Origin of the sequence: Candidatus Mesenet endosymbiont of Phosphuga atrata (assembly GCF_964020175.1) — a bacterium.
Classification (GTDB): domain Bacteria; phylum Pseudomonadota; class Alphaproteobacteria; order Rickettsiales; family Anaplasmataceae; genus Mesenet.
The window spans coordinates 922743-1153428 of sequence record NZ_OZ026541.1 but is presented as its reverse complement, the minus strand read 5'-3'; the positions used below and the strand labels follow the sequence as shown (position 1 = coordinate 1153428).

Here is a 230686-nt window from a genome sequence, read left to right as displayed (position 1 = left end):
AGCTGCAGATATTTGTGTTTATACTAACAACAACGTTATTATTGAGGAATTAGAAGGAAAATAGGGATGATATATCTTTTAAAATTAAATTTTCTCACTTATTATATAATACTTGAAATTATTTTTATAAAAATATGCTTATTCAAATGCAACAAGAAGAAAATAAAACAGATACAATAAAAAATAAAGATTTTGAAGAAGGTAAGGGTTTTTGTGATAAAGATAAAATTGTAGAAAATAAAGATCTTGAAGAAGATGAAAGTTTAAGAGAAGATAATGCTAGTGATGAAGAACAGAGCTTATACTCTTTATCTCCTAGACAAATAGTACAAGAATTAGATAGGTTTATTATAGGGCAAGGTGACGCAAAACGTGCTGTTGCTATTGCTTTAAGAAACCGCTGGCGTCGCAGTAGGGTGCCACAGCCACTGTGTGACGAAATTATACCAAAGAATATCTTAATGATAGGTCATACTGGTGTTGGAAAAACAGAGATAGCTCGTCGCTTAGCAAAGCTTGCAGGAGCTCCATTTATTAAAGTAGAGGCAACAAAATTTACTGAAATTGGATATGTTGGACGTGATGTAGACTCAATTATTCGTGATTTGATGGATATAGCAATTACTTTGGTAAAAGAAAAGTTTCGTAAAGCTTTTATTAAAAAGGCAGAAGCTTCTTGTGAAAAAACAATATTAAATGCGTTAGTTGGTGAAGATGCTAGTAAGGAAAGCAGAAAAGTCTTCCGTAAAAGGCTTAGAAACAAAGAGTTTGAGGAGTGGGAAATATCGATAAGCATTAAAGAAAATAAAAATATAGTACCTACTTTTGATATACCAGGGATGCCAGGGGGGCAGCTAGGTGTTATGAATATCAGTGAAGTTGTGGGTAAAATGTTTGGTAGCGGTAAAAAATCAAAAACTATAAAAGTAAAGATTAAGGAAGCACGTGAAATACTTGTAAATGAAGAAAGTGAAAGATTAATAGATGAGGACAACGTAATAAAAGAAGCTATAAAACTTGTAAGTAATGATGGTATAGTATTTTTAGATGAAGTTGATAAGATTGCAGCACGTACAGAGGTGAGAGGAGAGGTAAATAGAGAAGGAGTACAACGTGATCTTTTGCCTTTACTTGAAGGTACTACTGTATCTACAAAGTATGGTACAATAAAAACAGACCATATACTATTTATTGCGTCTGGTGCATTTCATTTATCTAAACCTTCAGATCTTTTACCTGAACTGCAAGGTAGGTTACCTATTAGGGTAGAGCTTAAACCTTTAAGTCAAAAGGATTTAATTAGAGTTCTAAAAGAACCAGAATCAAGTTTAATTAAACAATATGTTGCACTTATGAAAACAGAAGGAGTAGAGCTTAATTTTACTGATGATGGCATTGAAACTATAGCTGAGGTTGCCTATGATGTAAATACTAAAGTGGAAAATATAGGTGCAAGAAGACTTCACACTGTTATGGAAAAGCTTGTAGAGGAAATAAGTTTTTCTGCATCTGAAAAAAATGGCGAGAAACTTACTATAGATTGTCAATATGTAAGGAAAAAACTTGATACAATCTCTAATCAACCTGATCTGTATAAATTTATACTTTAATTTATAAAATATTTGATAAATAAAATAACAAATATTATAATTATAAAATTTTTGGAGTATTAACTTCCAAATTAGTAGGTTTTGTATTTTGTAATTTTGAATTAGGTATGGAACAACTTATATTATCCATATCATCATTATATTGTTTTACATCGTCACAGCTATTTAAGTTAGGTAATCTATCTAAATCATCAGAAAAAGAATATGGAACCCCTTCAATTTTAGGTAAACTCCGTGCTGGAAAGTTACAACTAATTTCTAAATTTGAAGTGTCAACAGTAACGTTACCACATCTTGTGTTTAAGATATAACAAGCTTCACAAAAATTCCATGATTTATCATGAACATACCTGCTATCACAAACATAAGACTTATCAATTGATATATCATATTGATATTTTGCTAAAACACTCAGTATATATCTTACATTGTATTTCCCACTCATATATTGACCACCAACCATAATCACTTCCTTTTCACCTACTGGCATATAAGATAAGATATTTGGTAAAAACTTTTGATTTGTTGATGTAGTTATATGAGCTAAAGCTGTTTTTTTACTTTTCTTATCTTGAATAATTAATGCAACACAATCATAAACATCGTTTGTACCAATTTTACCATTACTTATAAAACCAACATTACCTTGATTTATGCGATAGGCTTCTTTATCACTAATTCTATTTTCTCTTGAAAAAATATGATCACTTTTTCCTTTAATATTTTTAAAATCACCATTTTGTTGGTTGCTGATTAAAAAATCAGGTCTATCTTCATCCTGGCGCATAGTGTAAATTTTATCATCAAAATCAGTTACTACATCAAGAAGTGGGGAAGGGAGATTTTTTACAGCACCCAATAGATCACTTTCATTGCTATAAGATTTACCGCCAATGTACAAAACCATGTTAATTTCTCTTAAAAATTAAGTTAATTATATGATAACTTAACCATAAAAGCAATTATTTTTAAAAGTATGAGTTTTAAACTCTACCATAGTTGTCAAATAGTCTTATTATATCATTTTCGGAGATATAGTCGCCTATTTGTATCTCTATAATTTGTAGAGCATTGTCATTACTTTTATTTTCTATTCTATGTATACTCATCCTAGGAACATCAATTACTGCACTTTGATTTGTAGTGTATATCTTAGCGTTTAGTGTAATACATGCAGTGCCAGATAGTATTACATAGTACTCATCTCTATGTCTATGTAGCTGCATTGAAGTAGCACTTGCAGGATTAATATAAAGATATTTTATTAAAAATTTTTCCCTGCTTGCAATTACACTATAAAACCCCCATAGCTTTACTACTTTTTCTTTTATTTTAATATTATCTGATATTATATCTTTCATATAATAAAGCACTGAACTGCTAAAATGATTTTTAATTAGTCTTTCTACAATTGACAATATACCATTCCAAGTCCCAACATCTACCCAGTCAAAAGTAGCTTCTATCATTAAAGCTTTCTTTGTCTTCTGCATTATCATATAATCAAAGGAAACAGGATGGATTTGCATAAAATCTTCTTCTTTTAAATACACTAGATTATTCTGTGTTGTTGAGTTTTGCCTACTTTTTATACATGTTTTATAAACATTGGGCGCAAGTTTTGCAATTTCGCTAAAATAATACTTTGCTTTAAATATAAAAATACCTAAGTTCCAAAAACATTCCTCAGAAGGAATATTTAAAGGTTTTTCAATAAATTCATTTACGCTGTAGCAACTTATAATGTCATTATAGACAGCCTTGATATAACCAAACTCAGAACTAGGATAATTGGGTTTTTTGCCGATAATTACTACAGCATCATTACTTTTTGCTATTGTAATTGCTTGCTCTAAGCATTTTTGAAAATCTACTTTATTCTCTATATAATGATCTGTAGGTAGCACTACAATAATAATGTCATCACAACAATCTGCTATAGCAACCAATATAGATGCAGCCGTTCCAATTTGGGCAGGTTCTAATATTACTGTTGGTTTTTGCAGACAAACAGAGTCTAATTCCTTAATTATTAGAGATTCATACGTAATATTTGCTGTAATTATTGGGGGATTATAACTCTTGTGAAGTCTAGACAAGGTATTGTGCAACATAGTGTTATCACTAAATACTTTACAAAATTGTTTAGGTGGTTGAGAGATGGGCCATAACCTACTTCCCACACCACCACAGAGTAATACAGATTGTATAGGCGTATTTATTAATAAATTTAAATTTAGATTATATTTTTAAATATAAATTATATCAATATAAACATTTTTTAAATAAAGTTGATTTTATTCTATAAATCTCTATAATATAATGGCCTAGGGGAAGTGTGTGGCTGCTGTTATTTATCAGCAATGATTGAGTAATAGAGGAAAGTCCGGGCTCCAAGGAAAAATGGTGATGGATAATGTCCATCGGAGGTAACTCTAGTTATAGGGCTACAGAAAATACCGCCTATATTTAGGTAAGGGTGAAAAGGGGTGGTAAGAGCACACCGCACTCATGGCAACATGTAGTGGCTGAAGTAACCAACACCAGGAGCAAGGTTAAATAAGGGTAAGTTTTATGTTTTTCCTCATATTTACCCGGGTAGGCCGCTAAAGATAAGTTGTAAAACTTATTATAGATGAATAGCCACAAAAACAGAACCCGGCTTATAGCTTGTCCTAGGTGTGTAATTAGGTAGGTGGTTTGATACCTTTACCTTTGTCTTAACTTTAATATAATACACTATGGGTTTTAAAATTTGCTTTACTAGCATCATTTCATACCATCAACCATAGCTGATTGTAATTAATATTATTAATTTATATACAAGATTAATATTCTTATCGATAAATAGCGCACGATCAAATAACAAATAGGCTTTTTAGAATCTCTAACTAGACAGTCACTTGTTCATTAGAATATATAATATTAGTTATATTGGTATTAGAGATTGTCCGGAAACTAGTAAACTCAAGCATATTTCCTCCTTGATATCCCATATCAGCCCACATTTTCTTAACTTTAGTATATTTTTTTCTCAATTTACCTAACGCTATCTTTACTCCATTTCTGTCATTTTCATTAGCAGCTCCAACATAACAACCAATTACAAAACCCTGAGTGTCTGTAATTATTTCCTACCCTTTACTTTTTTACTCCCATCATAACCTTCTTTTTCTGTAGTTTTCACAGATTGACTGTCTATTATACAAGCGCTTGGTTGCTCATTTCTTCCTATTTTTCGTCTACTATATTTTGTAATTTCATATTTTCAAAAATTCCCTACTTCTTCCATTACTTAAACTGCTCATATACCATAGCGGAAAATCATTCCCGCCATTGGCATCCTGTACGCAATACATAGAAAATTCCCTCTATCTTTTACTATATTTTTTCCTCCTTTCTTGTATGATACTCTGAAGTGCTTCTCTATTTGTGCCCACCCCCTTTCACTTAGATCTGTTGGATACTTTTTTCTCATTTCTTACCTACTTTTTCATTTCTTAGATTATACCTTATTCTAGTTTCCGGACAATCTCTAAAGCTTTTTTTGAAGGTAATGAGAATTCTCAATGCCTTGAGATTGGTGCCCTTGAGGGTAGATCAACACTGTATACTGTTCAGAATTACTGTAACTCAAAAAATAATAAGACTTATGTTATAGATACGTGGGAGTGGCCGATATCATATTACACACCACAAGAACAGAAAGATTTATTCGCTATATTTTCTTATAATTTAAGAGACTACATAAAAAATAAAAAAGTTGTTCCCCTTAGAGGAGAATCGAGAAAAATGTTACCAAAGTTAGCATATGAGGTATCACAAAATAAGCTACAAAAGTTCGATTTTGTCTATATTTGTGGTTCGCACTTAGCAAAAGACTATATGCTTGATATGGCATTATCTTGGGAGATGCTCAAAGTTGATGGAATTATGGCCGTGGCTGGTTATGGATGGGATAAGTTTAAAGAAAATCCAGAGCTAACCCCCAAACCTGCAGTAGATGGGTTTTTAGGTATCCGTTCAAGGGAGTGGTTTAAGAAACAATAGCAAAAAGATTGTAAAAAGGATTTAGTCCCTTTTGTCTCCAAGTCAGGTACAACGAAATTATTCGCTCAAGAAACTTGTTACCTCGCTCTGATTGTGTAAAATAGAAATTCTTACGGTAGATAACGTAATGTCGTATCTGCCGTTCAACATGTTAATGGAATATTTTCTGGATCATCTAAAAATGTCCACATCATTGGCTCGGATTTTATAATACCCCTGACCGCTCGTGAAGCTCCTTTCGCTTCAAGTATGTAAGATATCTTTGTCAAGCAATACTGTTTCGCAATTCTTTCGCTCAATTTTGAAACATCAATTTCATTTTTTAATAGTTAAAACCCAATCCTTTAAACAACATCCAATTCATCATGCCAACTGTTCTTTCGAAATTCCTTAATAACAACAAATTTGTCTTTTCTCATTACTGTAATAATTATAAACTGCATATCTATCAGCAGGTTCTTGTAATCAGAAAACCTTTAAAAAATTCATTCCTCTTGTATCTGCTAATTTTTGTCTTATTGCTGGCAAACATCCAACACCATCCCATTTTACCTTTATTGTAGTGACTAAATATGCAGAATTTCGCTTACTTCTTCCTCTACTTGTTCATTTGACATTTTGATGCGATTCACTATTTGAAACACTGCCAACGCTTATATTCAAACATGATGTTTGCAATTTCTCGCTTTTCCACTCAATGCCGCAATTTAACTCTAGGACCAAAAGTATCAGATGTTAGGCAATTTGCTGCTTTTTCTTTTTCCACATTTCTTACAACTCCAATTGATATTAGACTTCTTGCATAACTTAGGAATAAGCAGGAATATATTAAAAGCAACATTAGTGAAGGTATGAAATTCGAACAAATAAGTAAACTTGATGAATTCGAAGATTGACAGGGGTAAAAAGAAAAACATTCGAAAAAATAATAGAAATTTTAATAGAGGAAGAGGCTAAGAAAAAGACAAGAGGAGGAAAACCAAATAAACAATGCATGTTTGTTAATGGTACTAGAATATTTGCGTCGTACATATTTCCATATTGCACAAAACTATGGGAGATATAAAACAGTAAAGTGGGTGGAATAATAGAGCACCCAGATTTTGCATTACCTGGAAAAAAAGAGCTATTAAAGTCAGATGTGCATATGAGATTCTGGTAGTAGACGAAACAGAAACTCCCATAGAGAGACCAAAAAAAAGCAGAAGAGATTTTATTCTGGAAAGAAAAAGAAACATACGATAAAGACACAAGTAGTTATAGCAAAAGAAAGTAAGAAAATTGTATTTTGCTCACGGTAAACGACATGACTTTAGGATTTTTAAAGAATCGAAAATTTACATGTTATCAACTACTTGTATTAAATAAAACTTGAACTGACACTTAGAACAAAAAAATAACAAAAAATAAGAGAAATGAATACAATGCAAAAAAAATACTAAAACTAGGATTTTAGCAAAACAACTAGGAAATGTGTCACAAGCGTATGGGATATTCAAATTTTATCGCTTCAAGGAGTTATACGAAAATGGAGATGAGATAAGTAAGAAAGTTTGCAAACAGAGTTTCGGAAGACATAGAAAGAGCCGTGATTAATATCGCAACAGAGTTTCCAGCATATAAAAAATGAGCTGAGAAAAAAATAATATCTGAAGGTGGATAGTTGAGACTTTTAAGAAAAGACTTAAAGCACTAGAAGCAAAAATCATGCAAGATGGCTAACAGAATTACAGCTTTAGAAAAAGTGAAAGAACAAAGATGATAAAATTGAAACACAGGTTATCTGGGTTCTCAGGATACTTATTACGTGGGTAATATAATGGGCGAATTTACCAGCAATCGATACTTATGCTCGTTTGCTAAGTCGATAAGACAGCAATTACCTCTTGCTAAATGATAGCCATTCTTTGATATTGCGCATTTTGACTGATAGAGGTACAGAATATTGCGTGAAATTATCAGCTTTATTTAGGCATATCGATCATTCTAGAACTAAAGCCAACTCTCCACAGACCAATGCTTCACAAAACTATGCAAATCATCTTTAGAAATATAGTTCTTTAGAAGATCTACAAATTGATGTTGGTTGCGTTCTTACAATGAGACAATCAGACAAATATTGCTATGATAAAACGCCAATGCAAACTTTTCTTGATATATTGCTTTTTAGAAAAACATTAAATCAGGATTCTGATAGTATATTTAAATTCTTCTGTCAGTTAATTCGTCACTGTCAGATTAAGTGGTGTCTGGTACAAAATAGATGAAGGCGTTTCGGTTTACGGTTCAATATTATTGCCTCTTTTTATAATTTTGAGCTGCTTCCTTAGGTTATGCAAGAAGTCTATTCCACTACATAGTTCTGGAATTCTGATGCACTTCTCACATATTACAATTTCTCCACCACACTCACATCTATTGCTATCTTCATTATCTCATCTGCTTTCATTTTAATACCTTTTATGCCCAACTTATCTTCCTACTGTTCTCTGGTTTATCTCTTGATATATCTTCTTTTATTTTGTTTAGAACTTGGTATTGATTTGAATTTAGACCAATCTCAGCTCAGCATTCTCTATTTTTAAGATTTTTCCTCAAGTTTTGCTATTTTTTGCTCTAAACTTTTGCATAAAGATTAATTAACAGTTGCAACATTTAGCCTCACATTGCCACCAACATTTTGTGTTATTACTACTTTAATATATCCTGTCAATTATTTCTTTCTTTGCCACTCCCCTGAACGGATACTAAGTTCTGTATTATTGATGCCAGATTCATCTAAAAATACCAGACTTTTAGGTTGCTATAATTTCTTTAAATTTCATCTCTTTCTTTATATCCATAGGTCTTTTTTTGCGTGTAAATCCAATTTTCTTTAATGCTCTATGTATTGTGCGAAAATTAATATTACCCCAGATTTCCGATAGAACCTTCGCAAACTCAGCAACCATTTTATGATTCCAGTTCCAAGTTTTTTTGACTGATGTTTCCTTGCGTCTTTGCTGCCATTCATACAAAGTTCTATCTTAAACCTCTGACCAACCTACTTTCTCCTTCATCCAATTGCCTTTTTTCTTAAATGTACGGTCCTAAATCTTTATCTTATCTCATTCGGATCTTTAAAGGAATGGCTATACTTTGCAAACACCTTCTTAAAAGATTAGTTTGAAAAGGGATTAGAAAAAGCTGGAATTAATATTGAAGGAATGGATCACAAAGAAATATTAGAAAAATTAAAAGACAATTTTCTACTTAATGCTCAATATGAAATGATAAAGGAATTTGAAGAGAAATCAGAACAACCTGAACAGGAAAAATCAGCCAATCAGGCTAAATCCAGTACTGAAAAAAATATGAACAAAAAAGCACCTAATATTTCTCTTACTAAGAATGTACAAAAGCTTGTTAATAATGCACCTGAAATAAGGTTAAATAATAACCAATCCGCTTCTCCTCAATACCCTAGAACAAAGTCTACTACTAACACGCTTGTTATTCCACCCCTTCCAAGCGTGCAAAAGCTCATAGACCAACATAAAACATCCAAAGTAGATGAAACAAAGCTAAATCATGAATCTGACATAAACAACAACACTAAAAAAAGCTTTGCACAGCAAATCTCACAAGAAAGAGGAGTATCAGGACAGCACGAAGGCAATAGTAGATCAATGTGACTTACTGCTTATAAAGTGCATTTGCAAGTCTACAAAATTGCTCAATGCTTAGGTCTTCTGGGCGCTTACTGCCTTCGATTTCTGCTGCATTTAAGAGGGCATCTGTATTATGAGATATTTCTTTTAAGCTACTGCTGAGCATTTTTCGCCTTTTGCTAAACACAGTATTCATTACTTTTTTAAGAGTGCAAATATCAACTGAGAATCTAGGGGCAGGAAGGGGTGTTATTGTCACAATAGAAGAATCTACCTTTGGCTTGGGAAAAAATGCTTCGGGTTTTAGATCAAATTCTTTTTTGACATCACAAAATAGTTGAGTAAGTATTGAGAGCCTGCCGTATGATTTGGAGTTAGGAGTGGCAACAATACGATCAGCTACTTCTTTCTGAAACATTAAAGTCAAACTAGTAAAGAAATTTATATCTTCTAACCATTTAAGCAGCAAAACCACTGAAACATTGTAAGGTAGATTGGCAATAACCTTAACTGGTTTATCTATTAACTCCCGCTCTTTAACATGCAGGGCATCAGCGTTTAAAATCTGATACTTACCATCATAATTTTCAATTAAGCTGTTATGCTTTGAAATTAATGATTCATCTTTTTCTATAGATAAAAGGTACTTGGGGTTGCATTCTAGTATGGATCTTGTAAGAGAGCCAAATCCAGGACCGACCTCAATTACATTAAACTCACTTAAATCACCAGCAAGCGCAGCTATTTTATCTGTAATATCGCTTGATAAGATGAAGTTTTGGCCTAATTTTTTCTTTGGTTTAATCAATTGGACAAATGTAAATTTAACATAGCTTAAATTTTATATTAAAAATTTACTTATTTTTCAATATATAAAAAATCCCAGACGCAAAATAATAAAAGCTATAATTATAAGCAGCAAAAACAGATAAGTTTTACTACTTCTTGCATGTGAGCTATTCTGCTGTTCAATTATGTTATCAGCTATTCTATTTAATTTTTTCATAAGCTGTGGTACTTCTTGTATAGTTTTTATCAAACAAGATTCTTTCATTTTTTCAATGCATCTATTTCTTTGATTTTCTTGTTTCTCTATCCAAAGCTGAACCACTTGCCAGACATTAATACTTGGATGTAACCTGCGACATGTACCCTCCACTAAAATCATAGTTTTTTGCAGTAATAAGAGCTCAAGTTGTATATCCATATTAAAGTCAGCAGTAATTTTAAATAGTTGTGTGAGTAAATTGGCGAATGAAATGTTTTCTATTTCTCTGCCAACAATGGGCTCTCCTATTGCTCTGCAAGCTGTAATAAAATTACTATACTTTTCTGAAACATAGCCAGCTTGAAAATGGATTTTAGCGACATGGCTGTAATCTCGCTTGACAAAACCTTTGATGATTTCTGCAACATACATTGAAGTACTACGATCTATTCTTCCCATTATGCCAAAGTCTACCATGACGATTTTGTTATTTTCAGTAACCATTAAATTGCCAGGATGCATATCCGCATGAAAAAAACAGTCTCTATATACCTGATTGCAAAACAAAGTTATGAGATTTTCGGCAACTTGTTTGCAGTTATTTAATTTGTGAATTTCATATATTGGGGTTGCATCTATCCACTCTAAAGTTAAAACACGTCTTGAGGTTCTACTCCAATCCACTTTAGGAATATAAATTTCCTCATCACTACACATATTTTCTTTAAGCTCTGAGGCATTTGCTGCTTCAAAACGTAAATCCAGCTCTAAACGACAGATTTCAGAAAACGTTTGCACCAGTTGCATAGGTTTAAAGCGGTGTGATTTTTTGCTAACTTTTTGGATCAAATTTGCAAGCCACATTAGCATTTTTATATCACGCGAGAATATTTTTTCAATGTTGGGTCTTAAAACTTTCACAGCTACAAGCTTGCCATCTTTCGTTACAGCTTTATGAACTTGCGCAATTGACGCTGCTGCAACTGGTTTTTCGGAAAAATCTAAGAATAGACTATCAATTGAACAATTAAATTCACTTTCAATAATTTGAACAATTTTTTTATAAGAAAAAGGTGGCAGTTTGTCACACAAAGATAGCAGGCTATTTGTTATGTCTTCACCTAAGATATCAACTCGTGCAGAGAGTGATTGCCCAAATTTGATAAAAATTGGACCAAGTTTTTGCAGAGCGGTCTTTATCTTATTACCTTTAATTGTGTTTTGGATTGATCTGTTCGTATATGAATAAAAGAGCAGATTATAGCGTATTAGAACTATCAGTATATTTGCAAAACGAATAATACTTCTGATCATGTTTCAAAATAACCACGAAATACCGTAACAAAATTTCTATCTTTTTCAACTTCACTTGGTATCCCTTGGCAATAAACAAAGCAATTTATACACATCACATTATCAGAATAACGTAGAGCAAAACGTAAATCATGAGATGTCATGATGATGGATATTGATCTTTTTTTAACCAATTTAGAAATTAAATCATAAAACTTTACTTTCGCATTAATGTCCATAAAGCTAACAGGCTCATCTAGAATTATCAAATCAGGACTGGACATCAAACAACGTGCTAGTAGCACAAGCTGCATTTGCCCTGCAGAAAGTTCTGATAACTGCTGATCTAATATATTTTCAATATTGACATCCTTAATGATATCATCAATACCCACTTTTCTTCTTAGCAGACTATGTAGCAGAAAATATTCAGCTGTCATTGGCATTAGGTTGTTAATTACAAAACTCTGTGGGAGGTAACTAACTACAATATTGTCCATATACTCAATGCTACCAGTATAATTTTTATGTATTCCTACTAGTATCCGCACTAGAGAAGTTTTACCACCTCCATTAGGGCCAAGTATGGTAAAGATCTCACCTCTCTTGACTAACATATCAATATTTCTTATTACTTGTTTGTTTCTATATGCAAAAGATAGACCCTTTACAATTAGAATATAATCATCTACACAAATTGAGCTATCTATACTACTTAAGCTGTTATGAAACATGTCTTTCTCTTTTTATTACTTGTTTTAATACAATCAAATGCTAATTCTCACCCTCCTAAAATTATTGCAACGATAAAACCAATACATTCTCTCGTTGCCTCTGTCACATATGGAGTTGTAGAGCCAGAATTATTAATTGATGATGTAGTATCAATACATGATTATATGTTAAAACCTTCAAATGCAAATAAATTAGAGCATAGCGATGTTATATTTTATGTTTCTGATCAGCTGGAAACATTTATAAAAAACATTAGGCGCAAAACACTAGTTGCGCTCTCACAAAAAGTAGATCTTCTACCATTAAGATCGACCTGCAGGCATACTAAAAATGTAAAAGATTTTCATGTTTGGCTAAGTCCAGAAAATGCAAAAATAATGGTTAATCATATTAGCTCAGTACTTGGTGAGGTTGATAAAGTAAATTCTTGGATTTACAAAAAGAATGCTGAAGAAACCATAGAAAGGATAGAGAGAAATGCACAAGAGATCAAAAGAGAGTTAAGTAGCTTAAAAGATCAACCGTATATTGTAGTGCATGATGCCTATCAATATTTTGAAAAATATTTTAATTTATCAGCACCAAGTGGAATTCTCCCTTTAGGAGATGAAGCATCGATAAAAATTAGTACTATCAACAAAATAAAAAGAATAACAAAAGAAAATAATATAAGATGTATATTCTCCGAACCACAAGAGCAATATGTCAGAAGTAGCATTTTTACAAATGGTGTTGAGATTAAGATACTCGATCCAATTGGTAATAATATTACTCAAGGAAAAGAGGCATATTTTGCTATTATGAGTAGTATTGCAAAAGATTTTAAAGCATGTTTTAACTAAAAAACTTCTATTGATTTTTTGTTCTATTATTGGAGTATTTGAAGTAGCAATTTTTTTTCATAGCATGCCTTAAAGCTTCAGTATTGAAGTATAGGTTTAAAATTCGAGATCAAGTTATTTTTTGAATTTATTACAAAGAATAGAAAATATTTGTGATTAATTACGTTCATTTATATGATGATGTATTGCCCATTTAAAGTGAATAAGTATTATAGTGTGGAATTATTTTAAACAAAAACTACCTAACTTGCTCACAATCTCTCGTGTTTTAGCAATGCCAATAATAATTTTTAGCTTTTATATTGAAAGCCAATACACTTGTTGGATAACAATATCAATATTTTTATTTGCATGTATTACTGATTTTTTTGATGGTTATTTAGCGCGTGTATGGGATGTACAGTCAGAATTTGGCAAATTATTTGACCCAATAGCTGATAAATTAATAGTTACCTCTACAATAATTATGTTAATCTATAAACAAAAAATAGATGATTTTACTATAATACCATCCATAATTATAGTTTGCAGGGAAATTTTAGTATCAGGGTTGAGGGAATATTCGACTATTAGAATACCTGTTAGTAAGATTGGAAAGTTCAAAACTTTCTTTCAAATGATAGCTGTGATAATGCTTATTATTAATAATTATTCAGCTATTAAATATATAGGAAGCATGTGCTTATGGATTGCAGCAATCACTGCGATATGGTCATGCTATAACTATATGATACAAGGGTTTTATCAAACTCATAATAAGCTTAAGTAAAATATTGACTATTTAACCTAAAATAGATATAATTTAATGTTAAGATGTTTAAATGTACATCTTATAATTATATGCCAATTTGTGGGGACAGATATGACAGGTTCAGGTATAGATGAAAAATCACAATACAAAAAAGAAGAAATAGAATTGGAAGAAAGGAAGAGAAAATTAAACCAAGAAATATTTTATCTAATGCAAATGAACCAAAAAAGAAGGTACATTGTAGTTGGAACTTCACTTGCATTTGCACTCATATGGGCTGGCTTTGCGATTTTACAATCAGAGATATTAAATCTTAAAGCTGAGGAGACATTATATTATGGAAACGTTCTTGAAACTACTGCTTTAGTTTTTTGTATAGCATCTTTAGCTTGTTCAATTGCATTAATTCATATTTATAACAAGCAAAAGAAAAAAGAGAAAGAGTTAAGTAAAGAAAATAAAGAAGCAATACAAGATAATAAGCTTGAAAAAAGTGCTGTTTATTTAGATGCTTTTGCATCTTTAGTGATAGTAATTACAGAATTAGCAGTAGTACTCAATATTTGGGGAGCCATCTCAGACGCAAATAAGTCACTTGGGCTTGAAAACTCAGCTATGAATTTTCAAGGCATCTCTGATACGATATCTAACGTCATATGTTTTAGTGTTGCATTAATGTTTTTGTATATTGCAATCGATAAATATAAATCAGGTAAAAAAGCAGGTACTGATAAGGAACAGCTTCTTAAAGAGGAAGGAGATAAAGGAACTTCTGATAAAAAGGCTTTAATGGGAGCTGCACTGATAGCTGTTGGTGGTTTATTTATGTTAATAAGGAAGGTTCTGCTATCGCTTGAGGTAACTAATTCAATAAGCTATACTGGCAATATAGGAAAAGGGTTTAAAATGGATACTTTGCCACTTGGGTTAATATTTGGGATAGTAGGTGTAGCAATATTTTTAGTAGGATTTAGGTTGAACATTAATCTTGCTAAACAAGCTATTAAACAGCAATCGGAATGTGTAAGTGGAGTTCGAGTTGATCTGCCTCAACAAGGTATTGGAGACGCTGCTACAGCTGGGATGTGTTAAGAACAACATTCTTATTGAATTATTAAGTATTTATTGTTATATTGAGCAGATAATATGTTTTTGAAGGTTTAATGTATGTCATTTGTTAGGGATCAACAAAATGTTAGATCACAGGGTGTATATTATAGTGCAGGACTAAGAAACTATCTCGTTAAGGTTTATAATTATATGGCAATGGCTCTTGGCATTACCGGCATAGTTGCGTTTTTTACTGCTTCTTCTCAGACCATAATGTCAACAATATACGGCACTCCTTTGCAATGGCTTATTGTGTTTTTACCAGTTATATTAGTGTCTGTTATGTCTTATAAACTGCATTCACTTAGCTTTCAGTCGATAATAACCATATTTATTTCTTTTTCAGCATTGATGGGTATATCTTTATCTTATATATTCGTTCTTTACACAGCTGAAAGCATAGCTAGGGTGTTTTTTATAACAGCAGCGATGTTTGGTGCAATGGCATTATATGGTAACAACACAAAACATGATTTAACAAAGCTTGGATCATTTTTAATGATGGGTGTTATAGGTCTTATTATTGCTTCTTTAGTTAATCTGTTTTTGGGTAGTCATCCCCTTCAATTTGCTATTTCACTGATTACAGTAGTAATATTTACTCTGATGACTGCTTATGATGCACAAAGAGTAAAAGATTTATATTATCAGTTTAATGATGGTTCAGAAATTGCAACTAATAAACTAGCCATAATGGGATCAACTAGTTTATATTTTAACTTTATCAATATATTCTTAAGCTTATTAAGGTTATTTGGTGACAGAAAATAGTTTTTATTTATATTTTTCTCTAATTCTTCTAAGGAGCACATAGAATGCTCCTTTTCCTCCATGTATTTTTGTTGCTTCTGTGTAGTATAGTATCATATGTTGTATTTCATTACTATGTAGCCAATTGGCAAAGTTATTTTTTATCAATCCAGTATTCATCTGATTTCCATAACCAGTAATGATCAAAAGGCATCTACTACCTACATAATAATGTTTTGTAATAAAGTTGAGTAAAACTAAATATGCTTTATCTAGGCTATAACCATGTAAATCTAGCTGATCATCTAAGGCGTATTTACCTTTAATTACTTTTAGCTTTGTGTTGTGATCGATATCACATGGCTTTGATTTTTTTTCTTTTATAAAATCAAATTTATTATTGAAACTGTAGTTAATATTATTATGTGGATTAAAAATTACTATTTTTTTTTCGATAGGAAGTACTTTATTATTAGCAATGGGCCTTATATTTTTTATAATAGAACACCACAATGAAAAATCAAACTTGTCATCATCTGTCATACAAAGTGTTACAAATTTAGTTCATCCTCTATGTTAATATCATCTTCACACAAGAGGTCCTGGTCATTGTTTAAATTATCCTCCTGATCACTTAATTCTTCATTATCAAAAGAATCTGTTCTCTCTGTGTCATCATTAAATTCATCTAAACTTTTTTTATTAATACCAATAGTAGCTTCAATAGATTTCTTACACCTATTAACTACAAGATTAAACAGTGTATGACAATCCAGCTTATTACTTGCTATCTCATTTAAAGCAATTGTTGTATTTTTACTTTTTGTATGTGTAATTGCAGGCTCAGCACCTGTATTAAGACAGTGAACTCTTTGACTTGCTAAAACAACTAACTTAAAACGATTATTAATATGAGACAAGCATTTTTCAATTATAACATCAGCCATTATTTTCAAGGATAAATTAATTAGCTTGTATTATAAGCTGTTTTAGTATCAATGACAACCATCTATATTAGAATCTTCAGTGCTATTATTGTTTAAGTTTATATTGTTGTTTATTACTAATTTTATTTCATTTGGGGATAATTCTATTTCATGATGCGTTTTAGCTAAATCCATTCCAAAATGCAATTTAGTTAAAAACGATAATAAGCGTTCAAGAGAAAAGCCTTGAGTTTTGTTGTGTTTTATTTGAGAAATTTTTGGTTGATCAATGTTTAAAAGTAAGGCTACTTTTGTTTGATTCCATCCCTCGTTTTCAATAATCTCCTTTATTTTTTGCACTAAAATCTTCTTCATACTAATTCCTTTGTTCTAAAATATTTATATGTTTATCTAACGCTTCAAATTTTTAACATGTAAAGTATACATATAAATGTCCTTTATGTATATAATAATGTATATTATATGTATAGTATATATATGAGTAGTATATATAAAAATTGCATTAAATAAATATTTAATTGTATTATTAATGATAAATTCAACTTGTTTTTTACTATATATAAGGAAGAAAAATTCTTAAAATAACTATTTACTAAGAAATATTTTATATGTCTTAAAATGTTTTTTTTGCAATTATTGAATTAGGTTAGAGCAATTGCAATTCCGTTTGATCAATGCTAAAATCCCTTTTTTGCAAGGTACCTATTTATATGAATAAATCTTTAGTTATCATATCACTATTCATTTTTTCTATACTTTCTAGTGGTTATGGATTAGCAAAGCAGTCAGTACGACCAATAGCTACTAACGATCACATTAAAGTGATGGGCTATAATCCTCAGTCAATACATGAGTATATTGGCTTTTATGGGTATCAATCTAGTATTCTCTTTGAAGAGGGAGAAAGCATTGGTACCATTTCAATGGGTGATTCAACTGGTTGGCAACTTAATCCTGAGGGTAATAGATTATTTATAAAGCCTATAGAAGATAATGCTGATACTAACGCAACGATTATTACTAATAAAAGAGTGTATCATTTTGAATTTCATGCAGAAGAAGCAAAAGGACTAGATGATCCTAGGCTTGCTTACGAAGTTAGGTTTGTTTACCCATCAAATGAGGGAAACATATCTTCAAGTGGTTCAAGTGAAGATGTAATTATTCCAGCTAACCAAACGGTTATTCCGGATTTAAGCGATCCTGCAATTGTAGCACAAGGACTTAATTTTAACTACTCTATTGCTCATAGTAGAGGCAGCCAAGCAATAGCTCCATTAAAGGTATTCGATGATGGAAAATTTACTTATTTACAATTTAGTAGTACTAACGCTGATTTGCCGTCTATATTTTTAGTTGATTATGAAGGATATGAATCATTGATAAACTTTCGTGTAGTAAATGATTATGTTGTCATTGAGAGAGTTAGTGCTGTCTTTACTTTAAGACATGGAGCAGCGACTGCTTGTTTATTTAATGAGCAAATGTCTCATTATTTTAAAAATGGTAGCAAAAAGTTTAGGAAAAGAGTATATTAATTTATGTAATTTCGATAATTATATAATGTCTAAATATTATTCAAATAATAGTTCTCATTTATTCATTAGTAATGCAGTTTTTGTAGATGAAATTTATCAACGCTACTTATCTGGTGATAAATCAATTAGTGAGGATTGGAAAGCAGTTTTTTCTGGAAATTTCACTACTAATGATAAACCTATAATTGCTAACACGAAAAATGAAGATTCAAAATTTAACTTACTCAATTTTTTCAGGTGCAATGGCCATCTTTATGCAGATGTTAATCCTCTTAAAGCTCAGTTGCCTTTAGTTGGTATAATAGATGCTTCACAAGAATTCATTACTTCATTAAAAAATATTTACTGCAGAAGTATTGGATTTGAATTTATGCATATCTCTTCTTCTGAGGAAAAAGAATGGCTGCAAAATAAAATTGAAAATCAACGCTGCAATTTAGATATAAATAATAGAAAGACAATACTTAAACATTTAGTGGAAACAGAAATGTTTGAGCAGTTTTTACATATCAAATTTCCTGGGTATAAACGTTTTTCTATTGAAGGTGCAGAATCACTTATAGTTGGGCTTGAGCAAGTTATAGATGATGCTTTCACTTTTAATATAAATGAGATAGTACTAGGTATGGCTCACCGAGGACGTTTGAATGTCTTAACAAAGCTTATGGGGAAAAAATATTCTGCTATGATATCAGAGTTTAAAGGTAATCTTGCATATCCTGATGGTCTTGAAGTAGCAGGTGATGTAAAATACCATTTAGGTTATTCATGTGATAGAAAATCTACTGATGGGAAAAATTTGCACTTAACACTATGCTCTAATCCTTCTCATTTAGAAGCAGTAAATCCCATAGCTATGGGAAGAGTTAGAGCTAAACAAGATCTGGCAAGTGATAATGAAAGGTCATCAGTACTTGGAGTTCTAATTCATGGTGATGCCGCTTTTGCTGGACAGGGAGTTGTTGCTGAAACTTTATCATTGAGTAAAATTTCTGGATATAATATAGGTGGTGCTGTACACATCATAGCTAATAATCAAATAGGTTTTACTACAAATCCTAAAAATGCACGTTCTACTTTTTATTGCTCAGATTTAGCAAAGTTTATCGAAGCACCAATTTTTCATGTTAATGGTGATGATCCAGAAGCTGTAAGCTTCATTTGCTCCTTAGCTCTTGAGTATAGACAAAAATTTAAAAAAGATGTAGTGATTGATCTAGTTTGCTACCGTCGTTATGGTCATAATGAAGGTGATGAGCCGATGTTTACTCAGCCTTTAATGTATAAACTAATATCTGAGCATAAAACTACTGCAAAATTATATGCTCAAAAATTGATTGAACAAAAAATCATAGGTGAAAAAGAACACAATAACTTGCATAATAGTTTTTCTGCTATTCTAGATGAAAATTTAAGGAATTCAATAAATTATACTCCTAGTAAAGCTGATTGGTTTTTTGGTAACTGGTCAAGTTTTCGTAGACCCCAAATTGGTGATTTTACTGATTACTTGACTGATACTGGAGTTTCGATAGAAAAATTAAAGGAAATAGGAGAGAAGATCAATAGCAATGTTCCCAGTACGTTTAATATTAACAGTAAGATAAAAAAGATACTTGCTAGTAGATTTGCAGCTATAGATTCTGGTTGTAACATTGATTGGGGAACGGCTGAAGCTTTAGCATTTAGGTTACTATTATCTGAAAATATTAAAATACGTTTGTCAGGTCAGGACAGTGGTAGAGGAACGTTTTCCCATCGTCATGCTAAACTTGTAGATCAAGTTACAGAAGAAGTTTTTATACCTCTAAATAATATAGATGAAAAACAGGCATATTTTGAAGTAATAGATAGTCCATTATCAGAATATGCGGTTATGGGTTTCGATTACGGTTACAGTTTAGACTGCCCTAATACTCTTGTTCTGTGGGAAGGGCAGTTTGGCGATTTTGCTAATGGTGCCCAAATTATTATTGATCAGTTTATTTCATCTGCTGAAACAAAATGGCTTCGCTCTAGCGGTTTGGTTTTGCTTTTACCTCATGGTTATGAAGGACAAGGTCCTGAGCACAGCTCGGCAAGAATAGAGAGATTTTTACAATTATGTGCAGAGGATAATATGCAGGTTATTAATTGTTCAACTCCAGCTAATTATTTTCATGCTTTGCGTAGGCAAATACATAGAGATTTCCGTAAGCCTCTTATAGTGTTTACACCAAAGTCGCTCTTGCGTCATAAAAGAGCAGTTTCTAATCTATCTGATTTTGAAGGAAGCTTTAGATCAGTCATGGCAGAAACAAGTGCAAATTTAGTGGAAAATGCAAAAATACGGAGGCTCTTGATATGTAGTGGAAAATTATATTATGATTTAATAGAGGTACGTGAATCTAAAGAAATAAATGACATAGCTATTATACGTCTTGAGCAATTTTATCCTTTTCCAGCTGAGCAGCTTGCAAGCGAGTTAAAAAAATATCAAAACGCGGAAGTAATATGGTGTCAAGAAGAACCATACAACATGGGAGCTTGGTTTTTTGTCAGTCATTTAATAGAGGATGAATTAACTAAGATAAACAGTCATAGAGCAAAGCGTCCTAAATGCATAGCAAGACCTGCATCTTCATCTCCTGCATGCGGTTACTTAAGCATTCATAATAAAGAGCAGGAAGCGATAATCTCAGCTGCTTTAGATATAAATAAATAAGAATTTGCTATTGAAAATAGTTTAGAGCTTTTTTCTTAAAAAGAGTATAATATAAAATTAACTATGTTATTAATTACGTGTTAAATAAAAAAAACTGTCCTATCACTCAAGAGTTTATAGAAAATGGAGCAATTTTAGAAGGGCATTTTATTTTATCTTCCGGACTGCATAGTAGCGTTTACGTGCAATGTGCCAAACTCTTTGAAAGGCCAAGTCGAGCTGCTAAAGTCTGTAAAATGTTAGTTGATAAAATTCATGCTACTATCAGTAACTTAGATGAGATAGATCTGATTTTATCGCCAGCGATAGGTGGAATAGTAGTAGGGTATGAAGTAGGAAGGCAACTTGGCATTAATTCTATTTTTTGTGAGCGAATTGATGGAAAATTTGCTTTGCGTCGTGGTTTTGAAATACAGAAGGGGGATAAGATATTAATAGTGGAAGATGTAATAACCACTGGTAAGTCTTCTTTAGAAACTGCAGAATGTGCAAAGGAATATGGAGGGAAAATCATAGCAGAAGCTGCTTTGATTAACAGAAATAGTGAAACTTGTTTGCCTTTTTCAGTGATTTCATTACTTGATCTAAATATACAAAACTATACTGATGATAACATTCCTGAAAAATTAAAATTAATCCCGCCTATAAAACCTGGCAGTAGGCATTATTTACTTAAAAATGCAACGTAAACTGCAATTAAAGGCTACTCTAACACTCCTTTTTTATTGTTAGATCAAATCATTAATTACGATGTCTCTCATTATTTAAAAGAGCTAATTCCACTGTTCCTATACCCGTTTTGACTTCATTAGACATACTGTAATAGCTATTGAAAAAAGGAGATAGAATATTTTAGAGAGAAGTAAGAAATTCGATAGAATTAGTTCTGCAAAAATAATTTAAACTTTTAAAGTAGGAGTAGTCTCATAAAATATTATATTGGGTTAGATGTCTCACTCAAAGAAACTTTTATAAGTATCGTTGATGAGAAAGGAAAAGTTGTTAAGGAAGAAGTTGTTGCAAGAAAAAGTAAAGCAATAGCAGAGAACTTGCTAAGTCAAGGCAAAAAATAAGAATCCATAGGGATAGAAAGTTGTCAATATCAATGTGTAAAGAGTTAAGGGATTTTGGATTACCAGTGATTTGTGTAGATGCAAGGGGTATAGCTCAAATGATGAGGGTTGGGTTGTACAGAGAAGTATTAGTAAAATCAGATAAATCTTACCAAATCAACTTGGAAGCAGAAGACAGTTAACATGTAGCAAACAGCAGATTATTGGAACAATAAATTGAAGATATACGGTTGGTCGAGGATTAAAATTTGAAAGCTTTTCTTTAAAAATAGAAGAAATGATCTAGATGAAGTTAGCAAAAACTCAATTGAAGCATTAGTACATAGCTTAGAAACAATAGAAGAATCAATTTGATAAATTACTTTCAGAAAAGTGCAAAAAAGATAAAAATTATTAGCCCAGGGGTTGGTATTATAGTAGCAATGACATACAAAGCTGCAATACACATAGGTTTGAAACATCTTATACAGTTGGAGCATATATGGGATTGAGCCCAAGACAGTATGCTTCTGGGGAGATTGATCGACATGGAAGTATATCAAACAATGGAGTGCAGAAGTATGCTATATGAGGCTGCGCAATCCTTGCTGACAAGATGTAAGAGAAAATTTAAGTTAAAAAGCTGGGGATTAGCAAAAAAGAAAGGTATGAAGAAAGCAATTGTTGCTGTAGCGCGGAAGTTGTCAGTAATTATGCATAGGATGCTAATTGATAGAAAAGAATTTTGTTATCAATAAACACTAAAGGAATATAGGTATAATTTTATTGAAAGTAAAGATAGTAATGCCGATGGAAGCGATAAGCAAGAACAGAGGATGAAGCTAAGACTTCGTATTAGTTGTATTAAATAAGATTTGAACTGACACTTAGAACAAAAAATAAGAGAAATGAGTACAATGCAAAAAAAAATACTAAAACTAGGATTTTAGCAAGACAACTAGGAAATGTGTCACAAGCGTATGGGATATTCAAATTTTATCGCTTCAAGGAGTTATACGAAAATGGAGATGAGATAAGTAAGAAAGTTTGCAAACAGAGTTTCGGAAGACATAGAAAGATCTGTATAGCAACAGAATTTCCAGCATATAAAAAATGAGCTGAGAAAAAAATAATATCTGAAGGTGGATAGTTGAGATTTTTAAGAAAAGACTTAAAGCACTAGAAGCAAAAAGATGGAATAATTCTAACAGCTTTAGAAAAAGTGAAAGAACAAAGATGATAAAATTGAAACACAGGTTATCTGGGTGCTCAAGATACCTATTATGTAGGTAATATCAAAGGTATAGGACGAATCTACCAGCAATTGATACTTATTCTCGAAGTTGCATTTGCTAAGTCGATAAGACAGCAATTACCTCTTGCTAAATGATAGCATTCTTTGATATTGCGCATTTTGACTGATAGAGGTACAGAATATTGCGTGAAATTATCAGCTTTATTTAGGCATATCGATCATTCTAGAACCAAAACCCACTCTCCACAGACCAATGCTTCACAAAACTATGCAAATCATCTTTAGAAATATAGTTCTTTAGAAGATCTACAAATTGATGTTGGTTACGTTCTTACAATGAGACAATCAGACAAATATTGCTATGATAAAACGCCAATGCAAACTTTTCTTGATATATTGCTTTTTAGAAAAATATTAAATCAGGATTCTGATAGTATATTTAAATTCGGGAGTGTTCAACAAACTGTGTCAAACCATATTTTAATTCAACTGAATTTTCAATCTATTAGGAAAGAAAATATCAAGTTGAGAGATAGTTAAAGCCCAATTTGGTATAGTCCAATTTTGCTCTACCTTTTTTATAGCACAATATACCTGCTTGTACAAAGCATTTGTACTGGTAAATTGGTTTTAGTAAATTTTCTGATTTGTCGGTGTAACCCCTCAATAGGATTGGTTGTATAAATTAGCTTCCTAACAGGGCCAGAATATTTGAAATAACCAGATAAATTCTCCCAATTATTCTGCCAAGATTTTACAACTAAATTCTCTCCATTTTTCTTCCAACTCAAGTAAATAATTTTCAGCAATTTCTCTACTTGTAGCACGATATATTTTTTTCAGATCATTCATTTTACATCTTTACTAGATACATATTTCAGTGAATTTCTTACTTGATGCACTACACATTTCTACATTAGGAAATACTCTGTTTATGGCTGTAGGAAGGCTTTTTAGTCCATCTACACAGGCAACGATTCCACACTTTGAGATCATTTAATACACTAAGCCAGAACTCACTATCAGCCAGATAAAAGCCCAATACTTCTTTTCTGCCATTTTGATCTATACCTAGTATGTTATACATACATTTACTTACGCATCCTCTTTGACTTTAAAAAACATATGAATACTATTGGATATACAGATTGCAGTTACGCCATTCGTTGGTAGTAATTTGTCATTGATATTTCTGCTGCCGATATCTTGTGGTCATAAATTTCTTCAATATGCGATCTTTGTAACTCATACCGCTGGCAAACATACTAAGAATTTTTGCTTCAAGTTCAGGATGTCTGTCTTTTTTTTGTGGCTCAAAACTTCCATCCCTATCTCGAAAGCTCAAATGAGTCTGCATCTGTATATATAGTCTTTGAACTTTTGCCATTCCTATGATTATTTTCTTCATCTTCATTTGATAGGTATTTCACCTTCTAAACTAGCCTCTAGTAACTTTTTGATTAGCAGTTCCTCCTTTTCCAGTTAGTTTCTCGGATGGACGATAATATGTTGTTTTCTAACTCTTTATAGTCTACTAATCCACTGTTTTTATTCGATGTTTTTTCGTTCATTCCATGTTTTATATTAATATTTTTCTTGTTTGACACAGTTTGTTGAACACTCCCATAGAGGTACAGAATATTGCGTGAAATTATCAGCTTTATTTAGGCATATCGATCATTCTAGAACCAAAACCCACTCTCCACAGACCAATGCTTCACAAAACTATGCAAATCATCTTTAGAAATATAGTTCTTTGGAAGATCTGCAGATTGATGTTGGTTGCGTTCTTACAACGAAACAATCAGACAAATATTGCTACGGCCAATGCAAACTTTTCTTGATATATTGCTTTTTAGAAAAATATTAAATCAGGATTCTGATAGTATATTTAAATTCTTCTGTCAGTTAATTCGTCACTGTCAGTTCAAATCTTATTTAATACAACTAATACGAAGTCTTAGCTTCATCCTCTGTTCTTGCTTATCGCTTCCATCGGCATTACTATCTTTACTTTCAATAAAATTATACCTATATTCCTTTAGTGTTTATTGATAACAAAATTCTTTTCTATCAATTAGCATCCTATGCATAATTACTGACAACTTCCGCGCTACAGCAACAATTGCTTTCTTCATACCTTTCTTTTTTGCTAATCCCCAGCTTTTTAACTTAAATTTTCTCTTACATCTTGTCAGCAAGGATTGCGCAGCCTCATATAGCATACTTCTGCACTCCATTGTTTGATATACTTCCATGTCGATCAATCTCCCCAGAAGCATACTGTCTTGGGCTCAATCCCATATATGCTCCAACTGTATAAGATGTTTCAAACCTATGTGTATTGCAGCTTTGTATGTCATTGCTACTATAATACCAACCCCTGGGCTAATAATTTTTATCTTTTTTGCACTTTTCTGAAAGTAATTTATCAAATTGATTCTTCTATTGTTTCTAAGCTATGTACTAATGCTTCAATTGAGTTTTTGCTAACTTCATCTAGATCATTTCTTCTATTTTTAAAGAAAAGCTTTCAAATTTTAATCCTCGACCAACCGTATATCTTCAATTTATTGTTCCAATAATCTGCTGTTTGCTACATGTTAACTGTCTTCTGCTTCCAAGTTGATTTGGTAAGATTTATCTGATTTTACTAATACTTCTCTGTACAACCCAACCCTCATCATTTGAGCTATACCCCTTGCATCTACACAAATCACTGGTAATCCAAAATCCCTTAACTCTTTACACATTGATATTGACAACTTTCTATCCCTATGGATTCTTATTTTTTGCCTTGACTTAGCAAGTTCTCTGCTATTGCTTTACTTTTTCTTGCAACAACTTCTTCCTTAACAACTTTTCCTTTCTCATCAACGATACTTATAAAAGTTTCTTTGAGTGAGACATCTAACCCAATATAATATTTTATGAGACTACTCCTACTTTAAAAGTTTAAATTATTTTTGCAGAACTAATTCTATCGAATTTCTTACTTCTCTCTAAAATATTCTATCTCCTTTTTTCAATAGCTATTACAGTATGTCTAATCTCTTAACTTGGCTAGTTTTGAACGCATAGCGTAATTTAACTAAAATTTCCTTCTTATTCGGATTTATGATAGTATAATTTAAATCTTGGCCTTTGTGGTGGAATGGTAGACACGATAGACTCAAAATCTATTGCTTGCAAAAGCATGCCGGTTCAAGTCCGGCCAAAGGTACATTTTAAATATATACATCATTTACATAATTTGCTACATATTCAACTAAACTACATGTTATCTCATCACTAGCAAGATCTATATTATCTGTATCCCCCTGCATTTCATGCGAACTACACTCAGTATCTCCTCTATGTATAGTAAATGAGGGAAAATTATAAGAATGATCCTGAGCATTTATATGATTATTGGAATAATGAAATTTATTTTGACTGTCGTAATAACCAAACTCATCTATGAGTGATCCTATCTTTTTTTCTCCATTGCCTATCTCATACACGTCTACACCATGCTGACTAGAATTTGGATAACTAGTACTGTTCATTTTAACAACAAATGATGGGCTTGAGCCGTTTTCAGTATAATATTTTTTAAAATTAATATTTTTTGTACCCTTAAGATTTTCTGAACTAATTAGCCTATAGTTACTTGGAATTTTATAGTATTCTTGCCCACCCTTATTACAGAAGACTAATTTATATCCATCTTCTTTAATTTTTACGACTTTTAAAAAGTGAAATTGCGGTGATAGATCAATACTAATCTGAGAGTTCAAATGATCATAGATATAGATCCTATTATCAAAAAAATAATACCCTGTTGGAGAAAAAGTACCAATCTTATTACCTTCTAGTTTTATCTCAGTCTCATATCTGCCCGCCACTTCGTTACCTTTTACGAATTCTACTTTTACTTCTTGGGGTATAATATTTACTCCTTGTGAGATCGCTTTGACCTCTTTAGTAATAGTTTGATCAAAAGCTTTATTTTGCTTAGCAAAATCAGCTACTTGTTGGTTAAGCCTATCGAGATCAACTGTTTTAACAAGGTCATCTAGATTAGGTACAAGTTTTTTTACCTCTTCTCTTGTGGCAAGCTCCTTTAGATCAACACTTTCATTCTCAACACCCAAATCAGATTTTTTAACAAGATTCTTTAGATCAAAATTTCCGCCCTTAATACCTAAATCTTCCTTCTGGACAAGATTGTCAAATTTTACTTGAATAGGCCCACCATTAATAAAAAGTGTACGTATCTCCTCTATTACATTTTGGCCATTATTATTACTAACTATTTCTTCCACTTTTTCAGTTGCATCAGCAAGTTCTTTATTACTTTCTCGAAAGGAAGTCATCATTGCTGTAAAACTGCTAGTGAATTTCTCTATTTCATTTACTGACCTCTGCATTTGTTCAAAGAGAGAATTGTTAATGCCAAGCGCTTGAGAGTCAATTTTTAATTGATCAATTATACTTTCAATGTATCGAAGTGCCTCTTCTTTCTCTTTGTTGTTAAGCTGATCATATATTTTTTTACTTTCCCATTCACTAAGTTTTCTTCTAATTTCATCAACATCTTTTTTGAAATTATCCAATGCTGAGTTGCCCATACTATTGCCTATAATTCCTGTTTTCAGGATAGTGTTTCACGACAGTATTTAGTTTATATTAAATATGATACAAATTCTCGCCTCATAAAAGTTAAACTAGCCATTTCAATAACAGTAATTCTATAGTATTGCGTCTTATGTAATAAAGTTAGCAAATATTCTAATGAAAGAATGATATGTTTAAGATACACTCGCTAGATACATTACATTTACTTAAGATATGCTTATTGAAATAAAAACACTTCCTCATTATGAGGGTCTATTACTACCATCTTATGCAACACCACAAAGTGCAGGAATGGATCTTTATGCAGCTATAGATAATCCCATTAACATAGAGCCGATGAATAGAGAATTGATTGCAACTGGCATTGCAATTTCAATACCTGATTGCTATGAAGGGCAAATACGCCCAAGGTCGGGTCTAGCAATGAAATTTGGCATAACAGTACTTAATTCACCCGGCACTATAGATTCAGACTATCAGGGAGAGATAAAAGTTTGTTTAATCAACCTTAGTAATAAATCATATACTATAAATAAAGGAGATAGAATAGCACAGATTATAATTAGCCCAATAGTTAAGGTGAAATGGCAACTAGTTGATGAGTTTAATGAAAAAACTAAGCGTGGTAGTGGAGGATTTGGCTCAACCGGCATTTAACACATATCCAAACAAGTTTATGACAGGTAATTTAATATTGACAAAACATTTCTACAGCCGTTCTACACTTACTGTTGCTGCAGAATTACTTGGAAAAACCCTAAAATTCTTCAGCTACAAAGGAGTTATCACAGAAACAGAAGCATACATTGGACAGGAAGATCCAGCATGTCATGCATCTAAAGGCTATACCAAACGTACTGCAGCGATGTTTGGTCCACCAGGCTTTTCTTATATATACTTTATCTATGGTATGTATTATTGTTTCAATGCAGTAACAGAAAAGCAAGGGTATCCAGCTGCAGTACTTATTCGTGGGATTAAGCTTATAGAACCAAATACACTAGACATAAACGGGCCAGGCAAATTATGCAAAACACTCAGTATGACGAAAGAACATAATCAACAAGATTTAACATTGAATCACAATTTTTGTATTTATAATTCAGATATTTCACCAAATTACATATGTACTCCAAGAATAGGTATAAGCAAAGGTAAAGAAAAATTCTGGAGATTTTGTATAATTTAGAATTAAAAATAGTATATATTAAATGGATGGTAAAGTAATGAATGATGTTCTTTTAGGAGTAAATATAGATCATGTAGCAACACTGAGAAACGCACGTGGCACATCATATCCAAATCCTTTAGATATAGCCTTAGCTGCAGTAAGTGCGGGTGCTGACTTTATTACAGTTCATCTAAGGGAAGATAGAAGACACATAAAAGATCAAGATGTGCAAAATTTGAAAAATAATATTGGAAAATTAAATTTAGAAATTGCACCTACACATGAAATGCTAACAATAGCAAAGCAAATAAAACCTTACTCTATTTGCATAGTACCAGAAAATAGAAAGGAAATAACAACTGAGGGAGGCCTAGATCTTACAAATGAGGATCTAAGAAAAGAGTTAATAATCTTAACAAAAGAAGTGCATAAGCTGGATATTAAAGTATCACTTTTTGTTGAACCAGATATTGAACAACTAAAGCATATAAAAGAGTTACAAGCAGATATTGTAGAACTCCACACCGGAAATTATTGCAATAATCCATCAGCAAAAGAATTTGATCTAATCATTAATGCAGCAAAGCATCTAGCTGAACACAAAATAGAATGCCATGCAGGACATGGATTAACCTATGAAAGTGCTGCAATAATAGCAAACATACCACACATTTCAGCACTCAACATAGGACACTTTTTAATATGTAACGCTCTCTTTAATGGAATAGAGCATTCAATAAAAAAAATGAAGGTAATTTTAACTAAGAATTAATACTTTCTTTAAGACTTATACTTTCTTTAAATCTCACTCTTTTTTGTGCAGGCACAGTAATCTTTTCACCTTTCTTTTGAGGATTATGGCATTGCTTCTCCTTACACTGAATAACCTTTAAGGTACCTACTTGATGCAAACGAACTTCACCTTTTTCGTGTAACTTATTTTTTATTACTTGCATAAAAATATCATATACCTCACTAACATGAGATTTTTTTATAAAATCAAATTTATTAGTACATTGTTCAAATACTTCATCAACAACTTCACTTTTACTCATATATATACCTTTTTATTCAAAAAATTTTAACACAGATAGAATATTAAGTCCTCAGTTATAGTCAACTAAATTTATCATTTAAGCCCATTTTATGGATAAAAAGGAATATTTGACAGCCCTGTCATTTCATCAAAACCAAACATTATGTTAAAATTTTGCAAAGCTTGACCAGCTGCACCTTTGAGCAAATTATCTATTGCTGACACTACAACTATACTATTTTCTACCCTCCCTAAGAATATGTCAATTTGACATTGATTCGTACCAACTACAGAACGAATATTTATAGATTTATTCGCATTAATTGCAACAAAAGGAGCATCTTTATAAAAAGACCTCAGCTTACTATTTATATCATCTAAAGAGTAATTTTCTTTAAGATTTAAATATATACTACATAAAATTCCTCTATTTATCGGAATTAAATGTGGAACAAATTGCACTTTAATATCTTTTTGTAAAATTAATCCTGCTTCTTGTTCAATCTCTGGTATATGGCGGTGATTAGAGATCTTATATGCTTTAATGCTGCCATTTACCTCACAAAATAAATTCTCACTACTTAGACTTCTTCCTGCACCACTGACCCCTGATTTGGCATCGATAATGATATGTTCTTCCTTTACTATACCTAGCCCTAATAAGGGCAAGAGCGGCAGAAGAACAGCGGTAGCATAGCAGCCAGGACATGCAACTAAGCGAGCAGTTTTTATATTCTCTCTATGTATTTCTGATAGACCATAAACAGCATCTTTAACTAAGTCTGGAGATTTATGTGCACCATACCATTCTTCATATAAAGATAAATTCTTAATTCGAAAATCAGCAGATAGATCAATTATTTTTACTTTTTTAGGTATTTTAGCAACTAAACGATTAGACTGACCATGAGGTAAACATAAAAAAACAGCATCTAAATTATCAAAACGAACCTCATCTATACTGATAACAAACAAGTCATCATTTAAAATATGGGGATAAATCTCAGATAACAAACCAGTGTTCTGATTTGCTGATAAATATTCAATAGTAACACTAGGATGATTAAGTAAAAGGCGTACAACCTCAATACCGGTGTAGCCAGTTGCACCAATTACTGCAACTCTTTTACATTCCATAAAACAAAGATTATCTCTTAGAAAATTGAGGTCTTTTCCTAGCTTTATGTAACCCAGGCTTCTTGCGCTCAACTTTACGTGAATCTCTAGTTAAAAAACCCTCATTACGTAGTATGGAATGTAGATCAGGACGCATTTTTACTAATGCTCTACTTATTCCATGAGCTAAAGCACCAGCTTGACCGGAAAGCCCTCCACCCTTTACAGTTGCAATAACATCATATTTGCCAAAAGTAGAGGTTGCAATAAATGGATCTTGTAAAAACCTAAAAATAGATTCCCTTTTTAGATAACTAAGAGCATCTTCTTTATTTTTTCTACTTCTTTTAACTACAAATTTACCTGTACCAGGTTTAATCCATACTCTTGCAGTTGCTTCTTTTCTTCTACCAGTGTGTGGTTTCAATAAATTTTCCTTTTGATTTACAATATTACTCATCCATTACACCTTTTATTTTTTCTATTCAACGAGCCAAAATCTAACTCTACAGGTTTTTGCCCATGATGTTTATGTTCTGAACCAGAATACACGTACAAATTCTTAAAACGCTTTCTTGCCATAGGACCATCATCTAACATTCGCTTTACAGCCATTTTTATAACTCGCTCGGGAAATTTGCCACGTAAAATATTTTTAGGAGTACAACTCTTTAAACCACCAGGATAACCTGTATGTCTATAATAAATCTTATCTTTAAACTTATTCCCAGAAAAGCACACCTTTTCAGCATTAATTACTATAACATTATCACCACAATCCATATGAGGGGTATATTCTGGTTTGTTTTTACCACGCAACACTTTTGCGATAAAGGCTGCGAGCCTACCAACGACTATCCCATTTGCATCTATAAGTATCCATTTTTTAACAATATCACTTTCTTTCAGTGAAAAAGTTTTCATCTTTAAATTGCAAGTAAACAAAGATTAAAGTTATAAAATTAGTAGATATTTGTCAATTATTAATTTGAGATAGCATCTAAACTATTTAATTTGGATTATGTATAATTATAAAGAGAATGATCTTGCTTCACATGCATTGTTAATTACAGCATCACAAGCTGTTGGTAAAACTACAATTAGGGGGATAGCAAAAGATAGTAATATCTATCCAACAGTCCAAGCGTTGAGGCTTATGGGCGTTAAAATTACTGAAAACAATAGTGTATATACAGTACATGGTGTTGGAGTGGGTGGGCTGGTTGCTCCAAAAAATGTATTAGATGTAGGAAGTTCTGACATATCAGCACATCTGCTCATTGGTCTTTTATCAACATATTCCTTTACCTCTTTTTTTACTGGTAATATAGATTTACGCTCAAAACCCATAAGCGAAACAATTAAAGCTTTATCATCTATGTGCGTAGGTTTTATTGCCAACAGTAATTCATTTCCCATAGCTGTTGTTGGTTCTGATAGTACAATACCTATTTCTTACACTTTAACTATTCCTTCAGCTAAAATAAAATCTGCAATACTTTTTGCTGCTTTAAACACTGCAGGTAAAACAACAATAACAGAAATACGATCAACAAACAATTGTACCGAAACAATTTTAAAAAGATTTGGTGCTAACCTAGACATTAGTAAAGATATAAATGGCCACAACATCATTGCTATATACGGTAGAGAAGAATTGCTCGCACAAGAAGAATACATCAAATCACTTGACATATAAGTGTCACAGGTTAATTAATATAAAATTAATTTTGTATATTTAGATTATACCTCATCAAAGTTGGAGAGTTAAAGTGTTTAGTTTTTTGAAATGTATTAGAATATTTCCTGTAGTCTTGGTGGCATTGTTAGCGTTATCGATCTTTCCAAACTATGCTATTGCTACTGATGCCAGTGCTGATGTGTTTGCAGGTGTATTCTGTAATGTTTTCAAGGTTGCAAAAAATATTGGTAAGCCTTTACTTCTCTTAATAGTTCTCTTTATAGCTGCTTTGGCTTATTTTGGTAAGGTTCAGTTGATTACAATAATTATGATAGTTGTTGGTGCTGCTATCTTCTTTGGAGCCCCTACTGTAGTTAGTCTTATAACTAGTGGTAGTACTACAGGAGCAAGTACATTATGTTCGCAGCAAGGCTATAACATTGATACCGGAGCTAATAATCCTGCTTCTGGCGGTTAATAATAGCTACAAGTTAGTGAAGTTTTTAAGTGATTTGTACAGCTCTAAGTTTATCAGCAAAATTAAGGAGATTTTTAGAGCTGACAGAAAAATAGATTGCTTAGCAGAACTTGAAGATTTACTAATTACTATGGATATTGGAGTTGAAGCTGCAAGTGCCATAGTTAGTAAATTTTTAAAAGCTAAGCTTAACAATGATATTGAAACTATTCAAAAAAGAATTATAGATGAAATAGCAGAGATTTTAAGGTCAATAGAAAAGCCGCTCAGTTTAAATGCTAAGCCGCATGTGGTGATGTTTTGTGGGGTGAATGGTAATGGCAAAACCACTACAATAGGTAAGCTTGCCTATAAGTATAAAAAACTAGGGAAGGAAGTAGCACTTGTTGCGTGTGATACCTTCCGTGCTGCAGCAACAGAACAGCTAGAAGCGTGGTCAGAGCGTGTAAAATGCAATATAATTACTGGTAAACATGGTAGCGATCCTGCAAGCGTTGCTTATAGAGCAATGGAAGAAGCAGTTAAAAATAATATAGACGTTTTACTCGTTGATACTGCAGGTAGGCTACACAACAATGCTAACTTTATGGAAGAGTTAGCAAAAATACGCAAAATCATCCAAAAACAAGATCAATCCGCACCACACAATACTATCTTAGTACTGGATGCAACAACAGGGCAAAATGCTTATAATCAAGTAGAAAAATTCAAAGAAATTGCTGATATCGATGGTCTTATCATAACTAAGTTAGATGGAAGTGCTAAAGGTGGAGTAGTGGTAGGGCTTGCACAAAAATATAAAATTAACCTACATGCTATTGGAGTAGGAGAAGGCATAGAAGATCTAAAGGATTTTAATGCCAGAGAATTTGCTGAAGCATTGTTTTACTCTTTCTAAAATTCCATTTTTAAGCCTAAGATAAAGTTCTAAAAACCAAATAAAGTTTAAGTATTAAAAAATTACAATCCTTTGGAATCAAAAGTAAAGCATTTTCTCCTACTGTCACTCCTAAGCCTTCTACACATAATTCCGTAAAGCGACTCATTTCTTCCCTTGCTCCAGCTTTTTCTGCAGGTGTGATAAACTCTAAGGTTGATCCATTCTTATAAATAACTATTACTTTGCCATCTACTAAGTTACTTATAGTGTCATCTAAGTCGCCATTTTCATCTTTAGCTTTAAGCTTAGATGTAAGTATTGGTAATACACCTTCAAGTTCCACTTCTAAACGAGTATTATCATTTTCATTTGGAAAATAAGATTTTATATCTTTAATAAGTATTGAGATATCAGTTAAAACCTGACTTCCTTGTTTTGCAGTTTCAGATACGTCTTTTGATGTTTGCTTTAATTGCCTTGATGCACTCGATACATCTTCACACATTTGCTTTATTGGTGCCTTTAATTCTGATATATCATATCCCATTTTCTCTACTTTTTGTGCTGCTTTTGATATATCTTTGCATGTTGCCTCTATTGCACACGCAATTTTTTCAACTGGTTTTGTTGCTCCTAATGCTCCTCCTACTCCAGTCATTATACTACTTAATACTCCACCATCTTTTTCTATTTGTGTGTTACTGCTAGTATTCAATTCTTGACTAAACGCACTATGCATAGTATCAGTGCTACCACTACGAGTAACAGATGGCCCATATTCTTCTTCGTTCGAATCTACATCAGAACAATACTCATCTTCATTATTTTCTACTTCCTTTTTATCTTCTTTTTTATCAACATCTTGCTTTTTGAGTTGCTCACTTATAACTGTTATCTTCGAACTTTTGCTGCTAAAATTAAGCAAAATATCTTTATTACTAAACTGTAGAAAAGTGTAATCACTCATTTTATTGCCTTTTGCTTTGTGTACAGTAAAGCCTAGTTTTGCAAGAGAAATAGAAAAAAGTAAAATTAATACTGGAATAGCAACATAAGGATTTTTAATATTGAATTTATTAGCTGCCAGCATTGCAAATAATGTTACAGCTGGAATTACTATAGGAATAGACAATAGTAAAATTCTATACCTATTTTCTCTTATCTGTTGCCTTAATTCATCTACCTGATTTAAGGCAACTGGAACAACATACTCAAGTGTTCTTCCTTTCCTAAAGTCCAGAATAATCTTTATTTCATCTACCACACCTTTGTTTAGATTATTATTTAATAACTCATTTCCCATTTTTTCATTCTCGGCAATTGTTCTACACCGTGAATTAAGTATGAGTGATAAAATAAGAAATGATGATAAAACAGAAGCAGTAATTACATATCCATGTATACTTTGATTTTGAGTTCTTGCATTAATTAAGGCAGAACCAATAAAATAGGATAATGTAAAAGTTATAAGAGAAGTAGAAGTAGCTAATGGTATCGTACCATTAGTAGAATATTTTCTAAGAAAAGTTACCGCTTCTCCAATAATTTCTTGAGTTGGAGAAATAAAAGGTATGTCTACTTTCACACCTTCTGTGAACTTTCTTGCTAATTTTTGTATAACTTCTTCTGTCACAACATCCCCCCATTGTTGGTATATGTTAAATTTAATTACTAAACGTCCTTTAGCTGCGTTCTTCAATCCATTTTAACTGTATCGCTTCAAGTATTCTCTCATTACACCTATCTGGATTATCATTAAAACCCTGCAAAGTAATTACCATCTTTTTAAGTTTAGTAAACCTGATATTTGCTATATCTTCATCAGGATATACATCTTCTAAAGCAACTGCTATATCCTCTATATCAGTCCATTTTATCATGTTATACCACATAAATGGTGCCCACGGGGAGACTTGAACTCCCAAGGTTGCAATAACCCACGGATTTTAAGTCCGCTGCGTCTACCATTCCGCCACACGGGCAATATTACCTTGAGAAAAACTCAACAATCAAATTGATTTCCATATCAATTGGATAAGGAATCTCAGAAAATTTTGGCATTCTTAAGTATTCTATTGTATAATATTCTTGTTTATCCTCAACACAAGAATCTACCTTTAAATAAGAGGATGATTCAAGTATTCCCGACTGGACTTCTGATTCCTTTTTTCCATTTGAGTGAATTAACTTCTTCTTAATTTTTATAAGATCACCAGATTTAACCGTATAACTAGCAACATTTACCATTTTACCATTAACAGTTACATGACTGTGAGACACAAATTGTCTAGCCGTAAAAATTGTTGATGCAAGCCCAGAGCGATACAATACCGACATTAAACGTGACTCAAGTAGGCCAGTAAAACTATCTATTATATTACCTACTTTCTTTACCATTCTCTTTGCTTTTACAAATGTATTTTTAAATTGTCTGCTAGTACGTAAATTATAGTAAGCCTTAAGCTTTTTATGTGCAGCAAACTGCTTTCCAAAATCAGAAAGCCTCTTAAAACCAGAAGTACCATGCTCTCCTGGCGGATACTTGCGTGAATTTACTGGGTCTTTAGCTTGCCCCCATAGATTCACACCATACCTACGACTAACACCATATTTTCTGCCTATTTTATTTCCCATAAAACATCAAATTCTAAAAATTAACTAAATTATTAGATTTCTATGCTTATATGTCAACTTCTTTTGTGATTTATCTCTAATTCACTTAATACTTACTGAAAAACGTTATCCCTAATTAGAAAAATTTAGAGATCAATCTAAATTTTTTGCAAATTAACAATTTTATACTAGTTATAGTATGAACCATCAATTACAAAGAAAGGATGCTAACATGGGTATAATTGAATATGATAAGTGCTACAATGAGATATGTCAAATTGCACATAACAGTAACTTAGACAAACAAGAATTGAGTGATGAGCTTAATAAAGTACTTACTAAGTATGGTATAATACTTGATACACAAAACCAATACGGTAACACATTTTTGCACTGTGCAATTTATAGCCGTGACATACGTACTGCCACTTTCCTAATAGAGGAAGAAGCTGATGTTCATGTGCGAGGTTATCTTGGATTGACACCTATGCATCTTGCTGCTGCAAATAATGATGTATCTATTATTAATTTATTTACAGATAGAGGTGCTTACCCTAATGAAGAAGATTACTTTGGTTGCATACCCCTACATATAGCTGCTTTTTATAGCAATTTAGAAACTATTGAATTACTAGTTACTATCTTAAAAGTAGATATTGATGAGGTTAACGATGAAGGATATACACCATTGCATCTTGCTGTTTTCAATAATGATATAAATACAGCTAGGCTTCTTATAAACCTAAACGCTAATGTTAATCTAAGGTCTAGTGTTGGGCTTACAGCATTACATCTTGCTGTTGAGAGAAACAATCCAAATATGGTTGAACTACTTGTAAAAGTAGGAGCTAAGATTGACAAAAAAGATAAACTTGGCAGAACACCTTTATACATAGCTGTTGCCGATAATAACATGCGTATGGCTATCCTTTTGATAAGTCTGGGGGTTGATGTTAATATCAGAGATAGTGAAGGTTACACAGCTTTGTATATTGCAATTGTAAAAAACAATATTGATATGATTAAGCTATTAATCAACGTAGGAGCTGATGTTAATGCAAAAAATTGTGAAAAAATAACCCCTTTGCACATTGCCGTTATGGATAATAGATTTGATGCCACTATGCATCTTATCAAAGTAGGGTCTGATACTAATGCAAGGGATTATTCTAATAGGACGCCATTAAATTATGCAGAAATAAGAAAAAATAGAAAAATAATAAAATTTCTTGAGTTAGATAATACTGAAGTATCCACTCTTTCTTCTACCACAATTAAAGATGTTAATAAAGCTCATAACTGTAAGTTACAAGATAAAGGCAAAGCTTTATGTGCTATTATAGCGTTTACATCACCATTTACTATAGGAGCTGCTTGTTGCTTTCTGCTTGGTATGAAAGAAGCAGCCCTTTTTATCGCTGCTATGGCAACAGTGATACTTATGTTTTGTGTACTTGTGGTATGCTTTGGCGATAAAGGAAAAGCATTCTATATTAATAAGAATTCAAGTATGGAATCAGTAAACATTGCTACTCAAATTAATGTTGATAATCAAGTACAGCATAATAGTATATTAGAGATTAATGAGTTAAAAAATACTAGGAACATGAGGAATTTTAACATTGTTCCATCTTCTGAATTAATGCCTATTCCGAGTACTTCAATCTAATAAATGTTACTATATAGACATTTTTGGTTAGTAAACTAATTGCTTTTCAGAGAAATATCAGTAGCATAGAAGCAAAATCTGAAATTAGTTTTTAAATCGGCTACTTGTATCTATGAAGTCCATATTATCTGGAAATGAACATGAGGAAGATGTACGCAATGTTAATATTAGACCGGAAAAATTAGATGACTTCACTGGACAAAAAAATGCAATACAGAATTTAAAAATCTTTGTGAGCGCTGCTTATGCAAGAGGTGAAGCTATGGATCATGTATTGCTATATGGTCCACCAGGGCTTGGCAAAACAACCTTAGCTCATATAATAGCAAAAGAATTAAGGGCAAGTTTTCGTGCAACCTCTGGCCCTTTACTGAGTAAAGCTGGGGATCTAGCAGCAATACTTACTAACCTACAAGCAAAAGATGTTCTTTTCATTGATGAGATCCACAGACTTAGCAGTAACATAGAAGAAGTACTTTATACTGCGATGGAAGATTATTGTCTTGATATAATAGTAGGGGAAGGATGTTCCGCACGAACTTTGAGAATTGATATACCACCATTTACTTTAGTTGGCGCAACAACACGTCTTGGCTTGCTTTCTGGTCCTTTAAGAGATCGCTTCGGCATTCCAGTGCATTTAGAATTTTACTCATTCGAAGAGCTTATTAGTATAATAAAAAGAGGAGCAAGCTTATTATCTACTAGCATTGATAATGAAGGTGCGCAAGAAATTGCAAATCGTGCCCGTGGCACACCAAGAATTGCTTTAAGATTACTAAGAAGAATTAGGGATTTTTTGCAAAATAGCAGCGATACAATCACACATAGTATTGCAGATTATGCGCTGCAAAAACTTGGAATTGATAAAATGGGTTTAGACAAGCTGGACATTAATTACTTAAAGTTTATTGCTAACTCTGCAGATCCAGTTGGGATTGATACTATCTCAGTTGCGCTATCTGAAGATAAAGGAAATCTTGAAGAAGCTGTTGAGCCTTATCTAATTAGAATAAATTTTCTGCAACGTACACCTAGAGGACGTATTTTAACCTCTCAAGCAAGAGATTACTTAAAATGATATAAATCTTGCAAATTCAAGAAATTTTTGCTATCCCATCTCATACTCCTGTAATTAAAAAGGAAAAATTAAAATATTAAGTAGAATTTTTACTGAGTTATTGTTTATTTTGGATATATTGTGTTGATTTTTTAATCGACCTATTGTTGATTTAGTGCCAATCTGGAGAAAAAGCACGTGTACAACATCAGAGAGAGGAGCGTTTTTAGCCCTTTTCACGGATTCCCACCATGAGAGGACTACCAATTGATAATTGGAAGCGCTATAGTCGTATGTTTTAAAGCATATGACCACAAAGGTATCAATCTTGTTTTAAGAAAAAATCTTAAAATAGCTAAAACTATTCAGTAGGTCGCCAAAGATCCTATTCAATATATTCAGATCTTTTTTTCCTATACATCTGCCACTTTAAAGGCCGCCTCTACAGCCTTGATCTCTCCAGATTGGCATTCTCTTTATATCATATACATTCACAATCATGGAAGCAGAATTTTAGCGGAATTTTGTTATTTTTTCAAAAATTTTTAAATCCTGCTCACAGCAACTGTTTTATGATTTGAATAATTAGGAAATTTCTATTATCTCTCCATATATTGATGTTCTGCTAAATGTTCTATTCCTTTCAGTTGAGTGAGTAATGTGGTAATTTTTCTTTCACATTTTTTTAAGTTAATATTTGCATGCTGTCTAGCTTCTGCGTTAATAGACTTACATACAACACTAAGATTTAATGCATCATTACCTCCCTCAATAAAGCCATAATCTTGTATTGCCATTTTTTTATTAAAGTCAAAATTTCCTTCTTTTTGTAATACCAGCCTTAAAAATTCAGCAATGGCACCGGTTCTATAGCTAATCCAATATAGATTTACCTAAAAGAAGGAATAGGTTAAAGTTAAGCAATAAAAAGGAAGGATATGCCAAAGTAAAGATTTGAGAGAACGTGTTTTAAAAGCAGTTGAGGAGAAAAAAGTAACTCTAAAGGAAATAGGTGAGACATTTAAATTAAACGTAAAGACGATATATTTATGGAGAAAAAGAATCTGGTAATATAGGACCTTCTTCTAAAAAGGGCATAGTCATAAAATAAAAGATTTGAGTGAATTTACCGAATTTTTACAAAAAGATCAGAACTGATCGAATAATTAAAAGATTTGGAAAAATGTGCAAAAATACTGCATACAACTATCTTAAAAAAGAGGGGTATACATATAAAAAAACCTTTCTCTATCAGGAAAGGAATGAGATAGAAAGTTTATAGAAAAAATAGCAGAAATAGAGAAGTTGTATTCATAGATGAATCAGGTATTGAAGACAATGAATTTTATGCCTATGGTTGGGCTAAAAAAGGGAAAAGGTTATACGCAAATAAACCTGCATTTAAGAGAAAAAGGATCAGTATAATTGGAGCTCTAAACGAAGGAAAAATGTAAAGGACCATGTGTATTTGAAGGTTATTGTAACAGTCAGGTTTTTACAATATACGTTAGAAATATACTTATTCCAATACTGAAGCAAGGACAAATATTGATAATGCAAGCTTTCATAAGTCTGAAAGAGTGAGAGAATTAATTGAAAATGCTGGATGCAAAGTTTTATTTTTGCCACCATACTCCCCTGATCTCAATCCAATTGAACATTTTTGGTTTGCGGTTAAGCATTCAGTACGAAAAGTGCTGCTGACTTTTTGGCCAAATATTAATGGTGCCATCAATTTTATTTTTCAAGAATTAGGGAAATCTTACTTGGGTTAGCTATAGATTATGTTCTGTCTAGTACACATTATTCGATAAATAATCAAATATTATTTTAGCTAACTTTGCATTAATCCCAGGAACGTTTTTAATATCAAGCAGCGAGGCATCTTTTATTGCTTGCACAGAACCAAAGTAAGAAAGCAATGCTTTTTTCCTACTTTTACCAATACCTGGAACTTTATTTAGTTGCGATAATATAAAAAGCTTATCACGCTTCTTCCTATGTGTTGTTATAGCAAAACGATGAGCTTCATTACGTAAAAATTGCAAATAAAGCATGATCTTATCATCTTTCTTTAAAGTAAAAGCTCCTCTGTTTAACATATAAAAATTTTCGCACCCCGCGTTGCGATCATGTCCCTTGGCCATACAAACAAAAGGAATATTTAGCTGCAATTTTTTTAATGTATTGCTCACTACCGAGAGATGGCCTGGTCCACCATCAATGAGCAAAAGGTCTGGTGCAACATTTTTTATTTTACCAGAGAATCTTCTTTTAAGCACTTCTTCAATCATTGCATAATCATCACTTTTTTTACTTGTATTTATAGAAAATTTTCTATACTCATTCTTCAAAAAACCATCCTTCCCTGCAACAATCATTACTCCTATCTGCTGATTACCAGATATATGACTATTGTCATACACCTCAATACGCTCTGGAATATAAGATAAAGAAAAAACTCTAACTATACCTTTTAATTTTTCTAAAGTTTCTGTAGATGTTAAAGACTTACTTATAAGAGTTTGCTCAGCATTGTTATTTGCAAACTCAAGTAGCTTAAGCTCTGCGTCATTTTTTGCACACAATACTTCCACCTGGTGTCCAGCAATTTTGCTGAGCGCCTGGCTCATCACATCAGGTTCATTAACACTTAAATGAGTAAAAATTTTGTTTGGAATGTTAATTTTGTAAAACTGCATGATAAAAGCAGTTAAAATTTCATCGCCAGTCACATTGTTATTTTCATAAAGGAAATAGGGAGTACTATTATAATTATATCCATTTCTAAATGACAAAACTTGAACGCAGAAGCTATCTAATTTTTCAGCAATACCGATAAAATCTGCATCTTCAGGAAAACAAAAATCAATTATTTTCATCTGAATTGCCTGCAGCGATCTTAACCTATCTCGCAGCACCGCAGCTAACTCATAATTCATATTTTTACTGTGCTGCTTCATCGCAGTAAGCAGCTGCGTTTGCACTTCCTTACTTCTGCCTGATAACGTTTTCTGTGCTTGTTTAACTGAGCTTATGTAATTCATTTGTGATATCTTCTGCACACAAGGAGCAGAGCAACGTTTTATTTGATACTCAATACATGGCCTAGCTCTTGAAGAAAAATTTCTATCTGAACACGTACGTAATAAGAAAGTCTTACAAATAGAAATAATTACATTATTTACAGCAGATACAGAAGGAAAGGGACCGTAATAATAATATCCATCTTTTAAATGTCCTCTATACTTGCTAATTCTTGGGTATTCATGCTGAGAGATGGCAATATATGGATAAGATTTATCATCTTTTAGCATTATATTATAACGCGGTTTTAGCGCTTTTATTAACTGTGCTTCAAGTAATAAAGCTTCAGCTTCATTTTGAGTGACTATAATTTCAATATTTGCAATTTGAGCAATCATGTTTCTAATACGCCGAGCTAATGTATTAGTTCTTAAATAATCAGCAAGCCTTATATTTAGATTCCTTGCCTTACCAATATAAAGAAAATTACCATGAACATCCAGCATCTTATATATCCCACATTTTTGAGGAGATATTTTTGCCTGTTGCTTTACCACTTCAATTCCTACGCTTAACATGATATTGGTTTAAATAATTGATCTAAAAAGTGAACCGTAAGGAAGAAGCAATACAAGCGTGATTTAAATTTCAAATAGAAAGGCTAAAGATGGAAAATTGAGATAATCAATTGATAATTTTTAAAATTCTAGAAAAGCAGAGTAACCCTAATATGACGTTTTTTCCCAATAGATAATTTAATAAACCCACTTGCATCAAAATCTTCCAAAGTAACTAGTTGATTTGAATTACTTATAACTTCATCATTTATCTTACATCCACCACCTTCAACTAAACGTTTCGCTGCTCCTTTTGACCCCACAAGACAGGTAATGTGCAATAATTCTACTGCTGATATACCAACATCTCCTATTTTTTGCTTTTCTATGTAAACATTTGGTAACAAAGAGCTATCTTTATTTTCAAAATTAGCAACTGCAGCTTTTTCTGCATCTTGAGCAGCATCTTTCCCATGACATATTTTTGTTGCTTCTGTTGCAAGAATTTTTTTTGCTTCATTAATCTCTTGATCTTTTAGAAACTCTAATTCCTTTATTTCATCGAGTGATAATTCTGTAAACAGTCGTAAAAAATAACCTAAATTATTATCTTCTATATTGCGAAAATATTGCCAGTAATCATACGAACAGCACATTTCACTATCAAGCCATATAGTCTTACCTCCTGCAGTTTTTCCCATTTTTTTTCCTGCATTGGTCATAATTAGTGGTGTAGTTAAGCCAAAAAGTTCAGGTAAGTTTAACTTACTCCCAAGTTCAATACCGTTTACTATGTTACCCCATTGGTCAGACCCACCAATCTGCAAACGACATCCGCAATTTCTACTCAGTTCAACAAAATCATAGGCTTGTAGTAACATGTAATTAAACTCTAAAAAACTTAAGCTTTGCTCCCTCTCCAAGCGAGTTTTGACGCTGTCAAAATTAAGCATTCTGTTTATGGAAAAGTGTACACCTACATCGCGTAGAAAATCTATATATTTTAAACTGTTTAACCAATCTGCATTGTTTACCAAAGTGGCATCTTCTAAAGATATAAACTTTTCTAACGTTTTTTTTATTCCACTGGTGTTGCTACTAATTGTGTTTTCATCAAGGATTTCCCGTGCTTTATCTTTACCGGTTGGATCACCGATTTTTGTTGTACCACCACCAAGTAAAATTATTGCTTTATGCCCAAATTTCTGCAAATGTCTTAGTATCATAATCTGTATTAGACTGCCAATATGCAGACTTGGCGCTGTGCAATCAAAACCAATATAAGCCACTACAGTAGAACTAGACATAAGCTTATCTAAGCCATCAAGATTAGTACACTGATAAAGATATCCCCTATCTTTAATAAAATTTAAAAATTCTGACCTCATAAAGCCACATCATTCCACAGCTCATCAATTTGGTAATATTCTCTTACATCTGATTTTAAGATATGAACAATCACATCACGAAAACCAACAGCTACCCAATTACCTTCCTCCATCCCCTCAACGTTCATTTTTCCGTATTGTTTAAGGGTTTTTATAGTATATTCTGCCAAAGATTTAACATGCCTATTTGAATTACCAGACGCTATAATCATGTACCTTGCAAGAGCAGTTTTTCTACCTACATCAAAAATAGCTATATCGCTGCCTTTATTTTGCTCTAATGTATCTTTTAAAAGATCTTTGAGCTCTTCTGCATTTATCATTATTTTACATCACCATCATGAGCATCTGCAAATGCTTCTTCCCAAATTCCTTCAGTAGCTGCACGACTATATTCTGTCACTCTATTTTCAAAAAAGTTAGTGTGTTCAACACCATTTAATATCTCGTCCAACCATGGTAATGGGTTTTTTTCTATTTTATATATTTGCTCCAGCCCAAGTTGCAAAAGCCTCCTATCTGCTATGTACCTTATGTACTGCATAACTTCCTCTTTAGATAAACCTTCAACATCACCTAAAGCAAAAGCTAGTTTAATAAACTCATCTTCTAAACCAACGATAGAGCGACAAGCAGAATAGAGTTCTTCTTTAAACTCATCATTCCATATCTCACTATTCTCCCTAATAAATGTATTAAATAACATGATTATTGAATTGGTATGCAAAGTTTCATCACGTGCTGACCAAGCAATTATTTGCCCCATCCCCTTCATTTTACCAAAGCGTTGAAAGTTAAGTAGTATTGCAAACGATGCAAATAACTGCAGCCCTTCAGTAAAAGCACCAAATACTGCAAGAGTTTTAGCTATGTGTTTCTTATTGCCCTTTTGGCTTTCTTCAAATTCTAGCATATATTCGTATTTTTTTCTCATTGCATCATATTTTAGAAATGCCTCATATTCACTTTCTGGTATGCCAATAGTGTCGAGAAGATAGGAATAAGCTGCTATATGTATAGTTTCTATATTAGAAAAACTAGCTAGCATCATAAGTATTTCTGTTGGTTTAAATATATTTGCATAATGTTTCATATAGCAATTATTAACTTCTATATCTGCTTGAGTAAAAAACCTAAAAATCTGTGTAAGCAGATTCTTTTCTACTTCTGAGAGCTTAGTTTTCCAATCTTTTACATCATCAGCAAGCGGAACTTCTTCTGGAAGCCAGTGTATCCTCTGCTGCTGAAGCCATGCGTCATATGCCCATGGATAATTAAAGGGTTTGTATATTGGTGCAGCATCAAGTAGCGACATATCTGTGTATAAAAATATAATTTTGATTTCATATGGTTTATTGTCAATTAAATTAAAACCTCCTATAATTAAAGTTTATATTTTTAATATTCTTATTCTTTTTTCTACTCTCATCTTACAATCTAAATGTTTGTAACTTTAATCTACGCGTTTTGAATTTATATTAGGCTCATTACTTTCTTGCTGAAAATTATGTATGCAGCCTACCGCTTGACTAACACTACTTAATCCATCTCTTTCTAACAGCTCTGCAAGTTCTAAGTTGATTTTATTTATTACCTTAAATCCATGATACACAATAGCAGTGTATAGTTGCACAAGCGATGCCCCAGATTTTATTTTTTCATAAGCATCCATCCCACTGCTTATTCCTCCACAACCTATTAGCAATACTTTACCTTTTGTTAATTTATACATATCACTCAAAACCTGTGTTGAAAGTTTAAACAAAGGTTTTCCACTTAATCCCCCTTTTTTATTTAAGCCTTGCAAATTATCTCTACACCCAATCGTTGTATTGCTGATAATTAAACCATCAATTTTGTATTGTAGCACTAGTTCAGCTATGTTTTCTTTCGTTTCCTGATCTATATCTGGAGAGATTTTTAACATTATTGGTATAGACTGCGCATAATCAATAGATTTACGTGTGCTAATGACAGCTTGCAGCAAATTAGATAATTGTTCCTTATTATGTAAATCTCGTAAATTAGGAGTGTTGGGAGAAGAGATATTAAGCGTGATATAGTCACTAAATCCGTATATAGTTTTTATTAAATCTACATAATCACTTATCTGATCTTTTGCACTGCTATTTCTACCTATGTTAATACCAAAAACACAAGAGTTTACTTCTTTTGTGTCTATTTGCTTTATCAGATAATTAACACCTTTGTTATTGAAACCAAGGCTATTAATTACTGCCTCATCTTCTGTTAGACGAAAAATCCTTGGCCTTTTATTACCACATTGTGGTTTTTTAGTAACTGTGCCAACTTCAGTAAACCCAAACCCCAAGGATAACATAGGCTTAATTACTTCCGCATTTTTATCAAAACCGGCAGCAAGTCCTAAGGGAGTTCTAACAATATTATTAAAAAATTTAGTATTTAAAATTTTTGGTAACTCTATATTCTCATCTAAGATGTTAGTTTTTAGTGTGAAAATTGTTAAAGTATGTGCAACTTCAGGAGGTATAATAAATAGAGGATTTTTAAAAAGCTTTTTTATTTTCAATAATAGATTATTTAGATAATCTTTAATCATTATTACCTTCTAAATATAGCTTAGCTTTTTCAATCGTATTAAGCACTTGTTTTGGAGAAGTGCCACCATAACTGGTTTTGCTTGAAACAGAATTATCTACAGATATCACAGAGAAAATATCACCTGTCATTCTTGACTCTACTTTTTGCAATTCTGTTAAATTAAGCCCAGATAACTTACACTTTTTTTCTTCTGCGAGTTTTACTATTTTTCCAGTGATTTCATGAGAATCACGAAACGGTATATCTAAATTTTTAACTAACCAATCGGCTATATCTGTAGCTGTTGAGAAATCCAACTCTGCTGCTTTTTTCATAACATCTTTGTTAACCTTAACACTGCTTAACATCTCACTCATTGCATCTATACACAAATTCAGATCCTTTGTTGCAGAAAAAACAGGCTCTTTATCTTCCTGCATATCTTTACTGTAAGAAAGTGGCAATCCCTTCATTATTATTAATAGAGTACTCAGTGCAGAGAAAATACGTCCTGTTTTGGCTCTTATAAGTTCTGCAGCATCAGGATTGCGTTTTTGTGGCATAATAGAACTGCCAGTTGTTATTTTGTCTGCAAGTTCTATAAATTTAAAACCGCAACTGCACCATAAAATTATCTCTTCAGCCAGACGTGACAAATGCATTATGCAAATTGAAGCACTAGATAAAAACTCGATAGCATAGTCTCGATCTGCAACTGAATCTAAAGAGTTATCTGTAGGTTTGTCAAATCCTAGTTCTGCTGCTACAAAATGACGATCTATAGGAAACGAAGTACCAGCTAGTGCTGCAGACCCAAGAGGACATTCATTTAATCTTTTTCTTGCATCTTGAAATCTCAAGCGATCACGCCTTAGCATTTCAAAATATGCCATCATATGGTGGCCAAAAATAATTGGTTGAGCGATTTGCAAATGAGTAAAACCTGGCATTATTGTACTGTAATTTTCTTCTGCGAGATTAATTATAGTTTTTTGCAGATTTCTTAGTTTTACATCTAATTGATCTATAGCATCACGCACCCATAACTTAAAATCTGTTGCAACCTGATCGTTTCTTGACCTCGCTGTGTGTAATTTGCCGGCAGTTTTACCTATCAGCTTTTGCAAACCATTTTCGATGTTCATATGAATATCTTCAAGATCGACATCAAATACAAACTCTCCACTGGTGATCTGCTCTAATATTTTATTTAATCCATAAATAATCCTCTCTTCCTCCTCATTGCTGATAATGTTTTGCTTAGCAAGCATTTTGCAATGAACTATCGAGGCTTTGATGTCTTGTTCATATAAATTTTTATCAAAATCTATGGAAGAGTTAATTTTCTTTAATATTTCACTTGGACTAGAAGAAAACCTTGCACCCCACATTAAGTTTTTCATCTTAATATATTTATTAATATAGCTCATAGAGGTTAATTATTTTTTCATAGATTGCAATAATAAATAGACTCAATACTTTAAACTCATTACTATCTCAATTAATTCAAAAAATTTAATTTATAAGGCAAAAACGTTTTATCTTGCTGTAGTCCTTGCTAGAGTTAAAACTCTAACCTCAGCTGCTCCGCAGTTTTTTAACGCTTGTGCACAATATTTAACAGTTGCACCTGTTGTAACAACATCATCTACAAGTAGTAGAGTTTTATCTCTCACATTATTACTATCCATTACAGTAAATGCTCTTTTTACATTTGCTTCACGTTGTTTAGTTGAAAGCCCTGTTTGCGCATGAGTATTAATTGAGCGTTTAACAGCAAATAGCTGACATGAAACGTTTGATAAACAGCTTATTGCTTTTGCTAGTAGTGCTGCTTGATTGTATTTACGCTGAAATAAGCGCCACCTGTGAAGTGGAACTGGAATAATGGAATCTACACCAATAAACATATCCCTATTCTTTTCATACATCCATTGAGCATAAGTCTTCACATAATTTGTATTGTCAAAAAATTTAAGACTTATAATCATGTTCTTACTATCTGCATTATAAGCAAAAGCCGACCTTAACATTGAAAAAGGTGGAGAGTCTGCTATACACTTTCCACACAAGTTAGCGTTACTTGTGATTATACAGCCACATAAATCACAATAATTTTGATTTAGAAAATCAATCTTTTGATAACACTCATTGCATAAATCTTTATTCTCAGAAATAATGCAGTTGCAATTCAAGCAAACTCGAGGAAAAAGTAAGTTAATTACTCTTGTGACTATGCGCATTTAGTTTTTACATGTAGAAAAAGTTACTATTTTAAATTAATATTTTAATTATAAAGTAAAAAATTTTTAATATACCAATTTTCCAATATGGTAGAATTTAGCTCAACTTTATTGTAGATAAGATTTAGTGACATAAACTTTCTATATTAAGGTTTGATATAATTACATCATTTTATAATGTTCATTCATCTGCGCACTCATAGTGTTTACTCTTTACTTAAGGGATCAATTAAAATTGAGGAGCTAGTTAGCCTATGTGTACAGAATAATATGCCAGCAGTGGCAATTACAGATCTAGGTAACTTGTTTGGTTCACTAGAATTTGCAGAATATGCTGCGGCAAAAGGTGTACAACCAATTATAGGGTGCGTCCTTATGGTTAAGTATTTAGATAATACTAAAACTGCCCCTGCATTACTCCTTGCAAAGAACAAGCAAGGTTATATTAACTTGGTGAATTTAGTAAGCGAATCATTCAAAAAGTGTAAGCATCAAAATGATAATCCGTATATAGACATTGATCATTTATTTTCTCTGAGAGATGGTATTATAGTTTTAACTGGTGGCAATGATGGTATATTGTCTCAGCTTATACTTGAAGGAAGTAAAGATAGCATCAGCATAATCAACAATTTATTGTCTTTCTTTGAAGGTAATATATATGTTGAACTGCAGCGCCATGGTTTTAAAGAAGGGGTAGAAGAAAAACTTATAGATTTTGCTTATAGCAACAACGTTCCTTTAGTTGCCACAAATGGTGTTCTCTTTGCTAGTCGCGATGATTATGAAGCATATGACGCGCTTACCTGCATTGCTGCAGGTGGTTATGTGCTTGATGAGAGTAGAAATAAACTCACATCAGAGTACTACTTTAAATCCAATAGCGAAATGCAGAAGTTATTTTCCGATATACCAGAAGCAATAAACAATACTATGCTGATAGCACAAAAATGTGCTTTTATGCCCAAGGCACAGGACCCCATTTTACCTAAATTTCCTTGCTCTAGTGGTAAAACTGAAGCTGATGAATTAAAAGAGCAGGCTAGTTCTGGTTTGCAGTTGCGTCTTGCAAGCTATAGTTTAGACGATGAAGCAGAGCGAAAATATTACGATCGCTTGAACTATGAATTAGATGTAATTATTTCCATGAATTATCCAGGTTATTTTCTTATTGTTTCTGACTTTATCTGTTGGAGCAAGAAAAATGGAATACCAGTTGGACCTGGTAGAGGATCTGGTGCTGGGTCACTTGTTGCTTGGGCACTGCAAATTACAGAGCTAGATCCACTAAAATTTGGATTGATATTTGAGAGATTTTTGAATCCAGGACGTATCTCCATGCCAGATTTTGATATCGATTTTTGTCAGGAAGGTAGGGACAATGTTATTAGCTATGTTAAGGAAAAATATGGTTACGTTGCCCAGATAATAACTTTCGGAAAATTGCAAGCAAAAGCTGTACTGCGCGATGTCGGCAGGGTAATGCAGATGCCTTACTCACAGGTTGATAAAATATGCAAAATGATCCCTTTCAATCCAGTAAACCCTGTTACTTTATCACAGGCAATTGCTATGGATAAAAATCTACAAAGAGAACGTGATAGTGATAAGACTGTCTCTAGATTACTTGATATATCTTTAAAGCTTGAAGGAATTTGTCGGCATGTTTCAACCCATGCAGCAGGTATTGTAATTTGCGATAGAAAATTAGAAGATCTAATACCAATATATTACGATCCTAATTCTGACCTGCCAATTACTCAATACAGCATGAAATATGTTGAAAAAGCAGGATTAGTAAAATTCGACTTTTTAGGCTTAAGTACACTTACTCTCATTAAACACACTTGCAACTTGATAAATAGAGATGAAGAAAAGTTTAACATATCATCTATATCTTTGAGTGATAAGAAAACTTATGAATTACTATCAAGTGGTGATTCAATTGGTATATTCCAACTTGAAAGTTCGGGAATGAGGGAAACTCTAATAAAATTAAAGCCAGACTGTATTGAAGACATTATTGCTTTAATTTCTCTTTATCGTCCAGGACCTATGAATAACATTCCAACTTATATTGCCCGTAAGCATGGGCTGGAAAAAGTAGATTACCTCCATCCAATGCTAGAGAATGTACTGAAAGAGACATTTGGCGTTATCATTTATCAAGAGCAGGTTATGGAAATGGCGCGCATAATGTCTGGATATAGTTTAGTGGAAGCTGACTTGTTAAGACGCGCTATGGGTAAGAAGATAAAGGAGGAAATGGATCAGCAGCGCAAAACTTTTATAAATGGTGCAGTAAAAAACGGTATTGATACAGAAAGAGCAAGCTATATTTTCGATTTGATAGCAAAATTTGCTGGCTATGGTTTTAACAAATCCCATGCTGCTGCTTATGCACTAATATCGTATCAAACTGCTTACCTTAAGGCTAATTATCCTCTTGAGTTTTTTACAGCCTTGATGAATTTAAATATCAATGATAGAGATAAGCTAAGTTTGTTTTGCAATGCAGCAAAACTTAGTGGAGTTAAAATTTTACCTCCTAATATTAGTTATTCCCAAGCTGAATTTTCAATAGAAAATGGAGCAATATGTTACGGACTTGGTGCTTTAAGAAATGTTGGAGTTTCAGCTGCACAAGAGATAACAAACAAGCGTACAAAACCTTATAGTGACATATGGGATTTTTTAAATAGTACGGGTTGCAACTTATTAAATAAGAGATTGCTAGAAAGCGTCATAAAATCTGGAGCTTGTGATAGTGTTCATAAAAATAGAAAGCAGCTTCATGATTCAGTTGGAACCTTGCTAGATTTTGCTAATCAAAATAGACAAGATTTTAATCAATCAAGCTTATTTGGTAACTTAGAAGTTACAAAGCCAAATTTAACATCTACCGAAGATTGGCAACAAGAGGAAAAATTAGAGCAAGAGTTTTTTGCTTTAGGTTTTTATTTGCAAAACCATCCTTTGGAGAAATATCAAAAATTGTTAGAAAAATTAAAGATAAATTTTATTGGCAATACTAAAAATCATAAAGGTGGTATAATCGCGGGGATAATATCAAATGTTCGCATGAGAACATCAGAAAGAGGCAGGTTTGCTATTGTCACAATCTCGGATCCTTATAATATATCTGAAGTAGCTTTTTATGATGATAAAATTATAGAAGAAAAAAGAGAGTTATTTTTAGTTGGGCTAGCTATTATAATAGATTTAGGTGTAATAGGTGATAACGCAAGACTTGTAGGTAGAAATATATATGATTTTTCGGGTAAGGTTGCCTCTATGATAAATCAATTAATAATAGAGGTTGAAGATACAAGCAATATTGCTGAGTTATCTTTAATACTTAAACCCAAGGGTAGAAGCAAAGTAACAATTGTAGTAATTGTACAAGATTACAGTGTTGAAATCAAACTTCAAGATGGTTACCTTATTACTCAAGATATAATAAAACAAATATCTGATTTAAGATGGATTAAAAAAATAGAATTTTCTTGATCATATTAAATGATTTTATATAATCAATCATTATGTTATTTAGATAGGAAATAATGAGTCAAATATTAGCGGTAGATAAGGTAGCAAAGAAGCGCTCGTATGAATTTACCTTTATTGCTCATCAGAATTTAGTTCAAAATGAAGTTGGTGGTTTAATACAAGAATTAGAGTCTATTTTAGTAAAAAATGAAGCAGAGTTAGTAAAGCATGAGTATTGGGGTCTTTTAGATTTCGCTTACCTTATTGATAGAATGGCTAGAGGTCATTACTGTATGTTAAATATATTCTCTTCTCCTAGTGCAATGAATGAATTTGAACGCAAAGTAAAACTTAATGAAGACATTATACGTTATCTTTGTATCAAAGTTGATAAATTTCATGAAAATGATTCTTTTATGATTCAAACAAATAATGATGGTATAGAAGATGTATAGAATAAATAGAGATAGAAGAAAAAATAATGTAAAAAATAGTTCTAATACCTTTCTACAGGCTGCTTACTCTGATTCAAAGCGCTCTAACAAATGTGCTTTAGATGGATTTTTAGAGCATGAAATAGATTACAAAAACAGGGATTTGTTATCCAAATTTATTTCTGAATATGGTAGAATATTACCAAGAAGAATAACTTTTGTCTTTGCGAAAAAGCAAAGGATGCTCGCTCTTGCTATAAAAAGAGCACGTTTTTTAGCTCTTCTTCCTTATTGTGATAAGTAATTTAACATGTCTCGTAGTATATCAATAATTTTAAAAGAAAGTGTGAGAAAATTAGGTAAGGTTGGTGAATCTGTTAAAGTTAAGGCAGGTCATGCTCGTAACTTCCTTATACCTTATAATAAGGCAGTGTTTGCTACAAAGGAAAATTTAGCATCTTTAGAACAGCAACTTTTGTCCCTTAAAGAAGAAAATGATAAAAAATTAAAAGAGGCTAAAGATATTGTATCATCTTTGGATGGTAAATTTATAATATTAGTTAGACAAGCCGCTGCACAGGGGGGTAGACTATTTGGTTCAGTAACTGCTCGTGATGTTGCAGAAGCTTTAATGCAGATGGGATTTAACATACACCATCGCAATTTATCTTTTACAGAGAACGTGATTAAAAGCTTAGGGGAATATACAGTAAAAGTGGAATTACATGCAGAGGTTATAGTTCCGGTTGCCTTATACGTTGTTAAATCCAATGCAGAAGCAAATGAGTTGCGTCAGGTAAAATCTCAAATAAAAAAGGTTGATGATATTTCTGATAATGGTCAGTCTATCTAATGTATTGTAGATATGATTCCTCGTTATAGTAGAAAAGAGATATCTTCTATATGGGAAGATGATTATAAATTTAAGGTGTGGCTTGAAATTGAAAAATTGGCTTGTCAGGCGCAAGAGGAGTTAAAAGTTATACCTAAAGGTGTTGCTGAAAAATTGAAGCTAAAAGACTTTGATATCATGCGTATTCAGGAAATTGAAGCTGATACCAAACACGATGTAATAGCATTTTTAACATATGTTGCTGAAAAGGTAGGCGTAGATATTCGTTATATGCACTATGGTATGACAAGCTCTGACATCTTAGATACTTGCTTAGCTGTGCAACTAAAGCGCTCATCTGATATTTTGCTTGAGCACTTAAAAAATCTACTAAATCTTTTAAAGAAAAAAGCTGAAGATACAAAAGATATTATATGTGTTGGTCGCAGCCACGGTGTACATGCAGAGCCAATGATATTTGGTCTAAAATTTACTAGGTTTTATGCTGAATTTAAGCGTAACTATGAAAGACTTAAAAATGCACAGAAGGAAATATCAACTTGCAAAGTATCTGGTGCTGTTGGTAGTTTTGCTCACATAGATCCTAATGTTGAAAGATATGTAGCAAAAGCTCTTGGACTTAATCCTGAGTCTATCACTTCACAAATTATTCCACGTGATCGCCATGCAATGTTTTTTTCAACCTTAGCAATTATAGCTGGTTCAATTGAAAACGTTGCTATTGAAGTCCGAAATCTACAAAAAACGGAAGTGATGGAAGTTTCTGAAAATTTTAGTGTAAAGCAAAAGGGTAGTTCAGCCATGCCGCATAAGCGCAATCCTATACTTAGTGAAAACCTTACTGGACTGTCACGTTTAATACGTAGTTATGTTATGCCTGCTTTAGAGAATATTGCCTTATGGCATGAGCGTGACATTTCTCACTCTGCTGTTGAAAGGTGTATTGCTCCTGATGCTTGTATAGTAATGGATTTTGCGCTTACTCGCTTGATAAATTTAATAGAAAACTTAATTATATATCCTGAGAATATAAAAAGAAATTTAAATTCTTTAAATGGCCTTGTATTCTCACAACGTGTTTTACTTGAACTAATAAATAGTGGACTCAGTAGAGAAAAAGCATATAAAATTGTACAGCAAAATGCAATGAAGGTTTGGGAGAGTAAAAGTCATTTCCTTGAAGTATTAAAGGAAGATAGTGAATTATTAGAAATTATTACACTAGAAAAGCTTGAGTCTTTGTTTGATTTTACTTATTATACAAAACATACTGATTATATTTACAATCAGGTTTTTACTGAAAATTAAGGCTGGGTAGCTCAGTTGGTAGAGCGGGAGGATCATAATCTCTAGGTCGTGGGTTCAAGCCCCTCCTCAGCCACTATTAAAGCTTTAGAGCTACAGTCATACCTTCTTTGGTCGGAATAAGCATAGAATAGTATTTTTTGATATTTGCTAATCTTGCATTAAAGTCTTTCATATTATGCCATAACTTTTCTGATAACCATTCAGGTGATGATTTAAGGTATATAGTATCAAAAAGCAAGGTGTTGTCTGCGACAATTAATCCCCTTTGACGTATATGTAGTTCTGCCCAATCTAGATAATCAGTATAACTTGCTTTATCTGCATCGATAAAAATCATGTCAAGGGGAGAATGAGCCTCAAGTTTTTTTAACTGATCGAGCCCATTACCCCGCATTAAAGTTATTTTATCATCGACTTTAAAGTCAGCAAAATTTTGAGCTGCTATGTCTGCATATTCGTTATTTTTTTCTATAGTGTATATATGTCCATCAGATGAAAGTGCTTTTGCCATCAAAATTGACGAATATCCATATAGTGTACCAATTTCTACTATGGTTTTTATGTTGTTCATTTTTATAAATAAACCTAGCAATTTACCTTCTTCTGCACTAATTTGTATTAAATATTTCTCCTTGTTAATGAAAGCTTCACTTAGCTCTGCGTACTCTTTAGTAAATGTTTGTCTAATATATAATGATTTATCGTCTAAGTTTTTATCACGCATAATATAGCAGCAGTATCTTTTACGTTATAATATAAAATGTTTATATATAAGTATGTAGCTGTTTTTATTTTAAAATCTACTTATTTCATAGTCTTAAAACAAAGATGATTCAATTGCAATTATTGATTTTATACTTATTTTAGTATACCATGCAATTAACTTAAGATCAAAAAATTGTTATGCAAAATAATGAAAATTTATCGTTTAGTAGTTGCATGTATAAGCTATATGCAACTTGGTGTTATTGGTATTGTGGTCCAAGTGATACTAAAGCTGGTCACGTTGCGAGGATGATATGTTGGCTTTCTACTATATCGATAGTAACAAGTGGTATATTTTATTTGCCATATTATACTAGTATAACTCATACAGATCATGATAAAACTAAGCATAGTATGTATCTTTCTTTTTTGATTAGTTATCCTACTACATTACTTTGTCTTGGGCTATCAGGTTACATTATAACACCTATAATAGGCCATGGATTTTGCGGTATGATTGATACAATACACAGGGATCAAACTGTTAATATTGGACAAGAAGAAGGTTATGAACGGCCTAGCAGTATTACAATATTACCTTCTTATCAAGAGCTGTTTTTTAGTGATGAACCGCCTTCTTACGAAGAAATCTCAATAGTATAATCAGTTTGCCAAATAAGGTTAATATAAAATTTATCTTTTTATTATAAAATAAATAATTATTATTAATTAGACAAGGAATTTGTATGATCTATAATCCAATTAACTGAAGAGTCTTTGAGGGGCGGTTTAGAAAATTTTAGTAAGATGAGTTGTATTGCAGAATACTCAGGTTTGGAGGGCTGTATATCAAGATGTGTTGATGTAACATTTCAAAATGCAGATGAAATAATGAGTAGAGTGAGAGGAGGTCATAGTTTTAGCTATAATGGTTATAAGCCGGATGATTTAATAACAGAAAAATATTTAGAACTTGCTGACAAATTAGAGAAAAATGGACAAGATAATTTCGTAGATAGACTTGTAGATATAACTTCTAATATTCTATCTCCATGTTTTACTAGTGGTGATCATCAAGATATTGAAAATGGCTGTTCTGTTCTTGGTGTTATATATGATATCATTGCAGGACCATTAGAAGCGCAAATTAATCTTAATAAGGCAGAGAAGCTAATAAAGGAGTTGAATCAAGCTAAAACAGCTTTATCAGAACAAGTTAATAAACTCACCCAAGAGAATGATGTATGCAACAATGAAAGAGCAATTTTGCAGAAGAAAATTGATAGTATAACTTCAAATATTGATCACAGTGGTACTGGGCTTGCAGGTAAGATAAAAACTATAATTGAAGAAAAAAATAAATGCCAAGAAGAAAGATCGGTATTAGAAAAAAGTAACTTAGATTTACAGAATGAAGTCTCTTCTTTAAAAGATCTGCTGTTACAAGGTACTTTTCCTGCCTTATCTGACGAACTTTCGTTATTCTATAGCGCACATGAAATGATATAATTTTAAATAATAAGCTACTGCATGCAGTAGCTTATTATTATGAAGACTTCCAAAACATAGCTAAAATGTTTATCTAGTAGCAATTTTATGTCTTTATAGCTTTATCATAAGCACCCAATTTTAGAACCTGATCAAACCCTAGACCCCTTGCGAAACGGTATACTAGTAACGAGGTATGAGTTAGGCCAAAGCAAAAAAAACCATACTTCAAGTTGACAATACCAGAAATAATATTAAACCTCATGTTATATTTTCTCTGAGAATTGCGATAAACTGTACCAGACACCACTTAATCTGACAGTGACGAATTAACTGACAGAAGAATTTAAATATACTATCAGAATCCTGATTTAATGTTTTTCTAAAAAGCAATATATCAAGAAAAGTTTGCATTGGCCGTAGCAATATTTGTCTGATTGTCTCATTGTAAGAACGCAACCAACATCAATTTGTAGATCTTCTAAAGAACTATATTTCTAAAGATGATTTGCATAGTTTTGTGAAGCATATGCCATTAGTTTGTGGAGTTAGTTCTGGAATGATCAATGTTTTCAATTCCCAAATAAAGCATGGTTTTCCGGCTTACCGCAATATTCTGTACCTCTATCAGTCAAAATGCGCAATATCAAAGAATGGCTATCATTTAGCAAGAGGTAATTGCTGTCTTATCGACTTAGCAAACGAGAATAAGTATCGATAAAGGTCTAGCTGGTAAATTCGCCCATTATATTACCCACGTAATATGTATCCTGAGAACCCAGATAACCTGAGTATCAATTTCACTATCTTTGTTCTTTCACTTTTTCTAAAGCTGTTAGAATTATTCCATCTTTTTGCTTCAAGCGCCTTAAGCCTTTTTTTGAAAGTTTCAACTTAGCCATACATCCACCTTCAGATATTATTTTTTTCTCAGCTCATTTTTTATATGCTGGAAATTCTGTTGCGATATTAACCACGGCTCTTTCTATGTCTTCCGAGACTCTGTTTGCAAACTTTCTTACTTATCTCATCTCCATTTTCGTATAACTCCTTGAAGCGATAAAATTTGAGTATCCCATCACTTTGCACGCTTGTGACACATTTCCTAGTTGTTTTGCTAAAATCCTAGTTTTGGTATTTTTTTTGTATTGTATTCATTTCTCTTATTTTTTGTTATTTTTTTGTTCTAAGTGTCAGTTCAAATCTTATTTAATACAGTTTAACTATCTCTCAACTTGATATTTTCTTTCCTAATAGATTAAAAACTCAGTTGAGTTTTTGACACAGTTTGTTAAACACTCCCTAAAGTGATCCCAGTGTGATTCGAACACACGACCTACTGATTAAGAGTCAGCCGCTCTACCAGCTGAGCTATGGGATCTGACGTATTATTAAATGATAAACCTCATTTTGCTATTACAAAAAATGCAACTTGTTTCTTAAAATATGTGTTCGGAGGGATTTGAACCCACGACCCACAGCTTAGAAGGCTGTTGCTCTATCCAGCTGAGCTACGAACACTGAAGTAATTAATACTACTCTCTTGTCATAAAAAGTAAATACTTTTAGCTTATTGTCTAGGTAACAATTTTTGTAATTTCGTTCTGCACTCTTTTTATTTCTTCTTCTTTTAGAGAAATTAAACCTAGCCTTGATAAATAACCGTTTGTGCCAATAGCAGCTGGACTTGTTACTTCTTTAATGAAGTCTTTCAATCCAGGAATGATGTTTATATGATCTCTCTTTATATAAAGATATAAAGGTCTACTTAAAGTATATTTTCCAGATGATATGTTTTCATATGTTGGCTCAATTCCTGCTATCATGCTACCTTGAACCTTATCTTTATTTCTTTCTAAAAAGCTAAAACCAAATATTCCAAATGCATTCTGATTACTTTTTAATTTTTGAATTATGATATTTTCATTTATACCTACCTCTATATACTTACCATCATCCCTAATGGCGCTACATGCTTTTTTTCTCTCATCATACTTTTCATAACTTTCTACAAAAGGTTTAAGATGCATACATGAGTTGATCATTAGCATGTCTATCAATACATCGTATGTTCCTGTGTTTTTATATGGACCATAGATTTCAATTTCTGACTTAGGAAATCTTAAATCTATATCTGACCAATTGCTATTTTTTATTAATTTATCCTCATCGGAAAAAGAATAGGTAGACAAAGCAGTAAATAATTCTCTTGTTGTAAAGTCAAACTGATTATTCTTTTTGGAGTTTACAATTACAATACCATCATAGCCGATTATAACTTCTATTATTTCTTTAACTTGATTTTTCTCACATAGCTGTCTTTCTACATCTTTCATACGACGTGATGAGGTTACAATATCAGAAGTACCACTACCTACTCCCATGCAAAACATTTTAAACCCAGCTCCACTACCTATGGACTCAACTACAGGTGTGGGAAAAGAAGAAATGCTACTGAATTGTTCTGCAGCTAAGGCAACAAAAGGGAACACTGTTGAAGAACCAGCTATTTTAATATAAGACCTATCTTTTAAATTTTCAATATGTAGTGCAGCCTCTGCGTTTACAAAAAGAGATAAGACAATAAGAAGTATTAGCTTATACATACCGAGCCATGCGTAACATAATCTTAAAATTATATAGCATTTGAGAAAATAGAGATAGAAGTATTTGATTTTTTTAAACTGCTAAGAAAATTTTAAGTAGTTAATTTTCTAAAGATTATTTTATAAATTTTTACTAAAAAATAAGAATTTATCCAAAAAGAATTCCATAAGCAATAAAAATTTTCTCTAAATTTTATGATTGAATTATCATATTTACTCAATATATTATTTTTTACGTATTCGCGTATTAATATTTAGTTAAATTTGGGGGGAATAAATCATGGAAGGAGTGAATAAAGAAAGTTTATGTAGTAAACTTGCTAAGAAAATTATTGATATTTTGGAAGGTATATTTTCCGATACTGAAATAAGTATAGGTTTTGCTTCCAATGGGGATATAAGACTAATAAGTAATGGTCAAAAATGGATTATTGTCTCTGACAGTACAGTTTATCATCATAAATTGACTGTCGATCGCAGGAGACCATCAGATGTCAGCACTTTTGTAGAAGTTAATAGGAATAATTATATATTGGATAATAGTAATGTCACTTATGTTAAATTAGAGAGAGATGAACAAGAGTTTTTAAGTGGATACATAAGTAGTAGTCAAGAGAGGTCTGTAAAATTTGACAATAAAACAAAACTTCGAGAGTATTTTGAAGCTTTTGATAAGAGCTATAAAAATTCTGATTATGGTACATGTCTTGCATCTGAGGAATATAATGATTTTGTTGATTTCGTTAAAGAAGCAATTAATACTACATTACAAAAAGATCCAAAGCAATATCATCACATAAGAGTAAGAATTCAAGATAAATCATTAACTTTGTGTTTTAGTGAAGATAAAAGTGGTTCTTGCAGTACCATGTTATTGTTCACAAGTATTGAGACAAAAGAGAATTGTTTTGTTTATCCTAAAATGAGTCAAGTTCTTAAATTTATGAAGAGTCGACTAGTTGTTTCAAGGTTAAAGAAGCATGTTCAACTTTTTGATAGCAAGGATGAGTTTTTAAAATATCTTGAAGAGTTACCTTATCTCAGAAAAATACCTAATTACAATAAACCAATTGTGACAACAGAAAGTACTTATAGTAGCAATGCCATAGGTCTGATGGGATTATCTACAACTTTAGCGCCTCTACTATATAATATTACTACTTCTAGTAACAAATTGGCTAGTACAACAAACACTGCACTTAATAATTCAATACAGCAAGACATAATTCATAATACGCCTAATGATTATGATGGATCTTCCTATAAACTGATTTACATTGTTACTGCTATCTTTAGTGCTCTTGCTTTGTTTGCTGTTGGGCTTGTGTGCTATAAATGTTCTTTTCAGAGGAAACAAGATCCAAATAACAGTCTAAATGCAAGCGCGACAGGAACAAAGCAACCAAAGAATTCTAATGAGCAACAAGCAACAAGTTCAGACGATATACGTATATCTATTCAGGAAGAGAGTCAAGTTTCAACAGGAAGCACAGAACAATTAACCTCTGATGGAGAAAGTGAATTATCGACAATTTCCACAGGCAATAGGTCATATCTATTACCAACAACAGATGATCAAGAAAATAGAATGCGGTCGATTTCAAGTGAACAATCAATAACTTCAAGTACAAGAAGTAGCAGTTCGCAAGCTTTGACAGGAAGTGAGCAGCAACCACAAGAGATAATAACTGAAGGCAGTGAAGGATCACAAACATCAGCAGAAAGTTTAAAATCAAGCTTAGAAGAAGTAAGAATTGTTGAGGGTAATCAAAAATCTAAGTCAAAATCACGCAATATATATCTAGATACATGTCAATGCTAGTTTTAATATATATGACACATTAGTATAATATTTTGTAAAAAAGTAATAAAAACAACTTGCAATTGAATAATTCCTGTAGTTTTATTATGCTTTCAAAGCGCAACTGGTAGTTGCGCTTTAATGCTTAATTAAAATTATAGGGGGATTATGAATCAATATCAAACAAGTACGGAAAGCCAAAATAAGTTTTTTGCAAGTATTATGAACACTGCAAAAAATATAATGGAAAAAGCAAGTTACTTCGTAATAGATTTTCATCCAAGCTCGGTAGGGTTCAGATGGGGAGATGATCAACAAGAAGTTATTAATTATGATAGTAGTGATATTAGTCAATTTATTAATGAATATACGAAAAATAATAGGACTGTTGTATTCACTGATAATGAAAAATTTCAGAATTTTTTTAGAGATTGTGTACAAAGATTCTGTCAGAATGTTCCAAATCAATTAGTAGGATTATACTCAGAATGTAGTAGCTTTGCACTTAAATCAAGGCAATACCATAATAGCGATGCAACTATATTAGAAGGTTCAGAAGATAACAATAACAGCAACATTGCTGTAATATTGATTCCAGTGTTTGCTGCTCTTGCTATAGTGGGAGTTTTAATTGCTTATTGCAAGAGTCATCATCAAAGAAGAAATTCAAATAGAAGTCCAGGTGTAAGCATCATCAGAAACAGAAGGGAACTAGAAGACTTAGCGAGAGGTAATGGGCAATCACGATCAGGAGAAATTGGGCACATGTTAACTCAAGAAGAAGCTGATCAGCAATTGAGTTCAGTAGGTAGCGGAGCAAGAGCTCACCCATTGCCTGCGATAGATAACGAAGTAATATCACCTTCTTCATCAAGATCAGGTACTGTAAGTAGAACAGGGTCATCAGCTTCAATAGAAGAAGATAGCCAGCCACACTCAGATTTGGAAGAAGTAAGAACTGATAATAGATCACCATCTCCGGCAAATGCATCACAAGAATCGCCAGGGACTTCAGTGCAAAATGTGGAAGGAGCGGAAATAAGTAATAGTCAAGGGTCTAGTTGTTACTGTTAAAGTTGATGGTTGTTTAAGAAATAGTTGTTAGTTTTTTTAATATGCTATTATATAGTTTTTGCAATTTAGATGACAAAAACCATATATGTTTGTCAATCTTGTGGCTATAGTGCTCATAGGTGGATGGGCAGATGCATTGACTGTGGCAGTTGGGACAGCGTCGTTGAGGAACAAGCAGTAAAAAATCCTGTAGTTTCCTCTGCACCTGTCTCAATCAAATCTTTATCTAGTAGTGATATTTCTTCTCCATCTAGATTTTCAACTAAAATAGATGAGCTTGATCTTGTTTTCGGTGGTGGAATAGTAAGGGGTAGTAGTACGCTAATTGGTGGTGAGCCTGGTGTTGGCAAATCTACCCTTTTACTTAAAGCCGCATCTACCTTAGCTTGTGATTCTTGCGAATGTCTTTACGTATCTGGAGAAGAATCTTTAGAGCAAATAAGCCTAAGGGCCACTCGCCTTAAAATTGATCAGCCAAAAATCAAGCTTCTTTCTACAATTTCTTTATCTGATATAACATCAGCCATTAGAGAGAATAGCAACATAAAATTTTTAATTATCGATTCAATACAAACCATGTATGACGGCAGAATTACATCTGCACCTGGTACTATAGCTCAGGTCAGAACTTGTGCACATGAGCTAATCATCTTAGCTAAAAAGTTAAATATTGTGCTTCTGCTAGTTGGGCACATAACTAAAGATGGACAGATAGCAGGGCCTAAAACCTTAGAGCATATGGTAGATACAGTGCTATATTTTGAGGGAGATAACAGTAATCAATTTCGCATCTTACGCGCTATAAAGAACAGATTTGGTCCAGCAAACGAAATAGGTGTGTTTGAAATGTCTGCACATGGTTTAAGCTCAGTAGATAATCCCTCATCGTTATTTCTAACTGAGACATTAGATAGAAAAATAGTTGGCAGCTCAATTTTTGCTGGTATTGAAGGTTCAAGACCACTACTTGTTGAGGTACAAGCACTGATAGCAAAAACTAATATGGCAACTCCACGTAGAGCCGTAGTGGGGTGGGATATAAATAGATTAGCTATGATCATTGCAGTGCTAAGTGCGCGCTGCAATATATTTTTGGGCGATAAAGAAGTATATCTTAATATTGCTGGAGGTCTTAAAATTCAAGAACCCGCAGCAGATCTTGCTGTTGCTGCATCTTTAATGTCAAGTATAGTGAATGTTCCTCTGCCTCCTTCTTCAATTATTTGTGGTGAGGTTGCACTATCAGGTGAAATAAGAAATGTATCACATAGTGATCTTAGGCTTAAAGAAGCGCAAAAATTGGGCTTCAAACACGCAATAATGCCCAAAAAAGGTAAATATTCTATTTCTGATATTAAAATAATAGAGTTGAATCACATAAGGGAGTTAAAAAAGCTTTTTATAACTTAAATCTGAGATTAACAAAATTTATCTTATAATTATATTATAAAAATAAATATTTAAGATTTTAATCAATATATTGACTTTGCATACCACTGTAATTTTTGTATAATTAAAAAATTAACTATTAAAAAAGAGATAAAATGATAAGTAATAATGAACTAATTACTAACAAAATAGATAATTATAGCAATATCAAAGCTTCTGTTGAAAAAGTAAAAGATGAAAAAATGAAACAAGATGCAATAACAGCTCTAAATCGTTTTTCAGATGAAAAGTTGCAGAAGATTAATGATTGTTCAGAAACGTTGGATGTGATATTGAAAAATATGGAGTTTTATAACTCTGCAACAAATGACAGTAGAGGGCGAAATTCAATATTTAATAGTATAGAACGATTCTTTTTTGGCAATTATAGTGAATTTGCAGGTATTAATCTTGAGATAGTAGGATTTATTGTTAAACTCAATACTTCTATACCTTCTGCTTTTTATCCTATTGATTATAATGAAATACGTAACAAAGATATCAATCTTATATTAAAAAATACAGGGTTTGCTAAGTTTTTACTGTACGAACGTTTTATTTGCAATTTTTTCGGTAGAATAAATTCGAAAACCAATAGAACTTATGATGAGATTGTTAATACATGTATAGAGAATCAAGATCTGCTTTTAATAAACTATTTAATAGATGGGCATATACTAGAAACCGCATACTGTCTTGATAGAAAAAGTATGATAGATAAGTTGTATGAAATTCAAAAAGAAGGTGATACAAAATGGACCAAGGAAAAGCTAGATTTAATGCTTTTAAACTCAAAAATTATACAGCAATTACTTTACAATAGTATTGATAGCAGTAATAAAGAAGATTATGATCAGTTCGGTTATTATAAGTATTATAGAGTTGTTAGGAAATTAAAAAATAACACCTATGAGAAAATAAAAAATTTGCTTGAATCAGCACAAGAAAGCATTAAACAGAAAATTGACTTAGAGGTGTTATTTATCAGATATCCTGATCCAGATAAATCAGAGAAGATATATTATTCTACAGAAATAGATACGCTTAAAATGTCCTGTATTGCAAAGTTAATGGAAAATAATTATGCACTTCTGTCTATTGATAACGTAAATGCTTTTCATAAAATATTAATGGATAGAACTATAGAAGCACAAAAACAAAGAGAAGCAAAACTAGCTAACCCACAAGCTACTCCAGCCATATCTAATCAACAATATACTACTCAGTAACCCTTATTTTTAAGATAGCACACTGAGCAGCGGTGAGTTTGGCAATAGGAATTCTAAAAGGAGAACATGATACATAATCTATACCTAATTGCGCAAAAAATTTGATTGATTCTGGATTTCCTCCATGCTCACCACAAATACCAAGTTTTATTTTAGGTGATGTTTTTCTTGCTTTATCTACTGCAATTTTAATTAATTCTCCAACTCCACTAATATCTAATACTTCAAATGGATCATCCTTTAATATTTTTTGTACGTGATAATGATCTAAAAACTTTGTTGCATCATCTCGTGATAGTCCCATTGTTGTCTGCGTTAGATCATTAGTACCAAAACTAAAAAAATCAGCGTGTTTTGCAATTTTATCTGCAGTGAGTGCTGCTCTTGGTAGTTCTATCATAGTGCCAATTAGATAGTCTTTTCTATTATAATTAAAGCTTTTAGATATCTTCTCTATCATCGAACATATAATACTAAATTCAGTTTCATCTATGATGAATGGGATCATTATCTCTGGAACAACTCTTATATTTTCTTCTTTTTGCAACTCCTCTACTGCAGAAAATATTGCTCTTGTTTGCATTTCATATATTTGGGGATGAGAAATTGCAAGCCTGCAGCCACGATGACCAAGCATTGGGTTTCTTTCTGATAGTTCAAGTATTTTATTTTTTATATTAGATATAGACCTACCTGATGATTTAGCTATCTCTTCTATCGCAGCATCGCTTTGTGGTAAAAATTCATGCAATGGTGGATCAAGTAGCCTTATTGTGATTGGCTTACCTCGCATAATAGTAAATATTTCTTTAAAGTCGTTTTTTTGTATTATCTCTAGCTTACTTAGAGCACTCTCTCGTTCCTTATCAATATCTGCTGTAATTAGCTCTTGCACAATCTTGATTCTATCAGTAGAAAAAAACATGTGCTCAGTACGACACAAGCCTATACCATCGCTATTAAAACTCTGTGCAATTTTTACATCTTCAGGTGTATCGGCATTTGCTCTTACTCCTAATATCCTAATATCATCTGTCCAATTCATTATAGTTTGAAAAGCCTCAGAAGATTGAGATTGAACTATAGGTACTATGCCTTGAATTATTTCCCCATTGCTACCATTTATAGTGATGTAATCACCCTTATATATCTTTTCTTCTCCTATAGTAAAGAATTCACCACTCTCATCGATACATATTCCATTTGCACCACATATACATGGTCTACCCATCCCTCTCGCAACCACTGCTGCATGTGATGTCATTCCTCCTCTTACAGTAATAATACCGCATGAGGCATTTATTCCTTCAATATCTTCAGGATTGGTTTCAAGACGCACTAAAATTGCTTTTTGTTTTGATATTTGCTTTGCAGCTTCAGAAGTGAAAGCAACCTGGCCACATGCAACTCCTGGAGAAGCAGGTAACCCCTTGGCTATAACTTTATACTCATTTTTAGTTTCAATAATAGGATGTAGTAGTTTATCAAATGTGTGAGGATCAATTTTAAGTATTGCTTTTTCTTTTGTGATCAGCTTTTCATTTACCATATCTTGTGCTATTCGTATAGCAGCTTCAGCAGTACGTTTGCCTGATCTAGTTTGCAGAATCCACAATTTGCCGTTTTCTACAGTAAATTCAATATCTTGCATATCACAATAATGAGCTTCAAGTTTATTACAAATATCACATAATTCTCGATAAACTTCTGGCATTAAATTTTCCATGTTTTTTTCATCCGAACCATTTATTGGCCAAGGAGTAGTTGTTCCAGCAACTATATCTTCACCTTGTGCATTAATTAAGAACTCACCAAAATATTCTTTTTGTCCAGTTGAAGGGTTGCGAGTAAATACCACGCCGGTAGCTGAATTATTACCCATATTGCCAAAAACCATTGACTGTATGTTGACCGCGGTGCCAACTTCATCCGATATATTATGGATTCGTCTATAAGAGGCTGCTCTGCTATTTTTCCATGAGTCAAATACAGCTATTATTGATGTATGTAATTGTTCATGAACGTCTTGTGGAAAATGTAAATCGGTATTTTTATATACAATATTTTTAAAGTTAGTAACGATATTTTGTAAAGATTCATAACTTAAATCTGAGTAGTTTTGAGCATTATTTTTACGCTTTTCAACCTCGATAATATCATTAAACAATGAATGATCTATTTTTAGCACAATGCTACCGTACATCTGAATAAAACGGCAATAGCTGTCATATGCAAAGCGCTCACCATTATGCTTAATTAAACCTATTAATGTTTCATCATTCAAACCAACGTTTAAAATAGTATCTAACATTCCAGGCATGGAACTCACACTTCCTGAACGTACCGAAACAAGTAGGGGGTTATTTATATTACCAAATTTACGTTCTGTTTCATTTTCAAGTAGTGTGATGTATTCTTTATATAGCTCATAAGAGAATTCATTATTTTTATGATATAAGTTACAAGCGGCAGTAGTAATAGTAAATCCCGGAGGAACTGGTATATCAAGCTGACACATTTCTGCTAGGTTAGCTCCTTTTGTACCAAGTAAGTTGCACATGCTAGCATCACCATCACATTTGTTTTTACTGAAATAGTATATTAACGTCTTCACCATATATACATAAATAGAATGCTTGTAAGTAATAAACTGCCAAATTCTTTAATCGTCAATAAATCTTCATGTTAGAGAATATTATTCTGCGATTTTAAATAGTTATAAATTTTTAAATAAAGTATTGACATTATTTTCCTAATATTTAATACTGAAATTACAGCTTAAGTTTTGCTTAAGTATAGATGTTTGAAAAGTATAAGAAATTAATGGTAGAGATTAATAATTAATCTCAATTCAATTAGAATTATAATGCAAATATTTAATTCTACATATATGTTACATATGTCTAAATAAATAAACATACAAGAGCGTTTGATGGATGCCTTGGCGTTAAGAGGCGATGAAGGACGTGGTAGACTGCGATAAGCTACGGGGAGCTGTCAGCAAGCTTTAATCCGTAGATTTCCGAATGGGAAAACCCAATTAGTTTTACTAATTATTATATACTGAATACATAGGTATATAAAGCAAACTTGGTGAACTGAAATATCTAAGTAGCCAAAGGAAAAGAAATCAAAAGAGATTCCGTTAGTAGTGACGAGCGAATGCGGACCAGGCCAGTAATTTATAGATAAAAACTAGAATATTTTGGAAAGAATAGCTATAGTAGGTGATAGCCCTGTATAGGTAAAAAGTCTATAAGTTCTCGAGTAAAGCGGAGCACGTGGAATTCCGTTTGAAGATGGGGGGACCATCCTCCAAGCCTAAATACTCCTTAACGACCGATAGTGAACTAGTACCGTGAGGGAAAGGTGAAAAGAACCCCTGTTAGGGGAGTGAAATAGATCCTGAAATCAAATGCTTACAAACAGCTGGAGCTTAATTATATTAATGGGAGTAATCTTGTTGATATAATGTGAGTGACAGTGTACCTTTTGCATAATGGGTCAGCGAGTTAATCTGTTGAGTAAGCTTAAGCCGTTAGGTGTAGGCGTAGCGAAAGCGAGTCTTAATAGGGCGTTTAATTTAATGGATTAGACCCGAAACCAAGTGATCTAGCCATGACCAGATTGAAGGTGTAGTAAGATACATTGGAGGATCGAACCAGTTACTGTTGCAATAGTATTGGATGAGTTGTGGTTAGGGGTGAAAGGCCAATCAAACTTGGAAATAGCTGGTTCTCCGCGAAATCTATTTAGGTAGAGCGTTATATTGAATATTACTGGGGGTAGAGCACTGAATAGACTAGGGGGACTCATCATCTTACCAAATCTAATCAAACTCCGAATACCAGTTAATAGTTTTATAGCAGACACACTACGGGTGCTAAGTCCGTGGTGAAGAGGGAAACAGCCCAGACCGCCATCTAAGGTCCCAAAATTACAGCTAAGTGTGGAAGGAAGTGGGAAGGCCATTACAGCCAGGAGGTTGGCTTAGAAGCAGCCATCCTTTAAAGAAAGCGTAACAGCTCACTTGTCTAAATAATAAGCTTTCCTGCGCCGAAAATGTAACGGGGCTAAAGTTGTATACCGAAGATGCGGGTATTTATATAATATAAATACGGTAGCGGAGTGTTCCGTAAGTCTGTGAAGGTGATTCGAAAGGATTGCTGGAGATATCGGAAGTAAGAATACTGACATAAGTAGCGTATAAAGAGTGTGAAAATCACTCTCGCCGAAAACCTAAGGTTTCCTACGTTAAGTTGATCTGCGTAGGGTTAGTCGGTCCCTAAGGCAAGGCCGTAAAGGAGTAGTCGATGGGAATTAGGTTAATATTCCTAAACCTTGTAAATGTGACGAATTTTGTAGTTAGTGTAGGTCTTAATGGATTGATTTATGCTGGTGAAAAGTTCCAGGAAATAGCATTTACTTTAAATAGACCGTACCGCAAACCGACACTGGTAGGTAGGTAGAGTATACTAAGGCGATGAGAGAACGATGTTGAAGGAACTCGGCAAATTGTATCTGTAACTTCGGAAGAAAGATAACCTATTTTTGGGCAACCAGAGGTAGGTGGCACAGAAGAGGGGGTGGCAACTGTTTATTAAAAACACAGGACTCTGCAAACATGTAAGTGGAAGTATAGGGTCTGACGCCTGCCCGGTGCTGGAAGGTTAAGAGGATGAGTGCAAGCTTTGAATTGAAGCCCCAGTGAACGGCGGCCGTAACACTGACGGTCCTAAGGTAGCGAAATTCCTTGTCGGGTAAGTTCCGACCCGCACGAATGGCGTAATGATTGCCCTACTGTCTCCAACATCGACTCAGCGAAATTGAATTCCCCGTGCAGATGCGGGGTACCCGCGGTTAGACGAAGAGACCCCGTGCACCTTTACTATAACTTTACATTGATGCTAAGGATCTAATGTGCAGGATAGGTGGGAGACAATGAAGTTGCGATGCTAATTGCAATGGAGTCGTCCTTGAGATACCACCCTTTACATTTTTGGCATCTAACTATACTTCATTAATCTGGGGTTAGGACATTGTATGGTGGGTAGTTTGACTGGGGCGGTCACCTCCTAAAAAGTAACGGAGGTGTGCGAAGGTAGGCTAAGGCTGGTCAGAAATCAGCTGTATAGTATAATGGCATAAGCCTGCCTGACTGTGAGGCTGACAAGCCAAACAGAGACGAAAGTCGGTCATAGTGATCCGGTGATTCTGTATGGAAGGGTCATCGCTCAACGGATAAAAGGTACGCCGGGGATAACAGGCTGATGGTGTTCAAGAGTTCATATCGACGACACCGTTTGGCACCTCGATGTCGACTCATCACATCCTGGAGCTGAAGAAGGTTCCAAGGGTTCGGCTGTTCGCCGATTAAAGTGATACGTGAGTTGGGTTTAGAACGTCGTGAGACAGTTCGGTTTCTATCTGCCGTGGGTGTAGGAAATTTGAGAAGGCCTGGTTCTAGTACGAGAGGACCGAGCTGGACATACCTCTGGTGTACCAGTTGTTGTGCCAACAGCATAGCTGGGTAGCCACGTATGGATAGGATAATTACTGAAAGCATATAAGTAAGAAACCTTCTTCAAAAATAGATTTCCCTATTAGAGCCGTAATAGACTATTACGTTGATAGGCTGGGTGTGGAAGTATGGTAACATATGAAGCTAACCAGTACTAATAGCTCAATTGGTTTATTTGTCTTGCATATGTAAGTATATGTAGAATTAAGTTTTTGTGATATTTTAATTGGTCTGGTGGTTATAGCGAAAATGAAACACCTAATTACATTTCGAACTTAGAAGTGAAACTTTTCAGCGCCTATGGTACTCTGTATAAGGGGAGAGCAGGTCGCTGCCAGGCTTACTAAAATACTTACCTTGTTATTTCTTTCCCTTTTTCAGTTATATTGATTTTTTCTAATTTTAAGTTAGGCTGTTCCTTTGTTGATATTCTTTCTATTTTTAAGATTTTGCCAATATGATTATCTATCTTGCTATGCATATTAAATAAATCTAATATGAATAAATTTTGATTATATGCTGAAGTAACATCTTTTTTGATTGCTTTGATTAATTGCTTTCCTTTACTAGATCTTACACTTTTGCTATAAAACTTTATGAGATTGAATATTGTTTCAAACATGAATATATTAATTATTATGATAAAGCATAGCCAATTTTACCATAATTTATTTAGCTGTAAATATTAAACTTTTATTAATTTAAATGTGCATTTTCAGTTTATTTAAACAAAAAATTAAATCTTTCTTTAAGATTTGAAGATTAGCTTTTATACTATTTTTATTAGCTAGTAGAATGTAATAATAACCACACTTTGCATTTTGAATAATGATATTCCTTGAAATTATACGAAAATACCTTTTTATTTTATTTCTCTGAACAGCATTTCCTGATTTTCTACTAACAATAAACCCAACTCTGGCAGTGTTAGAATAATCCACTTTGCTTTCTTTTATAACTCGTAATGATAAATAATTTGAATTTGCGAATAAATAATTCTTTAACGCGAATAAAAAATCTTTTTTTTTATGATAAGTAACTTTTTCATGCGCATAAAACTTTGCGTTTTTGAGCACGTCTTCTATTTAAGATTTTTCTTCCCCACTTAGATAACATTCTTGCACGAAAACCATGTCTACGCTTCCTTACTATATTGCTTGGTTGATATGTCCTCTTCATTTTACAAAAAATTTTATATTAATTAAATTAAGTTATATGACATTGATATTGTCAACTAGTTTGTTTAGAATGAAAGTATTAGCAAATGTAAACCTGATTTTTATTTCTTTAGTTTAATCTTTTTAGCAAATCTGATAAACTTATTTAAGTTAAAATATTTAATTTATGATAATGTTTTTTCTTATCTTTTTACTTTCCTATAGCCTATTTTTTTGTAAGAAGGTAATTTGTACTAATAAAGCTAGGCTTCATTGCTTATTTACTTTGTTGCTTACATGTTTTTCTTTAATGCTTTTTTTGTATAGCAGTCACTATAATCTGGTTTGCTTTATTTTTATATTGTTTCTCTCTCTAATTGTAATAGATAAAAAACACAAAATATTAAAATATTTATTGTTTTTTACAATAGCAATATCTTTTTCTGTAACACTGTGCATATTATCTTCTATTTTTTTTCAATCTCTTGTATTTTTCAATGAAGTACCAATATCAAAGTTCTTGTTCAGTTCTAACTGGAATCATAATGCAACTATATTTGATGATAATATAGCTAATGATTTTGGAATTATTCCTTTATTAGTCGGTACTCTATTAGTTACAGTAATTGCAATTTTAGTTGCAGTACCTGCTGGCTTATTTTCTGCTGTGTATATTGGTGAATATGCAAATAAGAGAGTGCGCTATGTGATTAATATGACATTGGAAATTTTATCTGCAATACCAACTATTGTGTATGGGTACTTTGCTGTGATTTTTTTATCACCATTTATAAAAAAATTAGCTGAGCTTACTGGACTTAGTATACAATCAGAAAATGCCTTAGTAGCAGGTATTGCTATTGGAATAATGATTTTTCCTTTTGTTACTTCTTTGATGGAAGATGCAATAAGATCTGTACCAAAATCTTTGCGATATGGATTTATGGCGCTTGGTGCAACTTCAGCAGAAACTATTTGGCACATAACGTTGCCTTATGCTTTTCCTGCAATAATCAGTTCAATATTGTTAGCTATTTCAAGAGCAATTGGTGAGACAATGATTGTTTTAATGACAGTTGGAATAAATGCTCAACTAACCTTTAATCCTTTACGTTCTGTTACCACTGTTACTGTGCAAATTGCTACATTGCTTACAGGTGATCAAGATTTTAACAGCATACAAACTTTAGCTGCTTATGCTCTCAGTTTAACACTTTTTGTTATCACTTGGTCACTTAATGCCATTGCTTTATTTATAATAAAAAGAATTTATTAAATTTATTATTGCAAAATAGCTCCATAAGCCTTATTTTTTAAAGAAAAAAAAGATATAATGAATAAAAGCAAAACAGATAATAAAAGAGGTAATATAGGTAAGGTGACTAAGGTCACTCAAGCAGTTGTTGACGTTAAATTTGATAATACCTTACCTAAAATATTAAATGCTTTAAAGAGTAAGGTGGATTACAACGATAAGAAGTTGATATTAGAAGTTTCTCAACACATAGGGGACAACATAGTACGTTGTATTGCAATGGATAGTACAGATGGTATAGCAAGGGATGATGAGTTTATTGATACTGGGGCTCCAATATTAGTTCCTGTTGGTCGCGGGACACTTGGGCGCATATTTGATGTAACTGGCCAGATAATAGATGGTTATGAATTACCTGCTAAGGATAAATTTTGTATGCGTTCTATATATTCAGATCCACCAAGTCTGGTTGATCAAAAAGTTACAGATGATGTTTTAGTTACAGGTATTAAAGTAATTGATTTATTAGCCCCATATTTGAAGGGTGGTAAAATTGGTCTTTTTGGTGGTGCTGGAGTTGGTAAAACAGTTCTTATAATGGAACTTATTAACAATATTGCTAAGGCCCATAAAGGATTTTCTGTTTTTGCTGGTGTTGGCGAACGTACTCGTGAGGGAAACGATTTATATCATGAAATGATTACTTCAGGGGTGATAAACCTGCAGGATCATGAAAAATCTCAAGCTGTTTTAGTTTATGGCCAAATGAATGAACCACCTGGAGCAAGAGCAAGGGTTGCCTTAACAGCTCTTACTATGGCTGAATATTTTCGTGATGATGAGGGACAAGATGTATTATTTTTTATAGATAATATCTTTAGGTTTACTCAAGCTGGCTCTGAAGTTTCGACTCTTCTTGGTCGCATTCCTTCTGCAGTTGGTTACCAGCCAACACTTGCAGTAGAAATGGGAGCTATGCAAGAAAGAATAGCATCAACAGATAAAGGTTCTATTACTTCTGTCCAAGCAATATATGTTCCTGCTGATGATTTAACTGATCCTGCACCAGCTACTACTTTTTCTCACCTTGATGCAACAACTGTATTATCAAGGCAAATTGCTGAACTTGGTATATATCCTGCTGTTGATCCTTTAGATTCAACTTCTCAATCTTTATCTGAAAGCGTTATTGGTAAGGAGCATTATGAAGTTGCATGCGAAGTAAAACGAATATTGCAAACTTATAAATCATTACAAGATATTATTGCTATATTGGGAATAGATGAACTATCAGAAGAGGATAAATTAACTGTAGCAAGAGCAAGGAAAATTCAAAGATTTTTGTCGCAGCCTTTTCATGTTGCTGAAGTATTTACTGGGATGCCTGGTAAATTTGTTCCTCTTGCTGAAACTATTTCTAGTTTTAAGGACATTATTTCTGGTAAGTATGATGATTTACCAGAAGCTGCTTTTTATATGGTAGGAAATATAGATGAAGCAATAAAAAAAGCTGAAGGATTGAGAAAGAATGGATAAATATTTCAAAGTTGAGTTTTCCTCTCCCGATAACGTCATTATTTTTGATAATGTTTATTTGCTTTCTCTTTGTTCAATAGAAGGAGAGCTTACTATTTTGCCAGATCATAGTCCTTTTATAATCTATCTTCTTCCTGGTTCGGTAACTCTAAGAACTTTAGAAAAAAAAGAAGAAAAAGTTATAATTGATGATGCAGTGCTTAAAGTTGCTAATAATTGTTGTAATATTATGACAAGTAAACTACAAAAAGATGATATTAATGGGCATAAAAAGAAAACTAGTATGCAGCATTATTTTGATTATGTTGATGCAGTAAAAGAGAATCAAGATATGAGAGATTAAGTATGGAATTTTTTCTTGATAGTACAGATCTAAATGAAATAAAGGATTTAAGTGAATTTATTGATGGTATTACTACAAACCCATCACTGATTGCAAAGTCTGAAAAAAAGAGTGATACATTAATTGCTGAGATCTGTTTAGCAGTGAAAGGACCAGTGAGTGCTCAGGTTACTGCAACTGACTGCGACAAAATGATAGAAGAAGGACTGAAGTTAGCAAAAATAGCCAAGAATGTTGTTGTTAAATTGCCACTTACTTATGATGGCTTGCATGCATGCAAAGTTTTATCAGAAAAGCATAAAATTAAAGTGAATATTACATTGTGTTTTTCTGTCGCACAAGCTATTTTAGCTGCTAAAGCAGGTGCATATTTTATTTCCCCATTTATTGGGCGTTTGGATGATTTAAGTTTTGATGGTCTTTCTTTGATAGAAGATATTGCTACTGTGTATAGTAACTATGATAGCTTTAACACTAAAATACTCGTTGCATCAGTACGCAGCCCAGTTCATGTGGTTGAGGCAGCAAAACTTGGTGCTGATGCTGTAACAATGCCAGCAAAAGTATTAAGACAATTGTTTAGCCATCCTCTAACTGATAGTGGTTTATCAAGTTTTCTGCAAGATTGGAATAAAAGTAGCCAGAAATAAATGCAAATTTATATGCAGAATCCAAAATTTATCTCATCTCATACTCCTATAATAAAAAAGAAAGAATTTAAAATATTCATAAGTAGTTGTTATATAATTCTCTGAATCATTATTTATTTTGATCTTATCTTTCAACCTTTTCCGACCTATTGTTGATTTAGTGCCAATCTGGAGAAAAAGCACGTGTACAACATCAGAGAGAGGAGCGTTTTTAGCCCTTTTCACGGATTCCCACCATGAAAGGACTACCAATTGATAATTGGAAGCGCTATAGTCGTATGTTTTAAGGCATATAACTATAAGGATATCAACCCTTACTCTAGGCAAAAGAGCCTAAAATAGCTAAAACTATTCAGTAGGTCGCCAAAGATCCTATTCAATATATTCAGATCTTTTTTTCCTATACATCTGCCACTTTAAAGGCCGCCTCTACAGCCTTGATCTCTCCAGATTGGCATTCTCTTTATATCATATACATTCACAACCATGGAAGCAGAAAATTGGCAGAATTTTATTATTTTTTTAAAAATTTTTTAGTTTCTTTTTAAATCTATCATTTCCTAAACCTAAATAGATACGAAGTGATTGTTTAGGAAACAAAAGGTGATACTACTTCTGAGTGTTGAAGATTTTCAAGATGATCTTTAACCAACTTATTACATTCTTTATCACCTAAAACTGCACGTGCACTGTGTGCTTTAAATGACTCTATATATTCTAAAACGAAATTTGTAACAGAAACATTACTTAAAGCTGTTGCAACTGCTTTTTTATCATCATCATTAGAAAGTTGATTAAATAAGTTTTCTCCTCTATTTTGCAGCTCACCACTAAATATTATCCTTGCAGTATCCTTATCTAATTTTTGCAAGAAGGAGAATTCTTCAAAGCCATACAAGGAAGAAGTAATACTATTGAATGCACCAGTAAAGCATGCATTTGCACCACGACCATTATATACTCCATATTCAGTTTGTGATTCTATTAACTGTTTAACTAGCTGGAATTTTCTTTGCAATATGCGTTCATTAATATCTGTACCAGGATCAGCACTTTCTTTATTTTCATCATTACAAGCTTTCCAAACTAAAGTTAAAAGCTGCTTCACTGTCAACTCACTTCCATCACGTTGATCAGGATTATTTTTTATGTGCTGAAAACAATCAAGTGCATGTTTTTTCTCACTTTTTGTGAGTTGATACTATTTATATCTTTTTGTGCATCATCTGCTACGCACTCCATCTGATTAATAAAATCTTCTATTTGTGTTATCGACTCATCTTCAGCATCAGGTTCACCATAGTTTTCTCTTAGCTTTTGAACATTGAAATTGACTGCATAGTTCACGTCAGTATCGTGTGTTGTCTGCGGAACACGTTCCACTCCTCTATTATCTACTATTTGCCTGAGGCATTGTAGAATTATTCTCTCTCTTTCAGTTACTGGCCCTAAGTGTTGTTGATCTACTCCATCTTCTCCAATTATCTTCCCTAGCCATTGTGGTAGTATTTTAATACCTGCAAGAGAGTATTAGCTTAGATATTGCCTTCAAGATTAAGCCAAACACCACAACAAGAATGACAGGCACTATGAAAAGTACTACTAATAAGCTCACCACTAAATATCCTGCAGGAGTCAACAGAATTTTTTTAATTTTTTGTCTATTGGCTGGCATATTTACTATTGCTAGCATATTAGTTTAGATTAATATATCAATGTTATTAATACATTATATTTTTACTTTTATCAAGTAAATTTTAATTCATATTCTATGAATATATTAATAAGCATACTTTATATTATTTTAATGACTATGCTTGTTTTATAGTTTTTTCTGCCACACTCCTAAAAGAATTTAGGGAGCTATGTTACTATCAACATATTCCTTAATCTGTTTTAAATCTTGCCATGCTAAGCGTTTTTGCATAGGTTGACGAAGAAGATATGCTGGGTGAAATATTACTGCAGTTGTAATTTCCATATCCAAATATTGATTAGTGTATGTGTGAAATTGCCCTCTAAGCCTTGATATACTCTTAGTTTGATCAAGTAAGCTATAAGTTGCTGTACCACCAACTAATACCAGGATCTTAGGTAGCACAAGTGCAATATGTTTCTCGACAAACGGCTGACACATTTCAAGCTCTAAATCTGTTGGCCGGCGGTTACCAGGGGGACGCCAAAACATAGTATTGCTTATGTAAACTTTAGTGCGATCAAGCTCAATTGCAGCTAACATTTTATCAAGCAAATCACCACTAGCACCACAAAAAGGTATGCCTTTTAAATCTTCATTCATGCCAGGTGCTTCTCCTATAAGCATGATTTTTGCCTGTGGATTACCGTCAGCAAAAACTGTATTGGTTGCCATTGCCTTCACTTCACAACCATTAAATGATTCTACTGCTTTTTTTAGTTCTTCAACACTAGTACATCTACCTGCTATTTTTTTTGCCTCCACTACCCAATCACTCGGTAGCATATGCTTATGTTCCATCACTTTCTCTTCTTCTTTCATCTGCTTTTCATCCTCTAGGACATAATCAATACCCGAGTCTCGGTAAAATTTTAACAACTCTAAATCTTTATCATTCATATCATTTATTGTTTATAATACCTTTTAATTTTTTGAGCTTTCTTTACTGCCATATCATATTTTATTTTTGATAGGTACTTAAAGTATAAAATACCATTTAAATGATCAACTTCATGCTGAAAGCATCTTGCAAGCCACCCTTGAGCTTTTACTATTTGCTTCTTACCATAGTAATCAAGATATTTTAAAGTCAAATACTTAGGACGGCTAATTTCATTTCTCTGTTCAGGAACAGACAAACACCCTTCATTTAATAAGATTGATTCATCAGAAAGTTCAATAATTTGCGGATTAATAATGCAAAAAGGTCCACCTGTTGAGCTATAACCATCTACTCTATTTTCCAAATTATCATATTCTTCAGGCACATCAGCAATGAAGATTCGCTTATGCACTCCAATTTGCACTGCAGCTAAGCCAAGACCACCTTCATGATACATAGTCTCAAACATGTCATCAACTAATCGCTTAACTTCATCATTAACTTCCATCACTTCTTCAGAACAAAGATGCAATCTATCATCAGGAGCAATAATGATAGGTAGTATAGACATTTTTCTCTCCATTTCAAGCTTATTCTGAAAGAGCTATCATTAACAGTCAATAAATTAATACAGTTAAAGCAGCCCTTTTTCTTTAAAACTAAAATAATCCCGTGCAGTAATTATTATATGATCAATTAAAGTTATATCCATACTATGACAAGCATAATTTAACTGTTTTGTAATTGCTATATCTCCACTTGATGGATGCCCATCACCACTTGGATGATTGTGAGATAAAACAATCGAAGATGCACCTATCGCTAGAGCTCTCTTTATTACTTCCCTAACGTATAATGGCGTTTGATCTACTGTGCCAATGTCTTGAAGATCATCAGCAATAACTCTACATTTTTTATTCATGTAAATAATACGAGATTTTTCCTTATTTGCCTGCCCTATGCTAACTTTTAAATAGTTAACTAGCTTTTGTGAATTATTAACTATAGGGAGCTCTTTTATGTCTTCTTTAAGTATTCTAGTTAAAGCTTCTTTAACACACAGAATAACAGCTACCGCCGAATCACCTACCATTTCAACATCCTTCAAATCATCTATATCAGCATTAAAAACACCTGCGAAACTACCAAATCGCTTCATTAATTTTCTCGCTATCGGTTTTACGTCAATCCTTTGATAAGCTGAGTACAATATTAATTCTAAGATCTCATAATCGAGCAGAGGTTGACCTTTACCTAATATACATTTTTTTCTTAATCTCTTTCTATGCCCCCTTTGATAATCACTATTTTTTAACATTAAATTTTAAATTATTAATATCTTAATTTAACTAAGTACTAAATAATGCTATATGTTACAAGTAAAAAATAAAGAATATGCTAACTTTATAATAATTTATCTACATTTTCTATCTAATGCTCTAAAATATTGCTAAAGTTTAGGCCCAATAGGAGACTGAAGCCTTTTATACTCTGCTTGTTTTATTAATTTTATGATGTAATTGACTGTCCCAATATCATAACCCTTCTTCAAAATGGATTCAGCAGTCTCTTTTTTATCAAGTAGCATCTTCAGTATAGAATCTAAAATATTATAATCTGGCAATGTATCTTGATCCGTTTGATTATGACGTAGCTCCGCTGATGGTGGTTTATCAATTATACTTTGAGGGATAACATTAATCTTACAACATAGGCTATTTTTAGGAATATTATCATTACGCCATTTTGCTAATTCATAAACTTCAGTTTTATATATATCTTTAATGGGAGCAAAGCCACCACACATATCACCATAAATTGTAGCATAACCTACAGACATTTCAGATTTATTACCAGTTGCAAGCAGCATACTACCAAATTTGTTACTGATTGCCATAAGAATCATGCCTCTAATTCTAGCTTGTATGTTCTCCTCAGTAACATCAGAGCAATAGCCCATAAAAATTTCTTTTAAACTCTCTTTTACCGAATCAAAAATAGTGCTAATAGAAAGCACTTCATGTGATATACTTGCTCTGCTTGCAAACTCTTGTGCATCTTGAATGCTTTCTGCTGAAGTATACTCAGACTGCAGCATAAAGGAACGTACTTTTGCACTACCCAGCGCATCACAAGCAATTGTTGCAACTAAGGCGGAATCTATACCTCCTGATAAACCTAATATAATTTTATCAAAGTTATTTTTCGCAACATAATCGCGCAAACTAAGCATTAATGCTTGATAAATATCCTCTATGTAATTCACATTACTTCTGGCATAAAATTGATCTGTTCTCTTTAAATCGATTAATTTGCTTTCTTCTTGCCAATTACTTAAAAAATTGATGCCTTTTACATATTTAACAAATGATCCACCACTAAAAACATATTCATCATTTCCTCCTACTTGATTTACGTATATAATTTTTTTGCCATTATGGTAAAATTTTTCAACAGAACTTTTTTTGCCTTTTGTATATGGTCTGCTATCCATGAACAATAAAATATCACTACTCCCCTCCCCCTCTTCTATCAGATCATTTTCTAAATCAGTATTTAAAATACAAAGTTTGATTTTTTCTTCATTAAAAGTAAATTCATGAATTTTATTATTTTCTAGATCAGACTCTGCTAATAACAAAATTTTCCCCTTTTGTAATAAAAATATTGTACTAAATATTTTATTCTGCTTTTTAGTAGCACTACCTATGATTATAGGTACGTTATAGCTTTGAGTATATTGTGCTAGCTCCTCTAATACTTCACTGCATTTTTCAAAAAAGTCATTTATAGGAACGGGAGGTTTTCTTAAATAACCAGAAATAGCAAAACTAGAGAATATCATTAACTCTATAGTACTACTAGCATTTTTTTTGTATGCATCCAAAATCTTCTCACTATTATGTTGAACATTTCCAGCTATATAATTGAGTTGAGATATTAATATCAAATTCATAAAAATATTAATGTTATGTGCTAACTGATTTACAATCTATTTTATTTGTTGAAATTACAATTTCAGAATTACCATTTACAAAATTGTTTACATGCTTACCAAAAAATTCATATCTCCAACCTCGAGATAAATCGCTATCCTGCCTACATATTGATTTTATTATCTCATTCTTTGAAGCAACAAGCCTTTGTGATATATGATTTGCTTGACACCTATCATGCAGTAGCATTAAAAGGATATCTAAAGTAGATTTCTTATAATAAAGAAGGTTGTTATTTAATTCATGCTTTGCATTTTTATTTTTTTCCAGTATTTCTGAAAACTCCAAAAAATCCTTTTCTGTCAAAACTTCTCTTACACATTTTTCTATACAATCTTTTATTGCCGTATTATGCATAAGGCATTTTTCCGCAATAGAAGCTATTTTTGTACCATTAATTATATTGTCTCGATTTATATTATAACGCTGTGCTAATATTTCTCGCCACTGACAAATTGCTTTTATTGCAGTTATGGACTCTGTTTGTAATTTTGTATCAAATTTTACTCTTTTCCAAGCTTTCTGAGGATCATTAACATATGCGCTGACGTCACTCATTTTTTCCATCTCTTCCAAGAACCACAAAATTCTGTTATTTTCTATTAATTTATTATAAAAAATAGTATATAAATCATACAAATAGGTTACATCGTTTAAGGCATATTCTATTTGCTCTTCAGAAAGAGGACGTTTCAGCCAATTGAAATTTTTAAATTTTTTCTTATTAAGCTTTATTCCTTTTATCTGCTCAACCAATTTAGAGTAACCAACAAAATTTTCATAATAATAACAAAACATTGCAGCAATTTGAATATCAAAAATAGGATTTATTGCTTTTGAGAAAGTTGTAAATAATACTTCCAAATCTTGCCTAGAGCCATGAAATACCTTAATAATTTTCGTATCTAGCAACAGTTGTGCAAGAGGTGATAGATCAAGTTCGTTTGATAGTGCGTCAACAACAAAATTAACGCTATTACAAGAAACTTGAATTAAACATAATTTAAAATAATAAGACTTATTATCTTTGATGAACTCTGTATCAATTGCAATAAATTTCGGTTGCTCTACCTTTAATCTTTCACAAATTACTCTCAATTCCGTAGTTCTATTAATCAGCATTTTTATACTTAATTATAAATTAAAGTTAAGACTATAGAATCATTCAAGAATCTTACTGATACCAAGCGCCTGCTATTTATTAACTTGACAATAAATCAAATGTCAAGTAGTCATTGCAGATATTAACGTTTTTTTTATTCTTTCAGTTTACAATTTATTGTTGTAAACAAAACATTAACACAGGATTGAATGATGATAGAGATTGCTCATAATCTTTCTTCAAGGAAGAAAAATAAAAAAAAGCTTTCTAACGATAGGTCTATTATGCCAAGAGCAGTTGCAACATGGCTTATAGATAATACTTCACTTACTTTTCCTCAGATTGCAGCGTTTTGTGGCCTGCATTACTTGGAAATCAAGCTAATAGCAGATAAGGAAGATGGCACGGATATTCAAGGATGTAACCCTATCGAAATAGGTCAAATTACGGAAGAGGAAATCAAAAGCTGTGAAAGCGATCCGTCTAAAACACCACAGTTAAGTAGTGTCTTACACGATCATATAAGCAAATCAAAGTCTAATTATACATCAGTTAAAAGAAGTCCAAACGGAATTAAGAAAAGTTCAGATAAACCAGATGCAATTTTCTGGCTAATAAAACACTATCCAAAGATAAGTGATAAACAAATATCAAAATTAATCAAAACAACCGAAAGTACTGTTGCTTCAATTCGAAATAAAACTCATTGGAAAATAGATAGTTTAAAACCACGTGATCCTGTATTATTACGTTTGTGTACCCAAGATCAACTGGATTATATAGAACAAGATGTTAAGATAACTGAAATGGAGTAAAAAGAAAAAACATAAAAATATTTAGACAAATTAATTAATGTAGTTTACTGCATCTTACAAAAACTAATTGACATGATTAAGTTGTTTGCTTAACCTTATAACTTAGGTTATTTTATAGTTTTACATAAATTAAATCTACTTAATAAAAGTTAATTCCATTTTATAAATTAAATCTTCTTAGTTTTTTGATTAACATATCATAGGTAAATAATAAGCATGTCAGAAGTAGTTAAAGATGAAAGCAATGCTCTAATTCAAAAAGAAAATAAAGGAAAATCAATTAGCAAAAATAGTAGCTTAATTGATAGCAATGGATGTGATGAAGCTGAGCTTTTTGATACAAATAAAAGCATAGAAAACATAATAGACTTAAATGATCTAAAAAACAAAACAGTAGAAGAGCTGTTAGAATTAGCAGAAAAGGAAAAAATTTTCTATCATGGTAGTGTGTTAAGGCAAGATATAATATTTAATCTTATAACAAAAGCTGCAGATGAAGGAAAAACTGTTTTAGGCAGTGGTGTTGTAGAAATTTTGCCTAGTGGTTTTGGCTTTTTACGTTCGGCAAAGGCTCATTACGCTGCAAGTACTGATGATATTTACATTTCTAATAAACAAATAAGTAGATTCAATTTACGCACAGGGGATGTAGTAAGTGGTAAAATAAAACCTCCTGGAAATAAAGAACGTTATTTTACAATGTTTGATAACGCACCAGAAGTTAATTTTATTAAAGTGAAGGATGCGAAAAGATGTGCGCATTTTGATGATTTAGTACCTATATATCCAGATGAAAAAATAATACTTGAATGTAGAAATAGCAGTGATAAAAGAAGTATTGGCGTTCGGGCTGTAGATATAGTATCTCCCTTAGGTAAGGGACAAAGAGCATTAATAGTTGCTCCACCTCGCACTGGTAAAACTGTATTACTGCAGCAAATGGCTCATTCTATTGCAACAAACCACCCAGAAATAGAGCTGATGGTTTTATTAATAGGGGAAAGGCCGGAAGAAGTTACGGATATGGTACGTTCTGTTAAGGGTGAAGTAATAAGTTCTACATTCGATGAGCCTGCTTATAGGCATGTTCAATTGGCTGAGATAGTAATAGAAAAAGCAAAAAGAAGAGTTGAGCATGGAAAAGATGTAGTTATTCTTCTTGATTCAATAACTCGCCTTGCACGTGCATATAATGCTGTCGTCCCATCTTCAGGAAAAGTTTTAACTGGAGGGGTAGATTCAAATGCATTACAAAGGCCGAAGCGTTTCTTTGGTGCTGCACGTAATATAGAAAGTGGCGGATCATTAACTATAATAGCAACAGCTTTAATAGAAACAGGTTCAAAAATGGATGAAGTGATTTTTGAAGAATTTAAGGGAACAGGTAACGCTGAAATAATACTTGATCGTAGACTTGCAGATAAACGTATCTTCCCAGCGATAGACATAACAAAATCTGGAACAAGGAAGGAAGAGCTTTTAGTTGAGCAAAATGTGCTTGCTAGAACTTGGATATTACGTAGAGTACTTGCTCCTATGGGGCCTGTAGACGCAATGGAATTTTTACATAGTAAACTTATGATGACCAAGGACAATGCTAGCTTTATTGATTCAATGGATGGGATTGACAAAATAAAGTAGAATGAAGTAATAGATATTTATGCTCTCAAATAAAAGTTTTTGTATAGGGAGTATTCAACAAACTGTGTCAAAAACTCAACTGAATTTTTAATCTATTAGGAAAGAAAATATCAAGTTGAGAGATGGTTAAAGCCCAATTTGGTATAGTCCAATTTTGCTCTATCTTTTTTATAGCACAGTATAATTGCTTGTACAAGGCATTTGTACTGGTAAATTGGTTTTTTCCTGATTTGCCTGTGCAGTCCCTCTATGGGATTGGTAGTGTAAACTATCCGCCTAACAGGATCTGAGTACTTAAAATAGCCAGTTTCCCAATTATTTTGCCACTACATTCCCATTTTTCTTCCAGCTCAAATTTTTAGCGATTTCTCTATTTGAAGCTTTTCTTCAAATCATTCATTTTGCTGGATACATATTTTAGTTTATCTGATGCATTATACACAATTGCACTTCTGCGTTGGGAAATACGTTGTTTATGGAAAGCTTTTGAGCCCATCTATGCTGGCAATTATTCTACACTTTGAGATCATTCAATACTCCTAACCAAAACCCTCACTTTCAGCCAAATAAAAACCTCTTTTTTTGATCTATGCCGAATTTGCTTACTTTGAAAAACCATACAAATTATTGGGTAAATATGACCGACTGCGCCACTCATTGGTAATTGTAATATTGCTGCTGCTGATATCTTATAATTTCTTCGATATGCGATTTTATAACTCTTGCAAACATACTAAGAATTTTTGTTTAAACGCACTATACAAATAGTAGCATAACTCTTATAAAATTAATATTATTTTAAAAGGAATAGCTGACACTTTCTTCTAAAGCACAGACAACTGGGGCATGATCTGATGGATTTTCTTTTGCACGTATTTTGTTATTGATTTCTCTAACTTATCTGTTGCTTCTGGAGATAATAAAATGTCTCTTATTCTGTTGCCATTCCCACCAACTAAATTCCTTACTTTCTGGGTTTGTTATTCTAAAAGCATCACTGAATGAAGTATAGCAAACCCGTTCATCTATATGAAAACCTATCTTATCTTCAGTGGCATATGCACATCTATCTTATTTGTACCTCCTATATGGTTATTTCCTCTTTTTCAAACAAGTCATCTGATATAAGCAATCAAGAAATTATACTTAAATGCTTCAGTTTGGCCATTTGGTACATATACCCCTTAGATTAAAACCATTACATTCAATCAAACATTCTAAATAACTTCATTATCAATAATACTTGTGTTTAAACTATCTTCAACTATTTGATAATATTGCCACACCGTTTCTTGCCTTTTCTCCATGAACTATACATCTATAACCTAATTGCTCTATTTGTTCACTGCTCATTTGTACATTTGTAACATTATAATATCAATTTCATCTTCAGTAACAAAGCTGCAGAGTTGATCAATCCGTTTGCGTATAGGTTCCAAGTGGCAATTTTAAGCATAAATTTAGTACAGTTATATCGCTATCTATCTTTTTCTTTAAAACTAAAATATCTTTTAGGATTATGTGATCCAAAAACTCGATCTGCATACAATGGCACGCTAAATTTTGTAATATCTATATCATCCTCTGAAATTGCCGCTTAAGTGGTTATGACTTACTATAATCGATGTTGCTCTTAAACTCTTTTTATAATATTTCTAATGTAGAGTGATCTACTGTTCCACATCTTTGTAACTCATCAGCAATTATGCGATATTTTTTATTCAAACACGAAAATTCATCTTGTCATACATTCCCACACTAACCGTTAAGTAATCTATTAGTTTACTCCAATTACTAACAATGGGCAATGCATCTATCTCTTCCTGTGTTTTAAAATTTCTTTCGCACATAATATAGAATGCGTCATTTACACCTTCTATGCTCTTTAAGTCATAAATTAAAGATCTTAGTAATACTACCTAGCTTATCCATTAACCTGTATACAATTTCTCTAACATTTGGTTGTGCCCTATACAATATAATCTCCATGATTTCACTAGTTGACATACCTTCACTGCTTGCTATAAAAAACTTTGAGTGTAGATATTGCTGTCTTTTATCCTGTTTGGATAGTACTTGCATCATTGTTCATCTATGCTCTGTAAAAGATATTAAGTAATTAATATGTTGACATCTATTAAGAATAAATAAATTAATTTATGCTAATATCATATAATTTTAACAATAATCTATAATGCACACTTTCTTGGGTAAGAAGATTAAAAAGTATCTAAAATATCGGTGTTTAAATAGTGAGGATAATTTGCCATATATGATATCCCTCAAGGAATGCTCATAGATTATGACCTAGAACAGGTATTGCTCGATCATTTCCAATTGTCTTACATATACTCAATGACCAGATTTGAACTTCTTTTTTACTACATAAGACGTAAAATTGACAATAAACTGATCAGTGTTTAAATTACGAAAATTTTAAAAATATCATATGCTTTATCCAATGATGTAGAAGAAAATTTATGCATGCAGCTCATTCATTTTAATCAAAACTGGGGCATTTCAACAGAGAAATTCGAAATTTTCAAAATTATAATTGTGTGCATTCTACTTAGCTAATCCAAAATTAACACTCTTATTTTCTTTAGTTGAAGAGGAGAATCTCAGTAATGATGATATGATCCACAACTTCTATGCCGATACTATGGCAGGCTACAGAAATCTGTTTTCTATGTCATTTTGTGAGACTGCCGCTCGGGTGATTGTGCGATATAATTATAGAAGTCGCTCCTACTAGTAATGCCCTTTTTATAACTTCTCTTGTATACAGTGGTCTAGTATCTTGGATATATTCATCAATTAAACGATGTCTTTTATTTAAATTCGAAAGTTTTCTTTACTTATCTGACCTATTTAAGGTATTCAATTAACTTTTCTATGTTATTGGTAGTTTTTGTAGGTCTTCTCTTAATGTTCTCTCTAAAGTTTCCTTTATGCAAAAAATTATTGCTATTGCTAAACTATTCACCCCATTTTTAGTTCATGAAAATCTGCATTTTCCTACGTTATTGAACAAAATTTTTCTGCAACTTCTTGTTTTACGATAAGTGGAGTATAAAATTAACTCAAGTATTTCGTAATCAAACAATGACCTACCCCTGCTAGATAATATACGTGCTTCAACTTCTTCTTTTTCCATTTTTGTTTCCATTACCATTATTATTCATACAAAGTTGACCTCTCAAGTAGCATATAAATTTTAGATTTGATATCTTCAGTGGTATCCATCTATTTATACTTAAGTCAACTTATATTTATCTTATTTTTTGATGTTTTTTATTTATAAGATATTCATTAAAGTACAGAAGATGTTAATACTTAGATTTACAGAATAAACTGCAATCACTACTGTTCGTAAAAAATCTTCTCTTGTTCATGCCATAATATTGGTATATTTCTTATACTGGAAAAGTTAGGCAGTAAGTCTGCTGAGCCATTTAAAATATCTTCTTTGATTTTAGGTGAAAGAAAGTTCAATTTCATTGCGGATATTTTGATCCTGTTGTGAATATTTATAGTTCCACATTTACCATAAGTTAATTGTCTTTGCCACATTTACTAACGCCTTAAGTAAGGTGTAATTTATATTTTTTTCTTCTTTAAATTCGGGGAGTAATATTACTGCTTGATCTGTTTAAATTTTAATGGCATAAATAAGGATATTTCCTCGTTTTCTATGTTACTATCTGGTCCTTCCTCAGTATTCCCAGCAAAGTTCTGTAGGATTAATGCAGCTTCATCTTCATTTACTCTTATAGCTTTTTCCGAATAATCTTCTCTTGGAAATAAATTGTCCCAACTATCTTTTGTAATTGAGAGATTTTTTTATCATCTAAAATTTGCATTCTCTTATTGGATTTTTAAGTAATAAGCGAATTTGTATTACTCTCTATCTCTCCTGCAGCTATACTACTTAATAAGCACCTCTTATATGACTGTTGCAAACATAATAACAATACCTCTTACTTTTCTTCTTGGTATATTCATTACTGATTTACAACTACCACAAAACCTTTAATTTATATTCTTCTTTAGGCTTTATCCCTTCACGTTTAATAAAAACCTCTTGTACCTTATCCCCTTATTAATTATTGCCTGATGTTGTCCGGTTGCCTCTATGAGTAATATAGCCAATATAAGTAGTATTAGTGAGGATGCCTCCTACTGTAGCAATTTTAAATGGTTTTTCTGCTTTAGTTTTATATCCTTGGTTATTTAATTCTCTAGCAACGGCAGCTGCTGATTTTAAACCTATAAATCGATTGAAGATATATCTTACTACCTCTGTCTCCTCTTGATTGATAATAAGCTTACGGTCTTCTACATTGTAACCAATTGGTGCTTTTCCTCCCATCCATATACCTTTCTGTTTTATCTCTAATTCTTTCTCCCTCTTTCATATTGAGCAAAACTTAAGACTATATTCCATTGAATTTACGGTATTGAAAGACTGTGTTACTGAAACAAATGTTACTTTATGCTTATCAAACAAATCCACTATTTTAGCAAAATCAAGTAGAGACCGAGAGAGACGATCTATTTTATAAACCACAATACAATCAATCTTAGCATTCTCGATATCCTTAAATAGTTCTTGCAGAGCTGGTCTCTCTAAAGTGCCACCACTATAACCACCATCATCATACTTTTTATCTACTAAAATCCACCCCTCATGCTGCTGACTTTGAATATAACTTTCCCCAGCTAAACGTTGAGCATCGAGACTATTGAATGCTTGCTCTAATCCTTCCTCACATGATTTTCTGGTATAATTTTATCTCTTTAATAACTTCTTTAAGCATTTTTCCTTGTAGGTGACTTTTTACGCATGCCAAAAAATAAAGGACCATTGTAGCTATTGCCAGTCCTGCTATTTTAGACAATGATTTATACTGCTGTCCCTTATAAACATATCCTATATCAGTTACTATTACTTCATCCTCGATACTGACGAATAACCTGATATGGGCTATCTTACTATTTACTTTCTTCCATTTGATCAGCTAAGTTTTTTCTCGGCTTTATCTGATATATCTTGTAATCTATAATTGGTATTAAATATCTTTTTGAATATGGTGAGTATTAAAAAGTCTCCTCCACATCTCTCTCAGTTCTATTAATGTTTTACTTTCTAGAGACATCACTTCTTTAATTACAGATGTATCCATTTTTTCCCCTTAAAAATTAGCTTCTTCAGCGACAGAGAGTTTTCTAATGTTTACTGCTATACTTCACAGTAGTCCTTAAGCTAAATTAGAAGTCAAGTTGCTTATAGTAGTACTAAAATAGTATATATTGTAATATTCATATATATATTTAATATCTACAGATCTAACATCGGACCATTTAAATGTTTATGTTGGTGCCAACCAAGGTAAAATACTGCATTTCTAATTCACGAATTTTGCTTTGAGTCTAAATCACTCTTAAGATAAACATTGCTAAGTTATATCTCCTATGATCATGATTGCTTCATAGTGATACTGAATCTTTCTAAAATTGGCTTATATTTTAAATTTCATTGAAATTTCCCAAAGAAAGTCTACCTCTTCATCAGAGGAAAACAAGCATTTACGTCTTCTAATATCTGACAACACTTTTAGCAAATTTGATCTGTGGCAATAAGGTTTGTGGTAATAAGCTTGAAAGTTGTGCCACTGGTGTTGGCGCTTGCAGACACTATGATAATTCTTAGTTCTGTTTCTCCAAACATCTAAACGATATAAATCATTGCTTGCTCATAATGATCACGTAAACAGTCATCTTAATAAGTGGACTTTTAGATTCAAAGTAATTAACTCTACCGAATGACAGCACTGGACCATCTTTTATAACCTTTATCCCAGAGAAAGAAGATCTCCCCATAAGCTTGCATCCAATATAAACCTTTGAGCATTGTAGTGATCATTGTACATCCTCATCAGCCGTGATCTTACTGGTAATGCCAGCTTAGTTAAAGCTATCACTGTATCAATAAAGAAATTATTTGCAATTCAAAGAACTTTCTTCAATGGTGATGGTATCAATATTTTAATGCCATTTTAAGTGAAGCTGGTGTTCCTCTTAAACGTTGGAACTCTATTCCTTCCTTAATTGCTTTTCTTTTATCAGCTACCCAGTAAAGAATCTCTTCTAGGCCGTACTCATCAACCAGCCATGGTAGTATTTCTTTCTTAAAATTAAACTTAAATCCTCTAATGCAACTCACGTCTAAAGGATAATTAATTGCTTCTACTATCGCTTTTTCTGTCGCCGATGAATTAGGGGGTAATAGAGCAGCTTTCATTTGAATTTGTTAGAATAGATTTTATATTGTTATTTCTATTTGATGAGTAAAAAAGAGATAATACATACCATCCTGCCTGCTCACAGACGTATATGTTTTAGGGATTTCTCAATCTTAAAATTACCTAATTTCATTGCCCTTATATCTTCTTTTGGCTCTATAAATTCTCCACACCTTCTGTAAAAAATGATCTGGTTACATTCCAACCCAACCTTTTAGTAGATTCAAACTTTTGTATATTTTATGTTTTCAATAGTATCTATCAATTTTGGCAGAGATATCAACTGGAATGATATTACAACTGTTACTGTATCAGTTAAAATTCTTATTTGGTTACTTGTTCTCTGACAATACTTAACAGTTCGTCAGAGGGTATCCCTTCCGTAGATAATATAGCAATCTCGACACTACCAGGAATAGGTTAAAGCATCTTTAACTCTAATATCAGCTGATAGGGCGTGATAGCGATTTTACTTCCTGCAGCTCCCCAGCCTTAGCTTTAACTCTTTTTCTTAAATGCTCATCATTCTCTGCACCTTTACGCTCAACTCCATAAAACTCAGCTAAATGCTCAACTGTGGCAAAAGCTAGTAAATTAGCACTTCGTTAATTCTCTGTCTTAGCAAAAGCTCTCTCCAATTTCTAAAATCTTTATCGCTTTCAACTAATGCAGAAAAGTTAGTTTACTAATTCCGCATTCATCCGTGATAAGATCTCTTCAAAATTTAGTGGTTCAATTACATTTGGTGTTTTTTCCATTTCCTCTATTGTAAGCTAATATTGGCAAAAAAAACATTCTTCCCTTTTGGCAGATACTTTCCTTCAAGTGATAAAATAACCTTACCTTCACTCACTTCTGTAACTTTAACTCTATCAAGTTTAAATCTTCTTTCCCATTTGGCTAAAGCTTCAGCAACTGCTGCATAGATCTCCAAGTTTCGATTTGTAGGTCCATCTATAAGTTCAAATAGTCTAGAGCCATAGTCTCTTCTCATAACCCTACTGCCAATTGGTGTGGTTAGAATATCAACTATCGATTGCTTTAAATGCTCTAACCCTTCTAATACCTTACCATCACTGACATTCATTCCTCTCATGTTTTAATCAGAAAATACATTATTACTACCACTTATTACTTCAAATCCACAAGAGACTAAATCTCCCACTCTTGCTATACCAAGGCCATTAGCAAAAACAGTAGCTGATCCTTGAATTAACACTTTATTTTCTGTAAAATTATCAGATTTTCTTGCAATAGGTTTGCCGTTAACAAATACATTACTACTTCCATGGGTGCTAAAGTGTGGTACATCTTCTTCACAATCATCTCCTACCCGCACAACCGATTTACCTATAAACATATCTTCCTTAGTTGAGATCGATTCTTTGAGCATTTAACCTAATACCATCTTGAGTTATCTCTAAACTTGACTTTGAGCGTAATTTCACAGAAATCTCAATCAGCAAGATCTATAATATTTACTTTTTAATATTTTGTACAGTAGATGATTTAGAAGAATTATGTTCAGTCACACTTAAACTTGATAAGCTTTCTAATGTGCTTAAAAATTTTTGACATTTAGACACAGTAGATACTAAAGATTCATCTATATTAGATCCAGATGAGCTTATGTTAAACATGCTAATACTGTTAGATTGGAATGAAGATTTATTTGAACTCATATCTAATATGTAAAAAGATTCACTACAGCTATCTAATGTGTTTGACTCCCTTTTGCGTTTGTACGTTGAATCTTTATGGACAAGCGAGCTTATATCTATTGATATCTTTGAGAATTTATCATACTTATGTACTATATTTCTCATTTCTTCTGTAGCTGCAAATGCACTGAATGTTTGTCCATAACGATTTTTTTGACTATAATCTGCTCCACATTCTAGTAAAAACGTAACTGTTGATATATGATTATTTTTGGTTGCAATCATTAAAGCAGTATTGCCTTCTTTATCTTTTGCGTTAATATCCACTGCATTATAGTACAGTATTTCAATCACACTATAATGCCCTTCTTGCGCAGCTAAATGCAGAGAGGTAAACCCAGAAGAATTTATTGCATTTATAGTATATTTATCAAGCAGACCCTCAACTACATCTGGATAACCTTGCTCTGCAGCTAGATGAATGGGAAGATAACCATCTTTATCTTGTATATACCGGAATGCACATAATTCTAATAAAGCAGAAACCATGTTGATCTCATTAATCAAAACTGCTAAATGTAGAGGGGTCCATCCATAATCATTTTGTATATCAATTTTAGCTCCCAATCTTACTAATGTTCCTATTAAACTATAGTGCCGATGTAAAACAGCTACGTGCAAAAGTGTATCCCCTTCATCGTCTTTGATATTAACATCACCACTTATTGAACGCAATAGTTCTTTAACTAGATTTGTATCACCATTGAGTGTGGCTTCAAAAAGCTCATCTTTTATCCTCATCATCCCTCTTCAAACCATACTAATTCAAAGGTTATAGTATTTTTGGTATACTACAAGCTTTAGATAGCTAAACTCAATTTTAATATAGATAAAAATTGTCTACTATCACATTAAGGTAATAATTTCTCTGACAGACTACAATTTCTGCTTTACGTTCTCTAACATTTAAACATATCAAGCTTTACTAATACTCCTGATCTGTGACGCATAGGAAACCCAATCAAATCTTCTTGGTTGTTGTTTTGCATAAAGTGGTTGTCCTAAAGTATTTACAGTTTCATTAAAATCTGCTGGGGCAAAATAAGTGGTAAATGTGTTCGCCGTTCCCATGGGAAAACAATGTCCGGTATCTTTTTCAATAAACCTTCTTACATTGCCATCAGGATCAGTTGCTTGTCCTCGATACTCTTCAAAAGTAATACCACAAAAAGTAAATCCTGATCTCATATCATTGCGAAGCGCTGCTCCTTCTTGCCATCTTTCATAGGCTTCTTTTACTTTTTGGTGTGAAGTTAAAGCATCAAAAAACTCAGGACTAACCAGTGCATGAACCTCGGTCATATACTCACCACTTAAGTTATCTTCAATATGGCGCAATACTTCCATACACTTACGTTTTACATCTGTGGTTGCAGTGCTAAGAGCAAAGTTTACCACCTTTGGTGTAATCTCAAATTCTGTATATAAGTTGAGTAATTCAGAGCCATCAGCATCAAGAATAATACCCTTTAATGCTCCCATACGCAGATGCTCTAGAGTGATTGCATGTTTATTTCTCATTGATTGCAAATGATCTGTGATAACGTCAGCTAACGCTTTAAGTTCATTCTCTGAGCCAAATGCACGTATTCCTTGTACCTCTTCTGGTAATACCACATCATCATGAGGAATATGGGGAATGGTAAAGGTTCTTACTTTTCTTTTTCCTCTTTTTCCTACAGTTGCTGGTGCTCCAGGTAGTTGGGTTGGCAGTAAACTTAAAACTCCATTTTGCTCTTCTATGGTAATATGACGGAATCTTACTGCTTTACTGGGAAATAACTTTAAGTTTTCAGTACGACCATAATTGATTGGCAAAATATTTATTGCACCAGTAAGCGCTGTCATGCTAAACGCTGGATTTGTGAATGGATTTTGCATAATTCTATACCCCTTTTCTTATAATAATGCCACGCTCTTCAAGTTGCTTTATGGCCTTACTTTTTTGTTCTTCAGTAATATTTGTTGGCCAAACTAAAATACAATCAGCTAGCAGGGCAATACGTGTAATTATCACTGCTTTGGTATCTGCTGCTTTTGCATCCACATCACTTATTACTACACCAATAGCAATTTGAGTACCGTCTGTAGCAGTTGGATTTAAAACCTTAATTAAGCCATCATCTGTTTTTTTGCTAACCACAGCTCCTAAACTCAGATTTTGTCCTTTGGCGACTGTTACTTGATCACGTGAATAGATGTTTGATGCTTCATATTTTAATAGATCACCTAAATTATTAGCTTCTGTTATACAACTCATAAATATTGTCTCCTTTTATTATTAGCTATGCAGATTGACGAGATTTAGCTACCTGTATTACCAGATCTTCTTGCATGTCTGTTGGCAAAGTACTTAAAATTTCAGTTTTTGTTGCTTGTTGGGCAAGGGTGGTCATTAAAATCTCTCTTGCTTCAACCGCACTTATATTCTGCTCAATAAATTCTCCTAACCTCTCTGGCATACGTGATAAGTTACATAAACGTATCATTTCTAAAATTTCATTTCGACACTGCTCGTAACCTATGCGCTTACCTTGATCAATTAAATCTTCGGAATTTATCATTTGTTCTTTAGCTATAGTTTGTTCTGTCATAATAAAACTCCTTTGTTTGTTGACAAATATTTTTTCTTTCAAATCAGAAAATGTTGTTATTTCATCTGCTAAACCAATATCTATTGCACTTTTACCAAAATAAAGTCCGGCCTCAGTATTTTTTATCGCTTCTATAGAAAGGTTGCGATTACGTGCGATAACATTAGCCAGCATCTCATATAGACGGTTTACTTCTTCCTGTAAATTTTCAAGACTTTCAGAAGTTATTGGCTGATGTGGATTTAAATCATTCTTTCTTTTACCAGCAAAAACTGTGGTGTATTTTAAACCTTGTTTCTCATCAAAACTGCTCTGATCGATATGACTGGCAATAACCCCAATGCTACCAACCCCTGAAGTTCTAGTGATCAAAATCTTCTCAGCGCTTGAAGCAATAGCATAGGCAGCAGAATAAGCATCACCACTTACAGTTGCAATAATCTCTTTTTTTGACCTAGCATTATAGATAAAATCAGCTAAATCAAATACTCCATTTACTTCTCCCCCAGGGCTATCGATATCAAGTAAAATAGTCTCTATACTACTATCTGCTAAAGCTTCTTCTACTTGCTCATAGATTCTTTCATATGAGGTCATCCCTAAAACATCATCAAAAGCTTCAGGGTTTTTAGTCAGAATTCCATAAATGGGGATAATAGCAGCACCCTCTTGCTTGTCCGCCGTATGTTTTAAATTCTTAAAGATTGGTAATTTCTTGCTGTGTAATGATAATAATTCAAAACTTCTCGGTTCCAGCATCAGTGGTTTGCTTAGTAATAGAGAACTCTCCATAAATTTAATTTCCTTTTTGCTTAATATCTATCCGACAATCAGAATCAAAATTCAGGTTAAAGTAATCAGCACGTTTATGATCTTCGGCAATCTCCTGGTCAATTTCTTCTATATCATAGCCAAGTTCTGAAACTACCTCTGCTCTACTTTTAAACCCGTTTCTTACTGCCATCTGCTGTGCTTGCTGATCCTTAAGTGGGTCAACCCAATCAAACCCTTGTGGTATCCATTTTACATCCTTTAATGTTTGGCTATTCTCTTTAGTTGTTTCTTTAATTGCTCCAGAGAGTAGTGCTAACTCTAGCCATCTATTCCATACTGGACGGCAAAATTGAAAGACCATGATATTATGCTGTAACATTGAGCACCGACGACGAAACTCTATTAGCCCTGCTCGAATTGATGAATAATTGACATTAGTTAAATCTCCAGTGAGTTGTTCATAAGTAATCCCCATGCCAATAGCAATAGCTCGGAGTTGTTGTCTCATGAATGCCTCGTAGCTACCACCAACATCTGATGGTTCAGAAAACTTTATATCTTCTCCTGGATCAAGTAATTGCATAGTTCCTGGTTCTAAGCCAGATAAAGTTATAAATTGGTCAACAATTTGATAACTTTTATGTATGCACTACACATACAAATACTACTATTTATTTTTGAATACGTTTGTAAATTTCTTTCCTATGCCCTATTGCAGTTATAAGTACTTTATGCTCTGGAACTTCTATACGATAAATTATACGGTAGTCACCAATACGCAAACTAAAATACCCTTTTAACTTATAAGACAATGGCTTTCCTAACTTATCAGGGTTAACTCTAAGACGTGTTTGTATAGCTTTACTTATTCTTGATTCTATTGTTACTGGAAGTGCTGCAAGATCTCTCTCAATAACATCTTCTAAAAAATCAATATCGTAAGGCTTTATCTCCACTTAACATCTTCGTATTTGACTCTTTTTGCACCTGAAGTATCACGTTCTAGAGAAAGTTTAACTAATGCTATTTCTCCTTCATCTGCTTCAAACCCTTCTTCCACGAAATCCACTAAAACTTCTTGTATAGTCTTATTTTGCATCTCTGCCATATCTGTAAGATATTGAGCCAATTCATTGTCAAAACTTACATTGATATTGAGCTTTTTTTGACCTTGCACCATAACATTTAACCAAGAAAATTTACATTAATTATATAACATTTCTTTTAACTTTTCAATAAACTTCACATTACCAGTAGAAAAAACAATCCTTCTTTTCCCAGCAACCTTAAGCTCAGCTTTGATACGTTGTCTTAAATTTAGTAGATCATTTATCTGAACTTCTGCATATCTCACCACATGGTCACCATAAGCAATTGACACTACTCTTTCACCATTTTGTAGCTTTTGTATGGCTCGTTCAACTTGAACTAGATACTCACTATTGTACATTTGGCTCTATCCACTTACTTGGTTTGCTGATTTCTTTTGATTCTTAACCCACTAAACTACTCCATTTATTTTCTGTCCAGCCCCATGGTAATGGATTTGCATAAACTCGACAATCAAATTACGCTCTCTTGCCATTCTTGTTTATTTAACTACTTTAGTAATTAGCTGTTAGTTGTTTAAAATATTCAGCTGAGGGAAGTGACAGTGTCCAGGGGGAAATCCTTCTTCATTTTCCAGAAGTTTAAGTAATTGGAAGAGCTCGGATTTGAGTATTCTATGGGCCAGAGTTTGACACAATTTTTGTCCAGCCACAAACTTTACTTGGATTACTAATAGAGCTTTATTTACTCCTTTAACTGCCATTACTCTTCCACATCCTTGATGACTTCTGATCCAATTATAAACTTCTTGTGTTGCATATCCCGCATCTACTGCCATCATACTGATTATGTATTCCAAACCATCGTTACCTAAAAAATGGTTACCAAGTAGTTCTGATAACTTGTTCCACACAGCACCACGTCCAGGATCGCCTTCAAACACTTGATAATCAATCGACCAACTTTCTCTATTTCTACCCCAAGCAACAACTTCTACCTCTATTCTGTCCTTCTGCACATCAACCCCAGCAGTTAAGACTACTTCACCTTGAGGTACTGTACCAATCAAATAATCTTCTCGACGCTGAAAAAGATGCTTCCAATCTGGTACTCCTCCACGATCAACCCAGGTTTCTCCGAGGGTGGTATTTATCCATACTTTTAGCAATTGTTCATTATCTTTACTATGGAGAAAGTCTTCTACTGCTTGACTCCAACTATACCAACCAACCGGGCTATATAGACTCGAGAGCCTACTGTTTTGTTATTTGCTGTAATGTTTGTGCCTCGCCATTCTCCTTGACTTAACATTTCTGTTTTTTGATGATTTTCTATTTTACCACTACATTCACTACAAACATAATGTGCTGAAGCTGGCTCCTTGTCTTCCCATTTAATTTGCGACCATTTTAAGATTTGATAATAATTACAATGTGGGCAAGGAACGAAGAAATAACGCTTATCAGAAGCTTCAAACTCTTTTTCGATCCTGCTAATCCCATGCACTGTTAGTGTTGACACTAAAAAGATCTTTCTCCTCGTAAAAGTGTTAGTACGCGCAATGCTTAAAAGTACTGGATCACCCTCACCCCCAGAATCGCCTGATCAATCTCATCTAAGAATAAGTATTTAACTGGCATAGATCTTAAGCCAACGCTACTGTTAGCTCCAGTTATCACTACCATGCCTCCTGGGAACTCTTTACTCTGTACTGTATTACCTGAATCTCTTGCTCTTGGATCTTTAACCTTACTCTTTAAACATTTCAATCAGGGGAGCAAATCTTCCTTTAGACCAACGCTTTCCCATCTCCACAGTTGGTTGTACTACTAGCATTGGCCCTGGAGTTTGATCGATGATATAGCCGATCCAGTTATTCCCAGCTTCTGTTCCCCCAATTTGTGCTCCCTTCATAAATTCTCAACGGCAGATGAAGGAGAGAGATGATCTCTTTTAAATAAGGAGTTCTTGCTGTTCGCCATTTCCCTGGTTCTGATGATGCCGTTTGTGAAATATTCATTTGCCCACTGTGATACCTTAAGCAGTGGATCGGGTTTTAGTCCGGCATAAAAACTACTGCTATTGCATTAGCACCAAATTATTTGATTGCCATGGATTTTCTCGCTCATCATAATCAATTAAAGTAGCAGGTTCTTTATTGGTCTCTGCTTCTGCCAGCGCTTTTAAAACCCCTTGCTGACAGTTACTATCAATTGATCTTTGCACAAGTTGACTCAAAACAACTATAGCAACTGTTGTGAATACTCCAGCTATGGTGGTATACATTCCTACTGCTATAGTAAGAACCACTGTTACTGAACCTATAACTGCAAGAGTAAGAACTGTACAGAGCTTAACCTTTTTATTATGACTATTTCTCTTTTCTATTACTTCTGCACATTTATTAAGCATGTGAAACATCACAAGATTTTCTTTCGCATAATCTATAGGAGTTTTGCCTTCATTATCCCTGCCAAATAGATCTACATCTTTTCTGATCAGTAAGACCTTAAGTAACTCTAAGTTATTTGTTCTAATTGCACAGTGAAGGGCAACTGCAGGACTTGCTCCTTTTTTAAGTAGTAACTCTACCGCATTTAAATGTCCTTGCTCTGCGGCAAAATATATTGGTGATTGGCTTTTATTATTTAAAACATTAATATCTTTCCCAGTTCTTATCAGAATATCGATAATTTCAGTGTATCCTTTTTGCGCCGCTAAATGTAATAGATGGTTATTATCAATTCCGTATCTGTTTTCTCTTAAGACCTTTACTATCTCCTGCTTATTTTCCTCAACCGCATATTCAAATGGAGTCTTACCATTATCATCTTTCATCAGTGGGTCTATATCTTTTCTGGTAAGGAGAACATCTGTAGTATTTAACCCATCACCATCTACAGCATAGTGCAAAGGAGTTTGGTTCTCATGATCTTGCGGATTAACTCTACACTCAGGAGTACTGATTAAACACTTAACTACATCAAGGCAGAGATCTCTTTCATCGTAACTGCTATTACTTACTGCAATATGAAGTGGTGATAATCCTGTGGAACTTTGACCAACACTGATTGCGTTGACATTGGCCTTAAGCTTAATTAACAGCTCTACTGTTCTTAGTCTCTTATTATTTACAGCGTAATGTAAAGGAGTTTGATTTCTTGCATCAAAAACATCGATTTCTGCTCTCCCTTCTCTTACTAAGATTTCAACAATATTTTTATGTCCTGCTCCTGCGGCTAAGTGTAAGGAAGTATGGTGCGCAGCATTGCGTAAGTTAACATCTACCCCTTTTTCAATTAAATATCTTACTGCTTTAACTTCACCAATTGCTGCTGCTAAATGAAGTAGGCTATCTCCATCAGGTCCATATTTGTTATTAATTAAAGCTTGTAGTACCCTTGTTTTGTTTTTTCCTTGGGCATAATCAAGCGGAGCTTTACCTGCATCATCTTTAATGAAAGGATTAACGTTTTTCTTGTTAAATAAGAGATCTACTAAAGCTAAATCATCAGATTCTATAGCATAATGAAGAGCAGTTTTGCCATTTATTCCTTGAGTATTAACATCTACTTCTGCATTGCTAATAAAGCATCTGATTATTTCTAAATGGAGATTTTGTTTGATCATTGGTTCTTCAGCTATAAATAAAGCAGGTAAAGTGTTTGTAGATGTAAAGCCACTCACTCCAATCCCCCTTGTGATAATGTTTCAAGTGCTGTCTTAATTTCTTCAGTTAGCGTCTGTTCTCACTACTATCGAGTAGAAGCTAAAAGTGCATATCGGGAATGTTAAATTTCTTTGCTGTATTAAAAGCTGCAGTTTCATCTATCGAAACAAAATTTCAGCTTTAGCTTCCAGGTATTTCGTTCTTAATGCGAGTTTATGGTGGCAAGATCACTATTGCCTCTTTCATTACCGTTAATACCTTTTCTTCTTTGTGGTTGACTGGGATCACGAATGGTAATAAGTGCAGCATCTGCTTGCTCAGATACCATCTTTAAGCTCAACGATTTCATTAAATAACAGACTTAGAAAACCCTTGCTCTTTTGCCCATTCAGTCTGATTTCCCCCCTTTTATTATTTTCTTGCTTTTCCTAGGATTTGTTCTTGAATTTGCAGTTACCACTAGCTGCCAATATTGCTTCCCTGCCAACATACATCTGCCAACGTTTAATCGTTATATCAACATAAAGCTCAATACATTCTTTCTCTACGCTCACAAGCAATAAGTAGAGCCAGCGAAGGGATCAAATCTCCTGGATTGCTACTGTTTATTATTGCCTTTTCTATTAGCTCTAAAGGCTTCATGGTTGGATGTAGTGTATTACAGGTAGGTTTATCATAGATCACTTTGACTGCATACCACTTACGTTCATTACCTTCCTTCCAACCATAGAGTATTGCTTCATACTGACGTTGATAATCAGCTCTCCCGAGTGTAAAGTGATTCTTAGCCCAAATGATAAATGTTGACCAATGCCCTCCTGCTTCTTTAAATGCCTTCTGCAGGGCTCTAAGCTCGGCTGATGCTGTACAGATACAAGTTGCCCCTTTGGTATAGGCTAAAATGTGGGAACAAATGTCATAGAGAAACAATTCAAATTTTTCACCTTGATCATCGTTTAATATTTTCTTGTCATCTCTTTCTTGGCTATTACCATAAGCAACATTATATGGAGGATCACAGAATCTGCCATTTGCTCATCTAAAACAGCTTTAAAAGAACTATCTAGTCTACTATCACCACAGTAAATACACCAAGTATCCACAAATCTCCTGGTTTTGTTACTACTGGTTTATCTTCATTATCAGTTAAATGAGAAAAAATCCTCCTCATTGCCTTCATCAGTAAAGAACTTTTGTACTTTATCTAATTCAAAACCAGTGAGTTTAAGATCAAAGTTTAAATCTTCTAAATCTTTAATCTAAAAGATCATTATCCCATTTAGCCCAATTAGCTGATTGATTAGTAAGAAGACTTTAGTTTGAGCATCATTTAAATTATCGGCACTGGTACTGTCTCTAATCCTTTGCAGCTTTAAGACGTAAATTGATTTTTTAAACTATCATTACGTCTCGCATCGTCTTCCTTAAGAATTTGCTCTATGATTTCTTGCGAGATAAAATCTTTAAATGGAGTATTTGTCTTGGTACCTTCTGTAAGGTAAAGGCAGTAGCGCCTCTTTTTTGCACCTTATCAAAATGATAAACAGATTTTAGTAAATTGTCTGAAATAATAAGAACAATAAGGATCTTTTGTCATACTTAGTATTATTCTTTATTAAATACAGCTCCATAAGCTTTTGAGTGAGAGCCAATCTTGCAATGTCACTAATAGCTGACTCAACGATCAAAATAACTAATCAGATAATAGTTAAATAGCGCATCAGAACCATTATTTTACGTTTTTGCTGTACTGACATATCATTATGATTTATTTCATCTTCAAATAGTTGCTGTTAAAGCAATGCTTAAACTTAATTGCTTACCGGTGAGAGAATCAAGCCAGAGTTTACGTACTTCTGGATTCTGAAAACGACTGAGTAAGTAGTGAGCGGAAATCATTTTCCCAGAACTCATAGCTTGGGTATTACTTCTTCAGAGTAGAATAGAGTATATATTATATTTAGCATAATAAGTGAGTCAAAAAAGTGAAGTTTAACTAAATTAAATGAAGATTTTTGGACAAAATTTCTCCAAATCTTGTATATAATATACGTAAGGTTAAAAGAACCAATAAATCTCACCCAGTCAGAGCAATAGCATTAAGTATAAAACATACATCTTGCCTGGGGCACAGGTTTGGGAAAGTAGCCATAAAGTCGAGAAAACTTTTTTAAAGGGTGAAATCAAGCTTGACCATTATCCAGTTAAGGTTTTCAAAGGAGAAGTAATCTATAATCCAAGTAGAGAAATTATAGATTTACTTTCTTAATCTCGCCATAAAGTAACTTAATACTATACCGATTAGAATCAGATAACTAAACACATCTAACTTGAAATAGGAAAAAATATGAAAAACCAAACTACAGAAAAGCTCCCTATAGGAGTTATAGTAACTCTAATAATACAAACGGTAGCAGCAATATGGTGGTTTTTGATATGAAAGTCCATTCTCACGATCAACTTATAGAACACAATAATCAGCTAGTAGAAACTGTTTATCGTCTTGAAGAAAGAGTAATAAATCTCACTGAAGAAGTAGATGAGCTGAAGGATTCCATGAAAAGCTGCAGACCTAATAATCACTTATAACTGAGTTTAAAGAATTAAGTATATTCTCTCAGTTGACGGTGGAGGAATTAGAGGTATTATCCCTGCTACTGTTCTTGCAGAAATAGAAAAGAGAACAAGAAAGCCAATAGCTCAAATATTTGATTTAATTGCTGGTACTTCAACTGGTGGCATTGTTGTTATGCAAGAAAGATGAGCAACTAAATACTCTGCTCAAGATTTTTTATCAAAAGTATGGGTCTTATATCTTTAGATCCTTCCTTTTAAGAAAAGCAATTGCTTGGTTTAATGGTTCGCATAGAAATCTTGAACATTGGGTATTTTGGTGAGTAAGCAATACTTTAAGTAATCTCCTAGCTACGATATAACTGTCCTTTCTTCTTTAAAAACTAGCGAGAGGATTTATCAAGTTAAAAGATGCTTTAAGAGCTACAACCGCAGCACTTTACCCCTAAACATCTTAAAAAATAAATAGAGTACTTTTGCTAATCTGCCTGTGGCTATGCTAGTGGGAAGAGACTATTTCCAAATGATTATTCTATCCATTGGTACAGGTACATTAGAAAGAACCATAAAATATAAAAAGATTGGGCAAGATCACTTGGGTTAAACCTTTACTGGATGTTATGTTCGGCAGTAGCCTTGATGCTGTTAGCTGGGTGAAGTAATGGGAGATAAGTATATAAGAATGCAATCTCAATTAAAAATTGCATCAGCTGAAATACTACTGCTAAAAATATCAAGGACTTAAAGCAAGAAGCCCAGATGATGATTAGTAAAGGATAATAGAAGAATTTTGTCAAATGGTAGCATAAATGTTATAGATTTTTACTAAATCCAGCACTAGAAGTGTTTTAAATTTCTCGTATAAAGAGTATTGCTCTTAAACATTTCTCTTGCTAAATATTAATACTATCCTAACCCTGAAGAGTACATGTTTTAGTGTATAATGCTCTATAGAGGTCAGTATGGGGATTGATAAATGCTATTGCGAGAAAGAAGGTAAATATATTAATTATACCCTCTGGTTAACAGTATATTTGGTTTAAAACTGTTTCATCTGGCTGCTAAACATAACTGGAAAAAGAATTTTTAGTAAAAAAAGGTATTAAGAGAGATAGAAATGGCTTTATTAGTAAAAATAGCCATTTAAATATTCTTTTGCTTAATGGTGCTAAAAAAATATTTTACACTATTCTATTAAACCTGGCTATGAAGAAATTGTTGATAAAAAATGGTGCAGATATGAGGACTGCTGGGGAAATACTCTCATAAAAAGTGGTGGATATGTTGATGCGATAGATAAAGATTTAACTGCACATTGCAGTTTTAAATAATTGTGAAAACGTTGTAGAGATTCTATTACAAAATAATGCTAATGTTAATGCTCATGGAGAATACGATTCTACATCTTGCCGTAATTAAAAAAGAATCGTTGAATTCTTACTAAGCAAATATTTATTTAGAATGACAGCTTTGGATATAGCTCAAAAAATAAAGAGATTATACAATTGTTGCTCAGTTATGGTACTGCTTTTGAACACAGTTTGGTTTCAACTGAGTCTATAGAGGAAGAATAAAACATCTAAAGAAGTTGCTAAAAGTAAAAATATAGTATATAATTTATAGTTAATTTCTTATCGTTTTACTTCTTATAAGTTATGGCTCTCTCTAAGTTTCTCGATGCACGCAATGATATCGCCTTTAAAAGGATATTCGGCACTGAAAAGAATAAAGATATTCTCATTCACTTTCTCAATGATATCTTAGGTTTTACTGGTTTAGGTGCAATTTTAGAAGTTGAATTCTTAACTACTGTTTTAGATCCTGAGATTGCTTCAAAAAAGCAAAGTATTGTTGATATTTTGTGTAAGGATTCTCAAGGCTTAAGGTATATTGTCGAAATGCAATTCACTAAAACCAAAGGCTTTGAAAAACGTGCCCAATATTATGCTGCTAAAGCCTATTCAGGTCAAGCTGATCAAGGAGATGAGTACCATAATCTCAAGGAAATTATCTTTATAGCTGTTGCTGATTGTATTATTTTTCCAGATAAGGCTGAGTACAAATCAAATCATGTTATTTTGGATAAGGATAGCTTTGAGCATGACTTAAAGGATTTTTACTTTGTATTCATAGAACTACCAAAATTCAAGAAAACCAAAGAAGATCAACTGGATAATGTAGTAGAAAAGTGGTGTTATTTCTTTAAATATGCAGCGGAAACAAGAGAGGAGGACTTAGATAAAATAGTTGGTAGTGACGTAATAATAAAACGTGCTTATGAAGAGATGAATAAGTTTAATTGGTCAGAAGAAGAGTTATTAGCTTATGAGCAAAGGAAAAAACGTCTCATGGATGAGATTGCTGCTCTAGCTGAAAAATTCGATGAAGGTCTTAAGGTCGGTCATGAACAAGGCATCCAAATCGGTCAAGAAAAGGGCATCCAAATCGGTACTCTCCAAGGGAAAATTGAAGGGAAAATTGAAGGGAAAATTGAAGGGAAAATTGAAGGGAAAATTGAAGTGGCAAAAACAATGCTGGCTAATAATGTTGATGTCAATACTATTGTCAAGTTTACTGGCTTATCTTTAGATGAGATCAAAAAATTACAGGTGGTTAAATAGGTACAAGATTAATTTTATGTCAGTTTAGTAATGCTCCTCTGCTATTGCATTAGATCCTTGAGTTAAATGGGGAGTGTTCAACAAACTGTGTCAAACCATATTTTAATTCAACTGAATTTTCAATCTATTAGGAAAGAAAATATCAAGTTGAGAGATAGTTAAAGCCCAATTTGGTATAGTCCAATTTTGCTCTACCTTTTTTATAGCACAATATACCTGCTTGTACAAAGCATTTGTACTGGTAAAAGAGCCCTTGGTTTTAGTGAATTTCCTGATTTGCCTATTTCAATTGGATTGGTAGTAGCCTCCTAACAGGATCTGAGTACTTAAAATAGCCAGTTTCCCAATTATTTTGCCATGATTTCACTACCATGGAAATTCCCATTTTTCTTCCAGCTCAAATTTTCAGCTATTTCTCTATTTGAAGCTTTTCTTCAAATCATTCATTTTGCTGGATACATATTTTAGTTTATCTGATGCATTATACACAATTGCACTTCTGCGTTGGGAAATACGTTGTTTATGGAAAGCTTTTTAGTCCATCTACACAGGCAACGATTCCACACTTTGAGATCATTTAATACACTAAGCCAGAACTCACTATCAGCCAGATAAAAGCCCAATACTTCTTTTCTGCCATTTTGATCTATACCTAGTATGTTATACATACATTTACTTACGCATCCTCTTTGACTTTAAAAAACATATGAATACTATTGGATATACAGATTGCAGTTACGCCATTCGTTGGTAGTAATTTGTCATTGATATTTCTGCTGCCGATATCTTGTGGTCATAAATTTCTTCAATATGCGATCTTTGTAACTCATACCGCTGGCAAACATACTAAGAATTTTTGCTTCAAGTTCAGGATGTCTGTCTTTTTTTTGTGGCTCAAAACTTCCATCCCTATCTCGAAAGCTCAAATGAGTCTGCATCTGTATATATAGTCTTTGAACTTTTGCCATTCCTATGATTATTTTCTTCATCTTCATTTGATAGGTATTTCACCTTCTAAACTAGCCTCTAGTAACTTTTTGATTAGCAGTTCCTCCTTTTCCAGTTAGTTTCTCGGATGGACGATAATATGTTGTTTTCTAACTCTTTATAGTCTACTAATCCACTGTTTTTATTCGATGTTTTTTCGTTCATTCCATGTTTTATATTAATATTTTTCTTGTTTGACACAGTTTGTTGAACACTCCCATAGAGGTACAGAATATTGCGTGAAATTATCAGCTTTATTTAGGCATATCGATCATTCTAGAACCAAAACCCACTCTCCACAGACCAATGCTTCACAAAACTATGCAAATCATCTTTAGAAATATAGTTCTTTGGAAGATCTGCAGATTGATGTTGGTTGCGTTCTTACAACGAAACAATCAGACAAATATTGCTACGGCCAATGCAAACTTTTCTTGATATATTGCTTTTTAGAAAAATATTAAATCAGGATTCTGATAGTATATTTAAATTCTTCTGTCAGTTAATTCGTCACTGTCAGTTCAAATCTTATTTAATACAACTAATACGAAGTCTTAGCTTCATCCTCTGTTCTTGCTTATCGCTTCCATCGGCATTACTATCTTTACTTTCAATAAAATTATACCTATATTCCTTTAGTGTTTATTGATAACAAAATTCTTTTCTATCAATTAGCATCCTATGCATAATTACTGACAACTTCCGCGCTACAGCAACAATTGCTTTCTTCATACCTTTCTTTTTTGCTAATCCCCAGCTTTTTAACTTAAATTTTCTCTTACATCTTGTCAGCAAGGATTGCGCAGCCTCATATAGCATACTTCTGCACTCCATTGTTTGATATACTTCCATGTCGATCAATCTCCCCAGAAGCATACTGTCTTGGGCTCAATCCCATATATGCTCCAACTGTATAAGATGTTTCAAACCTATGTGTATTGCAGCTTTGTATGTCATTGCTACTATAATACCAACCCCTGGGCTAATAATTTTTATCTTTTTTGCACTTTTCTGAAAGTAATTTATCAAATTGATTCTTCTATTGTTTCTAAGCTATGTACTAATGCTTCAATTGAGTTTTTGCTAACTTCATCTAGATCATTTCTTCTATTTTTAAAGAAAAGCTTTCAAATTTTAATCCTCGACCAACCGTATATCTTCAATTTATTGTTCCAATAATCTGCTGTTTGCTACATGTTAACTGTCTTCTGCTTCCAAGTTGATTTGGTAAGATTTATCTGATTTTACTAATACTTCTCTGTACAACCCAACCCTCATCATTTGAGCTATACCCCTTGCATCTACACAAATCACTGGTAATCCAAAATCCCTTAACTCTTTACACATTGATATTGACAACTTTCTATCCCTATGGATTCTTATTTTTTGCCTTGACTTAGCAAGTTCTCTGCTATTGCTTTACTTTTTCTTGCAACAACTTCTTCCTTAACAACTTTTCCTTTCTCATCAACGATACTTATAAAAGTTTCTTTGAGTGAGACATCTAACCCAATATAATATTTTATGAGACTACTCCTACTTTAAAAGTTTAAATTATTTTTGCAGAACTAATTCTATCGAATTTCTTACTTCTCTCTAAAATATTCTATCTCCTTTTTTCAATAGCTATTACAGTATGTCTAATATTTGCATCTCATCTCTTTAAATTAGAATTTATATCTTGTCTATTTTATATTAGTAATCCCCTGTTTTTATTCGATGTTTTTTCGTTCATTCCTCCTTTTTTATATTATTTATATTCGGTTTGACTTGGTTTGTTGAACTTCTTCTCTTTGCACTAATTTGCTAAATATAGAAACATATATATGGACATGATTTGATGTAATTTTTCCCCTGATTTCTACATACCTCTTGTACTACATCTTTGGTTCTATACCCTCTACCAACACTGGATATCTATATTTCATACTATATGATATATATACCGAATGGCTGCTTTTCCTCTAATATCTCCTCAAACTTACTATCAGCTATCATATACTTGAAAGCAATCCCAAATCTGGGACAATAAACAATAACTTAGAGAATTCTATTAAACAAATTTTCTTTTTTACTATAGAAAGCAATTTATACTTATTTTTAAGTTTAATATTTTTAAATTATTGAGCACATTTCAATTAAACGTGAAACTGTCATTTTTAAATCCTGAGAATATTGATTTATATTACTCAGTCCAATTGCAGAAGAACAAAAAAGCTTAACCTTGTATTCATATAGCTCATCTATTAATGCTGTAAACCTTTTTGCTTCATTTTGATTGCTAAAATCAAAGGCGGGAATATTAGAAATAAAAATTGTATGGCAAGACTGTGCTATCTTCTTATATTCAGCAGTCCAAATTGCCTTTTCACATAGTTCAGCAAACTCAAACCATAATATCTCCTCGTAAGCTCGTTTAATTTTAATTTTTATGTGATTAACAAAAAAATTAGAGGTGTCTATCTCTTTTTTATTATGAGTTAAGTCTGCAAAAGTGCCAGCTAAAGCTTCGTCTGCACCTTGCTCAAAAAAATAATTATGAGCTTTGCCCTTTAGAATTCTATAATCTTGCTTACCATCTAAACACATAATATGCATGTTTTTTTTTATCAAATCTATTGCTGGGGTGAATAATTCACGTTTCAGCCCATCACAATACAAATCATCTGGAGAATAATTTGATGTTATAAGAAAGATTACTCTGTTTGTGAATAAAGCACAAAATAAGCGATATAATATCATGGCATCACCAATATCATGTACTTGCATCTCATCGAGAAGAAATAATCTAACTTTTTTAGCAATACTTTTAGCAACTTCATTCAGTGGCGATTTAGTAGATGTGCTGCGCAGTTTATGAAGATGCTCGTGTATGTCTTGCATGAAAGTATTAAAGTGCAACCTGTGCTTTTTAGTAATACCGCAATTTTCATAATAAATATTCATTATTGTAGATTTACCACGCCCTACATGGCCATAAAGGTATAAGCCTAGCTTATTTTTGGAAAAAAAATTATAGTTACTAGAAAATTCTTCAAGCAGCTTTAACACATCGAGCTGCATATTATCGTATTTAATTCCACCTTTTTCAACCATTGAGTAATATGTGGAAATAATATTAGGCTTTTTGCAATACAAACTAATGCTTAAGTGATTTGGTAGAAGAAAAATTATTACTTTCTTTTTGTAGTGGAAGATTCTTTTCTTGTTCTATGAATTCATCTGCAATAATTGGAGTAGGTGTTGCAGTCAAAGCAGCGAAAATTACTTCATCAACATTTTTAACAAAAATAAGCTTCAGCCCTTCTTTTATATTACTTGGCAACTCTTCAATATCTTTTTCATTTTGCTTTGGAAGAATAACAGTATTAATTCCTACTCTGAGAGCAGCTAATAATTTTTCTTTAAGCCCGCCAATTGCAAGAACACGGCCACGTAGAGTAACTTCACCAGTCATAGCAACGACTCTATTAACTGGTATTTTAGTCATAAGTGAAACAATAGATGTACAGATTGCAATTCCAGCAGAAGGACCATCTTTAGGCGTTGCACCTTCAGGAACATGTAAATGTATATCATTGGTTTGAAATTGCTTAGATTTTATACCAAATTTTAAACAACATGACCTTATATAGCTATATGCAGCCTTTATAGATTCTTGCATAACTTCACCTAATTTCCCTGTATACTTTATTTCCCCTTTGCCTGGCATTAGAACTGACTCTATAGCTAAAATATCTCCACCACTTTCAGTATACGCAAGCCCAGTTGTTACACCGATTAGATTTTCTTCTTCTACATCACCATAGCGAAACTTATGTACTCCTAAATAATCCTTTAGGTTAGCAACATTTACAGCAACTTGCTGAGTTTTTTTAGTTGATATTTCTACAATGGCTTTTCTCATTAGTGCAGAAAGCTTTTCTTTTAAATTACGAATTCCACTTTCACGTGTATATAAGCGAATTGTTTTACGTAAAGCATCATCAGATATCTCCCATTCTTTTTCATATAAACCGTGCTCTTTAGTGAGTTTCGGAATAAGATGATTTTTTGTAATTTCCACTTTTTCGTCTTCTGTATAACCAGATAATTCTATTATTTCCATTCTATCGATCAGAGGTGGAGGAAGATTTAAAGTATTAGCAGTAGCAATAAACATCACATTTGAAAGATCAAACTCAACCTCCATATAATGATCAACGAAATGTTTATTATGTTCTGGGTCTAAAACTTCAAGTAAAGCAGAGGCTGGATCACCGCTGAAATCTTTTCCTATCTTATCTATCTCATCTAAGAGAAAAAGAGGATTAGCTGAACCAGCTTTTTTTATACATTGTATAATTCTACCTGGCATAGAAGCTATGTAAGTTCTCCTATGACCACGAATTTCTGACGTATCCTTAACACCATTTAAGGACATACGTACAAATTTTCTACCTATTGCTTGTGCTATAGATTCTGGTAATGACGTTTTTCCAATTCCAGGAGGGCCAACTAAACAGAGTATTTGCCCCTTAAGTTCCTTAACTCGCTCCAATACTGCCAAGAACTCAATTATTCTTTTCTTAACTTTTTCCATGCCATAGTGACTTTGATCTAAGATTTTTGCAGCACTTTCCAAATCAATTTTAGTTTTTGTATATTTTCCCCATGGCAAATCAAGCAGCCAATCAAGATAATTTGCAATTACTGTGGCTTCAGGTAAAGTATTATTCATTTTCTTATATCGCTTTAAATCGCTGATTGCTTTTGCCTTTGCTTCAGCTGATAATTTTGTTGTCTTAACTTTTTTTTCATACTTATCTACTGTATGTTCATTATTTTCTTCGCTATTCTCTAGCTTCTCAGACGTAGCTTTAATCATTTCACTTAAGTAGTACTTTCTTTGTGCTTCTTCAATTTGAGATTTGATTTTTTTATCTAATTCATTTTTTGCATCTAAAATGGCAATCTCTTTCTTAATTAAAAAATATACTAATTCAAGACGCACTTCTATCTTAAAGCACTCAAGTATTCTTTGCTTATCCTCTGTTCTAGCGCTTAAATGTGAAGCTATTTTATCTGCAAGATGGCCTGCATCTTTGATTTGATTAATGGGATCCATACCCTCAAATTGGATTCTCTTGCTAAATTTATTCCAGTTTCTAAACTCACTTAGAATAGATTCCCTTAAAGCTTCAACAGAATCCCTCACTTTATTAGATTTTATCACTACCTCGTCGCTTATGAAGCTTACCTCAGCTTTAAGAAAAGGACTAGAATCAATGTAATTGATAATTTTTGCTCTCTTTTTACCTTTTACTACAATTCTAATTGAACTATCAGGAAGCTTTAGTAATTGCAAGATATCAGCAATTACACCTACCTTATATAAACTCTGAGGTTTGAGATCTTCAACCCCTTCATCAATTTGGGTAATGAGTAAAATTTCACTATCATTTTGCATAGCATAATTTAAGGCATTAACAGATTTTTCTCTACCTACAAATAGGGCGATCGTTTCCTCAGGAAAAACAACTGTATCACGCAGTGCTAGTACTGGCAGCATGATGGTATGTGATGTTTCAGTAGCCATAAGGTTTCCCTATTTTATATAAATTCAACTAGCAATAGCCAAATTTTTCTTAAAAAAAGCAGAATTTGTATATAGATTTACCATTTCCTTGGTAACACATATTTTATTATCTCTTAAGCTTTGATTTGGAATTTCAAACATCAAATCACGCAACAGAGATTCTATAATAGCTCGCAAACCCCTTGCTCCTGTTTTATGCTTCACAGCTTTATCTGCAATTGCAGATAAAGCTTCATCTTGAAATTCAAGTTCTACTCCCTCCATTAGAAACAATTTCTGATATTGTTTTGTTAAAGAATTCCTTGGCTCTACAAGTATCCGAATTAAATCAGCATGACTTAGTTCGTCTAGAATTGTAACGATTGGAATACGGCTCACAAATTCTGGTATTAATCCAAATTTAATTAAATCTTCTGGTTCAACATCATATAGGATATTTTTTGTTTTCTCTGTTAACTTACAGACATTAGCTTCAAATCCCATAATGCTGCCTCGATTTCTGGTTTCTATTATTTTCTCTAAACCATCAAAAGCTCCACCGCATATAAATAATATGTTAGTAGTATCGATTTGCACAAATTCCTGCTGTGGATGTTTCCTACCACCACGAAGGGGAACAGAAGCAACAGTGCCCTCAATAACTTTAAGTAATGCCTGCTGTACTCCCTCACCAGATACATCACGAGTAATAGACATATTTTCAGATTTACGGCTAATCTTATCTATTTCGTCAATATATATTATACCACGTTGCGCTGAATCAATATCATAATTTGCAGCTTGTAGTAGACGAAGTAGTATATTTTCTACATCTTCTCCAACATAACCTGCTTCAGTCAAAGTAGTAGCATCAGATATAGCAAATGGCACTTGTGATAATTGAGCAAGCGTGTTGACTAACAAGGTTTTTCCTGAACCTGTAGGTCCAATTAGCATAACATTTGACTTTGAAACTTTTACATCATTAATAACATCAGTTTGAGCTATACGTTTATAATGATAATAGATAGCAACAGATAAAGCACGCTTTGCATATTCTTGTCCAACAGCATACTCATCAAGAATTTTCTTTATTTCTTTAGGCTTTAACTGAATCTCTCTTTCTTTTTTATTAGAAAATTTATTTTCCTCTTGTAGAATACTAGAACATAAGTTTATACATTCATTACAAATAAATGACGAAGATGACCCTGCTATTAGCTTACGCACTTCATCATGTTTTTTTTTGCAAAAAGAACAATAAAAAGAATCTCTAGAATTTTGATCGTTATTACTCATTGGCTTTAATTAGAATTAATCTTTTCAGGCTTATCATTATTGTCTTCCAATCGCTCAAATATTATTTTATCAATAATTCCAAACTCTTTTGCTTTTTCAGCACTCATAAAGTTATCTCTTTCCATACTTTCCTCAACAACACTTAGTGATTTACCTGTGTGCTTTTCGTATATCTTGTTTAACCTTTTTTTAATTTGCTTAATTTCTTGAGCATGGATCTCTATGTCTGTTGCCTGCCCTTGGAAGCCACCAGAGGGTTGATGAATCATAATACGAGCATTAGGCAAAGACGTGCGCTTACCAGCTGCACCAGCAGCAAGCAATAAAGAACCCATTGATGCAGCTTGACCTATACACAAAGTAGATACTTTTGGCTTAATATACTGCATAGTGTCATATATAGATAAACCAGCAGTTACAATCCCACCAGGAGAATTTATATACATACAAATATCCCCATCAGGATTTTCAGACTCTAAAAATAGAAGTTGAGCAATAATAAGACTAGCCATATTATCCTCTATAGGGCCAACGACAAATATTACTCTCTCTTTGAGTAAACGAGAATATATATCATAAGCACGCTCTCCACGGCTAGTCTGCTCAATAACAATAGGTACAAGATTCATATAACTTCCTACATTTTAAATTGCGTTAAATAACTCTTTTAGTTCTTTTACTGATATAATCTGTTTTTCTTCTTTATTCACTTTTTCCATAATATAGCTTACCACTTTATCTTCAATTGCTTGTCCACTTACCATTTCATAAAATTTTCTATTTGATTTTAGTAATTTTAGCACGTTATCTACCGAAGAATGTTCAGTGACATACTGTTTTAAGATCACATTCAATATGTCTTCATAGTTAACAGATATTTTATTTTCTTGAGCACATCTCATAAACAGCAAACCTAATTTGACACGTTTTTTAGCCTCTGAGGTATAATCTATTATACTATCCTTATCCTTTAATTTTTGTATTTTTTCTTGCTCTTGCCCAACTATTGTGTTTGGCAATTCAAAATCATAACTTTTATCTATCTGGTAAAACAAATCTTTTCTCATCACCATTAATTTCATGTGATTGCATTCAAGATTAATTTTTTCAGCTATATAATTAGTGAATTTTGTGATATCTTCAAACCCGTTGTTTTTCGCTAACTCATCATCTTTATCTAAAGAAGTACGCACTAAAACATCTTTAACTTCTACATGAAAACCAGCTTCCTTGCCTGCGAGAGAGATAATTTTATAATCTTCAGGAAACTTTAACGTAAAATTTTTAGTTTCTCCTTTTTTCATGCCAATTAAGTTGTGGCTAAAATCAGATAAAAGTTGACTGCTACCAACATCAGCAACAAAATTCTTAGCATTACCACCCTTAAATAACTTACCTCTTATCTGTCCTTCAAAATCAATAGTAATCCGATCTCCATCAACTACCTTATGACCACTAGCTGCAGAAACGAAATTATAAGACTTACTTTTAATTGAGGAGATAAATTCCTTTATGTCGCTATCTTCTATTTTTACTTCTAATGATTTGATACTTATTATACTTGGATCTATTAGAGGCGCCTCAGGCATGACCTCTAAAGATAACTTATAAATCAGGTCTTTTTGCTCATTTAAATCTGGTGCAGAGACTACTTCAATATTTGAAGAAACTAAGGAATCAAATTTATTTTTCTTAATACAATCATCGGCACATTTATTGATTATATCTCTTATCACTTCTTGTTTAGCTTCTTCACCATAATTTTTAACGATGATATGATGTGGTACTTTACCTACTCTAAAGCCGGATAATTTTGCATATTTAGAAATTTCTGATAATTTATCGTCTAATTGACTTTCTATATATTTATTATCTACAGTAATTTCATACTTTTGCTCTAATCCCTCTTTATGTATCTCTTTGCAAAAATAAAAACTATCACACAAAACATCAGACATTACTAAACCTGCTCAAATGAACCTTTAAATTATAAATGATGAATATAAATTTTGTTTAACTTATACTTACTATACTACTTATAAAGTAATAATCAACCATATTAGGCAAAGTTGATGTTCTATTTATAAAATAGCTAGACATTTAACTTACTACTTCTAGATATCAAGAACACTGAAAAAGCAAAACTTAGCGTTATTAAAAGAACTTGCTTAGTGAAATTTAACAAAAAATATAATGGCAGCGCTTTAAAATCTAGAAAAAAGAATCAGTATCCTATGGAAATGGTATGATCTTTGAAAGAACACCTGTTTGAGCAACACCAATTTTGCTACCTTTGATATTCCTATAAATCCAAAAATCAGTGAAGGAACTGAAATCTTTCACACCGACTTTAACGAACCCATTGCTTAAAAACAGGACCCTGTTTAACTTCATGCTGTTGATCTGCTTTTTTTATCAGCCTATTATGAGAAATGCTATAATTTGAAATAAGCTATAAAAATTCATGAAATTGCTTAAAGATAAAATAAGTAATAAATTTTGTTAAATTTTTTATTTTAACCGATAAGTTAAAGCCTCAGCTATATGGTTTTTCTTTACTTGCTTACTGTTTGCTAGGTCCACTATTGTTCTTGCAACTTTTAAAATACGAGTATAGCTTCTTATAGATATATGGTTTGCTTTTAAAACGTGCTCTAGAAGGCTCATTCCTGCTGTATCGGGAAGAGCAAACTCTTCTAAAGCGTTACCGCCTATTTCTGCATTAGACTTAAAATTTAAATTAGCGTATCGCTGTGTCTGTATTTCTCTTGCTGCAAGTACTCTATTTTTGATAACTTCTGTGCTTTCGCACTTATCTTTGGCATTATAAGAGAGTATATTGATATTTGGTACTTCAACGTGTATATCAATTCTATCTAATAGTGGACCTGATATCTTGTTTTTATAATCTATGCCGCATTTAGGTGCTCTACCACACGACCTCTTTGTATCACCTAAGTATCCACAACGGCAAGGATTCATTGCAGCAACAAGTTGGAAATTTGTAGGATAAGTTACATGAGCATTTGCTCTAGCAATAGTAACACTTTTATCTTCTAATGGTTGACGCAAAGAATCAAGTACGGCTCTTGGAAACTCTGGTAATTCATCAAGAAACAAAACGCCGTTGTGTGCCATTGAAATTTCTCCAGGTTTAGCAGTTTTTCCACCACCAACCATTGCTGCAATGGAACATGAATGATGTGGTTCGCGAAAAGGACGGCGTATATTTAGAGTTCCATTAAAATTTTTAGTTATGCTGGAAATGACATTAACATCCATAATCTCTGAATCACTTAAATTAGGCAAGATATCAATAAATCGTTTAGCTAACATGGACTTACCTGTGCCAGGTGGACCAACCATTAATATGTTATGTCCACCTGCTGCAGCAATTTCAATTGCTCTCTTTGCAACTGCTTGACCTTTGACATCTTTCATATCGTGTGTAGTGATTTTATCGTTTGAAAGATCTTGCGTTCTATTGCAAACCAAAGGGATAATGGGCTTATGTGCAGAGAAATGGCTTATCAGTTCAGTTAGATTTTTGATAGCTAAAATTGAAATTCCCTTAGCCCAAATAGCTTCTAAGCCATTTTCTTTTGGACAAATCAGCCCCTTACCATCCTTTTTAGCGTAGATTGCTGTTGGTAAGGTTCCAGAGACAGGCATTATTCCACCGTCTAAGGCAAGTTCGCCTATGACAACATAATGATCAATGCTTCCCATCGGTATTGTTCCTATTACGACGAGTAATCCCATAGCAATAGCTAAATCATAGTGACTGCCTTCTTTTAGTAAATCTGCAGGGGAGAGGTTTACAGTGATTCTTTTAGGTGGCAGAGATAGATTTATTGAATTTAATGCTGCTCTGACTCGCTCTTTTGATTCAGCTACCGTTTTATCTGGCAATCCGACAATATTAAAAGCAGGAATGCCATTGGCAATATGAACTTGAACATTAACGTTTGTTGCATGGATTCCTTGTAGCGCTATGGTATTGACGTATGCTATCACAATAGTTAAATATATATAATATAACTATTTTAGTAAAAATTTTTATTATATCAAGCTCGATAAAAATCCCTAAAATTCAATTTTAACTAGTATAAGGGGAAAATTAATATCTCTAAAGTAGAAGATATTTTATTAAAAACACTTTTAGATATATGAAATGGAGGAGTTATGAGATCTGCGAATGTTAAGTCACTTACGAGAACTAAGATATTCAGTGAAGACAACATAAAAATAAAAGTACACTATGACGATTTATCTGGTGAGAAATTGCAAAAGGCTATAGATGAAGTTAAAAATAACTTCAACGGCTTTAAAACTTTACTTGGTCTTAAAAAAGATGGAACCCTTAGCGAACTTCAGCTCTACATATATAATAATGAAGATAGCTACCATAAAAATACTGAATCAACAATGGGTTTTGGTTATTTTTCTCCTAGGTCAGGCAGCATGTATATCTGTCAAACAACCTATGAGCCTGGAGGTATAACTTTGGAATCAGCAATGATGATTGCCCAAAACCAAAGAGTCCTTCCAAAAAGAGATCTAATAGAATTAGATAATAATCTGCAAGTAAATTTATATTATAATAATTTAAGTGATAAACAATTAGAAGCAGCTAAACAACAAATCAGGAATGCTTTTGATGAGTATGAAGAGTTATATGGTATAAAAAAATATGATACTACTAAAACAATAGGCGTCTTTATACATGATAATAGACAGGATTTTCTTAATTATGGATATACATATGCAAATTATTGTGTAAATCAAGTCGATCGGGAAAGTACAAATGTTGCTAATGCATATCACTTTATAGAACATGACAGTTCAAGATCGCTAAGAAAGCAAGTGAGTTTTGCATTGTCTCATTATAATGGAGGACATAGCTTTCATGTATTACCTGATAAAGAAGAAGTAATAGAATTTCCTGACTTTAATATACAAGTAAAGCTAGGTACTAATAGTTTGAATGATGAACAGATAGAAATAACTAAACAAGAGATTATTGATGCTTTAAAATATGTTAAAGTTGATGCTCCTATTGAAATTAAGATAAACAAATTTAATGATTTAGATAATCTTGATGATGACATATTGGTATCTCTTTTAAAAAAAGTGCGTCCTCACGAAAGTTATAATCATGAGTCTGCTAAAAAAGCACTTGAAGATCCAATTATCCAACGTGATATGCCAATACTTTCATCTATTGGTGATGCACTTCAAAAAACTCAAGTACTACTTTCAAATGTAGAAACAGTAAAATTTCCTAGATATAATCTTGAAATTGACCTGTACTATAGGGATTTAGATGAACATCAAATATGGAGAGCTAAACAAGAGATTAAAAATACTATTTATGATTTTAACGAATCATTTGATCTTAAGCCGTCTAATACCGTTCATAAGTCTCGGATTCTATTTTACGATACATGGGATGATTATGCTAATTACACAGGAGCAACACATGGTGGCCATGCTGATGGTACTAATGCATTTTGCTCTCTAACGTATGGGTATGGTGTATTGCGACACGAATTTATGCATAACATAGTTAGCTATACTGGAGTGGACAGTGATGGAGCACTTCCTGAACTTTTGAATCATAATATAGTGGGACATATTCAACGTGGTGTTTATCCAACGCGTGATGATGAACTTTATGATGGTGCAAAACATATAGATCAGTATTTGAAGAATTCAAAATTTAATGTTGATGAAAGAGTGTATGTCACTATTGAATTTTTTCAAGAGATGTACCCTGGACTAATTAATAGTATATTTTATGATCGCAAATCTTACGGAAGTGCTTTGGAATTTTTTAAAGCAAAATTTCCAGATATGGTTAGTCATATACCTAGTTCTGATGTGGACTTTTATAAAAATTATGACGAAAAATTGCTCAACAAAATATTTGAAAATAAAGGGGTAAAACAGAAACTTTTAGACTTTATCGAGGTTAAACTTGCAGAAAAAAAATATATAGATGAAGTAAGGGATTTAAATGCATTCCGAGTGCTAAAAGGAGATCATATTGGCACAGATAAAAATACAGATGAAGAATATTATACAGGAATGATAGTTGATGATAGGGGAGAGATTGGTGCTTTTTCTCCAGTAGAATACTCATTTTTAAGAAAAGGAATTAAAGTTTTTAATCATGCAACCCAAGATTCTATAGTTATACCAAAGAAATATCATAATTTAAAATTAGTTAAGGTTGATAGTAACTATAAGCTAGCTTTTTGTGATCAACATGGTAGTGAGTATAGAGATACTCGAGCATGCAAGAATAAAACAAAAGATCTTCTCTACACTGATGATGCAAAAGAAGCATTTACACTTGTAGATTTACATTCTCTTCAAGGTATTACAGGAAAAGAAGAAAATTTGGATAAGATCTTTTCTATTAAACCTACAAACTCAAAATCTATAATATCTATATACGATGATCGTAAGGAAGTAGGCTCATTTATTAATGAAGTTGGTTATGTTAATAGAAACAAGTTCTACTTTAAAGATTCAACTGATTTTAAAACATATGATGAAAATAGGGCTTTAGTTATAGTTACAAAAGAAGATGATGAACATAGACTGTTTCTAGCCGATGGGAATTACATCGATGATGATAATAAACTTTTAAAACAAAGCATTAAGCTAAGTGGCAATGAAATTGATGTTGATGGTACATATTGTAAAGACAGAGAATACGGCCAATTCTTAGAAAGGGAAGATACTTTATTATTTAGATATGGACCTGGGCCTGAGAACGAGAAAACAATAACACTTTCTGATAATTTAGAAGTAAAATTATACTATGATAATTTATCTGATGACGTATTACAGAAAATTATAGATCAAATTAAGGAAGTAGATAGTAAGTATCCTAACCTTAAAGCATTAGTTGAAGATAATGTTAGTAAGCCACTTCAATTTTATATATATGATACTAGAAATAGCTATAGAGCACACACAGGATCAACTAAAGAGCATGGACATTTTGACCATAGTTCAAACACAATAAGATCCTGATGCTGACGATGCGTTTCTAATTGATGCAACGCAGGTTGCACAAAATGAAAGAGTTTTACCAAAAAGAGATACAGTGCAACTAAATGATGATCTGCAAGTAGTTTTGTGCTATAATAAATTAAGTGATAAGGAGTTAAAAGTAATTAAACACAAAATCAAAGATGCTTTTGATGAGTATGAAGAGTTATTTGGTATTGAAGATCACGGCACTAAAACAATAACTTTCTTTTTACATGATAATGAAAAAGACCATAATGATTATGGATATTCGTATGCAAATTATCTTCTAAGGCAATTTGATCTGGATCAGACAAATATTCTTAATGCATATCACCATGTTGGTCATAGTAACATACCAATAAGAACGCAAATTAGTTATGCATTGTCACATCATAATGTAGGCAGGGGTTTAGCAATGTTGCCTGATAGGGAAGAAGTAATGGAACTTCCTGATACTGAAATTCAGGGCAATGAATTAGAGGAAGATGATAGTGACTATGATGATGAATATGTAGGGATGCAGTATAAGATAATAGATGATAGTTTACATATTACGGATAGTGAGACTAATGATACTGTTAAAATACCAAAGCAATTTAAATACTTAAAATTAGAAGAAGATGATGAAGGGGAGTATAAACTTGTTCTATGTGATAAAAAAGGTCATGCTTTGTCTGATAATAAAAAATATGCTAAAATAGATGATAAATATAAGTATATTAACACAAAAGCTGTTAACCTTGATGAAGATATAGAATTTGATGATTATGATGGAGAAGATCTATTCTTTATTCAACCTGATGAAACTAATTCACAAGTAGCAAAAATACTTGATGTTTACGAAGATGAAATAGGTATGTTATCTAATAATGATTTTATTTAAGATACTGATACTCATTATCTAATGGGTTAGCTAGAAGATAAAGTTGTGTAAGGTTATTTAATATTATAATATATAAAGTGGTGCTTTTTAACGTAGTTTATAAGGAGGGTAACATGAAAAAAAATGATATTGACTATCATAAAATTACTGTGGTTATGACCAATGGTGAGAGATTTGAAACACGCTCAACCTATGGTTCAGAGGGGGATGTAGTAACCTTAAGTATTGATCCGCATAATCATCCAGCATGGACTGGAAATTTAGCTGATGCAGTTAAAAAAACTAGCAAGTTAACTAAATTTAAAGATAAGTATGGTGATCTTTTTTAAAAACTTTTTTAAGATTTTCAAAAGTTACAGTTTATATATTCTTTTGTATAATGAATAAATATGAAAAGATAGCTTACGCAGTAGCAGATTCAGTAAAATCGCAACAGATATATAGTTTTCTTAAAAGATCCAGTTTTATTGATATAGAACAGCAAGAATCAACATCTGATATTGACCTTCTTTTAGTCATAGGTGGGGATGGATTTATGTTACATAGTTTACATAATTATGTGATTGGTAATGGTATACCTGTATACGGAATAAGTTATGGCACAGTGGGGTTTTTACTAAATAAACCATTAGAAGAGACAGGGGTTTTACTAAACGATTCTTTAGAAGGAAATTTAGTGCAGCACATAAATAAAGCAGTGCCAACTGAGCTAACCTTGCTGGAAATGGAAGCTACAGATGTGAATGGTCAAGGATACCGTTCTGTTGCTATTAATGAAGTATCGTTATTTAGAAAAACCAATAGAGTGGTTCATATAAAAATAATTATCAATAATAAATTAAGAATGGAAAAACTAGTTGGTGATGGAATAATGCTTTCAACTCCAGCTGGTAGCACTGCATATAATTTTTCTGCTGGTGGTTCTATTTTGCCGCTAAATTCAAATCTTTTTGCTTTAACTCCTATAAATCCATTTAGACCTAGGCGTTGGCGCGGTGCACTACTATCTGATGATGATTTAGTTGAGCTTGAGATTATTGATCCACAAAACCGATCGGTAACTATTGTTTCTGATTATACGGAATTTCATAATATATTAAGAGTAAAAGTTTATAAAAATCTAAATAAGCAGATAATTTTGCTGTTTGATTATGACCATTCTTTAGATGAAAGAATATTTAATGAACAATTTCTATTTTAATAACTTGAAAATGTTGTTAGGTAAACTATATACTTTATTTTAATTTAAATAAATTGTTAATTTGAGCAGATAATTTTTTACTACTACGGAAATAGATTCTTAAGTATTGATTATGTGAACTTGCTGCCTTATCAACCATAAAGTTGCAGCTTTTAATTGAAAATGAACCAAATTCCCTGAGTTCAACATTACCGCCATCTTGAAAACAATCCACAATGGACGAGAAAAAAATGTTGATAATTGTTGCTACATTACTTTTTAACAAAGTTTTTTTTTATGCGCTGAATTAAAGATATTTTTGTTGCCATAACTATTTTAAATTAAAGACTTTCTATAGAGACGCTTATGCACATACCTAGGTCTAAACTTTACAAGACAAACAAACGCTATATGTTCCAACTTCTGTTACTTCAACATCAATTTTTTGCATTGGATTAAATTCTTTATTTTCTGGCAAATTACTACTTTCAATTAAAATAGTCACACCACCTGCAACCTCAACTAATACGTTTTGCTCTTCTATTTTTACAACAGTTGCCTTTAATTTATCGCCTACTTGAATAGTATTTAAAAATCCTTCAAAAGGATCGTATTCAAGCTGTTTTATTCCAAGATTAACCCTAAACTTATTAACGTTAATCCTTAGGATTTTCGCTTTTATTTTATCCCCAACTTTATATTTCCTAATTTCGTCTTTATAATCTTTAGACCAACTTAAATCTGCTGCATTTATAGTACCGTATATATCCTGAAAATCCTCAAACTCAACTATTACACCATATTTTGCAATATCCTTTACTATACAAGTTACTACTAAACCTAAGCTATACTTAGTTACAAACTCTTGTAGTGGATTTTCAATGCACTCTTTTACACTTAAACCCATTTTATGCTGTTCTGCATTAATGCTTAAAACCTTTACACGTACTTCTTGCCCCTTTTTTAATAGTTGGCTTACTAATAATTTGCTTCTTTTCCAAGTTATTTCACTTGAGTGTACTAAACCCTCAATCCCTTGACTAAGCTTAACAAACGCACCATATTCTTCTTGACGATGTGGTATTGATTCTTGTGTGCGTATAGCTATATTAGTCACATACCCTACATGTTCGCTACCAATAGTATATTTTTCTTCAATCCCTTCCCAAGGATCTTTTTCCAGCTGCTTGATACCCAAGGAAATTCTACCTTTTTCCCTATCAATCTTTATAATCTTAGCTTTAACATTTTGACCAAGTGAAAAAAATGCTGGAAGATAGGGACGTGATGAACGGCACCAAGTCACATCTGTTTTATATAATAACCCATCTATTATACCTATTTCATTAGATTCATGAATTCTTATAAATGCACCATAACTTGCTATACTTTTTATTTTTCCTTCTACAATATCGCCTTCATTCAATCCTTCTAAGAATTTTGCCTTTACTTCTGCATAAGCAGCTTCCAAAATTCTCTTTCTTGATATTACAATATTTGCTTGAGCTCTATCCATCTTTTCTATTAAAAACTTTTGCTTTGTTCCAATTAAAAATTGAAAATCATCAATTTGTTTTACATCTACTTGGCTATTGGGTAAAAAAGCTACCAAACCGTCTATATCTACAGAAAAACCACACTTAATCTGCCTTGTAATTACCCCTTCAACTTCTTGGCCTGTTTTAGAAGCTTCTTCCAACCTTTCCCATAATTCTATGCGTAAGGCTTTCTCTCGACTAAGAATAACATTTCCATTACGCCCTTCTATTTTCTCTAAATATACCCTAACTTTAGAACCAATTATTACCTCTGATGGTAAGCTATCTTTTACATAAAACTCTTTAATTGGTACCCTTCCTTCAGATTTTAGATTAGCATCAATTATAAAATCCTCATTTTCAATCTTAACAATTCTACCTTCTACTATTTTACCTTCTTGTATTTTATTTTCTAAAAGAGACCCAAGCAAACCTTCAAAATCATAACTTGACTCTTCGTTATTTAATATACTCTCATCTATGAATTTGTTGGATAATAATTTATTAATATATATTGTAGGTTTTAACCTGTTCATTTAAAATTAACCTAGTTTTCATTTAACTTAAACTGTAATTTATTTTATTACAAGTATTTTTTTCGTAATCTCATTAAAAGCTTGTTCTAACTTTATGTATGAAGAATCGATGTAAATTGCATCTTCTACTTGTGTTAAGGGTGCTATACTTCTATTTGTATCTCTGATGTCCCTCTCTATCAATTTTAATAGTATCTTCTTATATGTTAATCTTTTCTTTAATGATATCAACTCTTTAAAACGCCTCTGAGCTCTAACAGATAGTTTTGCAGTGATAAAGAATTTTATGTCTGCATCTGGGCATACTATTGATCCTATATCTCTTCCATCTAAAACCGAACATTGAGAATAAGCAAGTTCTCTCTGTATATCTAATAAGATAGATCTTATTTCCTGTTTAGCTGCGAGTATTGATGCTAGCTTGCCAATTTCTTCTGAGTATAGTTCTTTATTATCATTGTTATAATAGTCATCAATTGTTAAAGAAGGAAATTGCTCTAAAAATTCTTTATTGATATATTGATTTTGCTTGCTTAATTTGAGTGCAAGTATTCTATATAATTTTCCAGTATTTATGTGCTGGAAGTTAAAAAGTGTAGCAACTTTTTTAGCGATAGTGCTTTTTCCCGAAGCAGCTGGACCATCAATTGCTACTATGAAGCAGTTCTTTCTTTTCATTTATTATATATTGAATATAAAACAATTGCTGCAGCATTAGAAACGTTCAAACTATCAATATTAGATGATATTGGTATCTTGATTAGAAAATCACAATTTTCTTTAACTAATCTTCTTAATCCTTTGTCTTCTGATCCTACAATGATTATTCTTTTATCATAAAATTTAGAGATTGAATCTAAATTTTGGCTTGCATGACAATCAAGTCCGTAACACCAATATCCTTGTTCTTTTAATAGCTTAATAGTTTTTACGATATTTGTAACATACAGTAAAGGTGTAATTTCTAATGTACCACTTGCAGCTTTAGCTATTGAAGCATTTTCACATGGTGAATGTTTGTAAGTTAAGATCAATGCATCCACTTCAAAACATGCTGAAGTTCTCAAAATTGAGCCTATATTATAAGTATCAGTGATCTGATCTAATATTAAGATAGTAGATTTATTTGTAGATTTTTCTATAGTTTCCTGTAGTTCAAAATTTTTTAATGGAGCAACTTTAAGTGCTATTCCTTGATGATTAGCATGAGGTGCCAAAATGGTATTAAATTTGTTGGTTTTTGCTACTTTTACGTTCTTTGCTGCTATATAAGCTTCTAGCTCTTTGTAATTTTGTTTATAAAAAGCTGGACTAAGTAATAATTCGTAGCACAACCTATTTTTATTTTTTAATGCAGAAATACAAGTATGTTTTCCATAGAGCCAAAATTGTTTCATTATTAAATATATAAAATGACACGATAAAATCTATTATATTGGAAAAATCAAAGATTTAGCAATTTTTACATTAATTTCTTGACACAATATAAGCTTTAAATTACTAATATAGGTTTTGAAATTAGACAATGTTAATTGAGGAGGGGTGACCGAGTGGTTAAAGGTAACAGACTGTAAATCTGTCCGCGTTTGCGTACGTAGGTTCGAATCCTACCTCCTCCATTGTTAGTGCGGGTATAGCTTAATGGTAGAGCCCTAGCCTTCCAAGCTAGTGGTGTGGGTTCGATTCCCATTATCCGCTCTTTGTAGGTTTTATTTTTTATTTGTTGTTAGAGGCACACATGAGTGAAGTAGAGAAGAGGAAATGTCATATAAACACAGGGACGATAGGGCATGTTGACCATGGGAAGACGACGTTAACAGCAGCGATTACAAAAGTGTTAGCAAGCAAAGGGCAAGCTAAAGCTATAGGGTATGATCAAATTGATAAAGCGCCAGAAGAGAAGGAGAGAGGGATAACTATTTCAACTGCGCATGTTGAATATGAAACGGAGAGTAGGCATTATGCGCATATAGATTGTCCTGGTCATGCTGATTATGTAAAAAACATGATAGTTGGTGCTGCACAGATGGATGTAGCAGTCCTTTTGGTATCTGCGGTTGATGGTCCTATGCCACAAACAAGAGAGCATGTATTGCTTTCAAGGCAAGTAGGAATAGAGCATATCATAGTTTTTTGCAATAAAGTTGATGTTGCAGATCAAGATATGATAGAGTTAGTAGAGATGGAGGTTAGGGAGTTACTAAATAAATATGGTTATAGTGGTGATGATGTTATAATAATAAAAGGTTCTGCACTTAAAGCATTAGAAGGCGATGAAAGTGAATTAGGTGAAGGTGCGATATTAAAATTAATGGAAGAATTAGATAAAATTCCTGAGCCTATAAGAGATTTAGATAAGACATTTTTAATGCCAATAGAGGATGTATTTACAATACCTGGACGTGGCACAGTAGTAACAGGTTGTATTGAGCGTGGTACGATAAAAGAAGGTGATGAGATAGAAGTAATTGGACTTAGAGAAGTACAGAAGACAGTTTGTACAGGTGTTGAGATGTTTAAAAAGAAGTTAGGACGTGGAAAAGCTGGTGATAATGTTGGTATTCTGTTGCGTGGTATAAAGAGAGAAGATGTAGAAAGGGGACAAGTTTTAGCGAAACCTGGTACAGTTATGCCACATAAGAAGTTCAAGGCTGAAATATATGTATTAAAAGCAGAAGAAGGAGGCCGTAAAACACCATTTGGGTCACATTATCAGCCACAATTTTATTTTAGAACAACTGATGTAACTAGTAACATGAAAATTTTAGACGGTAAGGAAATTGTAATGCCTGGAGATCAGGTAAGTATGGAAGTAGAATTGCAGAATCCTTGTGGAATAGCAATGGATAAGGGATTGAGGTTTGCAATAAGAGAAGGTGGTAAGACTATCGGTTCTGGTATCGTTAATGATATTTTAGTGTAGGTTTTATTGCATGAGAGAGTAGCTCAATTAGGTAGAGCGTTGGTCTCCAAAACCAAAGGTTATAGGTTCGATTCCTATCTCTCTTGCTTTTTTTATTAGGTTAGTGATGATAAAAACTTTAATGTGTTTTTTTGGTGAAATAAAACAGGAAATTGTTAAAATTTCTTGGGTAAAAAGAGAAGAGATTATGTCCTTTTTATTTTTAACTATAGTAGTAATATTATGTTTTTCTGTTTTTTTTTGTTTGGTGGATCTTACATTTTTTTATGTAATTAGAGTTCTACTTGGGATTATATATGATATATAAATCAGAAGAATATTTGGAAGAAGAGAGAAGGGTGCAAATATTTTTTAACACTATAGACGCCGTACAAGATGCAGATGAAGAAAGTTTAAAAGGTGTAATAGAAGTTTTTAAAGAAATATTAGCGCAAGGAATTGATGTTAATATCAGGAATGAAGAAGGTGAAACGCCTTTAATAAAGATTCTTAATTTAATTCCGACATCTGGTGATAAAGAAGATCAGTATTATGAAATGATCAATCTACTTATGAAAAATGATGCACTAGATATAAATCTTAAAGATAATAATGGAAGGAGTGCTTTAGATCTTGCTGTTTTATATTTGCTCGAAAAAATAATAGATTTATTATTGTATCATAAATCTATGACTTATGATACATTGAAAAGAACGATTCAATCTAAAGGACAAGATGATTTTAGTGAAGCAGTAAAGGAAAAAATAAAAAATTGTAAGCTTTATAGAGAGGATTTGGAAAAACAAGAGTATAAATGGTATATTATAGAAACTTTGCCGCGGAATGAAGAAAGAGTCTGTAATTCTATTTTAGATCCGGCAAGGAAATTATATCCTTTTTTTGTTAAAAAGACGCTTGCACCTTTTGTAGAAAATGCAACTAAGAAAACCTTTCTTTATCCACGTTATGTGTTTGTGTGTATGAAATTGTGTGATAAATCTCTTAAGATTATAAAAAATATAGAAGGGGTTTTTAGGTTCTTGGGCGGAGATAAACCGCGGATAGTAAGTGATACTGAAATTGATGTTGTGCTTAATAATTTAGGTCATAATGAGTTTTGTAATCAATCTAAACAGAAGTATGAAGTTGGGGAATCTGTGATAATTACACAAGGTGCATTCAAAGGTTTTTGCGGAGAATTGTTTTGTGTTAATTATGATAGAGGTGTTGCCAAAGTGAATGCAAGGGTATTTAAATTTTGTACATCACCAGTAGAAGTTAGATTAGATCAAATAGAAAGAGAAGAAAAGGATTAATTATGAAGAGTGCTACTGTTACATCTAGAGTTAAGTTAAGCATGAATGTGGGTAAGGCAGTGCCAGGGCCTAAGATTGCTTCTGTCCTTGGTCCACGTGGTATTGCTATACCTAAATTCTGTGAAGCTTTTAATAAAATGACTAGTGATAGTAACAAATATAAAATTGGAGACTCAATTGCAGTAAGGGTAATTGTGTATGATAACAAATCTTATGACCTTTTTGTTAATAATGCACCTGCAGTTTCTGATTTGTTGAAACAAGCTACTTGCTTGGCAAAGGGAACAAGTGATCCTGGTAAGAAAATTGTATCTAAGATTGATAAATCCGTGCTGACTGATATAGCTAAGCGTAAGATGTCTGATATGAAAATTAATAAATTAAAATCTGCGCTAAAAATGGTGTTAGGTACTGCTCGTTCCATGGGTATAGAAATTGAAGGTCTAGAAGAAGATTAATTTATAGGTATTGGATGCAACAAGATAATTTACAAACTTATGATATTATTGATTGTTTAGAAATGATTGTGGGTTCTTCGTCAACTAAATTTGTTGAATCTGTTGATGTTGCTGTGAGGCTTAATGTAGATGTGCGTAAGCCTGAGGAGCAGGTTAGGGGTGTAGTTGTGCTGCCTAAAGGTGTTGGAAAAGATATTAAAGTTGCTGTATTTACTGATAATGAATGTTTATTAAAGGAATTAGAATTTATAGCAGATGTTGTTGGTGGTGAGGATTTAGTTAATTCTGTAAAGGAAAATAAGAAGCTGCTAGATGTTGATTGGTGTATTACAACTTATGATTTTGTGGAACGTATTAAACCTATTGCTAAAATTCTCGGGCCTAGGGGGCTTATGCCTGATCCAAAATTTAACACTGTAACATCTGAAATTGTCAAAACGGTTAACATTATAAAATCTGGTCAAATTAAATTTAAGACTGATAAATATGGTATTATTCATGCTAAAATAGGAAATATACAATTCAGTGTTAAGGATTTATTTGCAAATTTTATGGCCTTGGCAAAAGCTATAAATAATGTTAAACCTAATGGTATAAAAGGGGATTACTTTAAGAGTATTTTTATTAATTCAACTATGGGTAAATCTTTAAGGGTTGATAAAGTGGGAAAAATATTTTCTAAGGAGTGTTATAGTGAAGCGTAGTTGCAAGCAAAAGCATTTGAATAATTTAATAAATGTTATATCTCAAAATAGTTTTGTGATTTTAGTTAATTTTGATTATCTTACTGCAGATGATTCAGTTAACTTAAGAAATGAAATAAAATCTACAGATGGTGGTTTTCTTGTTGTAAAAAATAGCTTAGCTCGTATAGCTATTGCTCAAGTAGGTAAGTTTAATTTTTTACTTGATAAATTTATTGGTCCAGTTGCAATAATATATTCATCCGATATGATAGCAACTATAAAAGTCTTAGTTAATTTTATTAATAATGATCACGAAAGAGTATCTATAATTTGTGCAACTAATTCAGATCGATTATTGACTAAAGATGATGTTGCTGCATTAGCTAAATTACCTTCTTTAGATGAAGTGCGTATTAAGATAATGCACTTAATATTTATGGTTCCTAATAGATTAGCTTATCTTTTAAATTTACCTGCTAGTAGGGTATTCAGAGTTTTAAACTCTAAATAAAAGTCTTTATTATTATTGAGGTTGTTGTTATGAATAGTGAAATTAATGAAAAAAGTTCTTTATTAGAACAAATACTTTCTTTGGATTTATTACAAGCTGCTGAGCTTGTTAAGGAATTAGAGAATAAATTAGGGTTACCCCTGATGGGTTCGTATGTTCATTCTACTCAAAATTCAGTAGAAAGTGGTTCTGAAACTCCTATAGTTGAAAAAACAGAGTATAGCGTTATTTTAAAAGAATTTGGTAGTGATAAAAAGGTATCAATTATTAAAGCTATAAGGGAAATAAAAGTAAACTATAATCAGGGTGAATTGACTTTAAAAGGTGCTATGGATTTTATTGGGTCATTACCAAAAGCTGTGGTCTCTAATACGTCAAAAGAAGAGGCTGAAAAAATTAAAAAAATGCTTGTAGATGCTGGTGCATCTAAAGTTGAACTTGAATAGTATTAGTTTAATTATACTTTAATTTTTGAGACACTTAAATGACTTCTTCCTTATCTTTAATAATGAGTAATTTGAATCTTTCTGCTTCAATTCCAAGGCTTTCTTATGCAAGATTAGCTGATTTAAGAAATTTTTTAGTAGATTTAATAAAAGTGCAAAGAGATTCGTATAACTCTTTTGTTGATATGGATCTTAATGGTAAAAATAAATTAGATTCTATGTTTCATTCAGTTTTTCCTATTTGTGATCCATTAGGGCGTGCAGTTCTTGAGTTTGTAAATTGTAAAATCGATAATCCTAAATATGATGAGTATGAATGTATAAAACGAGGCGTAACTTTTTCTATTGCTATTCGTGTAATGCTACGTCTTACCGTTTTAGATACTCAAGAACTTAAAGAGATAAAGAGTGAGGATGTTAAAGATAAGAGTATAAAGTACTTTAAGGAACAGGAAGTATTGATTGGTGAATTACCAATGATGACTGCCAAAGGAACTTTTATTATTAATGGAGTTGAAAAAGTTATAGTCTCTCAAATGCATAGATCTCCTGGTGTCTTTTTTGATAATGATAAAGGTAAAACATATAGTTCAGGTAAAATAATTTACTCTGCTCGTATTATTCCTTATAGAGGCTCATGGTTAGATTTTGAATTTGATGCAAAAGATATTCTCTATTTTCGTATTGATAGAAAGAAAAAATTACCTGTATCTTTTTTATTGAGAGCATTGGGCTTATCAAATAATGATATACTTGAAAATTTTTATAAAAAAGTAAAATATGTTAGGCATGGAGATCGTTGGAGAGTACAATCTTCGCTTGAAGGGCTTCAAAACATTAAGCTGCCTTTTGCTCTGACTGACATTAACAATAATGTTTTATTGGAAGCAAATATAAGAATAACTTCTAGGCTAATTAAGAAATTATATGAAGATGGTTTAAGGGAATATTTTATACCATTTACTGCTATATGTGGTTTATTTTTAGCAGAAGATTTAGTTGATGCATCAACTAAATCTGCACTTTTTTCAACCGGAGATTTATTAACTATTGAAGATGTAAAAAAAATAAAACTACTTTCTATTAATGAAATCTACTTATTAAATATAGATAATATTTCAATTGGACCGTATATTTTGAATACGCTGTTTTTAAATAAAAATATATCTTATCAAGATGCTTTGCTTGAAATATATCGAATTTTACGTCCAGGTGAAGCTCCAACGCTAGAGTTGGCAAAGTCCTTTTTTAATAATTTATTTTTTAATAATGAATATTATAACCTATCTGATGTTGGTAGAGTAAAACTTAACTTTCGTCTTGGGTTAAATTATGATGAAAATTTGACAATTTTAACTGTAGATGATATCATCGAGGTAATAAAAAATCTGGTTTTATTACGTGATAGTAAGGGAGAGGGTGATGATATTGACCATCTTGGTAATAGGAGAATAAGATCTGTTGGAGAATTTGTTGAAAATCAGTTTAGATTAGCTTTAATTAAACTCCAACGTGTTGCTATTGATTATATGTCGATTGCTAATTTTGATGATGTAGCGCCACGTGATTTTGTTAATCCAAGGGTCCTCACTACTGTTTTGAAAGATTTTTTTAATTCTTCTCAGCTTTGTCAATTCATGGATCAAACTAATCCTTTGTCTGAGATAACTCATAAGCGTCGGTTATCAGCTTTAGGACCTGGTGGGTTGACAAGAGATAGGGCAAGTTTTGAAGTACGGGATGTACACACAACTCACTACGGGCGTGTTTGTCCTATTGAAACGCCAGAAGGGCAAAATATAGGATTAATCAATAGTTTAGCTGTATATGCTCGTGTTAATAAATATGGCTTTATTGAGAGTCCTTATTGTAAGGTAGTAGATGGTGTAGTAACTGATCAGATAGAATATCTTTCTGCAATAGAAGAGGGTTTCTATTATATTGCTGATGCTAGTGCAAAACTTGATAAAAATAACCACTTTGTTGATGATATGTTATATTGTCGTTATAGTGGTAACTTTACAATGATCCAAAGTAATCAAGTAAATTATATTGATGTTGCTCCTAAGCAAGTTGTTTCTATTGCAGCTTCACTTATTCCTTTTTTAGAAAACGATGATGCTAATAGAGCACTAATGGGCTCAAATATGCAGCGTCAGGCAGTGCCTTTGTTAAAACCTGAGGCTCCATTAGTTGGTACTGGTATGGAGTCTATAGTTGCAGCTGATTCTTGTTATGTTATCTTAGCCAAGCGAGATGGCATAGTTGATCGTGTTGATGGTATATATATAGTTATTCGTGTTCTTGATGCAGAAAAAGAAAAATATTTGGATGTAGATATCTATAAAATGAGGAAATTTTCTCGTTCTAATCACAGTACTTGTATTAATCAGAGGCCTTTAGTGAAGCCTGGTGATTATGTAAAAAAGGATGATGTTATTGCTGATGGTTTTGCAATTGATAAAGGGGAGCTTGCTCTTGGAAGGAATTTATTAGTGGCATTTATGTCATGGCAAGGTTATAATTTTGAAGATTCAATTATCATTTCGAATACAGTTGTACAAGAAGATATTTTTACTTCAATACACATAGAGGAATTTGAATGTGTAGTTCGTGATACAACCTTAGGATCTGAAAGAATAGTTCGTTCTGTTCCTGATGTTAGTGAAGAATATTTGCATCATTTGGATGATATAGGGATTGTAAATGTTGGAGCAAAAGTTAAATCTGGTGATATTCTTGTTGGTAAAGTTACCCCTAAACCTTCAGTTTCTTTGCAGCCTGAAGAAAAGTTATTAATAAGCATTTTTGGTGAAAAAATATTTGATTGTACAGATTCTTCCTTATATTTACCACCGGATATTGAAGGAACTGTAATAGATATAAATATACTGATGCGTAGAGGTATCGAAGAGAATGATAGATTCTTATTGATAAAGCAAAGAGAAGTAGTGAATTTTAAGAAGGAATATGGATACGAAACTGATATAGTAAGTAATTATTTTTATAATAAGTTAAAGGAAATTTTAATTAATTCTTGCATTGAGCAAGATAGTAAGGTGCTTACTGTAACTGAAGAATTTTTAAGTTCTATTTCAAAAAGTCAATGGTGGAATTTGAAAATAAGGGATTCTTCTCTCTCAGAGGAAGTAGAAAAATTAGAAAAAGAATTCAATCTAAAAATGGACAATGTCCATGCTAAATTTAAACAGAAAATGGAGCAATTAAATTCTAGTTATGATTTACCTCAAGGTGTTTTAACTATAGTGAAAGTATTTGTTGCGGTGAAACATGGGTTGCAACCTGGTGATAAAATGGCAGGACGTCATGGTAATAAGGGTGTTATTTCTCGGATTGTTCCAGTGGAAGATATGCCATATTTGAAAGATGGAACTCCTGTTGACATAATTCTTAATCCTCTTGGCATTTCATCTAGAATGAATATAGGACAAATACTTGAAACTCATTTAGGTTTAGCATGTGTAAAGTTAGGGGAAAAAATTGGCAAAATGTTAGATAATTCTGATAAAGTCTCAGTATCTGACCTGCGGAGTTTTTTGTTACAAATTTATTGTAATGATCATGCTATGTGTGATCAGATAAAAGCATTAAATGATAACTGTTTGATATCATTTGCAGAAAGAATACGTAAAGGTATACCTATTGCGGCTCCTGTATTTGAAGGTCCAAAGGATTATGAAATAGCTAGATTGCTTGAGCTTGCCGACGTAGATAAATCTGGGCAGGTAGAGTTATATGATGGAAGGAGTGGTGAAAAATTTAACCGAAAAATGACAGTAGGGTATATATACATGCTCAAATTACACCACCTTATTGATGATAAGGTTCATGCTCGTTCGGTTGGTCCTTATAGTTTAGTTACACAACAGCCTCTTGGTGGAAAATCTCACTTTGGTGGTCAACGTTTTGGTGAAATGGAATGTTGGGCACTGCAAGCTTATGGAGCTGCATATACATTGCAAGAAATGTTAACAGTAAAATCTGATGATGTTATTGGTAGACTTAAGATTTATGAGTCAATAATTAGAGGTGATAGTAATTTTGAGTGTGGGATTCCTGAGTCATTTAATGTAATGGTAAAAGAACTGCGCTCTTTATGTTTGGATGTAACATTAAAACAAGGAAATGATATTATAGATATACCTTATTGTACTAGTATAGCACAGTCTTTTGATAAAATTGGTATACTAATTGCTAGTCCTGAGAGGATTAGGGCTATGTCTTATGGAGAAGTAAAAGATATTTCAACTGCAAATTATCGTACCTTTAAAGTAGAGAAAGGTGGATTATTTTGTCCAAAAATTTTTGGTCCTGTTAATGATTATGAATGTTTGTGCGGAAGATATAGAAAAAGAAGATATAGGGGGGTTGTTTGTGAAAAATGTGGTGTAGAAGTGACATCGTCTAAGGTTAGAAGGGAAAGGATGGGTCATATAGAGCTTGTGTCTCCAGTAGTACATATATGGTTTTTAAAATCTTTACCATCAAGGATTGGTACTCTTTTAGATATGTCTCTTAAGGAAATAGAGAATATTCTTTATGGTGGTGATTTTGTTGTTGTAAATCCTAGTGTTTCTCCTTTTGTTGAAGGTGAGATTCTTAATGAACAAACTTATAATGATGCTATAAATGAGTATGGTGAAGATAGTTTTATTGCCCTTACAGGTGCAGAAGCAATAAGAAAATTACTTGCGTCTTTAGATTTACACTCTATTAGGTCTGAATTGAGGGCTAAATTAGAGTCAGTTGTATCAGAGATTAAGAGGAAAAAAATTATCAGAAGGTTACGTATTGTTGAGAATTTCTTAAATTCTGGTAACAAACCTGAGCATATGGTGCTTACAACAATACCAATACTTCCGCCTGATTTGCGTCCATTGATTTCACTTGAGAATGGTCGCCCTGCAGTTTCTGACCTTAATCATCATTATAGGACTATTATTAATAGAAATAATAGGTTAAGGAAGCTGTTAAGCTTAAATCCGCCTAATATTATGGTTCAAAATGAAAAAAGGATGCTGCAGGAAGCTGTGGATGCTCTCTTTGATGGTGCTCGTCGTAGTAGTTTAGCAAATAAAGCTGGGAATGTTGGTTATAAAAAGTCCTTAAGTGATATGTTAAAGGGTAAACAAGGGCGCTTCCGTCAAAATCTTTTAGGTAAGAGGGTAGATTATTCAGGAAGGTCAGTGATAGTTGTTGGTCCTACATTGAAGTTACATCAGTGTGGTTTACCGAAGAAAATGGCATTGGAATTGTTTAAGCCTTTCATTTATTCCAAGCTTAGGATGTACGGTGAAGCTCCTACAATTAAGTTTGCTAGTAAGATGGTAAAATCTGAAAAACCAGAAGTATGGGATATTTTGGATGAAGTAATACGAGAGCATCCTGTCCTGTTAAATAGGGCTCCAACTTTACATAGGCTTAGTATTCAAGCGTTTCAACCTGTTTTAATTGAAGGCAAAGCAATACAATTACATCCTCTTGTTTGTACAGCATTTAATGCTGATTTTGACGGCGATCAAATGGCAGTTCATGTTCCTTTATCTTTAGAGGCACAACTTGAGGCAAGAGTGCTTATGATGTCAACAAACAACATTCTTAACCCTTGTAATGGAAAGCCAATTATAGTTCCATCTAAGGATATAGTGCTTGGTATATATTATTTAACGTTACAGCAACAGATTGATGATTTAGAAAGTAATAACTTAATGTATTTTTCTGATTTTGGATGTGTTGAACATGCTTTAAATTGCAAGGTGATTAATATACATTCTAGCATAAAATATAAAATGAAGCTTTTTAATAGTGATGGAGAGGAATATTATAGTATTGTTTTTACTACGCCAGGCCGCTTAATACTATGGCAGATTTTTCCTGAACATAAAAATTTAAACTTTAGTTTAGTTAATCAAGTTCTTACAGTGAAGGAAATAACTAATTTAGTTTCTTTGGTTTATAGAAATTGTGGTCAAAATAAAACTGTTTTATTTTCTGATAAGTTAATGTCTCTTGGTTTTGAATATGCGACACTTTCTGGAATTTCTTTTGGTTATTCTGATATGGTTATACCAGAAAGTAAAACTATGCATGTTAAAAATGCCAGCAATGAAGTAAGGAAATTTTCTATGCAATATCAAGAGGGATTGATAACCAAAAATGAAAAATATAATAAAGTTATTGATGAATGGTCAAGGTGTACAGATTTTGTAGCTAATGATATGGTTAAAGCCATGTCTGTTTGTGATAAAAAAAATGACTTGAATTCTGTCTATATGATGGCTCATTCTGGTGCGAGAGGATCTATATCACAGATGAAACAGTTAGCTGGTATGCGTGGTTTGATGACCAAACCTTCTGGAGAAATTATTGAAACCCCTATTATATCTAATTTTCGTGAAGGATTAAATGTGTTTGAATATTTTAATTCAACTCATGGTGCTAGAAAAGGCTTAGCTGATACTGCTTTAAAAACAGCAAATTCTGGTTATCTAACGCGTCGTTTAGTTGATGTTTCTCAGGATTGTATAGTAACTGGATATGATTGTGGCATAACAGATGGTATAATTGCTAAGGCAACTATAGAGGGTGGATCTATTGTTGCAACTTTATCTAGTGTTATTTTAGGAAGAGTAGCAGCTATTGATACTCATAATCCTGTTACAGGCGAAATATTAGCAAAAGCAGGAGAATTGATTGATGAAAATAAGGTTGAGCAGATAAATATTGGTGGGTTAGATGCCATGAAGATTCGCTCTCCTTTGACCTGTAAGTTTACTAATGGAGTATGTTCTTTATGTTATGGTAGGGATCTTGTAACTGGAAGATTTATTGCAATAGGTGAAGCAGTCGGTGTAATTGCCGCTCAATCTATTGGTGAGCCAGGAACTCAGCTTACCATGCGTACTTTTCATATTGGTGGTGCAGTAACTAGGGGAGCTGAGATTTCTGATATTGTTGCTGCTTTTAATGGAAAAGTGGAAATCATTAATAGCAATATAATAGTTGATAAAAATGATAATAAGATAGTTATGGGTCGTTCTTGTGAAGTAGTGTTATTGGATGATTTTGGCAATGAGAAATTCAGGCATAATTTACCTTATGGTGCAAAACTTTATATTAACGATGGAGAGAAAGTTGAAGTTGGAGATAAAATAGCAGAGTGGGATCCTTACACTGTTCCGATTGTAACGGAAAAAACAGGCGTAGTATCTTATAGAGATTTGATAGATGGTGTATCAATTAGTGAGGTGATGGATGAGTTGACTGGTATTTCGAACAGAGTAGTTGTAGACTGGAAATTGAGTATTCATGGAGCGAATATCCGTCCTAGGATAGTGCTACTCAACGATGCTGGTGATGTAATTACGCTTGCAAATGGTCTTGAAGCTCATTATTTTATGCCGATAGGAGCTGTTTTAAATGTACAAGATGGTCAAAAGGTATATGCTGGTGATGTAATTACAAGGATTCCTAGAGAATCGATAAAAACTCGTGATATTACTGGAGGATTACCTAGAGTTGTAGAATTGTTCGAAGCTCGTCGTCCTAAAGAGCATTCTGTAGTGAGTGAAATAGATGGTTATGTTGAATTTGGTAAAGATTATTATAGATCAAAGCGCCGTGTATTTGTTAATCCTGTAGATAGTCAGAATTCTCCAATAGAGTACCTTATCCCTAAGGGTAAGCATACTATAGTTAATGAAGGTGATTTTGTTCGTAAGGGTGATTTATTGATGGATGGTGATCCTGATCCTCATGATATTTTACGTGTTTTAGGAGTAGAAGCCTTAGCAAATTATATGATTTCTGAGATACAGCAAGTTTATAGGTTACAAGGTGTCCGTATTGATAATAAACATATAGAGGTTGTATTGAGGCAGATGCTACAAAGAGTAGAGATTACTGATCCTGGTGATACTATGTATCTAATTGGGGAAAGCGTTAATAAGCAGGAGATTCTGCAAGTTAATGAGTCATTCTTAAGTGCTGGTAAGAGGGGGGTAAGTTATATTCCAATTTTGCAAGGTATAACTCGTGCAAGTCTTGCAACTGGTTCATTTATTTCAGCTGCCTCGTTTCAAGAAACTACTAAGGTTTTAACGGAAGCAGCTTTTTATGGGAAAGAAGATCCTCTTTCTGGTTTAAAAGAAAATGTAATAGTTGGAAGGTTAATTCCTGCTGGTACTGGTCTTATTATGAATAAGCTCAAAAAACTCTCTACTCTAAATAAAGAAGATTATTCTCAGTACTATAACAATTTTGAGTTGTATAGTGATGAAGCTCTTGTGGAAGAAGAGAAAGTTCTTTAAAGGTGATTAAAAAGGAAGGAATTAGTTAGTAAGTAGATGAAACCTGTATTAAAAATACTTGGAAACACGAAAATTGTATATTCCTTCTATAAAATTGACAATTTAGTTAACCCTTTTAAACTCAAAGTTAAAAGCAGTATAAAAACATATGACAAAAGAGATTTTAAAAAGTATTAAATCAATAACTGGTGCTGACTGTATAAAAAAAGATAATTTCTTCCTAGAAGGAAAGTCTACAAAAGAAAAAATTACAGAGCATCTCAGTTTACTGCATGATAATCCAAAATGTAGATTTGAGGTATTAATTGATATTTTCGCTGTTGATTACCCACAAAGAGATAAACGCTTTGAGCTAATATATAATCTTCTTAGCATAGTACACAATGCTAGATTGTGTTTAAAACTTGAAATAGGAGAGAATGACTCTCCCCCAACGGTAACTAACATTTTTAGCACAGCATCTTGGTTTGAGCGTGAAGCGTTTGATATGTATGGTATAGAATTTACCGGGCACCCAGACTTACGTCGCATTCTTTCAGATTATGGATTTAAGGGCCATCCAATGCTTAAGGACTTTCCTCTTGTTGGTTATGAAGAGGTAAAATATGATATAGAAGCGAAAAAAGTTGTTTATAACCCGATAGACCTTGCACAAGATTTTCGTATGTTTGACTATCTTTCTCCGTGGAAGGGTACTGAGTATAAAAAATAGGACAAATAATAAATTTTCGAAAGTTTATTATAACAGCATCTGCAGTGGTGCTTCTATGTAAGATTTAAAGGTATTTAAAAACTTTGCAGCCAGTGCGCCATCAACTGTTCTGTGGTCAACAGAAAGTGTAATGCTTACCATATTTGCTATTTCTATTTTGTTGTCCATAACAATGGGTCTTTTTTCAGATGCACCCACCGACATTATACATGATTGAGGTGGATTGATTATTGCACTGAATTGTTTTATGCCAAACATGCCGAGGTTAGAAATAGTAAATCCTCCGCCTTGAAATTCTTCAGGTTTTAATTTCCCAGATTTTGCTCTACTGACCAGCTCTTTTACCTCTCTTGATATAGCCGATATATTTTTTTGGTTAGCGTTTTTAACAATAGGCGTAATAAGCCCATCTTCCAGCGCCACTGCCACTGAGATATCGACACTAGAATATTTAAGTATTTTATCTCCTGCCCATGATGCATTTACTTCTGGAGATTTCTCCATACTAAGAGCAACTGCTTTTATGATAAAATCATTGATTGTAACCTTACTGCCAGATGAATTGATTTCCTCTCTAAGCTTTAGCAACTTATCGATTTGGCAGTCTATTGTTAAATAAAAATGCGGAATGGTCTGCTTTGCTTCAAGCAGGCGTTGTGCTATAACCTGTCGCATACTGCTTACTTCAATAATTCCTTCATTTTCTACATTAATATTTGATTTTGCCTCAAGCACATCTGCTTTAATTATACGTCCATAAGGGCCAGTACCTTTTATAGATTTTAAATCTATGTTTTCTTTTTCTGCTATAACTTTCGCTAGTGGGCTGGCTTTAATTCTTCCACAACTTACTTCTGTAGCTTTTTTCTCAATAGTTTCATGTTTTTCATTTATTGTTTCACTAGGTTGAATTAGGTTTTGAGCGTTAGATTGATTTAAATTTTTAATATAATCATCTACTGAACTAATATATTCCTCTTTTGAAGCTATAATAGCAATTACTTGTTTCACTGGAACACCACTTATCCCTTCTGGGGATAAAATTTTAGCCATAATTCCATCATCTGCTGATTCCATCTCCATTACGGCTTTGTCAGTCTCAACTTCAGCAATAACTTCACCATATTTAACTTTATCTCCCTCTTTTTTTAGCCATTTAACTATTTTGCCACCAGTCTTGCTCATTGTTGGTGAGAGCGTTGGCATTATTATTTCTATGAACTTTTTATCTAGATCCATCATTCAGACATAAAACTTGTTTTATGTTAATGTAACTCTTCATTTTTGTAAAGAGATTGGGGGGATGAAAGAGGTAACATCAGTTACCTCTTTAAATTAAGCTGACTTTGAATTTTGTATCGAAACTACATCACCTTTAACATCAAATTTATCTTTAAATTTTGTACTAGGATCATCACTCACTTCTTTAATAGCGTCTTTGAATTCTTGCAATTCCTTGTCTTTATTACAACAAAGTATTGTGGTACCTATTAATGCAATAGCCATAACTGTAAAACCTACAGCTGCAGCAATTTTAAAAAGATTATTTTCCCCTAACTTGCTAAGATACTCCGGTTTGAATAAATTATTTACAACTGAAAGACCTACTGCAACTACTGAACCAAGCACTACTGTGCTACCAGCAGTGTATGCAGTATATTTAGCAAAAGTTTTCATGTTTTGTTTTGTTGTGTCTGAAAATTTTGTTCCCATTTTTAACTCCTTATTAATAAATTAATATTATAATGTTAATGCATATTTTTAATTAAGTCTATAGAAATATAATATTTATTATAGTTTTTTGATACTTAAATGTTATATTAATTAGTTCTAATCTTAATTATATGGCTCAATTAACTGTAAGAGAAGCTCTTTGTCAGGCTATAAAGGAGGAAATGAGGCAAGATCCTTTAGTGTTCATTATGGGTGAAGAGGTAGCAGAATATGAGGGGGCTTATAAAGTCACTAAAGGTATTTTAAAAGAGTTTGGGAATGAAAGAGTGATAGACACTCCAATAACTGAACATGGTTTTGCCGGGCTGGGGATAGGTGCAGCTTTTGCTGGGCTCAAACCAATAGTGGAGTTTATGACTTTTAACTTTGCTCTGCAAGCTATGGATCAAATTATCAATTCGGCAGCAAAAACAAACTATATGTCTGGAGGACAGCTTGGTTGCCCTATAGTTTTTCGTGGGCCAAACGCTTCTGCTGCACGAGTTGCTGCTCAACATTCACAATGTTTTGCTTCTTGGTATTCCCATATTCCTGGGCTTAAAGTCATTGCACCTTATTTTGCTTCTGACTGCAGGGGCCTTCTAAAAGCTGCAATTCGCGATCCAAACCCTGTTATATTTTTAGAACATGAAATAGCTTATGGTCATGAGCATGAAATTTTAGATTCTGAACTATCAAATGATAATTATACTGTAGAAATTGGTAAGGCGTCAGTGCTTAGACAAGGAAATGACGTAACTATTACTGCTTTTTCGCTAAAAATAAAAGATGCACTAGAAGCAGCAGATATACTATCAGCTGATGGAATTGATGCTGAAGTTATCGACCTTAGGACCTTAAGACCATTAGATACAGAAGCTATTGTAAATTCCGTACGCAAAACAAGTAGGCTTGTCAGCGTTGAAGAGGGATGGGGATTTGCTGGAATAGGGGCAGAACTTGCCGCTCTTATGATGGAGGAGGCGTTTGATTATTTGGATGCACCGGTTGCACGTGTTGCTGCCAAAGATGTACCTTTGCCGTATGCAGCAAATTTGGAATATAAAGCGCTACCACAAGTTGAGGATATAGTAAATGCAGCAAAACAAGTATGTTTTAGACAAAGGTTTTTATGAATATAACACAAGAAATAGAAAAAAAAATAAACAATGCAATCAATGCTCACTATATTAGTGTGATTGATGAATCTGATGATCATGCTGGACATCACTTTGTTTCACAATCTGCAACTTCTCATATTAAATTGATAGTTGTTTCTGATGATTTCAGCAATATGATCTCTTTAGCTAGGCACAAATTGATATATAAAATATTAGAAGAAGAGATAAAACTAATACATGCAATTTCCCTTAATCTATATACACAAGATGAATATCGATTAAATAAATGAGAAATTTTGCTATCTATTTTTTTAATTCAAAAAATGTATAAGATAGTGTTATTTCCTCTACGTCAGATGTTTCTGGATCTACTGCAATTTCAGGATCTATGAAAAAAGACACTGGCATGATTACTTTCTTTTTTGGCGGCAATACTTGCTCATTAAAACAGAAACAAGCTATTTTATTGAAATATTTCCCGGCCTTATAAGGCGTGACGTTATACACAGCCATCGCATTCATAGCGCTATCAGATAAATTCTCTATATAGTAAAACATAAGTTTTTGCTCTCCTGTTTTTATATCAGTATAGCCTAGCTCTGGTTTAAAAATCCATGGCAGGCCTGGCATTACATCAGCATTGAAATAAACTTTTATTTTTTTACTCTTTATATCTTTTGTTAGATCAAGAGATTTTACTTTTTTTGTCGTCCCACCATAACCTGTTACTTTGCAAAAAACTTTATATAACGGTACAGAAGCATAAGCTAAAGACAACATAGATAAAACTAAGAATAATAAAGAAAGAACAGTGTGGCTTTTTCTTTTAAGATTCACTTTTTTGCTTATAAATTTTGTCTAACATTAGTGCTGCAGCTTTCTGCTCTGCCAATTTTTTATTACTAGCACAGGCAGATATTTCCCCGTATTTTTCTACGCATACTGCAATATTAAAATTTGGTTTATGTGCTGGGCCAGACTGTCCTACCACTTTGTAAACAGGAATAGGTAATTTCTCACTCTGAACCAGTTCTTGCAATATCGTTTTTGCATCTTGAGGAGGGACTAACATACTTTTAGCAAGAGGTTTCCAATACTTTAATATAAACTTCTTTACAGCTCTTATTCCTGAATCCAGATATATCGCTCCTATCAAAGCTTCCAACGTATTTTCAAGATTCCTTAAGTTAAACTCACCACCGCTTTGACGCTCACCTTCAGCCATAATGATAAATTTTCCTAAATCAATTTGACCAGCAATTTCGCCTAGAGTCGAACCACATACTAAAGCAACCTTTTTTTTAGCCAGAAAGCCTTCATTATCTTTAGGAAAAAGCTTAAATAGCATTTCAGAAACAGTCAAGTTTAAAATACTATCACCTAAAAACTCTAGCCTTTGGTAATTAAAGGCCCTATTTTCATGCTTACACCCAACGCTTGGATGAGTTAAAGCTTCTTCTAATATTTTATCATTTTTGAACTTATAGTTAATAATCTCACTAAAATCCATATACGAGTATATTATTACTTAAGTTTTATTGTAACATAAAGATTATTATTTTGGCGCTTTATAAGCAGCGCTACAGATTCTTTATCTTCTTTTTTTACTTGTGAAATTATTTTTTTAAACTCATCAATATTTTTAATTTCATTCTGATTTATATGAGTAATTACATCACCTCTCCTTATACCTTTAGCATGAGCATTACTTTTAACATCAACGTTTAGTACAACAACACCATTGACCCCATCGTTTTCTTTCTTGAACTCATTTGGCAAATTTGAAACAGTAACTCCAATATAATCAAAGTATAAATCATCTTCTTCTTGAGTAAGGTCTTCATCATCTTGAATCCTTCCTACTTTTACTGTAGTACCAACTACTTCACCTTTTCTATATAATTTTATATTTACTTTCTTACCAACTTCTGTCCGAGAAACAACTTGAGGTAACTGAGACATCTTGGTAACTTTCGTTTCATTAAATTCAACAATTATGTCACCAACTTTAATGCCAGCTTTATCAGCAGGACTACCCTTTGTAATTTCAGCAACTAATGCCCCGTGTGTAGCCTCTAGCCCTAGAGAGTCAGCAATTTCTTTTGTAATTGCTTGAACTTTTACTCCAATCCATCCATGTTCAACTTTCTTGCCTTCTTTTAACAACTTTATCACCGGCTCAGCAATAACTGAAGGAATAGCAAATCCAATACCCACATTACCTCCGGAAGGGGAAAAAATAGCAGTATTAATGCCTATAATTTCACCATTCATGTTAAATAATGGCCCACCAGAATTTCCTTTGTTAATAGCAGCATCAGTTTGGATAAAATCACTAACAGTGCCAATATTGATATTGCGTGCTATTGCAGATACAATTCCAGTACTTACAGAACCACCTAGCCCAAAAGGATTGCCTATAGCTATAACACGGTCACCGACCCTTGCTTTATCAGAGTTACCAAACCTTACAAACGAAAGCTTTTTATCAGTATCGATTTTCAACACTGCAAGATCAGTTTTAGGATCTTTGCCTAAAATTTTTGCTTTACTTTGAGTATTATCATTAAGTGTAACTGTAATCTCTTTTGCATCAGCAATAACGTGATAATTAGTAACAATGATGCCGCTTTCATCAATAATAAAACCAGAACCTAAAGATATAATCTCTTTGTTTACATCTTGGTTTCTATTCATAAAAGGCTCTATCCTTTCAAAAAATTCTCTAAACTCCTCAAAGAGTGAACCACCTGGCAATTGTGGAAACCTTACGTTTTCATCTCTAATTATTTGCTCAGTTGAAACATTAACCACAGCAGGAGCAAGCTGCTCAACCAGGTCAGCAAAACTCTCATAACAAATATCATTAGATGACTTCTCTTGAAATTTTTGTTCCTCTATTAACTGTATATTTTCATCCATTGATACATGCTTTTTAGCATACGCAATATTGGTAAAAATAGTAATATTTACTATCAATAAGAGTAAAATTTTTCTTCTCATAAGATTACCTTTGTTCCTTATTAAAAAGATGTAAAAAATCATTATTTGGTGACAATATTATTTTTGTATTAGAGCTAGAAAATGCCTTTTTATAGGCTTGCATAGAGCGATAAAAACTGAAAAATTCTTGATCAATTGCAATCGCATCATTATATATTTTTGCTGCCAGTGCATCACCATGTCCTCTTACTTCTTGTGCTTCTCTAATTGCATTTGCAATAATGATTCTCTTTTGCTTTTCAGATTCTGATCTAATTTTTTGAGCGTTCTCCTCTCCTTCTGCTCTAATTTCTTTTGCTTCTTTTTCTCTTTCGGTTTGCATTCTACGGAATATTGCAGCGCTATTTTCTTCTGGAAGATCTAATCTTTTTATTCTGACATCTATTACATCTATACCAAATTTTTTAGATTCATTGCTAACACCTTCTTTAATCAGATTAATTACTTCTGACCTTTCTGAATTTAGTAAATTTACAAGTGATATAGTACCTACTTTTTCTCTAATGTTTGCTTCAATAATAGAGCCCAAACGTATTGCCAATCCCAACTCAGTTTTTACAGTTTGATAAAATAACACAGGATCAATTATTCTATACTTTGCATAAGCGTCGGCAATAAAACGTTTTTGATCAAAGGTAATAATTTCTCTCGAACTATAATCAGAGCTAATATCTATTATTCTTTTATCAAAAGAGACAACATTCTGTATTAATGGCAATTTAAAATATAAACCACTCGAATTTATTTTCCTTGCTACCTTTCCAAACTGCAACACTATGGCCTGCTTTTCTTCACTAACTATAAAAACAGAATTTGATATAGCGAAAAAGAGAAGAAGGCAAAAAATAACACTAACTATTTTGATAATATCTTTACTCATATACATTACTTATTAGTATTTTGAATGTTTGCAAGCGGCAAGTATGAAAATAAACCTTTTAAATCATCGCTAACGACTACTTTATCAGTGTTATTTAATATACTCTCCATAGTTTCAATATAAATTCTATTTCTTACTCCTGCTGGTTGATCTTTATACTCATTATATAAAGCAATAAACCTACTAATACTACCTTTTGCATTATTGACTACTTCATTTTCATAAGCTTCAGCATCCAACTTAATCTTCATCGCTTCGCCCTTAGCTTTAGGCATGATATCATTACTATAAGCATATGCTTCATTTATAGTACGCTCTTTATCTGCACGCGCACTCTGAACATCCCTAAAGGCACTAATAACTTTTTCAGGGGGGTCTATTTTCTTAAGCTGTACAGATAATACTTCAACTCCCATTTTATACTGATCAAGTATTTCTTGTAATAAAATTTTAGTATCCTTAGCAATTATTGCTCTTCCTTTTCCTTCTAAGGCAAAAGAGATCATATTTCTGCCTATCACCTCACGCATAGCACTTTCTGCTGCGCTTTTAACTGTTGCTCCTGCTCTATAATCTCGTATATTAAATAAATATTCGTAAGCATCTCTTACTTGCCACTGCACTTCAAAGTTAACATTGACTATATTCTCATCTCCAGTCAACATCACTCCTTCGCCACGATCCATATCTTTATTGTATCCATAACTACTTGAGCCAATTTCTTCACGCTTTACTTCTTTTACATTAACTTTCATAACTTTACCTATAGGATAAGGAAAGTTATAACGCAACCCAGAATTCCCAGTACCACTATACTTACCGAAAATTAACTCTATACTTTCTTCTCCCGGTCCAACAACATAAAAACCAGTAATAACGTAAACTACTAAAACAATAAGCGCAATAAGTGGATAAATACCAGAGGCATTGCCTTTAAAGAAGGAATAGTATGCATTTTTAATTATGAGAATCACCTTTTCAAGAGGATCTTGGTTATTATTGTGAGAAAAATTGACTTTTTTATACTTTTTATCATTCTCCCAAGGATCCTGGCCATCAAACATAACTAAATTAGAAACTTAATAAAATGAAATCTTAATCTTTTTTTATTGGCTGTACAGCATTTTTAGCTTTTTTTCTTAAGTGGGATTAGTATAAGCATGCAATTATAGTTGCTGTAGTCAGTATAAAGTAGGGGGATACGATTTGTTTACTGGCTACAGCATTTTAAATATACGATTTATTAATCGCTTGACTAGAATTTTTTTATATTTTTATCTTAAAAGTTGTAAAATAAATTGCCTACTCACTAGCTGAGATTATAAACCTACGCTGAAGAATAATTTATGTAAAAATTACTTATGTGCAATAAAAATGGTTTTTATCTATTACTTATTTTTGCTTATGCTACTCATTATACTTTTTTTTAAAAACTTTCTTGTTTTGACCTTACAAATTTCTTTATTTTGGCAATTGCTTGCTCTTCTATCTGCCTTATTCTTTCTTTTGAAACACTGTATCTTTTACTTAATATTTCAAGTGTTTCATTCTTACCATTAAGATGTCTGCTAGTTAAAATATCCCTTGCTCTTTCGTCAAGAGTAGAAAAAGCAGCGTTTAGAATATCGCTTCTTAGTTGTTGCTCCTCTTTTTCTGTATATATTACTTCTTGATTTGGTTGATGAGAAGGAATTATATCCTGTAGCTCTCTATCGCTACTATCACCTATAAGGGAATTTAGTGATTTATCTCTACACATTAATCTATCATTCATTTCAATAACATCCTGCTCTGATACAGAACATTCTTCGGCAATTAACTTAACTTCTTCCTTGCCTAATATACCATTTCCTGTGCAACCTAAGATCTTTTTTTTCGTTTTACGCAAACTAAAAAATAGTTTCCTTTGTGCTTGGGTTGTGCCAATTTTCACAAATGACCATGATTTGAGAATATATTCTTTTATTGATGCTTTAACCCACCATATTGCATAAGTTGAAAAGCGAAAACCAAGATTAGGGTTGAATTTTTTTACAGCATGAATGAGCCCAATATTGCCTTCCATTATCATTTCCATGAGTGAAAGACCATAATTTTTAAATGTCATGGCAATTTTTACTACAAAACGAAGATGGCTAGTGATAAGCTTATGGGCAGCTTTTATATCATGACTTTCATACCAGTTTTTTGCTAACTTTACTTCATCTTCTTGAGATAGCATAGGAAATGCTTGTACCCTTCCTATATATTGCGTAATATCACCATCAACATAAATCGAAGATCCTGACATTAACATAATAAATTTTTCCTTTTAAGCCACCTAGAAGCAATTATTATATTAATGAAATTAAAGAATTTCAAGTCTTAATAAATAAATTGATATTTTTATACATCACAATATACTTCTACTATTATTAACCTTTGTTTTAAAAAGTGTTGCGTATTATATCAGGTAAGTATAGCAGCAGGAAAATTGAAACTGATAAATCTCTAAGCGCAAGACCGACTATGGCACAAGTAAGAAAAGCAATATTTGCTATCCTTGCCTATAGAAAATTATTAATTGATTCCAATGTACTTGACCTTTTTTGTGGAAGTGGTTCTTTATCATTTGAAGCCTTATCTTTAGGTGCAAAGCATTCCTTCATGGTGGACTTAAACTATAACAATCTTCAATTGGTAAAAAGAACTGCAGAGAATTTAAAGGTAACAGATAATGTTACTTTGATTTGTTGTAGCGCTGATAGGTTGCCTAAAGCAGTGGAAAGATGTGATTTTGCTTTTATTACTCCACCATACAATAGTAGTTTTGTTGAATCAACTTTAGCAGGATTAGTAAATTCAGGTTGGCTTACAGATGAGGCATTAATAATGCTTGAAATTGGCAAAAACGAAGAGTTTCAATTAGACAAAAATTACAACATAATGTTAAAACGAATTTATGGTGCAGCAAAAATAATTTTGCTTTCTAAAAATTCGTCTAAGACTATATAACTTTTATATCGTAAGCAGTAGGATCTTATTTCATTTTGTGGATTTTTCTATACCCATTCTTTAAGTTTTTACTTACAATTTAAAAAAAGTGTAGACATATTAACTAGAATTTAAGCGCTAAGAATTTAAAATTTTTTGGCTTTTATAATTAGAATATTTGTGTTAATCAAATTTAAATTTTATATTTTAAAATATACATAATTTTTTGGATTAGACTTGCTAAAGGATTTGTTAAAGAAAGATAAGTATTTCAACGATGCAATTGAGTGGTATTGTTGTAAATATTTATTCTGCATAACAGAAAGAGCATGGCTAATATTGATTACAACCTTCACTTCTTTATGTCTGTGCATAGTGTTATTAAATCTGTATTTACTGTTTCCATTAAAGAAAGATTTTATTTTTGTTAAATATACTGATCGCAATAGCGATGAGTTTACTGTTTTAAAAAAATTAAGCTTAAGCAATAAAGAAAATGAGCAAGTTTCTTTATCTAAGTATCTAGTCGAAAAATATGTAGAAACATATGAATCTTATGACTATGATAACCTGGAATATCAAGTGAATTTTATTGAAAATAACTCTGCACGTAAAGTTTACCTAAACTTTAAAAAGAACATGAGTTCTACTAGCATGATAAGCCCAATACTAAAATATAGGCTAGATACCAAACGAGTTATAACTGTTCAGTCGATGAAATTATCTTTTGATCCTTTAGCTTATTCTAGTAGTGCTATTGTGACTTTTAAGGCACAGGAAGTAAATAAAGAAGCAGTAATTAATACTACATTTAATTCAGTAGAATTAACCTTCACGCTTTCAAACATAAAAGTAAGTGCAGCAGGCGTAATACCCTTAAAATTTACTGTTAATGAGTATCAATCTATTCAAACTATTGTTGCTGAACGTTGACTCTACGTAGTAAGCTAATTAAAATAAATATATTTACTAAATATAAATGAAGTATGAAACTGATATAGTAATAATTGGAGCTGGTCCTGTTGGGATATTTGCAATTTTCCAAGCAGGAATGTTAGGCATGAGATGTCATGTAGTTGATATTTTACCTAACATAGGTGGACAATGCAGTGCGTTATATCCAGAAAAACCTATATATGATATTCCAGGATATTCAGTGATTACAGCACAAGGTTTAATTGACAACTTAACTGCGCAAGCATCACCATTTCAGCCTATTTATCATCTGGGAGAGAAAGTAGTAGAAATCTTAGATGATAACGAAACTAACTCTATGACTATAGTGATTGAAGCTGAACATTCGAAACAGAAAATAACCTGCAAAGCCGTTATAATTGCTGCTGGTGGCGGATATTTTCAGCCAAATCGCCCACCACTAGAAAATATCTTAGATTATGAAAATAAATCAGTTTTTTATAATGTAAATAAAGTATCTGATTTTGCAGGCAAACAAGTTGTAATTGCAGGTGGGGGTGATTCAGCTGCTGATTGGACGGTTGAGCTGTCTAAAGTAGCAAAAAAAGTTTATGTTGTGCATAGAAGAAAAGAATTTCGTTGTGTATCAGAGACGGCAAAAAAGATAAAATCGCTTGCAGAGCAAGGCGTAATAGATCTAGTTACACCGTATCAATTAAATAAACTATTTGGAGAAAATGGTAAGTTGAGCAAAATTTTAGTAAAATGTATTGGTTCTGAAGAAGAAAAACTGCTAACTGCAGATGCTTTGCTACTATTTTTCGGGTTATCAATGGAGCCTGGTCCTATACTAAATTGGGAAATAGAAATAAAGCACAAACATATAGTTGTTGACCCAGCAACTTGTAAAACTAGTCGTAATAGAGTATATGCAATTGGTGATATATCAACTTATCCCGGTAAATTAAAGCTCATATTAAGTGGTTTTTCAGAAGCTGCCATGGCCTGCCATGATATATATAAAGTTGTTTTTCCAGACTCACCCTTAAACTTTCATTACTCAACTTCAAAAGGTATACCACAAATTGTTTAGCTCAATATAGCATCCCATTAGCTTAATGCTCTATTTAAGATCAACAATTATTTTAAATTAACATCCCTTTCTTTATCAGGTATGGCTTGAGTAACTTGACTTAACTTTATTTCCCTTTGCTGATTTTTTTCAACATCTTTTGCATGTGATTCACTAAGTTTTGTGCACTCTTCTCTTGCTATAGATTTTATTTTATAGTCTTTAATAAGATGTTCTTTATTTTTACTTCCCATAAATTCCATACTACTAATAGTCTCTAATTTTGCAGGACTATTACCAGATCCAGTACCTTCTATAATAAGTTCATTGTTATATTTAAACCCTGGAATGTCTCTCCTAATAACTTGTTTTAATTGCTGTACTCTGGTACATATAAGTGTTTTTATTTTTTGAAAATCACTATCCACTAATGTTTTAGTGATACTATCATCACTATCATTGTAAAGCACTTGCTCAATTGCCTTAGAATTGGAAACCATTAGATTAAAAACTTGTTTGCTATAAGTTTCGTGATTAGAAGGAAGTAGTTCCTGTATATACTGATGCAAATCATATAATGCTTTTATCATATCTTCTCTGTGGGTACAGTGCATAAACTTAGTAATATTGCCAAACTCATAATTTGAATGCGGTAAATATGCTGTTTTAAGTAGTAAAGAATATATTAAAACCAAATCTTTATTTTCAATACATCTATCGAAGCTTTGATTTAGTTTTTGAACATTCCGTTGGAAAAAGTTCAAATAGGAACCATTACCTATTGATCTCAACACATCTTGGTCTATTGCTCCAATGCTTGCTAATGCTTTTATAAAGCTTGGTTCTTCTATTACACGTGCAAACTGATCATCATTTAAACTCCATAATTCTTGGAATAAAAATCCGTAACAAGGTTTTAAAATATCAAATAGCTCTTTCCGCTTTGTTATTTTATCTAATTCATTATCACTTTTGTTTAATATATGAAATTCAATGTGAAAATTGATGTTTATGCTATTTTCAGTTTCAATATCTTTTAATATGAAAAAATCAAATACACTAGAATACTGATTAATCCTTTGTAATTGTTCATCTGAAAGACCATTCAAAACTGTTAATACTTCCTGCTTTACTCTATCATTAGTTAACTTTTTAATAGAACTCTGTATATTATTATAACCAGCCAACTTATTGATTAATTCTTCATTATTTGACATCTTATCTCTACATATTAATTAAATTATTAAATAATAACATAATATTATTAAAAGATCAACTTATTCGCCACTATTTTTATATATTTAAGTAAAATAGTGCAAAAAAGTTCAGGTGCTATTTTAAACGTTAAAAACATTTTTCGTTTGTGCTACTAATTCTTCTACTGCTTCCACTGATTTAGTGAATTGCATTTTCTCTTCGTCAGAGAGCTTTACTTCTATAACTTTTTCAATACCATTCTTGCCTATAATTGCAGGTACGCCAATAAATAGATTATAAACACCATATTCACCATTTAAATAAGCAGCGCATGGAAGAATGCGTTTTTGATCTTTGAGGTAAGATTTAAGCATACAAACGGCAGATGAAGCAGGTGCATAGTAAGCAGATCCAGATTTAAGTAACTCTACAATTTCTTTCCCTCCATTACGGGTACGCTTAAATATTTCATTAATTTTTTCTTTTGTAATCATCTTCATATCAATAAGGTCAGTCAAAGGAATTCCACAGACTGTAGAGTAATGAGTTAAAGGTAACATGGTATCACCGTGTCCACCTAAAACAAAAGCAGAAATATCTTTGACTGAAACTCCCATCTCCTGTGCAAGAAAATAAGAAAGGCGAGCTGAATCTAAAACTCCAGCCATCCCTACTATCATATTGGATGGTACATTGGTAGCTTGCTTCATTACCCAAACCATAGCATCAAGAGGGTTGGTTATAACTATAATAAATGCATCGGGAGAATATTTTTTGATGTTTCCTCCAACTTCTTTCATGACACTGGTGTTAATACTAAGCAAATCGTCACGGCTCATTCCTGGCTTACGCGCTATACCTGCAGTGATAATGATCGCATCTGAATCTTTTATATCCTCATAATTATTGCTGCCAATAATACTTATATCAAACTTATCGATAGCTGAAGATTGTGCAAGATCAAGCGCTTTACCTTGTGGTATACCTTCATTAACATCTAAAAGAATAACATCCCCAAGTTCTGCAAGAGCAATCATATGTGCTAAAGTTCCACCAATATTGCCAGCGCCAATTAAAGATATCTTTTTACGTTTTACTGTCATAACTACTTTTATAAAAGATCAGCTCTGTAGTAACATATTTGCCATAATTTAGCTAATAAATTTTTGCCTTTAGCTCCAAACCAGCATCTATTCCCATCTTTTCAGCATCTTCTATATGCGAAAGACGTTCAGTAAAGTATACATTTTTACCTTGCTCGTCAGCTAACATGCATCTTAGATACAGTTGATTTTCACCCTGATACTCAGCTAAAGCAGCAAGTGGAGTAAAGCAAGAACCATTAATTGTTCTCATGAAACTACGCTCTGCCTGAATTTTCGTAAAAGTTGCCTTATGATTTATTGTCTCTAGCATTTCTATAATTTTAGTATTACCCGCAGAACATTGCAGACATATAGCTCCTTGGCCTACGCTAGGTAACATTTTTTTTGCAGGTAACACCTCTTTTGTAACATTATGTTTTTGCAGTCTGATCAGTCCAGCTTCAGCAAGTATCATGCCATCAAATTGTTCTAATTTTTTTAGCCGTGTTGTTACGTTGCCACGTATTGGCATTATATTCAAATCAGGTCTTAATTTTTGTAATTGCACCTTTCTTCTTATTGCAGAAGTGGCAATAGTAGCACCGTATGGAAGAGATAATATACTTTGATATTTATATGAAATAAAAGCATCATAAGGACTACATCTTTTTAAAACACAGGGTATTATTAAATCTTGGGCAAAAAATGCAGGTACATCTTTAAGAGAATGTACCGCAATGTCTATGTTTTGAGAGAGTAATGCATTTTCAATTTCTAGAGTGAATAGCCCTTTTCCACCGATGCTAGATAAAACTATATTAGTATATTTATCACCTGAAGTTTTGATTGTCACAATTTCTATGTTAAGGTTAGGAAAATGACTAAGTAACGACTCTTTCGCTTCCATAGCTTGGATAATTGCAAGTTCACTACCTCTTGTACCAATCTTAATTAACATTTTTTATAAAGTTACAAATTGTAATAATTTGCAAATTCAACTGGATGGATAGCTAACTCTTTATCTTTAATTTCGCTTTTTTTTGTTATTATATATTCATTAATTTGTTCTTCAGTAAAAACATTACCCTGAAGTAAAAATTCTTTATCATGATTTAGTGCATCCAAGGCATCTTGTAGAGACTCAGTAACAGTGCTTAAACTCTTACTTTCAAATTCTGATTTCTCATCCAAAGCTTCATTAGGATGAATTTTATTTTTTATGCCATCAAGACCAGCCATAAGCTGCGCAGAAAAGCAAAGATATGGATTGGCAATAGCATCGCAAACTTTACCGTTATGCGGTATTTTAATTGTTGCCTGAGTAAAATCAGCAAAGGAATATCCCGAGTATAAACGATCAGCGTAGCTATTCGTTGTGGGATGTGCAAAAGCATTAATTGCTTGTCCGTGCTTTATGATACCACCAATATAATACAAACATGTTTCTGATGTCTTACCATTTTGATTAAAAAACAAATTCTCATTGTTCTTCCACAAAGATTGACTGCAACGCATGCTATTTCTTTCACATCCTTTTATTGGAAAAGGCATAAAAGTTGTAGTTTTGCCATATGAATTTGCAACATTGCGCACTACATATTTAAATTTTTGTATATTATCAGCACTACGTAAAAATTCTTCACACTCAAATTCAACTCCACATTTAGAAATGCCTTGCAAATAGTGTGACAGAGGCTTTATCCCTACTTCAGACATCATTTCTAAAATTTCTGACCTTATGTCATGCAGCTGATCGTTTGGAGGAGTCATTATATCCTTTAACTCATGTATTTCATCATATTGCTTTTTATTTGAGCTATTCTCTCCTATTAAATCTAATTTTAAATACGAAGAACACCTGCTAGTATGATATTTTACATCATCAAAAATATGAAATTGCATTTCAGAGCTAAAGCGTGCTTGATCTGCAATGCTAGTACTAAGCATATATTTATGTGCTCTTTTTGCTATTGATCTAGAATCATATTTGCACTCTTTGCCATCTTTATCCATAGCATCACACAGAATTACAAGTGTTGCTTGTGCACAAAATGGATCAAGAAAGGCAGTAGTTAAATCTGGTAATAAAATTACATTTTCATATGCATTTCTGTTAATGATAAAAGGACTCTCAATTGGTATTTCATTTGCCAATATAAGCTCAATTTTACTTAAATCTGCTGTATAAGTTTTATGATACCAACTGCCAAACATATCAGTAAAACGAAAATTAATAAACTTTACTGAATTTTGTTTTATTAAATTGAGCACGTCATTGACAATGGAAGACACGAGCATTTCTTAAGTAAGAAGACATTTCTAAAATACCGATAAACGTCTTCTGCTGCAATAAATTTTATTTATTGTATTAATTTTTTTATAAATTAGACTTAATATAGTATGTAGGGGGGTTTTAAAATGACAATTTCTCAAAAAGAAGAAGTTTCATGCATTGATAAGAGACGTAAATATGTTTTTAATACATTACTGGCTTTAGGTATAATAACTACGTCACTTCTTACAATTGCTAATGGTTTTGCCCTTTCAAAAGAGTTTAGTAGATCAGGAGGAGATAGGATAAAAGCAATTGCATTCTTTATTTGTTCCATAGTGATATGGATATTGTTACTGGGTTTGGTTGTTTTTAAAGAAAAACAAATAATCAGCGAATCGAAAATCAAGCAAGATAGAGTAGAAGATAAAATAAAATCAATTCAAGAAAGTGAAGAAAGTATAAAATTGGAAGGGGAGGATTTGGTAGAATATGAGGATTCGCTGCATTTTGAGCTGTCTCAAGTGAGTGGAAAATTGTATGCGAGTACTCCAAAGAAAAATGATGAGCCGAGAGTGTCATGGAAAGAGAGTAGAATTATTAGTGAACATAGAGGGATGTTGGAAGATGCTTTGGATATGACGAAGAGAGAGCTTAAAAAAGTAAAGGAAGAGGTTGAAGAAAAAAGGATAAGCTTGACTAAATTGAAGAAGGGTATTGAAGAAATGAAGGGTCAGCTTAGTGGATTGGAAGAGAAGATTGAAAAAGAAGAACAGGAGATTAAAGAAAAGGAGAATGAACTTAATAAACTGAAAGAGGATATTGAGGAAGAAAATAGTAATTTTGGTAAGCTGAATAAGGGAATTCAAGTAGCGGAGAATGAGCTTAGTAAGCTGAGTGAGAAAATTAAAGAGAAAGAGGGTAAGCTTGGCGAATTAGAGAAAAAGATTAAAATTCTAGAAGGAGAAAAAGATGCACTAGATGAAGTCTTTAAGCGAAAGGAAGGAGCAAGGAAAAGATTAGATACAAGCCTTGAAGAAAGGAAAAAAGTAAGAAAAACGTTAGATGAAAGCTTTGAAATAAAAAGAGGAGCGAAAAAGAGATTAGATGATAGCTTTGACAGAAAGAAAAAACAGAAGGAAGAATTAGATGCAAGCTTTGAAAAAAAGAAAGAACAAAAGGAGAAACTAAACACAAACATCAGACTACCAAAAGAAAAAGTATGCGAGTGTATTGCAGGTGACCTGGATAATGAAAATTTTAAAAGCTTAACAACATTGGGATGTTGATTTTTCAATGCTATTTCTCAAAAAATGACTTATAAGATAGGAATTTTATATTCTGGTTAAAAATGAGTAATACTTTAACTAAAGCTAAAATAGCAGAGATAATTAGCAATCAAGTAGGATTATCTAAAAAAGATTCACTAGAAATAGTAGAAGATATAATAAATGAGATAGGATTAATTATTGCAAAAGAGGGAGTATTAAAAATAAGCTCTTTTGGTACATTTAAAGTAAGTAAGAAAAAAGCAAGAATTGTCCATAATCCTAAAACCTCAAAAGAAGTATCAATTGAAGAACACAACGTTGTCTCATTTCGCCCTTCAAAAGTTGTAAAGAATCTTCTTAATAAGAAAAAGACATAATTTAAATAAAATATTATTAGCTTCTAAATCTCTTTTCTAAAAAAGAACATTAATTTTAAAACCTCATCTGCAACTACAGCTGACCTTACCTCTATCACAGTGAGGAGTCAGATCCGGGTAAAAGGTAGTTATAGCTTTGTTGCTTTTTTTGACAAAAACTGCCTTATTTCCATCTGGTAAATCGTATAACTTGCTCTTCACTTTGAAAATCTTTTAATGCTTTGGTTGCTAAAATCAAGATATCCTTGGCGTGCCAATTATAATCATATCCACTTTGACACTTAGTTTTTACTTTTTTTTCTGGATTCAAAAAATCAACTCCGAAAGTGTATATTGGATGTTTCACTTCTTCTTTAGGGCATGATTTACTCTCTTTACTCTCTGTAACCCCAGCCCACTCTTTCTCTTGAGCTTCAAGATATCTACCTACAAAGTGCATTCCTCCAAGTTTACTTCTGTTTGGTTCACCACAAAATACATGCCTAAATGCATTGTGACCAAACCAGATCATTTTTTTTGAATGTTGCAATATCTGCATTAGATGTAATTCTACTGTGATCACTGAATATTGATTTGGCACAGGAATTATTGAATACTACTGCTAGCAGTAAAAAACCTACTAAACTTAATTTTCTCATTTTTTTAAAATTAATTTTTAGTATTATAAGTAGCTTTAGGAAAAAAACATTAATTTTTATTATTTTAATTTATAATAACTGATGTAGTTTAGCTTACTAGAAAACTAATTTACTTTATGTAAATCTTCTTTTTGAACAATGGGGGCGCAATGAAAATTATAACTCAGGGAATAGTTCCTTTAATGATTGCTCTAGTATCATATACTATGTATAGTAGATATGATTATAAGTCTCCAATTGTTCGACATAAATTTGATAAATTTTTCAAAGATGAAGATTCAGATCCTGATTATCTTGCACCCAAACCAATTTTGAACAAATTTGATAGAGGGATATTAAGAATTTGTGGAGACTGGGGTAGCACACCAACAAAACAAGATTTACGAAAATTTTTAGATGATCCTGATCATAAAGATGATATAGATGATATCTATACACAATTAAACAAAGAAATTAAGACACCTAATGCAACTCCAGAAAAGTTTAAAGAAGAATTTGTTGAATTATGGTTTCAAAATCGGGGTTTTGTTCATACCTTTTGCGGTGAACCAGATGGTTATAAACAATGGACTGGTCTTGGGGGAATGCATTTTGCTGGAAGATATCTTGAAGCTCAAGAGAAAGGATGGGCAGGTGCAATATGGGATAACAAAATATGTGATAAAAATGAGATAAAAAACCCAGTTTATACTATTGGGATACGTTATAAAAATACAACAGGGGAAGTTAGAGAAAAATGTCCTGGAGGTTTTGATTATTTATCTGCTAAAGATATCTTTATTAAAGCAACAAAAGCATGGAAAGATTTTGAAAGTAGTGGAGATAAGGAAGAGGGCCAATGTCTCTATAAGACATTAGATCAATACCAATCTGTGCTACAGGTAGATAATTATGCTATTCTATCATTTTTTTCTACTCTGTCAGCAAAGTATAATACTTGTGGAGATGTACCCTTAGAAAAGATTAAAATAGAAAATTGCCAAAACAAGTTGCAAGATAAGTAAAGGATTTATATTTAAAATCATTGCTATTTTAATATATTGAATTTGAGTTTATCATCTTTTTATGTCAATCTTGATATTTTTACTACCTGCGGAACAAATAATGTTATTGATCGCTTTTTAAAATTAACTTTTAGTATTATAAATAGGTTTTAAAAGATCAAAAAGATATTTTAGTGTTTTAATTTATGATAATTGATGTAGTTGAGCTTACTAAAAAGTTGATTTCTTTGCCAAGTATTACACCACAGGATGCTGGTGCTATAAATTTCTTAAAAGAAATCTTAGAAAAATACAATTTTAATTGTTATTGTTTGGATTTTAGTAATGGCAGCGTTACAGTGAAAAACCTTTATGCAAGATTTGGTAATAAGTCTCCAAATTTATGCTTTGCTGGGCATACTGACGTTGTACCGCCAGGGGATATCAAACAATGGACGTCAGATCCTTTTAAGCCAGAAATACGCAATGATATTCTCTATGGCAGGGGTGCAGTGGACATGAAAACTACAATTTGTGCATTTATTGTAGCTGTTTTAGAATTACTAAACGAAAGATACGAAATTGATGGTTCAATTAGCTTAATAATCACAGGTGATGAAGAGGGGGATTTTAGTGATTATGGCACCAAATCTGTTTTGAAGTGGATGAGGCAAAATCAGCAAGAAATAGATTATTGCATAGTTGGAGAACCAACAAGCAAAGAAGTTCTTGGTGATACTATAAAAATAGGTAGTCGTGGCTCAGCAAACTTTAATCTAAAATGCTATGGAACACAAGGGCATGTTGCCTACTCACAATTTGCCGATAATCCAGTCAGCAGAATGATGCTTATGCTGCAAAGAATAAAAGATTCTGTGCCTGACCGTGGTAGCGAATATTTTGATCCTTCAAACTGTGAAATTATAACCATTGATGTTGGTAATGATACTACTAACATAATACCTGATCTTATAACTGCACGATTTAACGTAAGATATAATGATCATTATACTCCAGATACCTTATTTACACTGATAGATAGTATCTGCTCTGAAGTGACAAAAAAGTATGAATTATCAATGGAAAAGGGGAGAGAGGTATTTGTGGTAACTCCTAATCAGTATACTGATATAATGATTAACTCTATTAAAAAAATAACTGGAATTAATGCAAAATTCAGCACTTCTGGTGGTACTTCTGACGCTGCATTTATTAAAGATATGTGTTCAGTAGTAGAATTTGGTTTGCTGAATAAAACTGCCCACAAGATAGATGAAAACGTTGCTATAGATGATATATACAAAATTACACGGATTTATAAAGAATTTATAAAGAATTTTTTTGAATTGAAAAAACTATAAAATAACTTCTCGATTTTCTTTTTTAAAGACTGCACACATCTCTTTACAATAAAATGGTGCACTTGTTCCTAATATTCCTAGTGTAAAACCTAATGCAGTACCCAAAATTATCCACCATGAATTTTCTGAAAGATTTTTTACTATTAAACCTGAAACAACTCCCCCTACTATACCACCAAGGATTATAAATACAGATAAAACAGCAACTCTGAGTGCACTTTTTTGCCATAAATTTGCTATAAGTCCTATACCTTCTGCTCTGTAATATGAGTCACGCTGCAACCCTTGTTTAAGTATCTTTTCCCCCTCACGTATGCGCTCTGATTGTTGTAAATTTATTAAGGACCCTTGCAAACCTTATGACCCCCATAACTTTAAATTAACTATTTTAGTTAAGTAAAATTAAGTCATTAAAAAGTCAAGTGTTTACATAGCTTAAGACTATGATATTAATGAACCTCCTGTCATTTCTATAGGCTTATCTATATTCAATAATCTTAGCACTGTTGGAGCAATATCACATAAACGTCCATTCCTTAGTTTTATTTCTTTTTTTGGATTTGTGCAGATTATGAATGGTACAGGATTTAGCGTGTGAGCAGTGTTTGGCATAGAACTGTCCTCATCAAACATATCTTCAGCATTGCCATGATCTGCTGTGATTACAAGCACTGTATTACCTATTTTTTGAGTAGCATCTAGTACTTTTGCTAAACATTTATCAACAGCTTCAATCCCTTGTATAGCTGCATTTATATTACCTGTATGGCCAACCATATCAGCGTTAGCATAATTAGCTATTATTAACTTAAATTCCTGTGAATTGATATGTTTTACCAATGACTCAGTTAGTTCAAAAGCAGACATTTCTGGTTTTAAGTCATAGGTTGCAACTTTTGGCGATGGAATAAGCACTCTCTCCTCTCCTGAAAAGAGGTCTTTTCTACCACAATTAAAAAAGAATGTCACATGGGCATATTTTTCAGTTTCAGCAATACGTAACTGCTTAAATCCATGATTAGACATAATTTCACCAAGTGTATTGTTAAAATCAGCAGGAGGAAATAGGCACGGAATGCCTACATTATACTCTGTCATCCCAAGTATTGAAGAAAATTTTACGAGCCTACATGTTTCTATTTTGCCAAGTAAAGCGTTTGCAAGTTGAATGACTCTATCGGCACGAAAATTAGCAATTAAGATGCCATCTTCTTCGTTTATACCACTATAGTTATGACCTATTACTGCTGGCTCAATAAATTCGTCAGTAACACCGTTTTTGTAGCTCTCATTTATTAGTGAGATGGCATTATCACAACGCATCCCTTGAGCAAATGCTATTGCGTTATAAGCCTTAGCTATACGCTCAAAATTGCTATCACGATCCATGCCATAATAACGTCCACAAGCTGTAACTATTTCAACATTGCTAAGGCCCTTTATATCATTCTGTAGTGTTGTGATATGCTCTATAGCAGACTTGGGCAAAGTATCACGGCCGTCAAAAAAAGCATGAATAGCAACTTTTATACCTGCATTGGATGCAATTTTTGCAAGCTTAGAGATATGTTTTTGATGGGAATGCACTCCACCATCAGATACAAGGCCTACAATGTGGCAAGTGCCGTTTTTTTTGCTTAGATCATCTATAAAACCCAACAAAATTTTATTTTCTTTATCAATTCCTTCATTAATGCGCTGCAGGCTTTGCATCACTACTCGGCCACTGCCGATATTCATGTGTCCAACCTCTGAATTGCCCATCTGCCCACGAGGAAGGCCAACATCCAGTCCACTAGTAGATAAACTGCTCATTGGGTAGTTTTTAGTAATAAAATCCCAGCAGGGTTTATTTGTTCTGCTGATAGCATTGTATCTACTATCCTTGCCATTTCCCCAACCATCAAGTATGCAAAGAACAACTGACTGAATCTCTTTAAAAAATTGCATTATTTCTACGTTCTTCTCTTTCTAAATCTCTTTTCTTAATTGTCTCTCTTTTATCATAAAGTTTTTTACCTTTAGCAACAGCAATTTTCATTTTAGCTATTCCTTTGTCATTAAAATATAGAGATAGTGGTATAATTGTAATACCGCTCTCTTTTACTTTGCCAATTAGTTTATTAATTTGCTTTTTATGCAAAAGTAATTTGCGCGCTCTTTTGGGACTATGGTTAAGACGGTTTGCAGGTTTATATTCTGAAATATGCATATTATTTAGCCACATCTCTGAATTTTTTTCACTAACATACGCATCAGATAAATTAACTTGCTTCTCTCTGAGTGATTTTACCTCACTGCCCATTAAAATTATTCCCGCTTCCAGTTCCTCTAAGATAAAAAAGTTAAACCTAGCTTTCCTATTCTCTATTATTATTTCCATTACTTAAAAGTATAACAAATACACTACTGATATTACTAGTGTACCCATTAAATTCAATCTTAGTTTGCAAGTTTACTTTTTACCCAAATTGGATTTTTAATACTTTTTAAAAGCTCTCTATGAGCATCAATTTCTTTTTGGCTGAGAGGGAAATTCCGTGGCTCATGATATTTTTTACTCATTGAATGGTTACTTTCTTCAGTAGTTTGTTCTTTGCTTTGCTCTGCATTATGAAAGAAAGAAATTTGTAGACCTCCTGTCATTTCAACATATACTTTTGCCAGCAGTTCTGCATCCACCAATGCTCCATGGACTTCCCTGCTTTCCAATGAAATATTAAAACGTTTGCATAATGCATCTAAAGAAGCGGGAGAGCCCATAAACTTTCTCCTTGCCATGCTTAAAGTATCGATTACTCGATTAGAAGAAATGGAGTCATGATTTAGTCTGCCAAGCTCCATATTGATGAATTTTACGTCAAATCCCGCATTGTGTATAACGAGTGTACTATCGGAGATAAAATCGATAAATTTTTGTGCTATTTCTTCAAATACTGGTTTATCTTTGAGCATTTCGTCTGTAATGCCATGAATTTTTGTCGAATGATAGGGAACGTCCCTGCAAGGGTTTATATACTCATGAAAAACAACCCCACTACGGACCTTATTTATAAGCTCCACACACCCCATTTCAATAATTCTATGTCCAGAATCAATATCAAGACCTGTAGTTTCCGTATCAAGCACTATCTCACGTAATTTACTCACAACTTACCGTGTAAAAAGTAATATTAAACGCAGAAGCAAGATAAATCAATTCTCTCAAACTAAATAATTTTTTTGATTTATTAACATTTTAATTATATAATTAATATTATTAATTAAACATATGCATACAAATAATGTCGTTTCAGACAACCTCCCAATATACTTCATCTGGTTTGGTAGTGATGCTCCACCGAAATATTTTGGCAATTTACAAAGAGCTGCAGAAACAAATAAATCAAGAGATATAATTTTGGTTTATAGTGAGAAGCACTTGCCACAGGATAATAGGAAAAATATTGATAGTTTGGAAAGTATTAGCATTGATGATATTAAAACAAGAGTTGAGTTAAAAAGAGATACTAGTACTCAAAACCTCTTTAAAATTGATGTGTATGAGAAAAAGATGAAGATGGAGCTTGATAAGCAAGATGAACGGATTTATCCTTTACTGAAATGGAGATTTTCATCAGCTGCTTGTAATAAGGAGGGAGAAGAAATGAAATCATTCAGATTTTGGACTACAAGTGATTTTATGAGGTTACCGCTGATCAACATTACAGGTGGTATTTATTTTGATATGGATACTGAGATTACTGGAGAAATAGGAGATATTAAGATCAAAAGGGGGTTTAATTATAATTACCGATTTGAAAAAGGCTATATTAATAATTTCAATAACTTTTTTGCCAAGTCTAATGAAAATAATGAATTTTTTAACAAAATAATGCTTGAATATATAATAGAAATATACAGTCAGTCCGTAAAGCAAGAGAATATTGGGTGTCCATCTCCATCAGAAGTTATATTTGATTATACATTAAAAAATTGCGGAGGTAGCGAAAAATGTTTTGGTGAAAATGATGGGTCTCATCGTCTTTTAAATGAGTTATCTAATTTTGCAGTAAATTTGCCAATAACTGTGAAATTAAATAATGAGCGTAATTACAGTAATCGTACTGCTGACTACAACAACCCAGAAGACCTAAAAGAGCTTGGCCTTGACAAACAAGGCTATGACGTAAGTAATGAGTTAGAGAATTTGTCATTAGAACTACTAAAGACCAATAGACAGTGTACATTATTTTAGATTGATAAAATAAATTCATAATATAAAAATTACATATGATTAAAGATTGAGAAGTGTTATGAGTGGAAAAAGTGCAGCTATGGTGCTCTCTGGTTGCGGCCATATGGATGGTACGGAAATTAGAGAAGCAGTTCTTGCCTTGCTTGCTCTTGAAAAACATAAGGTAAAAGTGAAATTCTTTGCGCCTGATATAGAGCAAAAGGAAGTTATAAACCATATAACAAAAGATGCGATAGCAGGCGAGAAAAGAAATGTCTTATTGGAGGCTGCAAGAATTGCGAGAGGTGATATAGAAGATCTCAAAAAAGCAAAAGTGCAAGACTTTGATATGCTTGTTATTCCAGGGGGGTATGGAGCGGCAAAAAATCTATCTGATTTTGCTGTGAGTCAGGAAAACGTCAGTGTTTTACCAGAATTGCAAAACTTAATTTTAGAGTTTTTTAAAGCGAAAAAGCCTATAGGAGCAATTTGCATATCGCCAGCAGTACTTGTTGCTGCTTTGAAAGGATATGCTCATGATATAGAAGTAACGATAGGTGATAATAGCGATGGCCTCATAGAAAAGCTTGGTGGTAAGCATATCAAGTGCTCAGCTAATCAGTCAGCTGCTGACAATAAACATAAAATATTTTCTTGCCCTGCATATATGCAAGATAGTGATGTATATCAAATATATCTAGGCATAGAAAGTATGGTAGAGTCTATGCTAAAATGCTAAAAATTGCCACTTGGAACGTTAATTCGATACGTAAGAGAGTTGATCAGCTCTGTGATTTTATTGTTAGTGATGAAATCGATATCGTGCTGCTGCAAGAGATCAAATGCACAAATGAACAATTTCCCTATGAGCAAATTGAAGAGCTAGGATATAAATGCATAGTGCATGGGCAGAAAGCAAGAAATGGTGTTGCGATATTATCAAAACATAACGTAGCTGAGGGTAGCTTAAAAACAAGTATTATTGATAATGAAGAAGCTCGTTATTTAGAGTGCTTGATTGAATATAATAACTTTAACCTAAGAGTTGCAAGTGTTTACGTACCCAATGGTCAAAGCATCGATTCTGAAGCATTCAAGTATAAGTTGCACTTTTTTGATGCTTTGTATCAGCATCTGCATGATCTTTTCAAAAAAGAGGAAATCACAATTATAGGTGGTGATTACAATGTTGCTCCGCATGCAATTGACGTGCGTGACTTATATTCTCTGGATGATCAAGTTTGTTTTAGTATAAAAGAGCGAGAGAAATTCTATGCTCTATGTAATCTTGGGTATAATGATGCATTTAGAATAGCAAATCCCGATAGTAGACAGTTTAGTTGGTGGAATTATCAGGGTGGTTCGTGGCAAAAAAATAGAGGGATGAGAATAGATCACATTTTATTATCACCAGAGGCTACAGATAGATTAGAAAAATGCTATATCAATGATAAGTTACGTGGTCACAATAATGCTTCTGATCACGCTCCTGTTGTGTGTGTAATAAAACGTCGGGGCGGAGAGATTTGAACTCCCGACCCCTTGGTCCCAAACCAAGTGCGCTACCCAGGCTGCGCTACGCCCCGCTTTTAAATTAAGATATCAATAAGATAGAAAAATGCAAAGAGTTTGTTTTAAAATTTAAGGAATTTGCAAGCAACCTAAAAAAAGAAATTGGGATTAATTTGCATGATATATTTTGTGAAGCATTTTTAAATACAAATTAGCTAAAAAAACATTTAGTAATTTATATTTTACCAATGCTACTTATTTTCCTCATTTGATTTTGGTTTCATCAAAGCTATCCTATATCCTAATCTAGCAGCTTCTATATTTAATTTTTTAACTTTACTCTTTAATTCATCAATGTCACTACTATACCCTTCATCACTATCTTCTTCATCTGACTCAAGAGGCAAATTATTACCTGAAAGATATTGCTCTTGAATCTTCATAAATGGCTCTAAAGTTTTTTGTAGTAGCTCAGGATTATTTGCTAGCCTTTCAATATGCTCTTTGCAAGAAGCTAAGTATTGCTGGGTAAATTTTTCAACTTCTTTATCCATAGTATGTACCTCTAATTTTAATTATTATATTTCAAGATTATGTAAATATCAATAATAAAGCTAAAAATTGCAATTATGATTAGATCATAAATGTATTGATTTTACATTAACTAAATTTATATTTCTTAGGCATGTACTTTTCATCGTGTTTAGCAAAGAGCTCATCGGCAATAAAAACATTATTGTGAATTATTCTTCCCTTTACTATAACACCATTGCTTTCAGTAAACATTGCTGGTGGTATACCGTTATACTCAATTTTTATTTCATTGTTAAAATCTGTCATTTTAAAAAAAAACCTGTTATTTTTATCTTTATCAATACTACCTTCTACTACCATGCCTCCAATACGAATTACTTTATCATCTGTAGGTAAAGATATAGCTTCACTTACGGTATAAAAAAAAGAAATATTTTCTTTGAGTTTACTTAAAATGAAGAAAAACGCGAAATTTAATATAAAGAATATTATTGTGATTAATAGGAGCCTTTTATGTTTTTTTTTCATTATTTCTTCTTAGATGCTCTAACGTTTTTTTGTTTTTCATGTATTTGAATGAGACAAAAAAGACTTCTCCACTAATTAAAATAAAACTTATTAAATAAGCTGCAATTACATACCAATCATGCATACAAGTTAACCTTTTAAGTTAAATAATTTTAATAAAAAACTTCACCTGATTCAAGAGAAATTAAATTGTTATCATGAGTACTTATCACTATTCTTCCTTCTTGATCTATATCAGAAAATATACCACTATATAAATTGCTACCTATTTTAATATTAATTGAGCTGTCCACCATATAGGCTCTTTCAAGCCACATCTTTCTTATCGATAAAAATCCTTCTGATAGCCACCTTTGCCTTATTCTGTCAAAATTATTAATGAGCTCCTTGAGCAAAGTTAAGTTGGATATATTCAAATTACAAACTTGACTTAAAGATACTGCATATTCAGGGGAAGATAGTATATTAATTCCTATCCCTATAACTAGCCAACTCGCATTTGCTTCAGTTTCCAGTAATATCCCTGCTATTTTTTTGTTATTGACCAATATATCGTTAGGCCATTTATACTTTAAATCTAAATTGGCTGATAGAGCAAGAAGAGTATTGCCTACCGCCACTGCTGTAATAAATGTAAAATGAGTCAATTGAGTTACATTAGTTTTATCTCTAATTATTATACTAGCATATAAATTTCCTTTAGGAGAAATCCAATCTTTACCATGACGTCCTCTACCGCTGGATTGCACATCAGCAAGTACAATTGTACCATCAAGTGCACCTTTTTTTGCCATTTGTATAGCTTCTAAATTGGTACTAGACAACTCTTTGTAATGATATAAATGATAACCGTTGATCATTTCTAATAGATAGCTTGACCAATTAATAAATAAATGATTTTTTTAAACTTTTCTACATATGCAAAGAATGAGATGTTAATTATCATTGATATTGTTGAAAGAATTAGCAATTCTCGACTTCCTTCACTTTTTTTGTGTTTGCCTTCATCGAAGTATATTACTTTTATAACACGCAAATAATAGTAACACGCGACCACACTTAGTATGATAAGAATTATAGACAGATTAATAAAACCAAATTTAATTAAGCTCAATAATACATAGAACTTACTGAAAAATCCAGCTATTGGAGGAATGCCAGCCATTGACAGCATAAATATAGAAAGATTAAATGCAGTTATAGGATTTTTTTTGCCAAGTCCTGCTAAACACTCAATATTGCAATTATCATCATCAATTTGCACCAAGTATGAGAACAACCCTATATTAGAAATCAGATATATTATCAAATATATAAATGCACTGGTTATACTTTCTGATGTACCTAGAGCAATTGCAATTAGCATATATCCAGCATGTCCTATTGCACTATAAGCAAAAAGCCTTTTTAAATTTTGCTGCTGCATAGCTCCAAAAGCAGATATTGCAACTGATAAGATACTTGCAAATATTAAAATATTTTGCCAGTACTGCATCATGCCAGTAAATTCTTCACTTAAAAGCCTAATTAAAAGAGTTACAAATGTAGCTTTAGGGGCTATAGCAAAAAATGCTGTGACAATTGTTGGCGATCCTTGATAGACGTCAGGAGCCCATAAGTGAAAGGGAGCAATGGATATTTTAAAGCATATACTAAGTAAAATTAGCATTACCCCTAAAACTGCTCCAAGTGTCTCATAATTACTAAAAAACACTGCTAGATCAGTGAAGTTTGTTTTTCCTGTATAACCATAAATTAAAGACATTCCATAAAGCATTATACAAGATGATAAAGCGCCAAGAGTGAAGTACTTCACCCCAGCTTCAGATGAGTAGACCGACTTTCTTTCAAAACATGCGAGCACATATAGAGTGATGCTTTGCAGTTCAAACGCTAAATAAAATGAAATCAGGTCATTTGCTGCAATGATCGCCATCATGCTAAATAGAGAAAATAAGATTATTACTGGAAATTCATAAGAATAATCATACTTTGAGAAAAGCAGCATGAGCAGAATAATTGCTCCTAAGATTAAAATTAAGATTTGTGCTAGATGTGTATACAGGTTTAATTTTAGTAGCGAATTAAAGATGAGAATCTGACCACTTTTATAAGTAAAAACAGCAATAGTTATTGTAATTACTGCGCACGCAAATGCAGCTAGGTAAGCTGCATTACGATTGATGACCTTACCAAAGAGCAACAGTATCATTGATGATAAGGCGAGGAATACTTCTGGAATGATATATAGAAAATTATTCATAAAATTATAGTTAATAACTTACTTATAGCTGGTTTTAAGTACATAAGTAAAGAGGTTGGATAGATTCCTAAAAGTAAAGTTAAAATAGCCAAAGGCAGCAAAACAAAAAGCTCAATTTTACTTATGTCTTTTGTCAGTAAAGAAGATGTACTTACGCCCCATATAACACCCTTGCAAAGATAAAGCATGTACACTGCGCTAAGAATAGTTGCAGTTGCAATAAGTGCTGCAGCAAATTTAATGCTTTTAAATAGCCCAAGTATGCATAAAAACTCACTTACAAAACCGGAAGTAGTTGGTAGACCTATAGCTGCCATGGAGAATAAAACGAACATCAAAGAAAACAAAGGCATTGTAGATGCCGCTCCGCCATATTTGGTTATATTTAAAGTATTTGTTCTACTGTAGAGCATGCCAACGCATAAAAATAGTGCTGCAGAGATTATACCATGACTTATCATCTGAAAGATAGCACCAGATATACCTTCTTCATTAAAAGAAAAAATCCCAGCAGTAACAAATCCCATGTGTGCTATAGAGGAATATGCTATTAGTTTTTTTATATCCTTTTGTGCAAACGCAACCAAAGATGCATATATAGCTGCTATTATGCTCAATGCAATAACAAAATTGGCAAAATATAAGCTTGCATTAGGCAACATAGGTAATGAGAATCTTAAAAACCCATATGCTCCCATTTTTATAAGTAAGCCAGCTAAAATTACAGATCCTGCAGTTGGCGCTTGTACATGAGCATCAGGCAGCCATGTATGAAAAGGAAACATAGGAATTTTAACAGCAAATGATATAAATAGTGCAAGCCAGAGCCACTTTTGTACGTTAAAACTAGCCTTAGGTAAAAAGCTCATAAGCTCCTGTATATTACTTGTGGAGTAAGTAACGTATATGTATATCACAGCCACTAAAAACAATAAGGAACCAGCAAATGTATAGAGAAATAGTTTAAATGCAGCATATACTCTATTTTTGCTTCCCCATATGCCGATGATTAAAAACATTGGCATCAAAACAGCTTCAAATAATATATAAAACATTATCATATTAAGAGATATGAAAAAGCCGATCACCAGGCTTTCAAGCAATAAAAACAGTGCCATATATGCTTTTATATAAGAGAGGTTAAGCTTCAAGCTATATATAATGCACAAAGGGAACAGTAGTGTAGTAAGTAAAACAAGAGGCAGTGAAATGCCATCAATCCCAAGTAAAACATTGCTGCCTAGTTGCTCAATAAACTGAAAATTCTCTATGTGATGATCAAACTGAGCTGCAATTGCAATGCTGATTAAGAAAGTTGCTGTAGAAAAAAAGAGTGGCAAAAACTTTACGTATAGAGAATTGTTATTAAATCTCGCAAGCAATAGTAAAAGCGCCCCAAGCAAAGGGCTGATCATCATTATAAACAGCACAATCTATTTAAACCCGAAAAATTATATAAAATATACTAATTATAAAACCAAAAACCATAATAACAGCATAGTCAAATATACGACCAGTTTGTAATTTTAAGCTATTTGTTGAACTATGTTTAGCAAGTGCAACAATGCCACCTATGCCTAAAGAATCTATAATTTTTACATCAAAAAACTTCCATAAAATTATGGCAAAAAACCTTATTGGTCTTACGAATAGATACTCATATATTTCATCGAAATACCATTTATTGTGTAAAAAATTCACTAGAGATTTATTGTTTATATTTTTAAATGAATTTCTTATGTAGAGCAAATATGCAAGTAACATTCCCAAGAAGCTAAACAACATTGGTAATAATTTTATATATATAGGTACACTGTGCTCGCTGCTTGTTATCGATATGCTGCCTTGCCAAAAAGAAGCATCTGTTATTGATAATTCTCCCCATACACCAGAGAAAATTGAGCCAAATGCAAGTACAAGCAAAGGCAAAAGCATAATTTTTGGTAACTTGTGAATTTTATTATTTTTCTCTTTACCGTGAAATACCAAAAACATCAATCTCCACGAGTAAAGTGATGTGAGAAAAACAACCAAGATACCAGTTACAAATGCAAATTTACTTATGCTGTATGCATTTTCAATAATTAAATCTTTTGAGTAGAATCCAGCAAGTGGAAATATACCTGTAAGTGCTAATGACCCTATCCACATAAGTGCATAAGTAAAAGGTATTTTTTTGTAGCATCCACCCATTTTGTGAATGTCCTGCTCATGATTCATTGCATAAATAACATTGCCAGCACATAAGAAAAGCAAAGCTTTAAAAAATGCATGTGTCATAAGATGAAAGATGCTTAAATTGTATGCAGAACTGCCACAAGCTATAAACATATATCCCAATTGACTACATGTTGAGTAAGCTATGATTTTTTTGATATCATTTTGAGCAATTGCAACTGTTGCCGTAAAGAAGCAAGTTATGGAGCCAACGATTATCATAACTTCTCTAGCTATATAAGATAATTCAAATAATGGCGAACATCTAGCTACAAGAAACACCCCGGCTGTTACCATAGTTGCTGCGTGGATTAAAGCAGAAACTGGTGTTGGACCTTCCATTGCATCAGGAAGCCATGTATGCAGACCAATTTGTGCAGATTTTCCCATGCAACCAATAAATAGTAACATACATATTATGTGTATTGTGCTTAACTTAATACCAAGCACTCCTACTATAGGAAAACCTCCTAGAGAGGCTCTGTCAAATACTTCTATAAAATCAAGTGTATTAAATGTACAGTATATTAAAATTATGCCTACAAGCAGGAAAAAGTCTCCTACTCTATTGATAACAAAAGCTTTCATAGCTGCCTTGCTGGCTGAATATTTCTCAAACCAAAAACCTATAAGTAAGTAAGAGCATAAACCTACCCCTTCCCAGCCACAAAAAAGCTGAAGGAAATTACTACTTGTAACAAGTATTAGCATAAAGAAAGTGAACAGCGAAAGATAAGAAAAAAACCTCGACTTTCCTTTATCGTGTTCCATATAGCCTGTAGAGTACAGATGCACTACTGTGGAAACAGTTGTAACCACTATAAACATTATAGTTGTAAGCCTATCTATATTTAATGCCCAGTTTATTTTTAAGCTACCGACTGCAATCCATGAAAAAAGGTCTATGGTGCTATTTTGAGAAAAAGTGATAAACAAATACCACGACAACAAGCCAGAAATGGCAACCAAAGTTATTGGTACAACTTGGCTAAAAAATGCATTTTTCCTCAAGCTAGAAAGCACTGCTCCTATAAACGGTAAGAATACGACAAATGTTTCTATGCTAATCATTTCTTCATTAAGCTGGTATCTTCAACATCTATATGGCCACTATTTCTGTAATGTACAACTAAAATTGCGAGGCCCACAGCTGATTCTGCTGCTGCAACAGTTAGTATAAACATAACAAATATTTGCCCTACTATGTCGTTCATATAAGCAGAAAAAGCAACTAAGTTAATATTAACTGCAAGGAGCATAAGTTCAATTGAAAGTAGAATGTTAATAATACTTTTACGATTAATAAAGATCCCGCATATTCCAATTGTAAAAAGAATAGCTGCAAGAATGAGAAAATGATTCAAAGTTAAGACTTCCATTCTATACCTTCTTTGGTTTTAACTTTAACAATTTTTAGTGATGAGGATTGCATAAGTTGCTTACTCGAACTTTGTTTGCGCACTCCCTCTCTATTTCGTAGCGTAAGAGCAATTGCTCCAACAATTGCAACAAGTAGCAATATTCCTGACAGATGAAAAGCATACATATAATCAGTATAAAGCACATTACCAATTGCAGCCACATTACTAACATTATTATGCATTACTTGCGCAATTAAACTTTTGGATTTTTTGATTGTATACCATGCACTGAAAAGAAATGCAGATGAACACACAATCCCCATGAATGAATACTTAACAAAACCTTGACGTAACCTAACATAATCTATGTCAAGCATCATCACAACAAATAAAAACAAAACTGCCACGGCGCCAACATAGACAATTACCATAACCATGGCAACAAGTTCAGCACCAAGTAAAATAAATAGCACTGCTGAACTAATGAATGCAGATATGAGCGACAATACTGAATGCACGGGGTTTTTTGTACATACTACAAAAATTGCTGATATTATAGTTAATAAGGAGAAGCAATAAAAAAAGAAATTCATCCTTAAAGTTAAAAGTAACTTTTATTATTAAAGTTAGTTAATTGCATCAAGTCAATAATTAAACGAAATTTAAGTTGACATCTTTTGTTAATTATTAATATAATAATCATATTGTATAATTTACCAAGGATTGAATATGTTGCAAAAATTTCATGATTTAAATTCAAAAGGAGATTTTGATCAAAAATTTGATCAATTCTATGAAGAGGTAAAGGAAAATTCTTTATCTCGTCTTACTTTCCTCAATCAGTATATAAAAGAATATTATAAAGAGCTTATCGCAATACAGTCGGATTATGGATATGGTTATACTGGTTTAGAAAGAGCATATGACAAAATGTCGTCAGATCAGGATATTGAAGATGCTTTTTATAAGTTTGTGGAAACTATTATATTGTATCAAGACTGTTTGCTAACAGGAAAATGTGATGAGCACACATATCATGCGAATGAAGTTGGTAGCGATAATGGTTTTTTTCATGATTATTATTACTCATTTGATGCACAGCAACCATCAATCTTAACCCATGCAGAGTACATATTAGTTTAAATTACGAATGCATATTATCGAAGAGTGTAGGGCAATGTGTCATAAAAACTTGATTTTTATGACATAAAATAAAAATTATTATAAGGGTACTAAATTTAACCTGTAAAAGGCAATAATAAGTTAAAATGAAACTTTGTATCCAAAGTATAACGTTGCGATACCGCAGCTCATATTGCAAAAGCTTGTATTGGTAAAACCTACTTCTTCAATTTCATTTTTAAACTGCAATTGAGTAGGGAATTGTTTAATGCTTTCTACTAAATATTTATATGATTCTTCATCTTTAGCAATTAATTTTCCCATTTTAGGAATTATGTTAAATGAATATAAATCATATAATTTAGTAAATATTTTATTTTGATAACACATAGGTGCAAACTCTAAACAGATGAATTTTCCACCTGGCTTTAATGTTCGATATGCTTCTTGCAGAGCTTTTTTTCTATTTGAGACATTACGTATGCCAAACGCTATAGTATAGTAATCAAATTGATTATCATCAAATGGAAGATACTCTGCATCAGCACAACACCATTGCAAAGAAAGCTTATTCTTATTTATTGCATTATCACGTCCGTTCTTCAGCATTTTGTAATTTATATCACACACTGTTACGCTAGTTGTTGGCTCTTTTTCTATTACTTGTAGCGCTACGTCACCTGTCCCGCCAGCAACATCTAGTAACTTGCAGTTTTGGTTTACATGCATGATGCTTACCATCTTTTTCTTCCATAATCTATGAAGACCAAAACTCATCACATCATTCATAATGTCATAGTGATCTGCAATTGAATTAAAAACCTTTTTAACTAAGTGTGATTTGCTTATCATCTTTATTGTTTTTTAATGTACTTTGTAAAGTAATATATATGGAAAATATAGCAGAGATTTAAGCAGTATGAAAGTTTTACTCACTAATGATGACGGTTTTGGCAGTGCTGGGATAACCTTATTATATGAGATAGTATCTGAGCTAAAATTTGTTTCAGAGATATGGATAGTAGCTCCAAGCGTTGATATGAGCGGCTGCAGTCGTTCTTTAAGTCTAAGAAAGCCAATACAAGTTAATTGTTTGGGAGAGAGAAAATATACTGTAGATGGTACGCCTGCAGAATGTGTAATTCTTGCACTCAACAGAATTATGGATAAAAAACCAGATCTAATTTTATCTGGTATAAATCATGGATTAAATGTTGGTAATGATGTTAGCTATTCTGGCACTATTGCTGCTGCTATGGAAGGTGCAACATCTTTAATTCCATCTATTGCTTTAAGTCAAATGTATAGCAGTGACCGTTCTAAAATAAAATGGGAGTCTGCAAAAAATTTTGCACCTAATATTATAAGTAAATTAGTAGCTACTGGTTGGTCTAAAAGTACAGTAATTAACGTTAATTTCCCTGCAGAAGAAGTGCTGGGAATAAGATTTATCGAACAAGGACAGTACAAAATGGATAGTAATGCAAGTTGTATAGAAAGTATTGGTGATAACAATTCGTATGTTATACGCGGAGATCGTGTGCTCATAGGTAGTGGTGATGTAGATATAGTAAGCAAAGGCTTTATTACTATAACCCCATTAAAGCTAGATTTTACCGATTATGATAGCTTAAGAGTTATTGAAAATGCATTTGAAAAATCGCAAATGTATAATCATAAATAGATGCAATAAAACTGCTTTTGCTAATTTAATCATAGTGATAGGGCTAAAGTAGATATCCACTATTTGTAATAAGAAGCTAATATGACCAATAATATATTTTGGTATCAATTTTTTTTGACAGCTGTTTTTTATTATATACTATAACTAGTATAAAATTATATTAGGTATAATTATGCATAAAAAAGAGCTAGAAGAATTATATTACATCTTTATTGATGGTTTATTTGCATCATTTCCTATTGATACTAAATATTGTAATGACGAAAATTCTATACTACCTTTCAGTACTGTAATGACTAATATGGAGGAGAAAGGGAAATGTAATCGTTTCTATCATCACACTGCTCTTTTTATAAAGTCATCCTCGGAACAAGATAGTTACTTATATAGTAAAAATACATTGAATTGGGGTAAGAATGAAATGATAAAACATATAAAAAATTATATACATGATAAAAAATATTCTTATATCTTTTGTAAGACGTTGGAACAATACTTAAGTAATGATTATACTTTTGATACTATATTAAAGGAGTGCCTAGATATAAAGGGTAGTGCTGCGAGCAAAGCAAAAAGAGATTTAATTCAGCACAAGCCTAAAATGACCTATAAGCGATCAACTCATAGCATTTCCTTCCAACAATCATTAACAACGTATGATAGTTTTATGGTGCAATATAATAGTACGGCTTATCCTCACTCAACTAGTATACCTTCTATTAGTATAGGAAATGCAATTAAAATAGATTATACAATACCTTTGATTATGTTAATACCATTATTCATTTTATTTTGTTGTATCACTAGTATGGTTATGAAATGTTGTAGCTATATATCCAAAAGGAGAGCTCGTGATTGTAGGATGGCAGATGATGGTAATAAGTTGTTACCATCAGTGTCTTTTTCTTCAGAGTCTGAATCTGTGCAATTTAGAAGTGGAAAAATTTGTGATGGGGAGCAGTTTTAGGCTGTTACGTATTATAAAACTGCTTTTGCTAATCTAGCCATATTAATAAGCTTTAAATAAGTAATTTATTAGAAATTAATATGGTAGAATTTAATATACTTAACATCCTAAAGAAAAAAAGTAGAATTCCTCATTTTTATTCTGCATTGCAAGTAATTACCGAACCTTCCTGGAGTGGACGTAGTTATTTTAGTTTTGCTGAAGAGGGATATGTTAAAAACGTAATTGCTTTTCGAGCAATACATATGATTGCAACTGCTGTGGCTTCAATTCCACTTATTTTAAACCACATAACAAACGATGGAAAATCCCAAATTAAATCTCACCCTTTACTTAAATTACTAAATACCCCAAATCCTACGCTTTCTAAATCAGAATTTATTGAAGGTATTGTGACTTATAGATTAATTAGCGGCAACTCATACATATTGATGATTGAATCACAAAATAGTAAAAATGCTGTTCCCAAGGAATTGTATCTACTACGTCCAGATAGAGTAGAGATAATACCTGATAAAGGCAATATACCATATATTTACCGATATAAAGTAGGAAGCAGTAGCTATAACTTTAAAGTGGACAAATTAACTGGTTGTTCAAATATATTGCATCTTAAAACGTTTAATCCCTTAAATGATTTGTATGGGCTATCACCTATTGAAGCTGCAGCATATAGTATAGATCAGCATAATCAAGCTGGAGCTTGGAATCAGGCAATGCTACAAAATGGGGCAAGACCGAGTGGTGCATTAATTGTGCAATCTGCGAAAGATGGCAGTGGTGGACATTTAAGTTCTGAACAGTACATGCGTCTTAAAGAACAAATAGAATCGTATTATACAGGTTCAAAGAATGTAGGAAGACCAATTCTGCTAGAAGGAGGGTTAGATTGGAAGGAAATGAGTTTATCACCAAAAGATATGGATTTCATTAAATCCAAAAATAGCTCAGCTCGTGATATTGCGCTAGCATTTGGGGTACCACCACAGCTACTTGGAATTCCGGGAGATAACACCTATAGCAACCTAATTGAGGCTCGCTTATCCTTATGGGAACAAACGATACTGCCAACGCTTGAGAATATTATTGGTCACTTTAATTCATGGTTGGTACCTAAATTTGGTAATGATCTTTGTTTATCATATGATAAAGACGCAATAGAAATATTGATAGAGAAAAGACAGAAACTCTGGCAGTATGTACAAAATGCAAGTTTTATGACCCTTAATGAAAAGAGAGAGGCATTTGGTTTACCCAAAATACCAGGTGGTGACGTTATAGATAAATGATATTTTTACAAAATGAGGAAAATGAATAAGAAGTTTTTCAGTTCAGCATTATCACTTAAGAGCATTGGAGAGAACGGCATATTCTCTGGCTATGCGAGTGTATTCAATATTGTTGATGAGCAAGATGATGTAATATTACCAGGAGCATTTACAGAAACTATATTGAAAAAAGCTGGCAGGATAAAGTTATTGTGGCAACATCAACACGATGAGCCAATTGGCAATATTTTGGAAATCAACGAAAATAAAGTTGGTCTTTATATAGTAGCAAACCTGCTGCTGGACCTACAAAAAGCAAGAGAAGCATATGTAATGCTAAAGTCTGGTACAATTGATTCTTTATCAATTGGCTATGTGCCTTTGCAGTATGACATTGATCAAAAAACGGGTGTGAGAGCCTTAAATAAAGTAGATTTGTGGGAAGTAAGTTTAGTTACATTTCCAGCAAATTCACATTCGCGTGTAATTAACATTAAGGATAAGACAAAGGAAGAAGCCAACTTAATTTATGCAATAGAGAAGGCAAAAGAAATATTAAAATGTCAAATTAAAAATTCCTATACTCAAGTTAAAGGTTTTGAGAATCACCAAGGTTTAATACAGAACGCACAAAAGGTATTGTTATACCAGTAGACCTATACACTGATTTTTTATCAATTGTATCAACGATATGCTTTATTCTCTCAAATGAACGTTCAGATTGTGTTAATATATAATCAATTATCCTGGGGTTAACTTGTAGCTGCCTATCTGTTAATTGTTTTATTAGCAAAAGCCTAAATAATTCTTCACTTTCCAATGTGATACCTACACTGATTGTAGATAGTATCCTTGATTTTAAATCATTGAGCTTAAAGGCCAGGGCATTAGGTATTAGTGATGAAGTTAAAAGTAACTTTTTACCATTTTCTTTTGCGTAATTATAGCAATGTAGAAACAGCACCTCGTTTTGGATTTTTTCTATATCTTCCAAGATAAAGGCATTGCTAGAATTTACAGCATCAACAAAATTATTGAGATTAATAAAAATAGCTTTATTTAATTTCTGCCAGATATGAGCAAGATGAGTTTTGCCTGAACCAGAAGGACCATACAAAATTAAACAGTTCCACGTTTTATCATTTACTATGAAGTCATGGGCATGTTTATTTCCTGTTAGAATTATATAATCTTCATAAGCATGGCTTTCTTGATGTTCAAAAAGGCTTAACTGCATTTGCTTTTATTATAAAACTCACTACTGATATAGCTATTTACAATAGCCTTTATAAAAACGCAAGAAATTGCAGTAATAGGGATAGAAAACAGTATACCTAAAAATCCAATCTGTGAGGCACAAATTGTCATGCCGATAATAATCCAGATAGGATGGAGTTTTACTTTTTTGCCTATCAAAAATGGGGTGATTACCATACCTTCTGCTGCTTGTCCAATGATAAAAAGCGATAGAACTGCAAAGTACATAAATAAAGTATCAAATTGTGATATTGCGATGAGTAATGCAAGCATTGTACATGACAGAGAACCAATGTATGGTATAAAAGTCATAATGCCAGAGATTAGGCCAGTTAGTAGCCAGTAATTCATGTTTAATATCTTAAGTCCAATAGAATAAAATATTGCCATTATCAGGCAGACACTAACTTGACCTCTAAGATATGCTGATATTAGCAAATCAATCTGGATAAAATAACCCTTAACTATTTCGCGATAAGATATAGGTATTAGACTATTGATACTTCTAATTATTGAAGGCCAGTCATATAGCATATAAAATAACAAAATAATGGTAATGAATACGAGCACCAACGTATTGATTAAATCAATGCTTGAACTAAGAGCATTTGTTATCAGACTTTTTATGATTTTAGATATCGAGCTAAGAAATGTTATTATAGTATGACTCTCAAATAAATTCTCTGGCAGATTGTTCATCATGTTAACTGCATCACTGAGGCTAGTCATATCCTCATATATTTTTAGTAACGCAGGCATGATTTGATCTTTAATAAATGGCATTTTTTCATTAATTAAAAATCTTGATAGGGAAATCAGCTGCACATACGCAATGGGAGCAACTATGACTAAAAAAGCTAAAAATAACATTAAAAAAGTAAGTAATACAAACAATACCGAGCAAGATCGTGGTAGTTTATATTTTTCTAGTTTATTTATACAAGGGTTAAGTAAATATGCTACAATTGCTGCAACTGCAAGTGGAGATAATATTGGCTGTATAATATACAATATTGCTATAAATAATAATGCTACCAGGCAGCTAGTAATGTAGTAATTTAACTTATTGCTCATTATAGTATTAAAACAAAAACATATATTAAACTATAAAACTTAAATTGTATCATCAATGGATATCTAATTGTTGATCGGTTGCTTGAGTGATATTTACATCGCTTAGTTCACTATTTTGTTCTATAACCATACGATAAGTACTCAACCCCATCATTATTATTGCACATAAAATTCTGATTGTTGTACTAAAGTTAAAATAATAAGTAACGTTGTCACCTAAATTGAATGTTACATTTTCTATTATAAAGCTACCTTTCTTTTCTAAAAGATCAATTACTTTAGGTACAACATTAATTAGTTCTAATATAAGCATTGCCCATAAAACCTTTATGACCTTTTTATGTATTTTTTGCTCTTTGTAATATTTTTCCTGTTTTTTTTTATCTTCTTCCTTTTCGCTTTGAGTTTTACTAAAATTGCAGTCATATTCCTTGCATGGTAAAGCTATAAAATAGAGTGTCAATACACTCATTAATGTTCCGATAAAGATAGATATTGTATTTAAAGTAACATTGCTATTCTCTTTTGAAGAGATATCAAACATGATAATTGAGCTTGCGACTTGTACTATGGTAGCAATACTACTTATGAGTGCAATCCAATTGCCTGCTTGCCTCCTTTTTCTTGTACCTTCTTTATATTTCTTATCACAAAAAAAACGAAACAGGGTAATTGATGAAATTATTATTGACATTGACGACATTAATAATATCAAAGAGATCTGAGCAAGGATAATATCCTTTTTCTCTCCATTCTTATTAAATTGCGATGCTATTCTAATGACGAGAAAAGCTACAGAAGCGAAATAAATAGCAAATCTTAACCATTCTCTTGATAAATTGTATATTTTTATTTTTTTTGGATCTTCAAACAAATTTGAAGGAAAGGCTACAGTACTCATGTCTATAGTTATATCATTGGTTAATTTTTTTAGCAATACTTCGTATATATCTTAACTAGAATAGCGATTTAGGTGCAAAACAATATTTGAATTTTATATTTTTACTGTTATATTATCAACTTAAATACAAATAATAGTTATGTTAAGAATATTACTTTTATTAGGGATAATAGTAGGTGTAGCAAGCTTACCAATAATAAGTGATCGATTTTTTACGCAAAATAAAAAATCGCTTAATAAGGAGTCAGTTGAGAAGATAGTAGATGATTATATCAGTGACAATCCCAGTAAGATTTTAGATTCTATAATCCGTTGGCAAATAGATAATGAAAAGAAAAATAATGAAGTAAGAAGTAATGAAGTAAAAGAACAAATAAAGGTTTACGAAAATGAGCTGCTAGATTTTTCTTATCCTACTGTAGGGAATAAAGATAGCAAGGTAGTAGCAGTTGAGTTCTTTGATTATGCATGTGGATACTGTAAAAAAATGAAAGATGATGTAAAACAGCTTATTGCTGATGGTGCGGTAAAATATGTGTTTAGAGATCTGCCAATACTTGGTGATAATTCACTAAGAGCAACAAGAGCTGCTTTAGCAGTATATTTCATTGATAATAATAGGTATTTAGACTTTTATGATGCTGCTTTAAGCTATAGTAATCCTATTACTGATGATGCTATTTATGAGATAATCAAGAGTATAGCAATTGATAATCATGATTTTGATAATTCCCTAAACGAAAATGCTGATAAAATTGATGTCATGATTGGGAAAAGCAGGGAATTAGCAAATGATTTAGGTATAAATGGAATCCCAGTTACAATAATAGGTGATAATTTGTTTTCTGGCGCAGTAGGTTATGATGTGTTATACAAGAAAATTAGTGAGCTAGCTAATTAACTTTCTTTGCACAAAATTTATGTTCCTCTCTTTTTATCAGCCTAATTATATTTCCATGGTGCCGTATTATTATTAGCGGTGTGGCTACAATTAACACTACTAATGCATTTTTAAAGTAGAAAAGTGATGCCATTGTTGAAACTGAAATAGCAATCAGTGAAGAAAGTGAAGAGTAGCGGAAAGTTATAAAAACTATAGCCCATGTACCAATAAATATTGCGCTAACATATAAGTTTATTGCTAGCAATACTCCTATTGTTGTTGCAATACCTTTTCCACCTTTAAATTTTAGCCATATTGGAAATATATGCCCTAAAATAGCTGCAATTGCAGCTAAAGAAGTATGGTCATGATAAATATTTTGCGTTGCGTATACTGCTATAAATCCTTTAAGGCTATCTAAAAGTAGAGTTATAGCTGCCATCTTCTTTGAGCCTGCTCTCAGTACGTTTGTTGCACCGATATTACCTGAACCTACTTTCTTTATATCTACCCCATTCATTCTGGTGAGGATTAAACCAAACGGTATTGAACCTATCAGGTAAGATATAAAAAATATTACCATTTTAAAATTCATGCTTATTTGGTACTCGCGCAAAAATTGGTTGCATCTTATTATATAGGCTGTGTGCACAGTTACCTATACCATCACCTAACCCATATAGCAAATTATCATTAACATCAGTTAGAGCGCTCGATATTAGCTGGCAGCATACTTCCTTTATGCCTACATTCTGCAGGTTCTGGTGTTTCATTGCCTTTTACAGTTTCATTATTGTTACTTTCCACTGTAGTTTCCTTTTCAACTACAGCTTCCTCTTTTTTATAATTATATAAATATAAAGCAGTTATCATAGGAATGGCAAATATTCCAGCTGTACCTATACTTGTTGCTGTAAACACGGCAAGTGCTGCTGTAGCCATACTCATAACAGCTACCCCTAAAGCAACAATTCTTCCTGCTACTGCTATTTTTCTATTTTCTTCTTTTATACTTAAATTTCCAGTTATAGCTGTTTTTGCTGCTACTACTGCTGCTTTTATAGCTGCAATTGCAGCCATAGCAACTAGTATTGCCATAATTGCACAGAGAGCTGAAACTACAAAACTAGATATCTCAGATAAAGTTGTCAAAAGAAAAACCACGGCAGCAAAACCTAAAAGTAACTTTTTATCATTCATAACCATATCCCCAACACTTAAAGTTAATTTTAAACTATATCAAAATTTTTGTTAATGTTTAGTTAAAAATCTTTTTCCAGAGTGATTTGGAGGGCTAATTATCCCCTCCTTTTCCATGCGTTCAATAATATTTGCAGCTCTATTATAACCTATTCTAAGTTGACGTTGTATATAGCTAGTTGAAGCTTTTTTATCTTCTAGCACTACAGATACTGCTTGTCTATATAGTTCATCACTTTCACTATCATCCTCATCTACTGATGAAGAGCTTTCATCATCTTTAGTAATCTCATCCATATATTCTGGTTTACCCTGAGACTTTAAGTGATCAACGATATCCTGTACTTCTTTATCACTGACAAAAGGGCCGTGTATACGCTTAATTTTACTGCCACCTGACATATAAAGCATATCTCCCATACCAAGTAACTGTTCTGCCCCTTGCTCACCCAAAATTGTGCGACTATCAATTCTTGAAGTTACGGCAAAGCTGATTCTGGTAGGAAAATTTGCTTTTATTACACCTGTAATTACATCTACTGATGGGCGCTGAGTCGCCATGATAATATGAATTCCTGCAGCGCGTGCCATTTGAGCTAACCGTTGAATAGAAGATTCAATTTCCTTGCCGGCAACGAGCATAAGATCTGCCATTTCATCGACAATAACAATTATATAAGGAAAAACTTCCATTCTTACTGGTGTTTTTTCAAATAAAGGCTCGCTCGTGTCTGGGTGAAAACCAACTTGAACATTATATTCAAGCTTTTGTCCTCTACTTAAGGCCTCTGTAATTTTTTCGTTGTAGCCAATAATATTTCTCACTCCAGCATAAGACATCATTTTATAACGAGACTCCATTTCCTTCACAACCCATTTTAAGGCAACAATAGCTTTTTTAGGTTCTGTCACAACTGGAGATATAAGATGTGGTATCGCATCATATATGGATAATTCCAGCATCTTAGGATCAATCATTATCATCTTGCATTGGTCTGGGCTTAACCTGTATACTAGCGATAAAATCATGGTATTTATCGCAACTGATTTACCAGAACCTGTAGTGCCGGCAACTAAAAGGTGTGGCATTTTTGTGAGATCCGCAATAACTGGCTCACCATTAATGCTTTTGCCAAGTGCTATAGGTAGTTTTAGCCCTGAATTTTTGTATTCATCAGTTTCAAGCAAATCACGTAATAAAACTATTTCTCTATTTTTATTTGGCAGCTCTATCCCCATTGCATTACGACCAGGAATAATAGAAATGCGTGCAGATAGTGCACTCATTGATCTAGCTATATCTTCTGCAAGACCAATTACTCGCGATGATTTTGTTCCAGCTTGTGGTTCAAGCTCATATAAAGTAACAACAGGGCCATAGCGAACGTTGATAATTTGCCCTTGTACACCAAAATCACTCAGTACTTGCTCTAAGAGGGATAGCGTTTGTTTACCTTCAGATTCATCTAGCTTCTTGCTGATTTGTCTCTCTGATTTGGATAGCAAATCTGTATCTGGAAAGATAAATTCACTTTTTTGCTTACTGTCAAATTTAAATTTATCATCAAATTTTAATTCATTAACATATAATTTATCTGTTATGAAATCATTTTTTAATTGTTTGATTGGTTCTGCTTCTATTTTTATAGGTTTTGATTCTGTATCCTTATCTGTTGTATTATCATAAAATTCATACATTAATTTTAGTTTGCAGATATGGTGATATAAAAAAACTGTAGATTTTACTACACGCTGCCAGCCAATTATACCAACAATACTAATGAGAATTACACTTATCAAAGCATAATAAGGATAAGCAACAAACATATTACCAATTATTCCACCATGCCTATACCTGTTAATTACAATCAAAGATAACTTCGAAAGTATAGCACAGAGGCTAAGTGTGAATAATGAGATATTAAGTATAGTATATAACTTGTTTTTTTTTGTATGAAGAATAAATAAAATGATAGCAAGTGGTATTGTTATACTACCTAAACCTAAAAACTGGATAAATATATCTGCAACATACGAACCAAAAATCCCAGTTATGTTTTGTACTTTCTTATTTGTTGCTGTGTTAAACGAAGGATCAGTGTTATCATAGCTCAAAATTGATAAAAGAAGAAAAGTTGCAAAGGCAAAAGGTATGACTAACCTCACGTATGTAAGCAGCTTACTTCGCATAGTAGTATATAGTGTATTTAACGAAATGGATCAATATCAGTAGCAAAAATGGAGCAATATCAACCTCATAAAATGACGGTACATACTTTTTGATAAAATTAAGCGGAGGAGATACAATTTTATTTAAAGCAGTAATAATACTATATACTACTTGATTATATCGATTAACAATATTAAACCCAATGAGCCAGCTTAAGATTAACCAAGAAAATAAAATAAAACTGTAGATATCAAGTAGCATATTAACTAAATATAGTATAGGGTGCATAAATTAATCATTTTAATCGTTATGCATAGTAGCAATTAATATAAAACAAGTCAAAACTTGAACTTGAAATGCAATTTTTAGTGAATATATTAGTTGTTAAAAGTTAAGTACATTTAATGGATTGGTTATTAGTTTATTCTTCAGTAGGGGTGTTTTTTTTGCTATTTGCATCTTGCTTTCTCTCCGGTGCAGAAACAGGACTGATTTCAGTTAGCCAGTCCCGTATTTATAAGTTAAAATTAGATGGCAATAAAAAAGCTAAAATAATAGAACATTTGCTAAATAGAAAAAAAATAGTTTTAGGCACGATACTGCTGGGAAATACTGTTGTCAATATCTCTTCCTCTGCACTTTCTACTGCAATTTTTATGAGATTTTTTGGTAATGAGGGTATTTTATTATCAACAGCTTTTATTACTGTATGCATACTTTTGTTTTGCGAAGTATTACCAAAAACTTACGCCATACAAAATCCCGAGAGAGTTGCTTTACTTTCATCTTACACTATCAACTTCCTCATCAAAACTCTGTCTCCTTTTGCAATAGCTGTTCAATTTATTGTAAATTGTATTCTAAAGTTGCTTAGACTAGATAAGAATAAAGAAGTTATCTCTGCAGCTGATGCAATACGCAATATAATATTTTGGCATGATAGTAAAGGAACTATGCTTAAGGAGGATATAGATATGCTAAATAGTATATTAGATTTAGCGGAAACTGATATATCTCAAATAATGATACATAGAAAAAATCTGTTTGCACTAAATGTAGACCAAGATAAAGAACAATTAATAAAGGAAATGTTAGCAAGTAGTCACAGCAGGATACCTTTATGGAAAGATAATCCTGATAATATAGTTGGCATTTTGCATGTAAAAGATTTAATTAATTCTTTGCGTAAGGAGAACAATAATATTGAAAAGATTGATATTACAAAAATAATGCTCAAACCTTGGTTTGTACCGGATACTACTCCTCTTAGTACTCAACTTCATAGTTTTCGTAAAAATAAAAGGCATCTTGCTCTTGTAATTGATGAGTATGGTTCTTTGCAAGGGATAGTAACACTTGAGGATATACTGGAAGAGATAGTTGGTGATATATCTGATGAGCATGATGTGGTAACAGACAGTTTAATAAAAAAAGTATCAGATATAGTTTATCATGTAGGTGGGGAAGTATCTGTGAGAGATATCAATAGACAGCTGCGTTGGAACTTACCTGAAGAAGATGCATCAACTCTTGCAGGAATAATAATTAATGATATAGAACGTATACCTGAAGAAGGAGAAGAGTTTGACATGCATGGTTTTATTTTTAAAATCCTAAGGAAGGAGAAAAATATTATTACTACTATTGAAGTTTGTATTAAAAATGATACTACTAATAGTAGTTCTGAGTAATTTAAAGGGTATTAAATGGAAATAACAGATACAATTAATGTAGTTCCTGAGGAGCTTAAATCATATATAGAAAGGATAGAGAAACTTGAGTTAGAAAAAAAAGAAATGCAAGATCATATTCGTGATGTGTATGCTGAAGCAGCAGATAAAGGATTTGATCCAAAAATTATGAAGGAAGTTATAAAGCTGAGAAAGATGGAAAATGATGATAGAGAAGAGCAGGAAATGCTACTTGATACCTATCAACGTGCTCTTGGAATGAAAGATCATTGTGAATAAAAGGATTGTAATTGGTATAAGCGGTGCATCAGGAATAATTTATGGTATACGCTTTTTAGAGGTATTAAAAGAAACTGATTATGAAACTCACTTAGTGGTGAGTAACTCAGCAAAGTTAACTTTAGCTCATGAAACACCTTTGAGATTTGAAGATTTAACTTCATTAGCTAGTAAGACCTATTCTATAGATGAAGTGGGGGCAAAGATTGCCAGTGGTTCTTTTAAAACAATAGGAATGGTTATAGCTCCATGTTCTGTCAATACTATGTCTGAAATTGCATCTTGTATTACTTCTAATTTATTATCTCGAGCTGCAGATGTTGCAATCAAAGAAAAACGTAAGTTGGTTCTGATGATTCGTGAATCTCCACTGCATCTAGGTCATTTGCGTAATATGGTATCTTTAACAGAGATGGGAGCTATAATTGCTCCTCCTGTACCAGCATTTTATACTATTCCTAAGTCAATTGATGATATAGTTAATCATTCAGTTGGAAAGATACTCGATTTATTTGATATTAAGCATTCATTGTGTAACGAATGGCAGGGGTTATAAGCTAAAGTGGTAAGTGAGATTATAGATGGTAAGTCAATTGCGAGTAATTTGTGTGCAAAATTAGCTGTAAAAATTAAGCAACTCAAAGCAGATTATAACATATACCCTTGCCTAAAAGTGATATTAGTTGGTGATGATTCGGCTAGTCATTTGTATGTTCGTAACAAACAAAAAAGAGCAGAGTTTATAGGAATTGAATCTGAAACTATATTTCTGCCTAATTCGACATCAGAGGAGAAGTTAATTGACAAAATAAAAGAGTTAAATTGTGATGAGAAAGTTAGTGGTATTTTGGTGCAATTACCGGTTCCAGATCATATCGATTCAAATCTTATTATTAATACTATAGATCCTAAAAAAGATGTTGATGGTTTTCATAACGAAAATGTTGGTAAATTGGTTACTGGACAAAAAGATTGCTTAATCCCTTGCACTCCTCAAGGATGTATGCATTTAATCAAATCAGTTGAAAAAGATCTCTCTGGTAAGAATGCAGTTGTAATTGGCAGATCAAATATTGTTGGCAAGCCAATGTTTCATCTATTACTTAGGGAAAACTGTACGGTTAGTATTTTGCACTCACGTAGTGAGAATTTGGCTATGCACTGCGCTCAGGCTGATATAGTAGTTTCTGCGGTTGGCAAACCTGGTTTGGTAAAGCAAGACTGGGTTAAACATGATGCAATTGTTATAGATGTTGGTATGAACTTTATACCTGAAGAAAATAGATTTGTTGGTGATGTGGATTTTCTCAAAGTAAAGGAGATAAGCAGAGCTATAACCCCAGTACCGGGAGGAGTGGGACCAATGACAATAGCCTTTTTAATGATCAATACAGCTCTTGCTGCTTGCTTGCAAAACGAAATAAAAATAAATATGGATGATTTTTTGATTTTTAACTAATTCTATATTAATATTAATTAGTAGGGGGCAAAATCTATGAAAATCATCACAAAAACAATTACTAGCCAAAACCAAGATGGTAAGAAAGATAAAAAACATCTAGTTTACTTTTTTGGATTAAATGATTGTATAAGAGATGATGAATCTGAACAGCAGCGTTGGGAGGATTGGGAAGGCCAGAGTATTGGTATCCACATGTTTAATTATCATTATTCAGAAAATGATTACCCTGAACACTTTCATAATATAAAATTTAAATTAAAGAGGGCACTAATTACTACAATTGTTGCCTCGGCACTAGGTTTTATAGGGTATTCTATCATTGCATCGAAAATGCCTATTTCATTAAAGGTACCAATTTTTATAACATTTCTCATACCAGCTATAATTACAGCTGCTATTGTGATCTTTTATCCTTACACTGTACCACTGCTTAAATTTGCTACAAGAGGCAAAGATCCAGTTAAAGCAGGGATGGCAAAGGTTATAGATTTATTGGAAAAGGGTGTACGTCCAGATGATATTATACTTATGGGGAATTCACTAGGCGGTGGAATTGCTGCAGAGGTTCTACAGAAATTTGAAAAGGCAAACATTCATTTTACCATGGTACATAGCAATTCTTACAGTTCAGTACAAAAAGCGATATCATGCCTATATGGACGCTTTGTTGCTATATTGGGAAAGTGGTTTGGTTTTAATTATAAGCCAAATGAAATAATAAAATCAACAAAAGCTCCTGTTTTGATTGTAAATAAAATAGGGGATAAAGTGATACCGAAAAAAGTTCAGTCTATACATGGGCTAAAAAGCCAAGTTAATAATAAGGATTCTACAGATAATTTAAAAGTGTTAGTTACCTTAGAGCATAAAGATAAGAGGTATAGTCATTGCTACGATATTCATAACACAGATGAATTTGAAATGGGTATTAGTAATACAGATTACCTAGGTTCTAAAAGACTCAAAAATAATGAATATAAATCTTATAAGGAATTGTTATGGGATTTCATTGACGCAGCACATAAACATCTAAAAGAGTTAAATAAAGATTTTAATCTCAATAACTTTAAACAAAGCAAGCTTTATCAAAAAATGAAAAAGAATGGAGTATCACTTATTGATATTGATGATGTTCCTAACGGTAATTTCATAACTGATTCTTGTAAGCCACAGAAAGGGACTGACGCTGTTAATTCTTATAAATGTTAAATTAAGTAAATTTTGACTATTTCTTAATTTTATACTATAATAGGTTTATTCATTTTTAAACATTTTAGTGAAAATTGCAAAAAAAACTATCAACAATAGTGGTCAAAAAAAACATCTAGTTTACTTTTTTGGTCTTTCAGAGTCTATAAAATATCATAGTGAATATAATCACATTGCCGAACTGTTTCCTAAGGAAATCACAGTGCATTTGTTTGATTACCCTCATTTCAGGGAAATTGTAAATCCAAGATGCACGAATAAAAATATTATTTTAGGGAAGCAAATATTAAAAAACTTAGCAGCTTTTGCAGCTATCTCTGCAATAGGGTTAGTTTTTTTATGTAAAAAACCAATCTCGTTTAAAATAGCAGTGTTTATCCCATCACTTATTATTTTTTTGATCATTGCGACGTATATCAACTCAAATCTCATCGTAAAGACCATTCTTACCAAAAACTATTCTGATAAATTAAGTGCAACTCTTAGTCATAAGGAAATTAAGCGTATGAAAATGTGTTTGACAGGTAAAACAGAAAATGAAAGCGATATTAAAAAAGATGTTAATGATATTATAAATTTTTTCTGTATGGATGAGCATCTTTTGACGCATATAGCAAAATTTATGACAAGAAGCAAAGATCCAATAATAGCAGGGGTAAAATTAGTTATGGACTTGTTAGAACAAGGCGTACATCCAAATGATATTATTCTTATGGGAAATTCATTAGGTGATGGAATTGCAACGGAAGTCTTAAAAAAATTTGAAGAAGAACAAATCTATCTTACTTTAGTAAATAGCAACTCTTTTTGTCAATTAAAAGAAACAGTTAAATATCTAAAATCCCCTTTTGGACAGTTTTTCCAAAAACATCCAAGGTTACTGGATTTGTGGTTTAAACTATGTAGTTTAAATTATGATGCAGGTGAAACTATAACACAAAGCAAAGCTCCTGTTTTAGTTGTAAATAGGAAAAATGATTTTGTAATCCCAAGGGAGGCTCAGTTAGCAATAAAGTTAGAGCATACCGAATCGTCTGCCTTAAGAATTATAGCTATGCTTGAACATGATGATGAACAAAATCGCGACAGTTGCGCTGTTAGTAATGTTCATGTCGATACAATAGCTCACATGAAGGTTTCTAACGTGAATTGCTCATATCAAAAAGAAGATATATCTTCTATTAAGAGTAGCACAACATGTAAAGAATTTTTAGAAAATTTTATCGATGAAGCACATAAATATCTAGAAAAAGAAAAGTTAAATAAAGATTTTAATCTCAGTAACTTTAAACAAAACAAGCTTTATAAGGCAATGAAAAAGAATGGAGTATCACTTATTGATATTGATTTGCAGATATCTCCTATAATGAGCGGATTTTATTTAATCAATTAATATCTTAATATTACATAGTTCCTTGTGTAGGGGAAAAACAATTCTATGAATAAATAGAATATTGTCTGCAAATATCTTGAACTTCTTTACTGACTTCTTCCTCAACTCCATCATTACCGCAACTTTTCAGTACCTTACTTATCATTTGACCTAGCTGCTCAAAATCCTCTTGTGTTAGCCCTCTAGTCGTTTCAGCTGCGCTGCCAAACCGTAAACCAGAAGTGATAAATGGCCCTTTTTCATCAAAAGGAACAGTGTTTTTGTTACATACAATACCAGATCTCTCTAAGCTATTTACAGCATCTTTTCCTGTTAATTTTTGAGATCTTAGATCTACTAAAACTATATGGGAATCAGTCCCTCCAGTTACAATATTAAATCCTTCTGCCTTAAGAGTTTCTGCGAGTGTTTTTGCGTTTGCAACAACTTTTTTACTATAATCTTGAAATTCAGGTTTAAGTGCTTCTGCAAAAGCTACAGCTTTAGCTGCAATCACATGCATAAGCGGCCCACCTTGCAGTCCAGGAAAAAGTGCAGATTGAATTTTTTTATGTATATCCTCTTCGTTAGTCATAATTATTCCACCACGTGGCCCGCGCAGAGTTTTGTGTGTAGTTGATGTTATAACATGAGCATATTCCACTGGAGAGCTATAAACCCCACCAGCAATTAAACCTGCGTAGTGAGCAATATCTGCCAAAAGATATGCACCCACCTTATCTGCAATTTCACGAAATCCTTTGAAATCTATCTGTCTAGGATAAGCTGATGAGCCTGAAATGATAAGCTTTGGTTTATATTTTAGTGCAAGGTCTTCAACTTCATTCATATCTATTAAATGAGTATTCTTATCAACACCATATTGTACTGCATTGAACCACTTACCAGAAAGATTTGGTTTCGCACCGTGAGTTAAATGGCCACCACATTCCAGTGATAAACCAAGTATTGTATCTCCAGGGTTAAGTAGCGCTGCAAACACTGCTTGATTCGCCTGTGAGCCAGAATGTGGCTGAACATTAGCAAATTTGACGTTAAATAATTGACATAAACGCTCTATAGCTAAACTTTCTACTTTATCGACAAAACCACAACCACAATAATATCTTTTGCCGGCATAACCTTCAGCATATTTATTTGTTAAGATTGATCCTTGTGCTTCTAGCACCGCTCTGCTGGCAAAATTTTCTGATGCTATAAGTTGCAGTTGCGATTGCTGACGTGATAACTCCTCTTGTACGTATGAATAGATACTTGGATCTGAGTGTTCTAAATTTGTACTAAACATAACCTTAAAATTTTTAGTGTAGTTAGCTATCAGTTCTATAACAAGGAATTTTTTAGGTTCTAATTAATCACATCTTTTTACAAGAACAAATTGTGTAAGTTGGTCATCACTCAAAGGTAAATTAGGATAGAGATTACTACCGACACTAGTTTTATAGTTGAGAATTGTACCAATCAAATCCTGTTGATCTTGTACAACATTTTTCAGTTCCTCATAACATTTTACATTGTAAGCATCTACCATTTCTTCAGCACATGCACTAGCATATTCCTTATCACCAACATATTGATTTATTAGATATCCCACAGACGCTAGAAATCCTACTGCTGCAAGGCCTGCAAATATACCCATTACAGTAACAGCCTTTTCTCCTCTGCCTACACTACAACCAGCCATTAAACCGAAAAGAATCGCTAAGGGCAAAGTACTAACAATTAAACTACATGCCATTTCTCTACCTAGCTCTTTATCTCTACATTCATCCCATGTAGCAGCACACTCTTCATCACTAACTTCTCCGCCTTTTTTAATCCAGATTCGAGCTAGGTTATTTATTCTTTCTTTACTTACTCCATCACTTAAACATTGGAATAAAAAATTTGCTAATTTCTTTTTATCATTTTCTTTAAGGGGTTTATTATTTGTCATAACTATTACTCCTATTTTAGTTAAAATGTTAAGATTTTTATCTAAAAAAGTCAAGTCTAAATTTTAACTTAAATTATAATATTATTAATATTCTGATATTACTAAAATTGTTAAAAAAGCTTTGGCTAGCTCAATAGCAACTAACATTATGTTTTACTATCTCAACATTTTCAGCTGGTAATTCACGAATAAAACGAGAATTTCGCATTGTTTGCCACATATTGTTTATCTCCCTTCTACTTGCACATGAAATATAAAGCCTTTCTTTTGCTCTTGTAACTCCAACATAGGCAAGCCTTCTTTCCTCTTCCAAAGACTTGCCAGTTTTATCATCAAAGGATCTTTGATGAGGAAAAACTCCCTCTTCCCATCCAGGTAAAAATACGCAAGAGAATTCTAAACCTTTAGCAGCATGCAAGGTCATAACATAAACCGTATTGTCATTGCTAATGCTATCAATATCGCTAACTAAGCTGATGTGCTCAAGAAAATTTATAGCATCACTAAAGCTATTTAGTGCTGACAGCAGCTCCTTTATATTCTCTATACGTGGTAGCCCGGCTGCTCCTTCACTTTCTAGCATTTCTATATACCCAGACTGATCAGCTATCATCTTTGTTGCTTCAGATAAAGGAAATTCCGTCAGTAATTCTTTCCATGAATTTATTTTATCTAATAAATATTTAAGTGTAGCTTTGGTTCTTTCAGTAACTTGTTTGCCATCAATCAATATTTTTGTTGCTTCAATAAAAGAAATATTATTTTCTTGAGCAATATTGTATATCTTCTTTAAAGTTGTAGCACCTATCCCTCTTTTAGGTCTATTTATAATCCTTTCAAAAGCAAGATCATCACTACTATTTGTTATAACTCTTAAATAAGCAATTATATCTTTTACTTCTTGACGATCATAAAATTTAACTCCGCCTACTATTTTATAGGGAATGGAATATTTGACAAAATATTCTTCAAAAACTCTGGTTTGAAACCCAGCTCTAACTAAAACTGCAATATCGCTAAACTTATATTCACTGAGCTTTAGTATAAGTTCCCCAATATATTTTGCTTCTGCTTTCCCATCCCAGAATTTCATCAGTCCAACTTTTTGTCCGCTACTACTTTGCGTCCATAGAGTTTTTTCTAATCTGCCTTTATTGTTGTTGATTATGCAAGATGCAGTAGCAAGTATGTGAGGTGTAGATCTATAATTACATTCAAGACGAATGACTTTAGCTTCTGGAAAATCGTCTGAAAATTTTAAAATATTTTCTACTTCTGCCCCCCTCCAGCTGTAAATAGACTGATCATCGTCGCCAACACAGCAGATGTTTTGATGCTTTTGCGCAAGAAGTTGCAGCCATAGGTATTGTATTGTGTTGGTATCTTGATATTCATCTACCATTACATATTTAAACTTATCTTGGTAGTAAGAAAGAATGTCGTTATTTTCACTTAAGATTTGTACGTTATATAACAACAAATCGCCAAAATCCGCAGAATTTAAAAATTTCAGACGTTCCTGATAATGATGATATACAGTTAGTGCAGTTACATATGACTGCTTAAACAATTCGCTAGCAACAATATCTTTAGGAGATAGCCCTTTTTCCTTCCATTTTTGGATAATGCCGGTGATAACATTATATTTTTCTGATGAATAGTTTGGATACATTTCACTAATGATATTTTTGACTACCTGCACTTGGTCATCAGTATTGATAATTGTAAAATTGGATTTTAGACCGACAGCTTCTGCATGGCTGCGCAAAATTCTTGCTGCTATCCCATGAAAGGTGCCAAGCCACATGCCACTTGCATCTGTTAGCTCTAAAACCCTTAGGAGCATTTCATTTGCAGCTTTATTAGTAAATGTCACCGCCAGTATTTCTTCAGCAAATGCCAAACCACATTTAATAATATGTGCAATCCTGGTTGTGATTGTTCTTGTTTTTCCAGTCCCAGCTCCAGCTAGAATAAGAGTCGGACCGCTCGTGTTAACCACAGCAGCTTCTTGCTCCTTGTTAAGTAAGGATAAGTAATCATTTTCCATTTTACTTAACTCGTCAATTAAGGCTATAGTGTATCTATATTTCTATTTTTGTAAAGAACTTGCATTATGTATAAATATTTATCTCAAACAGACAAAAATGCAAACATTCATAGTTTATTAAATCCTAAATTATATGTTGCTAAAGTACGCATTTAAAATCATATGATCTTAAGTAAGATTTTAAAATATATGAAAAAATTTATCATACCTATGATACTAGTTTTCAGCAATTGTTATGCAAATGTAGCAAAAAATATCTGTTCAGATGTTATAATAAATTTGCAAAATTGCTCAAAGTATGAATGCTCCTACTTCACAGATACAAAAGATTATATTAAATACACAATACTGGGAAAGGATGATAATAACTTATGCAAGTACATTGAGCAGTATAATAACAATATTATGACCTGCAATTACTCAGAGGCCGGAGTACAAGCTCAGCTTAAGCAGTTAAATAATGAGCATTTAGATATACTGGGGAATATTCAAGCTAAAGAGTGCTTTTTTTCTGATCAAGAAAATAATCAACCAAGTAAGGCAAATTATGAATTATTAGAAAAAACATTAAAAGATCAGAGAAAACTAAAAAGTATTTTTTTTAATGAAGAGCTAATCTATCAATTAAATAGTGCAATAGATCAATTTGATAAAAAAGATGTAGATGAAGATTCGTTATTTGCTTCAGATAGAATACAGCTGAACTCAATCTTGTATTTATCGTCAAATACCTGGAAAATATGGGTTAATGGCAAGCCATTTCAAAATAGTAAGAATCTGCATGCCTTACGCGTGACACCAGACTTTGTCCAATTTTCATTACTGCAAAGTGAAGATATACCTGGTATTGCTTTTACACTTTACCCCAATCAAACTTTAAATGTAAGTGATTTATACAATGAAATAAAATAACTCTTTATAATAAAAAATACTTTATAAGTATAAGAGTTACTGTAATTTATATGTATGACTAAAGTTATTGCTTTAATAGTTGCAGGTGGAGTAGGTGGCAGGTGCAAAGGATATGATTTAATAGTGCCTAAGCAGTATGCAACTATAAAAGATAAACCGATTTTAACATATACTATTGAAAAGTTTTTAAATAATAAAGATGTTGATCTTGTAAGAACGGTTATAAGAGAAGATCACAAAAATTTATATGAGCAAGCTGTATCGTCGTTGCCAGGTACAAAACTACTGCATCCAATTTATGGAGGTAAGCGTCGTCAAGACTCTGTTCGCCTTGGGCTTGAAAGCATAGTAGATGTAAGTCCTGATATTGTTATTATACACGATGCATGCAGGCCCTTTATTGCCGATAAAACTATAAGTGATATTATTTCATTTTTAAGTAAAAATTGCGAAACAACGCAAGGCGTTGTACCAGCTACTGCAATTACTGATACTATAAGAGTAGTAGTAGATAACTCAATCAAATCTCACGTTTGCAGAAATACAGTAAAAGCTCTACAAACACCCCAAGCGTTTAAGTTTAATGATATCCTTACTTGTCATAAATCAGCATATTCAATAGATCCAGACAAGGAGTTCACTGATGACTCTTCTGTAATGATAGAGTTTAATAAATCAGTAGCAGTTATAAATGGTGATGATGATAATCTAAAGATTACAACTAAAGAAGACTTATATAGAGCTCAAGTTTTGCAAAAAGTTATTTAACATTAATCTGTTGCCAATTCTCCGCAAATTTAATCCAATTTTTGCTTTTAGCCTAGATATTTATTTTTAGCATTTATAAATTTCATGAAGGAATCCATAAGTTGACAACATAGTATTTTATGCTAATATTTTAATAATTATAAAAAGGGGGAAGTTATGTTACTTAATGAACGTTTTATTCAGGCAGCTGAAGATGGAGATATGAAAAATGTACAATTATTTTTAAGTGAAGGTGCAGATATATATGCCAAAGGATTTGCTTTTCGAGAGACTCCTTTGCACTTAGCTGCTTATTATGGACGAAAAGAAGTAGTAGAGTTATTTTTAAATATGGGGGTAGATGTTAACATTAAAAATGAGAACAAGATGATACCTCTACATAGAGCTGCTTATATGGGGCATAAAGAAGTAGTATGGTTGCTTTTAGAGCGTGGTTCAGATGTATATGTTTCGTATAGTAATGGAGAAGATCATTTTGCACTCATAGAGTGTTATGATGATGAAAAAGAAGAATCTTTAGAGATTTTTTTCCTTTTCCTACTTTTTGGTCTTAATGAAAATAAGCAATATTCTCTGCGATACAGAATAGAAGATACGCCTAAACTTAAAAACTGCCTCGCAGCATTTAAACAAATAAAAGCAATGCCGCACTTAGGTAAATTAATAGAAGCAAACATAAAAAAAGAAGGTGCACAAGTTATTGCTAGCTACATAAACAATGAGGCCGAAGGACAAGAATTAATTGAAGAGTTTGAAGTAATTAAAGAAAAATATGGTTCTAATGGAGAGCTATCTTTTATACCTGGGTGCTTGTTATATGTGATAAAAAATATGATTTTCACTTTCCTCAAATTTTATGATAGGGAAAAATCAATTATAACTGATTTTGGCAATTCAATAAATGCAGATACAGTGACAAAAGAAGGCACAAATGTGCAGAGATATCTCCCTGAAGAAGTGTTAAAAGAAATATTTTCTTATTTAGATAGTAATGAACAAAAGAATGTTATGCTCGCTCTTAGTGAAAAAGCATATGTACTTTTAAGCAAGTTAAAAGATGTTTACCAAAGTCCAAACACATCATTAGCTGAATCTCAATTAAAAGGAATAGAACCTTTAGCAGAACATCAACATATGGAGAGATAATAGAAATTTCCTAATTATTCAAATCATAAAACAGTTGCTGTGAGCAGGATTTAAAAATTTTTGAAAAAAATAACAAAATTCCGCTAAAATTCTGCTTCCATGGTTGTGAATGTATATGATATAAAGAGAATGCCAATCTGGAGAGATTGAGGCTGTAGAGGCGGCCTTTAAAGTGGCAGATGTATAGGAAAAAAAGATCTGAATATATTGAATAGGATCTTTGGCGACCTACTGAATAGTTTTAGCTATTTTAGGCTCTTTTGCTTAAAGTAAGGGTTGATATCCTTATAGTTATACGCCTTAAAACATATAACCATAGCGCTTCCAATTATCAACTGGTAGTCCTTTCATGGTGGGAATCCGTGAAAAGGGCTAAAAACGCTCCTCTCTCTGATGTTGTACACGTGCTTTCGCTCCAGATTGGCACTAAATCAACAATAGGTCGATTAAAAAATCAACACAATATATCTAATCTTATTCTAAAATCTATTTTATAACATTTTTTGTTTAATTTCTTTATGAATAACTTTTAAAATTCGTTTATTGCTTGCTACGGAAGTGAAATTGTAATAGTCATTCCAATGTTGTCTTTCAGTTAGCGTCTGTTCTCACTACTATCGAGTAGAAGCTAAAAGTGCATATCGGGAATGTTAAATTTCTTTGCTGTATTAAAAGCTGCAGTTTCATCTATCGAAACAAAATTTCAGCTTTAGCTTCCAGGTATTTCGTTCTTAATGCGAGTTTATGGTGGCAAGATCACTATTGCCTCTTTCATTACCGTTAATACCTTTTCTTCTTTGTGGTTGACTGGGATCACGAATGGTAATAAGTGCAGCATCTGCTTGCTCAGATACCATCTTTAAGCTCAACGATTTCATTAAATAACAGACTTAGAAAACCCTTGCTCTTTTGCCCATTCAGTCTGATTTCCCCCCTTTTATTATTTTCTTGCTTTTCCTAGGATTTGTTCTTGAATTTGCAGTTACCACTAGCTGCCAATATTGCTTCCCTGCCAACATACATCTGCCAACGTTTAATCGTTATATCAACATAAAGCTCAATACATTCTTTCTCTACGCTCACAAGCAATAAGTAGAGCCAGCGAAGGGATCAAATCTCCTGGATTGCTACTGTTTATTATTGCCTTTTCTATTAGCTCTAAAGGCTTCATGGTTGGATGTAGTGTATTACAGGTAGGTTTATCATAGATCACTTTGACTGCATACCACTTACGTTCATTACCTTCCTTCCAACCATAGAGTATTGCTTCATACTGACGTTGATAATCAGCTCTCCCGAGTGTAAAGTGATTCTTAGCCCAAATGATAAATGTTGACCAATGCCCTCCTGCTTCTTTAAATGCCTTCTGCAGGGCTCTAAGCTCGGCTGATGCTGTACAGATACAAGTTGCCCCTTTGGTATAGGCTAAAATGTGGGAACAAATGTCATAGAGAAACAATTCAAATTTTTCACCTTGATCATCGTTTAATATTTTCTTGTCATCTCTTTCTTGGCTATTACCATAAGCAACATTATATGGAGGATCACAGAATCTGCCATTTGCTCATCTAAAACAGCTTTAAAAGAACTATCTAGTCTACTATCACCACAGTAAATACACCAAGTATCCACAAATCTCCTGGTTTTGTTACTACTGGTTTATCTTCATTATCAGTTAAATGAGAAAAAATCCTCCTCATTGCCTTCATCAGTAAAGAACTTTTGTACTTTATCTAATTCAAAACCAGTGAGTTTAAGATCAAAGTTTAAATCTTCTAAATCTTTAATCTAAAAGATCATTATCCCATTTAGCCCAATTAGCTGATTGATTAGTAAGAAGACTTTAGTTTGAGCATCATTTAAATTATCGGCACTGGTACTGTCTCTAATCCTTTGCAGCTTTAAGACGTAAATTGATTTTTTAAACTATCATTACGTCTCGCATCGTCTTCCTTAAGAATTTGCTCTATGATTTCTTGCGAGATAAAATCTTTAAATGGAGTATTTGTCTTGGTACCTTCTGTAAGGTAAAGGCAGTAGCGCCTCTTTTTTGCACCTTATCAAAATGATAAACAGATTTTAGTAAATTGTCTGAAATAATAAGAACAATAAGGATCTTTTGTCATACTTAGTATTATTCTTTATTAAATACAGCTCCATAAGCTTTTGAGTGAGAGCCAATCTTGCAATGTCACTAATAGCTGACTCAACGATCAAAATAACTAATCAGATAATAGTTAAATAGCGCATCAGAACCATTATTTTACGTTTTTGCTGTACTGACATATCATTATGATTTATTTCATCTTCAAATAGTTGCTGTTAAAGCAATGCTTAAACTTAATTGCTTACCGGTGAGAGAATCAAGCCAGAGTTTACGTACTTCTGGATTCTGAAAACGACTGAGTAAGTAGTGAGCGGAAATCATTTTCCCAGAACTCATAGCTTGGGTATTACTTCTTCAGAGTAGAATAGAGTATATATTATATTTAGCATAATAAGTGAGTCAAAAAAGTGAAGTTTAACTAAATTAAATGAAGATTTTTGGACAAAATTTCTCCAAATCTTGTATATAATATACGTAAGGTTAAAAGAACCAATAAATCTCACCCAGTCAGAGCAATAGCATTAAGTATAAAACATACATCTTGCCTGGGGCACAGGTTTGGGAAAGTAGCCATAAAGTCGAGAAAACTTTTTTAAAGGGTGAAATCAAGCTTGACCATTATCCAGTTAAGGTTTTCAAAGGAGAAGTAATCTATAATCCAAGTAGAGAAATTATAGATTTACTTTCTTAATCTCGCCATAAAGTAACTTAATACTATACCGATTAGAATCAGATAACTAAACACATCTAACTTGAAATAGGAAAAAATATGAAAAACCAAACTACAGAAAAGCTCCCTATAGGAGTTATAGTAACTCTAATAATACAAACGGTAGCAGCAATATGGTGGTTTTTGATATGAAAGTCCATTCTCACGATCAACTTATAGAACACAATAATCAGCTAGTAGAAACTGTTTATCGTCTTGAAGAAAGAGTAATAAATCTCACTGAAGAAGTAGATGAGCTGAAGGATTCCATGAAAAGCTGCAGACCTAATAATCACTTATAACTGAGTTTAAAGAATTAAGTATATTCTCTCAGTTGACGGTGGAGGAATTAGAGGTATTATCCCTGCTACTGTTCTTGCAGAAATAGAAAAGAGAACAAGAAAGCCAATAGCTCAAATATTTGATTTAATTGCTGGTACTTCAACTGGTGGCATTGTTGTTATGCAAGAAAGATGAGCAACTAAATACTCTGCTCAAGATTTTTTATCAAAAGTATGGGTCTTATATCTTTAGATCCTTCCTTTTAAGAAAAGCAATTGCTTGGTTTAATGGTTCGCATAGAAATCTTGAACATTGGGTATTTTGGTGAGTAAGCAATACTTTAAGTAATCTCCTAGCTACGATATAACTGTCCTTTCTTCTTTAAAAACTAGCGAGAGGATTTATCAAGTTAAAAGATGCTTTAAGAGCTACAACCGCAGCACTTTACCCCTAAACATCTTAAAAAATAAATAGAGTACTTTTGCTAATCTGCCTGTGGCTATGCTAGTGGGAAGAGACTATTTCCAAATGATTATTCTATCCATTGGTACAGGTACATTAGAAAGAACCATAAAATATAAAAAGATTGGGCAAGATCACTTGGGTTAAACCTTTACTGGATGTTATGTTCGGCAGTAGCCTTGATGCTGTTAGCTGGGTGAAGTAATGGGAGATAAGTATATAAGAATGCAATCTCAATTAAAAATTGCATCAGCTGAAATACTACTGCTAAAAATATCAAGGACTTAAAGCAAGAAGCCCAGATGATGATTAGTAAAGGATAATAGAAGAATTTTGTCAAATGGTAGCATAAATGTTATAGATTTTTACTAAATCCAGCACTAGAAGTGTTTTAAATTTCTCGTATAAAGAGTATTGCTCTTAAACATTTCTCTTGCTAAATATTAATACTATCCTAACCCTGAAGAGTACATGTTTTAGTGTATAATGCTCTATAGAGGTCAGTATGGGGATTGATAAATGCTATTGCGAGAAAGAAGGTAAATATATTAATTATACCCTCTGGTTAACAGTATATTTGGTTTAAAACTGTTTCATCTGGCTGCTAAACATAACTGGAAAAAGAATTTTTAGTAAAAAAAGGTATTAAGAGAGATAGAAATGGCTTTATTAGTAAAAATAGCCATTTAAATATTCTTTTGCTTAATGGTGCTAAAAAAATATTTTACACTATTCTATTAAACCTGGCTATGAAGAAATTGTTGATAAAAAATGGTGCAGATATGAGGACTGCTGGGGAAATACTCTCATAAAAAGTGGTGGATATGTTGATGCGATAGATAAAGATTTAACTGCACATTGCAGTTTTAAATAATTGTGAAAACGTTGTAGAGATTCTATTACAAAATAATGCTAATGTTAATGCTCATGGAGAATACGATTCTACATCTTGCCGTAATTAAAAAAGAATCGTTGAATTCTTACTAAGCAAATATTTATTTAGAATGACAGCTTTGGATATAGCTCAAAAAATAAAGAGATTATACAATTGTTGCTCAGTTATGGTACTGCTTTTGAACACAGTTTGGTTTCAACTGAGTCTATAGAGGAAGAATAAAACATCTAAAGAAGTTGCTAAAAGTAAAAATATAGTATATAATTTATAGTTAATTTCTTATCGTTTTACTTCTTATAAGTTATGGCTCTCTCTAAGTTTCTCGATGCACGCAATGATATCGCCTTTAAAAGGATATTCGGCACTGAAAAGAATAAAGATATTCTCATTCACTTTCTCAATGATATCTTAGGTTTTACTGGTTTAGGTGCAATTTTAGAAGTTGAATTCTTAACTACTGTTTTAGATCCTGAGATTGCTTCAAAAAAGCAAAGTATTGTTGATATTTTGTGTAAGGATTCTCAAGGCTTAAGGTATATTGTCGAAATGCAATTCACTAAAACCAAAGGCTTTGAAAAACGTGCCCAATATTATGCTGCTAAAGCCTATTCAGGTCAAGCTGATCAAGGAGATGAGTACCATAATCTCAAGGAAATTATCTTTATAGCTGTTGCTGATTGTATTATTTTTCCAGATAAGGCTGAGTACAAATCAAATCATGTTATTTTGGATAAGGATAGCTTTGAGCATGACTTAAAGGATTTTTACTTTGTATTCATAGAACTACCAAAATTCAAGAAAACCAAAGAAGATCAACTGGATAATGTAGTAGAAAAGTGGTGTTATTTCTTTAAATATGCAGCGGAAACAAGAGAGGAGGACTTAGATAAAATAGTTGGTAGTGACGTAATAATAAAACGTGCTTATGAAGAGATGAATAAGTTTAATTGGTCAGAAGAAGAGTTATTAGCTTATGAGCAAAGGAAAAAACGTCTCATGGATGAGATTGCTGCTCTAGCTGAAAAATTCGATGAAGGTCTTAAGGTCGGTCATGAACAAGGCATCCAAATCGGTCAAGAAAAGGGCATCCAAATCGGTACTCTCCAAGGGAAAATTGAAGTGGCAAAAACAATGCTGGCTAATAATGTTGATGTCAATACTATTGTCAAGTTTACTGGCTTATCTTTAGATGAGATCAAAAAATTACAGGTGGTTAAATAGGTACAAGATTAATTTTATGTCAGTTTAGTAATGCTCCTCTGCTATTGCATTAGATCCTTGAGTTAAATGGGGAGTGTTCAACAAACTGTGTCAAACCATATTTTAATTCAACTGAATTTTCAATCTATTAGGAAAGAAAATATCAAGTTGAGAGATAGTTAAAGCCCAATTTGGTATAGTCCAATTTTGCTCTACCTTTTTTATAGCACAATATACCTGCTTGTACAAAGCATTTGTACTGGTAAAAGAGCCCTTGGTTTTAGTGAATTTCCTGATTTGCCTATTTCAATTGGATTGGTAGTAGCCTCCTAACAGGATCTGAGTACTTAAAATAGCCAGTTTCCCAATTATTTTGCCATGATTTCACTACCATGGAAATTCCCATTTTTCTTCCAGCTCAAATTTTCAGCTATTTCTCTATTTGAAGCTTTTCTTCAAATCATTCATTTTGCTGGATACATATTTTAGTTTATCTGATGCATTATACACAATTGCACTTCTGCGTTGGGAAATACGTTGTTTATGGAAAGCTTTTTAGTCCATCTACACAGGCAACGATTCCACACTTTGAGATCATTTAATACACTAAGCCAGAACTCACTATCAGCCAGATAAAAGCCCAATACTTCTTTTCTGCCATTTTGATCTATACCTAGTATGTTATACATACATTTACTTACGCATCCTCTTTGACTTTAAAAAACATATGAATACTATTGGATATACAGATTGCAGTTACGCCATTCGTTGGTAGTAATTTGTCATTGATATTTCTGCTGCCGATATCTTGTGGTCATAAATTTCTTCAATATGCGATCTTTGTAACTCATACCGCTGGCAAACATACTAAGAATTTTTGCTTCAAGTTCAGGATGTCTGTCTTTTTTTTGTGGCTCAAAACTTCCATCCCTATCTCGAAAGCTCAAATGAGTCTGCATCTGTATATATAGTCTTTGAACTTTTGCCATTCCTATGATTATTTTCTTCATCTTCATTTGATAGGTATTTCACCTTCTAAACTAGCCTCTAGTAACTTTTTGATTAGCAGTTCCTCCTTTTCCAGTTAGTTTCTCGGATGGACGATAATATGTTGTTTTCTAACTCTTTATAGTCTACTAATCCACTGTTTTTATTCGATGTTTTTTCGTTCATTCCATGTTTTATATTAATATTTTTCTTGTTTGACACAGTTTGTTGAACACTCCCTAAAATTCCCAATAATCTAATTCCTCCTTAAGCCTAAGGTCATCAAGTTCAATGTTAGTCATCCAAATCAGTGCATTTCCCATTGAGATGAGGAGATCTTAGTTTAATAGGACAAAATTTTTTATGTGTGACTTGCATAGATTGTTACAATAAAAATGTAAGATGAAGTAAAAATTTGGACACGTATTTCAGGTTCAGACTTAATCTGACAAATCAGTTATAACAATCTCTATGAATAACACACTTTAAGGCATATGTTACCTAAGTAGGTCTGAGATTAATTTGCATAAATCAGTTGGCTCTACCTTTAGTAATCATACACCTTCTTTTATTACATTAAATCCCTAACTTGAGTTAAATAACCTTGAGTAGCAATATTGTCTAGATAGCTTTTAGGCTTCTTATTTTCTAAATTAGAATTTCTTTGCTGTTTTTGTACACCATTATCTTCTAGTACATTATTTTTACTATTATACAGAATTTTCTGCATTGATTGATCTAAAGATAGATTATTGAACTCAGCCATAAACTTATTAAATTTCTTTGGACTTAACATACCTGCAGATCCTTTTTCTGTTCTAGGACAAGCTTTCTCTGCGTATGATTTTAAAATCTTAGAAATTTCATCAAATCTACCTCTTACAATTTTATTGTTAATCTCTTTTTCCATCTTCTCTATTTCTACAAAATCAATATTTAATCGACGTTCCGATATACCACTTTTTAATGCAGCTTTTTTTACTGCCTCTTTAAATACTCGCCCAATATTCAATGTACTACTCAATGTTTGCGATTGAGATAAACCTTGATCCATTGAAGAAGCATATATTTGTCTTTTACCTCTCTTAGCTAGTAAAACATCTGCTAATAATATTGTTCCATTTACATCAATCTGTGAAAAGTCTACTGCTTTTAAGTTATTTTGGGTTACAGAATCATAAGATTTGTTTTTACTAGAAGCATTAATGTCTTGATCATCAATTAACCACCTACCTATAGGATTAATTATGCTTGACGTTAACAAACTACTTTTTGCTTTCATCCATGCAATACAACTATTTATCCATGAAGATGGTCTTGCTGCACTACTTGTAATATTCTCACTACGACGATGACGAGTTTGCTGTTTGTGCCTATGCTTATGGGCCATAAGTTGATTAGATGACGTAACTTCTGGACTGCTTTTTGTATGATTGAAAACATCATTATAGACTTGATCCTTATGTTCTTTTTTTACAACATTTACGTCTCTTGCAATACTTATTTGTTCTTGATGATCTTTTAAGATTATTTCCTTATCGGTAAACTTTATAGATAATGTTTCCATTTTAGGTTCTTTATAAAACTTACTGAGTGTAATTGTACAGAAATCTTCTTTAGTGATATCAGCATCAAAAGTGTTAGTTATTATTAGATTAACACCATGGTCACGAACAAACGTGTAATTTCCTGCTCTTTTAGGTATTATTAGTTCTGTGTTTTCTTCTACATCTTGACTTGTTACAACAATAACTTCTTTATCCTTTTCAAATATTAAAGGCTGTGGTTTTAAACTCCACTCATTGTTATCCAAGTTGATTTTCATAGGAGCGCTATCCACAATCACATGAGTCTTGTTATACCAATTAACCCCATCTTTTAACTTCACAGTAAAATACTCATGTTTTTTCATCTTACTCACAGATAAATCTTCTATTGGCTTTACTTCAGTTACTGTTGCTTTTAATAATAAATTATTTGCAGATTTTAGAACTTGTAATTCAAAATTATTTGAGAACTTACTTTTTGCTTGCTGTACTAAATTTCTTAAGTCAATCGTATCTACTGAACTTTCTGAATCAAAGTTGTAAATCGTAACTTCAGGTAAAGGTAGCTTGTTGACTTCAAGTGCTTTATATTTAGAATCGATTACATATACATTTTCACCACCATTACCTACTAAATGACTTTTATGTAGTGGGTTGTTATGTATTATCTCGTAATTTCCACTTCCTATTACAACAGTTTCATTGCTTAATAGTGATTGCATAAAGAATGACATTTTATTTAGTCGGTTTGCTACAACTAAGTAATCCTTTATAATTTCATCAACAGACTTATTAATATTCTCAAGCATATAAAGGTTGCCCTTATTTCCTACTTTTATTTCAGTATTATTACCTAGTCTATAAGAAGGGTTACTTGCTCCAGAGATTGTAATATTAAATTCTTTATCTGACATTGGTGAAAAATTAAAAGTAATTATATGTGAAGTCTTATTTAGTACATTTACATTCCTTGCATCTATACTCTTTATCTGAGCAGGTTCATACTCAAATGCAAAAGTATTATTTAAGTTCAATGCTTTAGCAGTATAAACGAAATCAACTTTAGCACTACCAAGTGCATATGGTACAATATAGTGAAAATCCCCTTCTATTGCACGATTGTATATAACAGTGTTAGGCCTTACCACTATCTGCATTTCGTAGGCACAATCTTTGTCATATATGTTTATGTGATCTATAAACTCATCACTCCCACCTTGTCCATCGACGAACTTAACATCATTAGCACCATCACACGCAATAAACACTTGATCTGCTTTAGTTTTTCTACCCAAGAACTTATTTATTCGACTCATTCCAAAAGCATTATTTTGAAAATAATCTTCAACTTGTCCTATATGTAATTTTACATCTATAGATCCTTCTTCTGGAGCAAATGATGTAAGATCTAGAGTATTCATTCCACTTTCTCCATAAAAATATCCTTTTACATGAGTTCCATGGACAATAAATATATCATCTTTATTACCACCAAAATATTTTTTAGATCCATTATTCACTACAAAGATATTTGAACTATCTATAAACCCTTTTGCATAATCATCACCTTCTCCTAAGTTAATGAGGGTATAACTTCCTGTCTTATTAGCAGATAAGTCAGTGATGCCAATTGCACTTTTACATAAGTAAGACCCATAACTTGGAGCAAAACGATAATTACCCTGTGGCAAACAAAATAACTGACTTCCTCTTGGATTATCTGGTTTTGCTCTGCTCCATTTTATATCAGCTCTTTTTTCATCCAACACAACTGTATTATCTAAATCTTCTTCAAACTTAGTTGTGCATTTCTCAGTGTAACTTGTAACTGTACGTGATCTGACACAACCATTAAACCCTCCACTAACACATATGCTTTTGCTCTGTAATATCTTATTACAAGAACCCACCACCGATTTACCAGTAGAGAAAACATATCCTTGAATATCACTATGTTGCTGTAGATACTCAAATCCTTGCTTAACTAACTGATTATAAAGTTGTTTTTCTTCCATTAATTCTTCTATATATTGTTCAGGTTGCATACCGATAAATGCACGTAACCCTTCAATAAATCTTTCGTTTCCTTTGAGATGAATAATCTGATCAATTTTATCAACTCTTTTTACTGCTATGTAAATATCAGTGCCAACAAATACCACAGCTCCAATTGTTGCTCCTATAGATCCAGTAACACTTGATACTCCTTCTAATACCTCAAAAGCTTCAGCAATTTCTATACCAATCTCTGCAGCATCAACACCAAGATAGATACTATCTCCTATTACACCAATTAGTGCTTCTTCAGTGCCATTTTTAAATGCTTTCACCTGATTTACTAGATCATAGACAACAAAGGCAGAAGTACCACGAGCAAGGAAAGGAGATGCTGCTTTTAAAGATCTGCCAAGTAACAACTTTCCTTCTGAAGCTAATTTGAGTCCTTTCATAGATGCGGCTTCAGCAACTTTAGCAAATCCTTGACCACCTGCTATAAAACCAACATTAATTGCTACGCCTTGATAATCTCCATTAAAAAAATCAGCTAAAACGTTTTTAGCCATCATGCCATGCATAGTCATACCAGAGATTTTTCCTACTCTAGCTAAATGGCTCATAACCCTTCTGTTATTAGTAAGCTTATGAATCAAACCTTGAGACTTACCCGTAACTCGAACTTCACCTGCTAATTGAATCAGCTGAGTGCGCTTTCCCTCTGGTAGATCTTTAAGGTAATGAATGAACTTCCCACTATCGATATTAATCTTACTTAAATCTCTTTTCTTATCTTTCTCCTTATTAAATTCATCCACATCTTCCCAAGTGAATAAGCATTCATTTTTAGCTTCTCTTTTTCTTCTGCTGTTCGGTAGACATTCAGCCATTTGCATTTCATGCCCTCCTGAAGATCCTAGAAGTTGAGAAAGCCTATCTATATTATCCTTTGTTTTTCTTGTATCAGGATGACTTTCTCCTAATTTTTCCCTTCTTTTTTCATAAACCTTATGATAGACTTGCAGCGCCTCATTGTATTTACCTTGATTTTTAAGTGTTAAGGCTATACTATACTCTATAGCTAAAGCATCATGATGATCTGATCCCAATATAGCTTTTAGTGACTTTAACGCTTCCATCCCAAACAAATAAGCTTCTTCATATCTTACAGAATCATCTAACTTACCAATGATTTGACTTGGTAATTTACTGAATTCCTTTACTAACTCATTGTATTTCTTCGCATGATCCCAAGCAGACACAGCGTGATCTACACTATTTGAATTTATACTACTTCTAAACAATCCTAGAGCTTTCTCTACAACCTTTTCTTCTTCATTGCCCTCTCCTAATTTTATCCTTATTACTTGCTGTACTAACCTATGTATGTTTAGCTTTCCACCGTCTAAATCAGCCATGGAATATTGATCAAGCAGTTCAACAGCATTGTGCCTTACCTCTTCATCATCTATTAATTTTGAGAATATCTCATCTACTGGAATTTTATCAGGAGCAAGATAAGCTGTAACATCTAATATTTCTAGAGCCTGTTCACCCCCACGTACTTTTTTTTTGCTTTATTTTGTCGATTGTAATTTGCCAAGTTGTCATTACAGTTTTGGTGTAGCGGTCACGAGTCTCGCTTGATTCTCTATTCAATAATTCATTTGCCTTTTCTTTAAATTGCTCCAAATAACTACCTATTGTGAATTTTCCTTCTTCCCATTTATTTAATCCCTGATTTTCCACTTTAATATAAGCTACAGCTTGTCTTAGAGCTAAAAGCAAATACTGTAATTCTTCTGCTAGTCTTTTGACTTCATTCTCCTCTAACTCAACTACATCCTTAAGCGCTTTTTTTATAAATTCTATAGCTTCCTCTTCAGTAAATACACCTAACGGTAATGACTTTATTTCTCCCCATTCCTGATCACGGGAAGTGATAAGAACGTGAGGCTTATTAGGACCAGATGGCAAGAATTTATCTACACCTTCAGCTTCTTCCACTTCTCTAACAGCTTTATGCTTTCCAGCGTTATCAAAAACAAAAAGACTTCTTCTATGCCTTTTAGCAAAAAAACGATATACATCTTCAACAATAAGTTTGATTTCTTTTTCCTTACCATTTTCATCTATAGTACTGATTCGTAATTTATCTTGTGCTAATCTACGAAAAGACTCTGCAATGGTTAAATAATTATCAGCATTTACCCAAATAACGTTATTATCGTAGTCTTTATTGTGTTCGCTAATGTATTTCCTAGCCAATTCACTTTTACCTATACCACCAAGACCTGTTACAGAAGCCATCTGTGATATTACTGCTTCACCTCCATCTTGTAGTATTTTATGTAAATCTTCTAATTCCCTAATTCTCCCAGTAAACAAAGTTACAGGTTCTTTTACGTCAAAATTAATTGAAATCCTTGCTGCATTCTCAAAGAATTTGTTGTCCTTTTTAAGGTAATTATTTCCACTTTGCCACCATTTTTTTACTCTATATTCAACATCAGAAAAAACAGAATCTATATCTTGTTGCTCTACTTTATATGCCTCTTTTACTTTATCTTTGATGATTTTCTCTAGATCCTTTTCACTTGGTTGGCTTGCAAAGAGCTTAAACTTATTTAAAAAATCTTTAATTTCATCTTCAGTAACAGGATCATCATTTGGTAATTCTAAATTTTCACTGCCACTATTAACACCAAACTTGTTAGATAATTTTATAACTTTATTCTGTAACTCCTGCTTTAGTTCATTCCCTTGTTTCTTAAAAACTTTTCCTGCTTCTTCTAAAAAGACTCTTCTAAATTCCTTATCTTCCGAAGATAAACTTACATCATCATTCAAGAAATTATCGCTTAACTTTCCTTCTAATTTATCATCTATTTTTTCAATCACTTTTCCTTGAAGTGCTATATGATAGCTTTGAAAGGTATCCTTTTGCATATCTATTCCCTTTCCAGAAGAAATAGACTGAACTAGCTCTTTTGCTAACCTTCTACTGTCTGATGAATTTTTTAAAAGATTTACTATTTTTTCTTTTTTTTCTTTTTCATTACTATTACATTCAAGTTGATAATACTTGCTTTGCGAATCTGATATTCTGAAAAAGTCATTTTGATCTATATTCCCTTCTTTGATACTACTATCAGTGCTAACGAAAGGAGCATTAGTATAAATAATAAACTCAGAGTCTTCAAACTTACTGCTAAATACTGGACCTTTTGTTTCTGAAAATTGTTGCTTAATTTTACGGTAAGAGATGAAGTACTTCTTTAAACTAAAATCTCCTGACTCTGAGTCTGAAAGTAAGCTGTTTATATTAATACCCTTTTGATCAATTTTATGTTTAGCCTGGAGAAAAACTATCTTTGACTTTTCTGTTATTCCTTCCCTGTATTCATACTTAAAGACTATATCATCAAATTTATCTGCCTTCTCCATATTAGATGCTAAATGAAAACCTCCTATCTGTTCATCTGTTACCCCTTTTAATAAGAGCAACATTGATAAGTTTATTTCACAGAGTTGACCTTCTATACCAGCTGCTCCTTTTGTTCTTTTATCAACTACAACCAGCTAAAGCAGGTGGTATGAGTAAACGCTTATAAAGCAGATTAAGAGTTTTAAAACTCAGAGATGTTAAAGCTATTATGCTTATTATGAACTTCTTGCTCTTCAATATATTTCTGCACATCTGTAGAATTTACATTACCAACAGTGACAGCAAATAGATCCAATATCTTTTTTTTAATTGTTCGAATTCTTGGAATAGTTTGCTTGCCTTTGATATATTGTACTAACTTGGATAGTGGGCGGCATAGAAATTAGCATATGTAGATGATCAGGTGTAATATTACCACTTACAATATCTACGTAATTTGTAACACATGTTTCTCTTCTCTGGTACGCACAGCTATTTCACCTGTAAGTATTCTATATCTGTATTTAGTACAAAATACTACATGATACTTTAAATCGCAATAATTTTGTTCTATTTTTGGTATAGAAATTTCTTAAAATTTTAAGATAGATTCTCTATACCGTGCTTTCGATGGAATAAATTAATCTCTTTGATATTGTATCTTTAACATACAAATATCTTATATTGATAATTCCTAATTGGCAAAATTAATAAATTTACATGCGTACTTTTATATATTTTTTTTAAAGAAGCTTAATTTGTATTTTTTTACCAAAGTCAGCGTTGACCAAAAATAGAATATTGACTGTTCTCTCCGATTCTCCAACAGGTGAGAACTTTTATCACTTTATACTACTGTTGATATATACTACTATAGTTTTTTTCACGATATTAAAGGAAGAAACAGAGAGAAAGTTTTGAGAGAGAGGAGTGGTCCACCATTACATACACTGCGAACTTTTCTCTATTCTAATTTTAGCATAATCTAAAACCTGCCACGGTAGCCTATTTTACTTGATATACATGTATACTTTGGTATTCAATTATACTTCAAATAATCCTATGTTTTGTTTTCCATAATGTAGCATTTCTTACCTTTTTTCTCTAAAATATGGGTACTTCTATATGGTTTTGAGAGAATGAAGTAAGAGTAAATAAATAAAATGTTGTTAATGCTAAAGAGGACAATATTTTCTCTGAATTTGTTTAGCTATATGTTGCTAAGAGTACAAAATGTTAGTGATTTTTAGAAATTAAATGATTTATCTTGTCAAATAATAATAAATTAATATATTAAATTAATCATATTAATAAAGATTTGAGCAGTTACAATAGGGGGAAGTAGATGCAAGGTTCTGGTAAAAAAATATTACAGGCTATAGTGCTAAACTCACAGCAACCAGTAGAACAACAATCTAGTAGGAAAATAGTACGAAAACAGCAAGAAAGTAATACATCAAAAAGTAGGAAAAATAAGAAAAATATTGAAAATCATTCTCCTAACCACAATCATAAAACTGTTAGTACTAAAAAGAAAATAAGGAGTCCTCTTTATAAGAAGAAGCATAATCAAAAAACTTTTTCCAATTATGTAATGGATCTTGTTCTTCGATATTTAAAGGAAACATTAAATCCTGAATATGACAAGATATGGGTTATACTTGAAGGAATAGTGCTAGCTAAAAATGAAGAGCTTATAAAAACAGTACTGAACTTGATTAAGGAATTTGAGGAGAATAAGAAAATTAGTGTTGAACCAAATACTAATTTAGCACTATTACATTTTGCCATTCGATTTAATTCTTTGGAATTGGTAAAAGCTCTTCTTAGCTATGGCTTTGATGTTAATGTCAAGGATAATCTTGGTCTTACACCATTGCATTACGCTGTTAATGATAGTAATTTACGTGCAGTTGAATTTCTTATTAGCAAAGGTGCAGATCTCAGTGCTCAAGATAAAAGCGGAAAAACACCTCTACAGTTAGCAAAAGAGTTAGAAATTAAACGTGATTACTCTCTTTACGAAAGAAAGGAGATAGTAGCTTTGCTTGCAAATGCACATAGTAACAAACAAGAAGCCATTTCTTTTAGTAAGTATGATAAACCGCAAGATTTGCAATTTAAATCTCAATATGCCATAGATCTTGTAACTTCCTATATGAACAAACAAGCAGATATTATTGATAAATCGGGTAATACTATAATATCCTATAAACAAGAAGTAGGTAGTTTAATGGATGCTTACCTTGTTGAAGCAAAATTCTTGCAAAATGAAATGATTGGCAATGAGGCATGTAGTCAACTTATGGTAGGAAATATTAGTTCCACACCAATATCATCTTCTGAAATACAAGTATTTGATGTAAGTAGCCCTGCTATTGATGATGACATATTAGAAGGTAACAGCACTATACAGGATATAAATCAGGCAGGTATTGATAGCCAACAAGAGACTGGTACAACTAACAATATCATTGCAAGTAATAAAACCAGCCCAATGAAAAAAGCCATGTATGCCACCATGATAGCTTCTCCATTTATAGCGGTAGGAATTTATGCAGCAGTAGCTTTATCGGCTGGTATAGTAGAATTTAATCCTATCATTGCTGCTGGTATTTTTGTTGGTGTAGCAACTCTTGCAGTTATGTGTTTTGTAATAGCGAAAGTTTGTGAAAAAGTTAGTAAAGAAAAAGATAATGATCCAAATATAAGTACATGTACTGCTTTTAAGAATGCCCTTACCCTTGAATGTTTTAGAAGCAGTGAGACAGCAATTCCTGATCCAGTATATGTAAATTAATTAGCAGTATAGTTTAAGTTATTAAATTTACAAAAATTATCAATTCCTTTAAATTGCTGAAAATGCTATTCTCTTCATTGCACTACCTTTTCTTGAATTTAGAGTTTACATCACACTTTTAGGTTTGCTCATAGATAAAACCTTAAATACTACTTTCAAGTAATTGCTTATTTTGTTGATCAGTTTCAACATCGCTAAGTGCTGTATTTACCTTATATGAATAGCAAAGCCCTGCTACAAGAAAAGTCGATGCAGCTATAGCAAGTGTGATACATGCTGCTAAATAAGGTATTGTTAAACTTGCACCAACAGCACATACTCCAAACAATATAAAAGAAGCAGAGGTATAATTTACTTTGCCTTTTATTCCTTGAGTATTTACTATTGAGGCTTCTTTGTTTTTCAGCTCTTTATTTTCACTTTCGCATTTTGTTAGTTGTTGCTGCACATCCTTTAGCTCATTCTGTAATTGAGTATTTTCTTGAGTGATTCGATTATCACTATCAATAGAGTTATCTCTTGCATTTTCTAGTTGACGTTTTGCTTTTACAAGTTTGCTGTTTTCTTCTGCTAAATTATCGACATCCTTTTGCAAATATTTTATCTGTTCTTTCTTTTCTTCAAGTTCGCTTTTTAATCTTTTAACTTCTTCAGCTTCCTTACTAGGCTGACTTTTTTTATTAGATAATAGGCTATTTTCCTTTGCCAACAGCCAAGATGAGAGATGTATCCCCATTTTGATTTGTAGCGTCAATATCAGTTCCACTCTCAACTAGCAGTTTAGTTATTTCTATATATCCTCCATAAGCAGCAAGGTGCAGTGCTAAGTTACCATTCTGTTTTTTAGCATCAATATTGGCTCCATTTCTAATCAGCACTTCTACTACTTTTATGTGATTCTCATAAGTAGCAAGGTGTAATGCGGTATTACTATACTGACCTTTGATATTAACGTCAGCTCCATTTTTAATTAAGTATTCTACTACTTCTAAATGTCCTGCAAGAGCAGCTGCAATAAGAGGCGTCTCTCCGCTTTGATTTATAGCATTAACTTTGGCTCCACTTTTGATAAGAAATTCCACTATTTTTGCATGGCCATTATAAGCAGCTAGAAAAAGTGGTGTGCTGCCGTATTTATTTTGAGTATTGACATCAATACCTAATTCTACAGCATATTCTACATACTCAAAATCTCCATCTACAGCAGCAGAAAATAGTTCTATTGTTATTTCAGGTAAAGAGATTGTCTCACTTTGGCAAGAGTTGAGTAAAATATAATTATTGTTATCAACGTTAGTCTTATTTTTAGTTAGTAGCTCTATTATTTTTGTATGGCCTTTTTGAGTAGCGATATCTAGTAATGTCTTGCCTTCTTGATCTTTAACGTTGATATCGTATCCAGCTTTAATTAGATATTCTACTACTATGGCTTTTCCATAATAAACAGCATTGAGTAGCTCATTACATGGCATTAGATCACCAACTTAAACTGTACAATAAAAACTTTAATTTCTATAATTGAAAAACTTTTAGCTATGCTTCTTACTTTGCATATCTATTATCTCAATATCACTACCACTTAAAGATGATGATGGTGAATTTGGATTATTGAATTGTTTAAACTCAGAACTTTGACTCATCATTGCTGCAAGCACCTTTTGTACATCACTTATTTGTTGTGCTAATAGCTGATGCTCTGCCTCTCGCTTTTTATCTCTATTTAGTAGCTCTTGTATTTGCCTATCTTTTGCTTGTATTTGTTCCACTAAATCTTCCTTTTCTTTTGCCAGCTCTCCATTTTCTTTAAGGGTTTCATCTAATACATCCTATGTCACAATTAACTTATTCTTTAATTCATTATTGTGATCATCTAAAGTATTGTTCCTACAGTTAGCTATGGTAGCTTCTAGCCCTTTTGCCATCTTGCCTGCAGATAAATGCAACTTCTCTAAAGTGTTACTACGCTCAATTTGCACTTTTTTATCCTTGTACTCTACATCTAAATTTATTTTGGCTAGCCTACTAATAATCTCACTGCTACTCTTGTTTTCCTTTTTACCTTCAGCAATGGTAGTAGATATCTCTTCAAAAACTATTTTATAAGATTTTATCTGTGTTTCAAAAACCTCAAGTGTGTAACGGTCAAACAGTTGTATAATAAGCCTTTTAATTTTTAGCATTTTCTTGATATTATCAAAACGTGTATTTAAATCTTCATCTATTGCTTTTAACTCACTTATTACTTTCTCTAATTCATCATCAGCTTTTTTCTTTTTATCTACCGGCTGCACACCTATCATCCTCTCCCCCTTTTATGTTAAAGTTAATATGTTATTTAGTGTTGCGTCAACACATTATCCCTATCACAAACAGATGTTTCTTCTAAAGTAGGGTTTGGCCCTTCTGTAGTAACATATAACCTTTTCTCTTTCATAAGTTGTTTTAATACTTGTTCTACATCATCCACCTCTTGTTTAAGCTTTTGTGCTTGTTTTTCACGTCTTTTATCATTTTTATCTAATTGCTCCAATTGTTCAGATTGTTTATCTAGATGCTCTTGTTGTTTATCCAATTGTTCTCCCATTTTCTTGAAGTCTTCACGTATTTCTCTATAATCTTCAGCAATTCTCTCTTGCTGCTTTCGAACTTTTTGTGCTTTTTCAAATATTTCATCCACCATTTTTGCCAATCTTTCGTAATCAGCAAGTGCATCATTTAGGGTTCTTTTTGGTGTAAATTCACAAGTTAAACGCGCAAGATACTGTGAGATTAGTTTATAAACTAGATCTGCTGCTTCTTTTTTATTTATTTCCCTAGCTTTAAACTTTTTTCGCAGTAAATTAAACAAATCTTCTTTATTTAAATTATAACAACGATAACTCATAAGATAATAGCAAAGCTCATGTAGTTCCGCACGCTGAAGCTCCTGCATTTTTTCTAGTACCATCTCTTCGCTTGTTCTCTCATCTGGTAATTGTGTTTCTTCTTTTGCTTCACTGGCTACTTCTGTTTGACTTCCTATTTTTGATGATATAAATTTCCTCGATTTCTTATATAAACTTTTTTTCTTCTCTGCCTTCTTTGCAAGTTCTTTAGATATAAATAAAATGTTTAAATACTCTATCACTGGTAGAACAAAATATTCATCTACCTTCTCATAATTCTCTCTCTCTGATAAGGAATACGGTTTTGGATTTATTGGATAGGAAAATATATAGCCATTTCTCTCCTTAAAAAATTTTTGTGCTGAAGATAATATATTACATTGGAGCTCACATCTCTCTAGCAACTTACCTATTGAGGGTTTTATGTATTTGAGATCCTCATCATCTTGGCAATCTTTATATAGCTTAGCTAGCTCTCCAGTAAAACCTCTATATCTTTCTATATACTCATCTACTGCTTTTAAAACTTTACACCCTATATTCCATTCTAAAGATTGCAAATCTTTCTTTTCATCTAATAGATGCTTCTCCATAGTAGACTTGCTTGCTACCAAGAACTTATCTAACAAACTTGTCAGATGCGCATGACTTACCTTTGATATCCACCATAATTTATCTAATATTTTATCGTTGAGCTGCTCCAACTTGTCCTTACTAGACAATAAGCCAATTTCTACATTAGCATAAAAACTATATTGAAAATCCCTGTTGAGAACTGAAGTGTGGTTAGCAGTTGCATACTCATAAAGATTTTTCATTATTTGCCATGTAGTATTTACTCCTTGTTGCATTTCTGTGGCTCTTTTTTTATCTTCCACGCAGCTGCCAGCTACTTTATCTGGATGATAGGCTAAGGACAACTTCTTAAACTTTTGATTTACTTCTTCACTGAAATACTTTTCACAATCTTCTTTTTGCGTTTGATGTGATCTAATTGCATATAACCCATGATCCAAACGTTCCAGTAGTTTAGGTAAGCCAAAAAGTTCTAATGCTTCTTTTAAACTCAGCTGCATAATTGAATCTTCTGTTTTGCCAAACGAGAAAGTGATCCCCTCTTCAAGCACAACATCAACATCATCACTAATCTGGGTCTCTTGATTTAAAAAATGAATATGTGATAGATCATTAATGTTCTTAGTTCTACCAATTTTATGCTTTTTTACCATCTCTTCCCCCTGATAAGATAATTTATGCCATTTTATAAAGTAGAAATGCAGTGATACTGAGGTAAAGATGCTAAGTATAAACCTATACCACAACCTGTAATACGGATAATTTTTTACCCTTTCCTTTTGGCTCTGGCTTAAACTTATATCTTTAATTTTTCTGCTCCACGGCCACCAAGGGTAGGCTGGCATTTCACCATAAGCTTTCATTAAGTCATAAAACTTATCTTCTTCATTTGCCTTATTCTCAAGTAAATACTCAGCGTCAAAACGTAAAGTGCTACATAGATGGTCAAATAAGCTGCCACCAAATCCCCACCAAAATATCCTGTACTTCTTTTGCTCTTGCAAAAAATTTATCACTCCCCCTACCATTTCAATTTATATTTTTACACACTTTAATTATACATTAATCAGTATAAATTCATCTTGTAAATAAAATAAAGTTTTGTAGATATTTTTAAATAGTTCTAAAGAAACTCATCCACCAAAAAGATATTTACCAAATTGGGCGCATTAATCTTTCAAATTACTAAAAACATTACTGACAGAAGCTTGTTCCAAAAGAGTAGGTGTGCTAGCTGGAGTAGCTGATTTACAAGACTCATGTTTAGTGAACTCTTTGTCCTGGATAGCTTGTATAACACTTTTTCCCCCTAAGAAACAGTTTTTGCCTAGGTGTTTAGTCCCATCAAGTAATAGTAAGGATTTGAATGAAACATGTTAATTTGTATTCAGACAATATTTTTTCCATAGGTGTTAAAAATTTGAGGGTCTTGAGTTTTTGAGCATAGCTTTCAAAACTTCAGTTTGTTTCATAATGTGGCTTGTTTAATAGTTCTATTCATTCTGCCCATTTGTCCAATGAACTTAGTCAAACAATGTTGAATTTCTTCCACTTTTTATCTCTACTTTAGCATTAGCAGGTATGTCACCTATTATTTCTAAATCTTCCTTTTCATCATATGTATATTTTGAAACACCATTCTAAAATATTTCGCTTGCAATAAGTATTTTCATAATTAACCTCTATATTATTACTTATTTTATTACATAAATTAATAAAAAATTAACTATTATATTCTAAGTAAGTCAAACTTATTATTTCTTCTGCTTTTTATTTTCAATCATCTCTATGGCTTTCTCTAGAGTTATCTCATCCACGTTAAAATCCTTACCAAGAGCAACGTTTATCTTACCACATTTTATATAAGGTCCATATCTTCCAGAGCGTACTGAGATTTCTTCTCCATCTTGATTACATCCCAAAGATTTTACTTCTCCACTACTGCTAGAAGTGATGATTGATAGAGCTTCATCAACTGTGACATTAAAAATATCCTTTTTCTTGAGCGAAAAATATTTTTCATCATAAAAAATATAAGGCCCAAAACGGCCAAGCCCTATTTTTATTTCTTTCTTTGTTTCTGGATGATGGCCAATAACCATTGGTAAAGATAGCATTTTGAGGGCAAAGTCTAAATCAACCAAACTTGGATCCACATCTTTGAGCAAAGACACTCTTTTTCCTTTGCCTTCGCTACTTAATTGCACGTAAAACCCATATGGACCTTTTTTTATAAACACTTCTTTTTGCGAGCTTGGATCCAATCCAAGTAATTTTGGATATTCTGACTGACTTGCATCTTGATTGTCATTATTATTATCATCTTTAATTTCTCTTGTATATTTGCATTCAGGGTAGCCTGAGCAACCTAAAAATACTCCTGTGCGTCCAACATTGAGCCTTAAATTTCCATCTTCACATTTTGGACATTTTGTATCTATATCATCAGGAAAGAGATAGCCGGTACGCACTGTATCTAATATCTTATCGTTCTCCATTTCTTTTATAGAATTAATATTCTGTATAAATGGAGACCAAAACTTGCCAAGCACCTCCTTCCAAAAAATATCTCCATTTGATATTAAGTCTAATTCTTCTTCCATGTTAGCAGTAAAATTATATTCAACATAACGACTAAAAAAACTCGTTAAAAATATTGTCACAATCTGGCCACGGTCGCTAGGAATAAAACGTTTGTTTTCAAAAGCAGCATACCCACGATCCTGCAGCACTGATATGATAGTTGCATAAGTTGATGGTCGTCCTATCCCTATCTCTTCCATTTTTTTAACTAAACTTGCCTCATTGAAACGAGGAGGAGGTTGCGTAAAATGCTGATCAGGAATAACTTCTTTTAGTTCACATGATTCATCCTCCTTAAGACTAGGTAATTTGATGCTTTCATCGTCTTTGTTATCTTGATATACCTTGTAAAAACCATCAAATACAATAGTAGAGCCAGTAGCATGCAAGATAATCTGCCTATCTTGAGACTCTACGTCAACTGCAACTTGATCAATAAGTGCAGACTCCATCTGCCCAGCTACAGTTCTCTTCCATATTAATTCGTAAAGCTTAAGTTGCTCTGCAGTTAAAAATTTTGCAATACTATCTGGAGTTTTAGTAACATCTGTTGGCCTTATAGCTTCATGAGCTTCCTGTGCATTCTTTACTTTTTTTGTATATTTTCTCGCAGATTTTGGTAAATATTTCTCTCCAAACATTGAATTAATCATCTGCCTTATTGCATTTATAGCCTCATCAGCAATATAAAAACCGTCCGTACGCATATAAGTAATTAAGCCTACACTTTCTCCACCAATATCAATACCTTCATATAAATTTTGTGCTATACGCATAGTATTTTTTACGGCAAAGCCTAGTTTATTTGAAGCTTCTTGTTGCAAACTTGACGTAATAAATGGTAATGGCGGATTTCTTTTTACTTGTTTATTTTCTACTTTTGCAATGGCATATTGTTTAGTTTTTATGATATCAACTAGATCATCAGCTTCTTGCTTATTTTTTATATCAAGCTTATCTAATTTTTTATTATCATAGTGGCTAAGTAAGGCAAAAAATACCTCATTTTTCTCACTTAAAAACTCAGCTTTAATACTCCAATATTCTTGCGATATGAATTTACTTATCTCGTTTTCACGTTCACAGATAAGTCTTAAAGCTACAGATTGTACTCGCCCTGCCGATCTACTACCTGGTAATTTTCTCCATAGAAGAGGTGATAAAGTGAAGCCAACTAGATAATCTAAAGCTCTACGTGCCTGCTGCGCATTGACTAAGTCCATACTAATTGTGCGTGGGTTTTTAATTGCTTCGGTTACCGCATTTTTGGTAATTTCGTTGAATACTATCCTATATATTTGTACTTTATCAGTTATTGCTTTCTTCTCTCTTAGTACTTCTATTACATGCCAAGCAATTGCTTCACCTTCTCTATCTGGATCTGTTGCTAAATAAATTGCTGATGTTTTTGCAGCTGCTTTAACTAACTCTTTTATATATTTTTCGGCTTTATCTATAATTTCATATTTTACAGCAAAGTTATTATTTGGATCCACAGATCCATTTTTTGCTGGTAAGTCCCTAACATGGCCAAAAGAAGCAACCACTCTAAACTTATTATCTAAGTATTTACTTATGGTCTTTGCTTTTGCTGGAGATTCTACTACCAATACGCTCATAACTTATTTATATCTTAAAATTTGTGTGTTATAGCATAAGAAAAATATATTGCAAATAGCGGATTTCATTTTATGCACTCATTCATTGTTTTTACACGATCTACTTCTTCTTAAGAACTTAATACTATTACTTAATAAATAAAGAAGGATTATGTATGCCAAAGCATAAACAACAAGGAAATGACAATAGGAGAGTAAAGTCTATTTCACCAGAGAAAGCACTTTATATTCTTCAAAAATCACCTAGTCGTGAGGAATGTTTGAAGTTAGAGGAAAGGTTAAAACACGCTCCAAGTGATACGTCATACAAATGTGTTTTAAAATGTTTAGACGTGGAAATAGATATACTTGCATTGCTAGAACATAATGTAGATCAAATAACCACCATTGATCAAATTGAAAAGTTAAATGAAAAAGCTAGATTAATTAATAATAAAATAAAGGAGGTTCATATTCAAAATAATGAATTAGTCGATGATTTTAAAAAAGAAGTTAATACTTTTAAAAATAAATGTTTGTCAAAGATAGACGCATTTAAGGAAAAATTCGAGAAGAAAAAAAACAAACTCAAAGAGGAAGAAATGTCTCAGGTAAAAGAATCACAGCAAAAAATGAACAGTGATATATAGCATTTCCCACTGAACGACTCATAAGAAAGCAGGAAAAGACTTGAACAGGGCTATGCTTTTGATGGCAAACCAATGGTACTCAATTTCATTAAAATCTGGAGAATAAGGCGGCAAAAACAAAATTTCACTTCCTGCTTTCTTGATAAGCTCAACAGTTTTCTTCGACTTATGGAAATGTCAAATGTTGCAAAATTGGTATTAAAAATTGCTCAAACCAACTGTTCTTTCGAAAGTTAATGGCACTACAATTTTTTTATTACTTAATGTTGCAATCATTGCTGATTTTAGTGTATCTCTCTCTTCCGGCAATATCCGTATGTTCTCTATACCAGATTCATCAATATAAACAGATGGTTTTTTGTTCCCAGAATCTTTAAGAACCTGTATGCGATCTAGGAAGAATGATAAGATGGATATAATATATATAAAAAATATATTATGCAAAATTCATACCCAAAGTCGCAAGAAATTTGAGAAAATCAGACAGATTTTGGAAAGTGCGAGAAAAAAACAAAACCAAGAAAACAGAACTTATATGAGTTATTTTGCGGCGTGCTGTACGTTTTGAAGAGTGGTTGTCAGTGGCGAATGTTGCCTAAACAAAATGGCGCAATTGCTATGATTATTTTAAGAAATGGAGTAGGTATAGATAAAGAAAGCGTTTTGGAGCGTATCTTAAAAAAAATTAATTGAGACAAAACAGTGGTCGGAAATAGCTTCTGTATAATTGACGCTCAAGGTATAAAAAACACGGATACTGCTGAAGTATGATGCAGGTAAAAAAATTTCTTGGTCATATTGCGGTAGATATACAAGCATGTAATTCATATAACAACAGCCAATAATAACAGATCGTTATAGTGCTATAAAAATGATTGAAAACGCAAATTATCCGAAGTCAAATGGTTGATATACGAGGGAAAGTTTCGCTGCAACTGTGGAAGAATTGCGAAAGAAAACTCAATTTGCAAATTTGCTTTTATATGTATGATTAATAAAGGTTATTACAATAAAGATGTAAGATTAAATAAAAATTGAGATAGTTTGTAGACCTTATTACAATCATAAAAAATAAACACACCAATGAATGGATTCTAAGGTTAAGTTACGTCTGAATTGGATAGAGTTATATAAAGAATTGGGCCATGCAGGAAAGAATATTATGGTATTGCGCGATTTACCTTACGTAAATGGTACAAACGTTATAAAGAGTTAGGTAAAAAGGGGTTAGTAGATCTCAGTAGTAGGCATAAAACTTCACCCTTACAAAAGGTCAAGGAGTCAGATAAGCAGCTCATTCTTCATCTGAGACAAACTAGAAAATTAGGGGTATTCAAACTGAACTAAAACGTTTACATGTACTAGACAGAACATAATCTAAAAATGAGAATTAGAAGAATTTAAATAATTTAAACTACTATCAGTATCTTTTTTTATGCTACTAATGTTTTTCTAAAAAGCAATATATCAAGAAAAGTTTGCATTGGCGTTTTATCATAGCAATATTTGTCTGATTGTCTCATTGTAAGAACGCAACCAACATCAATTTGTAGATCTTCTAAAGAACTATATTTCTAAAGATGATTTGCATAGTTTTGTGAAGCATTGGTCTGTGGAGAGTGGGTTTTGGTTCTAGAATGATCGATATGCCTAAATAAAGCTGATAATTTCACGCAATATTCTGTACCTCTATCAGTCAAAATACGCAATATCAAAGAATGGCTATCATTTAACAAGAGGTAATTGCTGTCTTATCGACTTAGCAACGAGAATAAGTATCGATAAAGGTCTGCTGGTAGATTCGTCCTATACCTTTGATATTACCTACATAATAGGTATCTTGAGCACCCAGATAACCTGAGTATCAATTTCACTATCTTTGTTCTTTCACTTTTTCTAAAGCTGTTAGAATTATTCCATCTTTTTGCTTCTAGTGCTTTAAGTCTTTTCTTAAAAATCTCAACTATCCACCTTCAGATATTATTTTTTTCTCAGCTCATTTTTTATATGCTGGAAATTCTGTTGCTATACAGATCTTTCTATGTCTTCCGAAACTCTGTTTGCAAACTTTCTTACTTATCTCATCTCCATTTTCGTATAACTCCTTGAAGCGATAAAATTTGAATATCCCATACGCTTGTGACACATTTCCTAGTTGTCTTGCTAAAATCCTAGTTTTAGTATTTTTTTTTGCATTGTACTCATTTCTCTTATTTTTTGTTCTAAGTGTCAGTTCAAATCTTATTTAATACAACTAATACGAAGTCTTAGCTTCATCCTCTGTTCTTGCTTATCGCTTCCATCGGCATTACTATCTTTACTTTCAATAAAATTATACCTATATTCCTTTAGTGTTTATTGATAACAAAATTCTTTTCTATCAATTAGCATCCTATGCATAATTACTGACAACTTCCGCGCTACAGCAACAATTGCTTTCTTCATACCTTTCTTTTTTGCTAATCCCCAGCTTTTTAACTTAAATTTTCTCTTACATCTTGTCAGCAAGGATTGCGCAGCCTCATATAGCATACTTCTGCACTCCATTGTTTGATATACTTCCATGTCGATCAATCTCCCCAGAAGCATACTGTCTTGGGCTCAATCCCATATATGCTCCAACTGTATAAGATGTTTCAAACCTATGTGTATTGCAGCTTTGTATGTCATTGCTACTATAATACCAACCCCTGGGCTAATAATTTTTATCTTTTTTGCACTTTTCTGAAAGTAATTTATCAAATTGATTCTTCTATTGTTTCTAAGCTATGTACTAATGCTTCAATTGAGTTTTTGCTAACTTCATCTAGATCATTTCTTCTATTTTTAAAGAAAAGCTTTCAAATTTTAATCCTCGACCAACCGTATATCTTCAATTTATTGTTCCAATAATCTGCTGTTTGCTACATGTTAACTGTCTTCTGCTTCCAAGTTGATTTGGTAAGATTTATCTGATTTTACTAATACTTCTCTGTACAACCCAACCCTCATCATTTGAGCTATACCCCTTGCATCTACACAAATCACTGGTAATCCAAAATCCCTTAACTCTTTACACATTGATATTGACAACTTTCTATCCCTATGGATTCTTATTTTTTGCCTTGACTTAGCAAGTTCTCTGCTATTGCTTTACTTTTTCTTGCAACAACTTCTTCCTTAACAACTTTTCCTTTCTCATCAACGATACTTATAAAAGTTTCTTTGAGTGAGACATCTAACCCAATATAATATTTTATGAGACTACTCCTACTTTAAAAGTTTAAATTATTTTTGCAGAACTAATTCTATCGAATTTCTTACTTCTCTCTAAAATATTCTATCTCCTTTTTTCAATAGCTATTACAGTATGTCTAATATTTGCATCTCATCTCTTTAAATTAGAATTTATATCTTGTCTATTTTATATTAGTAATCCCCTGTTTTTATTCGATGTTTTTTCGTTCATTCCTCCTTTTTTATATTATTTATATTCGGTTTGACTTGGTTTGTTGAACGTTCTCATATAAGACAATAAGTAGATAACTTATTCATAATTATAATATTTCTAAGTTATCTATTTTCACGCTGGCTTTTAGTTTACCTGAAAGGTATACCACATTACAAAAGACATAACCCTTACGCTTTTAATAGATTTAGTGTTCTAAGACTTTACTAAAGTCAGCTATTAAGTGAAAAATTTGATGTATAGCAACAATTAAGTTCATCCTATTTCTTCTTAATTTCTCGGAGTCACAATTAATTTGAACATTGTCCATAAAATCGTTTACAATTGAATAAAATCCTACTAATGCATCAAGTGCAGTGGTAAAATCATCTTTTTTAATTATGTATTTTACATTTTTATAAGTGGACTTTATATGCTTTAATAAAACTATTTCTTCCTTTTCTATTAATGACTTTATGCTATACAACATTAACTTATTTAGTTTTTTTGGTTCATAAGTTGCATCAGACTTATTGATTATGTTATTAACCCTCTTATAAGTATTTAAGATATGTTTTCCATTATCAGTTTTAATATAGTTATTAAGGATAATTGCTTTTTTCTTAATATTTAAGAAATCAATTATTTTACCCTCAATAGGAATAGACTCAATAATGTTCTTAGGAAGGTTTATTTCTTTGAGAATAACTTTAAAGCGCTCTAAACAGAATTTAAATACAACTTCTACTACTTGTTTTTTACTTAATTTTTGTCTTTCAAGCTTTTTGCTAAATAGAGATTTTGGATACAACGAAGCTGATTTATCTAGTAGTAGATTAATCAATATATTTAAATTATTTTCAAGTATTATGCGTATCAAACCTATCGCATTTCTTCTCAGTGCAAAAGGATCACTAGAACTAGAAAACTTTTCACCGGCTATGGCAAAACCTACAAGGTTATCCACTTTATCTGCAAGAGCTATAGCAATTGTTATGGTAGATGAAGGACAACTCTGCTTAGGACCAAGTGGCAGATAATGATTAGTTATAGCATCTATTATTTCTTTGTCTTCATTAAAACAACTAGCATAATACCCACCCATTACTCCTTGTAACTCTGGGAACTCCCTCACCATAGATGTTGCTAAATCTGCTTTAGCAAGCGTTGCTGCTCGTTCAACTTTTAGTAAAGAAGCAAGGGGTATCCATATTGCAATGTACTTAGCTAGGGCAGTAATACGCTTCACCTTTTCTGCAACACTACCCAAATGATCATGAAATGATATTAAGTTTAATTTATTGCTATAATAATCAAGATTATATTTTTTATCTTGATTTACAAAAAATTGAGCATCAGTCAGCCGTGCTGATAACACCCTTTCATAACCCTGTATCACTTGATCGTTTATAACACTTACTACAGTTGCAAAATGAGATATCTTTTTCTTATCATTCTTATAGCTGCTAAATATAAGGTATTTTTGTTGACTACATATTACGCTTGATATTACTTCTACAGGTAAATCAAAATTACCAACTTCACCAAATAGAACAATTGGATATTCTACTAGACCATTTAGCTCATCTAATAACTTTTCATTTTCTTCAAGCTGCAATTTATTATCAATTTCAAATTCACGAATTTGCTTGAGTATATATTCTTTCCTTTTATTTTGATCTAATATTACATAATTTTCATCTAAGAAATTTAAGTAATCATCTATTTTGCTTACATTAAATTTTTTTGTTGAAAGAAATCGGTGTCCAAAAGTAACATTAGAAGCTACAACATCTGCAAATGTAACAGGTATTACTTTATCATCTAGAATACACAACATACTTCGTATTGGCCTTATCCATCTTTCTTTCACATTTCCCCAACGCATTGATTTAGGCCAAGAAAAACCTCTTAACATCTCTTCTAAAACTTTTTTGAAAAACTCTTCTAAATTTATTTGAGTATTGATATTACAAGCGAAATAGAACTTTTCATTCTTAATTTCACGCACTAACAATTCATCTATATTTTTTTTGGTTTTCTTAAGAAAACCCTCTATTGCTTTTTTTGGTGCATTAATGTTTGGGCCTTTAATTTCTTCGTCTAATTTCTGTGCATCTAGTTTACTGATTAATATTACAAAACGACGTGCAGTTATAAAGACATCAGTAGATTGAAATCTAATATTACCTTTATTTAAAGCACTATCTATATAATTTTTTATTTGAATTACAGCATTACTTTGCATTTTTGGAGGAATTTCCTCCATAATACATTCAAATAAAAGGTTAGGAAGCATTTGAATTATCCATATACAATTTACAACAATATTTTGCAAGTTCTCGCACGCGTGCAATGTATACAGCACGCTCATTCACTCCTAAATAGCCTCTAGCATCAAGCAAGTTAAGCAGGTGGCTGGCTTTAATACATTGATCATATGCAGCTATCGGCGTATTATTTTCTATCAAAAACAAACACAATTTCTCTGCATCTGAAAATTGTTGATTTAACACCCCAGTATCATAATAATCTAAAGCTAATTTAGAAAACTCATATTCCCTTTGTTTAAATATATCTCCATAAGTTATACCAGAGTTATCCCATTT

The 230686-nt window shown here is 32.6% G+C and carries 207 protein-coding genes, 9 tRNA genes, 2 rRNA genes, 1 other RNA gene and 25 pseudogenes (2 of these 244 only partly in view); 103 read left to right on the top strand and 141 right to left on the bottom strand.

From position 1 onward, the window contains the following. A protein-coding gene (gene hslV / locus AACL09_RS05635; protein WP_339047638.1) for an ATP-dependent protease subunit HslV crosses the window boundary here: on the top strand, positions 1 to 64 show its end. Its footprint begins 491 nt before the window's first position; only the last 64 of its 555 coding nucleotides appear in the window; its start codon lies beyond the left edge, outside the window; it ends in the stop codon at positions 62 to 64. Positions 65 to 146: 82 nt separating this feature from the next. Further along, entirely contained in the window at positions 147 to 1610 is a 1464-nt protein-coding gene (hslU, locus tag AACL09_RS05630) for an ATP-dependent protease ATPase subunit HslU (protein ID WP_410519836.1), read from the top strand. 40 nt (positions 1611 to 1650) lie between these two features. Here hslU and AACL09_RS05625 read toward each other — a convergent pair whose 3' ends face one another. Both AACL09_RS05625 and AACL09_RS05620 read right to left on the bottom strand, forming a co-directional pair. After that, complete coding sequence (locus tag AACL09_RS05625; protein WP_339047634.1) at positions 1651 to 2517, bottom strand: hypothetical protein; 867 nt, start codon at positions 2515 to 2517, stop codon at positions 1651 to 1653. Between the two features lie 76 nt (positions 2518 to 2593). Next, positions 2594 to 3793, bottom strand: coding sequence for a sugar phosphate nucleotidyltransferase (locus tag AACL09_RS05620; protein ID WP_339047632.1), 1200 nt, complete (start codon positions 3791 to 3793; stop codon positions 2594 to 2596). 145 nt (positions 3794 to 3938) lie between these two features. Here AACL09_RS05620 and rnpB point away from each other — a divergent pair. Then, positions 3939 to 4292: RNase P RNA component class A (gene rnpB, locus AACL09_RS05615), an RNA gene on the top strand. A gap of 290 nt (positions 4293 to 4582) precedes the next feature. Here the strand turns inward: rnpB and AACL09_RS05610 are convergent. Continuing rightward, positions 4583 to 5088: pseudogene (locus AACL09_RS05610) on the bottom strand (transposase); the annotation flags it as partial. A 26-nt stretch (positions 5089 to 5114) separates the two neighbouring features. Here AACL09_RS05610 and AACL09_RS05605 point away from each other — a divergent pair. Continuing rightward, entirely contained in the window at positions 5115 to 5660 is a 546-nt protein-coding gene (locus AACL09_RS05605; protein ID WP_339049041.1) for a class I SAM-dependent methyltransferase, read from the top strand. On the opposite strand, the pseudogene AACL09_RS06550 reads toward AACL09_RS05605, so the two are convergent. Next, positions 5647 to 5989: pseudogene (locus AACL09_RS06550) on the bottom strand (IS66 family transposase); the annotation flags it as partial. The gene AACL09_RS05605 and the pseudogene AACL09_RS06550 overlap by 14 nt on opposite strands. Before the next feature lie 554 nt (positions 5990 to 6543). Here AACL09_RS06550 and AACL09_RS05600 point away from each other — a divergent pair. Both AACL09_RS05600 and AACL09_RS06545 read left to right on the top strand, forming a co-directional pair. Then, positions 6544 to 6998 (top strand): annotated as a pseudogene (locus AACL09_RS05600) (transposase family protein); the annotation flags it as partial. Between the two features lie 135 nt (positions 6999 to 7133). Further along, positions 7134 to 7927, top strand: a pseudogene (locus AACL09_RS06545) (hypothetical protein). 485 nt (positions 7928 to 8412) lie between these two features. On the opposite strand, the pseudogene AACL09_RS05585 reads toward AACL09_RS06545, so the two are convergent. Continuing rightward, positions 8413 to 8680, bottom strand: a pseudogene (locus AACL09_RS05585) (IS630 family transposase); the annotation flags it as partial. A 186-nt stretch (positions 8681 to 8866) separates the two neighbouring features. Between AACL09_RS05585 and AACL09_RS05580 the strand changes: the two are divergent. Next, positions 8867 to 9334, top strand: coding sequence for a hypothetical protein (locus AACL09_RS05580; RefSeq protein ID WP_339047630.1), 468 nt, complete (start codon positions 8867 to 8869; stop codon positions 9332 to 9334). A gap of 1 nt (position 9335) precedes the next feature. Here AACL09_RS05580 and rsmA read toward each other — a convergent pair whose 3' ends face one another. The 3 genes from rsmA to AACL09_RS05565 are packed head-to-tail and all read right to left on the bottom strand — an operon-like array spanning position 9336 to position 12325. Further along, positions 9336 to 10118: a 16S rRNA (adenine(1518)-N(6)/adenine(1519)-N(6))-dimethyltransferase RsmA gene (rsmA, locus tag AACL09_RS05575; RefSeq protein WP_339047628.1), complete on the bottom strand. Its 783-nt coding sequence runs from the start codon at positions 10116 to 10118 to the stop codon at positions 9336 to 9338. Positions 10119 to 10175: 57 nt separating this feature from the next. Continuing rightward, a complete protein-coding gene (gene ubiB, locus AACL09_RS05570; protein WP_339047626.1) occupies positions 10176 to 11612 on the bottom strand; it encodes a 2-polyprenylphenol 6-hydroxylase in 1437 nt (478 codons plus the stop codon). Beyond that, positions 11609 to 12325 (bottom strand): metal ABC transporter ATP-binding protein, encoded by a 717-nt coding sequence (locus AACL09_RS05565; protein WP_339047624.1) that lies wholly within the window; start codon positions 12323 to 12325, stop codon positions 11609 to 11611. The genes ubiB and AACL09_RS05565 overlap by 4 nt, the downstream gene beginning before the upstream one ends. Here AACL09_RS05565 and AACL09_RS05560 point away from each other — a divergent pair. From AACL09_RS05560 to AACL09_RS05545, 4 genes are all read left to right on the top strand, one after another. Beyond that, complete coding sequence (locus AACL09_RS05560; protein WP_339047622.1) at positions 12317 to 13168, top strand: zinc ABC transporter substrate-binding protein; 852 nt, start codon at positions 12317 to 12319, stop codon at positions 13166 to 13168. The two genes, AACL09_RS05565 and AACL09_RS05560, sit on opposite strands and share 9 nt — an antisense overlap. Positions 13169 to 13442: 274 nt before the next feature. Then, on the top strand, positions 13443 to 13937 hold the full coding sequence (gene pgsA, locus AACL09_RS05555) for a CDP-diacylglycerol--glycerol-3-phosphate 3-phosphatidyltransferase (protein WP_339049039.1): 495 nt from the start codon (positions 13443 to 13445) through the stop codon (positions 13935 to 13937). Positions 13938 to 14030: 93 nt separating this feature from the next. Further along, positions 14031 to 15011 carry a hypothetical protein gene (locus AACL09_RS05550; protein WP_339047620.1) on the top strand — a complete coding sequence of 327 codons (981 nt, stop codon included), beginning with the start codon at positions 14031 to 14033 and terminating at the stop codon, positions 15009 to 15011. A gap of 75 nt (positions 15012 to 15086) precedes the next feature. Continuing rightward, positions 15087 to 15800 carry a Bax inhibitor-1/YccA family protein gene (locus AACL09_RS05545; protein WP_339047618.1) on the top strand — a complete coding sequence of 238 codons (714 nt, stop codon included), beginning with the start codon at positions 15087 to 15089 and terminating at the stop codon, positions 15798 to 15800. A gap of 3 nt (positions 15801 to 15803) precedes the next feature. Here AACL09_RS05545 and AACL09_RS05540 read toward each other — a convergent pair whose 3' ends face one another. Genes AACL09_RS05540 through AACL09_RS05530 form a run of 3 tightly spaced genes read right to left on the bottom strand, consistent with a single transcriptional unit; the run spans position 15804 to position 17080 of the window. After that, positions 15804 to 16322, bottom strand: coding sequence for a Smr/MutS family protein (locus AACL09_RS05540; RefSeq protein ID WP_339047616.1), 519 nt, complete (start codon positions 16320 to 16322; stop codon positions 15804 to 15806). Between the two features lie 8 nt (positions 16323 to 16330). After that, positions 16331 to 16726, bottom strand: a complete 396-nt coding sequence (gene rpoZ / locus AACL09_RS05535) for a DNA-directed RNA polymerase subunit omega (RefSeq protein WP_339047614.1) — start codon at positions 16724 to 16726, stop codon at positions 16331 to 16333. 48 nt (positions 16727 to 16774) lie between these two features. Then, positions 16775 to 17080 (bottom strand): helix-turn-helix domain-containing protein, encoded by a 306-nt coding sequence (locus AACL09_RS05530; protein WP_339047612.1) that lies wholly within the window; start codon positions 17078 to 17080, stop codon positions 16775 to 16777. A 356-nt stretch (positions 17081 to 17436) separates the two neighbouring features. On the opposite strand from AACL09_RS05530, the gene AACL09_RS05525 reads away from it, so the two are divergent. From AACL09_RS05525 to AACL09_RS05500, 6 genes and pseudogenes are all read left to right on the top strand, one after another. Beyond that, on the top strand, positions 17437 to 18264 hold the full coding sequence (locus AACL09_RS05525; RefSeq protein ID WP_339047610.1) for a TrbG/VirB9 family P-type conjugative transfer protein: 828 nt from the start codon (positions 17437 to 17439) through the stop codon (positions 18262 to 18264). 25 nt (positions 18265 to 18289) lie between these two features. Then, positions 18290 to 20968: a 2-oxoglutarate dehydrogenase E1 component gene (locus AACL09_RS05520; protein WP_339047608.1), complete on the top strand. Its 2679-nt coding sequence runs from the start codon at positions 18290 to 18292 to the stop codon at positions 20966 to 20968. A 77-nt stretch (positions 20969 to 21045) separates the two neighbouring features. Continuing rightward, a complete protein-coding gene (pyrE, locus tag AACL09_RS05515; protein ID WP_339047606.1) occupies positions 21046 to 21657 on the top strand; it encodes an orotate phosphoribosyltransferase in 612 nt (203 codons plus the stop codon). A 416-nt stretch (positions 21658 to 22073) separates the two neighbouring features. Beyond that, positions 22074 to 22223, top strand: a complete 150-nt coding sequence (locus AACL09_RS05510) for a hypothetical protein (RefSeq protein ID WP_339047285.1) — start codon at positions 22074 to 22076, stop codon at positions 22221 to 22223. A gap of 345 nt (positions 22224 to 22568) precedes the next feature. Continuing rightward, complete coding sequence (locus AACL09_RS05505; RefSeq protein WP_339047287.1) at positions 22569 to 22778, top strand: hypothetical protein; 210 nt, start codon at positions 22569 to 22571, stop codon at positions 22776 to 22778. A 209-nt stretch (positions 22779 to 22987) separates the two neighbouring features. After that, positions 22988 to 23722 (top strand): annotated as a pseudogene (locus AACL09_RS05500) (IS481 family transposase); the annotation flags it as partial. A 33-nt stretch (positions 23723 to 23755) separates the two neighbouring features. Here AACL09_RS05500 and AACL09_RS05495 read toward each other — a convergent pair. Then, positions 23756 to 24846: pseudogene (locus AACL09_RS05495) on the bottom strand (IS256 family transposase). Positions 24847 to 24902: 56 nt separating this feature from the next. Between AACL09_RS05495 and AACL09_RS06540 the strand changes: the two are divergent. Then, positions 24903 to 25103 (top strand): annotated as a pseudogene (locus AACL09_RS06540) (IS481 family transposase); the annotation flags it as partial. A 220-nt stretch (positions 25104 to 25323) separates the two neighbouring features. Here AACL09_RS06540 and AACL09_RS05490 read toward each other — a convergent pair. Both AACL09_RS05490 and AACL09_RS05485 read right to left on the bottom strand, forming a co-directional pair. Then, positions 25324 to 25533 carry a hypothetical protein gene (locus AACL09_RS05490; RefSeq protein WP_339047287.1) on the bottom strand — a complete coding sequence of 70 codons (210 nt, stop codon included), beginning with the start codon at positions 25531 to 25533 and terminating at the stop codon, positions 25324 to 25326. A 345-nt stretch (positions 25534 to 25878) separates the two neighbouring features. Further along, entirely contained in the window at positions 25879 to 26028 is a 150-nt protein-coding gene (locus AACL09_RS05485; RefSeq protein WP_339047285.1) for a hypothetical protein, read from the bottom strand. A 387-nt stretch (positions 26029 to 26415) separates the two neighbouring features. Here AACL09_RS05485 and AACL09_RS05480 point away from each other — a divergent pair. Further along, positions 26416 to 26498, top strand: a tRNA-Leu gene (locus AACL09_RS05480). Between the two features lie 4 nt (positions 26499 to 26502). Here AACL09_RS05480 and AACL09_RS05475 read toward each other — a convergent pair. Next, positions 26503 to 27888 carry a hypothetical protein gene (locus AACL09_RS05475; RefSeq protein WP_339047604.1) on the bottom strand — a complete coding sequence of 462 codons (1386 nt, stop codon included), beginning with the start codon at positions 27886 to 27888 and terminating at the stop codon, positions 26503 to 26505. A gap of 220 nt (positions 27889 to 28108) precedes the next feature. Here AACL09_RS05475 and dut point away from each other — a divergent pair, with 220 nt between their 5' ends. The 3 genes from dut to AACL09_RS05460 are packed head-to-tail and all read left to right on the top strand — an operon-like array spanning position 28109 to position 29838. Beyond that, entirely contained in the window at positions 28109 to 28552 is a 444-nt protein-coding gene (dut, locus tag AACL09_RS05470) for a dUTP diphosphatase (RefSeq protein WP_339047602.1), read from the top strand. Positions 28553 to 28571: 19 nt separating this feature from the next. Beyond that, on the top strand, positions 28572 to 29084 hold the full coding sequence (locus tag AACL09_RS05465; protein WP_339049037.1) for a DNA-3-methyladenine glycosylase: 513 nt from the start codon (positions 28572 to 28574) through the stop codon (positions 29082 to 29084). 37 nt (positions 29085 to 29121) lie between these two features. After that, complete coding sequence (locus tag AACL09_RS05460) at positions 29122 to 29838, top strand: pyridoxine 5'-phosphate synthase (RefSeq protein WP_339047600.1); 717 nt, start codon at positions 29122 to 29124, stop codon at positions 29836 to 29838. Here the strand turns inward: AACL09_RS05460 and AACL09_RS05455 are convergent. The 4 genes from AACL09_RS05455 to rplM form a co-directional block, all read right to left on the bottom strand. Next, complete coding sequence (locus AACL09_RS05455; RefSeq protein WP_339047598.1) at positions 29828 to 30121, bottom strand: HU family DNA-binding protein; 294 nt, start codon at positions 30119 to 30121, stop codon at positions 29828 to 29830. The genes AACL09_RS05460 and AACL09_RS05455 overlap by 11 nt on opposite strands. Before the next feature lie 89 nt (positions 30122 to 30210). After that, positions 30211 to 31239: an N-acetyl-gamma-glutamyl-phosphate reductase gene (gene argC, locus AACL09_RS05450; protein WP_339047596.1), complete on the bottom strand. Its 1029-nt coding sequence runs from the start codon at positions 31237 to 31239 to the stop codon at positions 30211 to 30213. 10 nt (positions 31240 to 31249) lie between these two features. Continuing rightward, positions 31250 to 31678 (bottom strand): 30S ribosomal protein S9, encoded by a 429-nt coding sequence (rpsI, locus tag AACL09_RS05445; protein ID WP_339047594.1) that lies wholly within the window; start codon positions 31676 to 31678, stop codon positions 31250 to 31252. Further along, positions 31675 to 32142 carry a 50S ribosomal protein L13 gene (gene rplM / locus AACL09_RS05440; protein ID WP_339047592.1) on the bottom strand — a complete coding sequence of 156 codons (468 nt, stop codon included), beginning with the start codon at positions 32140 to 32142 and terminating at the stop codon, positions 31675 to 31677. The genes rpsI and rplM overlap by 4 nt, the downstream gene beginning before the upstream one ends. A 97-nt stretch (positions 32143 to 32239) precedes the next feature. Between rplM and AACL09_RS05435 the strand changes: the two genes are divergently transcribed. The 3 genes from AACL09_RS05435 (at position 32240) to ftsY (ending at position 34275) form a co-directional block, all read left to right on the top strand. Continuing rightward, complete coding sequence (locus AACL09_RS05435) at positions 32240 to 32917, top strand: hypothetical protein (protein ID WP_339047590.1); 678 nt, start codon at positions 32240 to 32242, stop codon at positions 32915 to 32917. A 118-nt stretch (positions 32918 to 33035) separates the two neighbouring features. Next, on the top strand, positions 33036 to 33377 hold the full coding sequence (locus tag AACL09_RS05430; protein ID WP_339047588.1) for a TrbC/VirB2 family protein: 342 nt from the start codon (positions 33036 to 33038) through the stop codon (positions 33375 to 33377). Between the two features lie 16 nt (positions 33378 to 33393). Beyond that, positions 33394 to 34275: a signal recognition particle-docking protein FtsY gene (gene ftsY, locus AACL09_RS05425; protein ID WP_410519800.1), complete on the top strand. Its 882-nt coding sequence runs from the start codon at positions 33394 to 33396 to the stop codon at positions 34273 to 34275. 16 nt (positions 34276 to 34291) lie between these two features. Here ftsY and AACL09_RS05420 read toward each other — a convergent pair whose 3' ends face one another. From AACL09_RS05420 to rpsD, 4 genes are all read right to left on the bottom strand, one after another. Continuing rightward, positions 34292 to 35890: a hypothetical protein gene (locus AACL09_RS05420; RefSeq protein ID WP_339047584.1), complete on the bottom strand. Its 1599-nt coding sequence runs from the start codon at positions 35888 to 35890 to the stop codon at positions 34292 to 34294. A 49-nt stretch (positions 35891 to 35939) separates the two neighbouring features. Beyond that, a complete protein-coding gene (iscX, locus tag AACL09_RS05415; RefSeq protein ID WP_339049035.1) occupies positions 35940 to 36134 on the bottom strand; it encodes a Fe-S cluster assembly protein IscX in 195 nt (64 codons plus the stop codon). 18 nt (positions 36135 to 36152) lie between these two features. Continuing rightward, positions 36153 to 36239: transfer RNA gene (locus tag AACL09_RS05410), tRNA-Leu, on the bottom strand. Between the two features lie 4 nt (positions 36240 to 36243). Next, on the bottom strand, positions 36244 to 36891 hold the full coding sequence (gene rpsD, locus AACL09_RS05405) for a 30S ribosomal protein S4 (RefSeq protein ID WP_339047582.1): 648 nt from the start codon (positions 36889 to 36891) through the stop codon (positions 36244 to 36246). A gap of 178 nt (positions 36892 to 37069) precedes the next feature. On the opposite strand from rpsD, the gene AACL09_RS05400 reads away from it, so the two are divergent. Then, positions 37070 to 38539: an ankyrin repeat domain-containing protein gene (locus AACL09_RS05400; protein ID WP_339047580.1), complete on the top strand. Its 1470-nt coding sequence runs from the start codon at positions 37070 to 37072 to the stop codon at positions 38537 to 38539. Positions 38540 to 38651: 112 nt separating this feature from the next. Next, entirely contained in the window at positions 38652 to 39620 is a 969-nt protein-coding gene (gene ruvB, locus AACL09_RS05395; RefSeq protein ID WP_339047578.1) for a Holliday junction branch migration DNA helicase RuvB, read from the top strand. 578 nt (positions 39621 to 40198) lie between these two features. On the opposite strand, the gene AACL09_RS05390 is transcribed toward ruvB, so the two are convergent. After that, positions 40199 to 40396, bottom strand: a complete 198-nt coding sequence (locus AACL09_RS05390) for a hypothetical protein (RefSeq protein WP_339047576.1) — start codon at positions 40394 to 40396, stop codon at positions 40199 to 40201. 516 nt (positions 40397 to 40912) lie between these two features. On the opposite strand from AACL09_RS05390, the pseudogene AACL09_RS05385 reads away from it, so the two are divergent. Then, positions 40913 to 41374: pseudogene (locus AACL09_RS05385) on the top strand (IS630 family transposase). Positions 41375 to 41392: 18 nt separating this feature from the next. Here AACL09_RS05385 and uvrC read toward each other — a convergent pair. From uvrC to AACL09_RS05350, 7 genes are all read right to left on the bottom strand, one after another. Then, positions 41393 to 43204 carry an excinuclease ABC subunit UvrC gene (uvrC, locus tag AACL09_RS05380; RefSeq protein WP_339047574.1) on the bottom strand — a complete coding sequence of 604 codons (1812 nt, stop codon included), beginning with the start codon at positions 43202 to 43204 and terminating at the stop codon, positions 41393 to 41395. A 128-nt stretch (positions 43205 to 43332) separates the two neighbouring features. Further along, positions 43333 to 44571: a tyrosine--tRNA ligase gene (tyrS, locus tag AACL09_RS05375; protein ID WP_339047572.1), complete on the bottom strand. Its 1239-nt coding sequence runs from the start codon at positions 44569 to 44571 to the stop codon at positions 43333 to 43335. Beyond that, a complete protein-coding gene (gene rsfS, locus AACL09_RS05370) occupies positions 44568 to 44894 on the bottom strand; it encodes a ribosome silencing factor (protein ID WP_339047570.1) in 327 nt (108 codons plus the stop codon). Before rsfS ends, tyrS begins: the two co-directional genes overlap by 4 nt. Continuing rightward, positions 44894 to 45886, bottom strand: a complete 993-nt coding sequence (locus AACL09_RS05365; protein WP_339047568.1) for a ribonucleotide-diphosphate reductase subunit beta — start codon at positions 45884 to 45886, stop codon at positions 44894 to 44896. The genes rsfS and AACL09_RS05365 overlap by 1 nt, the downstream gene beginning before the upstream one ends. A gap of 138 nt (positions 45887 to 46024) precedes the next feature. Beyond that, the gene (locus AACL09_RS05360) at positions 46025 to 47152 is read right to left on the bottom strand and encodes a quinone-dependent dihydroorotate dehydrogenase (protein ID WP_339047566.1); all 1128 of its coding nucleotides are present in this window, start codon (positions 47150 to 47152) and stop codon (positions 46025 to 46027) included. Beyond that, positions 47145 to 48536, bottom strand: a complete 1392-nt coding sequence (gene argH / locus AACL09_RS05355; protein WP_339047564.1) for an argininosuccinate lyase — start codon at positions 48534 to 48536, stop codon at positions 47145 to 47147. The genes AACL09_RS05360 and argH overlap by 8 nt, the downstream gene beginning before the upstream one ends. A gap of 135 nt (positions 48537 to 48671) precedes the next feature. After that, positions 48672 to 49376, bottom strand: coding sequence for a ComF family protein (locus tag AACL09_RS05350; RefSeq protein WP_339047562.1), 705 nt, complete (start codon positions 49374 to 49376; stop codon positions 48672 to 48674). Positions 49377 to 49553: 177 nt separating this feature from the next. Here AACL09_RS05350 and dnaE point away from each other — a divergent pair, with 177 nt between their 5' ends. The 6 genes and pseudogenes from dnaE to AACL09_RS05320 all read left to right on the top strand — a co-directional run bounded on the left by dnaE (position 49554) and on the right by AACL09_RS05320 (position 55533). Further along, positions 49554 to 52886, top strand: a complete 3333-nt coding sequence (gene dnaE, locus AACL09_RS05345) for a DNA polymerase III subunit alpha (RefSeq protein ID WP_339047560.1) — start codon at positions 49554 to 49556, stop codon at positions 52884 to 52886. Positions 52887 to 52939: 53 nt separating this feature from the next. Continuing rightward, entirely contained in the window at positions 52940 to 53320 is a 381-nt protein-coding gene (gene rpsF, locus AACL09_RS05340) for a 30S ribosomal protein S6 (RefSeq protein ID WP_339047558.1), read from the top strand. A gap of 118 nt (positions 53321 to 53438) precedes the next feature. After that, positions 53439 to 53603 (top strand): annotated as a pseudogene (rpsR, locus tag AACL09_RS05335) (30S ribosomal protein S18); the annotation flags it as partial. A 6-nt stretch (positions 53604 to 53609) separates the two neighbouring features. Beyond that, positions 53610 to 54152: a 50S ribosomal protein L9 gene (gene rplI, locus AACL09_RS05330; protein ID WP_339047556.1), complete on the top strand. Its 543-nt coding sequence runs from the start codon at positions 53610 to 53612 to the stop codon at positions 54150 to 54152. Between the two features lie 12 nt (positions 54153 to 54164). Then, positions 54165 to 55460, top strand: a complete 1296-nt coding sequence (gene purB / locus AACL09_RS05325) for an adenylosuccinate lyase (protein ID WP_339047554.1) — start codon at positions 54165 to 54167, stop codon at positions 55458 to 55460. Continuing rightward, positions 55461 to 55533 (top strand) — tRNA-Met (locus tag AACL09_RS05320). Between the two features lie 3 nt (positions 55534 to 55536). Here the strand turns inward: AACL09_RS05320 and AACL09_RS05315 are convergent. Next, entirely contained in the window at positions 55537 to 56184 is a 648-nt protein-coding gene (locus AACL09_RS05315) for an O-methyltransferase (protein WP_339047552.1), read from the bottom strand. A gap of 179 nt (positions 56185 to 56363) precedes the next feature. On the opposite strand from AACL09_RS05315, the gene AACL09_RS05310 reads away from it, so the two are divergent. Together AACL09_RS05310 and AACL09_RS05305 are read left to right on the top strand one after the other, a co-directional pair. Next, the gene (locus AACL09_RS05310) at positions 56364 to 56828 is read left to right on the top strand and encodes a hypothetical protein (RefSeq protein WP_339047550.1); all 465 of its coding nucleotides are present in this window, start codon (positions 56364 to 56366) and stop codon (positions 56826 to 56828) included. 144 nt (positions 56829 to 56972) lie between these two features. Continuing rightward, a complete protein-coding gene (locus AACL09_RS05305) occupies positions 56973 to 57674 on the top strand; it encodes a hypothetical protein (RefSeq protein ID WP_339047548.1) in 702 nt (233 codons plus the stop codon). A gap of 504 nt (positions 57675 to 58178) precedes the next feature. On the opposite strand, the pseudogene AACL09_RS05300 reads toward AACL09_RS05305, so the two are convergent. From AACL09_RS05300 to AACL09_RS05285, 4 genes and pseudogenes are all read right to left on the bottom strand, one after another. Next, positions 58179 to 58807, bottom strand: a pseudogene (locus AACL09_RS05300) (IS481 family transposase); the annotation flags it as partial. 154 nt (positions 58808 to 58961) lie between these two features. Next, positions 58962 to 59034: transfer RNA gene (locus AACL09_RS05295), tRNA-Lys, on the bottom strand. Between the two features lie 66 nt (positions 59035 to 59100). Further along, positions 59101 to 59174, bottom strand: a tRNA-Arg gene (locus AACL09_RS05290). Positions 59175 to 59230: 56 nt separating this feature from the next. Continuing rightward, positions 59231 to 60259, bottom strand: a complete 1029-nt coding sequence (locus AACL09_RS05285; protein WP_339047546.1) for a substrate-binding domain-containing protein — start codon at positions 60257 to 60259, stop codon at positions 59231 to 59233. Between the two features lie 280 nt (positions 60260 to 60539). Here AACL09_RS05285 and AACL09_RS05280 point away from each other — a divergent pair, with 280 nt between their 5' ends. From AACL09_RS05280 to AACL09_RS05265, 4 genes are all read left to right on the top strand, one after another. Then, on the top strand, positions 60540 to 62081 hold the full coding sequence (locus AACL09_RS05280; RefSeq protein ID WP_339047544.1) for a hypothetical protein: 1542 nt from the start codon (positions 60540 to 60542) through the stop codon (positions 62079 to 62081). 147 nt (positions 62082 to 62228) lie between these two features. Beyond that, positions 62229 to 63134 (top strand): hypothetical protein, encoded by a 906-nt coding sequence (locus AACL09_RS05275; protein ID WP_339047542.1) that lies wholly within the window; start codon positions 62229 to 62231, stop codon positions 63132 to 63134. Between the two features lie 69 nt (positions 63135 to 63203). Beyond that, a complete protein-coding gene (gene radA / locus AACL09_RS05270; RefSeq protein WP_339047540.1) occupies positions 63204 to 64544 on the top strand; it encodes a DNA repair protein RadA in 1341 nt (446 codons plus the stop codon). A 134-nt stretch (positions 64545 to 64678) separates the two neighbouring features. Continuing rightward, positions 64679 to 65791, top strand: coding sequence for a hypothetical protein (locus tag AACL09_RS05265; RefSeq protein WP_339047538.1), 1113 nt, complete (start codon positions 64679 to 64681; stop codon positions 65789 to 65791). Here AACL09_RS05265 and ppdK read toward each other — a convergent pair. After that, a complete protein-coding gene (gene ppdK, locus AACL09_RS05260; RefSeq protein ID WP_339047536.1) occupies positions 65781 to 68408 on the bottom strand; it encodes a pyruvate, phosphate dikinase in 2628 nt (875 codons plus the stop codon). The two genes, AACL09_RS05265 and ppdK, sit on opposite strands and share 11 nt — an antisense overlap. A 292-nt stretch (positions 68409 to 68700) precedes the next feature. On the opposite strand from ppdK, the gene AACL09_RS05255 reads away from it, so the two are divergent. Both AACL09_RS05255 and rrf read left to right on the top strand, forming a co-directional pair. Continuing rightward, positions 68701 to 71491, top strand: a 23S ribosomal RNA gene (locus tag AACL09_RS05255). A gap of 51 nt (positions 71492 to 71542) precedes the next feature. Continuing rightward, positions 71543 to 71652, top strand: a 5S ribosomal RNA gene (gene rrf / locus AACL09_RS05250). A gap of 12 nt (positions 71653 to 71664) precedes the next feature. Here the strand turns inward: rrf and AACL09_RS05245 are convergent. The 3 genes from AACL09_RS05245 to rpmH all read right to left on the bottom strand — a co-directional run bounded on the left by AACL09_RS05245 (position 71665) and on the right by rpmH (position 72491). Continuing rightward, positions 71665 to 71934, bottom strand: coding sequence for a hypothetical protein (locus AACL09_RS05245; RefSeq protein WP_339047534.1), 270 nt, complete (start codon positions 71932 to 71934; stop codon positions 71665 to 71667). 79 nt (positions 71935 to 72013) lie between these two features. Then, entirely contained in the window at positions 72014 to 72388 is a 375-nt protein-coding gene (gene rnpA / locus AACL09_RS06535) for a ribonuclease P protein component (RefSeq protein ID WP_410519799.1), read from the bottom strand. Further along, on the bottom strand, positions 72357 to 72491 hold the full coding sequence (gene rpmH, locus AACL09_RS05240) for a 50S ribosomal protein L34 (RefSeq protein ID WP_339047532.1): 135 nt from the start codon (positions 72489 to 72491) through the stop codon (positions 72357 to 72359). Before rpmH ends, rnpA begins: the two co-directional genes overlap by 32 nt. 165 nt (positions 72492 to 72656) lie before the next feature. Here rpmH and pstC point away from each other — a divergent pair, with 165 nt between their 5' ends. From pstC to fsa, 4 genes are read left to right on the top strand one after another with little or no spacing between them, the layout of a single operon-like run. After that, positions 72657 to 73745 (top strand): phosphate ABC transporter permease subunit PstC, encoded by a 1089-nt coding sequence (gene pstC / locus AACL09_RS05235; protein WP_410519798.1) that lies wholly within the window; start codon positions 72657 to 72659, stop codon positions 73743 to 73745. Between the two features lie 57 nt (positions 73746 to 73802). Beyond that, complete coding sequence (gene atpD, locus AACL09_RS05230; RefSeq protein ID WP_339047528.1) at positions 73803 to 75260, top strand: F0F1 ATP synthase subunit beta; 1458 nt, start codon at positions 73803 to 73805, stop codon at positions 75258 to 75260. Beyond that, positions 75253 to 75603, top strand: coding sequence for a F0F1 ATP synthase subunit epsilon (locus AACL09_RS05225; RefSeq protein ID WP_339047526.1), 351 nt, complete (start codon positions 75253 to 75255; stop codon positions 75601 to 75603). The genes atpD and AACL09_RS05225 overlap by 8 nt, the downstream gene beginning before the upstream one ends. Before the next feature lie 2 nt (positions 75604 to 75605). Then, a complete protein-coding gene (fsa, locus tag AACL09_RS05220) occupies positions 75606 to 76253 on the top strand; it encodes a fructose-6-phosphate aldolase (protein ID WP_339047524.1) in 648 nt (215 codons plus the stop codon). Positions 76254 to 76842: 589 nt separating this feature from the next. Here the strand turns inward: fsa and AACL09_RS05215 are convergent. The 7 genes from AACL09_RS05215 to AACL09_RS05185 all read right to left on the bottom strand — a co-directional run bounded on the left by AACL09_RS05215 (position 76843) and on the right by AACL09_RS05185 (position 82950). Next, the gene (locus AACL09_RS05215) at positions 76843 to 77361 is read right to left on the bottom strand and encodes a hypothetical protein (RefSeq protein WP_339047522.1); all 519 of its coding nucleotides are present in this window, start codon (positions 77359 to 77361) and stop codon (positions 76843 to 76845) included. A gap of 38 nt (positions 77362 to 77399) precedes the next feature. Continuing rightward, positions 77400 to 77636: a hypothetical protein gene (locus tag AACL09_RS05210; RefSeq protein WP_339047520.1), complete on the bottom strand. Its 237-nt coding sequence runs from the start codon at positions 77634 to 77636 to the stop codon at positions 77400 to 77402. A gap of 472 nt (positions 77637 to 78108) precedes the next feature. Then, positions 78109 to 78849, bottom strand: a complete 741-nt coding sequence (locus AACL09_RS05205; RefSeq protein WP_339047518.1) for a uracil-DNA glycosylase — start codon at positions 78847 to 78849, stop codon at positions 78109 to 78111. A gap of 5 nt (positions 78850 to 78854) precedes the next feature. After that, positions 78855 to 79403 (bottom strand): peptide deformylase, encoded by a 549-nt coding sequence (def, locus tag AACL09_RS05200; RefSeq protein WP_339047516.1) that lies wholly within the window; start codon positions 79401 to 79403, stop codon positions 78855 to 78857. Positions 79404 to 79466: 63 nt separating this feature from the next. After that, a complete protein-coding gene (gene radC, locus AACL09_RS05195; RefSeq protein ID WP_339047514.1) occupies positions 79467 to 80150 on the bottom strand; it encodes a RadC family protein in 684 nt (227 codons plus the stop codon). A 132-nt stretch (positions 80151 to 80282) separates the two neighbouring features. After that, entirely contained in the window at positions 80283 to 81788 is a 1506-nt protein-coding gene (locus tag AACL09_RS05190; RefSeq protein ID WP_339047512.1) for an NAD+ synthase, read from the bottom strand. Positions 81789 to 81801: 13 nt separating this feature from the next. Next, the gene (locus AACL09_RS05185) at positions 81802 to 82950 is read right to left on the bottom strand and encodes a ribonuclease D (protein WP_339047510.1); all 1149 of its coding nucleotides are present in this window, start codon (positions 82948 to 82950) and stop codon (positions 81802 to 81804) included. 189 nt (positions 82951 to 83139) lie between these two features. Between AACL09_RS05185 and AACL09_RS05180 the strand changes: the two genes are divergently transcribed. Together AACL09_RS05180 and rho are read left to right on the top strand one after the other, a co-directional pair. Further along, entirely contained in the window at positions 83140 to 83745 is a 606-nt protein-coding gene (locus AACL09_RS05180) for a cell cycle transcriptional regulator TrcR (protein WP_339047508.1), read from the top strand. 216 nt (positions 83746 to 83961) lie between these two features. Next, positions 83962 to 85386 (top strand): transcription termination factor Rho, encoded by a 1425-nt coding sequence (rho, locus tag AACL09_RS05175; protein ID WP_339047506.1) that lies wholly within the window; start codon positions 83962 to 83964, stop codon positions 85384 to 85386. Between the two features lie 67 nt (positions 85387 to 85453). On the opposite strand, the pseudogene AACL09_RS05170 reads toward rho, so the two are convergent. The 24 genes and pseudogenes from AACL09_RS05170 to AACL09_RS05050 form a co-directional block, all read right to left on the bottom strand. Beyond that, positions 85454 to 86133: pseudogene (locus AACL09_RS05170) on the bottom strand (transposase); the annotation flags it as partial. Positions 86134 to 87107: 974 nt separating this feature from the next. Beyond that, on the bottom strand, positions 87108 to 87236 hold the full coding sequence (locus tag AACL09_RS05165; protein WP_339046903.1) for a hypothetical protein: 129 nt from the start codon (positions 87234 to 87236) through the stop codon (positions 87108 to 87110). A 40-nt stretch (positions 87237 to 87276) separates the two neighbouring features. Next, on the bottom strand, positions 87277 to 87471 hold the full coding sequence (locus AACL09_RS05160; RefSeq protein WP_339046901.1) for a hypothetical protein: 195 nt from the start codon (positions 87469 to 87471) through the stop codon (positions 87277 to 87279). A 607-nt stretch (positions 87472 to 88078) separates the two neighbouring features. Then, complete coding sequence (locus tag AACL09_RS06530; protein WP_410519829.1) at positions 88079 to 88156, bottom strand: JAB domain-containing protein; 78 nt, start codon at positions 88154 to 88156, stop codon at positions 88079 to 88081. A gap of 228 nt (positions 88157 to 88384) precedes the next feature. Then, positions 88385 to 88561, bottom strand: a complete 177-nt coding sequence (locus tag AACL09_RS05155) for a hypothetical protein (protein ID WP_339046899.1) — start codon at positions 88559 to 88561, stop codon at positions 88385 to 88387. Positions 88562 to 89488: 927 nt separating this feature from the next. Further along, complete coding sequence (locus AACL09_RS05150; RefSeq protein ID WP_339046897.1) at positions 89489 to 89758, bottom strand: recombinase family protein; 270 nt, start codon at positions 89756 to 89758, stop codon at positions 89489 to 89491. 42 nt (positions 89759 to 89800) lie between these two features. Beyond that, a pseudogene (locus tag AACL09_RS06525) lies at positions 89801 to 90115 on the bottom strand (recombinase family protein); the annotation flags it as partial. A gap of 1016 nt (positions 90116 to 91131) precedes the next feature. Next, positions 91132 to 91269, bottom strand: coding sequence for a hypothetical protein (locus AACL09_RS05145; protein ID WP_339046895.1), 138 nt, complete (start codon positions 91267 to 91269; stop codon positions 91132 to 91134). 157 nt (positions 91270 to 91426) lie between these two features. Then, a complete protein-coding gene (locus tag AACL09_RS05140; RefSeq protein ID WP_339046892.1) occupies positions 91427 to 91690 on the bottom strand; it encodes a phage tail protein in 264 nt (87 codons plus the stop codon). Positions 91691 to 91770: 80 nt separating this feature from the next. Beyond that, positions 91771 to 92449: pseudogene (locus tag AACL09_RS05135) on the bottom strand (baseplate assembly protein J). Positions 92450 to 92454: 5 nt separating this feature from the next. Further along, positions 92455 to 92787 (bottom strand): GPW/gp25 family protein, encoded by a 333-nt coding sequence (locus AACL09_RS05130; protein WP_339047504.1) that lies wholly within the window; start codon positions 92785 to 92787, stop codon positions 92455 to 92457. A gap of 3 nt (positions 92788 to 92790) precedes the next feature. After that, positions 92791 to 93045, bottom strand: coding sequence for a PAAR domain-containing protein (locus AACL09_RS05125; protein ID WP_339049033.1), 255 nt, complete (start codon positions 93043 to 93045; stop codon positions 92791 to 92793). Between the two features lie 124 nt (positions 93046 to 93169). After that, positions 93170 to 94153: an ankyrin repeat domain-containing protein gene (locus AACL09_RS05120; RefSeq protein ID WP_339047502.1), complete on the bottom strand. Its 984-nt coding sequence runs from the start codon at positions 94151 to 94153 to the stop codon at positions 93170 to 93172. A 158-nt stretch (positions 94154 to 94311) separates the two neighbouring features. After that, positions 94312 to 95293 (bottom strand): annotated as a pseudogene (locus AACL09_RS05115) (major capsid protein). Between the two features lie 4 nt (positions 95294 to 95297). Continuing rightward, complete coding sequence (locus AACL09_RS05110; protein ID WP_339047498.1) at positions 95298 to 95672, bottom strand: head decoration protein; 375 nt, start codon at positions 95670 to 95672, stop codon at positions 95298 to 95300. 25 nt (positions 95673 to 95697) lie between these two features. Then, positions 95698 to 96798 carry a S49 family peptidase gene (locus AACL09_RS05105; protein ID WP_339047496.1) on the bottom strand — a complete coding sequence of 367 codons (1101 nt, stop codon included), beginning with the start codon at positions 96796 to 96798 and terminating at the stop codon, positions 95698 to 95700. Positions 96799 to 96802: 4 nt separating this feature from the next. Next, a pseudogene (locus tag AACL09_RS05100) lies at positions 96803 to 97402 on the bottom strand (phage portal protein); the annotation flags it as partial. Between the two features lie 49 nt (positions 97403 to 97451). After that, entirely contained in the window at positions 97452 to 97736 is a 285-nt protein-coding gene (locus tag AACL09_RS05095; RefSeq protein ID WP_339047494.1) for a type II toxin-antitoxin system RelE/ParE family toxin, read from the bottom strand. Beyond that, on the bottom strand, positions 97727 to 97960 hold the full coding sequence (locus tag AACL09_RS05090) for a hypothetical protein (RefSeq protein WP_339047492.1): 234 nt from the start codon (positions 97958 to 97960) through the stop codon (positions 97727 to 97729). Before AACL09_RS05090 ends, AACL09_RS05095 begins: the two co-directional genes overlap by 10 nt. A 24-nt stretch (positions 97961 to 97984) precedes the next feature. Next, complete coding sequence (gpW, locus tag AACL09_RS05085; RefSeq protein ID WP_339047490.1) at positions 97985 to 98230, bottom strand: gpW family head-tail joining protein; 246 nt, start codon at positions 98228 to 98230, stop codon at positions 97985 to 97987. Positions 98231 to 98273: 43 nt separating this feature from the next. Beyond that, a pseudogene (locus AACL09_RS06520) lies at positions 98274 to 99875 on the bottom strand (phage terminase large subunit family protein). Between the two features lie 34 nt (positions 99876 to 99909). Further along, positions 99910 to 101517: an ankyrin repeat domain-containing protein gene (locus AACL09_RS05060; RefSeq protein WP_339047483.1), complete on the bottom strand. Its 1608-nt coding sequence runs from the start codon at positions 101515 to 101517 to the stop codon at positions 99910 to 99912. Between the two features lie 185 nt (positions 101518 to 101702). After that, entirely contained in the window at positions 101703 to 101849 is a 147-nt protein-coding gene (locus AACL09_RS05055) for a hypothetical protein (RefSeq protein ID WP_339047311.1), read from the bottom strand. 79 nt (positions 101850 to 101928) lie between these two features. Beyond that, positions 101929 to 102843, bottom strand: a pseudogene (locus tag AACL09_RS05050) (DNA-methyltransferase); the annotation flags it as partial. A 1078-nt stretch (positions 102844 to 103921) separates the two neighbouring features. Between AACL09_RS05050 and AACL09_RS05045 the strand changes: the two are divergent. The 4 genes and pseudogenes from AACL09_RS05045 (at position 103922) to AACL09_RS05035 (ending at position 106695) form a co-directional block, all read left to right on the top strand. Next, the gene (locus AACL09_RS05045; protein WP_339047309.1) at positions 103922 to 104089 is read left to right on the top strand and encodes a hypothetical protein; all 168 of its coding nucleotides are present in this window, start codon (positions 103922 to 103924) and stop codon (positions 104087 to 104089) included. A 13-nt stretch (positions 104090 to 104102) separates the two neighbouring features. Continuing rightward, a pseudogene (locus tag AACL09_RS06515) lies at positions 104103 to 104883 on the top strand (patatin-like phospholipase family protein). Positions 104884 to 105382: 499 nt separating this feature from the next. Next, positions 105383 to 105493, top strand: coding sequence for a hypothetical protein (locus tag AACL09_RS06510; protein ID WP_410519835.1), 111 nt, complete (start codon positions 105383 to 105385; stop codon positions 105491 to 105493). Positions 105494 to 105729: 236 nt separating this feature from the next. Further along, on the top strand, positions 105730 to 106695 hold the full coding sequence (locus AACL09_RS05035; RefSeq protein ID WP_339047481.1) for an Rpn family recombination-promoting nuclease/putative transposase: 966 nt from the start codon (positions 105730 to 105732) through the stop codon (positions 106693 to 106695). 464 nt (positions 106696 to 107159) lie between these two features. Here AACL09_RS05035 and AACL09_RS06505 read toward each other — a convergent pair whose 3' ends face one another. Beyond that, entirely contained in the window at positions 107160 to 107363 is a 204-nt protein-coding gene (locus AACL09_RS06505) for a transposase (RefSeq protein ID WP_410519794.1), read from the bottom strand. A 93-nt stretch (positions 107364 to 107456) separates the two neighbouring features. Then, positions 107457 to 107690, bottom strand: a complete 234-nt coding sequence (locus tag AACL09_RS06500; RefSeq protein ID WP_410519796.1) for a hypothetical protein — start codon at positions 107688 to 107690, stop codon at positions 107457 to 107459. A 213-nt stretch (positions 107691 to 107903) separates the two neighbouring features. Here AACL09_RS06500 and AACL09_RS06495 point away from each other — a divergent pair. Beyond that, positions 107904 to 108104, top strand: a pseudogene (locus tag AACL09_RS06495) (IS481 family transposase); the annotation flags it as partial. Positions 108105 to 108324: 220 nt separating this feature from the next. On the opposite strand, the gene AACL09_RS05025 reads toward AACL09_RS06495, so the two are convergent. The 8 genes from AACL09_RS05025 to AACL09_RS04990 form a co-directional block, all read right to left on the bottom strand. Continuing rightward, complete coding sequence (locus AACL09_RS05025) at positions 108325 to 108534, bottom strand: hypothetical protein (protein WP_339047287.1); 210 nt, start codon at positions 108532 to 108534, stop codon at positions 108325 to 108327. A 345-nt stretch (positions 108535 to 108879) separates the two neighbouring features. Further along, a complete protein-coding gene (locus tag AACL09_RS05020; protein ID WP_339047285.1) occupies positions 108880 to 109029 on the bottom strand; it encodes a hypothetical protein in 150 nt (49 codons plus the stop codon). A gap of 768 nt (positions 109030 to 109797) precedes the next feature. After that, the gene (zapE, locus tag AACL09_RS05015) at positions 109798 to 110778 is read right to left on the bottom strand and encodes a cell division protein ZapE (protein ID WP_339047479.1); all 981 of its coding nucleotides are present in this window, start codon (positions 110776 to 110778) and stop codon (positions 109798 to 109800) included. A gap of 43 nt (positions 110779 to 110821) precedes the next feature. Further along, positions 110822 to 113260: an endopeptidase La gene (gene lon, locus AACL09_RS05010; protein ID WP_339047477.1), complete on the bottom strand. Its 2439-nt coding sequence runs from the start codon at positions 113258 to 113260 to the stop codon at positions 110822 to 110824. Between the two features lie 24 nt (positions 113261 to 113284). Beyond that, the gene (clpX, locus tag AACL09_RS05005; RefSeq protein ID WP_339047475.1) at positions 113285 to 114538 is read right to left on the bottom strand and encodes an ATP-dependent Clp protease ATP-binding subunit ClpX; all 1254 of its coding nucleotides are present in this window, start codon (positions 114536 to 114538) and stop codon (positions 113285 to 113287) included. Positions 114539 to 114543: 5 nt separating this feature from the next. Next, positions 114544 to 115167 carry an ATP-dependent Clp endopeptidase proteolytic subunit ClpP gene (gene clpP, locus AACL09_RS05000; RefSeq protein ID WP_339047473.1) on the bottom strand — a complete coding sequence of 208 codons (624 nt, stop codon included), beginning with the start codon at positions 115165 to 115167 and terminating at the stop codon, positions 114544 to 114546. A 15-nt stretch (positions 115168 to 115182) separates the two neighbouring features. Then, complete coding sequence (gene tig, locus AACL09_RS04995) at positions 115183 to 116496, bottom strand: trigger factor (protein WP_339047471.1); 1314 nt, start codon at positions 116494 to 116496, stop codon at positions 115183 to 115185. 553 nt (positions 116497 to 117049) lie between these two features. Next, entirely contained in the window at positions 117050 to 118555 is a 1506-nt protein-coding gene (locus AACL09_RS04990) for a YifB family Mg chelatase-like AAA ATPase (RefSeq protein ID WP_339047469.1), read from the bottom strand. A 168-nt stretch (positions 118556 to 118723) separates the two neighbouring features. Between AACL09_RS04990 and AACL09_RS04985 the strand changes: the two genes are divergently transcribed. The 4 genes from AACL09_RS04985 (at position 118724) to AACL09_RS04970 (ending at position 123669) form a co-directional block, all read left to right on the top strand. Beyond that, entirely contained in the window at positions 118724 to 121585 is a 2862-nt protein-coding gene (locus AACL09_RS04985) for a hypothetical protein (protein ID WP_339047467.1), read from the top strand. 73 nt (positions 121586 to 121658) lie between these two features. Further along, positions 121659 to 122468, top strand: coding sequence for a hypothetical protein (locus tag AACL09_RS04980; protein ID WP_339047465.1), 810 nt, complete (start codon positions 121659 to 121661; stop codon positions 122466 to 122468). Between the two features lie 113 nt (positions 122469 to 122581). Further along, complete coding sequence (gene rpmE / locus AACL09_RS04975; protein ID WP_339047463.1) at positions 122582 to 122797, top strand: 50S ribosomal protein L31; 216 nt, start codon at positions 122582 to 122584, stop codon at positions 122795 to 122797. A 50-nt stretch (positions 122798 to 122847) separates the two neighbouring features. Next, positions 122848 to 123669, top strand: coding sequence for an NAD kinase (locus tag AACL09_RS04970; protein ID WP_339047461.1), 822 nt, complete (start codon positions 122848 to 122850; stop codon positions 123667 to 123669). Positions 123670 to 123703: 34 nt separating this feature from the next. Here the strand turns inward: AACL09_RS04970 and AACL09_RS04965 are convergent, their stop codons facing one another. The 4 genes from AACL09_RS04965 to rlmB form a co-directional block, all read right to left on the bottom strand. Further along, the gene (locus AACL09_RS04965) at positions 123704 to 123934 is read right to left on the bottom strand and encodes an HU family DNA-binding protein (RefSeq protein WP_339047459.1); all 231 of its coding nucleotides are present in this window, start codon (positions 123932 to 123934) and stop codon (positions 123704 to 123706) included. A gap of 96 nt (positions 123935 to 124030) precedes the next feature. Next, complete coding sequence (locus AACL09_RS04960) at positions 124031 to 125722, bottom strand: 30S ribosomal protein S1 (protein WP_339047457.1); 1692 nt, start codon at positions 125720 to 125722, stop codon at positions 124031 to 124033. 39 nt (positions 125723 to 125761) lie between these two features. Then, entirely contained in the window at positions 125762 to 126400 is a 639-nt protein-coding gene (cmk, locus tag AACL09_RS04955) for a (d)CMP kinase (RefSeq protein ID WP_339047455.1), read from the bottom strand. After that, positions 126397 to 127119, bottom strand: coding sequence for a 23S rRNA (guanosine(2251)-2'-O)-methyltransferase RlmB (gene rlmB, locus AACL09_RS04950; RefSeq protein ID WP_339047453.1), 723 nt, complete (start codon positions 127117 to 127119; stop codon positions 126397 to 126399). Before rlmB ends, cmk begins: the two co-directional genes overlap by 4 nt. A 139-nt stretch (positions 127120 to 127258) precedes the next feature. Between rlmB and AACL09_RS04945 the strand changes: the two genes are divergently transcribed. The 12 genes from AACL09_RS04945 to AACL09_RS04890 all read left to right on the top strand — a co-directional run bounded on the left by AACL09_RS04945 (position 127259) and on the right by AACL09_RS04890 (position 141083). Continuing rightward, a tRNA-Tyr gene (locus tag AACL09_RS04945) sits at positions 127259 to 127341 on the top strand. 8 nt (positions 127342 to 127349) lie between these two features. After that, positions 127350 to 127420, top strand: a tRNA-Gly gene (locus AACL09_RS04940). A 40-nt stretch (positions 127421 to 127460) separates the two neighbouring features. Then, a complete protein-coding gene (tuf, locus tag AACL09_RS04935) occupies positions 127461 to 128645 on the top strand; it encodes an elongation factor Tu (RefSeq protein ID WP_339047451.1) in 1185 nt (394 codons plus the stop codon). Positions 128646 to 128657: 12 nt separating this feature from the next. Further along, positions 128658 to 128731 (top strand) — tRNA-Trp (locus AACL09_RS04930). Positions 128732 to 128751: 20 nt separating this feature from the next. After that, entirely contained in the window at positions 128752 to 128952 is a 201-nt protein-coding gene (gene secE, locus AACL09_RS04925; RefSeq protein WP_339047449.1) for a preprotein translocase subunit SecE, read from the top strand. After that, positions 128942 to 129940, top strand: coding sequence for a transcription termination/antitermination NusG family protein (locus tag AACL09_RS04920; RefSeq protein WP_339047447.1), 999 nt, complete (start codon positions 128942 to 128944; stop codon positions 129938 to 129940). The genes secE and AACL09_RS04920 overlap by 11 nt, the downstream gene beginning before the upstream one ends. 2 nt (positions 129941 to 129942) lie before the next feature. Beyond that, the gene (locus tag AACL09_RS04915) at positions 129943 to 130398 is read left to right on the top strand and encodes a 50S ribosomal protein L11 (protein WP_339047445.1); all 456 of its coding nucleotides are present in this window, start codon (positions 129943 to 129945) and stop codon (positions 130396 to 130398) included. 14 nt (positions 130399 to 130412) lie between these two features. Next, positions 130413 to 131102 (top strand): 50S ribosomal protein L1, encoded by a 690-nt coding sequence (gene rplA, locus AACL09_RS04910; protein WP_339047443.1) that lies wholly within the window; start codon positions 130413 to 130415, stop codon positions 131100 to 131102. Continuing rightward, entirely contained in the window at positions 131092 to 131595 is a 504-nt protein-coding gene (gene rplJ / locus AACL09_RS04905) for a 50S ribosomal protein L10 (protein WP_339047441.1), read from the top strand. Before rplA ends, rplJ begins: the two co-directional genes overlap by 11 nt. Positions 131596 to 131624: 29 nt before the next feature. Beyond that, positions 131625 to 132041, top strand: coding sequence for a bL12 family ribosomal protein (locus tag AACL09_RS04900; RefSeq protein WP_339047439.1), 417 nt, complete (start codon positions 131625 to 131627; stop codon positions 132039 to 132041). 62 nt (positions 132042 to 132103) lie between these two features. Then, positions 132104 to 140371 (top strand): DNA-directed RNA polymerase subunit beta, encoded by an 8268-nt coding sequence (rpoB, locus tag AACL09_RS04895; RefSeq protein WP_339047437.1) that lies wholly within the window; start codon positions 132104 to 132106, stop codon positions 140369 to 140371. A gap of 148 nt (positions 140372 to 140519) precedes the next feature. After that, entirely contained in the window at positions 140520 to 141083 is a 564-nt protein-coding gene (locus AACL09_RS04890) for an NADH-quinone oxidoreductase subunit C (RefSeq protein ID WP_339047435.1), read from the top strand. 27 nt (positions 141084 to 141110) lie between these two features. On the opposite strand, the gene AACL09_RS04885 is transcribed toward AACL09_RS04890, so the two are convergent. After that, complete coding sequence (locus tag AACL09_RS04885) at positions 141111 to 142322, bottom strand: dihydrolipoamide acetyltransferase family protein (RefSeq protein WP_339047433.1); 1212 nt, start codon at positions 142320 to 142322, stop codon at positions 141111 to 141113. Positions 142323 to 142418: 96 nt separating this feature from the next. After that, positions 142419 to 142796, bottom strand: coding sequence for a hypothetical protein (locus tag AACL09_RS04880; RefSeq protein ID WP_339047431.1), 378 nt, complete (start codon positions 142794 to 142796; stop codon positions 142419 to 142421). A 131-nt stretch (positions 142797 to 142927) separates the two neighbouring features. Between AACL09_RS04880 and AACL09_RS04875 the strand changes: the two genes are divergently transcribed. Both AACL09_RS04875 and AACL09_RS04870 read left to right on the top strand, forming a co-directional pair. Further along, positions 142928 to 143932 (top strand): pyruvate dehydrogenase complex E1 component subunit beta, encoded by a 1005-nt coding sequence (locus AACL09_RS04875; RefSeq protein ID WP_339047429.1) that lies wholly within the window; start codon positions 142928 to 142930, stop codon positions 143930 to 143932. Further along, the gene (locus AACL09_RS04870) at positions 143929 to 144207 is read left to right on the top strand and encodes a BolA family protein (protein ID WP_339047427.1); all 279 of its coding nucleotides are present in this window, start codon (positions 143929 to 143931) and stop codon (positions 144205 to 144207) included. Before AACL09_RS04875 ends, AACL09_RS04870 begins: the two co-directional genes overlap by 4 nt. Before the next feature lie 13 nt (positions 144208 to 144220). Here the strand turns inward: AACL09_RS04870 and AACL09_RS04865 are convergent, their stop codons facing one another. From AACL09_RS04865 to rpoH, 6 genes are all read right to left on the bottom strand, one after another. Then, positions 144221 to 144697, bottom strand: a complete 477-nt coding sequence (locus AACL09_RS04865; RefSeq protein WP_339049029.1) for a cytochrome c oxidase assembly protein — start codon at positions 144695 to 144697, stop codon at positions 144221 to 144223. 46 nt (positions 144698 to 144743) lie between these two features. Further along, positions 144744 to 145427: a ribonuclease III gene (rnc, locus tag AACL09_RS04860; RefSeq protein ID WP_339047425.1), complete on the bottom strand. Its 684-nt coding sequence runs from the start codon at positions 145425 to 145427 to the stop codon at positions 144744 to 144746. Between the two features lie 14 nt (positions 145428 to 145441). Further along, positions 145442 to 146920 carry a Do family serine endopeptidase gene (locus AACL09_RS04855; protein ID WP_339047423.1) on the bottom strand — a complete coding sequence of 493 codons (1479 nt, stop codon included), beginning with the start codon at positions 146918 to 146920 and terminating at the stop codon, positions 145442 to 145444. A 4-nt stretch (positions 146921 to 146924) separates the two neighbouring features. Further along, on the bottom strand, positions 146925 to 147800 hold the full coding sequence (locus AACL09_RS04850; protein ID WP_339047421.1) for a protease modulator HflC: 876 nt from the start codon (positions 147798 to 147800) through the stop codon (positions 146925 to 146927). 5 nt (positions 147801 to 147805) lie between these two features. Further along, positions 147806 to 148864 (bottom strand): FtsH protease activity modulator HflK, encoded by a 1059-nt coding sequence (gene hflK, locus AACL09_RS04845; protein ID WP_339047419.1) that lies wholly within the window; start codon positions 148862 to 148864, stop codon positions 147806 to 147808. A gap of 362 nt (positions 148865 to 149226) precedes the next feature. Then, entirely contained in the window at positions 149227 to 150096 is an 870-nt protein-coding gene (gene rpoH / locus AACL09_RS04840; RefSeq protein ID WP_339047417.1) for an RNA polymerase sigma factor RpoH, read from the bottom strand. 137 nt (positions 150097 to 150233) lie between these two features. Here rpoH and AACL09_RS04835 point away from each other — a divergent pair, with 137 nt between their 5' ends. The 3 genes from AACL09_RS04835 to AACL09_RS04825 all read left to right on the top strand — a co-directional run bounded on the left by AACL09_RS04835 (position 150234) and on the right by AACL09_RS04825 (position 152781). Next, positions 150234 to 150794: an RsmD family RNA methyltransferase gene (locus tag AACL09_RS04835; protein WP_339047415.1), complete on the top strand. Its 561-nt coding sequence runs from the start codon at positions 150234 to 150236 to the stop codon at positions 150792 to 150794. Between the two features lie 216 nt (positions 150795 to 151010). Next, positions 151011 to 151706: a VirB8/TrbF family protein gene (locus AACL09_RS04830; RefSeq protein ID WP_339047413.1), complete on the top strand. Its 696-nt coding sequence runs from the start codon at positions 151011 to 151013 to the stop codon at positions 151704 to 151706. A gap of 46 nt (positions 151707 to 151752) precedes the next feature. Beyond that, on the top strand, positions 151753 to 152781 hold the full coding sequence (locus tag AACL09_RS04825; protein ID WP_339047411.1) for an NAD(P)/FAD-dependent oxidoreductase: 1029 nt from the start codon (positions 151753 to 151755) through the stop codon (positions 152779 to 152781). 47 nt (positions 152782 to 152828) lie between these two features. On the opposite strand, the gene AACL09_RS04820 is transcribed toward AACL09_RS04825, so the two are convergent. The 4 genes from AACL09_RS04820 to AACL09_RS04805 form a co-directional block, all read right to left on the bottom strand. Next, positions 152829 to 153977: a hypothetical protein gene (locus AACL09_RS04820; protein WP_339047409.1), complete on the bottom strand. Its 1149-nt coding sequence runs from the start codon at positions 153975 to 153977 to the stop codon at positions 152829 to 152831. A gap of 120 nt (positions 153978 to 154097) precedes the next feature. Beyond that, complete coding sequence (gene mdh / locus AACL09_RS04815) at positions 154098 to 155060, bottom strand: malate dehydrogenase (protein ID WP_339047407.1); 963 nt, start codon at positions 155058 to 155060, stop codon at positions 154098 to 154100. Positions 155061 to 155112: 52 nt separating this feature from the next. Next, a complete protein-coding gene (gene hemC, locus AACL09_RS04810; protein WP_339047405.1) occupies positions 155113 to 156000 on the bottom strand; it encodes a hydroxymethylbilane synthase in 888 nt (295 codons plus the stop codon). Between the two features lie 11 nt (positions 156001 to 156011). After that, on the bottom strand, positions 156012 to 157313 hold the full coding sequence (locus AACL09_RS04805; RefSeq protein ID WP_339047403.1) for a glutamine synthetase beta-grasp domain-containing protein: 1302 nt from the start codon (positions 157311 to 157313) through the stop codon (positions 156012 to 156014). Positions 157314 to 157460: 147 nt separating this feature from the next. Between AACL09_RS04805 and AACL09_RS04800 the strand changes: the two genes are divergently transcribed. Next, positions 157461 to 158603 carry a hypothetical protein gene (locus AACL09_RS04800; protein WP_339047401.1) on the top strand — a complete coding sequence of 381 codons (1143 nt, stop codon included), beginning with the start codon at positions 157461 to 157463 and terminating at the stop codon, positions 158601 to 158603. A gap of 62 nt (positions 158604 to 158665) precedes the next feature. After that, positions 158666 to 158962: an HU family DNA-binding protein gene (locus AACL09_RS04795; protein WP_339047399.1), complete on the top strand. Its 297-nt coding sequence runs from the start codon at positions 158666 to 158668 to the stop codon at positions 158960 to 158962. A gap of 163 nt (positions 158963 to 159125) precedes the next feature. Here AACL09_RS04795 and AACL09_RS04790 read toward each other — a convergent pair whose 3' ends face one another. Further along, positions 159126 to 159473: an EndoU domain-containing protein gene (locus AACL09_RS04790; RefSeq protein ID WP_339047397.1), complete on the bottom strand. Its 348-nt coding sequence runs from the start codon at positions 159471 to 159473 to the stop codon at positions 159126 to 159128. Between the two features lie 276 nt (positions 159474 to 159749). Here AACL09_RS04790 and AACL09_RS04785 point away from each other — a divergent pair, with 276 nt between their 5' ends. Together AACL09_RS04785 and dapE are read left to right on the top strand one after the other, a co-directional pair. Further along, positions 159750 to 160604: an EndoU domain-containing protein gene (locus tag AACL09_RS04785; RefSeq protein WP_339047395.1), complete on the top strand. Its 855-nt coding sequence runs from the start codon at positions 159750 to 159752 to the stop codon at positions 160602 to 160604. A gap of 185 nt (positions 160605 to 160789) precedes the next feature. After that, complete coding sequence (gene dapE, locus AACL09_RS04780) at positions 160790 to 161944, top strand: succinyl-diaminopimelate desuccinylase (protein WP_339047393.1); 1155 nt, start codon at positions 160790 to 160792, stop codon at positions 161942 to 161944. Here the strand turns inward: dapE and AACL09_RS04775 are convergent. The 4 genes from AACL09_RS04775 to dnaQ form a co-directional block, all read right to left on the bottom strand. Beyond that, a complete protein-coding gene (locus tag AACL09_RS04775) occupies positions 161939 to 162298 on the bottom strand; it encodes a hypothetical protein (RefSeq protein ID WP_339047391.1) in 360 nt (119 codons plus the stop codon). The two genes, dapE and AACL09_RS04775, sit on opposite strands and share 6 nt — an antisense overlap. Positions 162299 to 162385: 87 nt before the next feature. Continuing rightward, positions 162386 to 163894, bottom strand: coding sequence for a 2,3-bisphosphoglycerate-independent phosphoglycerate mutase (gene gpmI, locus AACL09_RS04770; RefSeq protein WP_339047389.1), 1509 nt, complete (start codon positions 163892 to 163894; stop codon positions 162386 to 162388). Next, positions 163881 to 164327: an SsrA-binding protein SmpB gene (smpB, locus tag AACL09_RS04765; protein WP_339047388.1), complete on the bottom strand. Its 447-nt coding sequence runs from the start codon at positions 164325 to 164327 to the stop codon at positions 163881 to 163883. Before smpB ends, gpmI begins: the two co-directional genes overlap by 14 nt. 59 nt (positions 164328 to 164386) lie before the next feature. Beyond that, entirely contained in the window at positions 164387 to 165094 is a 708-nt protein-coding gene (dnaQ, locus tag AACL09_RS04760; protein WP_339047386.1) for a DNA polymerase III subunit epsilon, read from the bottom strand. Between the two features lie 121 nt (positions 165095 to 165215). Between dnaQ and AACL09_RS04755 the strand changes: the two genes are divergently transcribed. The 3 genes from AACL09_RS04755 to xth are packed head-to-tail and all read left to right on the top strand — an operon-like array spanning position 165216 to position 167690. Next, positions 165216 to 166181 (top strand): glycosyltransferase, encoded by a 966-nt coding sequence (locus AACL09_RS04755; protein ID WP_339047384.1) that lies wholly within the window; start codon positions 165216 to 165218, stop codon positions 166179 to 166181. Between the two features lie 58 nt (positions 166182 to 166239). Next, entirely contained in the window at positions 166240 to 166899 is a 660-nt protein-coding gene (gene elbB / locus AACL09_RS04750) for an isoprenoid biosynthesis glyoxalase ElbB (protein WP_339047382.1), read from the top strand. Further along, positions 166893 to 167690 carry an exodeoxyribonuclease III gene (xth, locus tag AACL09_RS04745; protein ID WP_339047380.1) on the top strand — a complete coding sequence of 266 codons (798 nt, stop codon included), beginning with the start codon at positions 166893 to 166895 and terminating at the stop codon, positions 167688 to 167690. Before elbB ends, xth begins: the two co-directional genes overlap by 7 nt. Here xth and AACL09_RS04740 read toward each other — a convergent pair. The 9 genes from AACL09_RS04740 to AACL09_RS04700 form a co-directional block, all read right to left on the bottom strand. Next, a tRNA-Pro gene (locus AACL09_RS04740) sits at positions 167672 to 167746 on the bottom strand. The two genes, xth and AACL09_RS04740, sit on opposite strands and share 19 nt — an antisense overlap. A 177-nt stretch (positions 167747 to 167923) precedes the next feature. Then, positions 167924 to 168226, bottom strand: coding sequence for a hypothetical protein (locus tag AACL09_RS04735; protein ID WP_339047378.1), 303 nt, complete (start codon positions 168224 to 168226; stop codon positions 167924 to 167926). Positions 168227 to 168332: 106 nt separating this feature from the next. Then, positions 168333 to 168734 (bottom strand): cytochrome c maturation protein CcmE, encoded by a 402-nt coding sequence (gene ccmE, locus AACL09_RS04730; protein WP_339047377.1) that lies wholly within the window; start codon positions 168732 to 168734, stop codon positions 168333 to 168335. Between the two features lie 152 nt (positions 168735 to 168886). Beyond that, a complete protein-coding gene (locus tag AACL09_RS04725; protein ID WP_339047375.1) occupies positions 168887 to 169594 on the bottom strand; it encodes a biotin--[acetyl-CoA-carboxylase] ligase in 708 nt (235 codons plus the stop codon). Positions 169595 to 169596: 2 nt separating this feature from the next. After that, entirely contained in the window at positions 169597 to 170997 is a 1401-nt protein-coding gene (locus AACL09_RS04720; protein WP_339047373.1) for an NADH-quinone oxidoreductase subunit N, read from the bottom strand. Then, a complete protein-coding gene (locus AACL09_RS04715; RefSeq protein WP_339047371.1) occupies positions 170994 to 172415 on the bottom strand; it encodes an NADH-quinone oxidoreductase subunit M in 1422 nt (473 codons plus the stop codon). The genes AACL09_RS04720 and AACL09_RS04715 overlap by 4 nt, the downstream gene beginning before the upstream one ends. A gap of 19 nt (positions 172416 to 172434) precedes the next feature. Next, on the bottom strand, positions 172435 to 174285 hold the full coding sequence (gene nuoL / locus AACL09_RS04710) for an NADH-quinone oxidoreductase subunit L (protein WP_339047369.1): 1851 nt from the start codon (positions 174283 to 174285) through the stop codon (positions 172435 to 172437). After that, positions 174282 to 174593, bottom strand: coding sequence for an NADH-quinone oxidoreductase subunit NuoK (nuoK, locus tag AACL09_RS04705; protein ID WP_339047367.1), 312 nt, complete (start codon positions 174591 to 174593; stop codon positions 174282 to 174284). The genes nuoL and nuoK overlap by 4 nt, the downstream gene beginning before the upstream one ends. Further along, complete coding sequence (locus tag AACL09_RS04700; RefSeq protein ID WP_339047365.1) at positions 174581 to 175168, bottom strand: NADH-quinone oxidoreductase subunit J; 588 nt, start codon at positions 175166 to 175168, stop codon at positions 174581 to 174583. Before AACL09_RS04700 ends, nuoK begins: the two co-directional genes overlap by 13 nt. A gap of 136 nt (positions 175169 to 175304) precedes the next feature. Here AACL09_RS04700 and AACL09_RS04695 point away from each other — a divergent pair, with 136 nt between their 5' ends. Beyond that, positions 175305 to 175718, top strand: coding sequence for a hypothetical protein (locus AACL09_RS04695; protein WP_339047363.1), 414 nt, complete (start codon positions 175305 to 175307; stop codon positions 175716 to 175718). A gap of 120 nt (positions 175719 to 175838) precedes the next feature. Here AACL09_RS04695 and ubiE read toward each other — a convergent pair whose 3' ends face one another. Further along, complete coding sequence (ubiE, locus tag AACL09_RS04690) at positions 175839 to 176549, bottom strand: bifunctional demethylmenaquinone methyltransferase/2-methoxy-6-polyprenyl-1,4-benzoquinol methylase UbiE (protein WP_339047360.1); 711 nt, start codon at positions 176547 to 176549, stop codon at positions 175839 to 175841. Positions 176550 to 176616: 67 nt separating this feature from the next. On the opposite strand from ubiE, the gene surE reads away from it, so the two are divergent. The 4 genes from surE to AACL09_RS04670 all read left to right on the top strand — a co-directional run bounded on the left by surE (position 176617) and on the right by AACL09_RS04670 (position 180270). Further along, complete coding sequence (surE, locus tag AACL09_RS04685) at positions 176617 to 177381, top strand: 5'/3'-nucleotidase SurE (protein WP_339047358.1); 765 nt, start codon at positions 176617 to 176619, stop codon at positions 177379 to 177381. Between the two features lie 172 nt (positions 177382 to 177553). Continuing rightward, entirely contained in the window at positions 177554 to 178348 is a 795-nt protein-coding gene (locus tag AACL09_RS04680) for a hypothetical protein (RefSeq protein WP_339047356.1), read from the top strand. Between the two features lie 80 nt (positions 178349 to 178428). Then, the gene (locus AACL09_RS04675; protein ID WP_339047354.1) at positions 178429 to 179637 is read left to right on the top strand and encodes a phage portal protein; all 1209 of its coding nucleotides are present in this window, start codon (positions 178429 to 178431) and stop codon (positions 179635 to 179637) included. A gap of 21 nt (positions 179638 to 179658) precedes the next feature. Then, the gene (locus AACL09_RS04670; RefSeq protein ID WP_339047352.1) at positions 179659 to 180270 is read left to right on the top strand and encodes an HK97 family phage prohead protease; all 612 of its coding nucleotides are present in this window, start codon (positions 179659 to 179661) and stop codon (positions 180268 to 180270) included. Here AACL09_RS04670 and AACL09_RS04665 read toward each other — a convergent pair. From AACL09_RS04665 to AACL09_RS04655, 3 genes are read right to left on the bottom strand one after another with little or no spacing between them, the layout of a single operon-like run. Beyond that, positions 180206 to 180853 carry an HdaA/DnaA family protein gene (locus tag AACL09_RS04665; RefSeq protein WP_339047350.1) on the bottom strand — a complete coding sequence of 216 codons (648 nt, stop codon included), beginning with the start codon at positions 180851 to 180853 and terminating at the stop codon, positions 180206 to 180208. The two genes, AACL09_RS04670 and AACL09_RS04665, sit on opposite strands and share 65 nt — an antisense overlap. Then, positions 180844 to 181947 carry an AI-2E family transporter gene (locus AACL09_RS04660; RefSeq protein WP_339047348.1) on the bottom strand — a complete coding sequence of 368 codons (1104 nt, stop codon included), beginning with the start codon at positions 181945 to 181947 and terminating at the stop codon, positions 180844 to 180846. The genes AACL09_RS04665 and AACL09_RS04660 overlap by 10 nt, the downstream gene beginning before the upstream one ends. 52 nt (positions 181948 to 181999) lie before the next feature. Continuing rightward, the gene (locus tag AACL09_RS04655) at positions 182000 to 182884 is read right to left on the bottom strand and encodes a hypothetical protein (protein ID WP_339047346.1); all 885 of its coding nucleotides are present in this window, start codon (positions 182882 to 182884) and stop codon (positions 182000 to 182002) included. 103 nt (positions 182885 to 182987) lie between these two features. On the opposite strand from AACL09_RS04655, the gene AACL09_RS04650 reads away from it, so the two are divergent. Next, positions 182988 to 183749, top strand: coding sequence for a DsbA family protein (locus tag AACL09_RS04650; RefSeq protein WP_339047344.1), 762 nt, complete (start codon positions 182988 to 182990; stop codon positions 183747 to 183749). Here the strand turns inward: AACL09_RS04650 and plsY are convergent. The 4 genes from plsY to AACL09_RS04630 all read right to left on the bottom strand — a co-directional run bounded on the left by plsY (position 183742) and on the right by AACL09_RS04630 (position 187362). Beyond that, the gene (gene plsY, locus AACL09_RS04645; protein ID WP_339047342.1) at positions 183742 to 184314 is read right to left on the bottom strand and encodes a glycerol-3-phosphate 1-O-acyltransferase PlsY; all 573 of its coding nucleotides are present in this window, start codon (positions 184312 to 184314) and stop codon (positions 183742 to 183744) included. The two genes, AACL09_RS04650 and plsY, sit on opposite strands and share 8 nt — an antisense overlap. 116 nt (positions 184315 to 184430) lie before the next feature. Beyond that, positions 184431 to 184931, bottom strand: coding sequence for a hypothetical protein (locus AACL09_RS04640; RefSeq protein WP_339047340.1), 501 nt, complete (start codon positions 184929 to 184931; stop codon positions 184431 to 184433). Positions 184932 to 184982: 51 nt separating this feature from the next. After that, positions 184983 to 187121 carry a DNA translocase FtsK 4TM domain-containing protein gene (locus tag AACL09_RS04635; protein WP_410519797.1) on the bottom strand — a complete coding sequence of 713 codons (2139 nt, stop codon included), beginning with the start codon at positions 187119 to 187121 and terminating at the stop codon, positions 184983 to 184985. Then, positions 187111 to 187362, bottom strand: coding sequence for a YggT family protein (locus tag AACL09_RS04630; protein ID WP_339049027.1), 252 nt, complete (start codon positions 187360 to 187362; stop codon positions 187111 to 187113). Before AACL09_RS04630 ends, AACL09_RS04635 begins: the two co-directional genes overlap by 11 nt. Positions 187363 to 187505: 143 nt before the next feature. On the opposite strand from AACL09_RS04630, the gene AACL09_RS04625 reads away from it, so the two are divergent. From AACL09_RS04625 to AACL09_RS04600, 6 genes are all read left to right on the top strand, one after another. Beyond that, complete coding sequence (locus AACL09_RS04625; RefSeq protein ID WP_339047336.1) at positions 187506 to 188792, top strand: HlyC/CorC family transporter; 1287 nt, start codon at positions 187506 to 187508, stop codon at positions 188790 to 188792. 15 nt (positions 188793 to 188807) lie between these two features. After that, positions 188808 to 189071, top strand: coding sequence for a DUF2312 domain-containing protein (locus AACL09_RS04620; protein ID WP_339047334.1), 264 nt, complete (start codon positions 188808 to 188810; stop codon positions 189069 to 189071). After that, a complete protein-coding gene (locus tag AACL09_RS04615; protein ID WP_339047332.1) occupies positions 189064 to 189627 on the top strand; it encodes a UbiX family flavin prenyltransferase in 564 nt (187 codons plus the stop codon). Before AACL09_RS04620 ends, AACL09_RS04615 begins: the two co-directional genes overlap by 8 nt. A 6-nt stretch (positions 189628 to 189633) precedes the next feature. Continuing rightward, complete coding sequence (folD, locus tag AACL09_RS04610) at positions 189634 to 190530, top strand: bifunctional methylenetetrahydrofolate dehydrogenase/methenyltetrahydrofolate cyclohydrolase FolD (RefSeq protein WP_339047330.1); 897 nt, start codon at positions 189634 to 189636, stop codon at positions 190528 to 190530. A gap of 36 nt (positions 190531 to 190566) precedes the next feature. Then, entirely contained in the window at positions 190567 to 191742 is a 1176-nt protein-coding gene (locus AACL09_RS04605) for a hypothetical protein (protein WP_339047328.1), read from the top strand. 67 nt (positions 191743 to 191809) lie between these two features. Beyond that, the gene (locus AACL09_RS04600) at positions 191810 to 193135 is read left to right on the top strand and encodes a hypothetical protein (protein WP_339047326.1); all 1326 of its coding nucleotides are present in this window, start codon (positions 191810 to 191812) and stop codon (positions 193133 to 193135) included. Positions 193136 to 193178: 43 nt separating this feature from the next. On the opposite strand, the gene glyA is transcribed toward AACL09_RS04600, so the two are convergent. From glyA to AACL09_RS04585, 3 genes are all read right to left on the bottom strand, one after another. After that, complete coding sequence (gene glyA / locus AACL09_RS04595) at positions 193179 to 194423, bottom strand: serine hydroxymethyltransferase (RefSeq protein ID WP_339047324.1); 1245 nt, start codon at positions 194421 to 194423, stop codon at positions 193179 to 193181. 63 nt (positions 194424 to 194486) lie between these two features. Beyond that, entirely contained in the window at positions 194487 to 195071 is a 585-nt protein-coding gene (locus tag AACL09_RS04590) for a hypothetical protein (RefSeq protein WP_339047322.1), read from the bottom strand. Between the two features lie 130 nt (positions 195072 to 195201). Continuing rightward, entirely contained in the window at positions 195202 to 197121 is a 1920-nt protein-coding gene (locus AACL09_RS04585; RefSeq protein ID WP_339047320.1) for an ATP-dependent helicase, read from the bottom strand. 162 nt (positions 197122 to 197283) lie between these two features. On the opposite strand from AACL09_RS04585, the gene AACL09_RS04580 reads away from it, so the two are divergent. The 3 genes from AACL09_RS04580 (at position 197284) to AACL09_RS04570 (ending at position 199947) form a co-directional block, all read left to right on the top strand. Continuing rightward, the gene (locus tag AACL09_RS04580; protein WP_339047318.1) at positions 197284 to 198033 is read left to right on the top strand and encodes a hypothetical protein; all 750 of its coding nucleotides are present in this window, start codon (positions 197284 to 197286) and stop codon (positions 198031 to 198033) included. Between the two features lie 54 nt (positions 198034 to 198087). Then, positions 198088 to 198801, top strand: coding sequence for an IspD/TarI family cytidylyltransferase (locus AACL09_RS04575; RefSeq protein ID WP_339047316.1), 714 nt, complete (start codon positions 198088 to 198090; stop codon positions 198799 to 198801). 156 nt (positions 198802 to 198957) lie between these two features. After that, complete coding sequence (locus AACL09_RS04570) at positions 198958 to 199947, top strand: ankyrin repeat domain-containing protein (protein WP_339047314.1); 990 nt, start codon at positions 198958 to 198960, stop codon at positions 199945 to 199947. Positions 199948 to 200678: 731 nt separating this feature from the next. On the opposite strand, the gene AACL09_RS04565 is transcribed toward AACL09_RS04570, so the two are convergent. Then, positions 200679 to 200825: a hypothetical protein gene (locus AACL09_RS04565; protein WP_339047311.1), complete on the bottom strand. Its 147-nt coding sequence runs from the start codon at positions 200823 to 200825 to the stop codon at positions 200679 to 200681. 79 nt (positions 200826 to 200904) lie between these two features. After that, positions 200905 to 201819: pseudogene (locus AACL09_RS04560) on the bottom strand (DNA-methyltransferase); the annotation flags it as partial. A gap of 1078 nt (positions 201820 to 202897) precedes the next feature. Between AACL09_RS04560 and AACL09_RS04555 the strand changes: the two are divergent. The 4 genes and pseudogenes from AACL09_RS04555 (at position 202898) to AACL09_RS04545 (ending at position 205623) form a co-directional block, all read left to right on the top strand. Further along, positions 202898 to 203065 (top strand): hypothetical protein, encoded by a 168-nt coding sequence (locus AACL09_RS04555; RefSeq protein ID WP_339047309.1) that lies wholly within the window; start codon positions 202898 to 202900, stop codon positions 203063 to 203065. A gap of 13 nt (positions 203066 to 203078) precedes the next feature. Then, positions 203079 to 203859 (top strand): annotated as a pseudogene (locus tag AACL09_RS06490) (patatin-like phospholipase family protein). Between the two features lie 499 nt (positions 203860 to 204358). Continuing rightward, positions 204359 to 204469 carry a hypothetical protein gene (locus AACL09_RS06485; RefSeq protein WP_410519835.1) on the top strand — a complete coding sequence of 37 codons (111 nt, stop codon included), beginning with the start codon at positions 204359 to 204361 and terminating at the stop codon, positions 204467 to 204469. 236 nt (positions 204470 to 204705) lie between these two features. Next, complete coding sequence (locus AACL09_RS04545; protein WP_339047307.1) at positions 204706 to 205623, top strand: Rpn family recombination-promoting nuclease/putative transposase; 918 nt, start codon at positions 204706 to 204708, stop codon at positions 205621 to 205623. A 464-nt stretch (positions 205624 to 206087) separates the two neighbouring features. On the opposite strand, the gene AACL09_RS06480 is transcribed toward AACL09_RS04545, so the two are convergent. The 5 genes and pseudogenes from AACL09_RS06480 to AACL09_RS06470 form a co-directional block, all read right to left on the bottom strand. Then, positions 206088 to 206291 carry a transposase gene (locus tag AACL09_RS06480; protein WP_410519794.1) on the bottom strand — a complete coding sequence of 68 codons (204 nt, stop codon included), beginning with the start codon at positions 206289 to 206291 and terminating at the stop codon, positions 206088 to 206090. A gap of 93 nt (positions 206292 to 206384) precedes the next feature. Further along, a complete protein-coding gene (locus tag AACL09_RS06475) occupies positions 206385 to 206618 on the bottom strand; it encodes a hypothetical protein (protein WP_410519796.1) in 234 nt (77 codons plus the stop codon). 542 nt (positions 206619 to 207160) lie between these two features. Then, positions 207161 to 211549, bottom strand: a complete 4389-nt coding sequence (locus tag AACL09_RS04535; protein WP_339047305.1) for a latrotoxin-related protein — start codon at positions 211547 to 211549, stop codon at positions 207161 to 207163. Positions 211550 to 211682: 133 nt separating this feature from the next. Beyond that, entirely contained in the window at positions 211683 to 213641 is a 1959-nt protein-coding gene (locus tag AACL09_RS04530) for an NB-ARC domain-containing protein (RefSeq protein ID WP_339047303.1), read from the bottom strand. Positions 213642 to 213884: 243 nt separating this feature from the next. Next, positions 213885 to 214069: pseudogene (locus AACL09_RS06470) on the bottom strand (transposase). An 834-nt stretch (positions 214070 to 214903) separates the two neighbouring features. Between AACL09_RS06470 and AACL09_RS04525 the strand changes: the two are divergent. After that, positions 214904 to 216358 (top strand): ankyrin repeat domain-containing protein, encoded by a 1455-nt coding sequence (locus tag AACL09_RS04525; protein WP_339046939.1) that lies wholly within the window; start codon positions 214904 to 214906, stop codon positions 216356 to 216358. A gap of 142 nt (positions 216359 to 216500) precedes the next feature. Here the strand turns inward: AACL09_RS04525 and AACL09_RS04520 are convergent, their stop codons facing one another. The 6 genes from AACL09_RS04520 to topA all read right to left on the bottom strand — a co-directional run bounded on the left by AACL09_RS04520 (position 216501) and on the right by topA (position 224021). Continuing rightward, positions 216501 to 217094, bottom strand: a complete 594-nt coding sequence (locus AACL09_RS04520) for a hypothetical protein (protein WP_339047301.1) — start codon at positions 217092 to 217094, stop codon at positions 216501 to 216503. Then, the gene (locus AACL09_RS04515; RefSeq protein WP_339047299.1) at positions 217051 to 217830 is read right to left on the bottom strand and encodes an ankyrin repeat domain-containing protein; all 780 of its coding nucleotides are present in this window, start codon (positions 217828 to 217830) and stop codon (positions 217051 to 217053) included. The genes AACL09_RS04520 and AACL09_RS04515 overlap by 44 nt, the downstream gene beginning before the upstream one ends. Positions 217831 to 217887: 57 nt before the next feature. Continuing rightward, on the bottom strand, positions 217888 to 218124 hold the full coding sequence (locus tag AACL09_RS04510) for a hypothetical protein (protein WP_339047297.1): 237 nt from the start codon (positions 218122 to 218124) through the stop codon (positions 217888 to 217890). A gap of 60 nt (positions 218125 to 218184) precedes the next feature. Further along, entirely contained in the window at positions 218185 to 218658 is a 474-nt protein-coding gene (locus AACL09_RS04505; protein ID WP_339047295.1) for a hypothetical protein, read from the bottom strand. A gap of 35 nt (positions 218659 to 218693) precedes the next feature. Beyond that, positions 218694 to 220835: a hypothetical protein gene (locus AACL09_RS04500; RefSeq protein WP_339047293.1), complete on the bottom strand. Its 2142-nt coding sequence runs from the start codon at positions 220833 to 220835 to the stop codon at positions 218694 to 218696. Positions 220836 to 221573: 738 nt separating this feature from the next. Next, a complete protein-coding gene (gene topA, locus AACL09_RS04495) occupies positions 221574 to 224021 on the bottom strand; it encodes a type I DNA topoisomerase (protein ID WP_339047291.1) in 2448 nt (815 codons plus the stop codon). A 155-nt stretch (positions 224022 to 224176) separates the two neighbouring features. On the opposite strand from topA, the gene AACL09_RS04490 reads away from it, so the two are divergent. After that, the gene (locus AACL09_RS04490) at positions 224177 to 224650 is read left to right on the top strand and encodes a hypothetical protein (RefSeq protein ID WP_339047289.1); all 474 of its coding nucleotides are present in this window, start codon (positions 224177 to 224179) and stop codon (positions 224648 to 224650) included. A gap of 18 nt (positions 224651 to 224668) precedes the next feature. Here AACL09_RS04490 and AACL09_RS04485 read toward each other — a convergent pair whose 3' ends face one another. Further along, positions 224669 to 224764: a hypothetical protein gene (locus AACL09_RS04485; protein WP_410519834.1), complete on the bottom strand. Its 96-nt coding sequence runs from the start codon at positions 224762 to 224764 to the stop codon at positions 224669 to 224671. 295 nt (positions 224765 to 225059) lie between these two features. Here AACL09_RS04485 and AACL09_RS04480 point away from each other — a divergent pair. Further along, a pseudogene (locus AACL09_RS04480) lies at positions 225060 to 225440 on the top strand (transposase); the annotation flags it as partial. Positions 225441 to 226027: 587 nt separating this feature from the next. Here the strand turns inward: AACL09_RS04480 and AACL09_RS06465 are convergent. The 5 genes and pseudogenes from AACL09_RS06465 to AACL09_RS04450 form a co-directional block, all read right to left on the bottom strand. Then, a pseudogene (locus AACL09_RS06465) lies at positions 226028 to 226796 on the bottom strand (IS481 family transposase). Between the two features lie 209 nt (positions 226797 to 227005). Then, positions 227006 to 227215, bottom strand: a complete 210-nt coding sequence (locus AACL09_RS04465) for a hypothetical protein (protein WP_339047287.1) — start codon at positions 227213 to 227215, stop codon at positions 227006 to 227008. A 345-nt stretch (positions 227216 to 227560) separates the two neighbouring features. Then, positions 227561 to 227710, bottom strand: a complete 150-nt coding sequence (locus tag AACL09_RS04460) for a hypothetical protein (RefSeq protein ID WP_339047285.1) — start codon at positions 227708 to 227710, stop codon at positions 227561 to 227563. A gap of 575 nt (positions 227711 to 228285) precedes the next feature. Then, a complete protein-coding gene (gene glyS / locus AACL09_RS04455) occupies positions 228286 to 230376 on the bottom strand; it encodes a glycine--tRNA ligase subunit beta (protein WP_339047283.1) in 2091 nt (696 codons plus the stop codon). Then, positions 230366 to 230686, bottom strand: partial view of a glycine--tRNA ligase subunit alpha gene (locus AACL09_RS04450; protein ID WP_339047281.1) — the end only. 531 nt of this gene lie beyond the right edge of the window; only the last 321 of its 852 coding nucleotides appear in the window; the start codon falls outside the window, past its right edge; its stop codon occupies positions 230366 to 230368. The genes glyS and AACL09_RS04450 overlap by 11 nt, the downstream gene beginning before the upstream one ends.

Excerpts from the sequence above, each read along its gene's own strand:
- hslU (WP_410519836.1), top strand. The coding sequence starts at position 147 with ATGCAACAAGAAGAAAATAAAACAGATACAATAAAAAATAAAGATTTT.
- AACL09_RS05625 (WP_339047634.1), bottom strand. The coding sequence starts at position 2,517 with ATGGTTTTGTACATTGGCGGTAAATCTTATAGCAATGAAAGTGATCTA.
- AACL09_RS05580 (WP_339047630.1), top strand. The coding sequence starts at position 8,867 with ATGGATCACAAAGAAATATTAGAAAAATTAAAAGACAATTTTCTACTT.
- ubiB (WP_339047626.1), bottom strand. The coding sequence starts at position 11,612 with ATGATCAGAAGTATTATTCGTTTTGCAAATATACTGATAGTTCTAATA.
- AACL09_RS05560 (WP_339047622.1), top strand. The coding sequence starts at position 12,317 with ATGAAACATGTCTTTCTCTTTTTATTACTTGTTTTAATACAATCAAAT.
- AACL09_RS05565 (WP_339047624.1), bottom strand. The coding sequence starts at position 12,325 with ATGTTTCATAACAGCTTAAGTAGTATAGATAGCTCAATTTGTGTAGAT.
- pgsA (WP_339049039.1), top strand. The coding sequence starts at position 13,443 with ATGCCAATAATAATTTTTAGCTTTTATATTGAAAGCCAATACACTTGT.
- AACL09_RS05550 (WP_339047620.1), top strand. The coding sequence starts at position 14,031 with ATGACAGGTTCAGGTATAGATGAAAAATCACAATACAAAAAAGAAGAA.
- AACL09_RS05545 (WP_339047618.1), top strand. The coding sequence starts at position 15,087 with ATGTCATTTGTTAGGGATCAACAAAATGTTAGATCACAGGGTGTATAT.
- AACL09_RS05540 (WP_339047616.1), bottom strand. The coding sequence starts at position 16,322 with ATGACAGATGATGACAAGTTTGATTTTTCATTGTGGTGTTCTATTATA.
- rpoZ (WP_339047614.1), bottom strand. The coding sequence starts at position 16,726 with ATGGCTGATGTTATAATTGAAAAATGCTTGTCTCATATTAATAATCGT.
- AACL09_RS05530 (WP_339047612.1), bottom strand. The coding sequence starts at position 17,080 with ATGAAGAAGATTTTAGTGCAAAAAATAAAGGAGATTATTGAAAACGAG.
- AACL09_RS05525 (WP_339047610.1), top strand. The coding sequence starts at position 17,437 with ATGAATAAATCTTTAGTTATCATATCACTATTCATTTTTTCTATACTT.
- AACL09_RS05520 (WP_339047608.1), top strand. The coding sequence starts at position 18,290 with ATGTCTAAATATTATTCAAATAATAGTTCTCATTTATTCATTAGTAAT.
- AACL09_RS05510 (WP_339047285.1), top strand. The coding sequence starts at position 22,074 with ATGTGTAAAGAGTTAAGGGATTTTGGATTACCAGTGATTTGTGTAGAT.
- AACL09_RS05505 (WP_339047287.1), top strand. The coding sequence starts at position 22,569 with ATGGAAGTATATCAAACAATGGAGTGCAGAAGTATGCTATATGAGGCT.
- AACL09_RS05490 (WP_339047287.1), bottom strand. The coding sequence starts at position 25,533 with ATGGAAGTATATCAAACAATGGAGTGCAGAAGTATGCTATATGAGGCT.
- AACL09_RS05485 (WP_339047285.1), bottom strand. The coding sequence starts at position 26,028 with ATGTGTAAAGAGTTAAGGGATTTTGGATTACCAGTGATTTGTGTAGAT.
- AACL09_RS05475 (WP_339047604.1), bottom strand. The coding sequence starts at position 27,888 with ATGGGCAACTCAGCATTGGATAATTTCAAAAAAGATGTTGATGAAATT.
- dut (WP_339047602.1), top strand. The coding sequence starts at position 28,109 with ATGCTTATTGAAATAAAAACACTTCCTCATTATGAGGGTCTATTACTA.
- AACL09_RS05465 (WP_339049037.1), top strand. The coding sequence starts at position 28,572 with ATGACAGGTAATTTAATATTGACAAAACATTTCTACAGCCGTTCTACA.
- AACL09_RS05460 (WP_339047600.1), top strand. The coding sequence starts at position 29,122 with ATGAATGATGTTCTTTTAGGAGTAAATATAGATCATGTAGCAACACTG.
- AACL09_RS05455 (WP_339047598.1), bottom strand. The coding sequence starts at position 30,121 with ATGAGTAAAAGTGAAGTTGTTGATGAAGTATTTGAACAATGTACTAAT.
- argC (WP_339047596.1), bottom strand. The coding sequence starts at position 31,239 with ATGGAATGTAAAAGAGTTGCAGTAATTGGTGCAACTGGCTACACCGGT.
- rpsI (WP_339047594.1), bottom strand. The coding sequence starts at position 31,678 with ATGAGTAATATTGTAAATCAAAAGGAAAATTTATTGAAACCACACACT.
- rplM (WP_339047592.1), bottom strand. The coding sequence starts at position 32,142 with ATGAAAACTTTTTCACTGAAAGAAAGTGATATTGTTAAAAAATGGATA.
- AACL09_RS05435 (WP_339047590.1), top strand. The coding sequence starts at position 32,240 with ATGTATAATTATAAAGAGAATGATCTTGCTTCACATGCATTGTTAATT.
- rpsD (WP_339047582.1), bottom strand. The coding sequence starts at position 36,891 with ATGGGAAATAAAATAGGCAGAAAATATGGTGTTAGTCGTAGGTATGGT.
- AACL09_RS05400 (WP_339047580.1), top strand. The coding sequence starts at position 37,070 with ATGAACCATCAATTACAAAGAAAGGATGCTAACATGGGTATAATTGAA.
- ruvB (WP_339047578.1), top strand. The coding sequence starts at position 38,652 with ATGAAGTCCATATTATCTGGAAATGAACATGAGGAAGATGTACGCAAT.
- AACL09_RS05390 (WP_339047576.1), bottom strand. The coding sequence starts at position 40,396 with ATGGCAATACAAGATTATGGCTTTATTGAGGGAGGTAATGATGCATTA.
- uvrC (WP_339047574.1), bottom strand. The coding sequence starts at position 43,204 with ATGTTAAGCGTAGGAATTGAAGTGGTAAAGCAACAGGCAAAAATATCT.
- tyrS (WP_339047572.1), bottom strand. The coding sequence starts at position 44,571 with ATGAGGTCAGAATTTTTAAATTTTATTAAAGATAGGGGATATCTTTAT.
- rsfS (WP_339047570.1), bottom strand. The coding sequence starts at position 44,894 with ATGATAAATGCAGAAGAGCTCAAAGATCTTTTAAAAGATACATTAGAG.
- AACL09_RS05365 (WP_339047568.1), bottom strand. The coding sequence starts at position 45,886 with ATGTCGCTACTTGATGCTGCACCAATATACAAACCCTTTAATTATCCA.
- AACL09_RS05360 (WP_339047566.1), bottom strand. The coding sequence starts at position 47,152 with ATGATTAAAGATTATCTAAATAATCTATTATTGAAAATAAAAAAGCTT.
- argH (WP_339047564.1), bottom strand. The coding sequence starts at position 48,536 with ATGAAAAACTTAATGTGGGGTGCAAGGTTTTCTTCTAGTCCAAGTGAA.
- AACL09_RS05350 (WP_339047562.1), bottom strand. The coding sequence starts at position 49,376 with ATGCGCATAGTCACAAGAGTAATTAACTTACTTTTTCCTCGAGTTTGC.
- dnaE (WP_339047560.1), top strand. The coding sequence starts at position 49,554 with ATGTTCATTCATCTGCGCACTCATAGTGTTTACTCTTTACTTAAGGGA.
- rpsF (WP_339047558.1), top strand. The coding sequence starts at position 52,940 with ATGAGTCAAATATTAGCGGTAGATAAGGTAGCAAAGAAGCGCTCGTAT.
- rplI (WP_339047556.1), top strand. The coding sequence starts at position 53,610 with ATGTCTCGTAGTATATCAATAATTTTAAAAGAAAGTGTGAGAAAATTA.
- purB (WP_339047554.1), top strand. The coding sequence starts at position 54,165 with ATGATTCCTCGTTATAGTAGAAAAGAGATATCTTCTATATGGGAAGAT.
- AACL09_RS05315 (WP_339047552.1), bottom strand. The coding sequence starts at position 56,184 with ATGCGTGATAAAAACTTAGACGATAAATCATTATATATTAGACAAACA.
- AACL09_RS05310 (WP_339047550.1), top strand. The coding sequence starts at position 56,364 with ATGCAAAATAATGAAAATTTATCGTTTAGTAGTTGCATGTATAAGCTA.
- AACL09_RS05305 (WP_339047548.1), top strand. The coding sequence starts at position 56,973 with ATGAGTTGTATTGCAGAATACTCAGGTTTGGAGGGCTGTATATCAAGA.
- AACL09_RS05285 (WP_339047546.1), bottom strand. The coding sequence starts at position 60,259 with ATGTATAAGCTAATACTTCTTATTGTCTTATCTCTTTTTGTAAACGCA.
- AACL09_RS05280 (WP_339047544.1), top strand. The coding sequence starts at position 60,540 with ATGGAAGGAGTGAATAAAGAAAGTTTATGTAGTAAACTTGCTAAGAAA.
- AACL09_RS05275 (WP_339047542.1), top strand. The coding sequence starts at position 62,229 with ATGAATCAATATCAAACAAGTACGGAAAGCCAAAATAAGTTTTTTGCA.
- radA (WP_339047540.1), top strand. The coding sequence starts at position 63,204 with ATGACAAAAACCATATATGTTTGTCAATCTTGTGGCTATAGTGCTCAT.
- AACL09_RS05265 (WP_339047538.1), top strand. The coding sequence starts at position 64,679 with ATGATAAGTAATAATGAACTAATTACTAACAAAATAGATAATTATAGC.
- ppdK (WP_339047536.1), bottom strand. The coding sequence starts at position 68,408 with ATGGTGAAGACGTTAATATACTATTTCAGTAAAAACAAATGTGATGGT.
- AACL09_RS05245 (WP_339047534.1), bottom strand. The coding sequence starts at position 71,934 with ATGTTTGAAACAATATTCAATCTCATAAAGTTTTATAGCAAAAGTGTA.
- rpmH (WP_339047532.1), bottom strand. The coding sequence starts at position 72,491 with ATGAAGAGGACATATCAACCAAGCAATATAGTAAGGAAGCGTAGACAT.
- pstC (WP_410519798.1), top strand. The coding sequence starts at position 72,657 with ATGATAATGTTTTTTCTTATCTTTTTACTTTCCTATAGCCTATTTTTT.
- atpD (WP_339047528.1), top strand. The coding sequence starts at position 73,803 with ATGAATAAAAGCAAAACAGATAATAAAAGAGGTAATATAGGTAAGGTG.
- AACL09_RS05225 (WP_339047526.1), top strand. The coding sequence starts at position 75,253 with ATGGATAAATATTTCAAAGTTGAGTTTTCCTCTCCCGATAACGTCATT.
- fsa (WP_339047524.1), top strand. The coding sequence starts at position 75,606 with ATGGAATTTTTTCTTGATAGTACAGATCTAAATGAAATAAAGGATTTA.
- AACL09_RS05205 (WP_339047518.1), bottom strand. The coding sequence starts at position 78,849 with ATGAATGATAAAGATTTAGAGTTGTTAAAATTTTACCGAGACTCGGGT.
- def (WP_339047516.1), bottom strand. The coding sequence starts at position 79,403 with ATGTCTATACTACCTATCATTATTGCTCCTGATGATAGATTGCATCTT.
- radC (WP_339047514.1), bottom strand. The coding sequence starts at position 80,150 with ATGTTAAAAAATAGTGATTATCAAAGGGGGCATAGAAAGAGATTAAGA.
- AACL09_RS05190 (WP_339047512.1), bottom strand. The coding sequence starts at position 81,788 with ATGAATTTGATATTAATATCTCAACTCAATTATATAGCTGGAAATGTT.
- AACL09_RS05185 (WP_339047510.1), bottom strand. The coding sequence starts at position 82,950 with ATGCTGATTAATAGAACTACGGAATTGAGAGTAATTTGTGAAAGATTA.
- AACL09_RS05180 (WP_339047508.1), top strand. The coding sequence starts at position 83,140 with ATGATGATAGAGATTGCTCATAATCTTTCTTCAAGGAAGAAAAATAAA.
- rho (WP_339047506.1), top strand. The coding sequence starts at position 83,962 with ATGTCAGAAGTAGTTAAAGATGAAAGCAATGCTCTAATTCAAAAAGAA.
- AACL09_RS05165 (WP_339046903.1), bottom strand. The coding sequence starts at position 87,236 with ATGTGCGAAAGAAATTTTAAAACACAGGAAGAGATAGATGCATTGCCC.
- AACL09_RS05160 (WP_339046901.1), bottom strand. The coding sequence starts at position 87,471 with ATGATGCAAGTACTATCCAAACAGGATAAAAGACAGCAATATCTACAC.
- AACL09_RS05155 (WP_339046899.1), bottom strand. The coding sequence starts at position 88,561 with ATGGTAATGGAAACAAAAATGGAAAAAGAAGAAGTTGAAGCACGTATA.
- AACL09_RS05150 (WP_339046897.1), bottom strand. The coding sequence starts at position 89,758 with ATGGGAGGAAAAGCACCAATTGGTTACAATGTAGAAGACCGTAAGCTT.
- AACL09_RS05145 (WP_339046895.1), bottom strand. The coding sequence starts at position 91,269 with ATGGGGAGATCTTCTTTCTCTGGGATAAAGGTTATAAAAGATGGTCCA.
- AACL09_RS05140 (WP_339046892.1), bottom strand. The coding sequence starts at position 91,690 with ATGAAAGCTGCTCTATTACCCCCTAATTCATCGGCGACAGAAAAAGCG.
- AACL09_RS05130 (WP_339047504.1), bottom strand. The coding sequence starts at position 92,787 with ATGAGAGGAATGAATGTCAGTGATGGTAAGGTATTAGAAGGGTTAGAG.
- AACL09_RS05120 (WP_339047502.1), bottom strand. The coding sequence starts at position 94,153 with ATGAGGATAAAAGATGAGCTTTTTGAAGCCACACTCAATGGTGATACA.
- AACL09_RS05110 (WP_339047498.1), bottom strand. The coding sequence starts at position 95,672 with ATGAGTTGTATAACAGAAGCTAATAATTTAGGTGATCTATTAAAATAT.
- AACL09_RS05105 (WP_339047496.1), bottom strand. The coding sequence starts at position 96,798 with ATGGAGAGTTCTCTATTACTAAGCAAACCACTGATGCTGGAACCGAGA.
- AACL09_RS05090 (WP_339047492.1), bottom strand. The coding sequence starts at position 97,960 with ATGGTGCAAGGTCAAAAAAAGCTCAATATCAATGTAAGTTTTGACAAT.
- gpW (WP_339047490.1), bottom strand. The coding sequence starts at position 98,230 with ATGTACAATAGTGAGTATCTAGTTCAAGTTGAACGAGCCATACAAAAG.
- AACL09_RS05055 (WP_339047311.1), bottom strand. The coding sequence starts at position 101,849 with ATGAAATCGTTGAGCTTAAAGATGGTATCTGAGCAAGCAGATGCTGCA.
- AACL09_RS05045 (WP_339047309.1), top strand. The coding sequence starts at position 103,922 with ATGGTGGTTTTTGATATGAAAGTCCATTCTCACGATCAACTTATAGAA.
- AACL09_RS05035 (WP_339047481.1), top strand. The coding sequence starts at position 105,730 with ATGGCTCTCTCTAAGTTTCTCGATGCACGCAATGATATCGCCTTTAAA.
- AACL09_RS06505 (WP_410519794.1), bottom strand. The coding sequence starts at position 107,363 with ATGTATAACATACTAGGTATAGATCAAAATGGCAGAAAAGAAGTATTG.
- AACL09_RS06500 (WP_410519796.1), bottom strand. The coding sequence starts at position 107,690 with ATGAAGATGAAGAAAATAATCATAGGAATGGCAAAAGTTCAAAGACTA.
- AACL09_RS05025 (WP_339047287.1), bottom strand. The coding sequence starts at position 108,534 with ATGGAAGTATATCAAACAATGGAGTGCAGAAGTATGCTATATGAGGCT.
- AACL09_RS05020 (WP_339047285.1), bottom strand. The coding sequence starts at position 109,029 with ATGTGTAAAGAGTTAAGGGATTTTGGATTACCAGTGATTTGTGTAGAT.
- zapE (WP_339047479.1), bottom strand. The coding sequence starts at position 110,778 with ATGGTTGAAAAAGGTGGAATTAAATACGATAATATGCAGCTCGATGTG.
- lon (WP_339047477.1), bottom strand. The coding sequence starts at position 113,260 with ATGGCTACTGAAACATCACATACCATCATGCTGCCAGTACTAGCACTG.
- clpX (WP_339047475.1), bottom strand. The coding sequence starts at position 114,538 with ATGAGTAATAACGATCAAAATTCTAGAGATTCTTTTTATTGTTCTTTT.
- clpP (WP_339047473.1), bottom strand. The coding sequence starts at position 115,167 with ATGAATCTTGTACCTATTGTTATTGAGCAGACTAGCCGTGGAGAGCGT.
- tig (WP_339047471.1), bottom strand. The coding sequence starts at position 116,496 with ATGTCTGATGTTTTGTGTGATAGTTTTTATTTTTGCAAAGAGATACAT.
- AACL09_RS04985 (WP_339047467.1), top strand. The coding sequence starts at position 118,724 with ATGAGATCTGCGAATGTTAAGTCACTTACGAGAACTAAGATATTCAGT.
- rpmE (WP_339047463.1), top strand. The coding sequence starts at position 122,582 with ATGAAAAAAAATGATATTGACTATCATAAAATTACTGTGGTTATGACC.
- AACL09_RS04970 (WP_339047461.1), top strand. The coding sequence starts at position 122,848 with ATGAATAAATATGAAAAGATAGCTTACGCAGTAGCAGATTCAGTAAAA.
- AACL09_RS04960 (WP_339047457.1), bottom strand. The coding sequence starts at position 125,722 with ATGAACAGGTTAAAACCTACAATATATATTAATAAATTATTATCCAAC.
- cmk (WP_339047455.1), bottom strand. The coding sequence starts at position 126,400 with ATGAAAAGAAAGAACTGCTTCATAGTAGCAATTGATGGTCCAGCTGCT.
- rlmB (WP_339047453.1), bottom strand. The coding sequence starts at position 127,119 with ATGAAACAATTTTGGCTCTATGGAAAACATACTTGTATTTCTGCATTA.
- tuf (WP_339047451.1), top strand. The coding sequence starts at position 127,461 with ATGAGTGAAGTAGAGAAGAGGAAATGTCATATAAACACAGGGACGATA.
- secE (WP_339047449.1), top strand. The coding sequence starts at position 128,752 with ATGATAAAAACTTTAATGTGTTTTTTTGGTGAAATAAAACAGGAAATT.
- AACL09_RS04920 (WP_339047447.1), top strand. The coding sequence starts at position 128,942 with ATGATATATAAATCAGAAGAATATTTGGAAGAAGAGAGAAGGGTGCAA.
- AACL09_RS04915 (WP_339047445.1), top strand. The coding sequence starts at position 129,943 with ATGAAGAGTGCTACTGTTACATCTAGAGTTAAGTTAAGCATGAATGTG.
- rplA (WP_339047443.1), top strand. The coding sequence starts at position 130,413 with ATGCAACAAGATAATTTACAAACTTATGATATTATTGATTGTTTAGAA.
- AACL09_RS04900 (WP_339047439.1), top strand. The coding sequence starts at position 131,625 with ATGAATAGTGAAATTAATGAAAAAAGTTCTTTATTAGAACAAATACTT.
- rpoB (WP_339047437.1), top strand. The coding sequence starts at position 132,104 with ATGAGTAATTTGAATCTTTCTGCTTCAATTCCAAGGCTTTCTTATGCA.
- AACL09_RS04890 (WP_339047435.1), top strand. The coding sequence starts at position 140,520 with ATGACAAAAGAGATTTTAAAAAGTATTAAATCAATAACTGGTGCTGAC.
- AACL09_RS04885 (WP_339047433.1), bottom strand. The coding sequence starts at position 142,322 with ATGGATCTAGATAAAAAGTTCATAGAAATAATAATGCCAACGCTCTCA.
- AACL09_RS04880 (WP_339047431.1), bottom strand. The coding sequence starts at position 142,796 with ATGGGAACAAAATTTTCAGACACAACAAAACAAAACATGAAAACTTTT.
- AACL09_RS04875 (WP_339047429.1), top strand. The coding sequence starts at position 142,928 with ATGGCTCAATTAACTGTAAGAGAAGCTCTTTGTCAGGCTATAAAGGAG.
- AACL09_RS04870 (WP_339047427.1), top strand. The coding sequence starts at position 143,929 with ATGAATATAACACAAGAAATAGAAAAAAAAATAAACAATGCAATCAAT.
- AACL09_RS04865 (WP_339049029.1), bottom strand. The coding sequence starts at position 144,697 with ATGTTGTCTTTAGCTTATGCTTCTGTACCGTTATATAAAGTTTTTTGC.
- rnc (WP_339047425.1), bottom strand. The coding sequence starts at position 145,427 with ATGGATTTTAGTGAGATTATTAACTATAAGTTCAAAAATGATAAAATA.
- AACL09_RS04855 (WP_339047423.1), bottom strand. The coding sequence starts at position 146,920 with ATGAGAAGAAAAATTTTACTCTTATTGATAGTAAATATTACTATTTTT.
- AACL09_RS04850 (WP_339047421.1), bottom strand. The coding sequence starts at position 147,800 with ATGAGTAAAGATATTATCAAAATAGTTAGTGTTATTTTTTGCCTTCTT.
- hflK (WP_339047419.1), bottom strand. The coding sequence starts at position 148,864 with ATGTTTGATGGCCAGGATCCTTGGGAGAATGATAAAAAGTATAAAAAA.
- rpoH (WP_339047417.1), bottom strand. The coding sequence starts at position 150,096 with ATGTTAATGTCAGGATCTTCGATTTATGTTGATGGTGATATTACGCAA.
- AACL09_RS04825 (WP_339047411.1), top strand. The coding sequence starts at position 151,753 with ATGAAGTATGAAACTGATATAGTAATAATTGGAGCTGGTCCTGTTGGG.
- AACL09_RS04820 (WP_339047409.1), bottom strand. The coding sequence starts at position 153,977 with ATGTCAAATAATGAAGAATTAATCAATAAGTTGGCTGGTTATAATAAT.
- mdh (WP_339047407.1), bottom strand. The coding sequence starts at position 155,060 with ATGACAGTAAAACGTAAAAAGATATCTTTAATTGGCGCTGGCAATATT.
- hemC (WP_339047405.1), bottom strand. The coding sequence starts at position 156,000 with ATGTTAATTAAGATTGGTACAAGAGGTAGTGAACTTGCAATTATCCAA.
- AACL09_RS04800 (WP_339047401.1), top strand. The coding sequence starts at position 157,461 with ATGACAATTTCTCAAAAAGAAGAAGTTTCATGCATTGATAAGAGACGT.
- AACL09_RS04795 (WP_339047399.1), top strand. The coding sequence starts at position 158,666 with ATGAGTAATACTTTAACTAAAGCTAAAATAGCAGAGATAATTAGCAAT.
- AACL09_RS04790 (WP_339047397.1), bottom strand. The coding sequence starts at position 159,473 with ATGATCTGGTTTGGTCACAATGCATTTAGGCATGTATTTTGTGGTGAA.
- AACL09_RS04785 (WP_339047395.1), top strand. The coding sequence starts at position 159,750 with ATGAAAATTATAACTCAGGGAATAGTTCCTTTAATGATTGCTCTAGTA.
- dapE (WP_339047393.1), top strand. The coding sequence starts at position 160,790 with ATGATAATTGATGTAGTTGAGCTTACTAAAAAGTTGATTTCTTTGCCA.
- gpmI (WP_339047389.1), bottom strand. The coding sequence starts at position 163,894 with ATGCAATTTTTTAAAGAGATTCAGTCAGTTGTTCTTTGCATACTTGAT.
- smpB (WP_339047388.1), bottom strand. The coding sequence starts at position 164,327 with ATGGAAATAATAATAGAGAATAGGAAAGCTAGGTTTAACTTTTTTATC.
- AACL09_RS04755 (WP_339047384.1), top strand. The coding sequence starts at position 165,216 with ATGCATACAAATAATGTCGTTTCAGACAACCTCCCAATATACTTCATC.
- elbB (WP_339047382.1), top strand. The coding sequence starts at position 166,240 with ATGAGTGGAAAAAGTGCAGCTATGGTGCTCTCTGGTTGCGGCCATATG.
- xth (WP_339047380.1), top strand. The coding sequence starts at position 166,893 with ATGCTAAAAATTGCCACTTGGAACGTTAATTCGATACGTAAGAGAGTT.
- AACL09_RS04735 (WP_339047378.1), bottom strand. The coding sequence starts at position 168,226 with ATGGATAAAGAAGTTGAAAAATTTACCCAGCAATACTTAGCTTCTTGC.
- ccmE (WP_339047377.1), bottom strand. The coding sequence starts at position 168,734 with ATGAAAAAAAAACATAAAAGGCTCCTATTAATCACAATAATATTCTTT.
- AACL09_RS04725 (WP_339047375.1), bottom strand. The coding sequence starts at position 169,594 with ATGATCAACGGTTATCATTTATATCATTACAAAGAGTTGTCTAGTACC.
- AACL09_RS04720 (WP_339047373.1), bottom strand. The coding sequence starts at position 170,997 with ATGAATAATTTTCTATATATCATTCCAGAAGTATTCCTCGCCTTATCA.
- AACL09_RS04715 (WP_339047371.1), bottom strand. The coding sequence starts at position 172,415 with ATGATGATCAGCCCTTTGCTTGGGGCGCTTTTACTATTGCTTGCGAGA.
- nuoL (WP_339047369.1), bottom strand. The coding sequence starts at position 174,285 with ATGATTAGCATAGAAACATTTGTCGTATTCTTACCGTTTATAGGAGCA.
- nuoK (WP_339047367.1), bottom strand. The coding sequence starts at position 174,593 with ATGGAAGTCTTAACTTTGAATCATTTTCTCATTCTTGCAGCTATTCTT.
- AACL09_RS04700 (WP_339047365.1), bottom strand. The coding sequence starts at position 175,168 with ATGAATTTCTTTTTTTATTGCTTCTCCTTATTAACTATAATATCAGCA.
- AACL09_RS04695 (WP_339047363.1), top strand. The coding sequence starts at position 175,305 with ATGTTGCAAAAATTTCATGATTTAAATTCAAAAGGAGATTTTGATCAA.
- ubiE (WP_339047360.1), bottom strand. The coding sequence starts at position 176,549 with ATGATAAGCAAATCACACTTAGTTAAAAAGGTTTTTAATTCAATTGCA.
- surE (WP_339047358.1), top strand. The coding sequence starts at position 176,617 with ATGAAAGTTTTACTCACTAATGATGACGGTTTTGGCAGTGCTGGGATA.
- AACL09_RS04680 (WP_339047356.1), top strand. The coding sequence starts at position 177,554 with ATGCATAAAAAAGAGCTAGAAGAATTATATTACATCTTTATTGATGGT.
- AACL09_RS04675 (WP_339047354.1), top strand. The coding sequence starts at position 178,429 with ATGGTAGAATTTAATATACTTAACATCCTAAAGAAAAAAAGTAGAATT.
- AACL09_RS04670 (WP_339047352.1), top strand. The coding sequence starts at position 179,659 with ATGAATAAGAAGTTTTTCAGTTCAGCATTATCACTTAAGAGCATTGGA.
- AACL09_RS04665 (WP_339047350.1), bottom strand. The coding sequence starts at position 180,853 with ATGCAGTTAAGCCTTTTTGAACATCAAGAAAGCCATGCTTATGAAGAT.
- AACL09_RS04660 (WP_339047348.1), bottom strand. The coding sequence starts at position 181,947 with ATGAGCAATAAGTTAAATTACTACATTACTAGCTGCCTGGTAGCATTA.
- AACL09_RS04650 (WP_339047344.1), top strand. The coding sequence starts at position 182,988 with ATGTTAAGAATATTACTTTTATTAGGGATAATAGTAGGTGTAGCAAGC.
- plsY (WP_339047342.1), bottom strand. The coding sequence starts at position 184,314 with ATGGTAATATTTTTTATATCTTACCTGATAGGTTCAATACCGTTTGGT.
- AACL09_RS04640 (WP_339047340.1), bottom strand. The coding sequence starts at position 184,931 with ATGAATGATAAAAAGTTACTTTTAGGTTTTGCTGCCGTGGTTTTTCTT.
- AACL09_RS04635 (WP_410519797.1), bottom strand. The coding sequence starts at position 187,121 with ATGCGAAGTAAGCTGCTTACATACGTGAGGTTAGTCATACCTTTTGCC.
- AACL09_RS04630 (WP_339049027.1), bottom strand. The coding sequence starts at position 187,362 with ATGCTACTTGATATCTACAGTTTTATTTTATTTTCTTGGTTAATCTTA.
- AACL09_RS04625 (WP_339047336.1), top strand. The coding sequence starts at position 187,506 with ATGGATTGGTTATTAGTTTATTCTTCAGTAGGGGTGTTTTTTTTGCTA.
- AACL09_RS04620 (WP_339047334.1), top strand. The coding sequence starts at position 188,808 with ATGGAAATAACAGATACAATTAATGTAGTTCCTGAGGAGCTTAAATCA.
- AACL09_RS04605 (WP_339047328.1), top strand. The coding sequence starts at position 190,567 with ATGAAAATCATCACAAAAACAATTACTAGCCAAAACCAAGATGGTAAG.
- glyA (WP_339047324.1), bottom strand. The coding sequence starts at position 194,423 with ATGTTTAGTACAAATTTAGAACACTCAGATCCAAGTATCTATTCATAC.
- AACL09_RS04590 (WP_339047322.1), bottom strand. The coding sequence starts at position 195,071 with ATGACAAATAATAAACCCCTTAAAGAAAATGATAAAAAGAAATTAGCA.
- AACL09_RS04585 (WP_339047320.1), bottom strand. The coding sequence starts at position 197,121 with ATGGAAAATGATTACTTATCCTTACTTAACAAGGAGCAAGAAGCTGCT.
- AACL09_RS04580 (WP_339047318.1), top strand. The coding sequence starts at position 197,284 with ATGATCTTAAGTAAGATTTTAAAATATATGAAAAAATTTATCATACCT.
- AACL09_RS04575 (WP_339047316.1), top strand. The coding sequence starts at position 198,088 with ATGACTAAAGTTATTGCTTTAATAGTTGCAGGTGGAGTAGGTGGCAGG.
- AACL09_RS04570 (WP_339047314.1), top strand. The coding sequence starts at position 198,958 with ATGTTACTTAATGAACGTTTTATTCAGGCAGCTGAAGATGGAGATATG.
- AACL09_RS04565 (WP_339047311.1), bottom strand. The coding sequence starts at position 200,825 with ATGAAATCGTTGAGCTTAAAGATGGTATCTGAGCAAGCAGATGCTGCA.
- AACL09_RS04555 (WP_339047309.1), top strand. The coding sequence starts at position 202,898 with ATGGTGGTTTTTGATATGAAAGTCCATTCTCACGATCAACTTATAGAA.
- AACL09_RS04545 (WP_339047307.1), top strand. The coding sequence starts at position 204,706 with ATGGCTCTCTCTAAGTTTCTCGATGCACGCAATGATATCGCCTTTAAA.
- AACL09_RS06480 (WP_410519794.1), bottom strand. The coding sequence starts at position 206,291 with ATGTATAACATACTAGGTATAGATCAAAATGGCAGAAAAGAAGTATTG.
- AACL09_RS06475 (WP_410519796.1), bottom strand. The coding sequence starts at position 206,618 with ATGAAGATGAAGAAAATAATCATAGGAATGGCAAAAGTTCAAAGACTA.
- AACL09_RS04535 (WP_339047305.1), bottom strand. The coding sequence starts at position 211,549 with ATGGCTGATTTAGACGGTGGAAAGCTAAACATACATAGGTTAGTACAG.
- AACL09_RS04530 (WP_339047303.1), bottom strand. The coding sequence starts at position 213,641 with ATGTTGCTCTTATTAAAAGGGGTAACAGATGAACAGATAGGAGGTTTT.
- AACL09_RS04525 (WP_339046939.1), top strand. The coding sequence starts at position 214,904 with ATGCAAGGTTCTGGTAAAAAAATATTACAGGCTATAGTGCTAAACTCA.
- AACL09_RS04520 (WP_339047301.1), bottom strand. The coding sequence starts at position 217,094 with ATGGGGATACATCTCTCATCTTGGCTGTTGGCAAAGGAAAATAGCCTA.
- AACL09_RS04515 (WP_339047299.1), bottom strand. The coding sequence starts at position 217,830 with ATGCCATGTAATGAGCTACTCAATGCTGTTTATTATGGAAAAGCCATA.
- AACL09_RS04505 (WP_339047295.1), bottom strand. The coding sequence starts at position 218,658 with ATGATAGGTGTGCAGCCGGTAGATAAAAAGAAAAAAGCTGATGATGAA.
- topA (WP_339047291.1), bottom strand. The coding sequence starts at position 224,021 with ATGAGCGTATTGGTAGTAGAATCTCCAGCAAAAGCAAAGACCATAAGT.
- AACL09_RS04490 (WP_339047289.1), top strand. The coding sequence starts at position 224,177 with ATGCCAAAGCATAAACAACAAGGAAATGACAATAGGAGAGTAAAGTCT.
- AACL09_RS04465 (WP_339047287.1), bottom strand. The coding sequence starts at position 227,215 with ATGGAAGTATATCAAACAATGGAGTGCAGAAGTATGCTATATGAGGCT.
- AACL09_RS04460 (WP_339047285.1), bottom strand. The coding sequence starts at position 227,710 with ATGTGTAAAGAGTTAAGGGATTTTGGATTACCAGTGATTTGTGTAGAT.
- glyS (WP_339047283.1), bottom strand. The coding sequence starts at position 230,376 with ATGCTTCCTAACCTTTTATTTGAATGTATTATGGAGGAAATTCCTCCA.